General features: G+C 71.9%; 203 protein-coding genes and 2 riboswitches (1 of these 205 running past the window's edge). Of the genes, 122 read left to right on the top strand and 81 right to left on the bottom strand.

Annotated features, from left to right (window positions below):
- Positions 1-601 precede the first annotated feature (601 nt).
- Positions 602-1,159, bottom strand: coding sequence for a hypothetical protein (locus tag ACIA47_RS22835; RefSeq protein WP_396710478.1), 558 nt, complete (start codon positions 1,157-1,159; stop codon positions 602-604).
- Positions 1,160-2,167: 1,008 nt separating this feature from the next.
- Between ACIA47_RS22835 and ACIA47_RS22830 the strand changes: the two genes are divergently transcribed.
- A complete protein-coding gene (locus tag ACIA47_RS22830; protein ID WP_396710476.1) occupies positions 2,168-5,836 on the top strand; it encodes an ATP-binding cassette domain-containing protein in 3,669 nt (1,222 codons plus the stop codon).
- 48 nt (positions 5,837-5,884) lie between these two features.
- Here ACIA47_RS22830 and ACIA47_RS22825 read toward each other — a convergent pair whose 3' ends face one another.
- The 4 genes from ACIA47_RS22825 to ACIA47_RS22810 all read right to left on the bottom strand — a co-directional run bounded on the left by ACIA47_RS22825 (position 5,885) and on the right by ACIA47_RS22810 (position 10,121).
- Positions 5,885-6,952 carry an NADH:flavin oxidoreductase/NADH oxidase gene (locus ACIA47_RS22825; protein ID WP_396710474.1) on the bottom strand — a complete coding sequence of 356 codons (1,068 nt, stop codon included), beginning with the start codon at positions 6,950-6,952 and terminating at the stop codon, positions 5,885-5,887.
- Positions 6,953-7,021: 69 nt separating this feature from the next.
- Positions 7,022-8,314 (bottom strand): dicarboxylate/amino acid:cation symporter, encoded by a 1,293-nt coding sequence (locus ACIA47_RS22820; protein ID WP_181518491.1) that lies wholly within the window; start codon positions 8,312-8,314, stop codon positions 7,022-7,024.
- 168 nt (positions 8,315-8,482) lie between these two features.
- On the bottom strand, positions 8,483-9,163 hold the full coding sequence (locus tag ACIA47_RS22815) for a DUF998 domain-containing protein (protein WP_396710472.1): 681 nt from the start codon (positions 9,161-9,163) through the stop codon (positions 8,483-8,485).
- Positions 9,156-10,121: a glutathione S-transferase family protein gene (locus ACIA47_RS22810; RefSeq protein ID WP_396710470.1), complete on the bottom strand. Its 966-nt coding sequence runs from the start codon at positions 10,119-10,121 to the stop codon at positions 9,156-9,158. Before ACIA47_RS22810 ends, ACIA47_RS22815 begins: the two co-directional genes overlap by 8 nt.
- Before the next feature lie 106 nt (positions 10,122-10,227).
- On the opposite strand from ACIA47_RS22810, the gene pcaF reads away from it, so the two are divergent.
- The 11 genes from pcaF to ACIA47_RS22755 all read left to right on the top strand — a co-directional run bounded on the left by pcaF (position 10,228) and on the right by ACIA47_RS22755 (position 26,000).
- The gene (gene pcaF, locus ACIA47_RS22805; protein WP_396710468.1) at positions 10,228-11,433 is read left to right on the top strand and encodes a 3-oxoadipyl-CoA thiolase; all 1,206 of its coding nucleotides are present in this window, start codon (positions 10,228-10,230) and stop codon (positions 11,431-11,433) included.
- 110 nt (positions 11,434-11,543) lie between these two features.
- A complete protein-coding gene (locus ACIA47_RS22800; protein ID WP_396710466.1) occupies positions 11,544-12,356 on the top strand; it encodes an SAM-dependent methyltransferase in 813 nt (270 codons plus the stop codon).
- Positions 12,357-12,360: 4 nt separating this feature from the next.
- Complete coding sequence (locus tag ACIA47_RS22795; RefSeq protein WP_396710464.1) at positions 12,361-14,553, top strand: putative bifunctional diguanylate cyclase/phosphodiesterase; 2,193 nt, start codon at positions 12,361-12,363, stop codon at positions 14,551-14,553.
- Between the two features lie 46 nt (positions 14,554-14,599).
- The gene (locus ACIA47_RS22790) at positions 14,600-15,100 is read left to right on the top strand and encodes a DUF456 domain-containing protein (RefSeq protein ID WP_396710462.1); all 501 of its coding nucleotides are present in this window, start codon (positions 14,600-14,602) and stop codon (positions 15,098-15,100) included.
- Positions 15,101-15,509: 409 nt separating this feature from the next.
- Positions 15,510-17,096, top strand: a complete 1,587-nt coding sequence (locus ACIA47_RS22785) for an amino acid permease (RefSeq protein WP_396710460.1) — start codon at positions 15,510-15,512, stop codon at positions 17,094-17,096.
- A 126-nt stretch (positions 17,097-17,222) separates the two neighbouring features.
- Positions 17,223-18,587: a glutamine synthetase family protein gene (locus tag ACIA47_RS22780; RefSeq protein WP_396710458.1), complete on the top strand. Its 1,365-nt coding sequence runs from the start codon at positions 17,223-17,225 to the stop codon at positions 18,585-18,587.
- A gap of 33 nt (positions 18,588-18,620) precedes the next feature.
- Positions 18,621-19,967, top strand: a complete 1,347-nt coding sequence (locus ACIA47_RS22775; protein ID WP_396710510.1) for an aldehyde dehydrogenase family protein — start codon at positions 18,621-18,623, stop codon at positions 19,965-19,967.
- A gap of 5 nt (positions 19,968-19,972) precedes the next feature.
- Positions 19,973-20,740: a 3-oxoacyl-ACP reductase gene (locus tag ACIA47_RS22770; RefSeq protein WP_030489498.1), complete on the top strand. Its 768-nt coding sequence runs from the start codon at positions 19,973-19,975 to the stop codon at positions 20,738-20,740.
- 79 nt (positions 20,741-20,819) lie between these two features.
- Positions 20,820-21,554, top strand: coding sequence for a gamma-glutamyl-gamma-aminobutyrate hydrolase family protein (locus tag ACIA47_RS22765; protein WP_396710455.1), 735 nt, complete (start codon positions 20,820-20,822; stop codon positions 21,552-21,554).
- Between the two features lie 43 nt (positions 21,555-21,597).
- A complete protein-coding gene (locus ACIA47_RS22760; RefSeq protein ID WP_396710453.1) occupies positions 21,598-22,149 on the top strand; it encodes a pyridoxamine 5'-phosphate oxidase family protein in 552 nt (183 codons plus the stop codon).
- A 191-nt stretch (positions 22,150-22,340) separates the two neighbouring features.
- On the top strand, positions 22,341-26,000 hold the full coding sequence (locus ACIA47_RS22755; RefSeq protein WP_396710451.1) for a SpoIIE family protein phosphatase: 3,660 nt from the start codon (positions 22,341-22,343) through the stop codon (positions 25,998-26,000).
- A 24-nt stretch (positions 26,001-26,024) separates the two neighbouring features.
- On the opposite strand, the gene ACIA47_RS22750 is transcribed toward ACIA47_RS22755, so the two are convergent.
- Positions 26,025-26,339, bottom strand: a complete 315-nt coding sequence (locus tag ACIA47_RS22750) for an STAS domain-containing protein (protein ID WP_396710449.1) — start codon at positions 26,337-26,339, stop codon at positions 26,025-26,027.
- A gap of 95 nt (positions 26,340-26,434) precedes the next feature.
- On the opposite strand from ACIA47_RS22750, the gene map reads away from it, so the two are divergent.
- Together map and ACIA47_RS22740 are read left to right on the top strand one after the other, a co-directional pair.
- Positions 26,435-27,292 (top strand): type I methionyl aminopeptidase, encoded by an 858-nt coding sequence (gene map / locus ACIA47_RS22745; RefSeq protein WP_396710447.1) that lies wholly within the window; start codon positions 26,435-26,437, stop codon positions 27,290-27,292.
- Entirely contained in the window at positions 27,289-28,002 is a 714-nt protein-coding gene (locus ACIA47_RS22740; RefSeq protein ID WP_091400358.1) for a VIT1/CCC1 transporter family protein, read from the top strand. The genes map and ACIA47_RS22740 overlap by 4 nt, the downstream gene beginning before the upstream one ends.
- 6 nt (positions 28,003-28,008) lie before the next feature.
- Here the strand turns inward: ACIA47_RS22740 and ACIA47_RS22735 are convergent, their stop codons facing one another.
- The 7 genes from ACIA47_RS22735 to ACIA47_RS22705 form a co-directional block, all read right to left on the bottom strand.
- The gene (locus ACIA47_RS22735) at positions 28,009-28,737 is read right to left on the bottom strand and encodes a nucleotidyltransferase domain-containing protein (RefSeq protein ID WP_112601981.1); all 729 of its coding nucleotides are present in this window, start codon (positions 28,735-28,737) and stop codon (positions 28,009-28,011) included.
- A gap of 92 nt (positions 28,738-28,829) precedes the next feature.
- Positions 28,830-29,330, bottom strand: coding sequence for a nitroreductase/quinone reductase family protein (locus tag ACIA47_RS22730; protein WP_396710444.1), 501 nt, complete (start codon positions 29,328-29,330; stop codon positions 28,830-28,832).
- Between the two features lie 74 nt (positions 29,331-29,404).
- Positions 29,405-32,179: an FtsX-like permease family protein gene (locus tag ACIA47_RS22725; RefSeq protein WP_396710442.1), complete on the bottom strand. Its 2,775-nt coding sequence runs from the start codon at positions 32,177-32,179 to the stop codon at positions 29,405-29,407.
- Positions 32,176-32,934, bottom strand: coding sequence for an ABC transporter ATP-binding protein (locus tag ACIA47_RS22720; protein ID WP_112586536.1), 759 nt, complete (start codon positions 32,932-32,934; stop codon positions 32,176-32,178). Before ACIA47_RS22720 ends, ACIA47_RS22725 begins: the two co-directional genes overlap by 4 nt.
- A complete protein-coding gene (locus ACIA47_RS22715; RefSeq protein ID WP_396710439.1) occupies positions 32,907-33,509 on the bottom strand; it encodes a PadR family transcriptional regulator in 603 nt (200 codons plus the stop codon). Before ACIA47_RS22715 ends, ACIA47_RS22720 begins: the two co-directional genes overlap by 28 nt.
- 52 nt (positions 33,510-33,561) lie before the next feature.
- A complete protein-coding gene (locus ACIA47_RS22710; RefSeq protein ID WP_396710437.1) occupies positions 33,562-33,999 on the bottom strand; it encodes a ferritin-like domain-containing protein in 438 nt (145 codons plus the stop codon).
- Positions 33,996-34,424, bottom strand: coding sequence for a hypothetical protein (locus ACIA47_RS22705; RefSeq protein ID WP_396710508.1), 429 nt, complete (start codon positions 34,422-34,424; stop codon positions 33,996-33,998). Before ACIA47_RS22705 ends, ACIA47_RS22710 begins: the two co-directional genes overlap by 4 nt.
- Positions 34,425-34,675: 251 nt before the next feature.
- Here ACIA47_RS22705 and rimP point away from each other — a divergent pair, with 251 nt between their 5' ends.
- From rimP to ACIA47_RS22655, 10 genes are all read left to right on the top strand, one after another.
- Positions 34,676-35,368: a ribosome maturation factor RimP gene (gene rimP, locus ACIA47_RS22700; RefSeq protein WP_396710435.1), complete on the top strand. Its 693-nt coding sequence runs from the start codon at positions 34,676-34,678 to the stop codon at positions 35,366-35,368.
- Positions 35,365-36,408: a transcription termination factor NusA gene (nusA, locus tag ACIA47_RS22695; protein WP_396710433.1), complete on the top strand. Its 1,044-nt coding sequence runs from the start codon at positions 35,365-35,367 to the stop codon at positions 36,406-36,408. Before rimP ends, nusA begins: the two co-directional genes overlap by 4 nt.
- Before the next feature lie 16 nt (positions 36,409-36,424).
- On the top strand, positions 36,425-36,757 hold the full coding sequence (locus ACIA47_RS22690; protein ID WP_396710431.1) for a YlxR family protein: 333 nt from the start codon (positions 36,425-36,427) through the stop codon (positions 36,755-36,757).
- Positions 36,758-36,850: 93 nt separating this feature from the next.
- Positions 36,851-39,874, top strand: a complete 3,024-nt coding sequence (gene infB, locus ACIA47_RS22685; protein WP_396710429.1) for a translation initiation factor IF-2 — start codon at positions 36,851-36,853, stop codon at positions 39,872-39,874.
- A 91-nt stretch (positions 39,875-39,965) separates the two neighbouring features.
- The gene (locus tag ACIA47_RS22680) at positions 39,966-40,262 is read left to right on the top strand and encodes a DUF503 domain-containing protein (protein ID WP_091400377.1); all 297 of its coding nucleotides are present in this window, start codon (positions 39,966-39,968) and stop codon (positions 40,260-40,262) included.
- A 126-nt stretch (positions 40,263-40,388) separates the two neighbouring features.
- On the top strand, positions 40,389-40,889 hold the full coding sequence (gene rbfA, locus ACIA47_RS22675) for a 30S ribosome-binding factor RbfA (protein WP_396710426.1): 501 nt from the start codon (positions 40,389-40,391) through the stop codon (positions 40,887-40,889).
- Entirely contained in the window at positions 40,886-41,935 is a 1,050-nt protein-coding gene (locus ACIA47_RS22670) for a bifunctional oligoribonuclease/PAP phosphatase NrnA (RefSeq protein ID WP_396710424.1), read from the top strand. Before rbfA ends, ACIA47_RS22670 begins: the two co-directional genes overlap by 4 nt.
- Positions 41,936-42,036: 101 nt before the next feature.
- Positions 42,037-42,444, top strand: a complete 408-nt coding sequence (locus ACIA47_RS22665) for a hypothetical protein (RefSeq protein ID WP_350859803.1) — start codon at positions 42,037-42,039, stop codon at positions 42,442-42,444.
- Positions 42,444-42,653, top strand: a complete 210-nt coding sequence (locus ACIA47_RS22660; protein WP_181548655.1) for a DUF6186 family protein — start codon at positions 42,444-42,446, stop codon at positions 42,651-42,653. Before ACIA47_RS22665 ends, ACIA47_RS22660 begins: the two co-directional genes overlap by 1 nt.
- Before the next feature lie 612 nt (positions 42,654-43,265).
- A complete protein-coding gene (locus ACIA47_RS22655) occupies positions 43,266-44,591 on the top strand; it encodes an MATE family efflux transporter (protein WP_396710422.1) in 1,326 nt (441 codons plus the stop codon).
- Positions 44,592-44,612: 21 nt separating this feature from the next.
- Here ACIA47_RS22655 and ACIA47_RS22650 read toward each other — a convergent pair whose 3' ends face one another.
- Positions 44,613-45,419 (bottom strand): hypothetical protein, encoded by an 807-nt coding sequence (locus ACIA47_RS22650; RefSeq protein WP_396710420.1) that lies wholly within the window; start codon positions 45,417-45,419, stop codon positions 44,613-44,615.
- 194 nt (positions 45,420-45,613) lie between these two features.
- Positions 45,614-45,916 carry a hypothetical protein gene (locus ACIA47_RS22645; protein WP_396710418.1) on the bottom strand — a complete coding sequence of 101 codons (303 nt, stop codon included), beginning with the start codon at positions 45,914-45,916 and terminating at the stop codon, positions 45,614-45,616.
- Positions 45,917-46,110: 194 nt separating this feature from the next.
- On the opposite strand from ACIA47_RS22645, the gene truB reads away from it, so the two are divergent.
- The 8 genes from truB (at position 46,111) to ACIA47_RS22605 (ending at position 54,473) form a co-directional block, all read left to right on the top strand.
- Positions 46,111-46,995: a tRNA pseudouridine(55) synthase TruB gene (gene truB, locus ACIA47_RS22640; protein WP_396710417.1), complete on the top strand. Its 885-nt coding sequence runs from the start codon at positions 46,111-46,113 to the stop codon at positions 46,993-46,995.
- 76 nt (positions 46,996-47,071) lie between these two features.
- Positions 47,072-48,001 carry a bifunctional riboflavin kinase/FAD synthetase gene (locus ACIA47_RS22635; protein WP_196921595.1) on the top strand — a complete coding sequence of 310 codons (930 nt, stop codon included), beginning with the start codon at positions 47,072-47,074 and terminating at the stop codon, positions 47,999-48,001.
- A gap of 199 nt (positions 48,002-48,200) precedes the next feature.
- Complete coding sequence (gene rpsO, locus ACIA47_RS22630) at positions 48,201-48,470, top strand: 30S ribosomal protein S15 (RefSeq protein ID WP_030337594.1); 270 nt, start codon at positions 48,201-48,203, stop codon at positions 48,468-48,470.
- A gap of 227 nt (positions 48,471-48,697) precedes the next feature.
- Complete coding sequence (locus ACIA47_RS22625) at positions 48,698-51,088, top strand: polyribonucleotide nucleotidyltransferase (RefSeq protein ID WP_396710414.1); 2,391 nt, start codon at positions 48,698-48,700, stop codon at positions 51,086-51,088.
- 47 nt (positions 51,089-51,135) lie between these two features.
- Positions 51,136-52,533 carry a M16 family metallopeptidase gene (locus ACIA47_RS22620; protein WP_396710412.1) on the top strand — a complete coding sequence of 466 codons (1,398 nt, stop codon included), beginning with the start codon at positions 51,136-51,138 and terminating at the stop codon, positions 52,531-52,533.
- Between the two features lie 108 nt (positions 52,534-52,641).
- Complete coding sequence (gene dapB, locus ACIA47_RS22615; protein ID WP_396710410.1) at positions 52,642-53,409, top strand: 4-hydroxy-tetrahydrodipicolinate reductase; 768 nt, start codon at positions 52,642-52,644, stop codon at positions 53,407-53,409.
- 119 nt (positions 53,410-53,528) lie between these two features.
- Entirely contained in the window at positions 53,529-53,999 is a 471-nt protein-coding gene (locus tag ACIA47_RS22610; protein WP_396710408.1) for a GNAT family N-acetyltransferase, read from the top strand.
- 282 nt (positions 54,000-54,281) lie between these two features.
- Complete coding sequence (locus ACIA47_RS22605) at positions 54,282-54,473, top strand: hypothetical protein (RefSeq protein ID WP_396710406.1); 192 nt, start codon at positions 54,282-54,284, stop codon at positions 54,471-54,473.
- Positions 54,474-54,499: 26 nt separating this feature from the next.
- Here the strand turns inward: ACIA47_RS22605 and ACIA47_RS22600 are convergent, their stop codons facing one another.
- Complete coding sequence (locus ACIA47_RS22600; protein WP_396710404.1) at positions 54,500-55,081, bottom strand: GNAT family N-acetyltransferase; 582 nt, start codon at positions 55,079-55,081, stop codon at positions 54,500-54,502.
- Between the two features lie 35 nt (positions 55,082-55,116).
- Between ACIA47_RS22600 and ACIA47_RS22595 the strand changes: the two genes are divergently transcribed.
- The gene (locus tag ACIA47_RS22595; RefSeq protein WP_396710402.1) at positions 55,117-56,391 is read left to right on the top strand and encodes a glycosyltransferase 87 family protein; all 1,275 of its coding nucleotides are present in this window, start codon (positions 55,117-55,119) and stop codon (positions 56,389-56,391) included.
- On the opposite strand, the gene ACIA47_RS22590 is transcribed toward ACIA47_RS22595, so the two are convergent.
- Positions 56,290-56,841 (bottom strand): GNAT family N-acetyltransferase, encoded by a 552-nt coding sequence (locus ACIA47_RS22590; RefSeq protein ID WP_396710400.1) that lies wholly within the window; start codon positions 56,839-56,841, stop codon positions 56,290-56,292. The two genes, ACIA47_RS22595 and ACIA47_RS22590, sit on opposite strands and share 102 nt — an antisense overlap.
- Before the next feature lie 79 nt (positions 56,842-56,920).
- Here ACIA47_RS22590 and ACIA47_RS22585 point away from each other — a divergent pair, with 79 nt between their 5' ends.
- From ACIA47_RS22585 to ACIA47_RS22565, 5 genes are all read left to right on the top strand, one after another.
- Positions 56,921-58,150, top strand: coding sequence for a winged helix-turn-helix domain-containing protein (locus tag ACIA47_RS22585; RefSeq protein WP_396710398.1), 1,230 nt, complete (start codon positions 56,921-56,923; stop codon positions 58,148-58,150).
- 4 nt (positions 58,151-58,154) lie between these two features.
- Positions 58,155-58,826: a DUF2752 domain-containing protein gene (locus ACIA47_RS22580; protein ID WP_396710396.1), complete on the top strand. Its 672-nt coding sequence runs from the start codon at positions 58,155-58,157 to the stop codon at positions 58,824-58,826.
- Positions 58,827-59,710: 884 nt separating this feature from the next.
- Positions 59,711-60,451, top strand: a complete 741-nt coding sequence (thyX, locus tag ACIA47_RS22575; protein ID WP_396710506.1) for an FAD-dependent thymidylate synthase — start codon at positions 59,711-59,713, stop codon at positions 60,449-60,451.
- 47 nt (positions 60,452-60,498) lie between these two features.
- On the top strand, positions 60,499-61,425 hold the full coding sequence (gene dapA, locus ACIA47_RS22570) for a 4-hydroxy-tetrahydrodipicolinate synthase (protein ID WP_396710394.1): 927 nt from the start codon (positions 60,499-60,501) through the stop codon (positions 61,423-61,425).
- A 52-nt stretch (positions 61,426-61,477) separates the two neighbouring features.
- Positions 61,478-63,166, top strand: coding sequence for a ribonuclease J (locus ACIA47_RS22565; RefSeq protein WP_396710392.1), 1,689 nt, complete (start codon positions 61,478-61,480; stop codon positions 63,164-63,166).
- A gap of 62 nt (positions 63,167-63,228) precedes the next feature.
- On the opposite strand, the gene ACIA47_RS22560 is transcribed toward ACIA47_RS22565, so the two are convergent.
- Together ACIA47_RS22560 and ACIA47_RS22555 are read right to left on the bottom strand one after the other, a co-directional pair.
- The gene (locus ACIA47_RS22560) at positions 63,229-64,788 is read right to left on the bottom strand and encodes a YbjN domain-containing protein (protein ID WP_396710504.1); all 1,560 of its coding nucleotides are present in this window, start codon (positions 64,786-64,788) and stop codon (positions 63,229-63,231) included.
- Positions 64,789-64,874: 86 nt separating this feature from the next.
- A complete protein-coding gene (locus ACIA47_RS22555) occupies positions 64,875-65,354 on the bottom strand; it encodes a YbjN domain-containing protein (RefSeq protein ID WP_124854121.1) in 480 nt (159 codons plus the stop codon).
- A gap of 113 nt (positions 65,355-65,467) precedes the next feature.
- Between ACIA47_RS22555 and ACIA47_RS22550 the strand changes: the two genes are divergently transcribed.
- Entirely contained in the window at positions 65,468-67,927 is a 2,460-nt protein-coding gene (locus tag ACIA47_RS22550; protein ID WP_396710389.1) for a DNA translocase FtsK 4TM domain-containing protein, read from the top strand.
- A 68-nt stretch (positions 67,928-67,995) separates the two neighbouring features.
- Here the strand turns inward: ACIA47_RS22550 and ACIA47_RS22545 are convergent, their stop codons facing one another.
- A complete protein-coding gene (locus ACIA47_RS22545; RefSeq protein WP_112586600.1) occupies positions 67,996-68,241 on the bottom strand; it encodes a hypothetical protein in 246 nt (81 codons plus the stop codon).
- Positions 68,242-68,323: 82 nt separating this feature from the next.
- Positions 68,324-68,638 (bottom strand): multidrug efflux SMR transporter, encoded by a 315-nt coding sequence (locus tag ACIA47_RS22540; RefSeq protein ID WP_112586602.1) that lies wholly within the window; start codon positions 68,636-68,638, stop codon positions 68,324-68,326.
- Positions 68,639-68,698: 60 nt separating this feature from the next.
- Positions 68,699-68,769: riboswitch (guanidine-III (ykkC-III) riboswitch) on the bottom strand.
- Between the two features lie 92 nt (positions 68,770-68,861).
- On the opposite strand from ACIA47_RS22540, the gene ACIA47_RS22535 reads away from it, so the two are divergent.
- The 7 genes from ACIA47_RS22535 (at position 68,862) to ACIA47_RS22505 (ending at position 75,318) form a co-directional block, all read left to right on the top strand.
- A complete protein-coding gene (locus ACIA47_RS22535; protein WP_396710387.1) occupies positions 68,862-69,785 on the top strand; it encodes an ornithine cyclodeaminase family protein in 924 nt (307 codons plus the stop codon).
- 80 nt (positions 69,786-69,865) lie between these two features.
- Positions 69,866-71,374, top strand: coding sequence for a 30S ribosomal protein S12 methylthiotransferase RimO (gene rimO / locus ACIA47_RS22530; RefSeq protein ID WP_396710385.1), 1,509 nt, complete (start codon positions 69,866-69,868; stop codon positions 71,372-71,374).
- Between the two features lie 77 nt (positions 71,375-71,451).
- Positions 71,452-72,042 (top strand): CDP-diacylglycerol--glycerol-3-phosphate 3-phosphatidyltransferase, encoded by a 591-nt coding sequence (gene pgsA / locus ACIA47_RS22525; protein WP_112625907.1) that lies wholly within the window; start codon positions 71,452-71,454, stop codon positions 72,040-72,042.
- 201 nt (positions 72,043-72,243) lie between these two features.
- A complete protein-coding gene (locus ACIA47_RS22520; RefSeq protein WP_396710382.1) occupies positions 72,244-72,753 on the top strand; it encodes a CinA family protein in 510 nt (169 codons plus the stop codon).
- A gap of 250 nt (positions 72,754-73,003) precedes the next feature.
- Complete coding sequence (locus ACIA47_RS22515) at positions 73,004-73,438, top strand: helix-turn-helix domain-containing protein (protein WP_091400451.1); 435 nt, start codon at positions 73,004-73,006, stop codon at positions 73,436-73,438.
- 198 nt (positions 73,439-73,636) lie between these two features.
- Positions 73,637-74,509 (top strand): PspA/IM30 family protein, encoded by an 873-nt coding sequence (locus ACIA47_RS22510; protein ID WP_396710380.1) that lies wholly within the window; start codon positions 73,637-73,639, stop codon positions 74,507-74,509.
- A 23-nt stretch (positions 74,510-74,532) separates the two neighbouring features.
- A complete protein-coding gene (locus tag ACIA47_RS22505) occupies positions 74,533-75,318 on the top strand; it encodes a hypothetical protein (RefSeq protein ID WP_396710378.1) in 786 nt (261 codons plus the stop codon).
- Between the two features lie 115 nt (positions 75,319-75,433).
- Here the strand turns inward: ACIA47_RS22505 and ACIA47_RS22500 are convergent, their stop codons facing one another.
- On the bottom strand, positions 75,434-79,048 hold the full coding sequence (locus ACIA47_RS22500; protein WP_396710376.1) for a hypothetical protein: 3,615 nt from the start codon (positions 79,046-79,048) through the stop codon (positions 75,434-75,436).
- 165 nt (positions 79,049-79,213) lie between these two features.
- On the bottom strand, positions 79,214-80,023 hold the full coding sequence (locus ACIA47_RS22495; RefSeq protein WP_396710374.1) for a DNA-formamidopyrimidine glycosylase family protein: 810 nt from the start codon (positions 80,021-80,023) through the stop codon (positions 79,214-79,216).
- Positions 80,024-80,132: 109 nt separating this feature from the next.
- Here ACIA47_RS22495 and ACIA47_RS22490 point away from each other — a divergent pair, with 109 nt between their 5' ends.
- Positions 80,133-81,395, top strand: a complete 1,263-nt coding sequence (locus tag ACIA47_RS22490; protein ID WP_396710372.1) for a hypothetical protein — start codon at positions 80,133-80,135, stop codon at positions 81,393-81,395.
- Between the two features lie 33 nt (positions 81,396-81,428).
- Here ACIA47_RS22490 and ACIA47_RS22485 read toward each other — a convergent pair whose 3' ends face one another.
- Both ACIA47_RS22485 and ACIA47_RS22480 read right to left on the bottom strand, forming a co-directional pair.
- On the bottom strand, positions 81,429-81,650 hold the full coding sequence (locus ACIA47_RS22485; RefSeq protein WP_091400463.1) for a CPCC family cysteine-rich protein: 222 nt from the start codon (positions 81,648-81,650) through the stop codon (positions 81,429-81,431).
- Positions 81,651-81,696: 46 nt separating this feature from the next.
- A complete protein-coding gene (locus tag ACIA47_RS22480; RefSeq protein WP_396710370.1) occupies positions 81,697-82,497 on the bottom strand; it encodes an S-adenosyl-l-methionine hydroxide adenosyltransferase family protein in 801 nt (266 codons plus the stop codon).
- A gap of 100 nt (positions 82,498-82,597) precedes the next feature.
- Between ACIA47_RS22480 and ACIA47_RS22475 the strand changes: the two genes are divergently transcribed.
- Entirely contained in the window at positions 82,598-83,155 is a 558-nt protein-coding gene (locus ACIA47_RS22475; RefSeq protein ID WP_203121436.1) for a hypothetical protein, read from the top strand.
- Positions 83,156-83,375: 220 nt separating this feature from the next.
- Here the strand turns inward: ACIA47_RS22475 and ACIA47_RS22470 are convergent, their stop codons facing one another.
- Positions 83,376-88,028: an ATP-dependent helicase gene (locus tag ACIA47_RS22470; RefSeq protein WP_396710368.1), complete on the bottom strand. Its 4,653-nt coding sequence runs from the start codon at positions 88,026-88,028 to the stop codon at positions 83,376-83,378.
- A 177-nt stretch (positions 88,029-88,205) separates the two neighbouring features.
- Here ACIA47_RS22470 and ACIA47_RS22465 point away from each other — a divergent pair, with 177 nt between their 5' ends.
- The 10 genes from ACIA47_RS22465 to ACIA47_RS22420 all read left to right on the top strand — a co-directional run bounded on the left by ACIA47_RS22465 (position 88,206) and on the right by ACIA47_RS22420 (position 98,584).
- Positions 88,206-88,592 (top strand): hypothetical protein, encoded by a 387-nt coding sequence (locus tag ACIA47_RS22465; RefSeq protein ID WP_396710366.1) that lies wholly within the window; start codon positions 88,206-88,208, stop codon positions 88,590-88,592.
- 279 nt (positions 88,593-88,871) lie between these two features.
- Positions 88,872-91,706 (top strand): Na+/H+ antiporter subunit A, encoded by a 2,835-nt coding sequence (locus ACIA47_RS22460; RefSeq protein ID WP_396710364.1) that lies wholly within the window; start codon positions 88,872-88,874, stop codon positions 91,704-91,706.
- Positions 91,703-92,182, top strand: coding sequence for a Na(+)/H(+) antiporter subunit C (locus ACIA47_RS22455; protein ID WP_396710362.1), 480 nt, complete (start codon positions 91,703-91,705; stop codon positions 92,180-92,182). The genes ACIA47_RS22460 and ACIA47_RS22455 overlap by 4 nt, the downstream gene beginning before the upstream one ends.
- Positions 92,182-93,687: a Na+/H+ antiporter subunit D gene (locus tag ACIA47_RS22450; RefSeq protein ID WP_396710360.1), complete on the top strand. Its 1,506-nt coding sequence runs from the start codon at positions 92,182-92,184 to the stop codon at positions 93,685-93,687. Before ACIA47_RS22455 ends, ACIA47_RS22450 begins: the two co-directional genes overlap by 1 nt.
- Entirely contained in the window at positions 93,684-94,295 is a 612-nt protein-coding gene (locus ACIA47_RS22445) for a Na+/H+ antiporter subunit E (protein ID WP_203121432.1), read from the top strand. The genes ACIA47_RS22450 and ACIA47_RS22445 overlap by 4 nt, the downstream gene beginning before the upstream one ends.
- Positions 94,292-94,555: a monovalent cation/H+ antiporter complex subunit F gene (locus ACIA47_RS22440; protein WP_203121431.1), complete on the top strand. Its 264-nt coding sequence runs from the start codon at positions 94,292-94,294 to the stop codon at positions 94,553-94,555. The genes ACIA47_RS22445 and ACIA47_RS22440 overlap by 4 nt, the downstream gene beginning before the upstream one ends.
- Positions 94,555-94,914, top strand: coding sequence for a monovalent cation/H(+) antiporter subunit G (mnhG, locus tag ACIA47_RS22435; protein ID WP_396710502.1), 360 nt, complete (start codon positions 94,555-94,557; stop codon positions 94,912-94,914). The genes ACIA47_RS22440 and mnhG overlap by 1 nt, the downstream gene beginning before the upstream one ends.
- 182 nt (positions 94,915-95,096) lie before the next feature.
- On the top strand, positions 95,097-96,452 hold the full coding sequence (locus tag ACIA47_RS22430; protein ID WP_203121430.1) for a hemolysin family protein: 1,356 nt from the start codon (positions 95,097-95,099) through the stop codon (positions 96,450-96,452).
- Positions 96,449-97,513 (top strand): hemolysin family protein, encoded by a 1,065-nt coding sequence (locus ACIA47_RS22425; protein WP_203121429.1) that lies wholly within the window; start codon positions 96,449-96,451, stop codon positions 97,511-97,513. The genes ACIA47_RS22430 and ACIA47_RS22425 overlap by 4 nt, the downstream gene beginning before the upstream one ends.
- Before the next feature lie 132 nt (positions 97,514-97,645).
- Positions 97,646-98,584, top strand: a complete 939-nt coding sequence (locus tag ACIA47_RS22420) for a sporulation protein (RefSeq protein ID WP_396710356.1) — start codon at positions 97,646-97,648, stop codon at positions 98,582-98,584.
- Positions 98,585-98,686: 102 nt separating this feature from the next.
- Here the strand turns inward: ACIA47_RS22420 and leuE are convergent, their stop codons facing one another.
- Complete coding sequence (leuE, locus tag ACIA47_RS22415) at positions 98,687-99,358, bottom strand: leucine efflux protein LeuE (RefSeq protein WP_091400492.1); 672 nt, start codon at positions 99,356-99,358, stop codon at positions 98,687-98,689.
- The gene (locus ACIA47_RS22410; RefSeq protein ID WP_396710354.1) at positions 99,358-100,602 is read right to left on the bottom strand and encodes a bifunctional pyridoxamine 5'-phosphate oxidase family protein/GNAT family N-acetyltransferase; all 1,245 of its coding nucleotides are present in this window, start codon (positions 100,600-100,602) and stop codon (positions 99,358-99,360) included. Before ACIA47_RS22410 ends, leuE begins: the two co-directional genes overlap by 1 nt.
- 36 nt (positions 100,603-100,638) lie before the next feature.
- Here ACIA47_RS22410 and ACIA47_RS22405 point away from each other — a divergent pair, with 36 nt between their 5' ends.
- From ACIA47_RS22405 to rny, 9 genes are all read left to right on the top strand, one after another.
- Positions 100,639-101,979 (top strand): aminotransferase class I/II-fold pyridoxal phosphate-dependent enzyme, encoded by a 1,341-nt coding sequence (locus tag ACIA47_RS22405; RefSeq protein WP_396710352.1) that lies wholly within the window; start codon positions 100,639-100,641, stop codon positions 101,977-101,979.
- 314 nt (positions 101,980-102,293) lie between these two features.
- A complete protein-coding gene (locus ACIA47_RS22400; RefSeq protein WP_203121422.1) occupies positions 102,294-102,998 on the top strand; it encodes a UdgX family uracil-DNA binding protein in 705 nt (234 codons plus the stop codon).
- Between the two features lie 89 nt (positions 102,999-103,087).
- A complete protein-coding gene (locus ACIA47_RS22395; RefSeq protein WP_396710350.1) occupies positions 103,088-103,672 on the top strand; it encodes a hypothetical protein in 585 nt (194 codons plus the stop codon).
- A gap of 123 nt (positions 103,673-103,795) precedes the next feature.
- Positions 103,796-105,187: an MFS transporter gene (locus ACIA47_RS22390; RefSeq protein WP_396710348.1), complete on the top strand. Its 1,392-nt coding sequence runs from the start codon at positions 103,796-103,798 to the stop codon at positions 105,185-105,187.
- Between the two features lie 5 nt (positions 105,188-105,192).
- Entirely contained in the window at positions 105,193-105,393 is a 201-nt protein-coding gene (locus ACIA47_RS22385) for a DUF3046 domain-containing protein (protein WP_030489422.1), read from the top strand.
- Positions 105,394-105,577: 184 nt separating this feature from the next.
- Complete coding sequence (gene recA, locus ACIA47_RS22380) at positions 105,578-106,624, top strand: recombinase RecA (RefSeq protein ID WP_007456801.1); 1,047 nt, start codon at positions 105,578-105,580, stop codon at positions 106,622-106,624.
- Positions 106,625-106,638: 14 nt separating this feature from the next.
- Positions 106,639-107,337, top strand: coding sequence for a regulatory protein RecX (locus tag ACIA47_RS22375; protein ID WP_396710345.1), 699 nt, complete (start codon positions 106,639-106,641; stop codon positions 107,335-107,337).
- Positions 107,338-107,368: 31 nt separating this feature from the next.
- The gene (locus ACIA47_RS22370; RefSeq protein WP_396710343.1) at positions 107,369-108,073 is read left to right on the top strand and encodes a 3-keto-5-aminohexanoate cleavage protein; all 705 of its coding nucleotides are present in this window, start codon (positions 107,369-107,371) and stop codon (positions 108,071-108,073) included.
- Between the two features lie 554 nt (positions 108,074-108,627).
- Complete coding sequence (gene rny / locus ACIA47_RS22365) at positions 108,628-110,394, top strand: ribonuclease Y (RefSeq protein ID WP_203125216.1); 1,767 nt, start codon at positions 108,628-108,630, stop codon at positions 110,392-110,394.
- Positions 110,395-110,495: 101 nt separating this feature from the next.
- On the opposite strand, the gene ACIA47_RS22360 is transcribed toward rny, so the two are convergent.
- The 4 genes from ACIA47_RS22360 to ACIA47_RS22345 are packed head-to-tail and all read right to left on the bottom strand — an operon-like array spanning position 110,496 to position 113,933.
- Positions 110,496-111,500, bottom strand: a complete 1,005-nt coding sequence (locus tag ACIA47_RS22360) for an amino acid ABC transporter permease (protein ID WP_396710341.1) — start codon at positions 111,498-111,500, stop codon at positions 110,496-110,498.
- On the bottom strand, positions 111,497-112,204 hold the full coding sequence (locus ACIA47_RS22355) for an amino acid ABC transporter permease (protein ID WP_203125201.1): 708 nt from the start codon (positions 112,202-112,204) through the stop codon (positions 111,497-111,499). Before ACIA47_RS22355 ends, ACIA47_RS22360 begins: the two co-directional genes overlap by 4 nt.
- 41 nt (positions 112,205-112,245) lie before the next feature.
- On the bottom strand, positions 112,246-113,121 hold the full coding sequence (locus ACIA47_RS22350) for a glutamate ABC transporter substrate-binding protein (RefSeq protein ID WP_203125199.1): 876 nt from the start codon (positions 113,119-113,121) through the stop codon (positions 112,246-112,248).
- A gap of 56 nt (positions 113,122-113,177) precedes the next feature.
- Positions 113,178-113,933, bottom strand: a complete 756-nt coding sequence (locus ACIA47_RS22345; protein WP_238660654.1) for an amino acid ABC transporter ATP-binding protein — start codon at positions 113,931-113,933, stop codon at positions 113,178-113,180.
- A 195-nt stretch (positions 113,934-114,128) separates the two neighbouring features.
- On the opposite strand from ACIA47_RS22345, the gene selD reads away from it, so the two are divergent.
- Both selD and ACIA47_RS22335 read left to right on the top strand, forming a co-directional pair.
- The gene (selD, locus tag ACIA47_RS22340) at positions 114,129-115,118 is read left to right on the top strand and encodes a selenide, water dikinase SelD (RefSeq protein ID WP_203125197.1); all 990 of its coding nucleotides are present in this window, start codon (positions 114,129-114,131) and stop codon (positions 115,116-115,118) included.
- A 230-nt stretch (positions 115,119-115,348) separates the two neighbouring features.
- Entirely contained in the window at positions 115,349-115,828 is a 480-nt protein-coding gene (locus ACIA47_RS22335; RefSeq protein WP_091400520.1) for a hypothetical protein, read from the top strand.
- Between the two features lie 48 nt (positions 115,829-115,876).
- Here the strand turns inward: ACIA47_RS22335 and ACIA47_RS22330 are convergent, their stop codons facing one another.
- The gene (locus ACIA47_RS22330; protein ID WP_203125195.1) at positions 115,877-116,125 is read right to left on the bottom strand and encodes a DUF2277 family protein; all 249 of its coding nucleotides are present in this window, start codon (positions 116,123-116,125) and stop codon (positions 115,877-115,879) included.
- A 139-nt stretch (positions 116,126-116,264) separates the two neighbouring features.
- Between ACIA47_RS22330 and ACIA47_RS22325 the strand changes: the two genes are divergently transcribed.
- The 8 genes from ACIA47_RS22325 (at position 116,265) to miaB (ending at position 131,312) form a co-directional block, all read left to right on the top strand.
- On the top strand, positions 116,265-116,453 hold the full coding sequence (locus ACIA47_RS22325; protein ID WP_203125193.1) for a hypothetical protein: 189 nt from the start codon (positions 116,265-116,267) through the stop codon (positions 116,451-116,453).
- Between the two features lie 63 nt (positions 116,454-116,516).
- Positions 116,517-118,793, top strand: a complete 2,277-nt coding sequence (locus ACIA47_RS22320; protein ID WP_396710336.1) for an FxsB family cyclophane-forming radical SAM/SPASM peptide maturase — start codon at positions 116,517-116,519, stop codon at positions 118,791-118,793.
- Positions 118,777-119,601, top strand: coding sequence for an aminoglycoside N(3)-acetyltransferase (locus ACIA47_RS22315; protein WP_396710334.1), 825 nt, complete (start codon positions 118,777-118,779; stop codon positions 119,599-119,601). Before ACIA47_RS22320 ends, ACIA47_RS22315 begins: the two co-directional genes overlap by 17 nt.
- A 442-nt stretch (positions 119,602-120,043) precedes the next feature.
- Positions 120,044-120,661, top strand: coding sequence for a TIR-like protein FxsC (locus ACIA47_RS22310; protein ID WP_396710332.1), 618 nt, complete (start codon positions 120,044-120,046; stop codon positions 120,659-120,661).
- Entirely contained in the window at positions 120,658-121,902 is a 1,245-nt protein-coding gene (locus tag ACIA47_RS22305) for a TIR-like protein FxsC (protein ID WP_203121753.1), read from the top strand. Before ACIA47_RS22310 ends, ACIA47_RS22305 begins: the two co-directional genes overlap by 4 nt.
- Positions 121,892-125,755: an FxSxx-COOH system tetratricopeptide repeat protein gene (fxsT, locus tag ACIA47_RS22300; protein WP_396710329.1), complete on the top strand. Its 3,864-nt coding sequence runs from the start codon at positions 121,892-121,894 to the stop codon at positions 125,753-125,755. Before ACIA47_RS22305 ends, fxsT (ACIA47_RS22300) begins: the two co-directional genes overlap by 11 nt.
- 48 nt (positions 125,756-125,803) lie before the next feature.
- Entirely contained in the window at positions 125,804-129,664 is a 3,861-nt protein-coding gene (gene fxsT / locus ACIA47_RS22295) for an FxSxx-COOH system tetratricopeptide repeat protein (RefSeq protein ID WP_396710327.1), read from the top strand.
- A 154-nt stretch (positions 129,665-129,818) separates the two neighbouring features.
- The gene (miaB, locus tag ACIA47_RS22290) at positions 129,819-131,312 is read left to right on the top strand and encodes a tRNA (N6-isopentenyl adenosine(37)-C2)-methylthiotransferase MiaB (protein ID WP_396710325.1); all 1,494 of its coding nucleotides are present in this window, start codon (positions 129,819-129,821) and stop codon (positions 131,310-131,312) included.
- A 37-nt stretch (positions 131,313-131,349) separates the two neighbouring features.
- Here the strand turns inward: miaB and ACIA47_RS22285 are convergent, their stop codons facing one another.
- The 3 genes from ACIA47_RS22285 to ACIA47_RS22275 form a co-directional block, all read right to left on the bottom strand.
- Positions 131,350-132,699 carry a cellulose binding domain-containing protein gene (locus tag ACIA47_RS22285; protein WP_396710323.1) on the bottom strand — a complete coding sequence of 450 codons (1,350 nt, stop codon included), beginning with the start codon at positions 132,697-132,699 and terminating at the stop codon, positions 131,350-131,352.
- A 259-nt stretch (positions 132,700-132,958) separates the two neighbouring features.
- On the bottom strand, positions 132,959-134,542 hold the full coding sequence (locus ACIA47_RS22280) for a cellulase family glycosylhydrolase (RefSeq protein WP_396710321.1): 1,584 nt from the start codon (positions 134,540-134,542) through the stop codon (positions 132,959-132,961).
- A gap of 751 nt (positions 134,543-135,293) precedes the next feature.
- Positions 135,294-136,502 (bottom strand): DUF349 domain-containing protein, encoded by a 1,209-nt coding sequence (locus ACIA47_RS22275; protein WP_091400528.1) that lies wholly within the window; start codon positions 136,500-136,502, stop codon positions 135,294-135,296.
- 150 nt (positions 136,503-136,652) lie between these two features.
- Here ACIA47_RS22275 and ACIA47_RS22270 point away from each other — a divergent pair, with 150 nt between their 5' ends.
- From ACIA47_RS22270 to dapF, 3 genes are read left to right on the top strand one after another with little or no spacing between them, the layout of a single operon-like run.
- Positions 136,653-137,420, top strand: a complete 768-nt coding sequence (locus ACIA47_RS22270) for a hypothetical protein (protein ID WP_396710319.1) — start codon at positions 136,653-136,655, stop codon at positions 137,418-137,420.
- Positions 137,421-137,425: 5 nt separating this feature from the next.
- Positions 137,426-138,328 (top strand): tRNA (adenosine(37)-N6)-dimethylallyltransferase MiaA, encoded by a 903-nt coding sequence (gene miaA / locus ACIA47_RS22265; RefSeq protein ID WP_396710500.1) that lies wholly within the window; start codon positions 137,426-137,428, stop codon positions 138,326-138,328.
- A gap of 7 nt (positions 138,329-138,335) precedes the next feature.
- Positions 138,336-139,181, top strand: coding sequence for a diaminopimelate epimerase (dapF, locus tag ACIA47_RS22260; protein WP_396710317.1), 846 nt, complete (start codon positions 138,336-138,338; stop codon positions 139,179-139,181).
- A gap of 119 nt (positions 139,182-139,300) precedes the next feature.
- Here the strand turns inward: dapF and ACIA47_RS22255 are convergent, their stop codons facing one another.
- Entirely contained in the window at positions 139,301-140,767 is a 1,467-nt protein-coding gene (locus ACIA47_RS22255) for an NAD-dependent malic enzyme (protein WP_196921665.1), read from the bottom strand.
- A gap of 183 nt (positions 140,768-140,950) precedes the next feature.
- Here ACIA47_RS22255 and hflX point away from each other — a divergent pair, with 183 nt between their 5' ends.
- Both hflX and ACIA47_RS22245 read left to right on the top strand, forming a co-directional pair.
- Positions 140,951-142,405: a GTPase HflX gene (gene hflX / locus ACIA47_RS22250; protein WP_203121745.1), complete on the top strand. Its 1,455-nt coding sequence runs from the start codon at positions 140,951-140,953 to the stop codon at positions 142,403-142,405.
- 50 nt (positions 142,406-142,455) lie between these two features.
- Positions 142,456-144,189 (top strand): hypothetical protein, encoded by a 1,734-nt coding sequence (locus tag ACIA47_RS22245; protein ID WP_396710314.1) that lies wholly within the window; start codon positions 142,456-142,458, stop codon positions 144,187-144,189.
- Between the two features lie 72 nt (positions 144,190-144,261).
- Here ACIA47_RS22245 and lexA read toward each other — a convergent pair whose 3' ends face one another.
- Positions 144,262-145,047, bottom strand: a complete 786-nt coding sequence (gene lexA / locus ACIA47_RS22240) for a transcriptional repressor LexA (RefSeq protein ID WP_112586701.1) — start codon at positions 145,045-145,047, stop codon at positions 144,262-144,264.
- Positions 145,048-145,594: 547 nt separating this feature from the next.
- Between lexA and nrdR the strand changes: the two genes are divergently transcribed.
- Both nrdR and ACIA47_RS22230 read left to right on the top strand, forming a co-directional pair.
- Positions 145,595-146,095, top strand: a complete 501-nt coding sequence (gene nrdR, locus ACIA47_RS22235) for a transcriptional regulator NrdR (RefSeq protein WP_091400542.1) — start codon at positions 145,595-145,597, stop codon at positions 146,093-146,095.
- 34 nt (positions 146,096-146,129) lie between these two features.
- A complete protein-coding gene (locus ACIA47_RS22230; RefSeq protein WP_396710498.1) occupies positions 146,130-149,036 on the top strand; it encodes a vitamin B12-dependent ribonucleotide reductase in 2,907 nt (968 codons plus the stop codon).
- Positions 149,037-149,641: 605 nt separating this feature from the next.
- Here ACIA47_RS22230 and ACIA47_RS22225 read toward each other — a convergent pair.
- Together ACIA47_RS22225 and ACIA47_RS22220 are read right to left on the bottom strand one after the other, a co-directional pair.
- Positions 149,642-149,824, bottom strand: a complete 183-nt coding sequence (locus ACIA47_RS22225) for a DUF397 domain-containing protein (RefSeq protein ID WP_203123090.1) — start codon at positions 149,822-149,824, stop codon at positions 149,642-149,644.
- 10 nt (positions 149,825-149,834) lie between these two features.
- Complete coding sequence (locus ACIA47_RS22220; RefSeq protein ID WP_396710496.1) at positions 149,835-150,680, bottom strand: DUF5753 domain-containing protein; 846 nt, start codon at positions 150,678-150,680, stop codon at positions 149,835-149,837.
- On the opposite strand from ACIA47_RS22220, the gene ACIA47_RS22215 reads away from it, so the two are divergent.
- Positions 150,679-150,813, top strand: a complete 135-nt coding sequence (locus ACIA47_RS22215; protein WP_396710311.1) for a hypothetical protein — start codon at positions 150,679-150,681, stop codon at positions 150,811-150,813. The two genes, ACIA47_RS22220 and ACIA47_RS22215, sit on opposite strands and share 2 nt — an antisense overlap.
- A complete protein-coding gene (locus ACIA47_RS22210) occupies positions 150,810-150,992 on the top strand; it encodes a hypothetical protein (protein ID WP_396710309.1) in 183 nt (60 codons plus the stop codon). The genes ACIA47_RS22215 and ACIA47_RS22210 overlap by 4 nt, the downstream gene beginning before the upstream one ends.
- A gap of 52 nt (positions 150,993-151,044) precedes the next feature.
- Here the strand turns inward: ACIA47_RS22210 and ACIA47_RS22205 are convergent, their stop codons facing one another.
- The 3 genes from ACIA47_RS22205 to ACIA47_RS22195 form a co-directional block, all read right to left on the bottom strand.
- Positions 151,045-151,944, bottom strand: coding sequence for a bifunctional 5,10-methylenetetrahydrofolate dehydrogenase/5,10-methenyltetrahydrofolate cyclohydrolase (locus ACIA47_RS22205; protein WP_396710307.1), 900 nt, complete (start codon positions 151,942-151,944; stop codon positions 151,045-151,047).
- Between the two features lie 164 nt (positions 151,945-152,108).
- The gene (bluB, locus tag ACIA47_RS22200; RefSeq protein ID WP_396710305.1) at positions 152,109-152,738 is read right to left on the bottom strand and encodes a 5,6-dimethylbenzimidazole synthase; all 630 of its coding nucleotides are present in this window, start codon (positions 152,736-152,738) and stop codon (positions 152,109-152,111) included.
- A gap of 30 nt (positions 152,739-152,768) precedes the next feature.
- Positions 152,769-152,969, bottom strand: a riboswitch (cobalamin riboswitch).
- A 47-nt stretch (positions 152,970-153,016) separates the two neighbouring features.
- Positions 153,017-153,718 carry an alpha/beta hydrolase gene (locus ACIA47_RS22195; protein WP_238411481.1) on the bottom strand — a complete coding sequence of 234 codons (702 nt, stop codon included), beginning with the start codon at positions 153,716-153,718 and terminating at the stop codon, positions 153,017-153,019.
- A gap of 295 nt (positions 153,719-154,013) precedes the next feature.
- Between ACIA47_RS22195 and ACIA47_RS22190 the strand changes: the two genes are divergently transcribed.
- A complete protein-coding gene (locus ACIA47_RS22190; protein WP_203123078.1) occupies positions 154,014-154,583 on the top strand; it encodes a sigma-70 family RNA polymerase sigma factor in 570 nt (189 codons plus the stop codon).
- Between the two features lie 16 nt (positions 154,584-154,599).
- Positions 154,600-155,565: a CU044_5270 family protein gene (locus tag ACIA47_RS22185; protein WP_396710302.1), complete on the top strand. Its 966-nt coding sequence runs from the start codon at positions 154,600-154,602 to the stop codon at positions 155,563-155,565.
- A gap of 49 nt (positions 155,566-155,614) precedes the next feature.
- Here the strand turns inward: ACIA47_RS22185 and ACIA47_RS22180 are convergent, their stop codons facing one another.
- A complete protein-coding gene (locus ACIA47_RS22180) occupies positions 155,615-156,727 on the bottom strand; it encodes an FAD-dependent monooxygenase (protein WP_396710300.1) in 1,113 nt (370 codons plus the stop codon).
- A gap of 136 nt (positions 156,728-156,863) precedes the next feature.
- Between ACIA47_RS22180 and ACIA47_RS22175 the strand changes: the two genes are divergently transcribed.
- Positions 156,864-157,799, top strand: coding sequence for a DUF2332 domain-containing protein (locus tag ACIA47_RS22175; protein ID WP_396710298.1), 936 nt, complete (start codon positions 156,864-156,866; stop codon positions 157,797-157,799).
- 32 nt (positions 157,800-157,831) lie between these two features.
- On the opposite strand, the gene ACIA47_RS22170 is transcribed toward ACIA47_RS22175, so the two are convergent.
- From ACIA47_RS22170 to ACIA47_RS22160, 3 genes are read right to left on the bottom strand one after another with little or no spacing between them, the layout of a single operon-like run.
- Positions 157,832-158,773 carry a MerR family transcriptional regulator gene (locus ACIA47_RS22170; RefSeq protein ID WP_396710296.1) on the bottom strand — a complete coding sequence of 314 codons (942 nt, stop codon included), beginning with the start codon at positions 158,771-158,773 and terminating at the stop codon, positions 157,832-157,834.
- 33 nt (positions 158,774-158,806) lie between these two features.
- Positions 158,807-159,664 (bottom strand): alpha/beta fold hydrolase, encoded by an 858-nt coding sequence (locus tag ACIA47_RS22165; RefSeq protein WP_238411478.1) that lies wholly within the window; start codon positions 159,662-159,664, stop codon positions 158,807-158,809.
- A 3-nt stretch (positions 159,665-159,667) separates the two neighbouring features.
- Positions 159,668-160,231, bottom strand: a complete 564-nt coding sequence (locus ACIA47_RS22160) for a dihydrofolate reductase family protein (RefSeq protein ID WP_203123083.1) — start codon at positions 160,229-160,231, stop codon at positions 159,668-159,670.
- Positions 160,232-160,379: 148 nt separating this feature from the next.
- On the opposite strand from ACIA47_RS22160, the gene ACIA47_RS22155 reads away from it, so the two are divergent.
- Both ACIA47_RS22155 and ACIA47_RS22150 read left to right on the top strand, forming a co-directional pair.
- Positions 160,380-160,634, top strand: a complete 255-nt coding sequence (locus tag ACIA47_RS22155; protein ID WP_203123085.1) for a DUF5522 domain-containing protein — start codon at positions 160,380-160,382, stop codon at positions 160,632-160,634.
- Positions 160,635-160,732: 98 nt separating this feature from the next.
- Complete coding sequence (locus ACIA47_RS22150; protein WP_396710293.1) at positions 160,733-161,281, top strand: hypothetical protein; 549 nt, start codon at positions 160,733-160,735, stop codon at positions 161,279-161,281.
- 19 nt (positions 161,282-161,300) lie between these two features.
- On the opposite strand, the gene ACIA47_RS22145 is transcribed toward ACIA47_RS22150, so the two are convergent.
- Positions 161,301-161,990: a metal-dependent transcriptional regulator gene (locus tag ACIA47_RS22145; RefSeq protein WP_091400569.1), complete on the bottom strand. Its 690-nt coding sequence runs from the start codon at positions 161,988-161,990 to the stop codon at positions 161,301-161,303.
- A gap of 100 nt (positions 161,991-162,090) precedes the next feature.
- Here ACIA47_RS22145 and ACIA47_RS22140 point away from each other — a divergent pair, with 100 nt between their 5' ends.
- The 3 genes from ACIA47_RS22140 to ACIA47_RS22130 are packed head-to-tail and all read left to right on the top strand — an operon-like array spanning position 162,091 to position 166,761.
- Positions 162,091-162,951: a sulfurtransferase gene (locus tag ACIA47_RS22140; RefSeq protein WP_396710291.1), complete on the top strand. Its 861-nt coding sequence runs from the start codon at positions 162,091-162,093 to the stop codon at positions 162,949-162,951.
- Positions 162,952-162,999: 48 nt separating this feature from the next.
- Complete coding sequence (locus ACIA47_RS22135) at positions 163,000-164,181, top strand: acetoin utilization protein AcuC (protein WP_396710289.1); 1,182 nt, start codon at positions 163,000-163,002, stop codon at positions 164,179-164,181.
- 24 nt (positions 164,182-164,205) lie between these two features.
- Complete coding sequence (locus ACIA47_RS22130; protein ID WP_396710287.1) at positions 164,206-166,761, top strand: GNAT family N-acetyltransferase; 2,556 nt, start codon at positions 164,206-164,208, stop codon at positions 166,759-166,761.
- Between the two features lie 9 nt (positions 166,762-166,770).
- Here the strand turns inward: ACIA47_RS22130 and ACIA47_RS22125 are convergent, their stop codons facing one another.
- Both ACIA47_RS22125 and sigB read right to left on the bottom strand, forming a co-directional pair.
- On the bottom strand, positions 166,771-167,178 hold the full coding sequence (locus ACIA47_RS22125) for a VOC family protein (protein WP_396710285.1): 408 nt from the start codon (positions 167,176-167,178) through the stop codon (positions 166,771-166,773).
- Positions 167,179-167,286: 108 nt separating this feature from the next.
- Positions 167,287-168,303, bottom strand: a complete 1,017-nt coding sequence (gene sigB, locus ACIA47_RS22120) for an RNA polymerase sigma factor SigB (protein ID WP_396710283.1) — start codon at positions 168,301-168,303, stop codon at positions 167,287-167,289.
- 233 nt (positions 168,304-168,536) lie between these two features.
- Here sigB and ACIA47_RS22115 point away from each other — a divergent pair, with 233 nt between their 5' ends.
- Complete coding sequence (locus ACIA47_RS22115; RefSeq protein WP_396710494.1) at positions 168,537-169,325, top strand: sporulation protein; 789 nt, start codon at positions 168,537-168,539, stop codon at positions 169,323-169,325.
- A gap of 61 nt (positions 169,326-169,386) precedes the next feature.
- Here the strand turns inward: ACIA47_RS22115 and dtd are convergent, their stop codons facing one another.
- The 6 genes from dtd to ACIA47_RS22085 all read right to left on the bottom strand — a co-directional run bounded on the left by dtd (position 169,387) and on the right by ACIA47_RS22085 (position 174,273).
- Positions 169,387-169,809 (bottom strand): D-aminoacyl-tRNA deacylase, encoded by a 423-nt coding sequence (gene dtd / locus ACIA47_RS22110; RefSeq protein ID WP_396710281.1) that lies wholly within the window; start codon positions 169,807-169,809, stop codon positions 169,387-169,389.
- Positions 169,809-171,293, bottom strand: a complete 1,485-nt coding sequence (locus tag ACIA47_RS22105; RefSeq protein ID WP_396710279.1) for a methyltransferase — start codon at positions 171,291-171,293, stop codon at positions 169,809-169,811. Before ACIA47_RS22105 ends, dtd begins: the two co-directional genes overlap by 1 nt.
- 37 nt (positions 171,294-171,330) lie before the next feature.
- A complete protein-coding gene (locus ACIA47_RS22100; protein ID WP_396710277.1) occupies positions 171,331-171,783 on the bottom strand; it encodes a lysostaphin resistance A-like protein in 453 nt (150 codons plus the stop codon).
- Between the two features lie 88 nt (positions 171,784-171,871).
- Entirely contained in the window at positions 171,872-172,222 is a 351-nt protein-coding gene (locus tag ACIA47_RS22095; RefSeq protein ID WP_396710275.1) for a hypothetical protein, read from the bottom strand.
- A gap of 324 nt (positions 172,223-172,546) precedes the next feature.
- Positions 172,547-173,611: a macro domain-containing protein gene (locus tag ACIA47_RS22090; protein WP_396710273.1), complete on the bottom strand. Its 1,065-nt coding sequence runs from the start codon at positions 173,609-173,611 to the stop codon at positions 172,547-172,549.
- A gap of 5 nt (positions 173,612-173,616) precedes the next feature.
- The gene (locus ACIA47_RS22085; RefSeq protein WP_396710271.1) at positions 173,617-174,273 is read right to left on the bottom strand and encodes a DUF4433 domain-containing protein; all 657 of its coding nucleotides are present in this window, start codon (positions 174,271-174,273) and stop codon (positions 173,617-173,619) included.
- A 159-nt stretch (positions 174,274-174,432) separates the two neighbouring features.
- Here ACIA47_RS22085 and ACIA47_RS22080 point away from each other — a divergent pair, with 159 nt between their 5' ends.
- Positions 174,433-175,014: an HhH-GPD-type base excision DNA repair protein gene (locus ACIA47_RS22080; RefSeq protein WP_396710269.1), complete on the top strand. Its 582-nt coding sequence runs from the start codon at positions 174,433-174,435 to the stop codon at positions 175,012-175,014.
- Positions 175,015-175,042: 28 nt separating this feature from the next.
- Here ACIA47_RS22080 and ACIA47_RS22075 read toward each other — a convergent pair whose 3' ends face one another.
- Both ACIA47_RS22075 and ACIA47_RS22070 read right to left on the bottom strand, forming a co-directional pair.
- Positions 175,043-175,354, bottom strand: coding sequence for a hypothetical protein (locus ACIA47_RS22075; protein ID WP_396710492.1), 312 nt, complete (start codon positions 175,352-175,354; stop codon positions 175,043-175,045).
- Positions 175,355-175,371: 17 nt separating this feature from the next.
- Positions 175,372-175,656 carry a hypothetical protein gene (locus tag ACIA47_RS22070; RefSeq protein ID WP_030489374.1) on the bottom strand — a complete coding sequence of 95 codons (285 nt, stop codon included), beginning with the start codon at positions 175,654-175,656 and terminating at the stop codon, positions 175,372-175,374.
- 104 nt (positions 175,657-175,760) lie between these two features.
- On the opposite strand from ACIA47_RS22070, the gene ACIA47_RS22065 reads away from it, so the two are divergent.
- A complete protein-coding gene (locus ACIA47_RS22065) occupies positions 175,761-176,120 on the top strand; it encodes a DUF3099 domain-containing protein (protein ID WP_355420200.1) in 360 nt (119 codons plus the stop codon).
- 57 nt (positions 176,121-176,177) lie between these two features.
- Here ACIA47_RS22065 and ACIA47_RS22060 read toward each other — a convergent pair whose 3' ends face one another.
- Entirely contained in the window at positions 176,178-177,074 is an 897-nt protein-coding gene (locus ACIA47_RS22060) for a carbohydrate kinase family protein (RefSeq protein WP_396710490.1), read from the bottom strand.
- The gene (locus ACIA47_RS22055) at positions 177,074-178,009 is read right to left on the bottom strand and encodes a pseudouridine-5'-phosphate glycosidase (protein WP_203122753.1); all 936 of its coding nucleotides are present in this window, start codon (positions 178,007-178,009) and stop codon (positions 177,074-177,076) included. Before ACIA47_RS22055 ends, ACIA47_RS22060 begins: the two co-directional genes overlap by 1 nt.
- Before the next feature lie 88 nt (positions 178,010-178,097).
- On the opposite strand from ACIA47_RS22055, the gene ACIA47_RS22050 reads away from it, so the two are divergent.
- The 3 genes from ACIA47_RS22050 to ACIA47_RS22040 all read left to right on the top strand — a co-directional run bounded on the left by ACIA47_RS22050 (position 178,098) and on the right by ACIA47_RS22040 (position 180,943).
- Positions 178,098-178,316, top strand: coding sequence for a DUF3039 domain-containing protein (locus ACIA47_RS22050; RefSeq protein WP_007456912.1), 219 nt, complete (start codon positions 178,098-178,100; stop codon positions 178,314-178,316).
- A gap of 40 nt (positions 178,317-178,356) precedes the next feature.
- Positions 178,357-179,019, top strand: coding sequence for a trimeric intracellular cation channel family protein (locus tag ACIA47_RS22045; protein WP_396710266.1), 663 nt, complete (start codon positions 178,357-178,359; stop codon positions 179,017-179,019).
- Between the two features lie 190 nt (positions 179,020-179,209).
- Positions 179,210-180,943 carry a DEAD/DEAH box helicase gene (locus ACIA47_RS22040; RefSeq protein ID WP_396710264.1) on the top strand — a complete coding sequence of 578 codons (1,734 nt, stop codon included), beginning with the start codon at positions 179,210-179,212 and terminating at the stop codon, positions 180,941-180,943.
- A gap of 281 nt (positions 180,944-181,224) precedes the next feature.
- On the opposite strand, the gene ACIA47_RS22035 is transcribed toward ACIA47_RS22040, so the two are convergent.
- Entirely contained in the window at positions 181,225-181,458 is a 234-nt protein-coding gene (locus ACIA47_RS22035) for a hypothetical protein (protein WP_030337431.1), read from the bottom strand.
- A gap of 245 nt (positions 181,459-181,703) precedes the next feature.
- Positions 181,704-183,308: an RNA polymerase sigma factor gene (locus tag ACIA47_RS22030; protein WP_396710262.1), complete on the bottom strand. Its 1,605-nt coding sequence runs from the start codon at positions 183,306-183,308 to the stop codon at positions 181,704-181,706.
- Positions 183,309-183,976: 668 nt separating this feature from the next.
- Here ACIA47_RS22030 and ACIA47_RS22025 point away from each other — a divergent pair.
- Positions 183,977-184,795 carry an inositol monophosphatase family protein gene (locus ACIA47_RS22025; RefSeq protein ID WP_203122747.1) on the top strand — a complete coding sequence of 273 codons (819 nt, stop codon included), beginning with the start codon at positions 183,977-183,979 and terminating at the stop codon, positions 184,793-184,795.
- A 122-nt stretch (positions 184,796-184,917) separates the two neighbouring features.
- Here ACIA47_RS22025 and ACIA47_RS22020 read toward each other — a convergent pair whose 3' ends face one another.
- A complete protein-coding gene (locus ACIA47_RS22020) occupies positions 184,918-185,430 on the bottom strand; it encodes a LytR C-terminal domain-containing protein (protein WP_203122755.1) in 513 nt (170 codons plus the stop codon).
- A gap of 431 nt (positions 185,431-185,861) precedes the next feature.
- Between ACIA47_RS22020 and ACIA47_RS22015 the strand changes: the two genes are divergently transcribed.
- Complete coding sequence (locus tag ACIA47_RS22015; protein ID WP_007075406.1) at positions 185,862-186,158, top strand: DUF4193 domain-containing protein; 297 nt, start codon at positions 185,862-185,864, stop codon at positions 186,156-186,158.
- 119 nt (positions 186,159-186,277) lie between these two features.
- Entirely contained in the window at positions 186,278-187,156 is an 879-nt protein-coding gene (locus ACIA47_RS22010) for a hypothetical protein (RefSeq protein ID WP_396710260.1), read from the top strand.
- A gap of 78 nt (positions 187,157-187,234) precedes the next feature.
- Here the strand turns inward: ACIA47_RS22010 and ACIA47_RS22005 are convergent, their stop codons facing one another.
- A complete protein-coding gene (locus ACIA47_RS22005; protein ID WP_396710258.1) occupies positions 187,235-187,768 on the bottom strand; it encodes a DUF3093 domain-containing protein in 534 nt (177 codons plus the stop codon).
- 84 nt (positions 187,769-187,852) lie between these two features.
- On the opposite strand from ACIA47_RS22005, the gene dut reads away from it, so the two are divergent.
- The 4 genes from dut to ACIA47_RS21985 all read left to right on the top strand — a co-directional run bounded on the left by dut (position 187,853) and on the right by ACIA47_RS21985 (position 190,281).
- Positions 187,853-188,389, top strand: coding sequence for a dUTP diphosphatase (gene dut / locus ACIA47_RS22000; protein WP_396710256.1), 537 nt, complete (start codon positions 187,853-187,855; stop codon positions 188,387-188,389).
- Between the two features lie 25 nt (positions 188,390-188,414).
- Positions 188,415-189,077, top strand: coding sequence for a DUF3710 domain-containing protein (locus tag ACIA47_RS21995; protein ID WP_091400606.1), 663 nt, complete (start codon positions 188,415-188,417; stop codon positions 189,075-189,077).
- Positions 189,078-189,191: 114 nt separating this feature from the next.
- Entirely contained in the window at positions 189,192-189,572 is a 381-nt protein-coding gene (locus ACIA47_RS21990) for an OB-fold nucleic acid binding domain-containing protein (protein ID WP_112606044.1), read from the top strand.
- A gap of 25 nt (positions 189,573-189,597) precedes the next feature.
- Positions 189,598-190,281 carry a DUF3159 domain-containing protein gene (locus tag ACIA47_RS21985; RefSeq protein ID WP_350859556.1) on the top strand — a complete coding sequence of 228 codons (684 nt, stop codon included), beginning with the start codon at positions 189,598-189,600 and terminating at the stop codon, positions 190,279-190,281.
- Between the two features lie 42 nt (positions 190,282-190,323).
- Here the strand turns inward: ACIA47_RS21985 and ACIA47_RS21980 are convergent, their stop codons facing one another.
- Positions 190,324-191,013, bottom strand: coding sequence for a TrkA family potassium uptake protein (locus ACIA47_RS21980; RefSeq protein WP_124860027.1), 690 nt, complete (start codon positions 191,011-191,013; stop codon positions 190,324-190,326).
- 3 nt (positions 191,014-191,016) lie between these two features.
- On the bottom strand, positions 191,017-191,682 hold the full coding sequence (locus ACIA47_RS21975) for a TrkA family potassium uptake protein (protein WP_112586756.1): 666 nt from the start codon (positions 191,680-191,682) through the stop codon (positions 191,017-191,019).
- Between the two features lie 163 nt (positions 191,683-191,845).
- Between ACIA47_RS21975 and ACIA47_RS21970 the strand changes: the two genes are divergently transcribed.
- From ACIA47_RS21970 to dxs, 3 genes are all read left to right on the top strand, one after another.
- Positions 191,846-193,930 carry an APC family permease gene (locus tag ACIA47_RS21970; RefSeq protein ID WP_396710252.1) on the top strand — a complete coding sequence of 695 codons (2,085 nt, stop codon included), beginning with the start codon at positions 191,846-191,848 and terminating at the stop codon, positions 193,928-193,930.
- A gap of 31 nt (positions 193,931-193,961) precedes the next feature.
- On the top strand, positions 193,962-195,221 hold the full coding sequence (locus tag ACIA47_RS21965; RefSeq protein ID WP_396710488.1) for a class I SAM-dependent RNA methyltransferase: 1,260 nt from the start codon (positions 193,962-193,964) through the stop codon (positions 195,219-195,221).
- Between the two features lie 115 nt (positions 195,222-195,336).
- Positions 195,337-197,283, top strand: a complete 1,947-nt coding sequence (gene dxs, locus ACIA47_RS21960; protein WP_396710250.1) for a 1-deoxy-D-xylulose-5-phosphate synthase — start codon at positions 195,337-195,339, stop codon at positions 197,281-197,283.
- 266 nt (positions 197,284-197,549) lie between these two features.
- Here the strand turns inward: dxs and ACIA47_RS21955 are convergent, their stop codons facing one another.
- Complete coding sequence (locus tag ACIA47_RS21955; protein WP_396710248.1) at positions 197,550-198,743, bottom strand: hypothetical protein; 1,194 nt, start codon at positions 198,741-198,743, stop codon at positions 197,550-197,552.
- Positions 198,744-199,117: 374 nt separating this feature from the next.
- On the opposite strand from ACIA47_RS21955, the gene ACIA47_RS21950 reads away from it, so the two are divergent.
- Positions 199,118-200,920: a hypothetical protein gene (locus ACIA47_RS21950; RefSeq protein WP_396710486.1), complete on the top strand. Its 1,803-nt coding sequence runs from the start codon at positions 199,118-199,120 to the stop codon at positions 200,918-200,920.
- Entirely contained in the window at positions 200,920-202,716 is a 1,797-nt protein-coding gene (locus tag ACIA47_RS21945; RefSeq protein ID WP_396710246.1) for a hypothetical protein, read from the top strand. Before ACIA47_RS21950 ends, ACIA47_RS21945 begins: the two co-directional genes overlap by 1 nt.
- Positions 202,717-202,741: 25 nt before the next feature.
- On the opposite strand, the gene ACIA47_RS21940 is transcribed toward ACIA47_RS21945, so the two are convergent.
- On the bottom strand, positions 202,742-204,619 hold the full coding sequence (locus tag ACIA47_RS21940; RefSeq protein ID WP_396710484.1) for a hypothetical protein: 1,878 nt from the start codon (positions 204,617-204,619) through the stop codon (positions 202,742-202,744).
- Between the two features lie 125 nt (positions 204,620-204,744).
- Between ACIA47_RS21940 and ACIA47_RS21935 the strand changes: the two genes are divergently transcribed.
- The gene (locus ACIA47_RS21935) at positions 204,745-206,043 is read left to right on the top strand and encodes a PQQ-binding-like beta-propeller repeat protein (protein WP_396710244.1); all 1,299 of its coding nucleotides are present in this window, start codon (positions 204,745-204,747) and stop codon (positions 206,041-206,043) included.
- Entirely contained in the window at positions 206,040-207,323 is a 1,284-nt protein-coding gene (locus tag ACIA47_RS21930; protein WP_396710242.1) for a PQQ-binding-like beta-propeller repeat protein, read from the top strand. Before ACIA47_RS21935 ends, ACIA47_RS21930 begins: the two co-directional genes overlap by 4 nt.
- Here ACIA47_RS21930 and ACIA47_RS21925 read toward each other — a convergent pair whose 3' ends face one another.
- Entirely contained in the window at positions 207,324-208,475 is a 1,152-nt protein-coding gene (locus ACIA47_RS21925; protein WP_396710240.1) for a peptidase C39 family protein, read from the bottom strand. It lies immediately after the preceding gene.
- A gap of 141 nt (positions 208,476-208,616) precedes the next feature.
- On the opposite strand from ACIA47_RS21925, the gene ACIA47_RS21920 reads away from it, so the two are divergent.
- The 4 genes from ACIA47_RS21920 to ACIA47_RS21905 all read left to right on the top strand — a co-directional run bounded on the left by ACIA47_RS21920 (position 208,617) and on the right by ACIA47_RS21905 (position 211,442).
- Complete coding sequence (locus tag ACIA47_RS21920; RefSeq protein WP_112586810.1) at positions 208,617-209,285, top strand: response regulator transcription factor; 669 nt, start codon at positions 208,617-208,619, stop codon at positions 209,283-209,285.
- Positions 209,282-210,457, top strand: a complete 1,176-nt coding sequence (locus tag ACIA47_RS21915) for a sensor histidine kinase (protein WP_396710238.1) — start codon at positions 209,282-209,284, stop codon at positions 210,455-210,457. Before ACIA47_RS21920 ends, ACIA47_RS21915 begins: the two co-directional genes overlap by 4 nt.
- A gap of 164 nt (positions 210,458-210,621) precedes the next feature.
- On the top strand, positions 210,622-211,026 hold the full coding sequence (locus tag ACIA47_RS21910; protein ID WP_396710236.1) for a VOC family protein: 405 nt from the start codon (positions 210,622-210,624) through the stop codon (positions 211,024-211,026).
- Positions 211,023-211,442, top strand: a complete 420-nt coding sequence (locus tag ACIA47_RS21905; RefSeq protein WP_203124754.1) for a VOC family protein — start codon at positions 211,023-211,025, stop codon at positions 211,440-211,442. Before ACIA47_RS21910 ends, ACIA47_RS21905 begins: the two co-directional genes overlap by 4 nt.
- A gap of 87 nt (positions 211,443-211,529) precedes the next feature.
- Here ACIA47_RS21905 and ACIA47_RS21900 read toward each other — a convergent pair whose 3' ends face one another.
- The 8 genes from ACIA47_RS21900 to ACIA47_RS21865 form a co-directional block, all read right to left on the bottom strand.
- Entirely contained in the window at positions 211,530-212,192 is a 663-nt protein-coding gene (locus ACIA47_RS21900) for a dihydrofolate reductase family protein (RefSeq protein ID WP_203124752.1), read from the bottom strand.
- Positions 212,189-212,665 (bottom strand): SRPBCC domain-containing protein, encoded by a 477-nt coding sequence (locus tag ACIA47_RS21895; RefSeq protein WP_203124750.1) that lies wholly within the window; start codon positions 212,663-212,665, stop codon positions 212,189-212,191. Before ACIA47_RS21895 ends, ACIA47_RS21900 begins: the two co-directional genes overlap by 4 nt.
- A complete protein-coding gene (locus ACIA47_RS21890; protein WP_091400640.1) occupies positions 212,662-213,000 on the bottom strand; it encodes a helix-turn-helix transcriptional regulator in 339 nt (112 codons plus the stop codon). Before ACIA47_RS21890 ends, ACIA47_RS21895 begins: the two co-directional genes overlap by 4 nt.
- 159 nt (positions 213,001-213,159) lie before the next feature.
- Positions 213,160-213,999: a hypothetical protein gene (locus ACIA47_RS21885; protein ID WP_396710232.1), complete on the bottom strand. Its 840-nt coding sequence runs from the start codon at positions 213,997-213,999 to the stop codon at positions 213,160-213,162.
- 170 nt (positions 214,000-214,169) lie between these two features.
- Positions 214,170-216,230: a 3-hydroxyacyl-CoA dehydrogenase NAD-binding domain-containing protein gene (locus ACIA47_RS21880; RefSeq protein ID WP_396710230.1), complete on the bottom strand. Its 2,061-nt coding sequence runs from the start codon at positions 216,228-216,230 to the stop codon at positions 214,170-214,172.
- A complete protein-coding gene (locus ACIA47_RS21875; protein ID WP_203124738.1) occupies positions 216,227-217,423 on the bottom strand; it encodes a thiolase family protein in 1,197 nt (398 codons plus the stop codon). The genes ACIA47_RS21880 and ACIA47_RS21875 overlap by 4 nt, the downstream gene beginning before the upstream one ends.
- Before the next feature lie 269 nt (positions 217,424-217,692).
- The gene (locus ACIA47_RS21870) at positions 217,693-219,027 is read right to left on the bottom strand and encodes a ribonuclease D (protein ID WP_396710228.1); all 1,335 of its coding nucleotides are present in this window, start codon (positions 219,025-219,027) and stop codon (positions 217,693-217,695) included.
- A gap of 95 nt (positions 219,028-219,122) precedes the next feature.
- A complete protein-coding gene (locus tag ACIA47_RS21865) occupies positions 219,123-219,695 on the bottom strand; it encodes a DUF3000 domain-containing protein (RefSeq protein WP_396710226.1) in 573 nt (190 codons plus the stop codon).
- A gap of 149 nt (positions 219,696-219,844) precedes the next feature.
- Here ACIA47_RS21865 and hemE point away from each other — a divergent pair, with 149 nt between their 5' ends.
- The 3 genes from hemE to hemQ are packed head-to-tail and all read left to right on the top strand — an operon-like array spanning position 219,845 to position 223,110.
- Positions 219,845-220,996 (top strand): uroporphyrinogen decarboxylase, encoded by a 1,152-nt coding sequence (hemE, locus tag ACIA47_RS21860; protein WP_396710224.1) that lies wholly within the window; start codon positions 219,845-219,847, stop codon positions 220,994-220,996.
- A 6-nt stretch (positions 220,997-221,002) separates the two neighbouring features.
- A complete protein-coding gene (gene hemG / locus ACIA47_RS21855) occupies positions 221,003-222,412 on the top strand; it encodes a protoporphyrinogen oxidase (RefSeq protein ID WP_396710222.1) in 1,410 nt (469 codons plus the stop codon).
- Positions 222,409-223,110, top strand: a complete 702-nt coding sequence (hemQ, locus tag ACIA47_RS21850) for a hydrogen peroxide-dependent heme synthase (protein WP_112675622.1) — start codon at positions 222,409-222,411, stop codon at positions 223,108-223,110. The genes hemG and hemQ overlap by 4 nt, the downstream gene beginning before the upstream one ends.
- Positions 223,111-223,275: 165 nt before the next feature.
- Here hemQ and ACIA47_RS21845 read toward each other — a convergent pair whose 3' ends face one another.
- The 4 genes from ACIA47_RS21845 to ACIA47_RS21830 form a co-directional block, all read right to left on the bottom strand.
- A complete protein-coding gene (locus ACIA47_RS21845) occupies positions 223,276-223,755 on the bottom strand; it encodes a GNAT family N-acetyltransferase (RefSeq protein ID WP_396710220.1) in 480 nt (159 codons plus the stop codon).
- Positions 223,756-223,847: 92 nt separating this feature from the next.
- Positions 223,848-224,945: a lytic polysaccharide monooxygenase gene (locus ACIA47_RS21840; protein WP_396710218.1), complete on the bottom strand. Its 1,098-nt coding sequence runs from the start codon at positions 224,943-224,945 to the stop codon at positions 223,848-223,850.
- Between the two features lie 118 nt (positions 224,946-225,063).
- Complete coding sequence (locus ACIA47_RS21835) at positions 225,064-225,519, bottom strand: GNAT family N-acetyltransferase (RefSeq protein WP_091400664.1); 456 nt, start codon at positions 225,517-225,519, stop codon at positions 225,064-225,066.
- Positions 225,520-225,600: 81 nt separating this feature from the next.
- Positions 225,601-225,861 carry a Prokaryotic metallothionein gene (locus ACIA47_RS21830; RefSeq protein ID WP_091400670.1) on the bottom strand — a complete coding sequence of 87 codons (261 nt, stop codon included), beginning with the start codon at positions 225,859-225,861 and terminating at the stop codon, positions 225,601-225,603.
- 156 nt (positions 225,862-226,017) lie between these two features.
- Between ACIA47_RS21830 and ACIA47_RS21825 the strand changes: the two genes are divergently transcribed.
- Positions 226,018-226,039, top strand: the beginning of a protein-coding gene (locus ACIA47_RS21825) for an isoamylase early set domain-containing protein (protein ID WP_203122291.1). Its footprint extends 254 nt past the window's final position; 22 of the gene's 276 nt are visible here — the first part of the coding sequence; its start codon is at positions 226,018-226,020; the stop codon falls past the right edge of the window.

The following is a 226,039-nucleotide window of genomic DNA, read 5'->3' as shown; positions in this document are numbered from 1 at the left end:
ATGCCAGGCACCGTGTACCAGCACACCCAAGATCCCTACCAAGTGACACATGTATCGGGACTTCATCACTGACAGATGTCATGGGACTGAATAGTTCACGCAGAACGGAAAGTGTCCAAGATCTGCGGACCACCCCCGACCGGGCGACGCCATTCGCCTCCGCAGGGGCTTTGCGGCGTGGGCCCCTCAGGCCCGTGACTGGCGGCCAGCGGCCAGCGGCCAGCGGCCGGCTGCCAGCGGACAGCGAACGGCCAACGGGGGCCAGCGGCCACCGGCCAACGGCCAACGGTGGCCACCGGCCAACGACGGTCGGCGGCCAACGACGGTCGGCGGCCAATGGCGGTCGGCGGCCAACGGCCGGTAACCGTTGAACGGCGGTCGGCGGTCGGCGGTCGATCGACGAGCCGTTCTCCACGCCGGCGCGGCGAAGTGGTGGCATCTCCCGCTGCCATCCCGTCCGGTTGATCGACGGTTGGCGCTCGGCGAACGGCGATAGTAGAAAGGCCGCTGACCGGCACCCCGGGTTGCGGGTGCCGGTCAGCGGTCGGTGTCGTGCGGTGGTGCTGGCGGCGGTGGTCTTGCCGTTCGGTTGTGCGGTGGGTCAGCTGTTCCAGTGCTGGGCGACCAGGTCGGTGGCCTGCTGCTCCCACTGGGCGTAGGCGTCGGGGTACGCGGAGACCTGGACGGTCTGCGCGGCGTCGGTCAGGGGCATGTCCTGCCAGCCGTCGACCTGCTTGAGGCCCTTGAGGAACGCGGTGGTGGAGTACTCGGGGTTGGTGATCTGCTCCGGGGTGCCCCAACCACTGGTCGGGCGCTGCTGGAACAGGCCCAGCGAGTCGTGGTCGTTGGCGTCGCCGAGGTGGCCGAGGTTTTCCAGCTTCGACTCCTGCAGGCTCGTCGCGATCGAGATGACCGCGGCGCGCTCCGGGAGACCGGCCTTCTTCGTGGCGGCGATGATGGCCTTGACGTTGGCGGTCTGCTCGTCGTTGAGGCTGATGTGGGACTGGTCGCCCTGCGGCTTCGGCGCCGACTGCACGGCCACGGCGACGGGCTTGGCGTCGACCGGGTTGGCGTGGGCGGCGATCGGGCCGGCGAAGACACCACCGGCGAACGCGAGACCAGCAACGGACAGCATGCTCTTACGGAAGATCGTGTTCATGGGGGTAGCTCCTTCGGGGGTAGAACACCCGTGGTGCCGATCGGGGGAACGGCACGGGTGTGAGCACCTCGTCCGGCGCTGCAAAAACAGGGGAAATGTCTTCGGGGGTGACGCCTATGGTCCTGGGCGTCGGGGTCGGCGACCTCACGGGCGGGGGCTCGTGGCGCCGGGTCCATGTGTAACGACCGGGGGGCCGGGGTCATTCCGGGGTGGGCCCATTCACCGGGCACCCTCGTCGTGGCGGTGCCGGGGGTTGGTCGTGGGGACTGTAACGACCGGGTGGAGGCTGGCATTCCAACCTGCGCGACCTGCGCGTCAGCCCCGTGGGGGCCGGGCGGCGGGTCGTGGTGCTGCGATCGTCAGGGTATGTAACGACCCCGGCCCGGCCATGATTCCGGCCCACGGGTGCACCCGGTCACATCCCCGAACACCCAGGATCGGACAAACCACCCAGACGCGCCGGTCCTGCGGCGTCGAATCCCCCTCACTCGAGTGATCCACTCGGGTTCACGGAAGTCGGGGTATCCCGGACGGTCGGACACCCCGACTTCGTGAAAACCGAGTCGATCAAGAACCTCTATCACGGCGTTGCGCGGCGGAGTTTGGTCGAATTGGGCAAAAAGCCCACCAGTCATCCCAGCGGGTGCGAAACCGATCGCCCCACAACGCCCCGGCGAGCGCGCCCCGCAGGTCGCCAACCGAAGCGCCCCGGCGAGGGCGCCCCGCCGGTCGCCGACGAACCCCCGCCAGCGCCCCGCCGGTCGCTGTACGAAACGCCCCGGCGGGTATCTAGCCGGGCGCCGGGGTCGTCGGTGACGTGCTGTGCGGTAGGTGCGGGCGGGGGACGTGTGGTCGAGGTTGGTCGACAGCGGACGGGGCCTGAGCCGGTCCGCCGCTGCTCCTGGCTGAACCGGCGGATGCCCTGCTCACGGCCGGAAAATCGGTTGAGTTGACGGGGTGGTGCCGGCAGGCTGAGGTCTCCGCCACCCACGTCCCGGAGGACTTTCCATGCGCCTGCTCCGTGATCTGTGGGGGACTTCAACCCGTCGTGTGACGATCGTGGCCGTCCTGATCGTGCTGGGCGCCGCGGGGCAGGCGGGCGCGTCGGCGCTGGCCGGCGCGGTGCTGGTGCATCGTTCGGCTGGCTTCTTCGCCGTGCTGGCCGCGGCTCTGGTCGCCGTGGTCCTCAGCGACCTCGCGGTGAGTCTGCTGATGGCCGGCCTGACCGCCGACTGGTCCGCCGACGTGCGTCGCCGGCTCTGCCGCGTCGCTCTCGGGCAGGACCTGCCCACCCTGGAGACCACTCCGGTGGGCGAGTTGCTGGACCGGATCGACGGGGACGTCTATCAGGTGGCGTCGGCAATTCGTAACCAGGGCATTCGGCTCGCCCAGGGCCTCTGCGTCGGCCTGTTGTCGATGGTTGTGGCGCTGTTCGTGTGGTGGCCGGCCGGGATCGCGATGGTGCTGCTCACTGTGCTGCTCGCGGTCGGCCTGCGCCGGCCCACGGCGCGGATCGGCCCGGCCCGGATGGCCGAGGAGGAGGCGTGGTCCGACCTGGCCGCCGTGATGGAGGAGGCGGTGCACGGCCAGGACGACGTACGCACCAGTCTGGCGCGGCCGTACGTGCTGCGGTTGTATGCCCGGCGGGCCTCCGCCGTGCTGTCCCGTGGCCTGGTGGTCTGGGTGCTGTCCGCCCGGGTGGCGACTGTGGCCACCGCGACGATCAGGGCAGGTATCGGCGCTGTGGTGCTCGGCGGTGCCTGGGCGTTGACCACCGGCCGGATCGACGCCGCCCGGCTCACCGCCATCTGGCTGCTCGCCCTGGCCTTCGGGGCGACAGCGGAACACGTCAGCCGGATGGTGCCGGAGATCCAGGAGGCGCTCGGCGCGTGGGCGCGGGTGCAGTTGCTCTACAAGGCACGGCAGGAGCCGGTCGGCGGGGCCAGCCCGAGCGAGGGTGACCTGCGCATTCGAGATCTGACATTCGGGTACGGGGAGAGTGACCGAGGTGCCGCGCTGCGCGGGCTCAGCCTCACCTTCGCGCGCGGTCGCTCGTACGCGCTGATCGGGCGGACCGGTTCGGGCAAGTCGACGCTGGCGAAGGTGCTGACCCGGGCGGTCGACGTGCCGCCGGGCACTGTCTTCCTCGGCGGCACCGACCTGTGCGACCTCGACGTCGAGCAGCTGCGCCGCTGGGTGGCGTTGGTGCCGCAGCGCACCGAGATCCTGGCCGGCACGCTCGCCGAGAACGTGGCGCTCTTCGACCCGGAGTTGCTCGACGCGGCGGCTCGGGCGCTCGACGAGTTGGGTCTGGCCAGCTGGATCGCTGAGCTGCCGCACGGGTTGACGACCCGGCTGGGGGAGGGCGGGCATGTGCTCTCCGCCGGTCAGGAGCAGTTGGTGGCGTTCGCCCGGATCCTGGTCCGGGAGCCACACGTGGTGATCCTCGACGAGGCCACCGCTCGGCTGGATCCGGTCACCGAGGCGCGGGTGCAGCGGGCCACCGAACGACTGCTGCGCGACCGGATCGGCATCGTCATCGCGCACCGACTCTCCTCGGTGCGTCGCTGTGACGAGGTGGTCGTCCTGGCCGACGGCGCGGTGGTCGAGGCCGGTCCGCTGGAGACGTCGACCCGCTTCGCGGAACTGTTGGCGACCAGCCACGCTGCCGCGTACGCCACGGTGGCGCCGGCCGGTCGCACCGGCGTCGGCACAGACCTGCTGGTCGGCCCCGGCCCGGACGCGTGGCCGAGCGAGCCGGTGCCCGCGCGGGGTGAGCCGGTCGCGGCGAATGAGCACGCCGCCGCCTGGGGGCCGAGCGAGCCGGTGCCCGCGCGGGGCGAGCCGGTCGCGGCGAATGAGCACGCCGCCGCCTGGCCGACCGAGCCGGCGCCCGCGGGGGCCGAGCCGAAGGGGCAGACCGCGCGGGCGACACCGCTGGACAGCACGCAGGGCGCTGTCGGGCCGACCCGGGCCGACCCGCCGCCGCTGCCGCCGGTGCCGCCGGCCCGGACGCTGCGGGAGATCTTCCGACTCTGCACCAACGATCCCCGGTACGGTGCGGCCGCGATCGTGCTGTTCCTCGGGCTCAGTCTGCTCGGGCTGGACGGCCCGGTGCTGCCCTGGCTCTGGGCGGACCTGGTCGACGGCACCGGCAACCCGTACCTGCCGGCGGTGGGGATCGTCGCCGGGTTGCTGGTCACCCTGCCGCTGCCGTTCTACACCCACGTCTGGTTCCCGCAGTGGTGGGTGCGGCAGATGCTGCGGATCGGCCTTCGCCTGGTGCACGGGCAGACCGGGCCGCGCCGGGTCAGCTCACACACCCCCGCCGAGGTGGTGGCGCAGGGCGGGGACACCGAGCGGGTGGTCCAGCTCGCCGACAACGTGCTGGACCAGACCGTCGCGCTGGTGCTCGTGGTCGCCATGACGGCGGTCACCGGCAGCGTCGTACCCGGGCTGTTCTTCCTCGGCACGATGGTCGTCTCCGGGCTGGCCGCGACGTTGTTCGGGCCGAAGCTGGAGCGTGCGGCCCGGGCGACGGTGGCGGCGCGGGCGTCCTTCGCCACGGCGCTGGTCTCCGCGCTCTCCGCGGCGCGGACGGTGAAGCTCGCCGGCGCGACCACGGCGGTGCTGCGCCACCTGGCGAACCTGGACGTGCTGCGCAGCGACCGGCAGCGACGGGAGATCTCGGTGCAGGTGTGGGCGCGCTCCACACCGTCGATGGCCAGTGGGCTGTTGCCGATCGGCGCCTGGGCGCTCTATCTGAACGGCTCGCTCTCCGCCGGGGCGGTGCTGGTGGCCGTCTCCACCCTGGGCGCGGCCCGCTGGTTCGCCTGGACGACGGCGTCGTTGATCTCGCAGCTGCCCTCCGCGCGGGTCTGGACCCGGCGCACGGCGGCGATGACCGGGGTGAGCGCGTACTCCGCGGGGGTGCCGGAGGTCGATCTGACCACCGGCACGGCGCCCGCGCCGGCCATGCCGCCCCGGCATCCGCTGCGCCGGCTGGAGCTGCGCGGCTTCGGGGTGGTGCACTCCGACGGCACGGTGGCCGTCCGGGACGTGGACCTGACCGTGCAGCGGGGGCAGTTGGTGCTGGTCGTCGGGCCGGTGGGGTCGGGCAAGTCCTCGTTGCTGCGCGGGCTGGCCGGGATCGTGCACCACACCGGCGAGCTGGCCTGGAACGGTGACCCGGTCACCGAGCCGGAGCTGTTCCTGCGTCCCAACCAGGTCGGCTACGTCGGTCAGTTGCCCCGGGTGCTCTCCGGCACGGTGGCCGACAACATCGCCCTCGGGCACCAGGTGGACGCGGCGGGGGCGGTCAGCACCGCCCAGCTCGACCATGACCTGGCCGCCGCCGGTGGTGGGCTGGGCCTGCTCATCGGGCACAAGGGCACCCGGCTCTCCGGCGGGCAGTTGCAGCGGTTGGCGCTGGCCCGGGCGCTGGCCCCGCGTACCGAACTGCTGGTCGCCGACGACGTGTCGTCGGCGCTGGACGTCACCACCGAGCTGGCGCTGTGGCAGGCGTTGCGCGGCCACGGGGTGACAGTTGTCGGCTCGACAGCGAAACGCGCCGCGTTGGTCCGGGCCGACCACGTGGTGGTGCTGCTCGGCGGCACGGTGGCCGCCCAGGGCACCTGGCAGGACCTGGAGGGCGACTGGTCACACCTGGCCGGCTGACCGACGGTCGGGCGGCCGCTCACGCGGCGGCCACCCGACCGTTCGGGATCAGGAGGCGCGGGCGTACTGGGCGGGGCCGGAGTACGCGACGCCGAGCTTCGCGGCGGCCCGGCGCGGCCAGTACGGGTCGCGCAGCAACTCCCGACCCAGCAGCACCAGGTCGGCCTCGCCGCTGGCGACGATCTGCTCGGCGTGCTCGGGCTCCACGATGAGGCCCACCGCGCCGGTCGGAACGCCCGCCTCGCGGCGGATCTGGGCGGCCAGCGGCACCTGGTAACCCGGGCCGAGCGGGATGCGCTGTTCCGTGCTCACCCCACCGGAGGACGCGTCGACCAGGTCGACGCCGACGCCGGCCAGCTCACCGGCGAGCACCACGCTGTCCTCGATCGTCCAGCCGCCCTCTACCCAGTCGGTGGCGGAGATCCGGGTCAGCACCGGCACGTCCTCGCCGACCGCAGCGCGCACCGCGCGGGCCACCTCCAGGGTGAGCCGCATCCGGGCGGCCCGGTCGCCGCCGTACGCGTCGGTGCGGTGGTTGGTCAGCGGCGAGAGGAACTCGTTGAGCAGGTAACCGTGGGCGGCGTGGATCTCCACGGCGGCGAAGCCGGCGTCCAGGGCGCGTTCGGCTCCGGCCGCGAACGCCTCGACCACACCGGCGATGCCGGCCTCGTCGAGGCTGGTCGGCGTCCGGTAGTCGGCGGTGAACGGCTCCGAGCCGGGGGCGACGGGCGTCCAGCCGCCCTCGGCGTCCGGCACACCACCGCGCTCGGGTGCCCACGGCCGGTAGGTGGAGGCCTTGAAGCCGGCGTGCGCGAGCTGCACGGCTGGCACCGCGCCGTGAACGGCGACGAACGCGGTCACCGGTCGCCAGGCGTCGACGTGCGCACCGGACCAGAGGCCGGTGTCCTGCGGGCTGATCCGGCCCTCGGGAAGTACGGCGGTCGCCTCGGTCAGCACCAGGCCGGCACCGCCGACCGCGCGGCTGCCGAGGTGGATCAGGTGCCAGTCGGTGGGCAGACCGTCGGGGCCGGCGGAGTACTGGCACATCGGTGCCATGGCGATCCGGTTGGGCACTGTGACCCCGCGCAGGGCCAGGGGAGTGAACAGGGAACTCATGGGGTCATCCTCTCCGACACGGCGACGGGCCCCCGGGGAGAGGGGCCCGTCGCCGTACTGGTGAATCGATCAGGCAGGAACAGGGCTGAGCTCGGGCCGGGTGTCGGCGACCGGCTCCGGGTCGGTCAGGTCACGCCGGCCGGCGGACTCGTACGCGGCGCGGTCGAGAGTGCCCTCGCGGGCGGCGACCACTGTCGGCACCAGCGCCTGCCCCGCGACGTTGGTGGCGGTGCGGATCATGTCCAGGATCGGGTCGATGGCCAGCAGCAGGCCGGCGCCGGCCAGCGGCAGGCCCAGCGTGCTGAGGGTCAGGGTGAGCATCACGATCGCGCCGGTCAGGCCGGCGGTGGCCGCCGAGCCGACCACTGAGACGAAGGCGATCAGCAGGTAGTCGCCGATGCCGAGGTGCACGCCGAACACCTGGGCCACGAAGATCGCGGCGAGGGCCGGGTAGATGGCGGCGCAGCCGTCCATCTTCGTGGTGGCGCCGAAGGGCACCGCGAACGAGGCGTACTCGCGGGGCACACCGAGCCGCTCGACGGAGCGCTGGGTCACCGGCATGGTGCCGACCGAGGAGCGGGACACGAAGCCCAGCTCGATCGCCGGCCAGGCGCCGGCGAAGAAGCGCAGCGGGTTGAGGCGGCCGGCCAGGATCAGCACCAGCGGGTAGACCACGAACAGCACGATGGCGCAGCCGACGTAGACGGCGGTGGTGAACTTCGCCAGGGGGGCCAGCAGGTCCCAGCCGTACGAGGCGACGGCGTTGCCGATCAGGCCGAGGGTGCCGATCGGGGCGAGCCGGATGACCCACCAGAGCGCCTTCTGGACGATCTCCAGCAGGGAGCGGTTCAGCGCCACGAACGGTTCGGCGGCCTCGCCGACCAGCAGGGCCGCGGCACCGATGACGACGGCGAGGAAGACGATCTGGAGGACGTTGCCCTCGACGAACGCGCCGACCGGGTTGGTGGGCACGATGCCGGTGAGGAAGTCGGTCCACGAGCCGGTCTTCTTCGGCGCCGCGGCGCCACCCAGGTCGAGGGTCACGCCCTTGCCCGGGTTGGTGAGCAGGCCGAGGCCGATGCCGATGCTCACCGCGATCAACGCGGTGATGCCGAACCACATCAGGGTCTTGACGGCGAGCCGGGCGGCGTTGGCTACGCCGCGCAGGCTGACCACGCTGACCACGATGGCGGTGAAGACCAGCGGCGGCACGGCCAGCTTGAGCAGTTGGACGAAGAGGCTACCGACGGTGTGCAGGGTGCTGGTCAGCCAGCTCAGGTCGTTGCTGCGGGCAAGGAAGCCCAGCGCGACGCCGAGCACGAGGCCGAGCAGGATCTGCACGGAGAAGGGAATTTTGCGCAGGCTGAAGGGCATGGGGATGTATCCAATTGTCCGGTCCGATCGGGGCAGGCGTAGAAACGCGGCTAGCCCGGACAGATGCCACTGGCCTGCAGTCGGAGATCGACATACAGGCGGACAGTGAGGCCCCAGACATTGGTCATCGCTGGCCGACGATACGCCGATTCCCGCTCATCGAAAGGACCGGGCAGCGTGAGGCTCCTTACAGAGGGCCAGCGCGGTGGCGGTACTCACGCCCCACAGCACCGCGAGGGCGAGGATCAGCCGTTCCAACACCCCCACCACCGGGCCTCGGCCGAGCACGAGCATCGCCAGCCCCACCGTGGCACAGAGCGGCAGGGTCAGCGCGGCGGCGACGCCGGCCAGCCGACGCACCGTCCGGCCGGCCGGCCCGGAGACGGCCAGCGTGATCATGGCGAAGACCACCGCCGCGGTCGCCGCGATGCTCGCGCCGCCGTGCACCAGATCCGCCGCCGTCGCGCGCTCGAACGGCGGCAACGGGCAGCCGCCGGAACAGGTCACCGCCCCCGACACGGCGGTGAACACGGCCCCGGTGGCGAGCAGCGCCGGGGCCGCCCACACCCCGGGGGGCAGCGCCGCGCCGATCAGCAGCAACGCGCCGGCAAGGGCCAGGATCCCGATCCGGTACGTCGCGGCGTGGGCGCTGCCGGCGATGCCCGCCTCGCTGACGTACCCGGTGAACCCTGGACCGGGACCGGCGACCACGGCGAGCGTCACCGCCACCGCACCAGCCAGGGAGCAGCCGGCCGCCGCGGACCCGGCGACCCGGCGGGCGACCTCGCCGCGGGCCCTCGGCACGGTCGGGGCGGCCGGCCGACCCGGCTCAGCCACGCCCGTGCGGCGTGCTCCAGCCGGACTCGTCCGGCCCGAGTGGCACGATGCCGCTGGGATTGATCTCCCGGTGCGTGCCGTAGTAGTGCCGCTTGATGTGGTCGAAGTCCACCGTCTCGCCGAAACCCGGCGTCTGGAACAGGTCGCGGGCGTACGCCCAGAGCACCGGCATCTCGGTCAGCTTGTTGCGGTTGCACTTGAAGTGCCCGTGGTACGCGGCGTCGAAGCGGACCAGCGTGGTGAACAGCCGCACGTCCGCCTCGGTGATCGCGTCGCCCATCAGGTAGCGCCGCCCGGCCAGCCGATCGGAGAGCGCGTCCAGCCGGGCGAAGAGCGCCCGGAACGCCTCGTCGTACGCCTGCTGGGAGGTGGCGAACCCGCACCGGTAGACGCCGTTGTTCACGTCGGTGTGGATCTCTGCCATCAGCGCGTCCATTTCGGGGCGCAGTTCGACCGGGTACAGGTCCGGCGCCCCCGCACTGTGCAGCGACCGCCACTCGGTGGAGAAGTCGAGGGTGAGCTGCGGATAGTCGTTCGTGACCACCCGACCGGTCACTGTGTCGACGAGCGCCGGCACTGTCACCCGGCCGGTGTAGTCCGGGTCGGCGGCCAGGTACGCCTCGGACAGGAAGCTCACGCCGAGGACCGGGTCGAAGCCGTCCGGGTCGAGGGCGAACGCCCAGCCCCGCTCGTCCCGGATCGGGTCGACGGTGCCCAGCGAGATCGCGTCGTCCAGCCCGAGCAGGCCACGCACGATCCTCGCCCGGTGCGCCCACGGGCAGGCCCGGCACCAGATCAGCCGGTAACGGCCGGCCTCCAGCGGCCAGCGGTCCCGCTCGTCCGGGCCGCCGCCGGGTGGCGAGGTGGAGTCGGCGGTGACCCGACCGGTGAACCGGTTCGGCTGGCGGACGAACGCGCCGCCGCCGCTGGTCTCTGCGCTGAACTGGGCCCGGGCCATGCCGTCAACCTATCCGTTGCCGACGCGGATATCCTGGCGGCCGGCAGCCCTCGTGACCCGGTGGGCGTGCCCCACCCCCGCCGTCTGCACCCCCTAAGGACTCGCGATGACCGTGGCATACCTGGTGGCCGGTGTCCGCACCCCGATCGGCCGGTACGCGGGCGCGCTGGCCGGCGTCCGCCCCGACGACCTGGCCGCGCACGTGATCCGGGAACTGGTCGCCCGCCACCCGTCGGTGGACTGGGGGCGAGTCGACGACGTCGTGCTCGGCTGCGCCAACCAGGCCGGCGAGGACAACCGCAACGTGGCCCGGATGGCGGCGCTGCTGGCCGGCCTGCCCGAGGAGGTGCCCGGCAGCACCGTCAACCGGCTCTGCGGCTCGGGTCTGGACGCGCTAGCCACCGCCGCCCGGTCCATCGTCGCCGGGGACGCGGAGCTGGTGATTGCCGGCGGGGTGGAGAGCATGAGCCGGGCGCCGTTCGTCATGCCGAAGGCGACGTCGGCGTACTCCCGCTCGGCCGAGGTGTACGACACCACACTGGGCTGGCGGTTGGTGAACCCGTTGATGCGTGACGGGTGGGGGGTCGACTCGATGCCGGAGACGGCGGAGAACGTGGCCGCCGAGTACGGCGTGAGCCGGACCGAGCAGGACGCCTTCGCGTACCGGTCGCAGCAGCGTGCGGCCAAGGCGCAGGCCGACGGCCGGTTCGCCGAGGAGATCGTGGCGGTGTCCGTGCCGGCCGGTCGTCGGGAGACCCGGCTGGTCGCTGTCGACGAGCACCCACGGGAGACCACGCTTGCGAAGCTGGCCGCGCTGCCCACCCCGTTCCGCGACGGCGGCACGGTGACCGCCGGCAACTCCTCGGGCGTCAACGACGGCGCGGTCGCGTTGCTGGTGGCCAGCGAGGCGGCGGTCGCCCGGTACGGCCTGACCCCGCTGGCCCGGATCGTCGGTGCGGCGGCGGCCGGTGTGCCGCCCCGGATCATGGGGATCGGCCCGGTGCCGGCCACCCGCAAGCTGCTCGACCGGGTCGGCGTCGAGTTGAGCGCGGTGGATGTGGTGGAGCTGAACGAGGCGTTCGCCGCGCAGTCCGTGGCGGTGCTGCGCGAGCTGGGGCTACCGGTGGACGCCGACCACGTCAACCCGAACGGTGGGGCGATCGCGCTGGGGCACCCGCTCGGTGCCAGTGGCGCGCGGCTGGCGTTGACCGCCGCCCTGGAGCTGCGCCGTCGCGGCGGCCGCCGGGCTCTGGCCACCATGTGCATCGGCGTCGGTCAAGGCATTTCGCTGTTGCTGGAGTCAGCCGCCTAGAGTGGTCCACACCACACGACCCGCGGGTCGACCGGTGCCCACGCGTGCCCGCTGCGCGCCCCGACGCCGGTGCCGTCCCGCGCCGCGGCGATGAACTGGGGAGCACGCTGATGCCGGACGGACTGCCGACCGAGATCGATCTGACCAGGCCGAGCGCGGCCCGGGTGTACGACTACTTTCTGGGCGGAGCGCACAACTTCGAGATCGACCGACAGTTGGCGGAGCAGATCGCCAGCATGACCCCGAATCTCGCCGCCACCATGCGCTCCGGCCGGGAGTTCCTGCGCCGGGCCGTCCGGGTGCTGCTCGACGCCGGCATCGACCAGTTCCTCGACATCGGCTCCGGAATTCCCACCGTGGGCAACGTGCACGAGGTGGCGCAGCGGGTGAACCCCAAGGCCCGCGTCGTGTACGTCGACATTGACCCGGTGGCGGTCGCGCACAGCCGGGAGTTGCTGGCTGGCAACGAGCTGACCGGTGTCATCCACGCCGACCTGCGGGAGCCGGAGCGGATCCTCACCGAGACCCGACAGCTCGGGCTGATCGACTTCAGTCGTCCGATGGGCATCCTGCTGGCCGGGGTGGTGCACTTCATCCCGGATGCCGACCAGCCCGAGGCGATCCTGGCCACCCTGCGGGCCGCGGCCGCGCCCGGCAGCTTCCTGGTCGTCTCCCACTCCACCTTCGAGGACCAGCCGCAGGAGATGCTGGATGCCCAGCGCCTCTCCGCCCGCACCGCCACCGAGATCACCCTGCGCTCCCGCGCCCAGGTCACCGGCTTCTTCGGCGACTGGACCGTCCTGGAACCGGGCGTGGTGCACATGCCGCTCTGGCGCCCAGACTCACCGTCCGACGTGGACGAGCACCCGGAGCGGTTCGGCGCCTTCGGGGGCGTCGCCCGGTACGACCAGTCCGCCGGCTGATCCCGTGGCCGCCGTCCCGGACCCCGCCGGGGTCGATTCCGGCCGGGACCCCGCCGGGGTCGTCGCCGGTCGGGCGGACGCCCAGGGGTACGCCGCCGACTGGGCCCGCGCGGTGCGCCGGCTCGGTTTCGTGCCGCTCAGCGTGGCCGAGACCGAGCGGCTGCTGCTGGCGCACACGATCCGGCTGGCCCAGGCGGTACGGGCCGAGCCGTTCAGCGCCCACCCGGCCGAGGACGTCGGGCGGGCCCTGGTGGAGGCGCACCTCACCGAGCCGCAGGCCCTGGAGTGGACGCTGCACGCGCTCGGCGCGACCTTCGGGCGTCGGGTGCTGTGCGACGGTGACCGGCCGGCCGACCTCGCCGACCGGATCGCGGCGGTGCAGGGCGGGCTGGCCGCCGGGTTCGCCCGTGCGCTGCGCGACCGCACCTTCAGCCAGCAGGAGCGGATCGCCCGGTCCGCCTGGCAGGCGCGCGACGAGGTCGAGCAGGCGCTACGGGAGAGCGAGGCACGGTTCCGGGCGGTGTTCACCGGCGCCGCGATCGGGATCGGGATCGCCGGCGTGGACGGTCGGATCATCGACGTCAACCAGGCGTTCGCCGACATGCTCGGCTACTCGATCGAGGAGTTGCGCGAGATCAACGTGGCGGCGCTGTTCCACGCCGACGACGCCGCCGGGATGTGGGAGCTCTACCAGGAGCTGATCGAGGGAAAGCACGACGCCGCCCGGGTGGAGAAGCGCTACCACCGCAAGGACGGCACAGTCGTCTGGACGGATCTCGCCGTATCGCTGATCCGACACGATGGCCGACCGCGATTCACCGTCGCGATGATCGAGGACATCACCGAGCGGTACGAACTCCAGCAGCGGCTGCGCTTCCAGGCGCTGCACGACCCGCTGACCGGGTTGCCCAACCGGACGCTGTTCTTCGAGACGTTGGGACGGGTGCTCGACACCGCGGGCACCGGGCAGCGCGTCGGGGTCTGCTTCCTGGATCTGGACGGCTTCAAGGCGATCAACGACAGTCTCGGCCACGACCTCGGTGACCGGCTGCTCGTGATGATCGGCCGGCGGCTGGCCGCGTGCGTGGCCGACCACGGCCACCTGGTGGCCCGGATGGGCGGCGACGAGTTCGTGATCCTCGTCGACGGAGGGGACGACACCGACGACCCGGTCGCCGTCGCGGAGGCCGCGCTGGCCGCCGTCGCGGCCCCGGTCCACGTCGGTGAGCACCAGTTGGCCGTCTCGGCCAGTGTGGGCATCGTGCAGTGCCCGGCCTCGGAGACCACCGCGTCGGAGCTGATGAAGGCCGCGGACACCACGCTCTACTGGGCCAAGGCGGCGGGCCGGGGCCGGTGGGCGGTCTACGACCCCGAGCGCGGCGCCCGGGACATCGCCCGCTCGGCGCTGGTCGCCGGGCTGCCCGCCGCACTGGAGCGGGGCGAGTTCGTGCTGCACTACCAACCGATCGTGTCGCTGCTGGAGGGCACCATGCTCGCGGTGGAGGCGCTGGTCCGTTGGGAGCATCCGGAGCTGGGCCTGATCGGGCCGGACCGGTTCATCGGCCTGGCCGAGGAGACCGGTCTGATCGTTCGGCTCGGCGAGTGGGTGCTGCGGCGTGCCTGCGAAGACGCCGAACGGTGGTGGCGGGAGTTCCCCGAGGCCCGGCTGGTGGTCAGCGTCAACCTGGCCGCCCGGCAGGCCGACGAAGCGGCCATCGTGGACACCGTCGCCGACGCGTTGCAGACCAGCGGGCTGCCCGCGGAGCTGCTCCAACTGGAGCTGACCGAGAGCGCCGTGATGGGCAGTGCCGGCGAACCCCTGCGCAGCCTGCACCGGCTCGCCGCGCTCGGCGTCCGGCTGGCCGTGGACGACTTCGGCACCGGGTACTCCAACCTGGCGTACCTGCGCCGGTTGCCGATCCACTGCCTGAAGCTCGCCGGTCCGTTCGTCGAGGGCATCCGCGCGGACGGGACCGACGTGGCGGCCGACCACCGCGACGAACGGATCGTCGACGCGTTGGTCCGGTTGGCGCACGCCCTGGAGTTGTGGGTCACGGCCGAGGCAGTGGAGACCGGCGTGCAGGCTGAACGGCTGCGGGCGCTGCGCTGCGACACCGGGCAGGGTCGATACTTCGGTGCGCCCGCCCCGGCCGACGAGATCACTGCCCGGCTGCGCGGTAGCGGAGCGTTGGCGTGAGTGGGGGACCGCTCCGGTCCGGAGGGTGGCGACGGAGGATGGCGGCGTGGACCTGACGGACTCGCAGACGGCGGTGACCGTGGTGGCCGGGCTGGCCATCCTGGCCGGGTTGGCCGGCGTGGTGGTGCCCGGTCTGCCGGCACTGCCGCTGTGCTGGGGCGGCGTGCTGCTCTGGGCGGTCTTCGGCGGCGCCGGCCTGGGTGGCTGGGCGGTGTTCGCCGCCGCCACACTGGTCGCCGGGGGTGGTGCCGTGATCAAGTACGCGTGGCCGGGCCGGAACCTGAAGCGCACAGGTGTGCCGACGTCCACGCTGCTCGCCGGCGCTGTGCTCGGCGTCATCGGGTTCTTCGTGGTGCCGGTCGTCGGCCTGGTGCTCGGTTTCGTCGCCGGGGTGTGGGCGGCTGAACGGCTAAGGCTGGGCAGTAACCAGCTCGCGTGGCCCTCCACCGTGCAGGCCCTGAAGGCTGCCGGCCTGTCGATGCTTGTGGAGTTCCTGGCCGGCCTCCTGGTAGCGGCCCTCTGGGTAGCCGGCCTCCTCCTGACCTGACCCCCGCCCCTTCTCCGTGCCCCGCCCCCGGCCCTGCCCCACGATCTTGCATTTACTGCGCCGGCATATGGGACATCCCGCCAATATCGACAACCGAAACTGCAAGATCGGCGCGGCGGGGGCGGGGGAGACGAGGGGAAGTGGGGCGCGGGGCACTTTTCGGGTACGGCGGAGTGGCCGTACGAGAGAGAGAGGCGTGCCCCGCGCCACCGGGTCGGGCGGTCCGAGCGCCCGGGGTGGGCCCTTGTCGGGCCTGGTCACTGGTCCAGGATGCCGGCCGGGGCAGCCGGTCGGCAACGCAATTAGCCCGACGGCGGTGAGATTCCCACCGACTACGTATTGACCGCCTTGATCGGCTGGGTCGACACTTTGCCCACTCGCACGCGGAACCACCTCAGGGAGGTGTGCAGTGGCCACGACGCCCGTGCCGACCGCCGAGCAACCAATGGACGAGGATGCCCGACGGCTCGCCGAACTCGGCTACAAACAGGAGTTGCGCCGTAAGTGGAGTGGCTTCTCCAACTTCGCCATCTCCTTCTCGATCATCTCGATCCTGGCCGGCTGTTTCACCACCTTCGGTCAGGCGTGGAACAACGGCGGGCCGGTCGCCATCTCCTGGGGCTGGCCGCTGATCTCGCTGTTCATCCTGATCATCGGCTTCTGCATGGCGGAGCTGGTGTCGGCGTACCCGACCGCGGGTGGGATCTACTGGTGGGCGGCCACCATGGGCCGCCCGGTGCACGGCTGGTTCACCGGATGGCTGAACCTGATCGGTCTGGTGGCGGTCACCGCCTCGGTGGACTACGGCTGTGCGACGTTCCTCAACCTCACCCTGTCGGCGCTCTTCGACGGCTGGGCCGGGACGCTGCGTCAGGCGTTCGTCCTCTTCGTGATCATCCTGGTGCTGCACGGGCTGATCAACATCTTCGGGCACCGGATCATCGACGTCCTTCAGAACGTCTCGGTCTGGTGGCACGTGGCCGGCGCGGCCGTCGTGGTGGCCATCCTGGTCTTCGTGCCCGACAATCACCAGAGCTTCCAGTTCGTGTTCACCGAGCGGTTCAACAACTCCGGCTTCGGCGACGGTGACGTCGGCGGACTGACGTTCTGGTTCTACGTGCTGCCGCTGGGCTTCCTGCTGACCCAGTACACGATCACCGGCTTCGACGCCTGCGCGCACGTCTCCGAGGAGACCCGGGGCGCCTCCCAGGCCGCGGCCCGCGGACTCTGGCAGTCGATCTTCTACTCGGCGGTCGGCGGCTGGATCCTGCTGCTGGCGTTTCTCTTCGCGGCCACCGACGTCGAGGCGGTCAACGCCGCGGGCGGCTTCTCCGGCGCCATCTTCGAGTCCGCGCTGACCCCGGTCTTCTTCAAGGTCGTCATCATCATCTCGACCATCGGCCAGTTCTTCTGCGGCATGAGCTGCGTGACCTCGATGAGCCGGATGGCGTACGCGTTCAGCCGGGACCGTGCCGTACCCGGATGGCGGCTGTGGTCGACTGTCGACCGCAACGGCACCCCGGTCAACGCGATCATCGGCGCCACAGTGGCCGGCCTGGTGCTGACCCTGCCGGCGCTGTACGAAAGCGCCGCCGGTATCCCGATCGCCTTCTACGCGGTCGTCTCCGTCGCGGTGCTCGGGCTCTACCTGTCGTTCCTCATTCCGATCGCGCTCCGACTACGGATGGGCGACCGGTTCGTCCCGGGGCCGTGGACGCTGGGTCGCAAGTACAAGCTGCTCGGCTGGATCGCGGTGATCGAGATCGCGATCATCGCCGTCTACTTCGTGCTGCCGATAGTGCCCGCCGGAGTGCCCGGCAACGACGAGTTCACCTGGTCGGCGGTGAACTACGCGCCGCTCGCCGTCGGCGGGGTGCTACTGGTGGTCGCCGTCTGGTGGTACGCCTCGGCCCGCAAATGGTTCACCGGCCCGATTCGTACCGTCGAGGAACCCGCGGTGGCGGCCGACCCGGCGCGGGCCGACGGCCCGGTCTGATCGGCACCCGGCGGGACGGGCGGTGCTGCCGTCCCGCCGGCCGTCGGTCGGGTTTGCCGCACGTGCCGCCGGGGGCATTGACGGTGATCCGGTTTGCCAGTAGACCTTGGTGATGGAGGCCCGCGAATGAGGAAAGCTCCGCTGACGCTGGAACAACTGCGGGTCGCCGTCGCCGAGGGTGAGATCGACACCGTGGTGCTGGCCCTCGTCGACATGCAGGGCCGCTTGCAGGGCAAGCGGTTCCACGCGCCCTTCTTCCTCGACCAGGTGGTGACCAACGGCAGCGAGGGCTGCAACTACCTGCTCGCCGTGGACGTCGACATGAACACCGTCGACGGGTACGCGATGTCGAGCTGGGAACGCGGCTACGGCGACTTCGCGATGGTGCCGGACTTCGCCACGTTGCGCCGGGTGCCCTGGCAGCCCGGCTCCGCCCTGCTGCTGGCCGACCTGACCTGGCTCGACGGCTCGGGTGACGTGGTGGCCTCGCCCCGGCAGATCCTGCGCCGGCAGCTGGACCGGCTGGCCGAGCACGGACTGACCGCGTACGCCGGCACCGAGTTGGAGTTCGTGCTGTTCCGCGACTCGTACGAGGACGCCTGGCAGCGTGGCTACCGCGACCTCACCCCGGCCAACCAGTACAACGTCGATTACTCGCTGCTCGGCACCGCCCGGGTGGAGCCGCTGCTGCGCCGCATCCGCGTCGAGATGGCCGGCGCGGGGCTCACCCCGGAGAGCGCCAAGGGCGAGTGCAACCTCGGGCAACACGAGATCGCCTTCCGGTACGACGAGGCGGTGACCTGCGCCGACCATCACGTGATCTACAAGAACGGCGCCAAGGAGATCGCGGCCCAGGAGGGGATGGCGATCACCTTCATGGCCAAGCCGAACGAGCGCGAGGGCAACTCCTGCCACATCCACTTCTCACTGCGGGACTCGTCCGGCTCGTCGGCGATGCTCGGTGACGGACCGGCGCACCTGTCGCAGACCGGGCAGCGGGTGCTCGCCGGGCTGCTGGCCACCATGCGGGAGTTCAGCCTGCTCTTCGCGCCGAACATCAACTCCTACAAGCGCTACCAGCCGGGATCGTTCGCCCCGACCGCGCTGCGCTGGGGTGTCGACAACCGCACCTGCGCGCTGCGGGTGGTCGGGCACGGGCAGGGCATGCGCGTGGAGAACCGGGTGCCCGGCGCCGACGTCAACCCGTACCTGGCGATCGCCGGGCTGGTCGCCGGGGCGCTGCACGGCATCGACGGCGAGCTGGAGCTGGGTGCGGAGTGCACCGGCAACGCCTACGACGACCCGGAGGCCGAGCGGGTTCCCGGCACCCTGCGCGATGCCCTGGCCCTCTGGGAAGGATCCACAGTGGCCCGTGAGGCGTTCGGCACCGAGGTGGTGGCCCACTACGCCAACCAGGCGAGGGTCGAGCTGGCCGCCTTCGACGCCGCGGTGACCGACTGGGAGCTGACCCGTGGCTTCGAACGCCTCTGACCACGTGAGGATGGAGGTGGCGGTGTGACGGTTTTGGTGGATCCCGCTAGCGGGGTGGGGTTTCGGGAGGTTGCTGCGGCCTCGGTGGACGAGGTCGACGCGGCCATCTCGCGGGCGGCCGCCGCATTCGAGACCTGGCGTCAGGTGGGGGCGGGGGATCGGGCACGGTTGCTGCGGCGGTTCGCCGCCGTGGTCGACGCGCACCTGGACGAGTTGGCAGTGCTGGAGGTGCGCAACTCCGGGCACACCGTCGGCAACGCCCGGTGGGAAGCGGGCAACGTCCGCGACGTCCTGGACTACTACGCCGGCGCGCCCGAGCGGTTGACCGGGCGGCAGATCCCGGTGCCCGGCGGGCTGGACGTCACCTTCCACGAGCCATTCGGTGTGGTCGGCGTGATCGTGCCCTGGAACTTCCCGATGCCGATCGCCGCCTGGGGTTTCGTCCCGGCGCTCGCCGCCGGCAACACCGTCGTGCTCAAGCCCGCCGAGTTGACCCCGCTCACCGCACTGCGCCTGGCCGAGTTGGCCCGCGAGGCGGGCCTGCCCGACGACGTCTTCACCGTCATCCCGGGCGAGGGCTCGGTGGCGGGGGAGCGGTTCGTCAGCCACCCGGCGGTCCGCAAGATCTGCTTCACCGGCTCCACCGAGGTCGGCACCCGGATCATGGCCGGCTGCGCCGCCCAGGTGAAGCGACTCACCCTGGAGTTGGGCGGCAAGAGCGCGAACATCGTGTTCGCCGACGCCGACCTGGAACGCGCCGCCGCGACCGCACCGGGCGCGGTCTTCGACAACGCCGGCCAGGACTGCTGCGCGCGGTCGCGGATCCTGGTCCAGCGTTCGGTGTACGACCGGTTCCTGGATCTGCTCGAACCGGCGGTACGCGCGGTGCGGGTCGAGGACCCGTCCCTCGACACCGCCGAGATGGGCCCGCTCATCTCCGCCGCCCAACGGGACCGGGTAGCCGGATACCTCACCGGGGCGAAGCTAGCCTTCACCGGCTCCTGCCCCGACGGCCCCGGGTTCTGGCACGCGCCCACCGTGTTGCTGGCCGACTCGCCCGCTGACCGGCACTGGCGGGAGGAGATCTTCGGTCCGGTGGTCTCGGTGCTGCCGTTCGACGACGAAGCGGACGCGGTCCGGCTCGCCAACGACACCGAGTACGGCCTCTCCGGCTCGATCTGGACCCGGGACGTGGGTCGGGCCCTGCGTCTGGCCCGCGCCGTCGACTCGGGCAACCTCAGCGTCAACTCGCACTCCTCGGTGCGCTACTGGACCCCGTTCGGCGGGATGAAGCGCTCCGGGCTCGGCCGCGAGTTGGGCCCGGACGCGCTGCACTCCTTCACGGACGTCAAGAACGTGTTCATCGCGACGGAGGAGTGACGCCAGTGCAGGGTCGGTTGCAGGACCGGGTGGCCGTGGTCACCGGAGCGGGCAGTGGCATCGGGTTGGCCACCGTGCGGCGGTTCGCCGCCGAGGGGGCCCGGGTGGTGTGCGTGGACATCGACGCGGCGGCGGGTACGAAGGCCGCCGAGGAGTGCGGCGGCGAGTTCGTGGCCACCGACGTGGCCGACGAGTCGGCGGTACGCGACCTGTTCGACGGGGTGGCCGACCGGCACGGCAGGGTGGACATCGCGTTCAACAACGCCGGCATCTCCCCGCCGGACGACGACTCCATCCTGGACACCGGCCTGGACGCGTGGGAGCGGGTGTTGCGGGTCAACACCACGAGCGTCTACCTGTGCTGCAAGTACGCCATTCCGCACATGCGTCGGCAGGGCAAGGGCTCGATCATCAACACGGCTTCGTTCGTCGCGTTGATGGGTGCGGCCACGTCGCAGATCGCGTACACCGCGAGCAAGGGCGGGGTGCTGGCGATGACCCGGGAGTTGGGTGTGCAGTTCGCCCGTGAGGGCATCCGGGTCAACGCCCTCTGCCCCGGCCCGGTGGCCACCCCGTTGCTGCTGGAACTCTTCGCCGCCGACCCGGAGCGGGCCGCCCGTCGGCTGGTGCACGTGCCGATGGGACGCTTCGGGCAACCGGAGGAGATCGCAGCCGCTGTGGCGTTCCTGGCCAGCGACGACGCCTCGTTCATGACCGCCGCGCAGTTCGTGGTCGACGGCGGCATCACGGGCGCCTACGTCACGCCGCTGTGAGCGCGAGGAGTGAGCCGGGTTTGCGAGCCCCGCAGTCGCGAACCCGGCCAGCTCTGTGAGCGGGAGGAGTGAGCCGGGTTTGCGAGCCCCGCAGTCGCGAACCCGGCCAGCCCTGAGGAGGCGGCCGCTGATCGGGGTCAGCGCGTACGTCGAGCCCGCCGACTGGGCGGTCTGGCGGGGTGTGCGGGCGGTGCTGGTGCCGGAGGCGTACCCGCGGGCGGTGGCGGCCGCGGGTGGCCGAGCGGTGGTCCTGCCACCCGACGACGTGGACGCCGACGTGGTGGCCGTCCTCGACGGGTTGCTGTTGGCCGGTGGCGCGGACGTCGGCCCGGGGCGGTACGGCCAGCCGCCCGACCCCCGTACCGAGGACCGGCCGGACCGGGACGCCGGCGAGTTGGCAGTGTTGGCCGCCGCGCTCGCCGCCGAGGTGCCGGTGCTGGGCGTGTGTCGGGGGATGCAGTTGCTCGCGGTCGCGTACGGCGGCACTTTGCACCAGCACCTGCCCGACGTGGTGGGTCACGAGGCGCACCGCCCGGCGCCCGGCGTGTACGGGGCGCACGCGGTGCGGTTCGCGCCGGGGAGCCTGGCCGCCTCGGTGCTGGCCGGGGTCGACCAGGTCAACTCGTACCACCACCAGGCGGTCGCCGATCCGGGTCGGCTCACGGTGACCGGTTGGGCGGGAGACGGCGTGGTCGAGGCGGTGGAGGACCCGGCCCTGCCGTTCGTGCTCGGAGTGCAGTGGCATCCGGAGAACGAGTCGGATCCCCGCCCGATCACGGCGTTGGTGCAGGCCGCCGGCCGGCGGTGTGACTGAGATCGCCCCCGCCCGTCGATGGCATCGGTGGAAGGATCGGCGCATGGGCAAGGCATATCCGGAGATCGACGGTCGACTGCGTGACTTCATCGCGGCGCAGCCGCTCTTCTTCGTGGCGACCGCCCCGTCCGGGGTCGAGGGGCATGTCAACGTGTCTCCGAAGGGCATGCGGGGCACGTTCGTGATCCTCGGCCCGCACCGGGTGGCCTACCTCGACTATCACGGCAGTGGGGCGGAGACCATCGCCCACCTGCGGGACAACGGCCGGATCACGCTGATGTTCTGTGCCTTCGACGGCCCGCCGAAGATCGTCCGGTTGCACGGTCGGGGCAGCAGCGTCGCGGTCACCGAGGACGCCTTCGCCGATCGGCTCGCCGAGTTTCCCACGCCGCCGGACGTGCACGCCGTCCGGGCGGTCATCACCGTCGAGGTGGAGCGGGTCAGTGACTCCTGCGGATACGCGGTGCCACTGATGGACTTCCGGGCCGAACGTGATCTGTTACTCACCTCACACTCTCGCCGCAGCGCCGATGATCTGGTCGCCTACCGGGCCACCAAGAACGCGGCAAGCATCGACGGACTGCCGGTCTTCTGACTCGTCAGAGCGTTCCGGCCACCGCCGTTCGACGCCGCCGTCCACCGCACTGTCCGGTGCCCGACTGCTCAGGCGTACGTAAGCAGCGTCCATCGTTCGTGATGCGTTACGTTGCTGGTCCGCTGGGGTACAAGTCGGAGCACAGCGGGGAAGATCAACGGCCGAGGGGTACGGCCGGGGCGGGAGGCTGCATGAGCTCGGCCCAGGGGGGCGCGGACATCGGGCATCCCGCCCGGTCCGGTCGCGAGACCCCGCCGATGCTGGCGGCCGCGTTCGCGGCCGGCGGCGAGATGGGCGAACGGCTGGCCTCCTTCGACTGGTCCTCCGGTCCGTTGGGTGAGCCCGGTCAGTGGCCTCCGGCGCTCTCCAACGCGGTCGGCATGATGCTCGCCTCCAGCGCGCCGATCGTCATGTTCTGGGGCGACGAACAGTTGGCCTTCTACAACGACGCCTACCGGCCGACCATCGGCGGCAAACACCCGGACGTGATCGGCCAACCGGCCCGCGCGAACTGGGCGGAGACCTGGCCGGTGCTCGGCCCGCTGCTCGACAGCGTCCGAAACACCGGGCGCTCCTACCGGGGCGAGGATCATCCCTTCCTGCTGGACCGTCACGGCTTCGTCGAGCAGACCTACTTCGACGTCTCGTACGACCCGATCCGAGGTGACGACGGCTCGGTCAGTGGCGTCTACTGCATCGTCAGCGAGACCACCGGGCGGGTGCTCGGCGAGCGCCGGCTGCGGGCGCTGGCCGAACTGGGCGCCGAGCTGAGCGAAATCAGCGACGCCGCCGAACTGGGCCGGACCGCCGCCTCGGTGCTCGCCCGGCGTCGGTCGGACGTTCCGTTCGCCCTGATCTACCTGGCCGACGGCGACGGCCAACGCACCCTGGCCGGGTCCACCTGTGCCGTCCCGCCCGCCCTCGGCATCGCGTCGCAGGTGCTGGCTCGGGTGATCGCCGACGGCGCGCCCGCCACGGTCGAGGTGGCCAGTCTGTTCGATCCACCGCCGGTCGACGCCGCCGACCAGGCCCTCGCGCTGCCGCTCACTGCGACCAACCAGACGGTCGGCGCGCTGGTCGTCGGCGTGGCCCGCCAGCTGCCGCTCGGTGATGACTACCGCAACTTCCTCGACCTGGTCGCCGCCCAGATCTCCCGGGCGCTCACGACGCAGCGGGCGTACGAGCAGGAGCGGGCCCGCGCCGCCGAGCTGGCTGCGCTGGACCGGGCGAAGACCAACTTCTTCGCCAACGTCAGCCACGAGTTCCGCACCCCACTGACCCTGGTGCTCGGCCCGCTGGAGGACATGCTGGCCGACCCGGAGCTGCCCGCCGCCGAGACCAACCGGCTCACCATGATGCACCGCAACGCGCTGCGTCTGCTCAAGCTGGTCAACACCGTGCTGGACTTCTCCCGACTGGAGTCCGGTCGGCTCGCCGCCCGCTACCAGCCCACCGACCTCGCCGGTTACACCGCCCGGCTGGCCAGCACCTTCCGCTCGGCCACCGACCGGGCGGGGCTGCGACTGGTGGTGGACTGTCCGCCGCTGCCGACGCCGGTCTTCGTCGACCGGGACATGTGGGAGAAGATCGTCCTCAACCTGGTGTCGAACGCGGTCAAGTTCACCTTCGACGGAGAGATCCGGGTGCGGATCCGGGCCGTGGAGGGTGCGGCCCGGCTGGAGGTGACGGACACCGGCATCGGCATCGTGCCGGACGAGCTGCCGCACGTCTTCGAACGGTTCCACCGGGTGCCCGGCGTACGGGCCCGCACCCACGAAGGCACCGGCATCGGCCTCGCGTTGGTCCGGGAACTGGTCGAAATGCACGGCGGTGAGGTCGGGTTGACCAGCCAGGTCGACGAGGGCAGCACCTTCACGGTGACCGTTCCGTTCGGCTCGGCGCACCTGCCGGCGGACCGGGTGGCGGCGTTTGGCCCGCTGCCCGAGGGTGAGCCCGAGCAGGCCCGGCTCTACGTGGCGGAGACCGCACTCTGGACCGGCGTCGCGCCGGAGGCGGAGTTCGACAGCCGGCCGACGAAGGGCGCTCCGGCTGGCCGGATCCTGGTCGTCGACGACAACGCGGACCTGCGTGAGCACGTCACCCGGCTGCTCTCCCCGACCTGGGAGGTGGTCACGGCGAGCGACGGGCTGGTTGCCCTGCCGCTGGCCCGCGACGGCGGGTTCGACCTGGTGCTCACCGACGTGATGATGCCCCGGCTGGACGGATTCGGGCTGGTGGGCGCGCTGCGCGCGGACCCGCGTACCCGGCATGTGCCGATCGTGCTGCTCTCTGCCCGCGCCGGCTCGGCGGAGGCCGTCGCCGGCCTCGCCGTCGGCGCCGACGACTACCTCACCAAGCCGTTCGCCAGCCAGGAGTTGATCGCCCGGGTGCGGGCCAACGTGGAGCTGGGCCAGCTGCGTGGGCAGATCATCCGTCGGTTGCGGGCGCTGGCCGACGCGGCGGTGGCCGTGAACACCGCCCGATCCACCGGCGACGTGCTCCAGATCGCCGCCCGGCACGCGCTCAGCCTCGCCGAGGCCGCCCGGGTGGTGGTCACCGCGACCGGCAACCGTTACGAGGCGGATGCCGGCGGCGCCTCCGCCGCCGACCCGTCCTTCGTGGCCGAGCTCACCGGCTCCACCGGCGAGCCGCTCGGCGAGCTGCGGGTCTGGCGGCCGGCCGGCGACGACGCGCAGGCCCACGAGGCCGCGTTGACCCAGTTGGCCCGGCTCGTCGGGGTGCGACTGGAGAACGCCCAGCTCTACGAAGCCGAACACCGCATCGCCACCACGTTGCAGCACAGCCTGCTGCCACGGTCGCTGCCACAGCTGCCCGGCGCGGTGGTGGCCAGCCGTTACCTGCCCGGCAGCGCCGACGTCGAGGTCGGCGGTGACTGGTACGACGCGATCGCGCTGAACGGCGACGACCTGGTGCTGGTCATCGGCGACGTGGTCGGCAAGGGCGTCCAGGCCGCCGCCGCGATGGGGCAGCTGCGCAACGCGCTGCGGGCGTACGTGCTGGAGGGCTTCGATCCGGGTGAGTCGCTGACCCGGCTCAACCGGCTGGTCGGCTCCACCGAGGGCCGATCCTTCGCGACGGTGGTCTGCCTGCTGTTCAACCCCCGCACCGGTCGGCTGCGGTATGCGAGCGCCGGGCACCCGTCCCCACTGTTGATCACCGGAGGCGACGTGGCGTTCCTGCACGACCGGGCGCTCGGCCCACCGGTCGGCGCCCTCCCGGACGCGACGTACGAGTCGGTCGAGGGCGAGTTGGCGGCCGGCAGTCGACTGCTGCTCTACACCGACGGGCTGATCGAGGACCGTCAGATCGGCATCGACGCCTCCCTGGCCCAGCTCCGCATCGACGCGGCCGCCCCGAGTGAGCACGTGGTGGACCTGATCGACGCGGTGGTCGAGCGGGTCACCGGGCGGCCACGCCGCGACGACGTGGCGGTCCTCGCCCTCGAGGCGGCGGAGCTGAACCGCTTCGCGCTGCGGCTACCGGCGGACCCGACCCGGCTCAGTGTGCTGCGAAAGCGGCTGGAGGACTTCCTGGTCGCGCACTCCGTCGGCGAGACCGACCTGTTCGACCTGACCGTCGCCGTCTCCGAGGCCGCCGCCAACGCCATCGAGCACCCGATCCACCCCGCCGAGGCCATGATCAGTGTGGAGGTGGCCATCGAGGGTCGGACGGTGACGGCCACGGTGCGCGACAGCGGGCAGTGGCGGGAGTCGACCGGCTCCGGCTTCCGGGGTCGCGGTCTGGCCCTGATCAGAGCGCTGGGCGAACTGTCGGTACGGCGTACCGCTGAGGGCACCGAGGTGACGCTGCGCCGGCAGTTGCAGGACTGACCGCGCGCCCGGCGGGGGCCCGCCCTAGGCCGGGCCGAGCCAGCCCTGCCCGCCGAGGCCGGAGATCTCCAGCACCCGACGGACCTGCCGGGACGGACGAACGGTGAGGCTGCCCGGAAACTGCTGGGCGAGCCGGACCAGGGCGTGGATGGCGGCCGAGTCGAAGAAGGTCACAGCGCTCAGGTCGAGAGTGATCTTCCCGGCGGGCTCGCGCAGCGCCGTCTGGAGCATCGTGTCCGCGGTCGCCATGTCGACCTCGCCGGCCACCACGACGTGGAGGTGGTCACCGTCGATCTCGGCGCTGGCGGAGAAGACGGGCGGTGCTCCCCCTTGATCCACGCTGACACCATGGCACAGCCACCCTGGCAGGGCAACAACCTCCACCGGGCGGCCGTGGCGCGGGTCACCAGCGGCTCCGGCGATAGGCTTGCGGCATGACCGTCCGTCCGCCGCTGACACCAGGCACGCTCTCCCCGATACGACCGGTGCCACCCCAGATCGCCCGACCCGAGTACGTGGGCAAGGCGGGTCCGCGGGAGTGGCGTGGCTCGCACGTGCAGACGCCGGAGACCATCGAGAAGATGCGGATCGCCAGCCGGCTCGCCGCCCAGGCGACCCAGCTCGCCGGCGAGCACTGCAAGCCCGGCGTGACCACCGACGAGATCGACAAGGTGGTGCACGAGTTCCTCTGCGACCACGGTGCGTACCCGTCGACGCTGGGCTACAAGGGCTTCCCCAAGTCCTGCTGCACCAGCCTCAACGAGGTCATCTGCCATGGCATCCCGGACACCACGGTCCTGACCGACGGCGACATCATCAACGTCGACGTGACCGCGTACATCGGTGGGGTGCACGGTGACACCGACGCCACCTTCTGCGTCGGCGAGGTCAGCGACGAGGCCCGGCTGCTGGTCGAGCGGACCCATGAGGCGATGATGCGGGGCATCCGCGCCGTCGCCCCGGGGCGCCAGATCAACGTGGTGGGCCGCGTCATCGAGTCGTACGCCAAGCGGTTCGGTTACGGCGTGGTCCGCGACTTCACCGGCCACGGCATCGGCGAGGCCTTCCACAGCGGCCTCTACGTGCCGCACTACGACAGCCCGCGCCCCACTGACATCATGGAGCCCGGCATGACGTTCACCATCGAGCCGATGATCACCCTCGGCACCTACCAGTACGACATGTGGGACGACGGGTGGACAGTGGTCACCAAGGACCGGAAGTGGACGGCGCAGTTCGAGCACACCATCGTGGTGACCGACGACGGCCACGAGATTCTGACCCTGCCGTGACCGACACCCCAGCGGCGCTGCGCGAGGCGCACCACGCGGACGTCTCCGGCGGCTGGCTGCGCCCGGCCGTCTTCGGCGCGATGGATGGTTTGGTCACCAACATCGCCCTGATCGCCGGCGTCGGCGGCGGCGGGGTGTCGCCCCGCAGCATCGTGCTCACCGGCAGCGCCGGCCTCGTCGCCGGTGCGATCTCCATGGGCCTCGGCGAGTACACCAGCGTGCGCTCCGCCAACGAGCAGGTCGCCGCCGAGGTGGCCAAGGAGCGACGGGAACTGGAACGGCACCCCGAGGCGGAGGCCCGGGAGCTGGCCGACGCGTGGGTGGCCCGGGGCCTGCCCCGGGACCTCGCCACCCAGGTCGCCGAGGCGGTGCGGCGCGACCCGGAGGAGGCGCTGCGGGTGCACGTCCGCGAGGAGCTGGGCGTGGACCCCGACGACCAGCCCAGCCCGTGGGCCGCGGCGATCTCGTCGTTCCTGTTCTTCTCGATCGGCGCGCTGGTCCCGCTGCTGCCGTACCTGCTCGGCGCCACCGAACTGTGGCTGGCGCTCGCCGTCGGCGGGCTCGGGCTGTTCGCCGCCGGTGCCGTGGTGGCCCGCTTCACCCACCGTCCCTGGTGGACCAGTGGGCTGCGCCAGCTGCTGCTGGGCGCCGCGGCGGCCGGCGCCACCTACCTGATCGGCTCGCTGATCGGCGTACCGGGCGGGCTGTGACGCGCCTCAGGTGCTGAGCAGCTCGTCGATCGTGCCGTCGACCGCACGACCACGGGCGGCCAACTCCTCGGCCTGCCGGGCCAGCACCACACCCACCTCCGTCATGTCCGCGCCGGCCAACCCGGTGCGCCGCACCGCGTCCCCCGGGTCACGGAAGTAGGTGCGACTCAGCAGACCGTTCACAGTGGCCGCCGCCAGCCGGGCCTCACCGAGCATCAGCAGAGCCTGATCGGTCTCGTACCACTCGGCGAGCCGGGCCGCCCGGGAGTGCGCCGCGCTGCCCCGGTACCACGCCTGGCGGGCCGCGGTGCTGAACTCCGCCGGCCGGGCCCGAGCCAGCCGGCCGAGGTGCTCGTCGCGCAGCGTCCGCAACCAGCCCGTCGGATCGTGCAAGGCCTGCGTGGTGACGTACCGGTCGGCGGTCAGCGGCCAGAGCGGGGAGAGCACCCGGGCCTGGGCCAGGTAGTCCTCGGCGGCAGCCACTGTCAGATCGACGAGCACGCCGTCCACCCGCCGGGTCGCCGGCGGCGGGCCCGTCCCGGGCCGATAGGTGACCACCAGCATTCCCGCCTCGCGGTCCCCGCCGCCGTCGTCGTCCCCGTGCGCCAGAGGCCCGTGCACCGCGATCGCGAGCGCATCGGCCGGGAACCGCCGTCGGACCGCCTCGGCGACCCGCTCCGCGACCGTCCACCGTCGATCGTCGACGCCCCGGTCGACACCGGCCAGCTCACTCACCGGACCAGCTCTGTTCGCGGCTGCGGGGCTCGCAACCCCGGCTCACGCCTCGCGCTCACGGGACCACCTCGCTTTGGCTACCGAGCGTCAGCCTAGCCAGCCGACGGCGGAGCTTCGGGCGCGCCGCGCCCGGTCGGGGCCAGCCGGAAGATGTGGATCTCCCGGCCGCCGGCCCGCTGCACGTACGTGTGGTACGCGGGCCAGGCGGTGACCAGCAGCTGCCACAACCGGTCCCGTTCGGCGCCGGAGGCCCGCTCGGCCCGCACCGCGAGCCGTCGGCCCTTCACGTCCACCTCGGCGGCGGGATCGGCGAGCAGATTCATCGCCCAGCCGGGGTGGTGGGTCTGCCCCCAGTTGGAGCCGATCACCACGTACGCGTCGCCGTCGGGCACGTAGAGCAGCGGATTGCTGCGGGGCTTGCCGGAGCGACGGCCTGTCGTGGTGATCAGCAGGGAGGGGAGCAGGCCGAGCGCGACCACCCGGCCCCGGGTGAGTCGACCAACCATCCGATCGGCCGGAACCAGCAGGCGCGCGGTGGCGCCGAACCAGCGATGATGACCGACTCGACGGACGACATTCCTGAGCACTGACACGCCGATCAGTCTGCCGGCCGCCAGGCCCCGGCGGCACCCCTGCGCGGTCCCCTTTCGGTCGCCCGGCGGATCGGTCAGTCCAGCCGCCGTTCGATCGGCAGTCGGGCCCGGGTGAACAGGCCCGCCCCGAGCATCGCCACCACCGGCACCAGCACCAGGACCCCGAGCGCCGGCCACGGCACCAGAAAGGGGTACGGATCTGATACCGGCCAGTCATTGGCGTACTGCCGGTTCACCGATACCAGCACGATCGCGGCGGTGCCGAGACCGGCCACGATGCCGAGCACCGAACCGAGACCGGCGATGACCCCGGCCTGGCAGATCGCCAGCAGCCGGCGTACCGCTGGGGCCGCGCCGACAGCCGCGAGGGTGGTCAGCTCGGCGCGTCCCTCGGCGGCGGCGAGCGCGGTGGCGATCCCGGCCGCCCCCACGGTGATCAGTCCGGCCGCCGCCGCGAGTAGCAGGAGCAACGGTGAGACGTCGCGTGGGGCGCCGCCGTTCTCCACGCTCAGCGCCAGCGTCCCGAATGGACGCAGGACAGCGGCGAACCGTGCCTGTTGCTCCTCGTCGGGTGGGGTCGTGGTGCCGATCACCCAGCCGGTCTGAGACCAGCTCAGGCCGAGTTGGCGGGCGGCGGCGGCGGACAGCAGCAGACGGGGCTGGCCGGTCGCCCGGGGCAGCGCGTACCCCGGAAGATCGTGGACGGTGATCGGCCGGTCCGGCCCGGCGTCCACCTCGCTGACCCGGACGGTCACCAGGCCGTCGTGCAGGTAGCGCGGGTCGGTCACCACCACGCCGCCGGCGCGCAGCACGGCCGTGGCGGCGGCGGTCGTCGCCGGGTCCACGCCGGTGAGCAGGGGGAGTGCGGTCCCGTCGTCGACTCCGGGTTCCACGTAGCCGCCGAAGTAGTCCGCCTCGCGGATCTGGCAGCGGGGATCGGCGCGGGCCTGCTGGCGCTGCGCCGCGGGAAGCTGAACGCCGGGCTGCCAGGGGCAGGCCCGGGTCAGCGGGAGCACCGGTGCGATGTCGCAGTAGCCGGTGCGCCCCGCCCCGCAGCTCGGTGTCTGCACCGGGGCGACCGCGCCGACCCCGAGTTGATTCCGGGCCGCGTCGGTGATCTGGGCCAGCGTGGGCTGCCCGGCCGATCCGACCGGGTTGACCATCACGTGGCCGGTCGGCAGCGCCGGCCGGTAGGCGCGCGCGTCGCGGGCGTCGTCACTGGCCAGGTATCCGCCGAGGGCGACGCTGCTGGCGACGGCGGCCATCACGGCGCAGATTGCCGGTGCCGCGGCTGCCCGGTTGCGGCTGGCATCGCGCAGCGCGATCCGTGGTGCCAGCGGCAACACCCGGCCGAGGCGGGCGAGCACCCCGAGCAGCGTGGGCGTGCAGCAGACCAGGCCCAACTCGCCGAGGATCAGCCCGGTGAGAACCACCGCCGGCGAAGTCCGGGTGGCCCCGAACGCCGCCAGCCCCGCCCCGCCGACCACCAGTGCCAGTCCGAGAGCCAACCACCGGCCCGGGGACTTCGCCGGGGTGCGTCGTCCGGCGAGCCCGGCGCTGACGTCCTGCCGGGCGGCGGTCCAGGCCGGTGCCAGCGCGGCGAGCACACCGGCCAGCACCGCGACGCCACCGAGCAGGACCAGCGCGCTCGGCCAGCAGCGGTAGCCGCCGAAACGGGCGCTGAAGACGTACTGCTCCATCAGCGGGCGACCGGCGAACGCCGCGCCGACGCCGACCAGCAGGCCGGCGGCGGCCCCCAGCACACCCAACACCACACCGTCGGCCAGCACGACCCGGCGAAGCTGGGCGGCGTCCCCGCCCGCCACCGCGACCAGCGCCAGATCCCGTCGACGGCGACGGACTCCGACGGCGAAGGCCGGCCCGACCAGCAGGACGACCTCCAGCAGCCCGAGGCCGGCGATCAGGACGCCGGTGCTCAGGTCGTTCGGGTTGTCCCCCATGATCGACCCGAGCCATGTCCGGTCCGGTCCGGTGGCCGAGCCGAGGTGCCGCGCGGTGACCATGACCCCACGGTCGTTGAGCCGGGACACCAGCGCCGCGTCGACGCTGCCCGGCACGTCCGCCAGCCAGACTCTGTCCACCTCCGGGCCGGTCGATGGCACGGCCCCCGGGTGCAGCGCCATCACCGGTCCGAGGTCGTCGGGAAACTCGACCACCCCCACCACTGTGTACGCCCTGCTCCCGTCGGCGGCGGCCACGGCGTGGCCGAGGCGCAGGTCCAGGCGACGCAGCGCCACCGGACTGACCGCGACCTCACCGGGCTGCTGCGGCGCCCGGCCGGCCCGGAACCGCACCAGCCCGCGGGCCAGCGGATCGGTAAGGTCCAGCACCCGACCGTTCACTACCTCGTCGCGGTGCGGGCCGCGCAGGTTCAGCGGGACGTGCTGACGCACCTCGGTGACCCGGCTGCCCGGCCCGAGCAGTGCCGTCAGCTGGGCCGCGGTGACCTTCGCGGAGGGCTCGCCGTCGCGGGTGTACCAGCCCTCACCCCACTCGTCCGGCCCCACCGGGCCGTTGGCGATCCACTGCAGCTGCGCGTCGGCCACGCCGAGCCGGCGGTCGACGCGCTCCTGCGGGGTCAGCTCGGCCATGTCGTAGCTCGCCGCCAGGAAGGCCAGCGCCGCCACCGGCATGGCGATCATCGCGAGCACCAGGGCGGTCCGCCGCCGGGACCGGCGTGACTCCCGCCGGGCGATCCGCAGCGCCGCCCGCCAGGAGCCGGTCAGCTCGGCGAACCGCCGTCGGCCGACCGGGGCGGGCGGCGCGACCGGCCGGGGCGTCGCGGTGTCGGCCCGACCAGGGGCCCGCGTCGGACGGCGAACGGTCACCGGTCGCTGCCGGACAGCAGCTGCTCGACACTGCCCAGCGGTGCCGTCGTGTCTACCAGCACGCCGTCGCGGAGGAACACCACCCGGTCGGCCCAGCCGGCGTGCCGCGCCTCGTGGGTGACCAGCACTCCGGCGGCCCCCGCGTCGATCCGGCGGCGCAGCAGGTGCAGCACCGCCTCACCGGTCTGGGAATCCAACGCCCCGGTGGGCTCGTCGGCGAGGACCAGCCGGCGTTCGCCCACCAGTGCGCGGGCGATCGCCACCCGCTGCTGCTGCCCTCCGGAGAGCTGGTCCGGGAAACGGTCACCCAACGCGGGCAGGCCCACCTCGGTGAGCGCGGCCATGGCCAGGGCGCGGGCCCGACGTCCGCTGGTCCCGTCGAGTTCCAATGGGAGCGCCACGTTCTCCAGTGCGCTCAGACTGCCCAGCAGGTTGAGCTGCTGGAAGATGTAGCCGATCCGACGGCGGCGCAGCTGGGCCAGTCCGCGGCGGTCCAGGGCCCCCAGCGGTTGCCCCTCGACCCGGACCTCGCCGCCGGTGGGACGGTCCAAACCACCGGCGAGAGCCAGCAGGGTCGACTTGCCGGAGCCGGACGGCCCCATCACGGCGACCAGCTCGCCGGGCCGGACGACCAGGCTGACGCCGCGCAGCGCGTGCACCGCCGCCGGCCCGGCGCCGTGGGTGCGGTGGACGGCGCGTAGCTCCAGCACCGCGTCGTCCGATCCGCTCACCGTCTTGCCTCCTCGCCGGCCCATCGAGCCGCATCCCGCGCGTCGGCCTCATCCGGTCGGGGAGCGGGAGGCGCCGGGCCGCTGGGTTGGTGCCGGACCAGACTGGTCTCGCAGTGGTCCAGCCAGCGCACCTCGGCCTCGGCCTGGAACACCATCGAGTCCAGCACGAGGCGCCAGGGAAGGTCCTCCGGCCGGTTGCTGCCGTACTTCAACCGGGTCAACTCCTGAAGGGCCCGCATCGTCGCGCTGCGTTGAGCCTGCACCACCGACCGCACGTCGACCCCGGGGGTGGTCAGCGCCAGCGCCAGCTTGATCGCCAGCTCGTCGCGGGGGCGGTCGGTACGGCTGATCGGGGTGGCGAACCACAGCGCCAGGTCCGCCCGGCCGGCGTCGGTGATCTCGTACGGGCGCTGCCCGGCCTCGCTCTCCGGCAGCGGGCGCACCAGACCGTCCCGTTCCAGCCGGGACAACGTGGTGTAGACCTGCCCGATGTTCAGTGGCCAGGTCGAGCCGGTCGACTCCTCGAACGCGGCGCGCAGCTGGTAGCCGTACATCTGGCCGCGTTCGAGCAGGGCGAGCAACCCGTGACGGATGGACATGGCAACGGAGTATGCATACCTGGTATGCGGACCGCAACCGGAGTGGACCGGCTCAGCTCGGTCGACCGGGAAACGGGACAGTCAGCGGGGTCAGCCCGGCAGTCTTGCGCCACCGGGTGGCCCGCACCGCGTACTCGACAAGGGCGGTCAGCGCCTGGTCCCGGTCGGCGCCGGTGGTGGACGCCAGGGCGGCCCGCCAGTGCGCGGCCGTGCGCTCTTCCACCTCGGCGGCGAGCCGCAGGGCGCTGGCCCGGTCGGTGACCGGGAACGGCAGGGCGTACCCGGCGCGGTCCGGCGGGACGACGCCGCCGGCCGTGGTGAGCTGCACCACCAGCGCGTCGCGCCGACGTCGATGCGCGGCCTCCGCCTGGCGTGCCGCGTCCCGCGCCGCTCCGCTGAGCCGGACACCGATCCGTCCGTAGGCGTAGATGGCCGCGTACTCGGCGGACAGGGCGGAGGCGAGTGCCTCCCCGGCGGACGGCTGCCTCACTTCAGTGCCTCCTGGTGAGTTGCCCGGGCGGCGACGATCGACCCGAGCAGTGCCGCCCGCTCTGCGGGCGCCGCGGCGCAGGCGGCGGTGGCGGACTGCTGGGCGGTCTTCTCCAGCGTCCGCAGGGCGGCGCGCGCGCCGTTCGGATCGGCGGCCGGGGCGGTGGTCGGGGCGGCGGCTGCCGACGGCACTGTCACGCCGATCACCCGGGCCAGCTCGGTGGCGTGCGCGGTGTGTGTCTCGGCGATCGGGTTGAGCCGGTCGGCGAGCTCGGGATGGGCGGTCGCGCTCGCCCGGTACGCGGCGGCCAGCGCGAGTGACTCGTCCACCATCGGACGCAGCGGGTCGGGCGGCGGGGCTGGTTGGTCGTCGCGGTCGAAAAGATCACAGCCGGTCAGCGGCGTCAGGGCGCCGCCGAGCACCATCAGCGCCCCGGCACTCAGGAGCTTTCGCCGGGAATGTCCGGATGCTTGGTCGCGCTGTGTCGTTCTGCCGATCCCCACCGGCCAAGTCAACACCATCCGCGCCGGTCCGGGGGTCACCGGCGTCGGTGCGCCGCCCGGTCCGCCGCCGGGCAGGCGCGTTACGCTCTGCGCAACCACCGGCGTGTCCACTCCGGTGGCGTGCCGGCATGGCGGGACCACCGGTCCCCGTCGACCAGGGAGAGGGTGCGGAGATGACGCAGCGTGGCCGTGCCACCAGGCCGACGGGTCGACCCCGCGGTGCTGCGGGCCCCCGCGGCGGTGACCTCGCCGCCCGGCGGGACCGACTGCGGGCCGTGATCGAGCCGGTGGTCAACGACGCCGGCTACGACCTGGAGGACCTGTCGGTTTCCCGGGCCGGCCGCCGCCACGTGGTGCGGGTGATGGTGGACACCGACGGCGGGATCGACCTGGACGCCGTCGCTAACGTCTCCCGCGCGGTCTCGGCCGCGCTGGACGCCGCGGAGGAGACCGGTGGCGACATCGTCGCCGGCGAGTACCAGCTGGAAGTCAGCTCACCCGGCGTCGACCGGCCGCTCACCCTGCCCCGCCACTGGCGGCGCAACGTGGGTCGACTGGTCAAGGTCACCGCCCGGGGCGCGGCCGCGCTTCCCGGCCAGCGGGGCGAGCAGCCCGCCGGTGACCGTCAGCTGACCGGCCGGGTGGTCGCGGCCGATGACGAGGGCGTGCACCTGGAGACCGACGACGGCCGCGCCGCCTGGGCGTACGCCCAGCTGGGCCCGGGCCGCGTGCAGGTCGAGTTCACCCGGCTCGCCGAGCTGGGTGAGCCGGACGACGAGTTCGACGACGCGGACGATTCCGACGAGATCGACGACGATTCAGACGACATCGACGACGAAGATGATGTGGAGGACGAGGAGAGGTGAACATCGACCTCGCGGCGCTGCGCGCACTCGAGCGCGAGCGGGAGATCCCGTTCGACACGATTCTCGCGGCGATCGAGACCGCGTTGCTGACCGCCTACCGGCACACCGACGGGGCCGAACCGCACGCCCGGGTGGAGATCGACCGCAGGTCGGGCGCCGCCCTGGTGTACGCGCAGGAGATGGATGCCGACGGCAGCCTGGTGCGGGAGTGGGACGACACCCCGCACGACTTCGGCCGTATTGCCGCCATGACCGCCAAGCAGGTGATCCTCCAGCGGTTGCGGGAGGCCACCGACGAGGTGCACTTCGGTGAGTACGTCGGCCGCGAGGGTGACCTGGTCACCGGCGTGGTGCAGGCGCACGAGACGCGTACCGAGAAGGGCATCGTCAGCGTCGACCTGGGCAAGCTGGAGGGCGTGCTGCCGCAGTCCGAGCAGGTGCCCGGCGAGCGGTACGCGCACGGCGAGCGGGTCCGCTGCGTCGTGGTGCACGTGGCCAAGGGCATGCGCGGGCCGCAGATCACCCTGTCCCGGTCGCACCCGGCTCTGGTCAAGAAGCTCTTCGCGCTGGAGGTGCCGGAGATCGCCGACGGCACCGTCGAGATCGGCGCGATCGCCCGTGAGGCGGGCCATCGCACGAAGATCGCCGTCCGCTCCACCACCCCCGGGGTGAACGCCAAGGGCGCCTGCATCGGCCCGATGGGTCAGCGGGTGCGTGCCGTGATGAGCGAACTGCACGGTGAGAAGATCGACATCATCGACTGGTCGGACGACCCGGGCACCTTCGTCGGCAACGCGTTGTCGCCGGCCAAGGCGCTGCGGGTCGAGGTGGTCGACCTGGCCAACCGGGCCGCCCGGGTAACCGTTCCCGACTTCCAGCTCTCGCTGGCGATCGGTCGGGAGGGGCAGAATGCCCGACTCGCGGCCCGATTGACCGGTTGGCGGATCGACATTCGTTCCGATGCGGAGCAGGCCGCGCCGGCCGCGCGTGGGGTAACTGATCACGTGCGGGAGCCGGGCAGCGCGATCTCGGGGAGCTAGGGGTAGACTTCCTCCAGTGGTACGACGCGCGCAGCCGGAGCGCACCTGTGTGGGTTGCCGGCAACGTGCGCCGGCCAGCGAATTGCTGCGGATCGTCGCGGTCAGGGACGAGGCTGGTCACAGTCTCCGGCCTGATCCGCGCCGCAGGCTGCCGGGTCGGGGAGCGAACATGCACCCGGATCCGGCCTGCTTCGCGCTGGCGGTGCGGCGCCGCGCCTTCGGGCGTGCGCTGCGCAGCACCGAGGTCCTCGACCACGGTGCGCTGGCGGAGCACGTCGATGCGCCAACCACTACGTCCGGTCATCCCGACCGGGCGAGGGTCGCTAGCAGGGTAGGACGACCGACATGAGCACACGATGAAGTCCCTGAAATGACCAGGCTTCAAGTGCACGAGTGAGGTCGCTGCGGGTGCTGCCCGCACGACCTCGGAGTGAGGAGTGCAGTGGCAGGCAAGGCCCGCGTACACGAGCTTGCAAAAGAGCTCGGGGTCGAGAGTAAGACCGTTCTCGCCAAGCTGAAGGAAATGGGCGAGTTCGTGAAGTCCGCGTCCAGCACCGTCGAGGCGCCCGTCGCCCGGCGGCTGCGTAACGCATTCGTCGCGTCCGCCGGAGCCCCGGCTCCGGCCGCCCCGTCGGCGCCCGCGTCGACGCCGGCTTCAAACCCGACCCCGACGCCAACCCCGGCCCCGGGCGCGCCCCGGGTCTCGGCCAAGCCGATGCCGCCTCGGCGGCCGGCCGCGCCGGCACCCGGTCCGAAGCCCAAGGGTCCGGTTCCCGGTGCCCCGCAGACGGCGACCCCGGTCGCCAAGCCGGCGAGTGCCCACGACATCGAGGTGGCGGCCGCGGAGGCGCGTGCCGCCGCGCTGAAGGCTGAGCAGGAGGCCGCGGTCAAGGCCGCGCAGGCCGCCCGCCAGCAGCAGCGGGACAACCCCGTTCGCCGGGAGCCTCCGGCAGACGGCGGTAACCGCCCCGGCCCTCGGCCGGGTCCTGCGGCGATGCCGCCCCGTCCCGGTTCGCCGGCAGCTCGTCCGAGCACGCCGGCTCCCGGTCCGGGTGCCCGTCCGGGCGGTCGTCCGCCGGCGCGCGGTGCCGGTAACAACCCGTTCGGCATCCAGGGTGGCCAGCAGCAGCGGCCCCCGGCCGCCGGTGCGGGTGGCCCTCGGCCCAACAGCCCGGCGGGCATGCCGCCGCGGCCGAGCCCGAACTCCATGCCGCCGCGGCCCAGCCCGGCGTCCATGCCGAGTCAGCGTCCGGCTGCCGGTCGCCCCGGTCCCGGTGGCGCTGGTCGCCCCGGTGGCGGTGGCGCTGGTCGTCCCGGTGGCGGTGGCGGTGGCTTCCGTGGCGGTCCCGGCGGTGGTGCCGGCGGCGGCGGTGGCGGTTACCGAGGCGGCCCTGGTGGCGGCGCGGGTGCCGGCGGTGGCGGTGGCTACCGTGGCGGTCCCGGCGGCGGTGCGGGTGCTCCCGGTGGCGGTTTCCGTCCGGGTGGTCCGGCCGGTGGCGGCGGTCGTCCGGGTGCGGGCGGTCGTGGCCGTGGCGGCGGCGCCGCGGGTGCCTTCGGGCGTCCGGGTGGTCGGCCGACGCGCGGTCGCAAGTCCAAGAAGCAGCGCAGACAGGAGTTCGACAATCTGTCGGCTCCGACCATGAGCTCGGGTGCTCCCCGGGGTCAGGGTCAGATCGTCCGGCTCTCCCGTGGCGCCTCGCTGTCCGACTTCGCGGACAAGATCAACGCCAACCCGGGTTCGCTGGTCCAGGAGATGTTCAACCTGGGCGAGATGGTGACCGCGACCCAGTCCTGTTCTGACGACACCCTGCACCTGCTGGGTGAGCACCTGGGCTTCGACATCCAGATCGTCAGCCCGGAGGACGAGGACCGCGAGCTGCTCGCGCAGTTCAACATCGACCTCGACGCGGAGGTGGCCGAGGAGCGTCTGGTCAGCCGTGCGCCGGTGGTGACCGTCATGGGTCACGTCGACCACGGTAAGACCAAGCTGCTCGACGCCATCCGTAAGGCGAACGTCGTGGCCGGTGAGGCCGGTGGCATCACCCAGCACATCGGTGCCTACCAGGTCCACGTCCCGCACGAGGGCGAGGACCGGGCGGTCACCTTCATCGACACCCCGGGTCACGAGGCGTTCACCGCCATGCGTGCTCGTGGCGCCCAGGTCACGGACATCGTGATCCTGGTCGTCGCGGCCGACGACGGTGTGATGCCGCAGACAATCGAGGCGTTGAACCACGCCAAGGCGGCCGACGTGCCGATCGTGGTCGCGGTCAACAAGGTCGACAAGCCGGACGCCAACCCGGACAAGGTCCGCCAGCAGCTGACCGAGTACGGCCTGGTCGCCGAGGAGTACGGCGGCGACACCATGTTCGTCAACGTGGCAGCCAAGCCGGGCATCGGCATCGAGGAACTGCTCGAGGCCGTCCTGCTGACCGCCGACGCGTCGCTGGAGCTGACCGCTCCGATCGACGGGCCGGCTCAGGGTGTGGCCATCGAGGCGCACCTGGACAAGGGTCGCGGTGCGGTGGCGACGGTGCTGGTGCAGAAGGGCACTCTGCGGGCGGGCGACTCGATCGTCGCCGGTGGGGCGCACGGCCGGGTCCGGGCCATGCTCGACGAGAACGGCAACCAGCTCACCGAGGCTGGGCCGGCGCGTCCGGTCATGGTGCTGGGTCTGACCGCGCCGCCCGGCGCGGGAGACACGTTCCTGGCCGCGGCGGACGACCGCACGGTGCGGCAGATCGCCGAGCAGCGGCAGGCACGGCGGCGGGCGGCGTCCTTCGCCAACTCCCGTGGTCGGGCCACCCTCGAGACGCTCATGGAGCAGCTCAAGGAGGGCGAGAAGACCTCGCTCAACCTCATCCTCAAGGGCGATGTCTCCGGTTCGGTGGAGGCTCTCGAGGACGCGCTGTTCAACCTCGACATCCCCGAGGAGGTCCAGCTCAAGGTCCTCGACCGGGGCGTCGGCGCGATCACCGAGAGCAACGTCATGCTCGCGAGCGCCTCGTCCGAGCCGGTCACGATCATCGGCTTCAACGTGCGGGCCTCGAACAAGGTCCGTGAGATGGCCGACCGCGAGGGCGTGGAGATCCGGTACTACACCGTCATCTACCAGGCCATCGAGGAGATCGAGGCAGCGCTCAAGGGCCTGCTCAAGCCGGAGTACGAGGAGGCCGAGCTGGGCAGCGCGGAGATCCGCGATGTCTTCCGCTCGTCCAAGATCGGCAACATCTCCGGTTGCATCGTCCGGTCGGGCATCATCCGACGCAACGCGAAGGCTCGCCTGCTTCGGGACGGGGCGGTCGTAGCGGACAACCTCACGATCACCTCGCTCAAGCGGTTCAAGGACGACGCCACCGAGGTCCGCGAGGGCTTCGAGTGCGGTTTGACTCTGGGTGGTTACAACAACGTCCAGGTCGGCGACGTCATCGAGACCTTCGAGATGCGGGAGAAGGTTCGCGCCTGATCCGGCAGTGACACGCTGATCAAGGGGTTTACGCCGACTCGGCGTAAACCCCTTGATCATGCGGGGCGGGTTGGCGGTATCGTCCGGGGCGATGTTCACCGGAACCGCGGTCTTCGACCTGCTGCTGCCGGGCGACTCCCGGTCGCTCAAAGCCAAGAGATCATATGTACGGCCGATCGTGGCGGCGCTGCGCCGCTTCGAGGTGTCGGCCGCCGAGGTGGGTGCGCTCGATCTGCATGGTCGAGCGCAGCTGGCGGTGGCCGTGGTGGCCGCCGAGACGGCGCACGTCCGCGAGGTGCTCGACTCCTGTGAGCGCCTGGTGGCCAATCGCCCCGAGGTCGAGTTGCTGTCGGTTCGACGCCGGCTCTACGGCGTGGACGACGACTGACCATCGTGCCGGCTGTGCCGGGCGACCGGAGCGGCCCCGAAGGTAATGTTCGAGATGTTGGCCGGTCGGCCGGCGGCCTGCGGGCCGCCGGGTCGGCCGGAAGCAGGACGCCGTGGAGGTGGCGAGATGTCTGATCCGGCCAAGGTACGCCGGCACGCGGAACGGGTGCGTGAGCTGGTCGCGTCGGTGGTGCGGAGCCAGATCAAGGACCCGCGGCTCGGGATGATCACCATCACCGATGCCCGGATTACCGCTGACCTGCGTGACGCGACGGTCTTCTACACGGTGCTCGGTGACTCGGTGGCCCAGGCGGACACCGCGGCGGCGCTGGAGAGCGCCAAGGGGCTGCTGCGCAGCACGGTCGGCAAGGCCCTCGGGCTGCGCCACTCGCCGACCCTCACATTCGTCCTCGACGACGTGCAGGACCAGGTCAAGCACATCGACGACCTGCTCGCCGCCGCTCGCAACGCCGACGCCGAGGTGCAGCGGCTCGCCGCCCAGGCGAAGTACGCGGGCGAGGCCCAGCCGTACCGGGTGGACGACGAGACGGACGAGACGGACGAGGCCGACGAGGCCGACGAGGCCACCGACGTCAAGGAGACCCCCCGGGGTGGGGAAACTCGGTGACCAGCACCGCCAGCGCCCCGTTCGCCGGGGCAGCCGGGCTCGGCCCCGCCGAGGCGGACTGGGCCGCGGCCGAGGCGTTGGTGCGGGCTCTCCCGCCCACCGCCCGGGTGCTGCTGATCTGCCACATCAATCCGGACGGCGACGCCCTGGGCAGCATGCTCGGCTTCGGTCTGGGCCTGCGGCAGTTCGGCGTACGCGACGTGCAGGCGACCTTTCCCGGGCCGCCGGAGCTGCCGGAGCCGTTCCGGGGGCTGCCGGGGCTGGACCTGCTGGTCCCGGCGGACACCGCCGACCCGGCGCCCGATCTGGTGATCTGCTTCGACGCGGCGAGCGAGTCGCGTCTCGGCGAGTTGGCCGGGCGGCTGTCGTCGGCGGGTGCGGCGCTGGTGCTCGACCACCACGCCTCCAACCCGGGTTTCGGCACTGTCAACCTGGTCGACGCGGGTGCGGCGGCCACGTCGGTCGTGGCCGAGCAACTGTTGGCCCGGCTCGGGGTGGTGGTGGATCCGGCCATCGCCGAGTGCCTCTACGTGGCGCTGACCACGGACACCGGTTCGTTCCGGTTCGAGGCGACCACTCCGGCGGTGCATCAGATGGCCGCTCGGCTGCTGGCGACCGGCATCTCGCCGGGTGACATCTCCCGGCGGGTCTTCGACACCCGGCCCTTCGGCGCGGTCCGCCTCTTCGGTGAGGTGCTCGGCCGGGCTCAACTGGAGCCGGCCGCCGCCGGAGGTCGGGGCCTGGTCTGGACCTTCGCCACCCTCGACGACCTGGCCCGGCACGATCAGCGGCCGTACGTGCTGGAGGCCCTGATCGATTCCGTGCGCTGCACCGCCGAGGCGGATGTGAGCTGTGTGGTGAAGCAGACCAGGCCCGCCGAGTGGGCGGTGTCGATGCGCAGCAAGGGCGCGGTGGACGTCAGCCGGGTCGCGGTGGCGCTGGGCGGTGGTGGGCACACGTTCGCGGCCGGGTTCACCGGCCGGGGCACCGTCGAGCAGGTGGTCGAGTCGATCCGGGGTCAGCTGGACGCGGCGCTGATCGGCTGACGCGCCTTCGGCCGCCATCGATCCGTCGGTCCGGAAGATCAGGGTCAGCTCCGGGGAGTGTTGGTCTTCCCGCGTTCCGTGATACCGGGAAGAATTGCGGGATGGAGCAGCCGCACGACCTCACCGTGGAGGCCCCCCGGGCCTGGGACCGGCCCGCCGTCTCCGTTCCCGTCCTCGTCTGCCTGTCGCTCGTCGGTGGCCGGTTCGCGTCCTTCTCCACCGAGGCGAATCTGTTCACCCTCGGGACGGGCGGGGTGCTGATCTGGCTCGGTCTGAGCAACCGGGTGCCCCGTCGGCCGGCGCCGCGCCGGCTGGGCACGGGGGCGGCCTGGTGGGCGGTGCCGGTGGTGGTCTTCGGGGTCTTCGAGGGCGTGACCTTCGTGCTGGCTGCCGGCGATGACTTCCCCACCTTCTCCCGGTTGGCCGATCCTCTCCTGGAGGATCAACTGACCCGGTCGGCGGTCTGGTTCGCCTGGTTGGCCGCCTTCTGGGGGCTGGTGCGGCGATGATGCGCGCGCTCGCGATCGGCGGCTTCCTCGCCGCGCTGATCCTCTTCGCGGTGGTCGAGTGGATGGCCCGGCGGGAGGGGTCACGGATCCCCACCCTGGGCGAGGTCTGTGCCTATGTGATGCGTTACGAGGTCGGTTCGGTGCCGGTGGGCCGGATCGGTCTGTTCGGGTTCTGGTGGTGGCTGGGCTGGCATTTCCTGGCTCGCTGAGCCGGGCTGCCGACCGTCCAAATGGCGGGAACCGTAAGCAGTATGTGGACCTGAACGATAACTTGGGAGAAGGCCGGTGCCGCGTAGCGGTGCAGGTCATGGGCGGTGGTGCCACACCCCGCGCCGCCTCCCTCCAGGGTCGGATCGACCCGGGCTCGCGCTGCCCAGTCGGCTGCTCCGGTAACCCCGGACCGCCGTGGGGCGCTCAGCAGGACCGCCCGTGAGGGTTGCCGCGTGTCGGCGGCCCACGCCCTGGGAAGAGGAGCGCCACCATGCCGAACAAGCCCAAGCCCGAGACCACCACCGACGACGCCCGCGAGCAGGCCCGCCGCGCGCTGCAGACGTCGATGGACACCCGGCAGTGATCCGACCCGTCCGGCGCTGATTCCCGTCGGGTCGGCGCGGCCGGAGGAGGCGGACGCCTCATGTCGTGCCTTTGGAGCTGATTCGTCTGCGACATCGCTACGCGATTCGTCTGCGACATCAGCTCCAAAGCCTCTGACCAGAGTCACTCGCCCCCGGCCGGTCCAACTGCCGACCGGCCGCCCGGCGACCGGGTAAGTGCTGGGCGGGATTGCGATCCTTACCATCGTCGTGCCAGGATCGGCGGCGATGAGCCAGACCGCCGCCACCGCCCACCGACCCGTCTCGCCGCGTCGGATCGCCAGTCTCGCCCTGCCGGCCCTCGTGGTGCTCGCCGCCGAGCCGCTCTACGTGCTGGTCGACACCGCGGTGGTCGGTCACCTCGGCCGGGTGCCGCTCGCCGCGCTCGCCGTCGGCGGCACGGTCATGACGCTCACCGCCTGGGTGGGCACCGTTGTCGCCTACGGCACCACCGGCCGCGCGGCCCGCCGCTTCGGCGCGGGTGACCGGGCCGCCGCGGTCGCCGAGGGCGTCCAGTCGTCCTGGTTGGCGTTCGGTGTCGGTCTGCTGATCGCGGTCGGCATGCAGATCGGCGGTGGCGCGCTCGCGCGTACCCTCGCCGGTGGTGGTGGCGAGGTCGCCGACGCCGCCGCCCAATGGTTGCGGATCGCGGCCCTCGGCGCTCCCGGCCTGCTCCTCGCCGCCGCCGGCAACGGCTGGCTGCGCGGCGTGCAGGACACTCGCCGCCCCCTGCTCTTCGTGCTCGGCCCCAACCTGCTCTCCGCGCTGCTCTGCCCGCTGCTGGTCTACCCCGGCGGGCTGGGTCTGGTCGGCTCGGCCGTGGCGAACGTCGTAGCGCAGACGCTCTGCGGGGTGCTCTTCGCCGCCGCCCTGGTCGGCGAGCGGGTGTCGCTGCGACCCCAACCCCGCGTGATCCGCCAACAACTGGTGCTCAGCCGCGACCTGCTGATCCGTGGGCTGGCGTTCCAGGCCAGCTTCCTGTCCGCGACCGCCGTTGCCGCCCGCTTCGGCGCCGCCGCCGTCGGCGCCCACCAGATCGCCCTGCAACTCTGGTTCTTCACCGCGCTGGTGCTCGACGCCCTCGCCATCGCCGCGCAGTCGCTGGTCGGTGCCGCGCTCGGTGCGGGCGACGACGCGGGTGCGCGGGCGCTCGCCCGCCGGGTCGGGCTGCTCGGCGGCGTCTGCGGCGTGGGCTTCGCGCTGCTCGTCGCCGCCGGCGCCGGCGTGGTGCCGTCGTGGTTCAGCTCCGATCAGGGGGTACGCGAGCAGGCCATGGTGGCCTGGCCGTGGTTCGTCGTCATGCTGCCGCTGGCCGGGGTGGTCTTCGCCCTCGACGGCGTGCTGATCGGCGCCGGTGACGTGCGTTACCTGCGCAACCTCACCATCGTGGCGGCGCTCGGCGGCTTCCTGCCGGCCATCTGGCTGGCGTACGCGCTCAACCTCGGGCTGGGCGGCATCTGGGCCGGGCTCACAGTGTTCGTGGTGATCCGGCTGGTCGCCCTGCTGCTGCGACTGCGCAACGGCAGGTGGGCGGTGACCGGCGCGGTCCGCTGACCGGTCGGCGGGGCACGCCGGTCAGCAGCGCATTGTGGTCGGCGCGGGCGCGTCGAGGTCGAAGATCGTGCCCGGATCACCGGCGGGTATCCGCTTCCCGTGCAGGTCAGCCAACCAGTACTGCTCCCGGACCCAGCCGTCCCGCAGTTGTGCGCAGTCCGCGTTCCAGGTGACGGCCTCCGCCGAACCGATCCACAGGCCCCTGGAGGATGTCTGCACGTCGTCCGGGTGCGGCACCTGCCAGACCACCCGGTCGCGGACCGCCACCAGGCCGGCTCCGGCCGGTGCCCGCAGGTCCACGTCGAACGGGTACGCCCACACGAACTCCGTGGACACCTCCAGCAGCCGGATCCCCTTCTCCTCGGTGGCCCGGTAACTGATCCGGCCGTCGGCTCGGGCGCCAGGCTCCCAGTCCGACGGCGACGCCATCCGGGTCGCGTACCGCAGGAAGCTGTTGCTGGAGAAGTCCGGCCGGAGCCGCTCGCGAGCGTCCGGGGCGAGCAGCGCCAGGAACGGCTCTGGGTCGCCCATGAACATCGAGATGTCGAGCCGGCTCTCGATCAATGCCTTACGCACCGACTCCAAAGCGTTCCGGACCTGGGCCGCGGTGAACGGCCCGGTGCCCTTGGCCGCCGGCATCTGCACGGCATTTTCACCCGGCGCGAAGGAGGCCGCCGGCGACCCGGCGAACAGGTCTCTTGGCTCGCCGACCCTGCTGACCGGAGGGGTGGGGGTTGGCGTGGGGCTCGCCGAGGCGGACGCGCTGACACCGTCGGCGACCCGACCGATCAACACCACCCCGCCGATGATCATCAGCAGAGTCAGCACCAGGCCGAAGCCGAGCAGTAGCGCCCCGTTGTGCCGGGCCGAGAAGAAGCGGATCCGGTCCCAACCGGTGGGCTGGTGCTCGGTCTGCGATGACCGCAGCCACTCCCGGCAGCTGCACCGGGTTGACCTCGGCGACCGCCACGGGCGGCGACGGGTCGACCGGCTCCGGCGACGTGTTCTCCATGGCTCCTCCGTCAGGATTCGCTGCTGGCGGCCAGCGCGAGCAGGTAGTAGGCGCCGGTCACCAACGCGGTCCCGAGGACGGCGGCAACGACGAACGACAGCACGGCGACGAGGTTCGGATGCGACTCGCTCCACCGGGTCCGGTCGCGCCAGTGCCACACCGCCCGGCGGGTGGCCCGGAGCGCCGGCCAGCTCTCGATCAGGTCGTCGACGTAGCGTGCTGGCGTCCGCCGCTTCGGCGTCGGATGCCGCATCCAGTCCGGAAGATCGACCCGAGCGCGGTGATCGTGGCCCGGAGGTCGGTCGGAGGTCATCGACGGTCCTGATCTGATCGAAAGGCGGAGGCTGGGCGGGTCGATGATCTTCGCATCCGCAGGGGTCGGCCGGTTGCCCGCTCGACAAACCGTCGAATGCACGCCTCGTCCCGACAAACGAGTGCGGAGGCTCGGGTCACCCGGAACGTGCCCACGCACTGCGGGGTGGGTGCCATCTGGCAGGCTTGGCCGACGTGAGCACCGATGGTCTGATCGTGGTCGACAAGCCCGGCGGCATGACGTCGCACGACGTGGTGGCGCGCATCCGCCGACTGGCGAAGACCCGACGGGTCGGGCACGGCGGCACCCTCGACCCGATGGCGACCGGCGTGCTGGTGATCGGTGTCGGCCGGGCCACCCGGCTGCTGACCTACGTGATCGGCGCGGGCAAGAGCTACACCGGCACCATCCGGCTAGGCCAGACCACAGTCACCGACGACGCCGAGGGCGACGTGACCGCCACCGTGCCGGCCGGGCAGGTCACCGACGACGCGATCCGGTCGGCGCTGGCCGGGCTGAGCGGCGAGGTCGACCAGGTGCCGAGCGCGGTCAGCGCCATCAAGATCGACGGGCAGCGGGCGTACAAGCGGGTCCGCGACGGGGAGAGCGTCGAGCTGCCGGCGCGGCGGGTCACCATCTCCCGGTTGGAGGTGCTGGCGATCCGTCGCATCGAGCCGGACGTGGTCGACGTGGACGTGGACGTGACCTGCTCCTCCGGCACGTACATCCGGGCCATCGCCCGGGACGCCGGCCTGGCGCTCGGCGTCGGCGGGCACCTCACGGCGCTGCGGCGTACCGCTGTGGGTGGCTTCACCCTCGCCGAGGCGGCGACGCTCGACGAGTTGGAGCAGCGCGCCCCGGACGTGGTGAACCTGCCACTGGACGCGGCGGCCGATCGGTTCTTCGCGCGCCGGGAGGCCACGCCGGACGAGGCCCGGGTGCTCGCCCACGGTGGGCCACTGGACCCGGCCGGCCTCACCGGGCCGTACGCCGTCTTCGGGCCGGCCGGCGGCCTGATCGCTATCGTCAGCGAGCGGGACGGGCGGGCCCGCGCGGAGATCGTGCTCGCACCGGCCTGACAGCGCGGCGCAGGTCCGCCGGCCCGCAGCCGGCGGTGTCGACCCGCCGGCCGGCGGGACAGCAGAGAGGAACGGCATGCAGCGGTGGCGGGGCTACGACGCGGCGCCCGGCGGGTGGGGACGCTCGGTGGTCACCATCGGCGTCTTCGACGGCGTGCACAAGGGGCACCAGGCGACGATCGGGCACGCCGTGGCCCGGGCCCGCGAGTTGGGCGTGCAGTCGGTGGTGGTCACCTTCGACCCGCACCCGGCCGAGGTGGTCCGCCCCGGTTCGCACCCGGCGGTGCTCACCGAGCCGGCCCGTAAGGCCGAGCTGATCGAGGCGCTCGGCGTGGACGTGCTCTGCGTGGTGCCGTTCACCCCGGAGTTCTCCCGGGTGCCGGCCGAGCAGTTCGTGCACGACGTCCTGGTCGAGCACCTGCACGCGGCGTTGGTGGTGGTCGGCGGCAACTTCCGCTTCGGGCACCGGGCCGCCGGTGACGTGGCGTTGCTGGAACGGCTGGGTCAGACGTTCGGCTTCGGCGTGGAGGGCGCCCCGCTGGTCGCCGAGGCCGGCACGGTCTTCTCCTCCACGTACATCCGGTCCTGCGTCGACGCGGGTGACGTGGGCGCGGCGGCCGCCGCGCTGGGCCGCCCACACCGGGTGGAGGGCGTCGTGGTCCGCGGCGACCAGCGGGGCCGGGAACTGGGCTTCCCCACCGCCAACCTGCTCTGCCACCGGTACGCGGCGGTGCCCGCCGACGGCGTGTACGCGGCCCGGCTGATCCGCCGAGGCCAGCACGAGCCGCTGCTGGCGGCGGTGTCCGTGGGCACCAACCCGACCTTCTCCGGCCGGGAGCGGCGGGTGGAGGCGTACGCGCTGGACTTCTCCGGCGACCTGTACGGAGAGCGGCTGGCCCTGGACTTCGTGGCGCACCTGCGTGGTCAGATCCGGTACGACTCGATCGAGCCGTTGATCGCCCAGATGAATCAGGACGTCGAGCGCACCCGGCGCGTACTGGCCTGATCGTGGTGGGGTGACGGGCCGCCACCTAGGCCCTTCGCCGGGTGTTACCGGCGAGTGCTGGTAGTCTTGCCGGGACGTCGGGTGACCGGCGTGGGGCCTCGCGTGCCTGCTCGACGCCGCGGGTGCGAGGTACCGGTCCGTTCCCGGTCCATCGGGGCGACGGACACCCACTTGATCAACCCATCGAAACAGGGAGAACATGGCGCTCGATCAGGAAGCCAAGGCCAGCATCCGCGCGGAGTACGCGACCGCCGAGGGCGACACCGGTTCGCCGGAGGTCCAGGTCGCGGTCCTCACCAAGCGGATCGCCGAGCTGACCGAGCACCTGAAGGTGCACAAGCACGACCACCACAGCCGCCGTGGGCTGCTGCTGCTGGTCGGCCGGCGCCGTCGGTTGCTCAACTACGTCCAGAAGAAGGACATTGCCCGCTACCGGTCGCTCATCGAGCGGCTCGGTCTGCGCCGGTGACGTGACGGGGGAGTGGCCGGACGGCCGCTCCCCCGTACCGCGTCCCACCTGAAGAAACACGGGCCGCGCGACCACCCGAGAGGGAGCCGGTCAGCGTACCGGTCTCCGGTAGTGGCCCCCGGGAACTCCGGCATCATGCCGGCCACCCGGGCGCTTCGATCGAAGACCGGCCGGCTGAGCAGCTCCCCGATGTCGTGGGCCCACGACGCGAAGGAGCACGACAGCACATGACCGAGACCAAACTCGGCACCGAATCCCGCACCGCCGTGATCGACAACGGGTCCTTCGGCACCCGCGAGATCACCTTCTCCACCGGCCGGCTGGCTCGCCAGGCCGCCGGTTCGGTCATCGCCCAGCTGGGCGAGACGGTGGTTCTCTCCGCCACGACCGCCGGTAAGCACCCGAAGGAGCAGTTCGACTTCTTCCCGCTGACCGTCGACGTCGAGGAGCGGATGTACGCCGCGGGCCGCATCCCCGGCTCGTTCTTCCGCCGTGAGGGTCGGCCCAGCGAGGACGCGATCCTCACCTGCCGGCTGATCGACCGGCCGCTGCGCCCGTCCTTCGTCAAGGGCCTGCGCAACGAGGTCCAGGTCGTCGAGACCATCCTGGCGCTCGACCCGCAGCACCCGTACGACGTCGTGGCGATCAACGCTGCCTCGATGTCGACCAAGCTCTCCGGCCTGCCGTTCTCCGGCCCGATCGGTGCGACCCGCGTCGCCCACATCGACGGCCAGTGGGTCGCCTTCCCGACCCTGGAGGAGCTGGCTCGCGCCACCTTCGACATGGTCGTGGCCGGCCGCACGCTCGAGGACGGCGACGTCGCGATCATGATGGTCGAGGCCGAGGCCACCCCGAACGCGGTCGCCCTCATCTCGGCCGGTGCCACCGCCCCGACCGAGGAGGTCGTCGCCAGCGGCCTGGAGGCCGCGAAGCCGGCGATCCGTGAGCTGTGCCGCGCGCAGAGCGAGCTGGCCGAGGTCGCCGCCAAGCCGGTCACCGAGTTCCCGGTCTTCCTGGACTACCAGGACGACGTGTACGACGCCGTCTCCGAGCTGGCCCGCGCCGACGTGGCCGAGGCGATCACCATCGCCGGCAAGGCCGACCGCGAGGAGGCCCTGGACCGGGTGAAGGCCCGGGTCGCCGAGGAGCTGGGCGCACGGTTCGAGGGTCGCGAGAAGGAGCTCAGCGCTGCCTTCCGGTCGCTGACCAAGTCCGAGGTGCGCAACCGCGTGCTGCGCGAGCAGGTCCGCATGGACGGGCGTGGCCCGCGCGACATCCGGGCGCTGACCGCCGAGGTCGGCGTGCTGCCCCGGGTGCACGGTTCGGCGCTGTTCGAGCGGGGCGAGACCCAGATCCTGGGCGTCACCACGCTGAACATGCTCCGGATGGAGCAGATGGTGGACACGCTGTCCCCCGAGAACCGCAAGCGCTACATGCACAACTACAACTTCCCGCCGTACTCGACCGGTGAGACCGGCCGGGTCGGCTCGCCGAAGCGTCGCGAGATCGGCCACGGCGCCCTCGCCGAGCGCGCGCTGATCCCGGTGCTGCCGTCGCGCGAGGAGTTCCCGTACGCCATCCGGCAGGTGTCGGAGGCGCTCGGCTCCAACGGCTCCACCTCGATGGGTTCGGTCTGCGCCTCGACCCTGGGTCTGCTCTCCGCGGGTGTCCCGCTGAAGGCGCCGGTCGCCGGCATCGCGATGGGGCTCATCTCCGACGAGGTGGACGGCAAGACCCAGTACGTGACGCTGACCGACATCCTCGGTGCCGAGGACGCGTTCGGTGACATGGACTTCAAGGTCGCCGGCACGCCGGAGTTCGTCACCGCGCTTCAGCTCGACACCAAGCTCAACGGCATCCCGTCGGACGTGCTGGCCTCCGCGTTGCAGCAGGCGAACGAGGCCCGGCAGGTCATCCTCGGGGTCATGAAGGCGGCGATCGAGGCTCCGGCCGAGATGTCCGACTACGCGCCGCGGGTCACCACCGTCAAGATCCCGGTGGACAAGATCGGCATGGTGATCGGCCCGAAGGGGCAGACCATCAACGCGATCCAGGACGAGACCGGCGCCGAGATCTCCATCGAGGACGACGGCACGATCTACGTCGGCGCCACCAACGGCCCGTCGGCCCAGGCGGCCGTCGACCGGATCAACGGCATCGCCAACCCGACGCTGCCGAAGCAGGGCGAGCGGTTCCTCGGCACGGTGGTCAAGACCGCCGCGTTCGGCGCGTTCATCTCGCTCCTGCCGGGCCGTGACGGCCTGCTGCACATCTCCAAGGTGGGCGACGGCAAGCGCGTCGAGCGTGTTGAGGACTTCCTCAACGTCGGTGACCGGGTCGAGGTCGAAATCGCGGACATCGACGCCCGCGGCAAGATCTACCTCGACAAGGTCCGCCCGGAGGGCACCGAGGCTCCGGCCGCCGGTGAGGCCGCCGCTGGCGACCGGCCGGCTGGTCGGGACCGGGGCGACCGGGCTCCGCGTGACCGCGGCGACCGTGAGCGTGGCGGCGACCGTGGCGGGCGTGGCCCGGAGCGCGGCGGCGAGGGCGGCAACGGCGGCGGCGGCGAGGGTGGCGAGGGCGGCGAGCGTCCGCGCCGTCGGACCCGGCACAGCTGACCGTCGTACCACGCATCACCCACCCCTCGTCGAACCGGGAGCAAGTCGTGAGTCGGGCCATCAGCGCGCCGTTTCCACCGGATCGACGGGGGGTGGCTCCGTCTCGGGACGCCGGGGCGGGCCGCTCCGGCGGCACCGCCCGCGCGGTGACCCGGACGCTCAGCGACGACCCGCTGGGCGGCACGGTACGACGTACCGTGCTGCCCAGCGGCCTGCGCGTCCTCACCGAGGCGATTCCGGCGATGCGCAGCGTCTCGTTCGGCATCTGGGTGGCGGTCGGCTCGCGTGACGAGACCGGCCCTCAGGCCGGTGCCGCGCACTTCCTCGAGCACCTGCTCTTCAAGGGCACGCACAAGCGCACCGCACTGGAGATCTCCTCGCAGATCGAGGCGGTGGGTGGCGAGACCAACGCCTTCACCACGAAGGAATACACCTGCTACTACGCCCGCGTGCTGGACGAGGACCTGCCGCTGGCGATCGACGTGATGTGTGATCTGGTCGCCGACTCGCTGTTGGAGCCGGCCGACGTCGAGACCGAGCGTGGCGTGATCCTGGAGGAGATCGCCATGCACGACGACGAGCCGGGTGACGAGGTGCACGACCTCTTCGTCCAGGCCGTCTACGGCGATCACCCGCTGGGCCGGCTGATCTCCGGCACCGCGGAGACCGTCACCCCGATGACCCGGCGGCAGATCCAGAGCTTCTACCGGGGTCGCTACACCGCGCCGAGGATCGTCATCGCCGCCGCCGGCAACCTCGACCACGCCGCGGTGGTCAAGCTGGTCCGTCAGGCCGTGCGCGGCACCCCGCTGGACAGCGACCCGGCCAGCCCGGCGCCGCACCGCGCGGCGACCCCGGCGGTACGCACCAAGCCGGCGACCACGCTGGTGGAGCCGAAGGAGACCGAGCAGGCACACGTCATCCTCGGCTGCCCCGGCATCGACCGGCTCGACGATCGGCGGTTCGCCCTCGGGGTGCTCAACAACGTGCTCGGCGGCGGCATGTCAAGCCGCCTGTTCCAGGAGATCCGCGAGCAGCGCGGCCTCGCGTACTCCGTCTACTCCTACGCCAGCCAGTACGCCGACACCGGCCTGTTCGCCGTCTACGCCGGCTGCGCGCCGGGCAAGGTGGACGAGGTGCTGGCCCTGACCCGCGCCGAGCTGGCCCGGGTGGCCGCCGACGGGTTGACCGAGGCCGAGGTGGCCCGGGGCAAGGGGATGAGCAAGGGCTCGTTCGTGCTCGGCCTGGAGGACACCGGTTCGCGGATGAGCCGGCTGGCCAAGGGTGAGCTGCTCTACGGCGACCTGATGCCGGTCGACGAGCTGCTCCGCCGGGTCGACGAGGTCACCGTGGAGGACGTGAACGTCCTCGCCGCCGAGTTGCTCAGTCGGCCCATGTCGCTGGCCGTGGTGGGCCCGTTCGGCGCCGGCGACTTCGCGGTCTGAGGTCTGCCGCCCCGGCCCGGTCGAGGCACCCCGGTCGGGCGTCCCGGCCGGTGGAGCAGAGCGGATCCGGCCGGAAGCGCCCGTCCCGATTGGGATAGGTTGTGCCCCGTGACTGACGAGCGGGGAAAGACCCCGGCCCAGCAGCTGCGGGTCGGCGTGTTTGGTGCGCGCGGCCGGATGGGCATCGAGGTCTGCAAGGCGGTCGACGCCGCCGACGATCTCGCCCTGACCGCGGCGGTCGACCAGGGCGACAGCCGCTCCGCCGTCTCCACTGCCGAGGTGGTCGTCGACTTCACCACGCCGGACGTCGTCATGGACAACCTTCAGTGGTGCATCGAGCAGGGCATCAGCGCGGTGGTCGGCACGACCGGCTTCACCGAGCAGCGGCTGGAGCAGGTGCGCGGCTGGCTGGCCGACAAGCCCGAGGTGGGCGTGGTCATCGCCCCGAACTTCGGCATCGGCGCGGTGCTGATGATGCAGTTCGCCGCGCGGGCCGCCCGGCACTTCGAGTCCGTCGAGATCATCGAGCAGCACCACCCGCGCAAGCTGGACGCTCCGAGCGGCACCGCCACCCACACCGCCCGGCAGATCGCCCGGGCCCGCGCGGAGGCCGGCCTCGGCCCGGTCCCGGACGCCACCAAGGACGAGGTGCCGGGTGCGCGCGGCGCCGAGATCGACGGGGTACGCGTCCACGCGGTGCGCGCCACCGGCCTGGTCGCCCACCAGGAGGTGCTGTTCGGCGGCACCGGCGAGACGTTGACCATCCGGCACGACTCGTACGACCGGGTGTCGTTCATGCCAGGTGTGCTGCTGGCCGTCCGCGCGGTGCGCAACCGCCCCGGCCTCACCGTCGGCCTGGACGCCCTGCTCGACTGACCCCTTTCTCCCGCGTCCGCCCTCCGACCAGGCCCACAACGCTGCCCAGCGCAGGTTTCCGTTCCGGCTGACGGAAAGTGTCCAAGATCTACGGGCGCGGGCCGGGTAGCATCCGCCGGATGATCGATGCGGGACACCTGGACCGGGCCGGGCGGCGAGTCACGCTCCGGCCGGTCGACGACGACAACTGGCGGGCGGTGGCCGACGTCGCCCCGCGTGACGACCAGCGCCGGTTCGTGGCCGCGCTGGGCGCGCGCTATCTGCTGCTCAGCATGCGCTCCGAGGTGTGGAACTCGCTCGCGGTGTACGCCGACGAGACCGTCGTCGGCCACGTCATGTGGGGCGTGGACGACGACGGCTCGCACTGGATCGGCGGAATGCTGATCGACGCTGCCGAGCAGACCCAGGGCGTCGGCCGGGCCACCGTGCAGACGCTGGCCCCCTGGCTGGCGGCCCGAGACGGCAACCCCCCGGTCCGCCTTTCGTACCACCCCGACAACACCAAAGCCGCAGCCCTCTACACCTCCCTGGGCTTCCACCCCACAGGTGCCATGGACGACGACGAGCTGATCGCCGAACGAACCCCGTGAACCCCGCGATCTTGCACTTTCTGTCGCGACATAAAGCGCATCTCCCGCATCTCAACAACCGAAACTGCAAGATCGCCGGGCTGTTGGGTCTGACCCGCGTCGATCATGGAGTTGTGGTGCCTCGTATAAAGGGCGCATGCGGAGCTGTCGCCCACCACGAGTCCATGATCGACGGGCGAGGGCGGGGGTTCAGCGGGGGAGGGACGGGGTTGGGGTTGGGGTTGGGATCAGTGGGGTGGGGAGGGCGGTGACGGTGGCTTTGCCGGTGCTCTCGACCGTGACGTGCGCCGGGGTGTCGGCCACTCGGAAGCCCGGACTCGCTCGCCGGGGTTCAGCGGCTCGCTCGGCAAGGGCACCCAGTACCCGCCCAAGCTCGGCGCCGCGCTGCCGGTCGCCATCCCGGTAGCGATCATCTTCGTGGTGTTCCAGCGGTACTTCGTCCGCGACGCGAACGACGGCTCGGACAAGGGCTGACGGCCCGGCGTGGCCGCCACACCGGTTCATTCGGCCGCTACCTGCTCGGCCGGTACGGCCACGTGTAGGCGCACCTGAGGCACCAGCATGTCGTCGACGTCCAACGCCCGGGCCGCGCCGTCGGGCTCCCACCCGGTGCTGGTCAGAAACTTGCGGGTCGCCTCGTCACCGTCGAACGCCCACGCCACCGCCCGACTCATCCCGTCCTCGCGCCACAGGTCGACGGTGGCCGCGAGCAGCCGACTACCGTGCCCCCGCCGGCCCCACCGCGGCTCCACCAGCAGGTCGGTCACCGCCGCCACGTCCGGGCCGAGCGCGTCGGCCGGCTCACCCGGGGCCAACGCCTCGCCGTCGGCCGGGCCGGAGGCGGCGAACCCCACCAGATACGATTGCTCGGCCTGTTCGACGGCGACCAGCACCCGGTGCGCGCCGGAGGGCGGCTCCAGCACCGCGGCGCTCCACCGCCGGGCGAGGAACGCCTCGTCCAGGTTGTCGAGCACATGCCGAGGCAGGATCCGGCGGTACGCGACCCGCCAGGTCGCGAGCTGGATGCGTGCGATCTCGCCGGCGTCCTCGGGACGCGCCGGGCGGACGTACCCGAGAGCCATGGGACGGAAGCCTACGCAGGGCGAGGGAGACGACAGTGGCGCAGGGTGCCAACAGGACGACCGCGCAGGTCGTCGGGGTGGTGGTGCTCGCCGCGGCGGTCACCGGGTTCCTCGCCGTCGCGGCCGTCCGGCACGGGTTCTTCGACCTGAAGGTCTACTACGGCGCGTTGACCTGGTGGGTGCACGACGGCGGGGAGATCTACGACTACCTCAAGCCGGGCACCCAGTACGGCTTCACCTATCCGCCGTTCGCCGCGCTGGTCATGCTGCCGATGGCGTACCTGCCGTGGACGGCCGCGATCGTGGTGAGCGTGCTCGCCAGCGTGGCCACCACCGCGGTGCTGATCTGGTGGCTGGTCGACCCGATCGCCCGCCGCGCCGGCTGGACCCGGTGGTTCGCCCTCCCCGTGGCGCTCTGCCTGGTCGCCGCGTTCGAACCGATGCGGGAGACGGTCAACTTCGGCCAGGTCAACACGCTGCTGCTCTTCCTGGTGGCGGTGGACCTGCTGCGGCTGTTGTCGGCCGGCAACCGGTGGGCCGGGGTGGGCATCGGCCTCGCCACGGCGATCAAACTGACCCCTGGCGTGTTCATCGTCTACCTGCTGGTGACCGGGCGGTGGCGGGCGGCGCTCACCGCCAGCGGCACGGCCGCCGGGGTTTCGCTGCTGGCCGCCGCGCTCTTTCCCGACGCGTCCCGGGAGTTCTGGACCGAGGCGCTGTGGAACACCGGGCGGGTGGGCGAACTGGCCTTCGTCTCCAACCAGTCGCTGCGCGGGGTGGTCGCCCGGCTCGACCCGGAGCACCCGAGCACCCTGCTGTGGCTGCTGCTGGTGCTCGGCACCCTGGCGCTCTGGGCATGGCGCTCCCGGGCCGCGGTCGCGGCCGGCGACGAGGCGACCGGCCTGGCGCTGACCGGCGCGGTGATGTGCCTGGTCAGCCCGGTCACCTGGGTGCACCACCTGGTCTGGCTGCTGCCCGCGTTGATCCTGCTGGTCGACAACGCGATGGCCGCGCCGGCCGGCCGCCGACGGCAGGTCCTGCTGGTCGCCGCGACCATCGGGTACGCGCTGCTGATCAGCCGGACCGTCTGGCTCTGGGAGAAGGACTTCAGCGGCGTCGACGGCTTCCTGGGCAGCAACGCCTACGTCTGGGTCAGTCTGGCGCTGCTGGCCTTCCTGCCGATCCGCCGGTGGCTGACTCCGAACGGGTCAGTGGTCGAGGCGTCCGGCGTACCGCAGCTCGACCAGCCCGACCGGCGGGCCTCCACCGGCCAGCGGCACCTGGTAGGTCGACCGCTCACCGTCCGGTGACAGGCCGGCCCGCTCGCAGAACCGCCGGGCCCGCCGGTTGTCCGCCAGCACCCACAGCCGATAGTCGGTCCAGCCCCGCTCGTTCAGCCCGGCCTGGGCGGCGGCCAAGAGCGCGGTGGCGGTCCCGTCACCCCAGCAGGCCGGCTCCACGTAGAGCGCCACCACCTCGCCGACCGCCGGGTCCAGGTCGTCGCGGTCCTGGTCGCGGCGGTACGGCCCGAACGTCGTGAAACCGACGACCAACCCGTCCACCTCGCCGAGCACCGTGGTGAACGGGTGCTCGGGGTCGGCGGTGCCGATGTCGCGACGGCGCTGTGCCCACGCCGCCACGTTCAGCCGCCGCAGCACCTCGTCCGGCATGAAGCCGGCGTAGCCGGCCTGCCAGCCGTGCACGTGTACCCGGGCGACAGCCTCGGCGTCGTCCGGCTCCTCCCGACGGATGGTCAGCATTGCACCGTTCTATGCCTCGTTGGTCGTCGCGTCCAGCTTCCCGCACCGGCGTCGTACCGATGAATTAAGGTCGCCGACGATGACCGCACCGGAATCACTCTCGCTCGCCCAGGCCCGCCGCGTGGCGCTCGCCGCCCAGGGCTTCGCCGACCCGGCGCCGACGGGCGTGCCCACCCGCCGGCACCTCCGTCGGGTGCTGGGCCGGGTCGGGCTGATCCAGATGGACTCGGTCAACGTGCTGCAACGCGCGCACTACCTGCCGCTCTACAGCCGGCTCGGGCCCTACCCGACCACGTTGCTCGACCAGGCCGCCTACCGGCGCCCCCGGGAGTTGTTCGAATACTGGGGCCATGAGGCGTCGCTGGTCCCGGTCGAGCTGCACCCGATGCTGCGCTGGCGGATGGCCCGGGCGCACAGCGAATCCTGGGGCGGCATGCGGCGGATCGCCCAGGAGCAGCCGGAGCTGGTCGCCTGGGTCCGGGACGAGGTGGCCGCCCGGGGGCCGCTGACCGCCGCCGAGATTGAGCACGACGCGCCCCGGGAGACCGGCAACTGGGGTTGGAACTGGTCGGCGGTCAAGCGGGCGTTGGAGTTCCTGTTCTGGGCCGGGGAGGTGGCCGCCGCCGAACGCAGCACCTCCTTCGCCCGCCGCTACGACCTGCCCGAGCGGGTGCTGCCCTCGGCGGTGCTGGCCGCGCCCACCCCGACCGACGCCGAGGCGTACCGGACGCTGGTTGCCCTCGCGGCGCGGTCCCTCGGGGTGGCCGCCGAGCCGGAGCTGCGCGACTACTTCCGGTTGCCGCTGGCCGGCGCCCGGCAGGCCGTCGCGGAGCTGGCCGAGGCCGGTGAGCTGGTGCCGGTCACCGTGGCGGGCTGGCGGCAGCCGGCCTGGCTGCACACGTCCGCCCGGCTGCCCCGCTGGGTGCGGGGCAACACACTGGTCAGCCCCTTCGATCCGCTGATCTGGGAACGTGCCCGCACCGAGCGACTGTTCGACTTCAGCTACCGGATCGAGATCTACGTCCCGGCTCCACAGCGGGTCTACGGGTACTACGTGTTGCCGTTCCTGCAGGGCGACCGGTTCACCGCCCGGGTCGATCTGAAGGCCGATCGGAAGGCCGGGGTGCTGCTGGTGCCGGCCGCCTGGCTCGAACCCGGCGCCGACCCGGGGGAGACCGCCGTCGCGCTCGCCGCCGAGCTGTACCGCCTCGCCGGCTGGCTCGGCCTGGACGCGGTAGCCCCGCCGGCGGCCGGCGATCTGGCCGGTCCGCTCACCGCCGCGTTGGCCGGCGTGTCCGGTGTACCGTGAGCGCGTGACGAGCGCTCCCGGACCGGTCGACCAGCCACACCCCGCCCCCGGCGCGGTGCACACGGCGCCGGCCGACGGTGACACGAATCCCGGTGGCTTCAATTCCGGAAACGCCGCGGGTCCCGCCGGCTTCGGTCCCGGCGGCTCGGGTCCGGCCGGCTTCGGTCCGGGCGGCTCGGCTCCGGAGGGTTGGCCGACGACCCCACCGGGTGGCTACCCGGCGCCTGAGCCGGACCGGCTCACCCGGTTCGTGCTGCGGCTCTACGAACGTTCCCCGCGCTGGGCGGTGCCGCTGGCCGCAGTCGGCTGCGTCGCCGTCGGTATGAGCTACGCGCTGCTCAGCAACCCGACCTACGCCGACCCGGACGCCGCGCCCACCTGTCTGCTCAAGTTGACCACCGGGCTGGACTGCCCGGGCTGCGGTGGCACCCGCGCGCTCTGGTACGTGCTGCACGGCGACCTCCCGGCCGCCGCCCGGCACCACTTCCTGTTCGTCTTCGCGCTGCCATTCCTCGCGTACCTCTTCGTGGCCTGGGCGGGGAACCAGGCGTTCGGTTGGCGACTGCCCGAGCTGCGGATCAGCTCGAAGGTCATCGGCGGTTTCCTGGCCGCGTGGCTGGCCTTCTCGGTGCTACGCAACCTGCCCTGGGCGCCGTTCACCTCGCTCTACGTCTGACCGCGCCGCCGCCCGCCGCGCCCCCGTCTTACCGCGCCGCCGTCTGACCGCGCCCCCGTCTGACCGCGCCGTTGTCTGGCGCGCCGCCGCCGCACCGCCGCACCGCCGCCGCGCCGGCCACGCGCCACCGCCGATGCGCGGATACGGGGCTCGGCCGGCGTGCGCTGTTTGGCGTCCTTCGAAGCTGATCCGTTTACGAGATCAGGGGCCGACTCCGGCGCCCACCACCCATGATCGACTCGACATCCAGGAAAGCGGGCCATCCACCCGACCTGGATACCCCGACTTTCAGGAACCCGAGTCGATCATCCGGTGGGCAGCCGCACACTCGCGTCCGGCGGACGGCGGACGGCGCATTTCGCCCCAGGATCGCGCTCGATCCTGGATGTAGTGGGTTCGGGCGCGACGGATGCCACTACAGCCATGGTGTTGCGCGATCTTGCGAGCGGAAGCTGCTGCGGAGCCGCTCGGGCCGCTCGGGCTCGGGCCGTCCGGGTCCTTTGGACCGCTCGGCTCGTTCGGGTCGCGTCGGCGCCTGAGCGGCGCTCGGGCCCTGGTCGTCGGCTCGGGTGGCCCACCCGCCGAAGCTGATGTCGCCAACGATTCAGCTCCAGAGGACGCCGATGGACCTGTCTGCCCGGCCTGAATGAGGATGCCGGACCGGGACCCGGACCTCGCCCGGACCCGGACCTCGCCCGGACCCGGACCTCGCCCGGACCCGGACCTCGCCCGGACCCGGACCTCGCCCGGACCCGGACCTCAGACCAGGCCAACGCCGTTGGGCGTCGGCGGGTCCGGCGCTGTCTGAGTGATCGACATTGCACGGGGCGCGCCTGAGTTGGGCCGGGCGGCACCCCACCACTAAAGTCCCAGGAATGCCGGACATGGTGCAGCCCCAGGTCAAGTTGATCGCGTGGACCCAATTCGCGGCCCCGGACGACGTGCCGTGGTCGACCGACGCGGAGGGCGGCCAGGCGCTCGCCGAGTTCGCCGGTCGGGCCTGCTACCAGTCGTGGAAGAAGCCGAACCCGGCGACCGCCACCAACGCCGGCTACCTGGCGCACATCCTCGAAGTGGGCCACCTGAGCGTGCTGGAGCACGGGTCGGTCACCTTCTACTTCACCGGGGTGTCCCGCTCCTTCACCCACGAGCTGATCCGGCACCGGCACTTCTCGTACTCCCAGCTCTCGCAGCGCTACGTCCCCGAGCGGGACGCGGCCATGGTCGAGCCGGCCGTCATCGCCGACGACCCGGAGCTGCACAAGAAGTTCGTGGAAGCCGCCGAGGCGAGCGTTCGGGCGTACACCGAGTTGCTGGAGGGCCTCGAGCAGCGCTTCTCCGACGAGCCCAACCCGACGCTGCGCCGCAAGCAGGCCCGACAGGCGGCCCGCTCGGTGCTGCCCAACGCCACCGAGACCCGGATCGTGGTCTCCGGCAACTACCGGGCCTGGAGGCACTTCATCGCCATGCGGGCCACCGAGCACGCCGACGTGGAGATCCGTGAGCTGGCCGTGGAGTGCCTTCGCCAGCTCCAGGGCGTCGCCCCGAACGTGTTCGCCGACTTCGTGATCACCACGCTGCCGGACGGCACCGAAGTGGCGGCCAGCCCGCACGAGGCGTCCTGAGCCCTTCCCCGGCGGGCCCCGGCTGGTCGTCCGCTAGGTTGGAGGGTATGACGCACGACCACCTCGACGCCGCGGCCCGACCGGCGTCCCGCCCCTTCGGTCGGCTGCTCACCGCCATGGTGAGCCCGTTCACCCCCGACGGTTCCCTCGATCTCGACGGCGCCGCCCGGCTGGCGAGCCACCTGGTCGACGAGCAGGGCAACGACGCACTGGTGGTCAATGGCACCACCGGCGAGTCGCCGACCACCACCGAAGCGGAGAAGGAGCAGCTGATCCGGGCCGTGGTGGAGGCCGTCGGTGACCGCGCCAAGGTGGTCGCGGGCGTCGGCACCAACGACACCCGGCACACCATCGAGCTGGCCGCCGCCGCCGAGAAGGCGGGTGCGCACGGCCTGCTGGTGGTCACCCCGTACTACAACAAGCCGCCGCAGAGCGGGTTGCTGCGCCACTTCACCGCGGTGGCCGACGCCACCGGGCTGCCGGTGATGCTGTACGACATCCCGCACCGCTCGGGCGTGCCGATCGACACCGAGACGTTGGTCCGGCTCGCCGAACACGGCCGGATCGTCGCGGTCAAGGACGCCAAGGGCGACCTGACCGCCACCAGCTGGGTCACCAGCCGGACCGCCCTCGCCTTCTACAGCGGCGAGGACGCCCTCACCCTGCCGGCGCTGGCCGTCGGCAGCGTGGGTCTGGTTGGCACCTCGACGCATTTCACCGGGGCGCTGACCGTACAGATGATCGAGGCGTACGACGCGGGGGACATGCCGACCGCGCTGGCCCTGCACCGGCGGTTGCTGCCGCTGTTCACCGGCATCTTCCGTACCCAGGGCACCATCCTGGTGAAGGCGGGCCTGGCGTCGCTGGGCCTGCCGGCCGGCCCGGTGCGGCCCCCGCTGGTGGACGCCACCGACGACGAGATCGCCCAGCTGCGCGCGGACTTCGCGGCAGCGGGCCTGGAGCTGCCCGAATGAACGAACGACACGATGGACGTCGAGTAACGGCGTCGCAGAATGAGGTGGACGAGTGACCGAGGCGCACATCGAGGCGGAACTGCCCCCGCCGCTGCCGGAAGGTGGCCTGCGGATCATCCCGCTCGGCGGGCTCGGCGCCATCGGTCGGAACATGACCGTCTTCGAGTACGACGGCAAGTTGCTGATCGTCGACTGCGGGGTCCTCTTCCCCGACGTCGAGCAGCCGGGTGTGGATCTGATCCTTCCCGACTTCGGTCCGATCCTGGACCGGCTGGCCGATGTCCAGGCGATCGTGCTGACCCACGGTCACGAGGACCACATCGGCGCGGTGCCGTACCTGCTCGCCCACAAGCCCGACATCCCGCTGGTCGGCTCACAGTTCACCCTCGCCCTGGTCGAGGCGAAGTTGGCCGAGCGGCGGATCCAGCCGTACACGTTGACCGTGCGGGAGGGCGGCCGCGAGCGGCTCGGCCCGTTCGAGTGTGAGTTCTTCGCTGTCAACCACTCGATCCCGGACGCCCTCGCGGTGGCCATCCGCACCCCCGCCGGCCTGGTGCTGCACACCGGCGACTTCAAGATGGACCAGCTGCCGCTGGACGGCCGGATCACCGACCTGGCCGGCTTCGCCCGGCTCGGCGCCGAGGGCGTCGACCTGATGCTGTCCGACTCCACCAACGCGGAGGTCCCCGGCTTCGTCACCCCGGAGCGGGAGATCGGGCCGGTGCTCGACTCGATCTTCGCGAAGGCCAAGGGCCGGATCATCGTGGCCTCGTTCGCCTCGCACGTGCACCGCGTGCAGCAGGTCTTCGACTCCGCCGCGGAGCACGGCCGCAAGGTCGCGCTGATCGGCCGGTCCATGGTCCGCAACATGGGCATCGCCCGGGACCTAGGCCTGCTCAACATCCCGCCCGGCCTGGTCATCGGGATCGACGAAGCGACCACACTGCCTCCGGACCAGATCGTGCTGATGTCCACCGGTTCCCAGGGTGAGCCGATGAGCGCGCTTGGCCGGATGGCCAGCGGCGACCACCGGCACATCACCATCGCCCCCGGTGACACCGTCGTGCTGGCCTCCTCACTGGTGCCCGGCAACGAGACCTCGGTCTACCGCGTGATCAACCGGCTCGCCCGGGCCGGCGCTGTGGTCGTGCACAAGGACGTGGCCAAGGTGCACGTCTCCGGGCACGCCCCCGCCGGGGAACTGCTCTACCTGCTCAACGTGGTCCGGCCCAGCAACCTGATGCCCGTGCACGGCGAGTGGCGTCACCTGCGCGCCCACGCCCGGCTCGGCATCGAATCCGGGGTCGCCGCCGACCGGGTGGTGCTCTGCGAGGACGGCGACGTGGTCGACCTGGTCGAGGGCCGCGCCAGCCTGGTCGGGCACGTGAAGAGCCGGTACGTCTACGTGGACGGCCTCGCCGTCGGTGACGTCAGCGAGTCGCTGCTCACCGAACGGCGGATCCTCGGTGACGGCGGTTTCATCGCCACCACAGTGGTCGTCGACTCGGTCACCGGCAAGGTGGTCGCCGGCCCGACGCTCTCCGCGAAGGGCTTCTCCGAGGACCCGGAGGCGTTCAACCCGGTGGTGCCGCTGGTCACCGAGGCGCTCAACCGGGCCGCGGCGGACGGCATCACCGACCCGCACCAGCTTCAGCAGATCGTCCGGCGGACAGTGGGGCGGTGGGTCAACGACAAGTACCGTCGTCGGCCGATGATCGTGCCCACCGTCGTCGAGGTCTGAGCAACTCCCGCTGACGCCGGTCCACCTGAACGGGGTGGGCCGGCGTCCGCCGTACCCGGGAGTCAGGGCAGCGCGGCGACGGCCTCGGCGTACGCGATTCCGGTGGCGATGGCGGCGTCCATGAGGACCCGTAGCTGCGCCGGGGCTACCCCGTGCGCCAGGTCGGTGGCCACGTCGCCGGCCAGCACCAACTCGTCGCCGAGGTCGTGCGCGTACGCCTTGGGCAGCAGCCGGTCGTGGTTCCACGCGTTGCAGAAGGCGTACGCCTCGGCGCGGCGGGCCGCCGGCAGCCGGCGGTTGGCCATGGCGCGGGCGTGCAGCACCTCGCCGCGCTCACCAGCCCGCCGGAACTGGATCACCGCCCCCTCCCAGTGGCCGACCACGGTCTCGCCCTCGTCCACCAGGTACCGGTCGCCGCGCCCGTCCAGGATCCCGGTGATCATGCCGAGGGAGAGCGCGGACAACTCGCGTTCGCCCAGCTCGGCCTGGGCGTCGGCCCGGCCGGCGTCGGGCTCGTGAGGTTCGTCGTCGGTGGGCAGCGGAACCGGCGCCGCAAGGGGGCGCTCGGCCAGCCAGGCGGCCATCCGTCCGGAGTGGTGCCCGGTGCCGTTGCGCGCGTCGAAGCTGCCGGCCAACTCGTTGGCCACCCCGAGCAGCAGCGCCCCGAGCGTGGCGACGTCCAACTCGGTGGCCGTCCGCTCGCCGTACGCCGGCCGGGGCATCGTCCGCCCGCCCAGCCCGGCCTCCACGGCCAGCCCGCAGACCAATGCCCCGGCGGCGGCGAACTCCATGGCGGCGAGGTCGTCGGTCGGCCGGTCCAACCGGGGCAGCTGCTCGGCCAGAACGGCCAGCCCGCGCTCCAGGTGCCCGCCCAGCGCGCAGAACCGCAGGTGCGCGGCGAGGTGCGGGAACGCCGCGCGCTCCCGCCGGTGCCGGCGGTACGCCCGCACGTGCGCCGTCGCCGCCCGCGCCGGCTCGCCGGTGCGCAGTGCCGGCAGTAGACCGGCGACCAGATCCCGCTCGGGCTGGTCGGTGCAGGACTGCGGGTCGCCGTCGGTCTTCCCGAGTTCGTTGACCGCGGCATGCCACTCGCCCCAGCCGGCCAGCAGTTCGGCACGCCGGGCCGAGGTGCAGCCCGGGCAGCCGCCGGCCGGGCCCGGCCGTTTCCCGGACCACCGCTCGTACCAGTGCCGGGCGGTGGGCTCGTCGCCCAGGTGATCGGCGATCCGGCAGTGCAGCTCCGCGACGGTCGGTGTGTCCGGACCGTCCGTGCCGACGCGGTGGGCCAGGTCGTGCAGCAGCGACCGGGTCTGGTCCAGCCCGACCCGCGGGGTGCCGAGCAGCGCCTCCACCGCGTACCGCTGGTAGCGCAGCAGCAGCCCGGTCTCCGTTTCGTCGAGCAGGTCGGGTCGGTGGTCGGCGGCGGCCCGGCAGCGCCGGACCGGCTCGACCAGACGCCACCGCTCCCCGTGCAGCAGATACGCCTCGATCAACGCGAACCGCGCGTCCATTCCGGACCGGACGTCGCCGGCCGCGTCGGCGCGCTCGGCGAGCCGTTCCAGGGCCACCTGCCGGGCCGGGCCGTCGGGGAGGTCCCGGGCTTCGGCGAGCGCGGCCTCCAGCGCCGGTACGCGGCCCCGCGCGAGGCGGTCACCGGAGCCGGTGGGTGGCGCGCCGGTGCGGCTGCCGGTGAACTCGTCCCGGCCGGTCACGACGGCACCGCACCGGGCAGCCGACGGACCGCCACGGCCAGCTGGCAGCCGGTGGAGATGCCGCAGTCGAGCAGTTGGTCGAGCTGGTGTGGGGTCACGCCGCGTTCCAGGTCGGTGATCACCTCTCCGTACACCCGGGCCCGACCGTCGTCGGCGACGTGGACGAACGCCTTGGGCCAGAGCCGGTCGTGGTTCCAGGAGTTGCAGAACGCGTACAGGTCGGGCACCCGTTCGATGCCGAAGGTCGGATCGACCATGGTGCGGATCTGGAGCAGCTCACCGTCCCCGCCGACGCGGAGGAACCAGATCAGGTTGTCGTCGAAGTGGCCCACCAGGTCGCCGTCCGGGGTCGGACCGACGGACCGGCCACGGGCAGCGAGCACCGCGGCGACCAGTTCGCCGGTCAGCGGACGCAGTGCGCCAGGGTGCCCGGCCAGCGGATCGTCCGGATCGCCTTCGATTTCCGGCGACGCCATGGGGCATCCCTTCTGAGGCGGATATCACGGCCGGCGGTGGGGTTCGTGTTACGACGCGCGGACACGACCCGGAAAAGCGGGGATCTGCCCGGCCCCACCGTTACCGTGACTCTATGGCGGGCCGTACCTCTCAGGCGAGCCGGCGGCGCGGCGCGTCGCCGCGCGGTGGCACCAACAGTCGTGCCCGTCAACCGGCGAAGAAGACCACCCGGGCGCCGGTCCGACGTCGCACCACGCCGCCGCGGCCCGGCCCGGCGGTCTACGTCGGCCGTGCGGTCGGTGCACTGTGGATGGGGCTGGCGCACGGGATGGGCTGGGCGGTGCGCGCCGCTGGCCGGCAGGCCGCCTCGGCCCGCGACCTCGACCCGGAGCACCGCCGGGACGGTGCCGGGCTGCTCATGTTCGGGTTCGCCCTGCTCAGCGGCGTAGCGCTGTGGCTGTCCGGAGCGGGGCCGGTGGGCGCGCGGCTGGCCGACACGATCCGGCTGTTCCTGGGCGCGATCTCGGTGGTCGTACCGGTGCTGCTGATGATCGGGGCGTGGCGGCTGATGCGTCAGCCGGCCGATCCGGAGCACCGGGGCCGTGGGTTGATCGGCTGGGGTTCGCTGCTGGTGTCGACCGCCGCGCTGCTCCAGATCGGTCAGGACCCGGCCAACCCACTGCAACGTGACTTCGCCGGCGGCCTGGTCGGCGCGGGTGTCGGCGGCCTGCTGGAGCGGGCGGTGACCGCCTGGGTGGCGGTGCCGCTGCTCATCCTGCTGCTGCTCTTCGGCCTGCTTGTGGTGACCGCGACGCCGATCAACAAGATCCCGGAGCGGCTGGGCCTGCTCGCCGGTGGGCTGGTCGGCGCCCCGGAGGCGGACGAGGAGGCGGACGAGGTGGCCGCCAAGCCGGCGCGCAAGCGACCGGCGAAGCGGATGCCCGCACCACTGGACCCGGACGACTTCGAGGATCTGGACGGCGCGGACCTCCAGGAAACCATGGTGCTGCCGCGCAAATCTCCGGCGAAGGTGCCGGCGAGCCGCAAACCGCCGGTCGAGCCGCCGGAGCACTCGCCCGCCCCGACCCGGGCCGAGCAGCTCGCGTTGACCGGGCTGTCCGGGGACTACACCCTGCCGCCGGCCAACATGCTCAGCGCCGGGGCCGCCGCGAAGACCCGCAGCAAGGCCAACGACGAGGTGATCGCCGCGCTGACCGGCGTGTTCGACCAGTTCGATGTGGACGCCGCCGTCACCGGCTTCACCCGTGGCCCGACCGTCACCCGCTACGAGGTGGAGCTGGGGCACGGCGTCAAGGTCGAGCGGATCACCCAACTGTCCCGCAACATCGCGTACGCGGTGAAGTCACCGGACGTACGGATCCTCAGTCCGATCCCGGGCAAGAGCGCCGTCGGCGTGGAGATCCCGAACACCGACCCGGAGAACGTGGCCCTCGGCGACGTGCTGCGCTCGCGGGCGGCGACCAGCGATCACCACCCGATGGTGGTGGCGCTCGGCAAGGACATCGAGGGCGGCTACGTGGTGGCCAACCTCGCCAAGATGCCGCACATCCTGATCGCCGGCGCCACCGGCGCGGGCAAGTCGAGCTGTCTCAACACCCTGCTGGTGTCCATCCTCACCCGGGCCACCCCGGACGAGGTGCGGCTGCTGCTGATCGACCCGAAGCGGGTCGAGATGACCGGCTACGAGGGCATTCCCCACCTGGTCACCCCGATCGTGACCAACGCGAAGAAGGCGGCCGACTCGCTGGACTGGGTGGTCCGCGAGATGGACATGCGCTACGACGACCTCGCCGCCAACGGGGTCCGGCACATCGACGACTTCAACCGCAAGGTCCGCAACGGCGAGATCACGGCTCCGCCGGGCAGCGAACGCGAGATGCGTCCGTACCCGTACCTGTTGGTGATCGTGGACGAGCTTGCAGACCTGATGATGGTCGCGCCGCGCGACGTGGAGGACTCGGTCGTCCGGATCACCCAGCTGGCCCGGGCCGCCGGCATTCACCTGGTGCTGGCCACCCAGCGTCCATCGGTCGACGTGGTGACCGGTCTGATCAAGGCGAACGTGCCGTCCCGGCTGGCGTTCGCCACCTCCTCCCTCGCGGACTCCCGGGTGATCCTCGACCAACCGGGCGCGGAGAAGCTGCTCGGCCGTGGTGACGGGCTCTTCCTGCCGATGGGCGCCTCCAAGCCGGTCCGGATCCAGGGCGCCTGGGTCACCGAGCGCGAGATCGCCGACGTGGTGAAGTTCTGCAAGGACCAGCGTGAGCCGGAGTTCCGCAAGGACGTGCTGGCCCCGGCACAGGAGAACAAGAAGAAGATCGACGAGGACATCGGCGACGACCTGGACCTGCTGGTGCAGGCGGTGGAGCTGGTGGTCACCTCGCAGTTCGGCTCGACCTCGATGCTGCAACGCAAGCTGCGGGTCGGTTTCGCCAAGGCGGGCCGCCTGATGGACCTGATGGAGACCCGGGGGGTGGTCGGGCCGTCCGAGGGGTCGAAGGCGCGCGACGTGCTGGTCAAGCCGGACGAGCTGGACGAGGTCCTGGTCGGCCTGCGCGGCGACGTGGACTGACCGACAGTCGACCCCGGACGCACGACGGGCCCGCCGGAATCCGGCGGGCCCGCGACGTGGGGGAGTGCTCAGTTGTTGATCAGCGCGCCGATGATCACCAAGCTGATGATCGCGGCGACGACGCTGGCCACGGCGGCGTACCAACCCAGCGGCTTGTCACCGAGCACCGCGCCGACGACGCCCGCGATGACGCCGAGCACGCCGAAGATGATCGGGTTGAGCAGCAGGGCCAGGACCGCGAAGACGAAGCCCACGATGGTGAGGATGCGGGCGGCGTTGCTGCGGGGACGGGCGGTGCTCGGCATGTCGGCCATGTCTTCCTCCGGGTGAGAGCCTGTCGTGACGAATCGATCACTACCCACTGTGGGCGCCGGCCACGCCTGCCGACGGCGCGTCTCAGTGGAAGATCTTGAGACCGATCACGCCGGCGACCACCAGCAGGAGGCAGAGGATTCGGGGCAGGCTCGCGGACTCGCCGAGCGCCAGCATCCCGACCAGCGCTGTGCCGACCGCGCCGATGCCGACCCAGACCGCGTAGCCGGTGCCGACGGGGATGTCCCGGAGCGCGTACGACAGCCCGGCCATGCTCAGCAGCAGGGTCACCACGAACACCACGGACGGGACCAGCCGGCTGAAACCGGCGCTGCGGTCCAGGGCGATCGCCCAGGCCGTCTCCAACAGTCCCGAGATCACCAGTACGAGCCAGGCCATCGTTCACCTCACCGGAAGCGCCCGCGCTGCCGCGCCGGGACGAGTCGAGTCTGCACGTCACGCGGGGCGTCTTGGCCTGACCGGGTACGCCCACCACTCGTCCGGAGCGGCCACGAGCATCCGGCCGCCGGTGTCGACGCTAGCACCGGCCCCGGTGGCGGGGCGGTGACCACCACCACGGCCCGTTGACCTCCACCTGACTTCAACTTGCAGTATCGCCACCATGACCATGCTCTACGCCGACCCCGAGGTCGCCGCCGCGCTGGACGCCGCCACCACTGTCGACGCCATGCGCGCCGCCCTCCTGGCCGCGTACGAGGGACGCCTGATCGCGCCGCCCCGGGCCGCCGCGCCGCTGAGCGGCGGGCGGATGGTGCTCAACGCCGGGCACCTGGTCGGCGAGTGGTACGGCTTCCGCTCGTACGACACCTTCGGTCATCCGCAGGGCGAGCAGTTGGTGGTGCTGCACGACGCCCGGACCGGGGCGATCCGGGCGGTCGCGGTCGGCGAGGAGTTGGGCTCCCGTCGTACCGGGGGGTTGGGGGCCCTCGCGGTCGACGCGCTGGCCCGTCCCGACGCCGCCGCCCTCGGGGTGATCGGCTCCGGCCGGCAGGCGTGGAGCCAGGTCTGGGCCGCCGCCGCGGTCCGCCCGTTGCGCGAGGTGGTGGTGCACAGCCGCTCCGCCGCTCGCCGCGAGGCCTTCGCCGCCCGGGTCCGTGCCGAACTGGGCGTGCCGGCCCGCGCGGTGGCCGACCCGGGCTCGGCAGTCGCCGGGCGGGACCTGGTGGTGCTGGCGACCACCAGCCCGACCCCGGTGCTCTGCGCCGCCGACCTCAGCCCCGGCACGCACGTCAACGCGGTCGGTTTCAAGCAGCGCGACCGCAGCGAGTTCGGCACCGACCTGCTGGACACCGCCGACCTGCTGGTCACCGATTCACCGGCCCAGGCGGCGGACTACCAGCCGCCGATGCTCGCTGCCACACCTCCGTACGCCGGGCGGTTGCGCGACCTGGGCGGCATCCTGGCCGGCGCGGTTCCCGGCCGGACCACCGCGGACCAGATCTCCGTCTTCTGCTCCACCGGCCTGGCCGGCACCGAGGTGTTCCTGCTCGACGCGCTGACCCGGGTTGGCGCCGAGGCGCACTGACCGCAATGACGTTCGCCTCCCTGTTGCCCGTCTCCGCAGCCCGCGTGCGTGGGCTTACCCGGCCGGCCCGGTACCCTCGGATGGTGTCTGCCACCTCTCCTTCTCCCGCTGACCACGCCGAGGGCCGTCGCGTCGCCCTGCTGACCCTGGGCTGTGCCCGCAACGAGGTCGACTCGGAGGAACTGGCCGCCCGCCTGCACGCCGACGGCTGGCAGGTGACCACCGACGGCGAGGGCGCCGACGTGGTGGTCGTGAACACCTGCGGTTTCGTGGAGAAGGCCAAGCAGGACTCGATCCAGACCCTGCTCGCCGCCGCCGGAACGGGCGCCAAGGTGGTCGCCGCAGGCTGCATGGCCGAGCGGTACGGCCGGGAGTTGGCCGACAGCCTCCCCGAGGCCCAGGCGGTGCTCAGCTTCGACGACTACCCCGACATCGCCGCCCGGCTGAACGCCGTCGTCGCCGGCGAGCAGATCACCGCGCACACCCCACGGGACCGGCGCGAACTGCTGCCGCTGACCCCGGTGCAGCGCCGCGACAGCGGTGTGTCGCTGCCCGGCCACGGCACGGTGAGCCGCACCGTCGTCGACACCGACGAGCACACCCCGGCACACCTGCGCCAGGTGCTGCGCCGGCGGCTCGACACCGGTCCGGTGGCCTCGCTGAAGCTGGCCAGCGGCTGCGACCGCCGCTGCGCGTTCTGTGCCATCCCGGCCTTCCGGGGGGCCTTCGTCTCGCGTACCCCGGACGAGCTGCTCGCCGAGGCGGAGTGGCTGGCCAAGTCCGGCGTACGGGAGCTGGTGCTGGTCAGCGAGAACTCCACCTCGTACGGCAAGGACCTGGGTGACCCGCGCGCCCTGGAGAAGCTGCTGCCGCAGCTCGCCGCGGTGACCGGCATCGTCCGGGTGCGGGCCAGCTACCTTCAGCCGGCCGAGACCCGGCCCGGGCTGGTCGAGGCGATCGCCACCACCCCTGGCGTGGCCCCGTACTTCGACCTGTCGTTCCAGCACTCCAGCGAGCCGGTGCTGCGCCGGATGCGGCGTTTCGGCTCCACCGACCGGTTCCTGGAGCTGCTGGCGGGTGCCCGCGCCCTGGCCCCGGACGCGGGCGCCCGGAGCAACTTCATCGTCGGTTTCCCCGGCGAGACCCGCGCCGACGTCGACGAGCTGGTCCGGTTCCTGACCGAGGCCCGGCTCGACGCGATCGGCATGTTCGACTACAGCGACGAGGACGGCACCGAGGCCGCCGGCCTGCCCGGCAAGGTCTCCGCCGCGACGATCAAGCGGCGCTACGACCGGCTCAGCGCCCTCGCCGACGAGCTCTGCTCGCAGCGGGCCGAAGACCGGCTCGGCTCGACCGTCGAGGTGCTGGTCGACTCGATCGAGGACGGCGTCGTGGAGGGCCGGGCGGCCCACCAGGCGCCGGAGGTGGACGGTTCCACCACCCTGGTCGCCCCGGCGGAGGGCGGGGTCGACCTGGCCGCGCTGCGCCCGGGCGATCTGGTACGCGCAACGGTGACCGGCACCGAAGGGGTGGACCTGCTCGCTGTGCCGGATGAGATGATCTCGGCGGCGCCCGGCGCGGCACGGTGACGGCGGGCCCGAGCGGAGCGGGGGACCCAGGTGGTGCGGTGCCGGGAACGCCACGGCGGCCCGAGCGGAGTGCGGCGGTGACCGGGGCGACGGAGTCGACGCCGGGCCGGGTGGTGGCCGTGGTGCCCGTCGTCAACGCGGCCAACGCGTTGACCGCCCTGCGGCTGGTACTGGTGCCGGTCTTCGCCGCCTCGGTGATCATGTCCGGGATGACCCACTCCGGTTGGCGGATGGCGGCCTGCCTGATCTTCGCGGTGGCCTCGGCGACCGACCTGGTGGACGGCTGGATCGCCCGCCGCTTCGGGCTGGTCACCTCGGTGGGCAAGGTGGCCGACCCGATCGCCGACAAGGCGCTCACCGGCGCGGCGCTGGTGCTGCTTTCCTGGTACGACCAACTGCCCTGGTGGGTGACCGCGCTGATCCTCGTCCGCGAGCTGGGCATCACCGGGCTGCGGTTCTGGGTGATCCGGCACGGCGTCATCGCCGCCAGCCGAGGTGGCAAGGTCAAGACCGCGCTCCAGATCCTCGCCATCGCCTGGTACCTCTGGCCGATGCCGGCCGCGCTCGCCGCCGTCGGCCCCTGGATCATGGCCGCGGCCGTCCTGGTCACGGTCGCCACCGGCTTCGACTACATAGCCCAAGCCCTCCGCCTCCGCCGCCCCCGCTAACCCCACCCCCACCCCCACCCCCCACCCCGCCCGTTGATCACGAAGTTGTTGCCATCCGGAGCGCGTGTCGTGACGTTAACTTCATGATCGACGCGCTCGGGTCGGGGTTGAGGGTTGTTGGGTGGGGAAGGACTGGTGCATGGGGCGGGGGAGTCGGGGGCTGGGGTGTCGGCGGACGGTGGCGGCGTGGGTGGTGCAGGGGTGACTGGTGCTCAGGTGGACGGTTTTGAGGTGGGCAGTGCGGCGGCGGGAGTCGTGCACCGGCTGGCCGAGCGGCACGAGACCCTGGCCACTGTCGAATCGCTCACCGGCGGGTCGCTGGCCGCTTCGATCGTGAACATCGCCGGGGTCAGCGGGATCTACCGGGGTGGCCTCGTGGTGTACGCCACCGAGCTGAAGGCGACCCTGGCTGGCGTACCCGCTGACCTGCTGTCCGAGCGGGGGCCGGTGGATCCGGAGGTGGCGGCGGCGCTCGCCGAGGGCGGCCGGCAGCGGTGCGGCGCGGACTGGGGGCTGGCCACCACCGGGGTCGCCGGCCCCGAGCCGCAGGACGGGAAGCCCGTGGGCCTCGTCTACGTCGCGGTCGCCGGCCCAAACGGTGGTGTGGTGCGACAGCTCGATCTGGGCGGCGGGCGGGACCACGTCCGCGAGGCGGCGGTGGTCGAGGCGCTCCGGCTGCTCGCCGAGCGGCTGGTTGACGCGACACCGTGAACGCCAAGGCCAAAATCACGCAGGCCGGGACCCGGGCCGGAACTGCTGTCGGGACCATTCGGCACGGGGCGGAAGTGGGCCCCGGGGCGCCCCGGTGAGCCCCTCCCGGCGAACCGACGGGCGGGGCGGGATGTCGCCCGGGCCCGCAACGGGTACGGTTGCGGGAAGGCTCCGACGTTCGGGGTCGGCGCGGTCCGCCGCGACCGGCCGCTCAGCGGCGGGCGCGAGGTATCCCTCAGGGGGAGGTGCGATGATCCTGCTACGCCGGGTGATCGGTGACGCACTGCGAGCGCGCCGGCAGGGCCAGCAGCGCACGCTGCGTGAGGTCTCCACCGCCGCCAACGTCAGCCTCGGCTATCTCTCCGAGATTGAGCGCGGGCACAAGGAGCCGTCGAGCGAGCTGCTCGCCGCGATCTGCGACGCCCTCGGTGCCCGCCTCTCCGAGCTGCTGCGTGAGGTGAGCGACACCGTGGCGCTCGCCGAGCAGATGCCCGGGGTGCTCGTCTCGATGCAGGACGAGCCGGCCGACGCCGCAGCCAAGAGCACCAACCGGGGTGTCCGTCAGGTCACCTCCGACGGCAAGGTCGCTGTCTCGGTCCGTCAGGACTCGCCGCTCAAGGCAACCCTGCGCAGCACCCGGGTCCGCCCGACCGAGCGCGACCGGGACGTGGTCTGCGCGGCCTGAGCCGCCGATCCGGTTGACCATGGGCGGGCTGGCCCCGGCCGCGTAGGGTTGCTCGCAGGAGCCGCCGGTGCTGTTGACCGCCCGGTACGGATGCCTCAGTGGCGTTCGGCTGGGACGATGGAGACCGGCCGGTCACGGTCGGACGGTCCAGCCGGCCCGGCCGTGGTGGAGCGACGCTACTGAGGGGATACCGCGGAGATGGCGAACCCGTTCGTCAAGGGTTGGAACTACCTGATGGCGCTCTTCGGTGCGAAGATCGACGAACATGCCGATCCCAAGGTGCAGATCCAGCAGGCCATCGAGGATGCCCAGCGGCAGCACCAGGCGCTGGTTCAGCAGGCTGCCGCGGTGATCGGCAACCAGCGTCAGCTGGAGATGAAGCTGTCTCGACAGATGACCGAGGTCGAGCGGTTGCAGGGCAACACCCGGCAGGCCCTGGTGCTCTCCGACCAGGCCCGGGCCAAGGGCGACGAGGCCGAGGCGGTGCGGTTCGAGCAGTCCGCGCAGACACTGGCCAGCCAGCTCGTCTCCGCCGAGCAGGCCACCGAGGACCTGAAGACCCTGCATGACCAGGCGCTCGGTGCCGCCGCCCAGGCCCGCCGAGCGGTCGAGAACAACTCGATGATCCTCCAGCAGAAGCTCGCCGAGCGCACCAAGCTGCTCAGCCAGCTGGAGCAGGCCAAGATGCAGGAGACGGTGGCCCGCTCGCTGGAGTCGATGTCGTCGCTGACCGCGCCTACCAACACCCCGTCGCTGGACGAGGTGCGCGACCGCATCGAGCGGCGGTACGCCAACGCGATGGGCCGCGCCGAACTGGCCGGCAACTCCGTCGAGGGCCGTATGTTGGAAATTCAGAAGGCCACGATCGACTCGGCCGGCTCCGCGCGGCTTGAGCAGATCCGGTCCAGCATGGCGGGGGAGCAGCTCGGCGGCGCGGCCCAGCGACCGGCCGTGCCGCAGGCCGAGAAGACCGGCCCGGCCAACGACCCGACGGCCGCCGCCCGACTGGACGAGCTGCGCGCCAGCATGGCTCGCGAGCGGGGCACCGGCGACCCGACCGCCGCCGGCTGAACGACCGGATCGAGGGGGTCACTGTGGCAGACGAGCGGACACGGTACTTCCGGAGGCTGGGTCGGCTTCGCCGGTCGGCCCGACGGTGGAGCGTGCTGGCCGGTGGGCTCGGCGGCGCGGCGGTGGTGCTGACACCGTACGCCGGCCTTGGTCTGCCCGACGCGGCCTGGGCCGGCGCCGCGGGCAGCGCGGTGGCGCTCGCCGCCTGGCGCTGGATCGACGTGCGCGCCCTGGCCGCCCAGCCGGCGCCCCCCGCTCTCGACCCGGCCGAGGCGGCGGCCCGGTCGCGGGCCCGATTGATCGCCGCCGTCGAGCGGCTGCCGGTCGGTCCGGGCGTGCTGGCCGAGGTGCGCCGGGTCCGCTCCCGGATCGCGCTGCGCGGCACCAGCGCCGGAGAGCAGTGGGCCCGACTGGACCGGGCGGCGCTCACCCTGGCCGGGATGGCCCACCGGCTCACCGGGCTGGCCGAGCCGGCGGTGCTGGAGGCCGCCGCCGCGGACCGCTCGCTGCGCGACCTGGCCGCGCGGGTGGCCAGCGTCGAACGCGCGCTGCGGCTGGCCCCGGCCGACGCCCGGCCGCCACTGGCCGAGGCGCACGCCGCGCTGACCGCCCAACTGGAGGGCGGGGTGGCGGCGTACGAACGGCTGGTGGTCGCCGCCGCCGGCTACCTGGCCGAGGACTCCCGGCCGGAGACCGCCCACCCGGCCGCCGACCGGCTCACCGAGGCGACAGACCTGCTGCACGGGGTCGCCGGGGCGCTTGCCGAGCTTCGGGCCGTCGGCACCCCGCTGCGCGCGCCGACGCGCTGACGGCGCGCGCCCGCGCGGAGACCGCGCCGACAGCGCCGACGCGCTGAGGGCGCACGCCCCGAGAGACCGCGCTGACGGCGCACCCCACCGGGACCGTGCCTGGACCCCGGGCCGGTCACTGTGGTGTCGTCGCCAGGACCGGCCCGGTGTACGGCGAGGTGCCCACGACGTTGAACGACCGGATCCGGTAGTGGTACGTGACGCCCCGGGCCAGCCCCGTGTTGGTGAAGCCGCGGCCGGTCACCGTGAAGGTGGCCGTCTCCTGCTCGAAGGCCGGGTCGAGCGCCCGCTGCACGATGAACCCGGACCCGGGACCGCCGGGTGTGCTCGCCTCCCAGGCCAGGATCACCGTCGCCGTGTCCGGCCCCGGTGCGCTGGCGGTGGCGCTCACCCCGCTGGGGGTGCCCGGCGCGGGTGGCGAGGTCACCGTGGCGACCGTCGACCACGCCGAGGCGGAGCCCAGGTAGGTGGTCCGCACCCGGTAGTAGTACGTGGTGTTTGGTGCCACTGTCGCGTCCAGGTGGTTGTCGCCGACCCCGATCGCAGTGGTGCCCGGGCCGCTGGTGAACGTCGGGTTGGTGGCCCGTTGCACGTCGATGCCGGTGGCGAACGAGCGGTTCGTCCAGCGCAGCGCCACGCGCAGCGGCGCGGCCGGCGGGAGCGTCGCGACCAGACCGCTCGGCGCGGCCAGGTGCACCGAGGCGGGCACGCCGTTCGACCAGGACGAGTAGCTGACCGAGTTCTCCGCCCGGATCCGGTAGTGGTAGGTCACCCCCGGGGTGACGGTCGCGTCGGTGTAGCGGGTGGCGGCGGCCGCGACGGTGATCGTGGTGACCTCGCCGCCGAAGGTCGCGTCGGTGGCTCGTTGCAGCAGGTGGCTGGTGGCGGGCGGTCGCCCGCCGTTGCTGGTCCAGGCCAGTGCGATCGCGGGTAGCGCGGTGGCCGAGCCGGGCACCGGTGTGGCGGTCAGCCCGGTCGGAGCCTTCGGCGACACCCGCAGCACCAGCGGCCGGCTCATCCCGCCGTCGCGGTGGCCGGCGAGCTGACTGTGCCAGCGGTACTCCCAGCCCAGGTTGACCAGTTGGTTGACCACCGTGGCCGGTCGCCCGTCGATCGGGCTGACCGGCGTCGACCCGGTCCGCGCTCCGGCCGGTCGACCCGGGTCGAGCAGCCGGACGCTGTCTCCCAGCTTGAACGGCAGCGCCGGCGCGACCGGGCGCAGCGCCACCACCACGTCCTCCCGGGGGTTGACCCGGATGACTCCCTTCCAGCCCAGCTCCGTGCCGTGCGGGAGTCGCAGCGTGCCGTCCCAGCCAACCCGGTTGATCACCTGCACGTCGCAGCCGGCGACGTGCAACGGCTCGGTCTGCCGGACGTTGCCGCTGATCCGCCAGAGCTGCGTGCCGTCGGTGGGGGCGCCCACCGGCACGGCGGGGTCGGTGGCGAAGAGCACCTCGGTGACCGGGTCGGTCGCACCGAGCGGCAGCGTCGTCGGGTTGAGCGGCCCGGCGTGTGGGTGCCCGACGCCGAGTCGGCCCGCCGACCGGCCGTGGTCCGGCTCGAAGATCTGCTGGGCGGCCTTGACCGCGATCGGCACTGTCACCGGGCCGGTGCCGGCCGTCGGCGTGAACGTCACAGTGGTGGCGTGCACCGGCACCGTCGTCTGCGCCGGGGTCCGGGTGCCGAACGCCGGGTCGTACGCCGGCTGCGGGACGATCGGCGGGCGCTGGCTGGCCGCGTACGCCAGGGGCAGCCGTTCGCACAGCCGGCCCAGGTCGTACGGCGACTCGGGCGTCCCGGTGACCCGGAACTGGAGCACGGTGCGGGTGTTCGGGCCGTACCCCGGTTCGGTCGGGGGTGGGCCGCCCTCGGCGCTGCGGTCCGGGGCGTCGGTGTGCTGGTCGTAGCGACTGTCGAAGCCGGGCAGCGGGGCGGGAGCGTCGTTGTACAGGATCAGCGTGCTGCCCGGCGGCACGGCGGAGAAGTCGACGAGCACGTCGGCGCGTTCGCCCGGGGCGAGCAGCAATGTGTGTCCGTCGACGTTCAGCACGGTCGGGTCGAGCCGGTCGTAGCGGTAGCTGATCGGTTGGTTCGGCAGCACCACGGGTGCCGGCAGGAGGCCGGCCTCGTTGCCGATCTGGATGAACTCCGGGCCGGCGGCGCGCGGGTCCGGCACACCGCCGTCGCGTCCGTCGGTCGGCCACCCCGCCGGACGGTCCGCCGCCCGCGCGGCGGGCACCATCGGCACCTCACCGGCGTCGGGATCGGCGAGCGCCCCGTCGGCCGTCCACATTGCCGCGTCGGAGCAGGCGCGGTAGAGCTGGAGGTTGAGGCTGCGGTCCAGGCAGGCGTTGAGGATCCGGAACCGGTACGTGCGCGGCCGCACCTCCAGGTACGGGTAGGCGACGCCGTTGACGAGTGGGGTGTCGCCGTACGCCTCGGGAACGGCCGACGGGTGCGGTACGCCGGGGCTCATCGGCGGCTCGTCCGGCGCGCCGACCGGGTCGTGGTACGGGTTCGGCACCCAGCCGTCGGCGCGGGCGTCGTCGTCCGAGGCGGAGTTGCGGGACCAGGGTCCGTAGTCCCACCGGCCGGTGGGGTTGCGTCCGCCGGAGGAGTACGGGTTCTGCCGGGGTTGGTAGACGTGCGGGTGCCAGAGGCTGCCCCGGGCGCCCCAGCGTTCCCGGTCCCAGGTCGGGTCCTCGGCGGCGAGTTGGGTGTCGTCCGGAACGAACGTCTTGTCCTCGATCACCAACGGCACCTGGTCGGCCGGCAGCACCGCGTCGGCGACGAGCTGGTCCTCGGCCGGGTCGGTGAGCAGGTAGAGCGCGAGCTGTCCGCCGTAGACGGTGAGCCGGGCCAGGCCGAGGGTGTTGTCGTGGAACCACAGCAGTCGGCCGCTCTGCTCGTTCGGGAAATAGAGCGTGGTGGCCCCGGCCCCGGGCGCCGGCATGTCCGGCACGTGGGCCAGGCCGGGCCCGGTCGGGTACGGGGTGATCTCCCCGGCCGGGGCGATCCACTGCCCCGGGTTGCCCGCGCTGGTCCAGCCGGTCTGCGCCCCGGCCAGGTGCAGCACGGCCCGGTTCTGCGGGTACGGCGCCGGTCCGTCCAGTGGGCCGAGGCCGGCCCCCTCGATGGTGTCGTCGACCGGCAGGAACAGCTCGCCGGCCCGGCCGGTGGGGAGCTGGTTGATGAACTTCACCCGGACCGGCCGACCCCGACGGGCGCGGATCATCGGCCCGAGGTGCCACTGTCGCTCCGGAGGCGCCACCGTGTTGTGTCCGGCCGGGTCGGTGCCCAGGTTGAGTTGCCGGTAGCCGCGCAGCCGGGTGGCCGGCAGGTCCCGGTGCAGCCGCTGGGCGTACTCCTGTAGGCCGATCTCGTAGTAGTCGCAGCCCGGATAGCTGATGGTGTCCGGCACCGCCACCGGCAGGTGGCTGCCGAGGTCGCCGCTGCCCGGCTGGCCCGGCAGGGGCAGTGGGTCGACGAACTTGCGCAGTCCGGTCCCGGCCACCACCTGCCCGTCGGGGTCCCGCGTTGCGCGGGGGCTGTGGGCGAAGTTCGGCACCGGGCCGAAGTAGCGGGGCACGACGGCCGGGTCCAGGCTCGGCGTGACACCGGCCTCCTCGGCGGTACGCGGCGCCGGCACGGACGCCGCCCGGCCGTCGGCGTCGGTGTCGCGGGTGGTCCGCTCGAAGAAGGTGGAGCGGAGTCTGCGGAACATCGCCATGACTCTCCCCGGTTTGGGGCGCGAGGTCCGCCACCCCGGCGTGGGGGACCTCGGCACTCTGCTGACGGTCGGTGAGCGCTCAACCGCAGCATGCGACTCCGGCGGCCGGTTAGGAATTACCCAATCGTCCGTTTCTGCCATGGATCCCGTCAGGCGAGAGCCTGGTCAGCCGGACGACGACGGACCTGGACGCTCGGGCTGGCAGACCGGGCACCAGTAGGTGACCCGTTCGCCCAGCTCCTCCTTGCGGATCGCGGTGCCGCAGCGGCGGCAGGGCTGGGCGCGGCGGCCGTACACGTAGCTGGTCTGCCCCCGGTGCAGTGAGCCGGTGCTGCTCTGCGTCCACCGGCCCCGGTTGGCGGCGAGCAGCCGCTGTGCGAGGGCCACCAGGCCCGGCAGGTCGGGCACTCCGCCGACCGGGGTCCACGGTGACACGCCCCGCAGGAACAGCACCTCGCACTTGTAGAGGTTGCCCACGCCGGCCAGGTTGCGCTGGTCGAGCAGCGCCTCGCCGATGGTCTGCTCCGGGTGGTCGACGAGCCGACGGACCGCCTCGGCCGGGTCCCAGTCGGAGCCGAGCAGGTCGGGCCCGAGGTGGCCGACCAGCTGGTCCTCCTCGGCGGTCCGCACCAGGGTCAGGTCGTGCAGGTGGTAGCCGACCGCGACAGCGCCGGGGCTGCGCAGCACCGCCCGGATCAGGTGCGCGGGCCGGCCGCTCCAGCGTTCCCCCGGGGCGTACGCCCGCCAGGCGCCGTCCATCCGCAGGTGGGAGTGCAGGGTCCAGTGCTCCTCGGTCGGGGCGTTGAGCCGCAGCAGCAGGTGCTTGCCCCGGCTGGCCGACTCGCGGACGGTCCAGTCGGTGAGGTCCGTGGTCGCCAGCTGCGGCACCCGGAAGTCACTGCCGGTGATCCGCGTGCCGGCCAGCGCGCGGTGCAGCACGCGCGCGGTGTTCCAGACGGTGTCGCCTTCGGGCACCCTGCCATCCTCCCTCTTTTGAGCAACATTCGCATGTGTCGCCATTTGTACTCAGGTTCCTCCTGATCTCCTGACATGCGAGGGTCAGGGAGTTCTGAGGAGAATGCCCATGACGCGACCGCGTTGTCGAATCCCATCCGTCGCCCTCATCGCCACCCTCGCCCTCCTGCTCACCGCAGCGCTCCTACCGGCCACCGGCACTGCCCCGGCCGCGCCCGGCGGCGCTCCGATCACTCTCGTCGCCGCCGCACCCGGCGACGAACGGTGGAGCGCCGACCTCACCATCGTCGACCGCGATGACGTCAACGTCCGGCGTACGGCCGCCGGCCTTCGCCTGCGGGATGCCCGGTCCACCGGGCGCGGCGCCCGCAGCCCGCACAGCGCGGTCGCCGAGGGGATGCTGCTGACCGCTCCCCGCACCCTCGCCCGGCCGGCCACCCGGGTCCGTGCCGAGATCAACGCCGCGGTTCCGGCCCAGGCGACAGTGGAGGCGCAGGTCCGCGGCTGGCGGGCCGCCGGCTGGACGGAGTGGCGGGCGGCCACCACCGGCGCGGTCTTCGACCGGCCGGTCACCCGGGTGCAGACCCGGGTGGTGCTCACCGCCCCCGATGGCGGCGCCACGGCGACGGTACGGGGCGTGCAGCTCACCGCCGACGCGAACGCCGCCGTCTCCGCCGCCACGCCCGGCCGCACCTACCGGGTGTACGCCACCCGCATCGGGCTGGTCGGTGAGGTGACCGCCAACGGCCGCACCGTGCAACCCCGGGACCACTTCGCGGCGCTGCCGTCGCGGCGAGGGCTCTCCCCGCTCAACACCGGCGACTACACCGTGCGGGTCTGCACCACCAGCGGCTCCCGCTGCGAGTACGCCCCGGTCTGGGACGTCGGGCCGTGGAACACCCGCGACGACTACTGGAACCCCTCATCGGTCCGGGAGAACTGGAAGAACCTGCCGCAGGGCCGGCCCGAGGCGCAGGCCGCGTACCAGTCCGGATACAACGGCGGACGGGACCAGTTCGGGCGGACCGTGCTCAACCCGGCCGGCATCGACCTGGCCGACGGCACGTTCTGGGACGGGCTGCGGCTGACCACCAACGCCTGGGTCGACGTCGCCTACCTGTGGACCGGAGGCGGGCCGCGCGGCGTCGTCGGTGACGGGCCGCTCAACATCCGCACCGGGGCCAGCACGTCGTACGCGACGCGAGGCCTGGCCGCCCGCCTGGCCCACGTGCCGATCCAGTGCTACGTCACCGGTCAGTCGGTCGCCGGCCCCTTCCGGACCACCAACCGCTGGAACCGCCTGGCCAGTGGCCAGTACGTCAGCCACGCGTACATCTCCACCGTGTACGGCGGCAGCGTGCCGGCCTGCTGAGCCACGCTCACCCCGTCGGGCGCCCCGTCGACGTCAGGGGCGCTCGTCGGGGCGAGCCGTGCGCACCATGTCCTGGTAGCGCGGGTGGCTGGCACCGTAGACGGCGTAGTTGAGACGGGCGTGTGTGAGGCTCAGGTCGCCGTTGGGGCCACCGCGGACGGCGTCGGCGTCGGCGTCGGTCTGGCCGTCGTCGGTCCAGAAACAGACGGGGCACGTCCCCCCGCCGGTTCGGGACGCACAGCAGGGACAGCCCACAGGAACCACATGCTCACCCACCGGAGAAGCATTCCACAGTCGAACATCAGCCCGATACCCGCAGGAGGTCCCCCGGGGAGGCCGCGAGGAGGTCCGCGGCCCGCCCGCCGTTGACCGCGACCGCAACCAGACCGGCCGAGTCGACGTACGCCACCAGGCCACCGGCCGGGGCGTCGCCGAAGGTCCGCCCGTGCACCGCCGCAAGGGCCGGTGTCGGTCCCGGCGGACCCACCCGGAGGTCGGCCGGCAGCGGATCGAGCAGCTCGGCCGGTGCGGCCAGTTGGACGTTGCCGAAGTGGTCCACGGTCAGCACCTCGGCGGTGAAGCCCTCGGCGTCCCGGGTCACCGTCGGTGTCGGAAGCCGCACCAGCCCGGCCGGGTCGACCGGTGGGCCCGCCTCGGCCAGCGGCGCGCCGAGCGCCAGTCGAGCGGCCACCGGCGCGAACACGTCCCGGCCGTGGAACGTGGTGGACACCCGGGTGGCCAGCCAGCGCGGCTCGGTCAGCTCCACCGCGTCGGTCACCCCGCCGAGCGCGGTGGCCGCGTCCAGCAGCAACCCGTTGTCCGGGCCGACCAGCAGCCCGCCCGGGGTGGCCAGCGCGACCCCCCGTCGGGCGGTGCCCACGCCCGGGTCGACCACCGCCACGTGCACTCCCACCGGCAGGTACGGCACGGTCTGCGCCAGCACGGCGGCCCCTCGCCGGACATCCGCCGGCGGCACCAGGTGCGTCACGTCGATCACCCGGGCGGCCGGCGCGATCCGGGCGATCACCCCGTGACAGGCGGCCACGAAGCCGTCGGTGAGGCCGTAGTCGGTGGTTAGCGAGATCCAGGGCACGGCGGGCATGCCCGCAGGCTAGTGGAACCGCGGGTGCTGGCGGATACGGGACAGCGCAGTGGCCGACCGGCCCCTCCCGTCGCCGGAGGACGTTGGGCAGACTGCCCTGGTGACAACTCGGAACCTCCCCGCACTCGGAATCCTGCTGGTCGCCGTCGCCCTGACCGCCGGCTGTGGCAGTGACGACGACGGCAGCCCGAACGCGACCCCATCCGTCTCGTCCGAGGCGGCCCCGACCGGCCTGCCGACGCCCCAGGCCTCACCCTCCGCCGACGGTGCGACCCCGCCCTCCGCCGCCGCGCAGGGTACGACGGAGCGGCGGCCGGCCAGCCCGCCGCCGGTGGTGCTGCCCAAGCGCCCGACCAGTGCGCCCGGCGCGAAGCAGGTCATCGAGGCGTTCCGGGCCGCCGGCCTGAAGGTGCCGCACCCGAAGGACCGCTCGGTCGACTGTGGGCCGGACGGTCTCGGCCTGGGCTGTTCCGAGCTGATGGCCACCGACGCCGTCACGGTCTACGTGTTCCCGGACGAGACCAGCGCCAGCGACATCGCGGAGACCTGGGGCGGCCAGTCGTACCGGCGGGGGGCGGTGGTGCTGAACTACCTGGAGGCGAAGACCCCCGCCGCCGACCGCCCGCGCTACGAGAAGGTGCTCAACGGCCTGCGCTGAGAACTGGCGTGGCCGAAGCATGTCGTTCTCTTGACTCTGATGTCTGTGAGTCATCGTGATGACTCACAGACATCAGGCTCTGTGCGGGATTGCCCTCGGCGGGGCCTTGGCTGGCCGGGTGGGGGCATCGGGCGTCGATCGGCGCGTGCGCTCGTCCGCGTCGTGCCGAGGGGCAGCCGCGCAAGCCCGGCCCACAAAAGGGTGGTCCGGATTTGGCGGGTCAGCCGCGCAGGCGTAGGCCGCGCGGTGTGGCCCGGAAGCCGGCGGTGGTCAGCGCGTCGCGCAACGGCGAGGAGTGCACCGCCTCGCCGTCGGCCCGCTCCACCGACATCGCGCCCAACGCCCCGGAGTGGACGGCGTCGGCGAGCGCCTTGCCGGCCGCGGCGAGCGCGTCGGTGTCGTCGGTGAACGAGAGCAGCGTCCGGCCGCCGCGTTCGACGTAGAGGACGAGGTCACCGCCGACCTGCACCACCAGGGCGCCCGCCTTGCGCCCGGCCCGGTGCCCGGTCGCCGGGGTGGCCCCGTCGCCGGAGTCGACCACCCGTTCCGGCCAGGGCAGCGCCGCACCGTACGGATTCGCTGGGTCGGTCGCGGCGAGCACTGTGGCCACCGCGCCCCGACCCCGGGCACCGTCGGTCGGCTCGGCCAGCGCGCGCAGCCGGTCCACGGCACCGGGTACGGCGAACTGCGCCGCCCCGAGCCCTTCGACGAAGTAGCCCCGGCGGGCAGCGCCGCGCTCCTCCAGCGCCGACAGCACCGGGTAGACCGCCGAGAACCCGCCGACCACCTGCTCGGCCATCACCGCGCCCCGGGTGACCACCCCGTGCCGCTCCAGCAGCAGGTCGGCGAGCGCGGCGGCGCGCCGGGTCGGGTCGAGGTCCCGCTCCGGGAGACGTGACCAACGGCCGGCGACGGTCGGCGGGCCACCCCGCGTCGGCAGCGCCACCCGGCCGGGCCGCCGGTAACGGGTGCGGGGCGCGGACGGACGGGAGCGGTGCGCGCCGCCAGCGCCGAGCACCGCCCGCAGCGGGGCGAGGGTGTCGTTGCTGAGGTGCCCCGCCCAGACCAGGTCCCAGATCACCCCGGTCAACGCGGCGTCGTCGGTCGAGCCGACCCGGTCGGCCAGCGGGCGGAAGAACAGCGCCTGCCCGTCGCCGAGCGCGTCGAGCACCGCGTCGTGCAGCGGGGTGCGGGTCAACGCCTCGTCCGGCAGCGGCAGCAGCAGCGGCGCGGCGTCCGCGTACGCCAGGGTGACCCAGCCGTCGCCCCCGGAGATCGCTCCCGACCCCGCCCAGAGCACCTCCCCGCTGGCGCACAGCTCGTCGAGTTGGGCGGGGGAGTAGTCCGCGACCCGGGCGGGCAGCACCAACCGTTCCAGGGCGGACGCCGGCACCGCCGTGCCCTGCAACTGCTCCACAGTGGCGGCGAGCGCCTCCACACCTCGGGCGGACGAGCCGACCTGCTGCCAGCGGGGCAGGAACGTGGCGAGGGCCCGGGGCGGCACCGGCTCGATCTCCCGGCGCAGTGCCGCCAGCGAGCGGCGGCGCAGCATCCGCAGCACCTCGGCGTCGCACCACTGGGCGCCGGCCGAATCCGGGGTGAACTCCCCGGAGACCACCCGCCCGGTGGCGCCGAGCCGGCGCAGCGCCTGCTCGACGACGAACACCCCGAGCCCGAACCGGGCCGCGCAGCTGGCCGCGGCGAACGGCCCGTGGGTGCGGGCGTAGCGCGCCACCAGGTCACCGAGCGGGTCGGCCACCGGCGCGAGGTACGCCTCGGCCACCCCCATCGGCAGCGCCACGCCGAGGGCGTCGCGCAGGCGGGCGGCGTCCTCGACGCCCACCCAGCGCTGCTCGCCAGCGATCCGGACCCGCAGCACCCGACGGGTGGCCTCCAGCTCGCTGAGCCACGTCTCCGGCACCCCCCGCTCGGTCAACTCGGCGTCGCTCAGGTCACCGAGCACCCGCAGCAGCTCGACGACATCCTCGGCGTCGCGGGTGCGGCGCTGATCGGTCAGCCACCGCAGTTGCCGGTCGGTCTCGGTGAGCACCGCCGGGTCGAGCAACTCCCGCAGGTCGACCCGGCCGAGCAGCTCGCCGAGGAGCGTGGAGTCGAGGGCGAGTGCGGCGGCGCGGCGTTCGGCCAGCGGGGCGTCGCCCTCGTAGAGGAACGCGCCGACGTAACCGAAGAGCAGCGACCGCGCGAACGGCGACGGCGCGCTGGTCTCCACCTCGACCAGTCGCACCTTGCGGGTGGCCAGGTCGCGCATCAGCCCGGCCAGCGCCGGCTGGTCGAAGACGTCCTGGAGGCACTCCCGGGCGGCCTCCAGGGTGACCGGGAAGTCCGCGTACTCGCGGGCGACGTCGAGCAGTTGCGCGGCGCGTTGCCGTTGCTGCCAGAGCGGTTGGCGGCGGCGCGGGTCGCGGCGCGGCAGCAGCAGGGACCGGGCGGCGCACTCTCGGAAGCGGGCGGCGAAGAGGGCGGAGGTGCCGACCGACTCCTCCACGAGCTGGGTGATCTCGTCGGGCTCGAAGACCACCACGTCGGCGCCGGGGGGCTCGTCGGCGGTGTCCGGAAGTCGCACCACGATGCCGTCGTCGGAGGGCATCACCTGAGCGTCGACCCCGTACCGCTCGGCCAGCCGGCGGCCCACCGCGAGGGCCCACGGCCCGTTGACCCGGGCACCGAGCACGCTGTGCACGGCCAACCGCCAGTCACCCAGCTCGTCGCGGAACCGCTCGACCACGACCGTGCGGTCGTCGGGCAGCGAGCGGGTGGCCTCCCGCTGCTCGCGCAGGTAGGCCATCAGGTTGCCGGCGGCCCAGTCGTCCAGCCCGCCGTCGCGCAGCGCGGCCAGAGCCGCCTCGTCGGTCTGGCGCAGCAGCGTGCGCACCCGGGCGCCGATCGCCCGGCCCAGCTCCACCGGCCGACCGAGCTGGTCGCCCTTCCAGAACGGCATGCGCGCGGCCTGCCCCGGGGCGGGCGAGACCAGCACCCGGTCCGGAGTGATCTCCTCGATCCGCCAGGAGGACGAGCCGAGCAGAAAGACGTCGCCGACCCGGGACTCGTAGACCATTTCCTCGTCCAGCTCGCCGACCCGGGCGGCCCGCTCGGCGCCGGCCAGGAAGACCCCGAACAAACCCCGGTCGGGAATGGTGCCGCCGCTGGTCACCGCGAGTCGCTGCGCGCCGGGGCGGCCGGTGAGCAGGTCGGTGGCCCGGTCCCAGACCAGTCGGGGGCGCAGCTCGGCGAAGGCGGTGGACGGGTAGCGACCGGAGAGCATGTCCAGCACGGCGTGCAGCGCCGAGTCGGGCAGCTCGGCGAAGGGCGCGGCCCGGCGGACCAGCACGGCCAGGTCGCCGAGCGCCCACGGCTCCAGCGCCACCATCGCGACGATCTGCTGGGCCAGCACGTCCAGTGGGTTGCGCGGGTAGTGCAGCTCCTCGATCGCGCCGTCGGTCATCCGCTCGGCGACCACCGCGCAGGAGAGCAGGTCGCCGCGGTGCTTGGGGAAGACCACCCCCCGGGAGACCGCGCCCACCTGGTGCCCGGCCCGGCCGACCCGTTGCAGGCCGGCGGCCACGCTCGGCGGCGCCTCGATCTGCACCACCAGGTCGACAGCGCCCATGTCGATGCCGAGCTCCAGGCTGGAGGTGGCCACCACCGCCGGGAGCTGGCCGGACTTGAGCGCCTCCTCGATGTGCTTGCGCTCCTCCCGGGAGACGCTGCCGTGGTGGGCGCGGGCGATCACGGGCGGCGCGCCGGTGGCAGCGCCGGACTGGGCCATCACCTCGGCCGGCGGCCGGTTGCGCACCGGACCGGCGGGGCCACCCCAGCGCTGCGCGTCGCCCGCCGGGTCGTCGCCGGCCGGCAACCCCTCCGGTACGCCGATCGCGCCCTCGCCCGACGCGGATGCGGCCACCGCCTCGGCGGCCAGCTCGTTGAGGCGGGCGCAGAGGCGCTCGGCACTGCGCCGGGAGTTGGTGAAGACGATCGTCGAGCGGTGCTGCCCGATGAGGGTGAAGACCCGCTCCTCCACCGCCGGCCAGATCGACGCCCGACGCGGCCCGGGGCCGCCGAGGTCGTCCTCCGGTGGCTGCTCCTGCTCGTCCAGGCGTGTCATGTCCTCCACCGGGACTTCCACGCTGACCTCGATGGTCTTCGGAGTGGCCGGCTGGACCACGTCGACCGGGCGGGCGCCGCCGAGGAACTGCGCGCAGGCGTCGATCGGCCGGACGGTGGCCGAGAGGCCGATGCGCTGCGCCGGAGCGGGCAGCAACTCGTCGAGGCGTTCGAGGGAGAGGGCGAGGTGGGCGCCGCGTTTGCTGCCGGCCACCGCGTGCACCTCGTCGACGATCACCGTCTGGACGCCGCGCAGCGAGTCGCGCGCCGCGGACGTGAGCAGCAGGAACAGCGACTCGGGCGTGGTGATGAGGATGTCCGGCGGGGTGCGGGCGAAGGCACGTCGTTCGTCGGTGGGCGTGTCGCCGGTGCGCATCCCGACGGTGATGTCAGGCGGCGCGACGCCCAGCCGGGTGGCCGCCTGGCGGATGCCGGCCAGCGGGGCGCGCAGGTTGCGCTCCACGTCGACGGCGAGGGCCTTGAGCGGGCTGACGTAGAGCACGCGGCACCGCTGGCGCGCCTCGGCCGGTGCTGGTTCGCGGGCGAGTCGGTCCAGTGACCAGAGGAAGGCCGCGAGCGTCTTGCCCGAGCCGGTAGGCGCCACCACGAGCGCGTTGCGACCGGCGGCGACCGACCGCCAGGCGCCGGTCTGCGCGGCGGTCGGGGCGGCGAAGGCGTTGTCGAACCAGGCGCGGGTGGCCGGGCCGAACCCGGCCAGCACCGCGCCGGCGTCTGCGTCTGCCCCGGTCACCGGTCCATCGTGCCCCGCCGGTCCGACATCCACGAGCTACCTCACGACGGAATGGACCAGCAAAAGGCAAAAGCGTGGAACGTGCGCTTAATACGTTAAGTCTCACTTAACTGCTTGCTTCTAAGGAGCAACATAAAGTAACTTCACTCGCAACGCGAACCGGGGTGAGGGGGTTTGATGGCCGGCGAGCAGCACACCGTCGAACCCGGCACCGACGTGCTGATTCGCAAGGTCGACAGCCACCTCGCCGCGCTCCGCGCCGGCCTGCACGGCCCCGAGCTCGAGCTCGCCGAACGCCTCGCCCACTGTCTTCGCGAAATGGTTCTCTGCACCGCCCAGGCCAGCGCCGCCGACCGGGGTCAGGTCCGCGTTGCCGTGCACTACTTCGTGCTGCGCCGCGAGAGCCGTGGCCGCCTGCTGTCGGTGCGGTCGCTGACCGCCGCCGAGCGGGTGGTCGACCGGGTCGCCCGCCAACTCGGCCGCCTCGACCTGCTGGCTGAGCTACGCCGCGACCGCCCCACCCCCGACGACGCGCAACCCCTCAACAACGCCCTACTGACCTGACACCCCAACCCGCCGCGCCGCTCGACGAGGTCGAGCTGCTCATCCCCGCGATCTTGCACCTGCTGTGGCGGCATAGAGGGCATTCCGTGCATCTCGACGACCGAAAGTGCAAGATCGGCGCAGGCGGGGAGTGCGCGGGGCCGGGTGTGGGTTGCGGGCGGGTTTCGGGCTGGGCGGGCGAATTCTGGCAAAACCGCCCGGCAGGGGAGGAACTGGCGTCTGATCGCTGCTAGGCGCCACCGCTGCCACGGGCGTCGGCCATGTCGATCGGGAGCGCAGGTGCTGGTACTGCTCATCCTCCATCTCGTGGCGGCTCTCGCCGCGCCCCTGCTCGTCCGCTGGTGGGGTCCGCGCGCGTGCTACCCGCTGGCGCTCGCGCCGGCCGCCGCGTTCTGCTGGGCGGTGGCCCGTACCCCGGCCGTCGCGCACGGCGGTGCGGTGGTCGAGACGTACCCGTGGATCCGGCAGTTGGGCCTCGACATCGCGTTCCGGCTCACCACGCTCTCCTGGCTGATGACGCTGCTGATCGGCGGCGTCGGCGCGCTCGTGCTGGTCTACAGCGCCCGCTACTTCAGCGCCGGCTCCGCCGGGCTGACGCAGTTCGCAGCGGTGCTGGTCGCCTTCGCCGGCGCGATGCTCGTCCTGGTCTTCGCCGACGACCTGCTGCTGCTCTACGTCGGCTGGGAGCTGACCACGATCTTCTCGTACCTGCTGATCGGGCACAGCACCGAACGGCGGTCCAGCCGCTGGGCGGCGGCGCAGGCGTTGACAGTCACCACGCTGGGCGGCCTCGCCATGCTGGTCGGCTTCATCATGCTGGGCGAGCACGCCGGCACCTACCGCTGGTCGGAGATCAGCGCACAGCCGTTGCCCGGCGGCGGGTACCTGGTGGGCGCCGTGCTGCTGATCCTGGCCGGCGCGCTGTCCAAGTCGGCGGTGCTGCCGTTCAGTTCGTGGCTGCCGGTCGCGATGGCGGCGCCCACGCCGGTCAGCGCCTACCTGCACGCCGCCGCCATGGTCAAGGCCGGCGTCTACCTGGTCGGGCTGCTCGCGCCGGTGCTCGCCACGGTCGGCCCGTGGCGGCCGGTGGTGCAGGTCGCCGGTGTGGCGACGATGCTGCTCGGCGGTTGGGCCGCGCTGCGCCAGACCGACCTCAAGCTGCTGCTGGCGTACGGGACGGTCAGTCAGCTCGGCCTGCTGGTCGCGGTGACCGGGTCGGGCACCCCGGACGCCGCGCTGGCCGCTACCGCGATGCTGCTGGCGCACGCCCTGTTCAAGGCGGCGCTGTTCCTGGTCGTCGGCATCATCGATCACGGTGCCGGCACCCGTGACCTGCGCGAGCTGTCCGGGCTGCGGCACTGGTCCCGGCCACTGTTCGCGGTCGCCGTGCTGGCCGCGGCGTCGATGGCCGGGGTGCCGCCGCTGGTCGGCTTCGTGGCAAAGGAGGCGGTGTTCGGGGCGTTCACCGACCAACCGGTGCTCCTCACCGGCCTGGTCGCCGGGACGGTGCTCACCGTCGCGTACAGCGCCCGCTTCCTCTGGGGCGCGTTCGCCGACCGGCCGGGCGTGGCACCGGTCCCGCCGGGGTCGATCGCCGCGTCGCTCCTGGTCCCGCCCGCGGTCCTCGCCGGTGCCGGTCTGCTCGCCGGCCCGGCCGCGAGCGTGCTGGACCACCTGCTGCGCCCGTACGCCGATCTGCTCGGCGGGGTCGACGCGCACCTGGCGCTCTGGGCCGGACCGACCCCGGCGCTCGGCCTGTCCGTACTGGCCCTCGTCGGCGGCGGCCTGCTCTTCGCCGTGCGCGGGCCGCTCGCCCCGGTGCTGGCCCGGCTCCGGTCACCGGTGGGGGGCAACCTGGGCTACGAGTGGGTGGTGAGCCGGTTCGACCGGCTGGCCATCGAGGTCACCGGCGCGACCCAGCGCGGCTCCCTGCCGCAGTATCTGGGCATCATCCTGATCACCCTGGTGCTGGTGCCCGGCGCGGCGATGCTCTCCGCCAGCCCCTGGCGGGCGCGGATTCCGCTCTGGGACAGCGCGCTGCAACCGGTGGTCGTGGTGGTGATCGCGGTGGCGGCGGTGCTGGCGGTCGGTGCCCGTCGGCGGCTGACCGCGATGCTGCTGGCGGGCATGACCGGTTACGGCACGGCGATGCTGTTCGTGCTGCACGGAGCACCCGACCTGGCGCTGACCCAGTTCCTGGTGGAGACCTCGACGATCGCCGTCTTCGTGCTGGTGCTGCGTCGCCTGCCGGAGCGGTTCTCGGCCCGCCCGCTGCGCCGTACCCGATGGGTCCGTCGGGCGATCGGGGTGGGAGCGGGGGTGGTGGCCGCCGGGCTGGCCCTCACCGCCGTCGGCGCCCGCCGGGCGCCGGACATCTCCGCCGCCTTTCCGGATCTGGCGGTGGCGCACGGGTACGGCCGCAACGTGGTCAACGTGACCCTTGTCGACATCCGGGCCTGGGACACGATGGGCGAGCTGGCGGTGCTCGTGGTGGCCGCGACCGGGGTGGCCAGCCTGATCTTCGAGCGCTCCCGCACCGGGCCGCGACCGCGTCGGCCCGAGTCGGACCAGCGGGCGGGTGCACGCGGCCGCCCGGTGTGGCTGCGCGGTGGCCCGACTCTCTACGAGGAGCGCCGCTCGATCGTGTTGGAGGTGGTCATCCGGCTGATCTTCCACACCGTGGTGCTGTTCTCCCTGTTCCTGCTCTTCTCCGGGCACAACGCGCCGGGCGGCGGGTTCGCCGGCGGGCTGGTGGCGGGCCTCGCCCTGGTGGTCCGCTATCTGGCCGGCGGGCGGTACGAGCTGACCGAGGCGGCCCCGATCGGCGCCGGCCCGATTCTCGGCGCCGGGCTGGCCCTGGCGGTGGGCAGCGGAGTGGTGGCGCTGCTGGTCGGCGGGTCGGTGCTGGAGAGCGCGAAGGTCGACCAGGTCCTGCCACTGATCGGCGACGCCCACCTGGTCACGTCGCTCTTCTTCGACATCGGCGTGTACCTGGTCGTGATCGGGCTGGTGCTGGACATCCTGCGCAGCCTCGGTGCCGAGGTGGACCGACACATCGAGGCCACCGGAACGGCAACCGGAGGGCTGGCCGTCGACAAGGGGGACCGGGCATGACGCGCAGCGGTGCGGGGCCGACCTTGGTGCTGGTGCTGGCCGTCGCGGTGCTGTTCGGGTGCGGGGTGATCCTGCTGTTGGAGCGCAGCCTGACCCGGATCCTGCTCGGGGTGGTCATGCTCGGCAACGGGGTGAACCTGTTGATCCTGTTGGGCGGTCGGTCGGGCGGGGCGCCGGTCGTCGGCACCGGGCCGGTGGAGCGGATGAGTGACCCGCTGCCGCAGGCGATGGTGTTGACCGCAATCGTGATCACCTTCGGGTTCACCGCGTTCCTGCTCGCGGTGGCGTACCGAAGCTGGTATCTCTCCGGCGACGACGAGGTCCCCGACGACCTGGAGGACCGGCAGATCATCGGCCAGGCCGAGCGCAACGAGGTGGGCGCCGTCGATCGCGGTGGCGAGGGCCCGAACGGCGACCCGGAACAGGTCGATCCCGAGCCGGCCCGCCGACGGCTTCGACGCGGGGATGACTCGTGATGAGCACGTTGGTGCCGCTGCCGGTGGTGGTGCCGCTGCTCGGCGCGGCGCTGACCCTGCTGCTGGCCGGGAAGCCCCGACTCCAGCGCGCGATCAGTGTGCTGTGCCTGAGCGGCACGCTCACCGTGGCGGTGCTGCTGCTGGTGCAGGCGTACCGGCACGGGCCGGTGGTGGTGGCGGTCGGGGGGTGGCCGGCGCCGGTCGGCATCGTCCTGGTGGCCGACCAGTTGGCCGCGCTGATGCTGGTGGTCTCGTCGGCGGTGACCCTCTGCGTGCTGCTGTACTCGATCGGGCAGGGGCGCAGCGACACGAGCGAGAGCTCGCCGGTGTCGATCTTCCACCCGACGTATCTGGTGCTCACCGCGGGCGTCACCAACGCGTTCCTGGCCGGTGACCTGTTCAACCTCTTCGTCGGGTTCGAGATCCTGCTGGCCGCCAGCTTCGTGCTGATCACCCTGGGAGGTACCGAGACCCGGATCCGGACCGGGTCGACGTACGTGGTGGTCAGCATCCTCTCCTCGATGATCTTCCTGACCGCGGTGGGTCTGGTGTACGCGGCCACCGGCACGCTCAATCTCGCCCAGCTCGCCCAGCGCCTCGACGATCTGCCCGACGGTGTCCGGCTGGCCCTGGAGCTGATGTTGCTGCTGGCGTTCGCGATCAAGGCGGCGGTCTTCCCCCTGTCGGCCTGGCTGCCGGACAGCTACCCCACCGCCCCGGCCCCGGTCACTGCCGTCTTCGCGGGTCTGCTCACCAAGGTGGGCGTCTACGCGATCATCCGCACCGAGACGTTGCTGTTTCCCGGTGGGCGTGCCCACATCCTGCTCATGGTCGTCGCCGGGCTGACCATGGTGATCGGCATCCTCGGTGCGGTGGCCCAGTCCGACCTGAAGCGACTCTTCTCGTTCACCCTGGTCAGTCACATCGGCTACATGATCTTCGGGGTGGCGTTGAGCACCGCCGCCGGCCTCTCCGGCGCGATCTTCTACGTGGTGCACCACATCACCATCCAGACCACGCTGTTCCTCGTCGCCGGGCTGGTCGAGGAGCGCGCCGGCAGCACCGACCTGCGTCGTATCGGCGGGCTGGCCCGGGTGGCGCCGCTGCTGGGTGTGCTCTTCTTCGTCCCGGCCATGAACCTCGCCGGAGTGCCACCGTTCTCCGGTTTCCTCGGCAAGCTCGGCCTGCTCCAGGCCGGGGTGGCGGCCGGAGGGCCGCTGCCCGGGGTGCTGGTCGCCGCCGGCACCCTGACCAGCCTGCTCACCCTGTACGTGGCGTCCCGGGTGTGGAACATCGCCTTCTGGCGCGCGCCCCGGCTGGCCACCAGCGAGCCGGCCGTCCAGTTGCCGAGGCTGATGGTGGGCGCCACAGTGGCCCTGGTCGCCCTCGGGCTGGCGTTGACAGTGCTGGCCGGTCCGCTCTTCGACGTCACCGCCGACGCGGCAGCGGACCTGCGGCTGCGCACCCCGTACGTGCGGGCCGTGCTGCCGGGCGGTGTGCCGTGACCGGTTCCCCTGAGCCGGGTCCCGACGCCCCCAGGCCCGCCGTGGTGGGGCGGGGCCGGCTCGGGCGCTGGCGGGACCAGGCGGTGGCTCTCGGTTGGCTGGTGGTGGTCTGGAACCTGCTCTGGGGCGACATCAACTGGGCCAACCTGATCGGTGGCCTGCTGGTGGGCGCGGTCGTACTGGTGTTCTACCCGCTGCCGGCGGTCAGCTTCGGTGGCCGGTTGCGACCCCGGGCGCTGCTGGTGTTCGCGGGCCGGTTCGCCGTCGAGCTGGTCAGCGCGAGCCTGCACATCGCCCGGATCGCCGTGCAGCCCGGTTACCGGCCGCGCGGGGCGATCATCGCGGTCCGGTTGCGGGTGACCACCGATCTGAACCTGGCACTCACCGCCGAGGTGGTCTCGTTGGTGCCGGGCACGCTGATCCTCGAGGTGGACCGGGACTCCGGAACGCTCTACCTGCACGTCCTGGACACCCACGGCCCGGCGGACCTGGACGTGGCCCGGGAACGCGCCCTCACCGTCGAGCGGCGCATCGTCCGGGCGGTGGGCTCCGGCGCCGAACTGCGCCGCCTCGACGTCACCTCACCCGAGAAGGGAACCCGCCCGTGACCACATTGCTGGCCGCCGTCCTCACCGTGCTGCTGTCGGTCACCGCGCTCCTCGCGCTGGCCCGCCTCTACCGGGGCCCCTCACTGGTGGACAGGGTGATCGCCGCGGACATGCTGCTCGCCACGATGGTCGGCGCGGTCGGCGCCGAGGCCGCGGTGAACCGGCACGCCACCACCCTGCCCGTGCTGGTGGTGCTCTCCCTGCTCGGCTTCGTGGGTTCGGTGTCGCTGGTCCGCTTCGCCGTCCGGGAGCAGCAGTGATCGCGACGATCGCGGACTGGCTCGGCGCCGGTTGTCTGGTGGCCGGCGCGCTGCTCGCCCTGGCCGCCGGGATAGGCGTACTGCGTTTCCCGGACGCGCTGTCCCGGATGCACGCGGCCACCAAGCCGCAGGTGCTCGGGGTGCTCCTGCTGCTGCTGGGCATCGCGTTGCGGCTGCGGTCCCTGGCCGACCTCGGCATGATCCTGCTGGTGGCGGTCTTCCAGCTGGCGACCGCGCCGGTGGCGGCGCAGATGATCGGACGGGCCGCGTACCGGTCGGGGCGGGTCGACCGGGACCTGCTCGACGCCGATGAGCTGGCCGACCGCGGACAGGGCAGCGGGCCGGGGGGCCCGGCGTGACGACCAGGGCGCCCTCGCCGAACCGGACGTTCCGCTCCTTCGGCCCACCCCCAGCGGAGTCCCAGCCAGCGCCGATAAAATGACGGCATGATCGACTCTTCTGCCCAGGAGGGCAGCAGTAGCCAGCCGGGTCGTGCCCGGCATATCCCCGTACCGACGACCCCGGGAGCCCTGAGCGACCCGTGTTGATCGTCGTTGGTCTCCTTCTGATCATCATCCTCACTGCCGCCACCGGCTACTTCGTGGCGCAGGAGTTCGGCTACGTCGCCGTGGACCGGGGCAAGCTGCGCCAGCTCGCCGATGACGGCGATCAGGCCGCCGCCCGGGCCCTCACCGTCACCAGCCGGCTCTCCTTCATGCTCTCCGGTGCCCAACTGGGCATCACCGTCACCGCGCTGCTGGTCGGTTACGTCGCCGAGCCGTACCTGGGCGGTGGCCTCGCCGACCTGCTCGGCGTGGCCGGCGTCAGCGAGGCGGTCAGCCTGCCGCTGTCGGTGGCGTTGGCCCTGGTCATCGCCACCATCGTGCAGATGGTCCTCGGTGAGCTGGCCCCGAAGAACCTGGCCATCGCCCGGGCCGAGCGACTGGCCCGGGCGCTGAGCCGATCCACCCTGATCTACCTGGCCGTCGCCGGGCCTCTGATCCGGCTGTTCGACCGGGCCTCCGTCCGGCTGCTGCGCCGCATCGGCATCGAGCCGATCGAGGAGCTGCCCAGCGGCGCCACCCCGGCGGACCTGGAACAGATCATCGCCGAGTCCCGAGAGGAGGGCAGCCTCGACGCCGAGATGTCCACGCTGCTCGACCGAGGTCTGGACTTCCGCGAGCTGACCGCCGGTGAGGCCATGGTGCCGCGCGTCGACGTGCACACCGTCCGGGCGCACGAACCGGTGAGCCGGGTCGTCGAGCTGCTGGACAGCGGCCACTCCCGCTTTCCGGTACGCGGTGCGGAGGGCGTCGACGACCTGCTCGGCATCGTCGGCATCGCCGACGTGCTCGGCGTGCCCCCGGGAGAGCGGGCCACCACCCCGGTGAGCGCGGTGGCCGGGCCGCCGCTGCTCGTACCGGAGACGTTGCCCCTGCCCACGGTGCTCGACCGCCTGCGCTCCGGGCACCGGCAGATGGCGTGCGTGGTCGACGAGTACGGCGGCTTCGCCGGCGTCATCACGCTGGAGGACATCGCCGAGGAGCTGGTCGGCCCGATCCGCGACGAGGACGACCCACCGGAGCGGGCACCGGCCCGCCAGGACGACGGGTCCTGGGTGGTGCCGGCCCGCTGGCGGATCGACGAGGTCGCCGACAGCACCGGCATCGCCCTGCCCGAGGCCCCTGAGTACGACACCCTGTCCGGGTTGGTGATGCGCGAGCTGGGCCGGGTGCCCGAGGTCGGTGACCGGCTGGAGATCGGCCTGCAACCCGAGGCGGCGGACGGCGAGGACAGCGGGGCGGAGCCCCGGGCCCTGGTCGAGGTGCTGGCCGTGGACCGGCACGTGGCCGACTCGGTGCGGTTGCAGCTGACCAAACCCGAGGTGACCGCATGAGCCCCGGGATCGCACTGTTCAGTTCGGTGATCCTGCTGGCGCTGAACGGGTTCTTCGTGGCCGCCGAGTTCGCCCTGGTGGCCAGCAAGCGCTACCGCCTGGAGCAGGCGGCGGCGAACGGTGGCCGGGCGGCACGGGCCGCACTGGATGGCGTCCGCGAGTTGTCGCTGATGCTGGCCGGCGCGCAGCTCGGCATCACGCTGTGCACCCTGGGTCTCGGCGCGCTGGCCGAGCCGGCGATCGAGCACCTGCTCAGCCCCCTCCTGCACGCGGTGGGCCTACCGGACGCGGCCAGTCACCTGATCGCCCTGGTCTTCGCCCTCGGGGTGGTGACATTCCTGCACCTGGTGGTGGGCGAGATGGCACCGAAGTCGTGGGCGATCACCGACGCGGAGCGCTCGGCGACGCTGCTCGCGTTGCCGTTCCGCGCCTTCGCCCGGGTCTCCAGGCCGGTGCTCTCCGCGCTGAACGCCCTGGCCAACGCGATCCTGCGGCTGTTCGGCGTCAACCAGCAGGACCAGCTCGCCCAGGTGCACGGTCCGGACGAGTTGCGGATCCTGCTTGAGCAGTCCCGTGAGCACGGGCTGCTCGGTGCCGAGCAGCACCAACTGCTGACCAGCATGCTGGAGTTGCAGGGCACGTCGGTGGCGCAGGTGATGGAACCGTTCGCCACCATGGTCACCGTCCGCCGGGACGACCCGGCCGAGCGGATCGAAGAGGTCAGCCGGGACAGCGGCCGATCCCGGCTGGCGGTGCTCGACGAGGCGGGCGACGTGTGCGGGCTCGTGCACGTCCGGGAGGCGGTACGGGTGGTCACCACCGGCCGGGTCTCCACCGCCGGGGAGCTGATGACGCCCGCGTTCACACTGCCCGCGACGTCCTCGGTCACCGAGGCGGTGGCGGCGATGCGGGCCCGGCAGTCGCAGCTCGCGTTGGTCCGCAACGGCGGTGGCCCGGCCCGGCCGATCGGCTTCGTGGCCCTGGAGGACCTCCTGGAGGAGGTCATTGGGGAGTTCGACGACGAGACCGACACGGTCCCGCGCGGGCGTCGGTTGCGCTGACCTGTCGACCCGGCCGCACTGACGAAGTGCGGCCGGGTCAACGCTCGACACGGCAGCGGGCTTGAGCCGACCCCGACCGGGTAGGCGCGCCTGGTGGGGCCGGCGGGGCCCCGTCCCGGGAGGGGGCGCGCGGTGCGGCTGACGGGAGTGTCCCCGGAGTCCGGTGGCACCGGGCTCTCCGTGCAGACCACGCTGCCCAACCCGAGTACCCGACCGGGCCTGCGCCTGCCTGGGCGGGTGACGCTCGCGGCCGGCCCGGAGGACGTGCTGGTGCGGCACATCCGGCTCGGCCTCGTCACCACTGTCGAGCCGGACGACCCGGCCGCGGCCCGACGTCTCGTGCAGTTCCACCACCTGCCGATCGCCGGTCGGTTCGTCGTACCGGCTGGTCGGCGGCGGGCTGTCGACTTCGCGTTCCCGCTGCCGTGGGAGACCCCGGTGACCACCTTCGGTGGGGTGCCGCTGCTGAGCCTGCGGATGGGTCTGCGGACCGAGGTGTCGCTCGACCCCGACCTTGACCAGGGGGCCATGGTGCCGGTCTTCGTGCATCCGCTCCCCACCCAGCAGCACGTGCTGGCGGCGCTGGACACGCTCGGCTTCATGATCCGCCAGTCCGGGTTGCAGGAGGGCGGGCTGCCGGGGGTGGAACACACCCTGCCGTTGCACCAGCGTTGGGGCTACTGGGTGGGGCCGCTCTACGCCGGCCCGATCACCGAGCTGGAGGTGATCTTCGTGACCAACTCCGCGGGCCTGGAGGCGATCCTCTGGATGGATCGTCGGCTGGCGCTGGCCGGAATCACCCACCAGAGCATCAGCCGGTTCCGCATCTGGCACCAGGACGCCGACCGGCGGGACTGGGTCGCCACAGTGGACGGCTGGATCCGCCAGGGGATCAACCGGCATGCCGCCGCGGCCGCGCACGCCGACTGGTCCGCGCAGATCACGGGATCCGCCCACGTCAGCCGCCACCCCGACGAGCCGATCCAACCGGGTTACGGCCTGGGCGGCACCGCCGGCGGTGCCGGCGTAGGCGGAGGCGGAGGCGGCTCCGGCGGCGGCGACGGCACCTGACCCCCCGGCCCGCCCTCCGCCCCCGCGATCTTGCAGTTTCCGCGGCGACAAGCCGGCTCAGAGTGCGCGTTTCGGCGACCGAAAGTGCAAGATCGCGGCGGACTAGCCGGCGCTGGCGGTGGCCAGCTTGAGGCTGAAGGCCAGGAAGAGGGCGGCCACGGCGGTGGTGCCACCGGCCGCCAGGCGGCGGCGTTGGCGGAACTGGGCGGCCAGGAAGGTGCCCGCGAAGATCAACGCGGTCAGGTAGAGCGCGCTGGTCACCTGCGCAATCAGCCCGAGCAGCAGGAACGACAGTGCCGGCCAAGCGTAACCGGGGTCGACGAACTGGATGAAGAACGAGATGAAGAACAGGATCGCCTTCGGGTTCAGCAGGCTGATCACCAGCGCCTTGCGGAACGGGCTGCGCATCGCCGCCGGCTCCGCGGCGTCGATGAGCCGCGGGGTGCTCGGGTCGTTGCGGTCGCGCCAGCGCCGAACGGCGCCGAGCAGCATGGTCACCCCGACATAACCGAGGTACGCGGCACCGGCGTACTTGATCACCATGAACAGCGGCGGGTACGCCTTGAGCAGCGATGCGACCCCGGCGGCGGAGAGGAACATCAGCACCCCGTCGCCGACGAACACGCCACCGGCGGCCCGGTAGCCGACCGCGACGCCCCGCTTGGCCGCGGTGGAGAGCACGAAGAGTGAGTTCGGCCCGGGCAGCAGGATGATGGCCACGGTGCCCAGCACGTACGTCCAGATGTCGGTGATCCCCAGCACGCCCGCCATCATCACGCCACCGGTGCCGTCCGCAGAAGTCTTTCTCGCAGCCTGGCCTGTGCGTTCGGCCACTCGTCGACGGTCATCGCGTACTGTACGGTGTCCCGCCAGGAGCCGTCCGGGCGTTGGCGGTGCATCCGCAGCACCCCCTCCCGGGTCGCGCCGAGCCGCTCGATGGCCGCCTGGGAGCGAACGTTGCGGATGTCGGTGTGCCAGGCGACCCGTACCGCGCCCAGGTCGTCGAAGGCCCGGCTGAGCAGCAGCAACTTCGCCTCGGTGTTGATCCCGGTACGCCACCAGGGCCGGCCGAGGAAGGTGTGCCCGATCGCCACGGCCCGCCGCTCCGGGTCGATGTCGTAGTAGGAGGTGCTGCCCACCACCGCCCCGGTCGCCGCGCATCGCTGCACCCAGGCCACCCGCTCGCCCCGGTGCTGGGCGGCCAGGGCGGCGCCGATCACCTCGGCGGTTTCGGCGGGGGCGGTGGGCGGCGCGACGCTGAGGTGCCGCCACACCTCCGGGTCCGCGGTGGCGGCGTGCAACTCGTCGGTGTGCGCCGGCTCCAGCGGCTCCAGCCGAACGTGCTCGCCGTGCAGCGGCACCGGGTCGTGCCAGGGCGTGCGGGGCGTCCGCAGGTACGCCGGCAGCGGCGCGGTGACCCCGGCGTCCGGCTCGGGTGCCCCGGCGGTCAGGCGCAGCGGCAGCACGCCGGCCCAGTGCGGCAGGTGCAGGTCGGCCTCGTCCTCGCGGACCCCGCCGGTGCGGGCCCGGACGGACACCTCCCGCAGTGGCAGCGCCAGTACGGCGGTCTCGGCCAACTCGCGACGGCTGGGCGGACGGGTGGCGGTGCTGCGCCCCGCACCGACCTTCTCGACCAGAGCGGTGAGCATGGCCAGCTTCTCCCGCTCGTCGGTGACCAGTCGGGCGGTTCCGTGCGCGACGACCGAGCGGTAGTTGGCGCTGTGGTGGAACTGGGAACGGGCGTAGACCAGCCCGTCGAGCACTGTCACCGCGACGCAGACCGGCAACCCGTCGTCGCCCCGGGCGGCGAGCAGCGGCCGACTGCCGGTGGAGCCGTGCAGGTAGAGCGTGTCGCCGATGCGGACGTGCAGGGTGGGCAGCACCCGTGGCTGGCCGTCGACGGTGAAGCTGAGCGCGCAGTCGTACGCCTCGTCGAGCACGGCGTGGGCAGCGGCCTGGTCGTAGCTCATCTTGTCCCGGGAACGGTGGGGTGTGGTCCGGGCGGTGGGTGGAAACATGCGCGCGCCCCTTTGTTCTAGTACAATCTCTTATTTGTGTCAGCACACTATCAGCCCACCGGTACGACAGCCGTCGAGATTTCGGCCAGCATCGAGTCGGGCATCCGTGCCGGCGCCCTGTCACCGGGAGCCGCCCTGCCGCCCGTGCGGGCACTCGCCGCCGAGTTGGGGGTCAGCCCCGCCACCGTCGCCCGCGCCTACCAGGAGCTACGCCAGCGTGGCCTGCTCGCCACCGCCGGTCGGCACGGCACCCGGGTACGCCCCCGCCCACCGGTGGCCGCCCGCCGCTCCGCGCTGCGGCCCCCACCGTTGCCCGGCGCACGAGACCTGTCCCGGGGTGAACCCGACCCCCGTCTGCTGCCCCCGCTGGGCCCGCACCTGGCGGCGCTCGCCACCGAGAACGGCCCGTCGGTCGGCTACTCCGATGCCGGAGTGCTGCCCGCACTGGCCGAGGTGGCCCGTGCCCGGCTGCGCGCCGACGGCGTACCGGCCGGGGAGTTGACGCTCACCGGCGGTGCGTTGGACGGCATCGAGCGGTTGCTCGGCGCCCACCTGCGCCCCGGCGACGCGGTGGCGGTCGAGGACCCGGGTTGGGCCAACCTGCTCGACCTCGTCGCCGCGCTGGGCCTGCGCCCGATCGGCGTACCGGTGGACGACGAGGGGCCGCTGGTCGCCGGGGTGGCGGCGGCGCTCGCCGCCGGAGCGCGGGCGCTGATCGTCACCAGCCGGGCGCAGAATCCGACCGGCGCCGCCGTCTCCGCGGCCCGCGCCGAGGCGCTGCGGACGCTGCTCGCCGGCCGCCGGGACCTGCTGTTGATCGAGGACGACCACGCTGCCGAACTGGCCCGCGTACCCCTGCACCCGCTCGCCGGTGCGACAGCGAGTTGGGCCTTCGTCCGTTCGGTGAGCAAGCCCTTCGGCCCGGACCTGCGGATGGCGGTGCTGGTCGGCGACGAGACGACGGTGGCCCGGGTGAGCGGCCGTACCCGGGTCGGCGCCGGCTGGGTCTCCACCGTGCTGCAACGCCTGGTGCTCGCCCTGTGGCGGGACCCGGCGGTCACCGAGCTGGTGCAGCGGGCGGCGCAGAGCTACGAGCAGCGCCGCGAAGGGCTGCTCGCCGCGCTGGCCGAGCACGGCCTGACCGCGCACGGTCGCAGCGGCATCAACGTCTGGCTGCCGGTCGCGGACGAGACCAGCACGGTGACCGCGCTCCGCGACGCCGGCTGGGCGGTGGCTCCCGGCGCGCTCTACCGGATCGCCGCCCCGCCGGCCCTGCGCATCACCGTCAGCTCCCTGGACACCGCCGACCTGGCCCCCCTGGCGGCGGCCCTGGCCCAAGCCGAGAACCCACCCCCCTCCCAGGGCTTCCCCACCTGAGCCCCGCGATCTTGCGGATTGTGTTGGCGACATGTCGGCCCTGTGCGCGTTGGTCGGGGCAGAAAGTAGGACATCGCGGGGATTCGGGACGGCCGGGACGGGTATGCGGGCGCCTGGAGGTGGGGGACATGGCTTCTGGTGGGGCTCGTAAGGGGATCTGGATCGCGGTGGCGGTGGCGATCATCATCATCATCATCGTGCTGATCGCGATCGCGTCCGGCGGCGATGGGGGCGGTAACGGGTACTGACGCGATGCGGCCGGTGCGCCGGGGCGTATCCGGCGGCGAGCATCGAACGGGTATATAACAGTCGGCATGGCCGAGCAGACCGGGAGCGCTCCGGGCGCCCAGCGGTTCATCCCGCCCGACGCCGACACCATCGACGACCTGCGCACCGCCGCAGGCGGCTGTCGGGGCTGCGAGCTGTACCGGGACGCCTCGCAGACGGTCTTCGGCCGGGGCGACGAGAGCGCCCGCGTGGTGCTCGTCGGCGAGCAGCCCGGCGACATGGAGGACCAGAAGGGGCTGCCCTTCGTCGGCCCGGCCGGTCGCCTGCTGCGCCGCGCTGTCGACGACGCCGGGCTGGACCCGGGTCACCTCTACCTCACAAATGCCGTAAAACACTTTCGCTTTGAACAGCGCGGCAAGCGGCGGATCCACCAGACCCCGGACCAGATGCACGTCACCGCCTGCCGCCCCTGGTTGGTCGCCGAGTTCGCCCGGCTGCGTCCGGAGGTCGTGGTGGTGCTCGGCGCGACCGCCGCCAAGGCGCTGCTCGGCCCGTCCTTCCGGGTGACCCGGCAGCGGGGCGAGCTGCTGCCCTGGCCGGAGTCGGCCCAACACCCCGCGGACTTCGAGCAGGTGCCGGTGGACAACGCCGGAAAGCGGGCCGACGCGCCGCAGGCTCGGCTGCTGGCCACCATCCACCCGTCCGCCGTCCTGCGGGCCGACGACCAGGACAAGGCGTACGAGGGCCTGGTCGCCGACCTCACCGTCGTCACCCGCGCGCTGCCCGGCTGACCGGCGACCGCCACGCACGCCGCGTGCCGCCGGGCCCTGTCCACGATTGACGGTGCGTCGCGGATCGCGTGGGTGGGTAACGGGGGTCGATGGACGTTGACAACGAGGAGCGTCGCGCCGGTGCGCCCGTTGCGGCCGCCGGGCGTCGCGGGAGATGTAAGCGGTTCTTCGAGCGGGCGCCCGGCTTGCAGCTCATGGCCGTGTACTGGTTGCCGATGACGGTGGTCGTCGGGCTGCCGGTGCGCTGGCTCTTCGACCGACAGGAGTCACTTGACGAAGCCGTGCTGGGTGCCGCGCTGAACGCCGTCTGGATCGGCCCCGCGCTCTACCTGAGCCGGCGGATGGCGGGCCAGCAGAATGCCCGTCGGGATCCCGAGGGGTACGCGCTGCGCGAGGCGTTGCGCACCGGCGCCGTGCCCGAGGACGGCGCGGCGCGAGCCGCCCTGCCCGGCTACCTGGCAGGGCAGTGGCGAGCCACCTGGGCGGCGCTGCTGTCCATCCTGGGCATCTCCCTCGGGCTGATCCTGCTCGCAATCCTCGCCGCCGACAACGAGGGCTTCGCGGTGATCTTCGGCGTGGTCGCCGCCGTCAGCGTGGCCGTCGCCGCGCTCACCCTGACCCGGATCCGTCGGCTGGCATCCCTGCTGGCCGCGCCCAACCCGCCGCGTAGGTAGGGCGCCTCAGTCGTCCGCCGTGATCTTGCCGAACACGTCCTTGGCGGCGCGCTCCGGCGAAACCCACTGCCGCTGGTCGGTGCGGGTGCGAGAGGATGAGTCATCCCTTCCTGAGGAGCGCCGATGGCGACCGACCTGACCGCGCCGCGTACCGCCGCCCGACCCGACGTCGCGTCGATCCAGCGGCGTACCCTGCGGCTGCTCTTCACCACCCAGATCATCGGCGGGATCGGCGTGACCATCGGCATCGCCGTGGGCGCGCTGCTCGCGGCCCGGATCGCCGGGACCGCGGTGGCCGGTGTCGCGCAGAGCGCCGGGGTGGTCGGTGCCGCGCTGCTCGCCGTCCCGGTCACCCGGATCATGGCGCGGCACGGTCGCCGGCCGGGTCTGGTGCTGGCGTACGCGGTCGGCGCCGTCGGTGGCCTGCTGGTGGTGCTGGCCGCGGCCACCCGCTGGGTGCCGCTGCTCTTCCTCGGCATGCTGCTCTTCGGCGGGGGCACCGCGGCGAACCTCCAGGCCCGCTACACGGCGGTGGACCTCGCCGAGCCGGCCCGCCGGGGGCGGCAGCTCTCCCTGATCGTCTGGGCCACCACCATCGGTGCGGTGGCCGCGCCGAACTTCGCCGCGCTGGCCGACCGGGTCACCACCGGCTGGGGGTTGCCCCCACTGGCCGGCCCGTTCGCGTTCAGCGCGGCCGCGTTCGTGCTGGCTGCCGTCGTACTCCTCGGGTTGCTCCGGCCCGACCCGCTGCTCACCGCGCGGCGGCTCGCAGCGGCCGACGCACCGGCCGCCGAGCTGCCGCCGGCCGTCGACGCGACGGCGACCGCGGTGGCGGCCGAGGCGCCGGCGGCAGGTGGCGGTGCGACGCCGGCCGCCGCGCCGGTCGAGGTGCGCGCGCCGCGCGGCGCCGGGATGCGCGCGGCCTGGTCGGTGGTACGCGGACAGCCCGCCGCCCGACTCGGCATCGCCGCCGTGGCGGTGGGTCACCTGGTGATGGTGGCGGTGATGGCGATGACTCCGGTCCGGCTCGGCGAGTCGCACGCCGACGCCGACGTGTTGCGGCTGGTCGGCATCGTGCTGAGCCTGCACATCGCCGGCATGTACGCGTTCTCCCCGGTGGTCGGTTGGCTCACCGACCGGCTCGGTCGACGGGCGGTGATCCTCGGTGGGGTCGGGCTGCTGCTGGCCGCCTGCGCGGTCGCCGGCACCGCCGGGCACCACACGCCTCGGCTCTCGGTCGGTCTGGTCCTGCTCGGGTTGGGCTGGTCGGGAACCATGGTGGCCGGCTCGACCCTGCTGTCCGAGTCGGTGGCGGCCGAGGTGCGGCCGAGCGTCCAGGGGCTGTCTGACCTGATCATGGGACTGGCCGGGGCCGGGGCCGCCGTGGTCAGCGGGTTTGTCATGCAGTTCGCCGGATATCCCGTGCTCACCCTGCTCGCGGCGGTCGCGGCGGCGCCCCTGGTGGCGCTAGCGTTGCGCCCGGTGCCGACCGGGGCACCGGACGAGGAGGGCTGATCACTGTGCGGCTGACCGACTTCTGGACGCGGTTGGACGAGGCGTTCGGGCCCGGCTACGCGGCCAGCATCGCCCGCGATCAGGTGCTGTCCCAGCTCGGCGGGCGGACCATCGAGCAGGCCCTGGCATCGGGGGAGCAGACGCACGTGGTGTGGCGGGCGGTCTGTGCCGCGTACCCCGACCGGGTGCCCGCTCGACTACGCTGAGCAGCCTTTTCGCCGGTTCCGCGTGTCGCTTGTTCAGTCGTACACCTGTTCGGCTATTGTCCACAGCGGGGTGCTCGTCCACAGCTCGCGGCCCGTCGGCTGGTTTTCTGTCGGACCTAGCGCCTAGCGTGTCCGCGTGACGCGAAGCTCAGCAAAGACGCCGGCGAAGGCAGGGGTGGCAACCATGGCAGCAGGGCCTGACCGGGAGAAGGCACTCGACCTTGCTCTCGCTCAGATTGACAAGCAATTCGGCAAGGGCTCGGTGATGCGGCTGGGTGACCGGCCGGTCGTCCAGACCGCAATCATTCCGACCGGCTCCATCGCGCTCGACGTGGCCCTCGGCATTGGCGGCCTGCCCCGTGGCCGGGTGGTCGAGATCTACGGTCCCGAGTCCAGCGGTAAGACCACTGTGGCACTGCACGCGGTGGCCAACGCCCAGCGCAACGGCGGCATCGCCGCCTTCATTGACGCCGAGCACGCGCTCGACCCGGAGTACGCGAAGGCCCTCGGCGTCGACACCGACGCGATGCTGGTCTCCCAGCCGGACACCGGCGAGCAGGCGCTGGAGATCGCGGACATGTTGATCCGCTCCGGTGCTCTGGACATCATCGTGATCGACTCGGTGGCGGCCCTGGTGCCGCGTGCCGAGATCGAGGGCGAGATGGGTGACAGCCACGTGGGCCTCCAGGCCCGGCTGATGAGCCAGGCGCTCCGGAAGATCACCGGTGTGCTCAGCAACACCGGCACCACGGCGATCTTCATCAACCAGCTGCGGGAAAAGATCGGCGTCATGTTCGGCAGCCCGGAAACCACCACCGGTGGTCGGGCGCTGAAGTTCTACGCCTCGGTCCGGCTCGACGTGCGACGCATCGAGAGCCTCAAGGACGGCACCGACGTGGTCGGTAACCGCACCCGGGTCAAGGTCGTGAAGAACAAGGTCGCCGCGCCGTTCAAGCAGGCCGAGTTCGACATCATGTATGGCAAGGGCATCTCGCGTGAGGGCTCGCTGATCGACGTCGGCGTGGAGCAGGCGATCATCCGCAAGTCCGGAGCGTGGTACACGTACGACGGCGACCAGCTCGGCCAGGGCAAGGAGAAGGCCCGGGAGTTCCTGAAGGAAAACCCGGACGTGGCCGCCGAGATCGAGAAGAAGATCCTGGAGAAGCTCGGCGTCGGGGTCGGCGCGGGTGACGCCGCCGGTGGCCCGGAGCTGCCGCCGGTCGACTTCTGACCGGTCGCTGACCCATGGCAGGACGACGCGCTCGTACGGGGCGGGGCTGGGATGCCAGTCCGCCTCGTACGGGCGACGCCACCGATGCGCCCCGCCCTCGGCGAGGCCGCCGGGGTCGGTCCGAGGAGACCGACACCGTCGAATCTCCGACCCCCCCTCGCGACGAGTCGGAGGTGGCCCGCGAGATCTGCCTGCGCCAGCTTGCCGTCCGGCCCCGCACCCGGGCAGAGCTGGCCGGGGCGTTGGCCAAGCGGGGCATCTCCGAGGAGGTCTCGGCCGAGGTCCTCGACCGGTACGACGAGGTCGGCATCATCGATGACGCCGCGTTCGCCCGGGCCTGGGTGTCCAGCCGGCACGCCGGGCGCGGCCTCGCTCGCCGGGCACTCGCCAACGAGCTGCGCCGCAAGGGCGTGGACGGCGAGGTGGCCACCGAGGCGCTGGGTGAGCTGGACGAGGAGACCGAGGCGGACACCGCCCGTGGCCTGGTGGAGCGCAAGCTGCGCACCGCCCGAGGCGAGCCGGACGCGGTCTTCCGTCGGCTGGTGGGCATGCTGGCCCGCAAGGGCTACCCACCTGGTGTGGCCATCCGGGCGGTGAAGGACGCGCTCGCCGCGCAGAGCGCCGAGGCGGCCGAGTTCGCCGAGCAGATCGACGCCGACGCGCTCGCCGACGCCGAGGGCGAGTTGGAGCGCGACAACCGTCTGGTCGAGTGAGCGGTCCGCTGCGACTCCCGATGAGGGCCCGATGTTGAAGGCATGTCTGAACGGTGGGCGCGGCCGGGAGGCCCATCCGGCCGTGCCGCTCACGGCGGCGGAGCTCGCCGCCGATGCGGCCCGCTGCGCGGCGCTCGGGGTCGCGGCCGTGCACGTCCATCCCCGGGACGAGGCCGGCGTCGAGTCGCTGCGGCCGGCAGTGATCGCTGACGCGCTGACCGCGATCCGCACCGCCCGGCCGGGGCTACCGGTGGGGGTGAGCACCGGAGCCTGGATCGTGCCGGATCCGGCTGCCCGGGTGGCAGCCGTCCGGGCCTGGCCGGTGTTGCCCGACTTCGCCTCGGTCAACGCGCACGAGCCCGGCGCCGAGGCGGTCGCGGCCGCCCTGCACGAGCGTGGTGTGCTCGTCGAGGCAGGGCTGTGGACGCTCGACGCGGTCGCGGCGTACCGGAGCTGGCGGGTGCCGGCCGGGCGGGTGCTGGTCGAGTGCATGGCCGAGGACGTGGCCGTCGCGTTGGCCGACGCCTCCCGGGTTCTCGCCGCCCTGCCGGTGGACGCGCCGCCGGTGCTGCTGCACGCCGAGGGGCCGGCGACCTGGCCGGTCCTCGCCGAGGCGGTACGCCGGGGTCTGGACACCCGAATCGGGCTCGAGGACACCCTGTGCCTGCCGGACGGCTCACCCGCCGCGGACAACGCGGCGCTGGTCGCGGTGGCGGTGGCGGTCGGAGCCAGCTGACGTCTGGTGAGACTGATCAGTCACACCTTGCTCGGTCGTCGCCCTGTCTGACAGCCGCCTGAACGGTGCTGAGCAGGCCCGACACGTCCAGGGAGCAGCGCACCTCGCGGAGTTTGTCCCTTCCTGTCCGGCGTGATATCAGCGCGCGGTGACGGTTCAACTTCTCTCCGTTCGGGGGGTTTGATCATGAGTCCTTGACCAGAGCACCCCCGGCGACCTAGCCTCGCCATACAGGCTCACATTGCCCGACCAGCGCAGGCTAAGTGCACAACATAGATGGCGTAACAGAACAGCATCACTTTGGCCGACTCCGCGGCCTTTGGCAGCAGTTCCGGACAGGCCGGTCCGGAACGCTGCGACAACTGCACCCGGTCGCCGACGCTGCCCACGGGCACCGCCGGCGGAGAAAGCTACCCACGGCCAGCCGCTCCGGTCGGGCGTCCACAGCCGCAGGAGTGTGCCCCCGGCACGGTCGCTGCGGTCTCGACGTTAGGGGAGGCGGCCATGGCGGGGCGGCGGCACAGGTTCATCGGTAGACCCGACGGGGTCCCGGCATGAACGCGTTCGACGTCGTGCTCCTCGCGGCCGTCCTCGTCCTCGCGGTGGTGGTGATCGGGGCCGTGCTCGTCGGCATCCGCACACTGCGCCGGATGGGCGCCGCGCCGGCACCGGAGGACCCCGCCTTCATCGCCGAGAAGGACCGCCAGGAGCAGTCGTTGGCCGCCCTGCGGACCGCGGCCGACGAAGCGAACAGCACGATCGACGTGGCGAAGTCAGCGGCTGCCGCGGCCCGTACCGAGGCGGCAGCGGCGAAGGCCGAGGCCAAGGCGGCCCGCGCCGAGGCGCGGCGGGTCCTCGACGACGCCCGGGCCGAGGCGGACACCGTCCTGGAGCGCGCCCACAAGCAGGCCGAGGCGGACGCCGAACAGTTACGGACGGCAGCCCGGCGCAGCGGCGAGCGGGAGGTCGCGGTGCTCGCCGCCACCACCCGGGAGCAGGCCGCCGAGGTGGAACGTCGGGCCGCTCGGATGGACGAGCGGGAGCGGATGCACACCGAGGAGGTGGAGCGGTTCGCCGAGCGGGAGCGACAGCTCACCGCCGCGAAGGCTGCCCTCGCCGCCCGGGAGGCCGCGCTCGCCCAGCGGGAGGCCGAGCTGACCGAGTCGGAGGAACTGCGCCGCCGGGAGCTGGAGCGGGTCGCCGGGCTCACCGCCGAGTCCGCTCGACTGGAGTTGGTCGACGCCATCGAGACGCAGGCCAAGCGGGAAGCGGCGCTGCTCGTGCGGGACATCGAGTCCGACGCGCGCAACACGGCCGAGCAGCGCGCCCGACACATCGTGGTGGACGCGATTCAGCGGGTCGCCAGCGAGCAGACCGCGGAGAGCGTGGTAAGCGTCCTGCACCTCCCCGGTGACGAGATGAAGGGCCGGATCATCGGTCGGGAGGGGCGCAACATCCGCGCCTTCGAGTCGGTGACCGGCGTCAACCTGATCATCGACGACACCCCCGAGGCCGTGCTGCTCTCCTGCTTCGACCCGGTCCGTCGCGAGGTGGGCCGGGTGACCCTGGAGAAGCTGGTTCTGGACGGGCGCATCCACCCGCACCGGATCGAGGAGGTCTACGACCTGGCCCGGCAGGAGGTGGAACAGCTCTGCCTCCGCGCCGCCGAGGACGCCCTGGTCGAGGTCGGCATCACCGAGATCCACCCGGAGCTGGTGACCCTGCTCGGCCGGCTGCGCTACCGCACCTCGTACGGGCAGAACGTGCTCAAGCACCTGGTCGAGACCGCCCACATCGCCGGCATCATGGCCGCCGAGCTGCGCTTGGACGTGCCCATCATCAAACGGTCGGCGTTCCTGCACGACATCGGCAAGGCGCTCACCCACGAGGTGGAGGGCAGCCACGCCATCATCGGAGCGGACCTGGCCCGCAAGTACGGCGAGCACGAGGACGTCGTGCACGCCATCGAGGCGCACCACAACGAAGTGCCCCCGCAGACCATCGAGGCCGTGCTCACCCAGGCCTCCGACGCCTGCTCCGGCGGTCGGCCGGGCGCGCGCCGGGAGAGCCTGGAGGCGTACGTCAAGCGGCTGGAGCGGATCGAGGAGATCGCCGCCGGCAAGCTCGGCGTGGACAAGGTCTTCGCCATGCAGGCCGGCCGGGAGATCCGGGTGATGGTCAAGCCGGACGACGTCGACGACATCGGGGCGGCCGTGCTGGCCCGCGACGTGGCCAAGCAGATCGAAGAGGAGCTGACCTACCCGGGTCAGATCCGGGTCACAGTGGTCCGCGAGTCCCGGGTCACCGAGATCGCCCGCTGAGTCAGACCGGCGGCCCTCGCCGCGCGGACGCTGGAGATGACCGAAGGCCGCCCCGAGCAGTTCGGGGCGGCCTTCGGGCCTTCTGGTCGGCGTGGCGTGCCTCAGGCGCCGCCGCCTCCGCCGCCGCCTCCGCCGCCGCCTCCGCCCCCTCCGCCCCCGGCCTGTGAGATCAGGGCCGCCGCCGGCGGGTTCTGCGCCGGGGTGTTGGCCGTCTTGCGGCCCTGGGCGAGCCGCCGTTGGGCGTACTGGGCGAGCTTCGACAGCGAGTAGTTCACCACGATGAAGAGCACGGCGATCACGACGTAGACCTGGATCGGGTTGCCCAGCACGCCGATGATCTGCTTGCCGACGTTCAGAATCTCCTCGTAGCTGATGATGAACCCCAGCGAGGTGTCCTTGAGCACCACGACCAACTGGCTGATCAGTGCCGGCAGCATGATCCGGAAGGCCTGCGGCAGCAGGATCATCCGGGTGGTCTGGGTCGGGGAGAGCCCGATGGCGGCGGCGGCCTCTGCCTGACCGCCGGGCAGCCCCTCCATGCCGGAGCGGAGGATCTCGCCGATCACCACCGAGTTGTAGATGGTGAGGCCGATGACCAGATACCAGAAGTTGTCGAAGTAGAAGCCGAACTCGGGGAAACCGCGAGCCACGAAGAAGATGGTGAGCACGACGGGCAGGCCGCGGAACACCTCGACGCAGATCCGGGTGACCGCCGACAGCACCCTGCTCAGCCCGCGCAGCAGGTACGCCACCGGCGTCGCCACGCCGGTGAAGCGCCGTCGGATCAGGCTCTTGAGCTGGATCCGCAACACGGCCAGCAGCGTGCCGATCACCAGCGAGGAGACGATGGCCAGGGCCGCCGCGAGCAGGGTGTTCTTGAAACCGATGCCGATCCGCTCCCACACCTGGGAGAAGTTCTCGTTGGAGGGGTCGATCAGCGGGCCCCACAGCTCCATGGAGAGCTGGCCATTCTCGTCCAGGGGTCGGTAGATCAGGAAGTATGCGCCGACGAGCAGGACCACGCCGGCGACGAGGCTGCTGATCAGGGTGATCCGCCGCTGCCGGGGGCCGGGGACGTCGTAGAGGACGCTGGTCTGCTGACTCATCGGGCCACCGCCTGTCGCTTCTCGATCCGGTCCAGCAGGGCGCCGAGCGGCACGGTCATGATCAGATAGCCGATCGAGATGCCGATGGCGACCGGGACAAAGGCGTAGCCCTCGGCCCCGGTGAGCTGATCGGCGGTGGCCGACAGGTCACCGGCAACCCCGAAGAAGCCGGCCAGCGCCGAATTCTTGATCATAGCGATGATCACCGAGCCGAGCGGCACCACCGAGGCCTGCCAGGACTGCGGCAGCACCACGTGGCGCAGGTTCTGCCCGAAGGTCAGGCCCAGTGACCGCGCCGCCTCCGCCTGGCCGGCGGGCACAGCGTTCACCCCGGACCGCAGCGCCTCGCAGACGAAAGCCGCGGTGTAGAGCACCAGAGCGATCAGCGCGAACCGGAAATACGGCAGGTCCGTGCCAAGTCGGGTGAACAACGAGTCGAGCACCGGGATGCGGAGGAAGTCCGCGTTTGAGTCGAGCGCCGGCAGACCGAACGCGGCGAAGAACATCACCACTGTCAGAGGCATGTTGCGGAAGACGTTCACGTAGCTGGTGCCGAGCGCGCGCAGCGGCGGCACCGGCGAGATGCGCAGCACCGCCACGATGGCGCCCAGGATCAGGGCGCCGATCGCGGCGAGGACGCAGATCTGGAGGGTGAGCCAGAAACCACCCGCAAAGACGTCGAACTTGTCGATGAGCACGTTCACGGGTCGGTGTTCCTCCCCACCCTCCAGATCGAAGGATCAGATCAGTAGCGGTTGATGGTGGGCGCCGTGCCCAGTTCCGCGCCGAACTTGCCGGCGGTGTCGTCCCAGGCCTTCTTCCAGCTGCCGTCGGCGACCGCCTTGTCCAGCGTGTCGTTGATGAAGCTGCGGAAGTCGGCGTCCTCCTTCTTCACCCCGATGCCGTACGGCTCCTTGGTGAAGTTGCTGCCGGCCAGCTTGAACGACGCCTCGTCCTTGGCGATGTAGCCGAGCAGGATCACGTTGTCAGTGGTGACGGCGTCGACCTGGCCGCTCTTGAGGGCGTCCCGGCACTTGTCGTAGGTGTCGAAGGGCACCAACTGGGTGGCGACGTCCTTGACGTACTTCTTGATCTCCTCGAACGGCGTCGAGCCGGTGACCGAGCAGACCTTCTTGGTGCCGTCCTTGAACGAGTCCGGACCGGTGATGGTGGTGTCGTCCTTCTTGACCATGATGTTCTGGCCGGCCTCGTAGTACGGGCCTGCGAAGGCGATCCGCTCCTTGCGCTTGTCGTTGATTGTGTAGGTCGCGGCGACCAGGTCGACAGTGCCGTTGACGATCACGTCCTCGCGGACCTTCGAGGGGGCCTCGACCCACTCGATCTTGTCCTCGGGAATGCCGAGCTCCTTGACGATGATCTTGGCGATCTCGACGTCGAAGCCCTCCGGCTTGCCGGAGAGGCCCTTCAGGCCGAAGCCCGGCTGGTCGAACTTGGTGCCGACCTTGATCTTCTGGGCCTTGTTCAGCTTCTCCATGGTGGTGCCGGCGGTGAAGGACTTGCTGCCAGCACCGGTGTCCCCGCCGTCGTCGCCACCACAGGCGGTGAGGCCGAGCGCCAGAGCGGCGACCGCGGCGACTGCCGCAACGCGCTTGATACGCATACTCTTCTCCTTCTTCAACGGAGCCCACCGAGTACGGCGCGCTCCACTACGGACGCCTAGTGCGTGAGGATCTTGGAGAGGAAGTCTCGGGCCCGCTCGCTGCGCGGGTTCGCGAAGAACTCCGCCGGTGGGGCGTCCTCGACCAGTTGCCCGTCGGCCATGAAGATGACCCGGTTCGCCGCGTGCCGGGCGAAGCCCATCTCGTGGGTCACCACGACCATCGTCATGCCGTCGCTGGCCAGCGAGGTCATCACGTCGAGCACCTCGCCGACCATCTCCGGGTCCAGGGCGCTGGTCGGCTCGTCGAAGAGCATCGCCTTGGGCTGCATGGCCAGCGCCCGGGCGATGGCCGCCCGCTGCTGCTGGCCGCCGGAGAGCTGGGCCGGGAACTTGTCCGCCTGGTTGGCGATGCCGACCCGGTCCAGCAGGGCCAGCCCGCGCTCGCGGGCGGCGGCCGGCTTCTCCTTGCGGACCTTGATCGGGCCGAGGGTGACGTTCTCCAGGATGGTCTTGTGCGCGAAGAGGTTGAACGACTGGAAGACCATGCCCACCTCGCTGCGCAGCTTCGCGAGGGGCTTGCCCTCGGCCGGCAGCGGCTGGCCGTCGAAGGTGATGGTGCCCGAGTTGATCGGTTCCAGTCGGTTGATCGTGCGGCACAGCGTCGACTTGCCGGAGCCGGACGGGCCGATCACCACGACCACCTCGCCCCGACCCACCGACAGTGAGACGTCGTCCAGCACGTGCAGCGGCCCGAACCACTTGTTGACCGCGTCCAGCACGATGAGCGGTTCGCCCGTCGTCACGTCGTCCACCGTCCCCTGTCGTCTCCCGGATCGGGGTCGGTTGACCCCCGGTGCGGCCACTGTAGGCGGCCTGATGTGGCAGAACGCAACCCAGCGGGTCACGGAGCGGTAACACCGGTCACGATCGTTCTCGGCCGTCCGATTTTGGTCACCGGATGGGTTGTCGCGGTGGCGATCGTGGCGCCTTGTCGCGATCATGGGTGGATGACCGAACCCGTACGGTTGACCAAGTACGCCCGTGGCGGTGGCTGCGCCTGCAAGATCCCGCCGGGCGAGTTGGAGATCATGGTGGCCGGTCTCGGTCCGGCGACCGGCACCGCCGAGTTGCTGGTCGGGTTGGACCACGGCGACGACGCGGCGGTGGTGCGCCTGGATGAGCGGACCGGTCTGGTCAGCACCGCCGACTTCTTCACCCCGGTGGTCGACGACGCCTACGACTGGGGACGGATCGCCGCGGCCAACGCGCTCTCCGACGTGTACGCGATGGGCGGCACCCCGCTGGTGGCGCTCAACCTGCTCTGCTGGCCGCGGGACGTGCTGCCGCTCGAGTTGGCCCGTGAGGTGCTGCGCGGCGGTCAGGACGTGGCGCGGGAGGCCGGCTGTCACCTGGCCGGCGGGCACAGCGTGGACGACGACGGCCCGAAGTACGGTCTCGCGGTCACCGGCACGGTCCGACCGGAGGAGCTGATCACCCTCGACGCCGGGCGGGCCGGGGTGCCGTTGTCGCTGACCAAGCCGCTCGGGGTGGGTGTGCTGAACACCCGGCACAAGGCGACCGGTGAGAGCTTTCCGGAGGCGGTGGCCACGATGAGCGCGCTCAATCGGGAGGCCGCCCACGCGGCGGTCGCCGCCGGCATCCGGTGCGGCACCGACGTGACCGGGTTCGGGCTGCTCGGGCACGCCTCGAAGCTCGCCCGGGCCAGCCAGGTCACGGTGGCCATCGACACCGCCCGGGTGCCCTATCTGGCCGGCGCCCGCGAGGCGCTGCGCGACGGTTTCGTCAGCGGCGGCAGTCGGCGCAACCTGGACTGGGTGACCCCGTGGACCGACTTCGGCGCGGCGGACGAGGCGGAGCGGCTGCTGCTGGCTGACGCGCAGACCTCAGGTGGGCTGCTGGTCGCCGGCGAGGTGCCCGGCGCTCCCGTGGTGGGAGAGTTGCTGCCCCGGGGGGAGCACCTGGTCGTCCTGCGCTGACCGGGGGCGGTCGACCCGCGGGAGGAAACGCGGTGGCGGTGGCGCGGGTGGCGCACCATACCCGATAAACTGTCACCTTCCCGCTACTCCGAGCAATGCCGCTCAGGGAAATTTTGCCCGGAATGGTCACAGACCGGTAACTTGCCCCCGGCTGGGGTCAAATGCCCCCCACCATCGTGTGTAAGGCCCGATCCGGAGGCCGGTGGAGACGAACGCAGCGAGGAGGCGGAATGACCGAGCTGTGGAACTGGAGAATCGACGGGGCTCAACCCGTGGAGGTCTACCCGGCGCTGGCGGAGGCGCTTGGTCGGGTGGTGATGCCGCTGGCGGTGGCCGACCCGGCGCGGCTGCCGGCGTACGCGGTGGTGTGTGACGTCTGGCAGGCGCCGGGCGAGTTCGCGACGGTGGTGGACTGCTACGGGGTGCCCGAGCAGCTCTCCGAGCACGCGAGCATCGCCGCACTGGCCCGATTGCTGGGCCGCAACTGCCTGTTGCGCGACGACACGCTCGACGCGGGCCGGCACCTGCTCGTCGCTCCGGACGGCACGGTCCGTCCGGTGCATTTCGACGTGCGGGACACCGAGGACGGTGAGGTGCTCAGCAGGCTGCGGCTCTGCTCGCTGGGTGACCCGGGTTGTCGGGGCTGGTCGCAGTGCCACCGCTCGCGGTGGGCGCCCGACACTGTCGCTCCGGCGCTCGCCGCGGCCTGACCCTCTCCAGGGTCAGGCCCGGCCGGGTGCCGTGCCGGTCATCGGCGATCAGCTGGCGGCGGTGGCCGACCGGTCGGTGGTGCCCGATCCGGCACCCCGCACCACCAGTTGGTCGAGCAGGCTGCGCGTCGCCTCGGCCACGGCGGCCACCGCGGCGTCGAACGCGGCGGCGTTGTGCGCGGCGGGCGCCCGGAAGCCAGAGATCTTCCGGACGTACTGCAACGCTGCCGCCTCGACGTCCGCGTCTGTCACCTGCGGGGTGAACGGCTCACGCAGCGTCTTGATGCTCCGGCACATGTGAGTTCCTCCTCGGTTGGTGCGCTACTTGACCAACGATGACATCGTTGGGGCTGTTGCCTATTCTGGTGGCGCGTCAGGGCCCTCGGGCCGTCCATCACACCTCCCGTGGCGCGTTCGCGGGACCCGGAGAATCATTGTGGACAACGCACCCACCCGCCCATCCCGTCCGGGCCTGGACGACTTCACACATAGCCTGGACACCCCGCTGGACCTTTTCGCCGTCAAGCACGCTGATCTGGTCGAGGCGGTCCGGCGGCATGTCGTCGCGGACGAGCCAGTGCCCTCCGGCACCGTGCCCGTCGCCGCCTTCAACTCGGCCATCTGAATGGGGGCCTGTCGGTGCGGTCCCTCCGCAGCGGATGGATCATGCCGACGGATCAGCCAGTTCGTGCTGAAGGTGCACAGCCGGTGCGACCTCAGGTGCGACCACTGCTATGTCTACCAGCACGCTGACCAGACCTGGCGTGGTCGACCGGTGCGGATGCCGCTGGCCACGGTACGGGCCGTCGCGCAGCGGATCGCCGAGCATGCCCGCGAGCACGAGTTGCCGGTCGTGCACGTGGTGCTGCACGGCGGCGAGCCGTTGCTGCTGGGGGCCGCGGGGTTACGGGAGGTGTTGGCCGAACTGCGCGCGGCGATCACCCCCTGGACGCGACTCGACCTGCGCATGCAGACAAACGGCGTGCTGCTCGACGAGGAGCTGTGCCGGCTGTTCGTCGAGTACGACCTGCGGGTCGGTGTGTCCTTCGACGGCGACCGTGCCGCAAACGACCGCCACCGGGTCTTCGCCCACGGCGGCAGCAGCCACGACCACGTCCGCCGGGCGCTGGCCCTGCTCCGACGGCCGGAGCACCGCGCCAGCTACGCCGGCATCCTCTGCACTATCGACGTCCGCAACGATCCCGACCGGGTGTACGAGGCGCTGCTGGCCGAGAGACCGCCCCGGGTCGACCTGTTGCTGCCCCACGCCACCTGGGACCATCCGCCGGAGCGCCCCGGCCCCTCGCCAACCCCCTACGCGGACTGGCTGGGGCGGATTCACCGGCTGTGGGTGGACGACGGGCGGCCGGTGTCGATCCGGATGTTCGAGGCGCTGCGCCCGGGTGGCGGCGGCACCGAGGCGTTCGGCCTCGCACCAGCCGATGTGCTGGTCATCGAGGCGGACGGGAGTTGGGAGCAGGTCGACTCACTGAAGACCGCCTACCACGGCGCGGCCGGCACCGGTTTCGACGTGTTCGACCACTCGGTGGACGAGGTCACGCGGCACCCCGGGGTCGCTGTCCGGCAGGACGGCGTGGCTGGGCTCTGCGCGACCTGTCGGGCCTGCCCGGTGGTCGACCGGTGCGGCGGCGGCCTGTACGCCCACCGTTGGCGGACCGGCTCCGGCTTCGACAACCCCTCGGTGTACTGCGCCGACCTGCTCCGCCTGATCGACACGGTGGACGCCCATCCGCCGCCCACCCCGCCCGCGTCGGGCGAAGGGTCGACCACCTCGCCCGTCGACGAGTTGCTGGACGACCTGGCGACCGGGCACGGGTCGGCGTCGACGCTCGCGCTGCTCGGCGCCACCCAGCTCTCCATCACCCGGGCGCTGCTGGCGGCCTGCCGGGACGGCTCCGGCACCACGCCCGCCTGGGAACTGCTCGTCCACCTCGACCAGGCGGTGCCGGAGGCTGTCCGAGCGGTCCTGGCGCACCCCTTCGTCCGACCCGGGCTGGTGCATCGCCTCCAATCGTCGGCTCTGCCCGGCCTCGGCGCGGCAGTCGACCCACTGCCGGCCCTAGCCATCGCCGCGGCCCTGCGGGCCGGGGTTTCGGCCGCGTTGAACGTCCCGGTGCGGGCCGACACGATCACATTCCCCGCGCTCGGCAGCCTGGTGCTGCCCGGCCTGGGGGAGAGCGCCGAGGTGACCGTCCGACCCGGCGAGTTCCAGGTCCGGGGTGGGTCGGTCGAGCAGACGGTGCTCCTCGATCCGATGGCGCCGCCGTCGACCGGCTGGCTTCCGACCCGCGACGTGTCGGTGCCCGGTGGCCGGTTGCTCCTTGAGGACGGCGACCCGTACCGCGACTGCTACGGCCAGCCGGTCGAGTCCCGGCTGGACGGGCCGGCGGCGCGGGCGTTGGGCCGTACCCTGGCGGAGGCCTGGCGGGTCGTGCACCGGGACGTGCCGGCGCACGCGGCGGCGCTCGACGGCGGCCTGCGTGCCGTCGTTCCGCTGGCGCCTGACCCGGCGCGACCCCTGCGAAGCGCCACCGCCCGACACGCGTTCGGCGCGGTCGCCGTCACCCCCCATCCCGACCCGGAGACGATGGCGGTGCTGCTCGTGCACGAGTGGCAGCACGCGAAGCTGGGTGCGGTGCTCGACCTGTACGACCTGGTCGAACCCGGCCAGGGCGCGCCGATCCGGGTGCCCTGGCGCCCCGACCCGCGGCCACCGGAGGGCGTCCTCCAGGGCGTCTACGCCCACCTCGCCATCACCCAGGTCTGGCAGTCCCGGGCGGCCACCGACCAGGGCGACGCGTCGGCGAACGCGGCCCGCTTCCTGGCGTGGACCCGGGACGGTGCCGACGCGCTGCTGGCCAGCCGGTCGCTCACCGCGGCGGGTGAGCGGTTCGTCGGCCAGCTGCGCCACGCCCTGGAGGAGACCCGTGCCGGGGCCGGATGAGCGTCAGCCGTCCACACTGAACAGTCACCGCCTCGCCGACGACCTGCGGGCGTTGGGCGTCCGCCCGGGTGCGTGCCTCCTGGTGCACTGCGCCCTCCGCCGGGTAGGTCCGCTCAAGCACGGTCCCGCGACTCTCGCCGGTGCTCTGCGCGACGTCCTCGGCCCGGCTGGCACGCTCCTGGTGCCCACCCAGACCGACGGCAACTCGACCACCTCCCGGGCCCACCTGGCGGCAATCGCCGGTATGGACCGTGCGCAGCGCGAGCGGTACGAGGCGGCGCTGCCGGGCTGGGACCGCCGGACCACCCCGTCGCAGCGGATGGGGGCGCTTGCCGAGTACGTCCGGTGTGCCTCCGGTGCCGTGCGCAGCGACCATCCACAGACCTCGTTCGCCGCGCTCGGCCCCCAGGCCCGGCGGCTCACCGACGGCCATGACCTCACCTGCCACCTGGGAGAACGCTCACCAATGGGCGAGCTCTACGCGGCGGACGGGCAGATCCTGCTGCTCGGCCTCGGCTACGAGGCGTGCACCGCCCTGCACCTGGCCGAGTACCGGCTGCCGGTGCCGCCGCCCGAGCGCGACTACCAGTGCTTCCGGCTTGTCGACGGGCGGCGGGTCCGCCTCGATTTTCGGGCTCTCGACCTGGACGACGGGGACTTTCCGGCGGTGGGTGCCGCGCTCGACGAGACGCCGTTGGTGCGCCACGGTCGGGTGGGGCGGGCGAGCGCACGCCTGCTTCCAGTGCGTGCCGCCGTGGACTTCGCAATCGGCTGGTTCGGCGTGCACCGTCTGGCGGCGCGACGGTGAATCGGGTCCAGCCCGATCTTCCGGCCGGGTGTGGGCGGAGGGCGGCAGCGGATGAGCTGCTGACCGCCACCGATCGAGCCCTGGGCTCGCACCCGGGCGAACAGCTGCCAATTGGTCGGATGTACGACACCGGAGGCCTCGTCCTTCCCTCCGGCCCGGTCAGGACCCGTGCGGCGCGCCGACCCTGGCCGGATGACGGCTGCTGTTGCCGCATGAAGGAGCGGCCGTCCGTCCGTCGTGGCACTGTCGGGCGAGCGACGGCCCGGCTGCTGCCGATACCCGCCACAGTGGCCTTCGTCGTAGAGTGACGTGGCGGCAACCGGATCAGTCTGCGGCATTGACGAGCGCCTTAGGCTGAAACTCCGGTCGCTTTCCGGACGGCGGAGGAACGACGGTGAGCGAAGGGGTAGCAGTCGCTGATACGCGAAGCCCGCTGTTCTTCGTGAGCTATTCACGTCCGCAGATCCGGCGGGCCGGTAACACCCCCCAGGAATACCTCTCGCGGTTCTTCGACGACCTCTCCACCCATGTCAGCGAGTTGGTCGGCCTGCCGACCGGGGTCGACCCCGGCTTCATGGACAGCTCACTGGGCGGCGGTGAGCGCTGGACCCCCGAACTGTTGCGCGCCGCCGGGACCTGCCAGGTGTTCATTCCGCTGGTGTCCAGCTCGTTCATCAGCAGTGCGTGGTGCGCCATGGAATGGCACGCCTTCGCGCGGCGTCAGATCGAACCACGCGTCGCGGGTAGCTCCGCGCACGAGACGGCGATCGTGCCCGTCAACTGGTCGCCGACCGCCGAGTCGTCGCTGCCGCCGAGCATTCGTGCCATCCAACGGTTCTCGCCGACCGCGATACCTGATGACAACACCGTCGCGCGCCAGTACGAGCAGGAAGGGGTCTACGGCTTGCTGACCATGCAACGGGAGCAGGCGTACCGCGCGGTGGTGTGGCGTCTCGCCCAGCGGGTGGTGGCGATCCATCGGGCCTATCACGTCCACCCGCTGGTGCCCGCCGGCATCGATGAGCTGCGCACGCTCTTCACCGAGGAGGCAGCCGCATGACGCCGCTCACCGCCGAGGGGCGGGCGCCGACTCGTCAGACCTACTTCTTCCTGAGTTACGCGCATTCCGCGCCGCTGTTGGGTGCCCGCACCGACACCGACGTCTGGGTCGACCGGTTCTTCGCGGATCTGTCGGGTGAGGTGGGTCGGCTGGTGTCCCCGCGACCGGGCGTGGAGATCGGTTTCATCGACCAGTCCATCCCACCTGGCGCGGACGTGAAGGCGGCCCTGGCGGACGCTCTCGGCGCGGCCCAGGTGTTCGTGCCGCTCTACTCGCCGGGCTACTTCAGCCGATCATGGGCGCTGGGCGAGCAGGAGTCCTTCCTTACTCGGCTGCTCCGCGCGGCCGGGGAGCCGGCGTCGCAGGTCGTGCCGGCCGACCACATGGCGCCGGTCCTCTGGATCCCGGTGCCCAGTTGGGAGGAGCATCCCCAACTGGACGCGGCACTGGATCTGGGTCGCGACGTGCCCGAGTACGCCGAGAACGGCATGCGTGCGCTCTGCATGCTCGGCGCGTACCAGCAGCCGTACCAGATCCTGCTCGGGCGGCTGGCCCGGCGGATCGTAGAGCCCACCCAACGCATCTGGCTGCGTCCGTCCCGGGCGCCCGCCCTGGACGTGTCGCGGCGGATCGCGGCCAACCCGGACTTCGTGGTGACCGTGCTGGCACCCACCCGGGACCAGCCGCCCGAGGGCCGGGAGGCGTCCTGGTACGCGGAGCGCAGCCGGCTCTGGCGTCCCTTCGGGGCGCGGCAGGAGCTTCCGGTGGCCGAGTACGCCGCGAGCACTGCCGAGCGGCTCGGACTGTCGGTGCACACGAGTGACTTCGCCGACGCCGGGGACCTGCTCGAGATCCGCCCCGGCGCGCTTCTGATCGACCCGTGGTTCACCGAGCTTCCCGGCGGCGTACCCGCTCTGCGGGCTGCCGCGCGGGCGCTGCCGCCGTGGGTGGTCCCGCTCGTGGTGACCGACGCCGACGACCCGCGCGACGCGCACCGCGGCGCCGACCTGGCGCGGCTGGTCCTGGGCGTACTGCAGGACGCGGGCGCGACGCGAGCGCGGTGGGTCGGGCGGATGGACGAGTTCGCCGGGCTGATGCCGACAGTGGTGACCGAGGCCCGGCGGCTCTACCTGAAGCACGGCGCGGTGTTCCCGGCACCGGGGCCTGTTACCCGGCCACCCAGCCTTCGCAACCCGGCCCCGTCATCGTTCGAAGCCCCGGAGATGCCCGATGAGCACTGAGCGCGACGGTCAGATAGTCACCTTCTACTCGTTCAAGGGCGGAACGGGCCGGACGATGGCGCTGGCCAACGTCGCGTGGATCCTCGCTGCCAACGGCAAGCGGGTGCTGGTCACCGACTGGGACCTGGAATCGCCTGGGCTGCACCGCTTCTTCCACCCCTTCCTGGACGTGTCGACGATCGGCGGCACGGCCGGGGTCATCGACCTGATCCGGGACTACGAGTCGGAGACCATCCGCGAGGCGGTACGGCCGGAGGGCTGGGTCGAGCAGTTCGCCCGGGTCAACCGGTACGCGTTCTCGCTGGCCTGGGAGTTTCCCGGCGGTGGCGGGCTGAACTTCCTCTCCGCCGGCCGGCAGAACGGGGACTACGCCGTTTCGGTGAACGGGCTGGACTGGGACACCTTCTACCACCGGTTGGGCGGTGCGCAGTTCTTCGAGGCCCTCCGCGAGGACATGAAGCGCGAGTACGACTACACCCTGATCGACAGCCGCACGGGGCTCAGCGACGTCGCCGACATCTGCACCCTGCACCTGCCGGACACCCTGGTCGACTGCTTCACCCTCAGCGACCAGGGCATCGAGGGTGCCGCTCAGGTCGCCAGAGCCGTCGCGTGGCGCCTCTCGCGCCGCGGCATTCGGATCCTGCCGGTGCCGATGCGGGTCGACCAGGCGGAGAAGGAGAAGGCCGACGCCGGCCGGGCGCTCGCGATGCGCCGCTTCGCCGGTCTGCCCACCGGAATGACGGAGGCGGATCGGCGTCGCTACTGGGCGGCGGTGGAGGTGCCGTACCGGCCCTTCTACGCGTACGAGGAGACGTTGGCGACCTTCGGCGACACGCCGGGCTCGCCCACATCCCTGCTGGCGGCGTTCGAGACGCTGACCGCGCAGTTGACCAACGGCGAGGTGCACGCGATGCCGCCGATGGACGAGTCGGTGCGCGAGCGGGAGAAGGCCCGCTTCCGGCGTCGCCACAAGCTCCCCGACGACGACCTCATGCTCCGCTACGCACCGGAGGACGCGGTCTGGGCGGAGTGGATCGAGCGGGTGCTCAGCTCGGCTGAGATACGCGTCGTCGACGGAACCCGGCCGATCGAGAGCGGCGCCCGCCCGCCGGCCCGTACGCTGACCATCCTCTCCTCGGCCTACGTGGCCCTGCCCCCCGCCGCGTTGCCGCCGCGGGACCCGACCGCCGACACCACTCCGCTCGCGGTCTACGTGAGCGATCTGCGGCCACTCGCGGAGTTCGCGGTGGCCTCCTCCACCCAACTGGTCAACATCACCGCGGCGACCGCCGCCGAGCGGCTACTGCGGCTGGTGGGGGGCCCGTTACCGCTGCGCCTCGAGGGCCAAGCGGACGGCGGCCTGCGTTTCCCGGCCGCCGAGCCGGCCGTCTTCGAGGCCCCGAACCGCAACGCGCGGTTCACCGGACGGGAGAATGAGCTGGCCCTCCTGCGCCGACACCTGACCGGACCGGTTGCCTTGCCGGTCGCGTTGCAGGGGATGGGTGGCGTCGGCAAGACCGAACTCGCCCTGGAATACGCGCACCGGTTCAAGTCCGCCTACGACGCGGTGTGGTGGATCTCCGCTGGCGCGACGGAGTCGATCGGCGCCGACGTGGAGAGGTCGCTGGCGGCCTTCGCCGACCGGCTCGGCGTCGGCGGCAACCCGGACCAGGCGGACAACGCACGCGCGGTGCTGGAGGCGCTCGGGCGCGGTGAGCCCAGGCGGTGGCTGTTGGTGATCGACAACGCCGAGGAGATGGCCCCGTTCGAGCGCTTCCTGCCGCGCGGTGGGCACGTGCTGCTCACCTCTCGCAACCAACTCTGGGGGGATCGGGCCACGCTGATCCAGGTCGACGTCTTCGCCCGTAAGGAGAGCGTCGCCCACCTGCAACGTCGGGTCCCCACCCTCACCGAGCAGGAGGCGGACCGGATCGCCGACGCGCTCGGGGACCTGGCGGTCGCGGTGGCCACGGCCGGCGCCTACCTGGCGGACACCGGTACCTCGGTCGACGCGTACCTGGAGCAGATCGAGCGGCAAGGTCCCAGCGCCCTCTCCGTGGAGGCCACCTGGGATCTTTCGTTGGCGCGGCTGCGCGCCCAGTTCCCGGCGGCGTACCGGCTGTTGCAGCTCTGCTCGGTGCTGGCCCCCGAAATAGACCTGGGTCTGTTGTACAACGACGAGATGGTGAAGACACTGGCACCGTTCGATCCCGCGGTGTCGGAACCCATGATGATCGGACGGCTGGTCCAGCGGATCAACCGGTCGGCGCTACTCACGATGAACATGTCCGAGCAACGGATCCTGGTGCACCGGTTGCTCCAGGCCGTGGTCCGGGGCGGAATGACCCCGGACGAGGTCGCCGACACCCGACACAGGGCGCACCTGGTGCTGGGCAAGGCGTGGCCCGGCGGTGACGCCGACGATCCGCGTACCTGGGACAGGTTCCGCAGGCTCTGGCCGCACATCGAGGCCTCCGGCGCGATGGGCAGCAAGGACGAGTCGGTCCGGGAGCTGATGATCGACCGGGTGCGGTATCTCTGGCGTCAGGGAGAACTCGACGCGGCGAACGCGTTCGCCAAGGAGGTCGACGGGGTCTGGTCGAAGCGGCGGGATCGCCTCTACGGCACCGAGGAGCTCGCCACGTTGCGTCGGCAGTTGCTGCACCTGCGCTTCAACCGTGCGAACGTGCTGCGGGCGCTGGCCCACTACGTCGAGGCCCACAAACTGGACCAGGAGACTCACGAAGCGCAACGGGAGCTGCTGGGTGACAGGCATTCGCACACCCTGATGACCGCCGGCAGCCTGGGTGCCGATCTGCGGGCCCTCGGCCGCTACACCGACGCGATCGAGCGTGATCAGGAGACCTACGACGCGTGGAGTGAGGAGTTCGGCGAATACCATCCGCGCACGCTCTTCGCTGCCAACAACCTCGCACACTCCTATCGCCTGGTGGGCGACTTCCGCTCGGCGCGCAGTCGGGACGAGGCGGTGTTCCAGCTCCGCCGGCAGGTGCTCGGCCCGGAACATCCGTACACGGTGCACTCGGCCGCGCAGCTGGCACGCGACCTGCGGGAGGCCGGTGAGTACGCCAACTCGGCCAAGATGCTGCGCACGGTGCACGAACAACTCGCCAGCCTCAAGGAGATCGGCAGCGAGGCGGGGGACACGCTGAACGCTCAGGTCAGTCTCGCGGTGTCGCTGCGGAGCGCGGGCCAGTTGGCGGAGGCAGCCGGACTGCTCGACGCGGCGTACCCGGTGCTCGAGGAGAAGTTCGGGCGGGACAATCCCGAAACGCTGATCTGCCAGGCGGCGCTGGTCGCGAATCTGCTGGCACTCGGCGAAACCGAACGCGCGGTGGCCGAGGCGACGCAGGTGGCAACGATCTACGAGCAGCGGCTCGGGGCCACCCATCCGCACACCCTTGGCGCGCTCAGCAACCTCGCCGCGGCGCAGCGGGCCGTAGGCCGGGCCGCGGAGGCCCGCGCGACGGCCGAACGGGCGGCCGGTGCCCTACGCGAGGTGCTCGGCCCGGAGCACCCGCACACCCTCGCCGCTGAGGAGAACCTCGGCATCTGCCTCGCCGAGGAGGGGGACCGGGACGCCGCGCTCGATCGGCTCCGCGCAACCGCCGAGCGTTGGCTGGCCGCGTCCGGTTCGCGCCATCCGGACGCCCTGCGTTGCCAGGCCAACCTGGCGCTCGTCCTGCGCGAGAACGTGGGCGACCGGCCCCCGACGGCCACCGCCCCGGTCGTCTCGTTGGGTGAGGTCGTCGGGGCCGACCACCCGGGCGTGCGGGCGCTGCGGGACGGGCACCTGGTCGCCCGAATCATCGACCCTCACCCGTTCTAGCCCGCACGACACCAGGCCCGGCCCACCGCGTCCCCACGGAGCATGCCGATGAAGAACGATCGCGAAGGCCAGGTCGTCACCTTCTACTCGTTCAGGGGTGGAACGGGTCGGACGATGGCGCTGGCAAACGTGGCCTGGATCCTGGCGGCCAGCGGCCGGCGGGTGCTGGTCGCCGACTGGGACCTCGAGTCACCCGGTCTGCACCGCTTCTTCCACCCGTTCCTCGACGCCGAGACGATCCAGGGCGCCAGCGGCGTGATCGACATGATCCGCGACTACGAGTGGGAGACCACCCGGGTCGACGACCGGCCGGACAGCTGGGTGGAGCAGTACGCCCGGGTCGGGCGGCACGCCTTCTCGCTGCGCTGGAACTTCCCCGGCGGCGGTGGCCTCGACTTTCTCTCCGCCGGCCGGCAGAACAGCGACTACGCCGTCTCGGTGAGCGGCCTGGACTGGGACAACTTCTACAACCGGCTGGGCGGGGCGCAGTTCTTCGAGGCGTTGCGGGCGGACATGAAGCGCCAGTACGACTTCACCCTGATCGACAGCCGGACGGGGCTGAGCGACGTTTCCGACATCTGCACCCTGCACCTGCCGGACACGCTGGTCGACTGCTTCACCCTCAGCGATCAGAGCATCGACGGTGCGGCTCGGGTGGCGAACTCGGTACGGGACCGGTACCGCCGGCGCGACATCCGGATACTGCCGGTGCCGATGCGGGTCGACCAGGCCGAGAGGGAGCGTGCCGATGCGGGTCGCCTGCTGGCCATGCGCCGGTTCGCCGGGTTGCCGGCGGGGATGACCGAGGCGGAACGACGGCGGTACTGGGCGACGGTCGAGGTCCCGTACCGGCCGTTCTACGCGTACGAGGAGAAACTGGCGACGTTTGGTGATCCGCCCGGTTCGCCGTCGTCCCTGCTGGCCGCGTTCGAGGCGTTGACCGGGATCCTCACCGACGGGGCGGTGACCGCGCTGCCAACGATGGACGAGTCGGTACGGGAGCGGTGCAACGCCCGCTTCCACCGACGCACCGAGGCGATCGACGACCAGGTCGTGCTCCGCTCCGCGCCGGAGGACGCCATCTGGGCCGAGTGGCTGGAGCGGGTGCTCAGCTCGGCCGGGCTGCGGGTGGTGGAGCCCACGGCCGCCGCCGGCGTCACCGCCCCGCGCACGCTGACAGTGGTCTCACCGGCCTACGTGGCGACGCCGTCCGGTGGTCTGCCCGACCGGCTCCCGAGCACCGGTCCCACCGCCCTGGCCGTGTACGTCGCCGATGTGCGTCCGCTGGCGGAGTTCCAGCCGCAGAGTTCCACCAACCTGGTCAACGTGAGTGCCGCGACCGCCGTGGAGCGGGTGTTGCGGCTGGTCGGCCGGCCGGTGCCGCCCTCGGCGGACGGCCCAGCGGGTGAGAGTGCCCGTTATCCCGGCACCGAGCCGTTGATCTTCAACGCTCCCGTCCGGAACGCCCGGTTCACCGGCCGGGAGGACGACCTGGCGCGGCTGCGCGCGCAGTTGCAGAGCGGGGGCAGCACCGTGGTGCTGCCGGTCGCCCTGCAGGGCATGGGCGGCGTCGGCAAGACGCAGGTGGCCCTGGAGTACGTGCACCGGTTCAAGGCCGCGTACGACGTGGTCTGGTGGGTCGTGGCGGACCCGCCGCAGTTCGTCGACACCGCCCTCGCCGACCTCGCCGGTCGCCTCGGCATCCTCGTCGGGCCGACCCTGCCCGACACGGTCCGGTCGGTGCTCCAGGTGCTCGGCCGTGGTGAGCCGTACGAGCGGTGGCTCGTCGTGTTCGACAACGCCGAAGAACTCGACCAGATCGAGCCCTTCCTGCCGCAGGGCCCCGGGCACGTCCTGCTGACCTCCCGTAACCGCGCCTGGGGTGACCGGGCAAACCCGATCCAGGTGGACGTCTTCAAGCGCACCGAGAGCGTCGCGCACCTCGCCCAGCGGGTGCCAACGATCAGCGCCGACGAGGCCGACCGGGTGGCCGAGGCGCTCGGTGACCTGCCGATCGCGGTGGCCGCGGCGGGCGCCTGGCTCGCCGACACCGGCACGTCGGTCGCCGACTACCTGCGGCAGATCGAGCGGCACGGCCCCACCGCCCTCTCCGTGGAGGCGACCTGGGACCTGTCGCTGAACCGGCTGCTCGGGCAGGCGCCCGCCGCGTACCGGCTGTTGCAGCTCTGCTCGGTGCTGGGCCCGGAGATCGCCCTCGAACTCATCTACAGCGACGAGATGGCGGCTGCTCTCGTGCCGTTCGACCCGTCGGTGTCGGAGCGGCTCGTGCGTGGCGCCCTGGTCCAGCAGATCAACCGCCTGGCACTGCTCAAACTCGACGTCCAGGGCGGTCGGGTTCAGGTGCACCGGCTGTTGCAGGCGGTGGTCCGTGACCGGATGACCGACGACGAGATCACCGCTGCCCGACACCAGGTGCACCTGGTGCTGACGGCGTCCCGGCCCCGTGGCGACGTGGACGACCCGACCACCTGGGCTCGCCTGCGCGTGCTCTGGCCGCACCTGAAGGTTTCCGAGGCGCTGACCTGCCCGGACGAGTCAGTGTGTCAGCTGCTGATCGACCGGGTTCGCTATCTGTGGCAGCGCGGCGGTCTGGACCTGGCTGACGAGCTCAGCCAGGAGGTGGACGAGATCTGGAGCGCTCGGCTCGGTGACACGGACGACGAGGCCGAGGCGTCGGCGCTGGGCCGCCAACTGCTGCACCTGCGGTTCAACCGGGCGAACATCCTGCGCAGCCGGGGTGGGTTCAACGAGGCCCGGGACCTGGACGAGGCGGTGCTCGCCGAGCAACTCCGGCTGTTGGGTCCGCTGCACCCGCACAGTCTGATGACCGCCGGCGGCCTCGGCGCTGACCTGCGGGCGCTCGGCCGCTACGCCGAGGCCCTGGAACGGGACCGGTCCACCTACGCCTCCTGGTTCCAGGTGTTCGGCGAGGACCACCCCCGGACGTTGAGCGCGGCCAACGACCTCGCCGTCTCGTACCGGCTGGTCGGCGACTACCGGTCGGCCCGTCGATGGGACGACGAGGTGCACCAGCGGCGCCGGCTGGTGCTCGGCCCCACCCACCCGGGCACCCTTGCTTCCGCCGTGCGGTTGGGCAGCGACCTGCGGGAAGCTGGCGAGTACGAGAGGTCGGCCACACTGCTACGTCTGGTGTACGACTCGTACTGCGAGGTGCTCGGGCCGGATGACGGCCAGAGTCTCACCGCCCAGGTCAGCCTGGCGGTGTCGCTGCACGCCTCCGGTCGGGGCAGCGAGGCCGCGCCGATGTTCGAGACGGCCCACCGCGAACTCGACGAACGCTTCGGGCCGGACAACCCGGACACGGTGGCGTGCCGGGCGAGCCGGGCGGCGAACCTGTTGGCCGTCGGCGACGCGGCCCGGGCGCTGACCGAGATGCTCGCGGTCCGAGAGGCGTATGAGGCGGGTCTCCGGCTCGGCCCGGAGCACCCGCAGACCCTGGTGACGCTGAACAACATCGCCGCCGCCGAGCGCGCACTCGGCCGCAGGTCGCAAGCCCGCGCGTCGGCTGCCCGGACGGCCGCTGAGTTGCGCAAGGTGCTCGGCCCCTACCACCCACACACCCTCGCCGCGGAGGTGAACCACGCGGTGTGTCTCGCCGAGGAGGATGACCGGGTGTCGGCGTCGGACCGGCTGCGGGAGACCGCCGCGCGGCTGTCGGAAGTGCTCGGCGCGGACCACCCCGACACGCTGCGCTGCCTCGGTGATCTCGCGTTGGTGTCGAGGCACGTCGGCGGCGGCGCTCCCGTGGCGGACCTCGGGGCGGTGGCGGATCGGCTGGCCGAGGTCATCGGCGAGGAGCACCCCAGCGTGCGGACCCTGCGCGCAGGGCGGCTCATCGTCCGGGTGATCGACCCGCACCTGTTCTGATCGAAGGCGCCAGTCGGGTCGGCGCGCCGGCCGGGGCCGTGGACCCTCACCACGGGTCGCCGGGCCAACGCCGCCGGACCGGACAATGCCGGTCGGACATCCCCCCGGAGCGGGCCGCTACCCTGGTAGCCCGAGGGGAAGGGGCACCAACAGGGTGGCTAGGACCTACAACGTCGTCACGTACGGCTGCCAGATGAACGTGCACGACTCCGAACGCATCTCCGGCCTGCTTGAGCAGGCGGGATATGAGCGTGCACCCGTTGGCGACGACACCCCGGACATCGTGGTCTTCAACACCTGCGCGGTGCGGGAGAACGCGGACAACCGGCTCTACGGCAACCTCGGTCGTCTGCGCCCGGTGAAGGACAAGCACCCCGGGATGCAGATCGCGGTCGGCGGCTGCCTCGCCCAGAAGGATCGGGGCGACATCGTCCGCAAGGCGCCCTGGGTGGACGTGGTCTTCGGCACCCACAACATCGGTGCGCTGCCGGTGCTGTTGGAGCGGGCCCGGCACAATGCCGCCGCCGAGGTGGAGATCCTGGAATCCCTCGACGTCTTCCCGTCCACGCTGCCCACCCGCCGCGAGTCCACGTACGCCGGCTGGGTGTCGATCTCGGTGGGCTGCAACAACACCTGCACGTTCTGCATCGTGCCGGCGCTGCGCGGCAAGGAGAAGGATCGCCGCCCCGGCGACATCCTCTCCGAGGTGCGCGCCCTTGTCGACGAGGGCGTGCTGGAGGTGACCCTGCTCGGGCAGAACGTCAACTCGTACGGCGTGGAGTTCGGCGACCGGTACGCGTTCGGCAAGCTGCTGCGAGCCTGCGGCGACATCGACGGGTTGGAGCGCGTCCGGTTCACCAGCCCGCACCCGAAGGACTTCACCGACGACGTGATCGCCGCGATGGCCGAGACGCCGAACGTCTGCCACTCGCTGCACATGCCGTTGCAGTCCGGCTCCGACGACGTGCTCCGGGCGATGCGCCGGTCCTACCGTTCCGAGCGCTACCTGGGGATCATCGAGAAGGTCCGCGCGGCGATGCCGGACGCGGCGATCACCACCGACATCATCGTCGGCTTCCCCGGTGAGACCGAGGCCGACTTCCAGCGCACCCTGGACGTGGTCCGGGAGGCCCGGTTCTCCTCGGCCTTCACCTTCCAGTACTCGAAGCGGCCCGGCACCCCCGCCGCGACCATGGACGATCAGCTGCCCAAGCAGGTGGTGCAGGAACGTTACGAGCGGTTGATCGCCTGCGTCGAGGAGATCACCTGGGCGGAGAACAAGCGCCTCGTCGGTGAGACCGTCGAGGTGCTGGTCGCGGTCGGCGAGGGCCGCAAGGACGAGCGGACCGGCCGGATGTCCGGCCGGGCCCGCGACGGTCGACTTGTGCACTTCGCGACCGAGACCGCCGACGGGGAGTCCCTCGCTGGTCAGATCCGGCCGGGGGACATCGTGCACACCACTGTCACGTACGCCGCTCCGCACCACCTGAACGCCGACGGTGCGCCGGTGGCGCACCGTCGCACCCGGGCCGGTGACGCGGCTGAGGCGGGTCGCTCCCCGCGTACCCCTGGGGTGTTGCTCGGTCTGCCGACGATCGGCGCACCGCCGGTCGTGGCTGCCCCCGCCGCTGGCTGCGCCGCGCACTGACCGCGGAGGGGCCCCTCGCCGAGGGGCCCCTCCGCGGTCAGACGGTGATCTTGCCGGCGCCGGCGCCCGCCGTCACGATGGACTTGACGTTGCTCGCGGTGTCCAGTTGGTACGAGTACGGGATGCTTTCCACGCTGCCGCCGGTCTGGCCGGTGGGCGAGTTGACGAAGTGGTTGTTGCGGGCGACCAGGCTGCCGGGGCCCGAGTCCCCCTCACCGAGGTGGTACGGGTCGTCGACGTTCTCGAAATAGTTGCCCTCGACGAGCACCCCGGCGTTCTCGGTGGACGCCACGCCGTAGCCGCCGTTGGCCCGGTAGTAGTTGTTGTACACGTGCACCGGGTTGCCGAAGCGCACCCGGGGGTTGCGCTGGTTGCTGCCGTCGAACCAGTTGTGGTGGTAGCTCACCCGCAGGTGACCGACGTCCTGGCTGGCGTTGTCGTCGCTGTGACCGAGCAGCATGGTCTTGTCGTGGCTGAAGACCCGGTTCCACGAGACGGTGACGAAGTCCGAGCCGCGCTTGATGTCGACGGCGCCGTCGTACCCGTTGCTGAAGCTGTTGTGGTCGATCCAGATGTTGGTGGCCGACTCCTGCACGTTGATCGCGTCGTCGTTCCAGCTACGGAAGGTCAGGTTGCGGATGATCACGTTGCGGTCGCCGCTGACGTTGAACCCGCAGCCGACGATGGTCGCGCCGTAGTTGCCGAGGATGGTCTTGTTGGACCGGACCCGCAGCATGCCGGAGCAGGTGATCGTCCCGGACACCCGGATCACCGCGGCGCCGGTCGCGTTCAGCGCGCTGGTCAGCGCCGAGGCGGTGGTGACGGTGGTGGTGGCCGCGTTGCCGCCACCGGTGGTGCCCCCGTTCTGGGTGGCCCACCCGACCAGGGCCGACGGCGGCTGCGTGCTGGGCGGGGGAGTGCTCGACGGCGGCGGGGTGGTCGGCGGCGGGGTGGTCGGCGTGGTGCTGCCGGTGCAGGCGACGTTGTTCAGGCTGAAGCTGCTCGGAGCCGGGTTGCTGGAGTTGTTCCAACTCGCGTTGAAGCCGAACGTGGCGCTGGCGTTGGTCGCCAGGTTGCCGTTGTAGTCCACGTTTGTCGCGGAGACCTGGCTGCCGCTCTGCGAGGCGGTGGCGCCCCACGCCTGGCTGACCTGCTGACCGGCCCCGTACGACCAGCGCAGCGTCCACCCGGAGACCGGGTCGCCGAGGTTGGTGACTGTGACGTTGCCGGTGAATCCGCCCGGCCACTGGCTGGCGACCGAGTAGGCCACCTGGCAGCCGGCGGCCGCCTGGGCGGACACGGAGGTCAACAGCCCGGCGGTGACCAGTGTGGCGGTGGCTGCGGCAGTGGTGGCGATCAGCGTCATTCGACGCCGTCCTGTGCGCATGCTGCTTCCTTTCGGTGAGGCGGACGGAGGTGTCGCGACGCCCATGCCCGTGGGCGGCGAATCTCGGCCGGGACCAGTGGTCCTCGGGCCCGCCAGTGCAGGTTCGTGAAGGAAAGCGGCTCCCGCGCTCGCGCTCACTAACGAAGAGGCAAGCGCTTTCCCGATCAGAACATAGAAGAGTCTGAATGTAAATGGCCGGGACGGCCGATGCGTTGCGCACCGGCCGTCCCGGCAGCAGCGCACCGGCCGTCCCGGTGGATCAGCAGCTGGTGCCGCTGAGTTTCACAGTGCCCGGCGCGCTGGCCGTGCCGTTGGCGGTGAAGCCCACGGTGACCGACCCGCCCGCCGGGAGGGACGGAGCGTGGTTCGGAGCCGCCGCGGTGACCGTCGTACCGGACTGCGTGACTGTGGCGTTCCAGCCACTGCCCACCGTCACCCCGGCTGGCCAACTCCAGGTGACCGACCACGGGTTCACCGCGCCCGAGCCGGTGTTCTTCACTGTCAACTCGCCCTGGAAGCCGCCCTGCCAGGCGTTGACCTGCCGGTAGGTGGCCGTGCAGGCGCCGGCCGGCGGGTCCGTCGGCCCACCGGTCGGCGGCCCGCTGGTGCCGCCACCGGACGGCGCGATCAGGTACGGCTGGAGGATCGCCTGCTTGGCGGTGTTGACGTTCGTCCAGTCGTCAAGCGCGATACCGCCGGTGTCACCCGAGTTGGGGTTCCACGACCAGTAGGTGAAGGACATCCCGGTCACACCGGTCCCGGTGTACGCCATCAGCTTCTCCAGCCACACCTTGTCCTTCGGATCGACCAGGGTGCTGCCGAACTCGCCCATCATGATCGGGGCGATGTTCTGCTTGTAGAGGTAACCGAAGTACTTGTCCCAGATGGCCGGCATGTTCGCCGGGTAGTCCGGGGCGTCGAACCAGGTCTGCCGGTACACCGAGGTGGCGTACTCGTGCGGCGAGTAGACCAACCGGTTCGCCACGCTCAGCCGGACCGGGAACTGACCCGCCTTCGACAGGTTGCCGCCCCACCAACCGCAGTCCTCGTCGTTGCTGGTGTCGCCGTCCCAGACGTTGGAGAGGCCACCGCTCGGGCAGCTCACCCCCTCCACGAAGATCAACCAGTTGGGCTGGACACCGAGGATGGCGTTCCCGGCCCGCTCGGCGGCGAGCCGCCAGTCCCGGGTGGTGTCGCCACAGCCCCAGCACGCGCCGGTGGCCGCCGGGTTGGTGCCCTCCGCGTGCGGCTCGTTGTGCAGGTCGGCACCGATCACCGTCGGGTTGCCCGCGTACCGCTGGGCGAGCATCTTCCAGTCGTTGATCCAGGTCGCCTCGGAGACCGTCGATGTGTACCAGAGCGGCGACTGCCCGGCCGCCGTCGGCCGGTGCCGGTCCAGGATGATCCGCATGCCCTTGCTGCCGGCGTAGTCGATCACCTTGTCCAGGATCTGCAACGGCGACAGCCCGATCAGGTCCGGGTTGACGAAGTCGTTGATCCCACTGGCGGTCGCACCCGGCTTCAGCGCGTCGTTCGAGTACGGCACCCGCAACGTGTTGTAACCCAGCCGGGCCATCGTGTCGAGCTGTCCCCGCCACGGGTTGTTCGACCACAGCCCGTGGAAGGTCTTGTTGTCGGTCTCCATGCCGAACCAGTTGATGCCGGTCAACCGGACCGTCGCACCGGTGCTGTCCACGATCTGGTTGCCACTGGTATGCAGATAACCCGTGCCGGTGCCGGCGGCCACGGCCGGGCTGGTGCTGACGGCGGCGGCGAGGAACACGCCAGCCGCGACGGTGACGAGCGCGGTGAGCGCGCCGCCGAGAGCCTTGGGACGGAACAATTCGAGCTCCACTTCGGAGGTCCGGCGCCGTCCATGAACGACGCCGGCGGGCGGCCGTCCGCACGTCACGGTCCCCCAGGGGTACGCGGACAGTGCGCGACGGCCCATGTCACGCGGACGTGGTCACCCGCGGAAGCTCACCGGCGACCCTCGACGGCGGATGTTCCGCCTTCGTCGCCCTCGCGCCGGTGGCCCTACCTGGCTCCGTCGCTCATTCTGATCAGCCCACGTCAATGCGTCAACCTGCCCCGTCGCGCCGTCGCGCTCGTATCCCGCCGGCCGGTTCCCCCGCGCTCGCGCGGCCCGCACGGCCCGTGCGCCACCCGACACCCACACCCCGCCCGTCCCGTGCGCCATACCCACACCCCGCGCCCCACGCCCGCTGCCCTTTGCGCCGCGCCCCTGCATGATCGCGCTGGAACATGGATGTAGTTGCATCCCGGCGCTTCGTGGCCACTACATCCAGGATCGAGCGTGACCTTGACGGCCGCAGGCGCCCAACACCCGTCCCGGTAGCTCGGGGACGGTGTTCGTCGTCAAGATCCGCGCAGAATCAGGGATGTTGCTGTCTCTCGCGCGCCGGAGGCAGCAACATCCGGGAAGGTGCGTAGATCTTGCTGCGTGCGGCGCGAAGGGCGAGGACCGAGGGCCGCGGGCGCGTGAGGCGGCGTGCGGGCGTTCGAGGACGTGAGGGTCGACACGCGGAAGCCCCCGGTCCCGAGCGGGACCGGGGGCTCCGGACGTCGTCAGCTCAGCCGGCCTGCTCGGCGAGTTGGAGGAACTGCCGCTTGGAGGCGAGGGCCTGCTCAGCCTCCTTGATCCGGCGTGCGTCCCCGGCGCTCTGCGCCCGGGCCAGCCGGTCCTCGGCCTCCGCCACCTGCGCCCGCATCTGGGCGAGCAGCGGGTTGTCCTCCTTGGTGGTGCGGCGCCACGCCGAGTCCATCACGTCACGGACCTTGTCGTCGATGACGCGCAGTCGACGCTCCAGCCCGGCGGCCGCCTCGCGGGGGACCCGACCGGCCTCGTGCCACTGGGCCTGGATCTCCCGCAGCTTGGCCTGGGCGCCCTTCGGGTCGGCGTCGATGTCCAACGCCTCGGCCTCGGCGAGCAGGGCCTGCTTGCGCTCCAGGTTGCCGCGCTGCTCGTTGTCCCGCGCGGAGAAGACCTCGCTGCGCCGGCTGAAGAAGGCGTCCTGCGCTCCCCGGAACCGTTCCCAGAGCTTCTGCTCGGCCTCCTTGGAGGCGCGCGGAGCGGCCTTCCACTGGGTCATCAGGTCTTTGAGCTGGTTGGCGGTGGCGGCCCAGTCGGTGGAGTCCGCGAGCTTCTCCGCTTCGGCGACCAACTCCTCCTTGGCGGTCTGGGCCTGCTTGCGCTGCGAGTCCAGGGAGGCGAAGTGGGCGCCACGGCGGCGGGTGAAGCCGTCCCGGGCGGCGGCGAACCGCTTCCACAGCTCACCGTCGGCCTTCTTGTCGACCCCGCGGATGGTCTTCCACTCGTCGAGGATCTCCTTGAGCCGGTCCCCGGCGGTCTTCCACCCGGTGGATTCGGCGGCCAGCTTCTCGGCCTCCTCGACCAGCGCGGTCTTGCGGGCCAGGGCCTCGCCGCGAGCGGCGTCCCGGGCGGCGCGCGCTTCGCCGGCCTTCTCCTCGGCGAGGGTCGCCAGCTTGTCCAGCCGGGTGGCCAGCGCGTCGATGTCGCCGACCACGTTGGCCTCGGGCAGCGAGGCACGGATCCGCCGGATCGTGCTCAACGAGTGCCCGGCGTCCGCCGCACCCGACTTGAGTCGCGCCTCGGTCAGGTCCACCTCGGTCACCAGGTCGGCGAAGCGACGTGCGAAGTGAGCCAGGCCCTCCTCCGGTGCTCCCGCCTGCCAGGATCCGACCACCCGCTCCCCCTCGGTGGTCTTGACGTACACGGTGCCGTCCGCGTCCACCCGTCCGAAGGCAGTCCAGTCGCTCATGTGCCCATCCTCGTTCTCCCGGCGTCGAGGGATCAATCCCCCGTCGCCGCCACGGCGCAGCCAAGTTGCTTCCGGCATTGTCACAGGTCCGACCCGGTCCGCGTCGAGCGCCTATCGCCGACCGTGACCATACGGTGTCCTAGGGGCCGAATGACCGGATCGGCGCGGAGACGCACCGGGGTTTCCCGCTACGGTGGACGCGTGCCACTGGTCGCCGCCGCTGTCTGCCCGCATCCGCCCCTGCTCGTGCCCGAGGTGGCTGGCTCCGCGGCCCCGGAGCTGGACGATCTGCGGGCGGCCTGTGACACCGCCTTACGCCGGCTGTTGGCCACCGATCCGGACATTGTGGTGCTGTTGGGCACCGGCCCGGTGACCGGCGCGATCCGCACCCCGGCGACCGGCTCCCTCCAGCCCTGGGGTGTCGACGTGGACGTGCCGCTGGTGCCAGGCCAACCGGACCGGGGCGCGGTGTTGCCGTTGAGTTTGACCATCGGCGCGTGGCTGCTGGCCCGTCACGACACCCGACCGCCGGTGACCGCCGTGCAGGTGGCCGCCGATGCCGGCCTGGCCGAGCTGGCCGCGCTCGCCGACGAGGTCGGCGCCGCCGGTGACCGGGTGGCATCGCTGGTGCTCGGGGACGGGTCGGCCTGCCGGGGAGAGAAAGCGCCCGGGTACGACGACGCGCGCGCCCTCCCGTACGACCAGGGGGTTGCCGCGGCGCTGGCCGACGCGGACCTGGACGCCCTGCTCGCCCTCGACCCGGTGGTGTCGGCCGAGCTGAAGGCCGCCGGTCGCGCCCCCTGGCAGGTGCTCGCCGGCGCGGCCCGCGCGGCCGGTGGTGGGTGGCGCGGCGAGTTGCTGCACGACTCCGCCCCCTACGGGGTGGCCTACTTCGTGGCGTCCTGGGAGCGGGTGTGACAGGCATGGTCGTCGCGGTGGTCGGCCCGACGGCGGCCGGCAAGTCGGCGCTGAGCATCGCGTTGGCGCACGCCCTGGACGGTGAGGTGGTCAATGCCGACTCGATGCAGCTCTACCGGGGCATGGACATCGGCACCGCCAAGCTGACAGTCGCCGAGCGGGACGGCGTGCCGCATCACCTGCTGGACATCTGGGAGGTCACCGAGCCGGCGAGTGTCGCGCAGTACCAGCGACTGGCCCGCGCGGCGGTGGACGACATCCTGTCCCGGGGGCGGGTGCCGCTGCTGGTCGGTGGCTCCGGGTTGTACGTGCGGGCGGTGCTGGAGCGCTTCGAGTTCCCCGGCACCGACGCGGCGCTGCGGGAGCGGCTGGAACGGGAGTTGGCCGAGGTCGGCCCGGCCCCGCTGTACGCCCGGCTGCGCGCCGCCGACCCGGTCGCCGCCGAGGGCATCCTGCCCGGCAACGGCCGGCGGATCGTGCGGGCCCTGGAGGTGATCGAGCTCACCGGCGCGCCGTTCGCCGCCTCGCTGCCGCAGCCCACGCCGTACTACCCGTCGGTGCAGCTCGGCGTCGACCTGGACACCGCAGTGCTGGACGAGCGGATCGCCCTGCGGGTCGACCGCATGTGGGCCGACGGTCTGGTGTCGGAGACCCGGGAGCTGGTCGCACGCGGGCTGCCGGAGGGGCGGACGGCGAGCCGGGCGCTGGGCTACCAGCAGGTGCTGCGCCTGCTCGCCGGTGAGCTGACCGAGGCGCAGGCGCACGACGAGACGGTCCGGGCGACCCGGCGCTTCGTCCGCCGGCAGCGGTCCTGGTTCCGGCGTGACCCGCGGATCCACTGGCTGGACTCGACGACCCCGGACCTGATCGGGGCCGCCCTGCGTCTGGTGCCGGCGGCTGCGCGATGATGGGGCTGTGGAGTTCACCAAGGGCCACGGCACCGGCAACGACTTCGTCCTCCTTCCCGACCCGGACGGTCAGCTCAACCTGACCCCGGAGCTGGTCGCGGCGCTCTGTGACCGGCGTCGGGGCATCGGCGCGGACGGCGTGCTGCGGGTGGTCCGCGCGGCCAAGCATCCAGACGGCGCGGGTTTGGCCGGCGAGGCCGAGTGGTTCATGGACTACTGGAACGCCGACGGCTCGTTCGCCGAGATGTGCGGCAACGGCGCCCGGGTCTTCGTGCGCTACCTGCTCGACACCGGGTTGGCCACGCCCGCCGGCGCGGCGCTGCCGGTGGCCACCCGGGCCGGCGTCGTGCGCGCGCTGGTCGAGGGCGACGCCGTGTCGGTCGAGATGCGCCGACCCCAGGTGTACGACAGCTCCGCCGCCACCCTCGGCGGGCTGACCCTGGCCGGTGCGGTGGTGGACGTCGGCAACCCGCACCTGGTCTGCGTGCTGCCGGCCGGCGTGGATTTGTCGGCGTTGGACCTGACCGTCGCGCCCGGGTTCGACCCGTCGGTCTTCCCGAGCGGGGTGAACGTGGAGTTCATCGTGGCGGGCGACCCGGTCGACGGCACCGACGAACATTCCCTGATGCGGGTGTACGAGCGCGGCAGCGCCGAGACCCTGTCCTGCGGCACCGGTGCCTGCGCGGTGGGTGCGGTGGCGCTGCGCGACGCCGGCCGGGACACCGGCGTGGTCGCGGTCGACGTGCCCGGCGGCCGCCTGACGGTCACGGTGACCGAGACGTCCTGCTGGCTCTCCGGCCCCGCCGTCCTGGTGGCAACCGGCGAACTGAACCCAACAGTGCTCCGCCCCTAACACGCCCCCGCCCGCGCCCCCCGACCCACTCGTGTTGATCAAGAGGTTTGCGTCAAGTTTCGCGTAGTTCCTGACGCAAACCTCTTGATCAACGGCGTGGCCGGTGGGTCGTTGGCGCTTTACGGGGTGGCGCTGGCGTTTGCCGCGATCTCGGGGAGGTCGGCGGGGCCGGGGTCGGCGGCCGGGAGCGGGCTGGGGTTGTGCGCGGCGGCGCGCACGGCGGCGGCGACCGCCGGGGCGACCCGGGAGTCGAAGACGCTCGGCACGATCACCGTAGGGTTGATCTTCTCTTCGCCGACCACGTCCGCGATGGCCCGGGCGGCCGCGATGGCCATCTCCTCGGTGAACTCCTCGGCGTGGGCGTCCAGCATGCCCCGGAACACCCCGGGGAACGCGAGCACGTTGTTGATCTGGTTCGGCTGGTCCGAGCGGCCGGTGGCGACCACGGCGGCGTGCTTGCGCGCCTCCCGCGGGTCGACCTCCGGGTCCGGGTTCGCGAGGGCGAAGACGATCGAGTCCTTCGCCATCTGCGCGATGTCGTCGCCGGTGAGCAGGTTCGGCGCGCTGACCCCGATGAACACGTCGGCGCCGCGGATCGCGCCGGGCAGGTCGCCGGAGTAGTTCTCCTTGTTGGTGTTCTCCGCCAGCCACTGCCACGCCGAGTTGAGCCCGGTCAGCCCGCGGTGCAGGGCACCCTCCCGGTCGTACGCGATGATGTCGCCGACACCCTGGCGCAGCAGCAGCTTCATGATCGCGGTGCCGGCCGCGCCGGCTCCGGAGACGACCACCCGGACATCCTCGAGCCGCTTGCCCACCACCCGCAGCGCGTTGGTCAGCGCGGCCAGCACGCAGATCGCGGTGCCGTGCTGATCGTCGTGGAAGACCGGGATGTCCAGCGCCTCGCGCAGCCGGGCCTCGATCTCGAAGCAGCGCGGCGCGGCGATGTCCTCCAGGTTGATGCCGCCGTAGGCCGGCGCGATCGCCTTGACGATCTGCACGATCTCGTCGGTGTCCTGGGTGTCCAGCACCACCGGCCAGGCGTCCACCCCGCCGAAGCGCTTGAACAGCGCGGCCTTGCCCTCCATCACCGGCAGCGACGCGGCCGGGCCGAGGTTGCCCAGGCCGAGCACCGCCGAGCCGTCGCTGACCACAGCGACGGTATTGCGCTTGATGGTCAGTCGCCGCGCGTCGGCAGGGTTCTCGGCGATCGCCATGCAGACCCGGGCCACCCCAGGGGTGTACGCGCGGGACAGTTCGTCGCGGTTGCGCAGCGCGACCTTCGAGGTCACCTCGATCTTGCCGCCCAGGTGCAGCAGGAACGTCCGGTCCGACACCTTGCGCACGTCCACGCCGTCCAGCGCGGTCAGCGCGTCGACCACCTGGTCGGCATGACCAGCGTCGGCGGTGTCGCAGGTCAGGTCGACGATCACATGGGTCGGGTCCGAGTCCACCACGTCCAGCGCCGTGACGATCGCCCCGGCCTCGCCGACGGAGGTGGTGAGCCGGCCGATCGAGGAGGCGTCCGCGGTCACGGCGATCCGGATGGTGATCGAAAATCCGGCGCTGGGCAGTCGGGTGATGGCCACGGGATCCCTCCGTAACGGCTGTGCGGCCGATCGGCCGCCGCCCGCATTTCTACCGGGTTGTCGCGGCCGACCAGCATTCGCCCCCACTTTTGGCGAGCTTCACCATGGGCATATAGCAGGTGCGTTCGGCGTTGTGGCATGTCAGGATTACGTTCTACTTATCAAAACGGACAGGAGAACCGCTTGCGAGACCAGGAGAGCTTTGTCCCCGTCGAGGACGAGCTCGACGACGTCACCACCGGCGAGATGGAGCTGTCGGAGCGGCAGTCCCTCCGACGCGTCCCGGGCCTGTCAACCGAGCTCACCGACGTCACCGAGGTGGAATACCGCCAGCTGCGGCTGGAGCGGGTCGTCCTGGTGGGCGTCTGGACCGAAGGCACCGTCACCGACGCGGAAAACTCGCTGACCGAGCTTGCCGCGCTGGCCGAGACCGCCGGTTCGCAGGTGCTCGAAGGGCTCATCCAGCGTCGTACCCGACCCGACCCGGCCACGTACATCGGCCGTGGCAAGGTCGACGATCTTGGCGCGGTGGTGCTCTCCACCGGTGCCGACACGGTCATCTGTGACGGTGAGCTGTCCCCGTCGCAGCTGCGCAACCTGGAGCAGCGCACCAAGGTCAAGGTCGTCGACCGCACCGCGCTGATCCTCGACATCTTCGCCCAGCACGCCAAGAGCAAGGAAGGTAAGGCGCAGGTCGAGCTGGCCCAGCTCCAATACCTGCTGCCCCGACTGCGCGGTTGGGGTGAGACGCTCTCCCGGCAGACCGGTGGTTCCGGCCGGGGCGGCGGCGCCGGCGGCGGTGTGGGTGTTCGTGGTCCCGGTGAGACCAAGCTGGAGACCGACCGGCGGCGCATCCGTCACCGCATCTCCCGGCTCCGTCGCGAGATCAAGAGCATGAAGACGGTACGCGTGACCAAGCGCGCCCGGCGTTCCCGCAACGCCGTTCCCGCGGTGGCCATCGCCGGCTACACCAACGCCGGCAAGTCCAGCCTGCTCAACCGCCTGACCGGCGCGGGCGTGCTGGTGGAGAACGCGCTGTTCGCCACGCTGGACCCGACGACCCGCAAGGCCACCGCCTCGGACGGGCGGCTCTACACCCTCTCCGACACGGTCGGCTTCGTCCGGCACCTCCCGCACCAGATCGTCGAGGCGTTCCGCTCGACGCTGGAGGAGGTCGCGGAGGCGGATCTGGTGGTGCACGTCGTCGACGGCACCCACCCGGATCCGGAGGAGCAGGTCCGGGCGGTCCACGCGGTGCTCGCCGAGGTCAGCGCGGACCGGCTCCCCGAGCTGTTGGTGGTCAACAAGACCGACGCGGCCGACGAGGAGACTCTGCTGCGGCTCAAGCGGCTCTGGCCGGACGCGATCTTCGTGTCCGCGCACTCCGGGCGGGGCATGGACGAGCTGCGCACGGCGATCGAGGAGCGGCTGCCCAGCCCGGCCGTGGAGGTCCGGGCCGTGCTGCCGTACGACCGGGGCGACCTGGTGGCGCGGGCGCACCGCACGGGTGAGGTGCTCAGCACGTCGCACCTGCCGGAGGGCACCCTGCTGCACGTCCGCGTTGGTGCGGAGCTGGCGGCGGAGTTGATGGCGTTCGACGTGGAGCGGCAGGGGCAGGCGGCCGGCAGCCGGTCCTGAGCGGCCACGGCGTCATCCATCGGAAACGCGTGGCATGCGACACTGGCCGAATGCGCCGCGTTGTTTCCTCGGTCACGGTTGCCCTCGGCCTGCTCGGGGCAACCGTGGCGCTCGCCGGAGTCGCCGCAGCGGCTCCCGCCCCTGGGGCGTCCGGGCCGCCCGCCGCGAACCCTGGTCAGAAGCGATGCACGATCACCGACGAGCGCCTACGGGAGCTGTCCGGGCTGGTCGCCACCAAGAGTGGCTACATCGTCATCAACGACGGCACCGACGTCGCGGCGCGCAAGCGGGTGTTCTTCCTCGACAGCAAGTGCAAGATCTCGAAGGAGCCGGTCCGCTACTCGGGGCAGGGTCCGTTCGACACCGAGGATCTCGCCCTGTCCAAGGACGGCCGCACCCTCTGGATCGCCGACACCGGTGACAACCCCGACTCGAAGGAGCGCCGCAGCCGCGTCGCGCTCTGGTCGATGCCGGTCAGCGGCACCAAGCAGCCGACGTTGCACCGGCTCTCCTATCCCGAGACCAAACCGCACGACGCTGAGGCGTTGCTCATCGGCGACGACGGAAAGCCGCTGATCATCACCAAGGTGACCAGCGGTAAGGCCGAGATCTACACGCCGTCGGCGGCCCTCAAGAGCGGCGACACCGATCCGGTGCCGATGCGTAAGGCCGGCGAGCTCACGCTGCCGAAGACCCAGACGGAGAACACCCTCAACACGTTCGGCCGGATCGCCATCACCGGCGCATCCCGGGCACCGGACGGCTCCCGGGTGGTTCTGCGCACGTACGCGGACGCCTTCGAGTTCGACGTGACCGGTGGCGACATCGTGGCCGCGCTCACCACCGGCAAGCCGCGGGTGACGCCGCTGGCCGACCCGTTCGGCGAGGCCATCAGCTACACGTCGGACGGAAAGTCGTTCGTCACCGTCTCCGACGCGGGCCGGTTCACCGAAGACGAGCCGATCGACATCCTCGGCTACACCCCGTCCACGTCGACCGCCGTGCCACTGAGTGCCGAGGACGGCGCCAGGCCGGCCGCCTCGAAGTCCTGGACCGACGGGCTGAGCCTCGACGACATCACGTACCTGGTCGGGGCGGTCGGGCTGATCGGCCTTCTGTTGGTCGCCGCCGGAATCTTCGGCATCGTTCGCGCCCGCGGTCGGCCGTCGGCCGCTGACGCGTCCGACCCGTCGGAGCCGGACGGTGAGCCGTTCGGCCCGCGTGCGGGCCGTGCCGTCGACGGGTTCCCGGCCGACGATGACCGCAGGGGTGGTGTCTACGGGGGCGCCCCGGCCGGTGGCGCGGTCTACGGCGGTGGTGCGGGTCGCGGTGGCCCGGCCCCGGCGGGTGGTGCGGGTCGCGGTGGCCCGGCGGGTGGTGCCGTGTACGGCGGTGGCGGCCGGCCGGCCTCGGCTGACGGTGGCTACGGTGCGCCGCGACCGGACGGCGGCGGTGCTGGCGTTTACGGCGGCGGCGGACGTCCCCCGGCTGGCGGCGGTGGTCGTCCCCCTGCCAGTGGCGGTGGTCGTCCCCCTGCCAGTGGCGGTGGTCGTCCGCAGGGTGGCGGTGGCGGTCGTCCGCAGGGCGGTGGTGGCCGTCCTGGCGGGGGCGTCTACGGCGGCGATGGCGGTCAGCCCGGTCGCGCGGAGCCGCCCCGGCGTGGCGGGCAGGAGCCCGACTACCGGGGTCAGCGGCCCAGTCGGCGACGCGACGACGATGCGCCCGTCGACCCGTACGGGCAGTATCCCGGGGGCGGTCGCGGTCCCCGGGGCGACCGTTACTGATCGGCGCTGAGGCGCTCATTCGCCCTGACGAGCGGTGCGGGTGAGCGCTGTCGGCACCCACCCGCCGATCGGTCAGATCCGGCGTAGCACCGCCACGACCCGGCCCATGATGGTGGCGTCATCGCCGGGGATCGGGTCGAAGGCCGGGTTCTGCGGCATCAGCCAGACGTGCCCGTCGCGCCGCCGGTAGGTCTTCACTGTCGCCTCGCCGTCGAGCATGGCGGCCACGATCTCGCCGGAGTCGGCGGTCGGCTGCTGCCGGACGACCACCCAGTCGCCGTCGCAGATCGCCGCGTCGAGCATCGAGTCGCCCTTGACCTGGAGCATGAAGACCTCGCCCTCACCCACCAGCTCGCGGGGGAGCGGGAAGATGTCCTCCACGGCCTGCTCGGCGAGGATCGGCCCACCGGCGGCGATCCGACCGAGCATCGGCACGTACGCGGGGGTGGGCCGCTGTGCCCTCGACAGCTCGTCGTCGATCGCCTCGCTGGGGGCGCGGACGTCCACCGCGCGCGGCCGGTTCGGGTCGCGGCGGAGGAAGCCCTTCTTCTCCAGCTCCTTGAGCTGGTAGGCGACGCTGGACGGCGACACCAGGCCGACCGCCTCGCCGATCTCGCGGACGCTCGGCGGGTAGCCGTGGCGCTCCACCCAGTTGCGGATGAACTCCAGGATGCGGCGCTGGCGGGCGGTCAGGTCGACCGTCGCCGGGTCGGGGAAGGTGCTGACCACCGGGGTGACCGCGCGCACGGCGGGCTGGCCCGTCCGGCTGCGCGCGGCGCTGCGGCGTCGGGTGGCCGGGGGGCCCGCCTCGGTGATCTGCTGCGGGCTCTTCGGCCGGCTGGCCCGGTCCTCGGTCACGTCCGTCCTCCCTGGTCGGCGCTGGGGTGCCTCGTCGGCTCGTGGTGCGTGCGGTGATGCCACGTCGTTCATGACCGTATAGGTGAGATCAGTCATTTTCAAACATCTGTACGACCTCTCACCGGCGTGTCGGGGTGAAAAAGCGCTCCGGTCGTACGGATGTTCTGATAAATGGTACGTCAGGTAGCACTGGTGTTCGATCCTGGACCATTTTCCGGCCGTGTTCGGCCGGTTGGCCGGTAACCCGGGCGGCATCGTGACGTTGGGTCTTCGGGCGTTGTGCGGTGCGTGGATGACCGGATGGTCCGTGACGCGCCGGACACGCTGCCAACTTGACCCGGCTTCCCCAGCGACATACGGTCGACCCCTAGATGTAGTAGTGACACGGGCGTAAGTTGCCTACAGGTTGGGTCTGACTACCGACCGCACTCCCGTAACGTCGATCACGGCGGGCGTCGTCCGAGGATGGCACCGTCGCGGTGAGTCGTGCCCGGGGTGCCCGGGGTGTCCGGTGTGCTCGCAGTTGATCATTATTAGGAGGTGGGCGATGCGGTGTCCGTACTGCCGGCACGCTGACTCCCGGGTGGTCGACTCGCGGGAGGCCGACGACGGCCAGCTCATCCGACGGCGGCGGTCCTGCCCGGAGTGCGGCAAGCGGTTCACCACCGTCGAGGAGGCGGTCCTCGCGGTCGTCAAGCGCAGCGGGGTGACCGAGCCGTTCAGTCGCACGAAGATCATCGGCGGGGTGCGTAAGGCGTGCCAGGGCCGGCCGGTGGACGACGACTCACTCGCGCTGCTAGCGCAGCGGGTGGAGGAGACGGTCCGGGCCAAGGGGGCCGCCGAGATCCCCAGCCACGACGTGGGCCTGGCGATCCTGGGTCCGCTACGCGACCTGGACGAGATCGCCTACCTGCGGTTCGCCAGCGTCTACCGCTCGTTCGACTCGCTCGCCGACTTCGAGCGCGAGATCGAGACGTTGCGGGCCGCGGCGCGAGCCCGGGAGCAGGGCCGGGCCGATGCGGTTGAGGCCGCCGGCCGTACCAGCTGAGTCTTGACGGTTTTTCAAGAGATTGGGACGCGCGGTGGGTGACCGCGCAGACGAGGGGGGCGACGGCGTGACAACTAGCCGTTCACGAAGCAAGGCAGGCGCGGGGCTGAAGATCGAGCGGGTGTGGACGACCGAGGGGGTCCACCCGTACGACGAGGTCTCCTGGGAGCGCCGTGACGTCGTGATGACGAACTGGCGGGACGGCTCGATCAACTTCGAGCAGCGTGGGGTGGAGTTCCCGGAGTCGTGGAGCGTCAACGCGGCCAACATCGTCACCACCAAGTACTTCCGGGGAGCGGTGGGGACCCCGGAGCGGGAGTGGTCGCTCAAGCAGCTGATCGACCGGGTGGTCACCACCTACCGCACCGCGGGTGAGGAGTACGGCTACTTCGCCAGCCCGGCCGACGCCGAGGTGTTCGCGCACGAGCTGACCTGGATGCTGCTGAACCAGGTGTTCAGCTTCAACTCGCCGGTCTGGTTCAACGTCGGCACGCCGTCGCCGCAGCAGGTCAGCGCCTGCTTCATCCTGGCCGTCGACGACTCGATGGACTCGATCCTCGACTGGTACAAGGAGGAGGGGCTGATCTTCAAGGGCGGCTCCGGCTCCGGGGTCAACCTGTCGCGGATCCGCTCGTCCCGTGAGCTGCTCTCCTCCGGCGGCAACGCCTCCGGCCCGGTCAGCTTCATGCGCGGCGCGGACGCCTCGGCCGGCACCATCAAGTCCGGCGGCGCGACCCGCCGGGCGGCCAAGATGGTCATCCTCGACGTTGACCACCCGGACATCCAGGAGTTCGTGGTCACGAAGGCGCGCGAGGAAGACAAGATCCGCGCGCTGCGTGACGCCGGGTTCGACATGGACCTCGGCGGCTCCGACATCGTCAGCGTGCAGTACCAGAACGCCAACAACTCGGTCCGCGTCTCCGACGAGTTCATGACCGCGGTGGAGAACGACGGCGGGTTCGACCTGCGGGGTCGGCTCGACGGCTCGACCATCGAGACGGTCGAGGCGAAGAAGCTGTTCCGTTCCATCGCCCAGGCCGCCTGGGAGTGCGCCGACCCGGGCCTGCAGTACGACGACACGATCAACGACTGGCACACCTGCCCGGAGACCGGGCGGATCACCGCGTCGAACCCGTGCTCGGAGTACCTGCACCTGGACAACTCCTCGTGCAACCTGGCCTCGCTCAACCTGATGAAGTTCCTCCGTGCCGACGGTGGCTTCGAGGTGGAGAAGTTCGTCAAGTCCGTCGAGTTCGTCATCACCGCGATGGACATCTCGATCTGCTTCGCGGACTTCCCGACCGAGAAGATCGGTGAGACGTCCCGCGCCTACCGGCAGCTCGGCATCGGCTACGCCAACCTGGGCGCGCTGCTGATGGCCACCGGCCTGCCGTACGACTCGGACCAGGGCCGCTCGGTCGCCGCGTCGATCACGTCCCTGATGACCGGCACCGCCTACCGCCGCTCCGCCGAGCTGGCCGGCGTCGTCGGCCCCTACGACGGCTACGCCCGCAACGCCGAGCCGCACAAGCGGGTCATGCGCAAGCACGCGGCGGCCAACGACGAGATCAAGCCGACCAGCCCGGTGGCGACCGCGATCGTCCGCGAGGCGACCAAGCAGTGGACCCAGGGCAACAAGATCGGCGACAAGTTCGGTTGGCGCAACGCGCAAGCGAGCGTCCTCGCCCCGACCGGCACGATCGGCTTCATGATGGACTGCGACACGACCGGCGTGGAGCCGGACCTGGCGCTGGTCAAGTTCAAGAAGCTGGTTGGCGGCGGCTCGATGCAGATCGTCAACCAGACGGTGCCGCGCGCCCTGCGCAGCCTCGGCTATCCCGAGGAGCAGGTCGAGGCTATCGTCGAGCACATCGCCGACCACGGCCACGTGGTGGACGCCCCCGGTCTCAAGCCGGAGCACTACCCGGTCTTCGACTGCGCCATGGGGGAGCGGACGATCGCCCCGATGGGTCACGTGCGGATGATGGCGGCCATCCAGCCGTTCGTCTCCGGCGCCATCTCCAAGACGGTCAACATGCCGGAGGCGGCCACCGTCGAGGACGTCGAGAAGATCTACTTCGAGGGCTGGAAGCTCGGCCTCAAGGCGCTGGCGATCTACCGGGACAACTGCAAGGTCGGCCAGCCGCTCTCGGTGGCCAAGTCCAACAAGGTCACCGAGCCGGCCGCCGTCGAGACCGCAGCGGCCGCGCCGGCCACGGTCGAGAAGGTCATCGAGTACCGGCCGGTGCGTAAGCGCCTGCCGAAGAAGCGCCCGTCCGAGACGGTCAGCTTCTCCGTCGGGGGCGCCGAGGGCTACCTGACCGCGTCGTCCTACCCGGACGACGGCCTCGGCGAGGTCTTCCTGAAGATGTCCAAGCAGGGCTCGACCCTGGCCGGCGTGATGGACGCCTTCTCGGTGGCCATCAGCATCGGCCTCCAGTACGGCGTGCCGCTGGAGACGTTCGTCAGCAAGTTCACCAACATGCGCTTCGAGCCGGCCGGCATGACCGACGACCCGGACGTGCGGATGGCGGCCTCGGTGATGGACTACATCTTCCGTCGCCTGGCGCTGGACTTCCTGCCCTACGAGCGTCGCGCCGAGCTGGGCATCTTCACCGCCTCGGAGCGGGCCGCGCAGCTGCGGGCAGAGGCCGACGCGGAGGCCGCCGGAGTCACCGGCGCCGAGCTCACCGCGATGGCGTCGTCCGCGCCGGTGGAGACCCCGGCCAAGCCGGAGGCTGTCGCCCAGCCGGCCCAGGAGATGGCCGACGTGGCCGCCGCCAAGCCGGCTCCGAGCGTGGGTTCCAGCACCGAACTGCTGGAGGCCGTGATCGGCAAGGCCGCCGACGCGCCGCTCTGCTTCACCTGCGGTACGAAGATGCGCCCCGCCGGTAGCTGCTACGTCTGCGAGGGCTGCGGCTCCACCAGCGGCTGCAGCTGACGTACGCGAAACGCGGCGCTGCCCCGGCTTCCCTCACGGGAGGTCGGGGCAGCGCCGTTTTCAGTTGCTCGTCATGCCGCTGCCCACGGGCATGATCAAGTGATGATAAGTAGGTCAGAGACGCCCCTGGGACCTACTTATGATCACTTGATCATGACGGGTCCGTCGGTGCTCGGCTCAGGCAGACGCGACGGTAAAGTCGCCGTAAGTCCGATGCGCAGCGACTGAGGGCGGCGTAGAGCAGGGCGCAGGATCAGCGGTCTTCGTCGCCCTCGGTTGGGCGTGGTGGGCGGTTGTGCTTGGCCCACTCGTCCACCTCGTCCGCGTCCCAGACAGTCGTCCCGATCAGACGGGCCACCGGCTAAGGGAAGCCAGGGCGGCGGGTGATCTGCAGTACCCGCTGCCGCGACACGTTGAACAGGGCGGCCAGCTCGCCAGGCCCGTACAAGCGCGGTCGCTTCATTGCCTGATCGTAGGTGCGCTTTGCGGGGCCGGTCTTAACGGAACTGCGACAGCAACAAGTAGGCCGACCCACCGCATCCTCAGTTGCTTCTACTGCAAGCCCCACCCAGAGTCCACGGCACGCCTGCCACCTCGGGGCGGGGCTACCGAATGCTGCGTACGAACTCCGTCCATGCGCCTTTTGTGAAGCGAAGCGTCGAACCGCGGGGATTCTTGCTGTCGCGCACCGCGATGCTCGTATCCAGTTCGGCTACCTCGACGCATGCGCCGCCGTTGTTGTCGCTGTAGCTCGACTTGCGCCAGACCGGGCGTTCCGAGTTTTCCATGATCACTCTCTCAGGTCTGTTGCCGCTCCATGTCGTCCGCCATCCGCAGGATGAGCTTGCGCGACTCTACCGGCCCGAGAGCGGCTGCCCGGAGTCGGTCCCACAGCCGAGTGTAGGCGCGAACCGCGTCAGGCCGGTCAAGGTAGTCGGCGTCAGTGAAGGTCTCGACGTAGACCACGTCGGATGCCGCGTCATCACCGAAACGCAGGATGATGAAGCTGAACGAGGCCGTCTCGTAAGTCTGCGCGTCGAACGGGAACACCTGCAACGCGACGTTGGGCTGTTTGCTGACCTCCGCCAGGTGCAGGAGTTGGCGGCGCATCGTCGTCCCGTCGCCGATGCTTCGGCGGAGCGCTGACTCACTAAGGATGAAGTTCAGGTCGGGTCCATCGTTCTGTCGCAGAATCGACTGACGTTCCATGCGGACGGCAACCTGCCGGTCGACCTCATCGGTGGACGGGCGAGGATGGTCGATCGCGTTCATGGCGCGGATGTACGGCTCGATCTGGAGAACTCCGGGGATGACCTCCGGCTGGTACCAGCGGATCTCTGACGCGTCGCCTTCGAGGTCCAGGTACTGGCGGAACCAGTCCGGCGCTGCGTTCCGATAAGTGCTCCAGCGTCCGCGTTGCCGGCCTGCTCGTGCAAGGTCGCGTAGTGGCTCGGCTTCATCGCCCCGGATTCCGTACAGATCGAGCAACAGGTTCAGGTCGGTGAGCCGGATCCCCGACTGTCCAAGCTCGACCCTGCTGATCTTGCTTGCTGCTGCGTCGATGGCAGCCGCCGCCTCGTCCTGCGTCTTACCTGCAGCCTCACGTGCCCGTTTGAGAGCAAGGCCGAGGCGCCGTCGCTGGATGCGTGCCGAGTTTGAGGGCGCACCCGTGTCGTTGGCCCTCTACATGGGGTCCTACCCGGTCTGGGCGGCCGAGGACCTGACCTGGGTGCCCGCCGGGCTGCTGCACCGCCGTTTCCTGGGCTGGGTCCGGTGAGTCTGATCCGGCGGGGAGACGAGCGGTTCCACTACAGCGACAACTCGCACAAGTGGATCCCGCCGGACCCGGACTACGACCAGGAGGTCTGGGACGAGATGGTTCGGCAGCACCAGCTCCAGCACCTGGAGGAGATCTCCACACGCAGAAAGCCGGCCCGATCACTTGATGCTGAGTAGTTGTGGACGAGCCGCTCCGACTACTCAGCATCAAGTGATCTTGGCTATCGGGCTACTGGCTCGCGCGCTCGGCGGCGCGTACGGCGTTGCGGAACAGCATCGCGACGGTGGTCGGGCCGACCCCGCCGACCCGGGGCGTGATGGCGCCGGCGACCTCGGCGCACGCTTCGTCCACGTCCGGCAGGAGACGCCGGCCTTCATAGCGGACGCCGGCGCCGATGACGACGGCGCCGGGTTTGACGTGCTCAGGCTGCACGATCCGGGGTACGCCGGCGGCGGCGACGAGGATGTCGGCGCGGCGGGTGTAGCGGGCCCAGTCGGGAACACCCGTGTGGACGACGGTGACGGCGGCGTTGGCGGTGGGGCGCTTCTGGGCGAGCAGCATGGCCAGGGGGCGGCCGAGGGTGGCACCGCGGCCGAGGATCACGACCTCACGACCGGCGACGGGGATCTCGTAGTAGGCCAGGAGGGCTTCGATGCCGGCGGGGGTGCACGGCAGCGGACCGGGCAGGCCGACGGCGAGACGCCCCATGTTCAGCGGATGCATCCCGTCGACGTCCTTGTCCGGGTCGATGGTCTGCAGCGCCGCGTCGTAGTCCAGGTGCCCCGGCACGGGGTACTGCACGAGCAGCCCGTGCACGGCCGGGTCACTGTTGAATCGGGCAATGGCCTGGTGCAGCTCGGCCTGGGTGGCGGTGGCGGGCAGGTGCGCGTGCGGGGAGGCGAACCCGAGCGCGGCGGCCTGACGCTGCTTGATGGAGATGTAGCCGGCGCTGGCGTCGTCGTCGCCGACGAGGATGGTGGCGAGGCTCGGTGTGATGCCGCGGCTGCGGAGGCGGGCGGCTGCGTCGGCGGTCTCGGCCAGGACGGCTTCGGCGACGGGTGCACCCGGCAGGAGTCGGGCCGCGCCCGACGGGGTGTGGTTCTCGACGGTTGGGCTGGTCGTGGTCATGACGGTTCCTCGACGCGGGCGCCCAGGCGGTCGACGCCCGCGAGAGGCTCCCCGATGGTTCCACCATCCCCGTGCCGCCAGTCGCCGGTGCTTCGATAATGCCGCATCACCAGGGCGACTGCCCAGCTCGGGGTCGAGGCGGAGGCACCGCTCCAGCTACCCGGTCACTCGGTCGTCCAACGATCGTGGTGGATCACCGACGACACCGGACGTCGCTGGCGCCAGCCGTGCCGCTCCAGGTCCGGTGTCTGCTCCAAATGGGTGACCGGGCCGAGGCAGAGCCACGCCACCGGGCGGACGGTGGCCGGGATGCCGAGCAGGTCGCGCAGGAACGGCTCCCGGTAGAACGAAACCCAACCGACCCCGAGCTGCTCGGCGGTCGCGGCCAGCCACAGGTTCTGGATCGCCAGACAGACCGAGTAGAGGCCGGCGTCGGCGATCGCGTGCCGACCGAGCACGGCCGGTCCGCCCCGCTCCGGGTCGTACGTGACCACGACTGACATCGTCGACTCTCGTACGCCATCGATCTTGATCCGGGCGAAGCGTTCCGCCGCCGCACCCTCGAGAGTGGCCGCGAAGGTGTCCCGTTCCCGCTGCACGTGCCGGTGGAACTCCCGCCGCAGCTCGGGATCGCGGACCAGGATGAAGTCCCAGGGCTGGGAGAGGCCGACGCTCGGCGCGGCGTGCGCCGCCTTGAGGATCCGGTTCAACGTGTCGTCGGGGATCGGTGCCCCGGTGAACTGGGCACGTACGTCCCGGCGGCGGTGGATGGTCTCGTAGAGTCCGGTGTCCAAGGCAGGCTCCCGCTGCGCTCGTGCCCCTGACGGGGGTCGATGACGCGAGGCCGGTCTTCGGACTCCCGGATCTACGCTGGTCACCCGCCTTCCCAACCCCGCAGGGTCAGTGGCTGCGTCTGGTACGCCTGGGTGGCAACTCCCCGGTCACCGCGGCGGGCCCGTGCCGGACTCACACCGGCTTCCCGATTCTCCCCACTCGCGCGGGGCACCTCGCAACGTTTGTTCCACCGCCCACCATAGCGGCCGACGAACCTGGGACGAATCCTGCCGTGAATTCAGGCGGAAAGTTCCGCCCGGATCAGCGCGGCCAGCTCGGCGGGCCGAGAAAGGAATGGCGAGTGCGAGGAGTCCATCCGCAACACCCGCTCGGCCCGCTTGGCCATGAGTTCCTGCGCGAAGGGCGGAAGAGCGTTGTCGGCTGCACAAATGACGTAGGTGCTGGGAATGGTGCGCCACGCTGCCCCGGTCAGCGGCTGCTGCGTCGAGGCCCATGACTGGAGTCCGAGTCGCGCAACGGCCTGTTCCGCGATTTCCGGATCGACGTCGCCGTAGAAGACCTCTCGGGGCTGCGATGGCTCGATGTGACCCTTGCCCTTCAGATCCGTCCGCTCGTGCACCTTCCACCAGGGCGGAGCAACGCCACCGGCGGTGGAGAAGACCGAATCGCCGACGTCCGGCTGGAAAGCAGCGAGATAGACAATGCGGCGTACGTTGTCCGCGGCAGTGAGCGCCTCCGTGACCGGGCTGCCACCGTAGGAGTGGGCGACGACCACGACCGGGCCTTCGATGGCGGCGACGGCGGCCTTGACCACTGCCGCGTCGTCGTAGAGGTCCCCGAGGGCAGTGGGGTCGTCGCCGCTACTGGGTAGCGCGACGGTGTGGATGTCAATATCCGGGAACTGCTCGATGAGCGACTGCCAGACCCAGGGGCCGTGCCAGGCGCCGTGCACGAGAAGAAGCGACGGAATGCTTTTCAAGATAGTGTCCTGCCCGCATCGATTAAATGGTCGGATCTGGAGTTCGCCGCCCACGCCGTCGCGTATTACTACGGCGCGCGGCACTCATCTCGACCGGCGACAGCGGAAATATATGCCGCTACTTTCGGGTAGCACGGTGCGGTCGACTATGAGCCGAGCCACAGGCCCGGTGGCGACGGTGTTGCCGTGACTGACGACACGTTGCCGGCCCATCTGCTTGTCGTGCCGGATGGTTCGGTAACACCCGCGCTCCGTCCTACGAAGAAGGGGTGTAACGGCTACGAGAGGACGGCCTGTGAATGACCCTAACCACGCGGAAGGTGATATTTCCGGCATCGGGGCCGATCCGGTGGCCTTCGAGGTCTTCTACCGGCGGCACCTGGAGGCGGTGGGCCGGTTCGTGGCGCGGCGGGTCGACGACCCGCATCTCGCCGCCGACCTGACCGCCGACGTGTTCCTGGCGGTGATCGAGTCGGCGGCCGGGTACCGGCCGGAGCGGGGTAGCCAGATCGGCTGGCTGTACGGGGTGGCCCGCAACGTCATCGGCGACGAGCGGCGTCGGGCGGCCCAACGGCTGCGGGTCACCGGCCGACTGGCCGGACGACGGGACCTCGGCCCCGATGACATCGCGCGCATCGAGGAGCGGATCGACGCCGAATCGGCGGCCCGTCGCACCCATCGGGCGCTGAGCGAGCTACCCGAGGGCACCCGGACGCTCGTCGAACTCGTCGCCGTGGACGGCCTCACCGTCACGGAGGCGGCGGCAGTGCTCGGGATGTCGCCGGTCGCCGCTCGGGTCCGCCTGCATCGTGCCCGCCGCGTCGTCCGCGCCGTGCTCGCCCGCCCGGTCACCACCCTCGCCTGATGAGACGGAGATAACGATGAACGAGACCGAACGGTCGCCGCGGGGTTTCGAGGAGCAGCTCCTCAGGGATCTGACCGCACACGTCGCCCACCGGGCCGAGATGGCGGCGGCGGCCCGTCCCGCCGGACGACGTACCCGGTTCCTGCGGGGTTGGCGCCTCGTCGGAGCGTTCGGGCTGGCAGTGACACTGACCGCCGGTGCGTTGGCGGTCCAGACCATGAGGGTGGGCGACGAGCCGCCGCCGACGGCCAGCGCGTCGGAGATCTTCCATCTGGCGGCCGACGCGGCCCGGCAGCAGCCGGAGCTCACCGCCCGACCCGATCAGTACGTCTTCACGGAATCCCTGGCCACGATCCGGGACATGCCGGACAGCGGGCCTTACCAGACCATCCGGAACCAACTGTGGCAGTCGGCCGGCGGAGTCGCGTACACGCAGGGACGCTACCGACCGGAGAGCGACCCGAACGGGTGGGGCGAGCTGCGGGAGCTCCGGATGAACGATGCCGCCGATCCCACGAAGGATCTCGACGCGTTCCAGCCGCCGGCATACCACGGCGACCTGCCCACCGACCCGGACGAGCTGCTTCGATACCTTCGGGAAAACCCGGTCGACCTGCACCTCCCCGAAGGCGCCGATGAGGAGGCCGTCTACGGGGACGAGAGCATGGCGTACACCACCGCGCGGTCGATGCTCCAGGGCTACGTGCCACCCCGAGCGCTGGCGGCGCTGTTCGAACTGTTGGCACGGGAGCCCGGGGCTGTCGTCATATCGGCCGACGTGGTGGACGCCGCCGGTCGGCATGGGGTGGCGATCCGGATGCCCGGTGTGATCGGCGGCAACGAGGACTTGCTCTTCGACCGCGACACCCACGTCTTCCTCGGCCGGCGGGGGTCGGTGGTGCGCAACGGCAAGGAGTCCCTGCACACGGCTGTCGCGCTACTGCGCATCGCCATCGTGGACCGGCCCGGCCAGCTGCCCTGAGCGGTGTAGGCGCGCCCCAGCCCTGACCGGGCCGGTCACCTCGGACCGGTCAGGGCTGGACGAACAGTGGCCCGTAGTTCGAGCGGAACATCTGCTCGCCGAGGCGGCGCATCACCAGGTCGCGCAGCACGGGCGGGAGCCCGGTGGCCTTGTCACGGCGATGGGTCTGGCTGAGCACCCAGTTCGTCCGCGGCCGGCGCCGCGCCTCGAAAGCACGCAACGCGGCGGCGACGGAGTCGGCGGCGGCCAACGACGAAGCGAGCACGACGGCGTCCTCCAGGGCCATCGCCGCGCCCTGGGCCATGTTCGGCGAGGTCGCGTGGGCGGCGTCGCCGATCAGCAGCACCGGCCCCCGGGACCAGGAGTCGAGCACGACCTCCTGGTTCGGCCCGGCGTGCAGGGTGCTGTCGTCGTAGTCGAGGGCCTTGAGCATTGTGGTCACCGGCTCGGTGAACGTCGCGGCCAGCTCGTCGCGCCAGCCGGGCCGGTCGGCCACCGGGCCGTCGTTGTAGTAGCAGTACGTCTGCTCGGCGCTGATCGGGATGGTCAGGAACTGCCTCCCGCGCCCCAACTGCACCGACCAGACCGGCTCGTCGTCGATCCGGGGAGCAACCCACCGGTACGCGTACTGGCCGAGGTCGCGGGCGGCCTGGCCGTCGAAGGCGAGCCGGCGGACCGTCGAGTTCACCCCGTCCGCGCCGAGCACCAGGTCGTACCGTGCGGTGCTGTCGTCGTCGAACTCGACGGCGACCTGGTCGCCCTCCTGGGCCAGCGCGACCGGTTGGCGGCCCCAGCGGATCGGGGTGTCGCCGACGCCGGCGAGCAGCGCCCGGTGCAGTTGCGCCCGGTGCAGCGACACGCACGGTCCGACGCCCTGCCACAGCGCGGCCACGTCGATGTCGAAGAGGCGACGCCCGCGCTGGTTGGCGCTGCGCTGCCGGGTGATCTCCACGGAGATGTCGGCGACCGGCTCGGCCAGACCGAGTACGTCGAGCATCCGGGTCGCGTTGCCGGTGAGGTAGATGCCGGTGCCGGAGTCGGTCGGCCCGGACGCTCGCTCGACCACATCGACAGTCGCGCCCCACTCGCGCAGCGCGACCACCGTCGCCAGTCCGGCGACACCTCCGCCGACGATCAGTACCCGGACACCGTCTCCCCGCACGACACGTTCCTCCCCGTTGCCCACCCCGCTGAGCTGCTGCTCAACAGTCCGGCCGCCGCAGCACTCTACGAGGCGGGTGAGTCAGCGCACGGGAACGGGGGCTGAAATACCGAGGAATGGGCTGCGACGATGAGGCATGACGACCGCTGAGACGTACGCCGAGTTCGGCAGCCGCGAGGCGCGCGGGGTGTCGCCCACGTATGAGCGCCTGTCGCAGGCCGTCGCCCGCGACGACGACCTGCTCACAGTGCTCGACGGGCTTCCGCCGGCCAAGCGGCAGCCGAATCTGCTGTTCGGCGTCGTTCGCTGGCTCGGCGGCCCGGTCGACGACCCGGCCGCGTTCCACGACTACGTGGTGACGCACTGGCCGGCCATCGAGACGCAGATGCGTGCCCGGGCCACCCAGACGAACGAGGCGGGCCGGTGCGCGGTCCTGCTGCCGGTGCTCGCCGCGTTGCCGCAGCCCCTCGCCCTGCTGGAGGTCGGTGCGTCGGCAGGGCTCTGCCTCTACCCCGACCGGTACGCGTACCGCTACGGCGACCATCGGGTCGGCTCCGGGGAGCTGGTCCTCGACTGCGCGGCCGTTGGGTTGGTGCCGCCGGCCCGCGTACCCCAGGTGGTGTGGCGGGCCGGCCTGGACCTCAACCCGCTCGACGTGACCGACCCCGACGACGTGTCCTGGTTGGACGCTCTGATCTGGCCGGAGCACGCTCACCGGCGGGCCCGGCTGCGCGCCGCGGCGGCGGTCGCCGCCGCCGACCCGCCGCTGCTGGTCCGCGGCGACCTGGTGGACGACCTGCCGGCGCTGGCCGCGCGGGCGCCGACCGACGCGACGCTGGTGGTCTTCCACACGTCAGTGCTCTATCAGGTGCCGCCCCCGCGCCGGGACGCGTTCGTCCGGTTGGTCCGCGAGCTGCCCGGGCACTGGGTGGCGAACGAAGGGCCGGAGGTGCTCCGGTACGACGGGCTGCCCGACCCGCCGAGCGACGTGCTGCACAACGTCCTCGCCCTCGACGGAAGGCCACTGGCCTGGGCCAGGGGCCACGGCCAGGCGCTGACCTGGTTGGGCTGACGTCACCAGGCCGCTCTTTCGACGCAGTCAGCTCAATGAGCCGGCTCGGCCATCCGGTGGCGCAGGGCCCGGATGAACCAGTCCACCGCCGGCACCGTCGCATCGCCGGCGGGCCAGCCGTTGAGCACCGCCAACAGGTCGAGGTAGCGGTCCCGGCGGGGGTCGTTGGCCGGCACCAGCCGTTCGAGCAACCGCCGACGCAGGTCGACCTCGTCGGAGCGACAGTGCAGGCTCGCGTACCGGTTGGTGACGGCTGCGACCACCGGATCGGCGTCCAGGCTGCCCGGGTCGAGTCCAGCGGCGAGGGCGGGGGCCACCGCGTCCCGGACCACCGCGACGGCGTCCGGGCGGGGCAGCCCCGGGACGTCGTGGTCGGCGCCGTGCTGTCGCGCCAGCCGCCGCATCCGGGCCCGGAACGCGGGGTCCCGGCACAACTCGGCCAGCTCCAGCCACGCCTCGATCTGCTCGGTACTGGGATCGTCGGGAAGCTCCGGCGTCAACGAGACGATCACACCCGGGTACGCGGGCTGGTCGCCGAGGCCGGCGAAGACGCTGTCTAGGAAGTCGGTCATCAACTTCCCGCGTTCGCGGGTAATGAGCTGGGCCAGTCGGTGCAGCTCGTCCACCTCGGCCGGGCCCGACCCACGCCTTGCCGCGACGGTGAGCACCGCCTGGCGCAGCCGCAGCACCCGGATCTGCACGGCCAACGCCTCGGCGTGCGCGGCGGCGACCTCGGGCAGGGGTACCTCGTGATCCACCACCCGCCGGATGGTGGCCAGGTCCAGGCCCAGGTCACGCAGCGTCCGGACCAGCTCCAACCGGGCCACGGCCTCCGGGCCGTACCGCCGGTAGCCGGCCTGGCTCCGGTCCGTCGGTGGCACGATCCCGCTGTCGGCGTAGTACCGGATGGTCTTGACGCTCAGGCCGGTCCGCCGGGCCAGCTCGCCGATCGTGTGAAACGTCTGCCCGCTCATGTCCCAACCCTCGCGTCTCCCCCCGGTGGAGACTCAAGCACCGTGCGAGCCGACGAGGAACGCCGCGACCGTCGCGGTGAACGCCTCGGCGTCGTCCAGCCATGGGTAGTGCCCGGCACCGGGCTGAACGACCAGCTCGGCGCGCGGACTCAGCTCGGCGAACTGGGTCACCAGGCCCGGCGGTGCGGCCAGGTCGACAGCGCCGGCGAGCAGCAGCACCGGGCCTCGATGTGCGGCGAGCGCCGCACGGGTGGCCGGCGGATCGAAGGCGCCTTCGGAGCTGAAGACCCGCGCCAGCTCCTCGTTGCGCTGGCCGGACTCGGCGGCCTGGTGGGCCTGAGCGGCCGTGTCCCACCGGCCGTACAAGAACGGCGCGATCTCCTGCTTGGAGTCCGGCCCGGCCCGACCCGAGAGGATGGACTTCAACGCCGCCGCTGCCACCGGAAACCACGGCTCGCCGGCCCGGGCCTCGGTGACCTCCTGGCGCTGCGCTGCGGTCACCTCCAGCCCGACCGCTCGGATGCTCGGGTTGACCAGCGCGAGTCGGCCCACCCGATCGGGATGCCCGGTCAGGTACCGCAGAGCCAGGTTGGCGCCGGCGGAGTGCCCGAGCAGATCCAGCCGGTCGAGGCCCAGGTGCCCGCGCAGCGCCTCCACATCGTCGACCATGCGGTCGCAGCGGCACGTCGAGACGTCCACCGGGGCCGCCGACCGGCCGGTGCCCCGCGGATCGAGGATGACCAGCGTCCGGTGCGCGCCCAGACCGCCGAGGTCACCGAGGTACGCGGAGTCGCGCATCGGCCCGCCCGGCAGGCAGACCACCGGGTCCCCAACCCCGACCGTCCGGTACGCGAGGTTGGTCCCGTCGGTTGCGGTGAAAGTGGTGATCATCGGTCAGCGGACCCGCTCGTGGTGGAGCAGGACCACGCCGTTGCTGAAGACCCGGCTCTCCACGAGTCGCAGACCGGTCGGGGCGTCCGCCTCGGGAAAGAGCCGGCGGCCCCGACCGAGCAACACCGGGTGGACGTAGATCCGGTACTCGTCGATCAGGTCGTGCCGGGCGAACGTCGCGGCCAGGTCGGCCCCACCCAGCGCCAGGTCGCCGCCCGGCTCGGCGGTGAGCCTGCGGACCTGCTCGACGTCGACCTCGTGCACGACTGTGGCGTTCCAGTCGGCGTGGTCGAGGGTGCGCGAGTAGACGATCTTCGGCATGTCCCGCCAGATGCGGGCGAACTCGCGCTCCGGGCCGCTGGCGGTCGGGTCCTGGTCGGCGGTCGGCCAGTAGGCGGCCATCAGCTCGTGGCTGACCCGGCCGCTGAGGAACCCGCCCATCGGGGCGATCACGTCGTTGAAGTGCTGGTGCAACTCCTCGTCGACCTGGTGCCAGCCGATGTCGCCGCCCGGGCCCTCGAAGAACCCGTCCAACGACACGCTCATCTGCACAACGATCTTCCGCATCGTTTCCCCTCCGTACGCGTCGACGGGTGTCGAACCCGATCGTCGTCGGACCGTACGACGAAACGACCGCCCGCCGCGACGACGCCGGGGTTATGTCGGGCATCCAGGCAGCGGGAGTCCGACCACGAACCGTCCCTAGACTGCTGCGGTGACCGGAGAGCGACGACCCTTGGCCGACCGGCCGCTCACCGAGCCGCACCCGTCCCGGCTGCCGTCCGACCATCCCGACCGGGCCCGGATCCTCGCCGCGCACACCGCCGCGCTGGCCGCCGGTGAGGCCGGTTACCTCGACCCGGCAAGCGGCCTTTTTGTGCTCAGCGCCAAGTTCCTGGCCCGCCGTGGCACGTGCTGCGGGCGCGGCTGCCGGCACTGTCCGTACGTGGATGATCCACCCTCGGAATAGGCGGGAACGAGGACTTCCGCGCAACACCGACACCCCGTACGGTGTCCGACGGACACTTGGCGGGCGCCTTCCGCCGTCGGTCGGCGAGAGGGTGGGACGTGCGCGGTCGGATCGTGGTCGCCGGGCTGGCCGGGCTGCTGGTGAGCGGCTGCGCCGACGAGGCGGAACCGGTGGCGGTGCCGCCGCCGGTGCCGATCACGGTGGACGCGGCGGCGGCCTCCTCGGGCGGCGCCTGCCGCCTGCTGGACTTCACAGTCATCGAGCAGGTGGTGAAGGTCCGCTTCGACGTGGCGGCGGCCAGCGAACAGGGCGACACCCACACCTGCGTGGTCCGGGCCTCCGGCGCGACCCTGCCGGAGCTGACGCTCAGCGTGACCGAGACCACGATCGACAAGACCAGCTTCGGCGCGGACGTGGTGCCGGACAAGGCGGCGAAGGTCACCGGGCTGGGCCAGCAGGCGTACAAGCGGACCACCGCCGCGGCGAGCGGGCACGGGCCGGTCGCCGAGGTGGGCTGGCTGGCCGGCGACGGACGGCTGGCCACGGTGAGTTGGACCACGGCCCGTGGCAGTGAGCGCTCGACGGTGGAGAAGCTGACCGGTGACCTGACCGCGTTGGCGAAAAAGGTGGACACCCGGACGTTGTGACGCCCGGGTGCCCGAAAGGTCAGTTGGCGGCGACGAAGACCCGGGAGGCGACCTCGCGGGGCAGCCGCACCCGGTCACCGGAGCGGTCGATCGACACCCCGTCGCGCTCCTGGGCCACTGTCACCGTGGCGCCCGGGTCGACACCGGCGGCGTGCAGTTGGCGCAGCACGTCGGCGTCCTTCTGCACGCTCTCGCAGATCCGGCGCACCACGACCGACCCGGAGAGGCCCGGGAAGGCCAGGTTGCGCTCGCCCTCGGCGGCCTCGGTGGTCTCCGCCGCCGGCGAACCCAGCTCCTGAAGCCCGGGGATCGGGTTGCCGTACGGGGAACGGGTCGGCCGGTTGAGCAGGTCGTAGACCCGCTTCTCCACTGCGTCGCTCATCACGTGCTCCCAGCGGCAGGCCTCCTCGTGGGCCTCCTCGTAGGGCATCCCGATGACGTTGACCAGCAGCAGCTCGGCGAGGCGGTGCTTGCGCATCACGGACACGGCGCTGCCGCGACCCAGGGCGGTGAGCGTCAGGTGCCGGTCTCCCTCGACGGTGAGCAGGCCGTCGCGCTCCATCCGGGCGACGGTCTGGCTCACGGTGGGGCCACTCTGCTGCAGCCTTTCGGCGATCCGGGCACGCAGCGGTGGCACCCCCTCTTCTTCCAACTCGAGGATGGTGCGCAGGTACATTTCGGTCGTGTCGACCAGGTCGTGAGACTTCATAAGGTCAGCGGTCCTCCGGTGCACGATATTACCTCGGGGAACGGCGGGTGACCTTCGGCGAACCGCGTGCCGTCTATGCGAATGGTGTTGGATGGTCGCCATGTCCGGTACCCAGGAGCCGTTGGCCGAGGTCGATCGGCTCGTCGCCGAGCTCGACCAGGTCGATCCGCCCACCCTGCTCGACGTCCGCTGGCGGCTCATCGGTCCGCCCGGGCGCGACGACTACCTCGCCGGCCACCTGCCCGGGGCGGTCTTCGTCGACCTGGACACCGCGCTCTGCGGGGCGCCGGGCGCCGGCGGCCGGCACCCGTTGCCCGACCCGGCCGCGTTGCAGTCCGCGCTGCGGGCCGCCGGCGTCCGCGCCGGTCACCCCGTGGTGGTGTACGACGGCGGCGACGGCATGGCCGCCGCACGGGCCTGGTGGACGCTGCGCTGGGCAGGTCACCGGTCGGTGCGCCTGCTGCACGGCGGCTACCCGGCCTGGGTCGCCGCCGGCCGGCCCGTCTCCACCGACGCGCCCGCCCCGACCCCCGGTGACGTCGTGGTACGCCCCGGCGATCTCCCGGTGCTCGACGCCGGGCAGGCCGCCGCGCTGGCCGCCGCGGACGACGCCGTGCTGCTCGACGTACGGGCGGCGCCCCGCTACCGGGGTGAGGTCGAGCCGATCGACCCGGTAGCCGGGCACGTGCCCGGAGCGGCGAACCTGCCCGCCGGGGAGTACGTCGGACCGGACGGCCGTTTCCTGGCCGCCGACGTGCTGAGCGAGCGGTTCGCCGCCGCCGGGGTGACCGAGGGGCGGGCAGTCGGGGCGTACTGCGGCTCGGGGGTGACCGCCGCCCAGGCGGTGCTCGCGCTGCACCTGGCCGGCCGCACGGACGCCGCGCTCTACGTTGGATCGTGGAGCAACTGGGTGGCGGACCCGGCGCGACCGGTCGCCTCCGGGTCGACACCCGGCCGCTGACCAGCGCGTGCGGTGGGCCGGCGCCGATCCTCGTGCGACGATGGGCCCATGTCCGACGACACGGTTGTGGTGTGGGACGAGTCGCTGCTCGCCTACGACATGGGTGACCATCCACTCGACCCGGTCCGGGTGGAGCTGACCATCGCGCTCGCCCGCGAGCTGGGCATCCTGAATCGGCCCGGGGTGCGGATGGTCAAGCCGGAGCCCGCCGACGATGCCCTGCTCACTCGGGTGCACGCGCCGGCCTACCTCGCCGCCGTGCGCAACGCGCCGCGCGACCCGCTCTTCGCCGGGTACGGGCTCGGCACCTCCGACAACCCGGTCTTCGAGGGTATGCACGAGTCCAGCGCGCTCATCGCCGGCGCAACGGTGGCCGCCGCCGAGGCGGTCTGGCGCGGCGACGCCCGGCGGGCGGTGAACGTGGCCGGTGGTCTGCACCACGCGATGTCCGCCCGAGCCTCCGGCTTCTGCGTCTACAACGACCCGGCGGTCGCCATCGCCCGCCTGCTCGACCTGGGCGCCGAGCGGGTCGCGTACGTGGACGTCGACGTGCACCACGGCGACGGGGTGCAGGACATCTTCTGGAACGACCCGCGCGTCCTGACGGTCAGCCTGCACGAGACCCCGCTGGCGCTCTTCCCGGGCACGGGCTTCCCGGACGAGACGGGTGGGCCGGGTGCGCAGGGCACCGCTGTCAACATGCCGCTGCCGCCCGGTGTCGACGACAGCGGCTGGCAGCGCGCGTTCCACGCGATCGTGCCGTCGGTGCTGCGCGCGTTCCGGCCGCAGGTGCTGGTCAGCCAGTGCGGCGCCGACGGGCACCGGCTGGATCCGCTCGCCGACCTGAACCTGACGGTGGACGGGCAGCGGGCCACCTACCTGGCGATGCGGGCGCTCGCCGACGAGTTGTGCGACGGCCGATGGGTGGCCACCGGCGGCGGCGGGTACGCGCTCGTCGAAGTGGTGCCCCGGGCCTGGAGTCACCTGCTGGCCGTGGCCACCGGTGACCCGATCGACCCGGCCACGCTCACCCCACCCGCGTGGCGGGACCTGGTCGCCTCCCGCAGCCTGGGCCGGGAGGTGCCGCTGCGGATGACCGACGACGCCGACCCGTCGTACGAGCCGTGGCAGCCGACCGGCGAGCCGAACGCGGTGGACCGGGCGATCGCGGCCACCCGCAAGACGGTCTTCCCGCTGCTCGGGCTCGACCCGCACGATCCACGGGACTGAGCCGGGCCGGGGGAGGGCGTTCCGGTGACGAGCGTGGACCAGCCGGTCGACGTGCTGCTCAGTGATGGCAGCACGGTCCAGTTGCGACCCATCGACCCGACCGACGCGCCGGGCATCGTGGCGATGCACAGCCGTTTCTCCGAGCGCACCCGCTACCTGCGGTACTTCTCGCCGTACCCGCGCATCCCGGAGCGGGATCTGATCCGTTTCGTCACCGTGGACCACCACGACCGGGAGGCGTTCGTGGTGCTGGCCGCCGACCAGATCGTCGCGGTCGGCCGGTACGAGCGGCTCGGCCCGCAGGCCCCCGAGGCGGAGGTGGCCTTCGTGGTGGAGGACGCCTACCAGGGGCGGGGCATCGGCTCGGTGCTGATGGAACACCTGGCCGACGCGGCCCGCCGCAACGACATCATGAGCTTCGTCGCGGAGGTGCTGCCGGCCAACGGGACGATGTTGCGGGTCTTCGCCGACTTCGGCTACCAGGTCCAGCGCGAGTACGCCGACGGCGTGGTCCACCTGAGCTTCCCCATCGCGCCCACCGAGGCCAGCCTGGAGGTGCAGCGCGGCCGGGAGCACCGCACCGAGGCCCGCTCGATCGCCCGGCTGCTCGCCCCGCGCGGCATCGTCGTCTACGGCGCCAGCGCCACCGGCCAGGGCGTCGGCGCGGCGGTGCTCGGGCACCTGCGCGACGGCGGGTTCACCGGTGCGGTGGTGCCGGTGCATCCGAGCGCGTCGACAGTGGCGGGCCTCCCGGCGTACCCGTCGGCGGTTGATGCCGGAGCGCCGGTGGACCTGGCGGTGGTGGCGGTCCCACCGGAGGCGGCGACCGCCGTGGTCGCCGACGCCGCTGCCGCGGGGGTGCACGGCCTGGTGATCATCTCGGCCGGCTTCGCCGAGGCCGGCGGCGAGGGCGCGGCCACCCAGCGGGCACTGGTCCGCGCGGCGCACGCGGCCGGGATGCGGGTCGTCGGCCCGAACTGCCTGGGCGTGGCCAACACCGACCCGACGGTACGCCTCAACGCCACCCTCGCCCCGGCCCTGCCGCCGGCCGGTCGGGTCGGCATCTTCAGTCAGTCGGGTGCGTTCGGGGTGGCGCTGCTCGCCGAGGCGGACCGGCGGGGCCTCGGGCTGTCCAGCTTCGTCTCGGCCGGCAACCGGGCCGACGTCTCCGGCAACGACCTCCTGCAGTACTGGCAGGACGACCCCGGCACCGACGTGATCATGCTCTACCTGGAGACCTTCGGGAACCCGCGCAAGTTCGCCCGGTTGGCCCGGCGGATCGGCCGCGCCAAACCGGTCGTCGCGCTCGCCTCGCCGGCCCGTCCGCCCGGGGTCGGTGACGCCGCCGGGCCGGACGAGGTGGCGGTGGCGGCGCTCTTCGCCCAGTCCGGGGTGATTCGGGTGGACACCGTGCCGGAGTTGCTCGACGTGGGTGTGCTGCTGGCCAACCAGCCGTTGCCGGCCGGCGGCCGGGTCGGTGTGGTCGGCAACTCCTCGGCCCTCACCGGGCTCGCCGCGACCGCCTGCGTCGGGCACGGCCTGAGCGTGGCCGACGGTTATCCCCGCGACGTCGGGCCGAGCGCCGGTGCGGCCGTGTTCGCCGCCGCGCTCGCCGAGACGGCCGCTGACGAACGGGTGGACGCCCTGGTGGTGGTCTTCGCCCCGCCGCTACCCGGCCAGCTGACCGAGGTGGACGCCGACGTGACCGCCGCGCTGCCGGCCGCCCTCGCGCTGGGCAAGCCGACCGTGGCGACGTTCCTGGTCGGGCGACTGTCACCGGGGGTGCCGGCGTACGGCGGCGTGGAGGAGGCGGTCCGCGCGCTCGCCCGCGCGCACCGGTACGCCGAGTGGCTTCGCCGCCCGCCCGGGGTGGCACCGGAGCTGCCCGACCTCGATCGGGCTGCCGCGCAGGCCGCGCTCCGGGCCGACGCCACCGACCCGGGTGCGCTGCTGGCCGCGTACGGCATCGACGTGGTGCCCTCGGTGTCCGTCGACTCGGTCGACGCTGCGGTCGACGCGGCGGCGCGGCTGGGCTTCCCGGTGGCGCTCAAGGCGGCCGCCCCCGGGCTGCGGCACCGGCTCGACCTCGGCGCGGTCCGGCTGGACCTGCCCGACGAGCCGACCCTCCGCCGGGCGTACGCGGACCTGGCGGCGACCTTCGGCGCGGACGCGCTGGTCCAGCCGATGGTCTCGCCCGGCGTGGCCTGCGTGGTGGAGGTGGTGGAAGACCCCGCGTTCGGGCCGGTGGTCGGTTTCGGCCTGGGCGGGGTCGCCACCGAGCTGCTCGGCGATCGGGCCTGGCGGGCGGTGCCGCTGACCGACCGGGACGCGGCCGAGCTGGTCGACGAGCCTCGGGCGGCGCCGCTGCTGCGCGGGCACCGGGGGGCCGCGCCGGTCGACCGGGCGGCCCTGGCCGACCTGCTGCTGCGGGTGGGTCAGCTCGCCGACGAACAGCCCCGGGTGCGGTCGCTGACCCTCAACCCGGTGCTCGCCCGCCCGGACGGCATCTCGATCCTGCACGCGCAGGTAGGGGTGGGTGGCGTGGTGGCCCGCCCGGACACCGGCCCCCGCCGCCTGTGAGCGTGCCGGTCAGGCGCGGCTGGAGATCTGCTGGACGCCCCAGGTGTTGCCGTCCGGGTCAGCGAAGAAGACGAAGCCGACATTGTCCAGCGGATCCGGCACCGGCCGGGGGTTCTGACCCACCACCTGGATGTCGCTGACCTCCACGCCCCGCCCGACCAGCTCCTCGTGGGCCCGCTTCAGGTTGGGTACCACCAGTTGCAGACCTTTGAGTGAGCCGGGCGGCATCTGCGGGACGACGCCCTTACCGATCACGATCGAGCAGCCGGAGCCGGGCGGGGTCAGCTGGACGATGCGCGCCTCCTCGCTGATCACCGTGTCGTGGTCCACAGTGAAGCCGAGCTGATCGGCGTAGAACTTCTTCGCCCGGTCCACATCGGCGACCGGCACGATCACCACTTCAAGTGTCCAGTTCATCGTCGCTCTCCTCGCGTCGTCGGTCAGCGGACGGTGTCCCAGTCAAGCACCTCGACAGCACGGAAGGCCCCGGCGAACCGCCAGGGCCTTCCGTGGGAACCGGGTGCGTCAGCAGGCGTACGCCTCCAGGCGCTGGGCCCGCTCCGGGGCGCGCAGCTTCAGCAGCGTCACCTTCTCGATCTGCCGGATCCGCTCCCGGGACAGGCCGAACTCCCGGCCGACCTCGTCCAGGGTGCGCTGGCGGCCGTCGTCCAGGCCGAACCGGAGGCGGATGACCGCCTGTTCCCGCTGGGACAGGGTGGAGAGCACGATGCTGACCTCGTTGCGCAGCTCGCCCTGGGCGGCGGCGTCGCCCGGCTCGGTGCGCGGGTCCACCGAGGCCACGAAGTCGCCGAGCGCGCTCTCACCGTCGTCGCCGACGGCCTGGTCCAGGCTGACCGGTTCCCGGTCGTAGGAGATCAGCTCGATGACCTGGATCTCGGGGATCTCCAGTGCCCGGGCCACCTCGGCGACAGTCGGCTCGCGGCCCAGCGTCACCGCCAGTTCGCGGCGGGCCCGAACCATCCGGTTGACCTGCTCGACCATGTGCACCGGGATGCGGATGGTGCGGGCCTGGTCGGCCATGGCGCGGGTGATTGCCTGTCGGATCCACCAGGTGGCGTACGTGGAGAACTTGTAGCCCTTGGCGTAGTCGAACTTCTCCACCGCCCGGATCAGACCGAGGTTGCCCTCCTGGATCAGGTCGAGGAACGCCATGCCACGGCCGGTGTAGCGCTTGGCGATGCTGACCACCAGCCGCAGGTTCGCCTCCAACAGGTGGTCCTTGGCTGCGCGACCCTCCGCGACGATCAGCTCCAGGTCGGCTCGCAGCTCCGCGGAGACCGGGGTGCAGGTGGCCAGCTTCTCGTCGGCGAACAGGCCGGCCTCGACGCGCCGGGCCAGGTCGACCTCCTGCGCGGCGGTCAGCAGCTTCGTCCGGCCGATTCCGTTGAGGTAGGCCCGGACCAGGTCGGTGGAGATGCCGCGCTCGTCGGTGGCGTCCAGGTCGACGAGGGCCTCGGGGGCGGCGTCAGTGTCGGTCGTGGTTGCCGGGCGCGTCCGGTGTTCCGTCATCTGAAGGACCATCTCTGTCTCTCCCCGTTTCCACGTCGGTGCCGTGTTCCCGGCCCAGTGGTGCCGGTGTGAACAACAGCTTGGCGGGCGGGGCGTAAAACGGGAGTGAGGCGATCGGGCAACCGACAGGAATTGCGTCGGATCGTTGGCGCGGTGTGTCACCGGAGTGTGTGGTTGCCCGCCCCGGCTACGTTGCGGACGGCCGGCCACCCCTGGTCGGCCGAAAACGACAGTTGGAGGACGGTGTGGTCTTCAAGCGGCTCATGAAGGCGATGGGCGTCGGTGGTCCGTCGGTGGAGACGGTGCTCGCCAACGCGAACTGCCGCCCGGGCGGCCATCTGGAGGGCCGGATCCAGGTGCTGGGCGGCGACCACCAGGTCGACATCGACCACGTCGCCCTCGGCCTGGTCACCCGGGTCGAGGTGGAGAGCGGCGACAACGACTACGACACCACTCAGGAGTTCCACCGCCAGCAGGTCACCGGCGCGTTCCGGCTGGAGCCGGGGCAGCGCTACGACCTTCCGTTCCGCTTCGACGTGCCGTGGGAGACACCGGTCACCGAGCTGTACGGGCAGCACCTGCACGGGATGACGATGGGCCTGCGTACCGAGCTGGAGGTCGCCCGCGCGGTCGACAAGGGTGACCTGGACGCCGTGTCGGTGCACCCGCTGCCGGCGCAGGAGCGACTGCTGGACGCGCTGCTGCGGCTGGGCTTCCGGTTCGCCCGCGCCGACGTGGAGCGTGGCCACATCTACGGCGTACACCAGACGTTGCCGTTCTACCAGGAGATCGAGTTCAGCCCGGCACCGCAGTACGCCCGTTCGATCAACCAGTTGGAGGTCACCTTCATCGCCGACGCGCAGCAGATGCAGGTGGTGCTGGAGGTCGACAAGCGCGGCGGTGTCTTCACCGAGGGCCGGGACGCCTTCGGCCGGTTCACCGTCGATCACGCCACCGCCGACCGCACCGACTGGACCGCCGAACTCGACAACTGGCTCCGCCAGTCCCTGTCCCGCCGAGGCCTCTTCTCCTAACCGACCCGCCCCCACCCCCGCATCAACCGGGGTGGGGGTCGGGGACAGGCGGACGGCGGGGTTAGATGTCCAGGAGGAGGGTTTGGGGGCCTATGTTCGTGCTGTCGACCAGCATGTGGGCGCGGAAGCGGCCGGTCTCGACCTTGGCACCCCGTTGGCGGAGCGCGTCGACGACCGCTGTCACCAGTGGCTCGGCGACCTCGGCGGGGGCGGCGGCGGTCCAGCTCGGTCGGCGGCCCTTGCGGACGTCGCCGTAGAGGGTGAACTGGCTGACCACCAGGATCGGCGCGCCGGTGTCGGCGACGGACCGCTCACCGTCCAGGATGCGCACCTCGTGCACCTTGCGGGCCATCGTCTGAGCGGTCTCCGCGGTGTCGGTGTGGGTCACGCCGAGCAGCACCAGCAGGCCGTTCTCGATGGCACCGACCACCTCGCCGTCCACCGTCACGCTGGCCCGCCCGACGGTCTGCACCACCGCCCGCATCAGGCGCTCACCGGCTCGATGAAGCCACGCTCCACCAGGTGCGCCACGATCGGGCCGGCGGCCTCGGCCACCTCGTCGGGCTCGACGTCGTGCGCGGCGGCGAGCAGGGCGAGCTGGTCACGCAGCGGCAGCCGGCCCTCGGCGCCACCGACCAGCGCCAGCACCAGCGGGTCGATCTCCTCGGTCCAGCGCAGGCCGTGCGGCATCGCGAGGACCTGCCGGTCCACCCCCCAGCCCTCGTCGCCCATGGTGGCCTCCTGTCGCAGCTGGAGGCCCTCGGCGGCCCGGTAGCGCTCGGCGAGCAACGCCTCGGTGTCGCGTACCCGGAGAAAGTCCTGGCGGTCGAACCAGGCGGCGACCTGGTCGCCCAGCGGTGGCTGCACCCGCTGGCGCAGATCCTCCACCCGGACCACCGGGTCGGCGTGCCCGCCCCGACGCAGTGACACGATGCCGAAGCCGATGCCCTCCACCTTGTGCGCGTCGAACCAGTCCAGCCAGGCGGCCATCCGTTGCGGGTCGGCGGTCTCGCCGACGTCGGTGAGCCACAGTTCGACGTACGCCATCGGGTCGGCCACCTCGCGCTGGATCACCCAGGCGTCCAGGCCGGTCCCGGCGAACCAGCCGGCCACCCGCTCGTCCCACTCCTCGCCGGCGACGTGCACCCAGTTCGCCAGGTACTGCATGGTGCCGCCCTCGGTGAGCAGGCCCGGGGCGGCGGCGGCCAGCTCGGCGCCGATCGCGTCACCGACCCGGCCGGAGTCGCGGTACACGTGCGTGGTGGTGCCCGGGCCGACCACGAACGGTGGGTTGCTCACCACCAGGTCGAACCGCCGACCGGCCACCGGGGCGACCAGGTCGCCGCGGAGCAGCTCCCAGTCCTGACCGTTGAGGGCGGCGGTGGTCGCGGCGAAGCGCAGCGCCCGCTCGGAGAGGTCGGTGGCGGTCACCGACCTGGCGTGGGTGCCCAGGTGCAGGGCCTGGATCCCGGAGCCGGTGCCCAGGTCCAGTGCGGTGTCGACCGGCCGGCGCATGGTCGCGCCGATCAGGGTGTGGGTCGCCCCTCCGACGCCGAGGACGTGCTCGGCGTGCAACGGGCGACCCGGGCGGGCGCTGGCCGGCACGTCGGCGAGCACCCACCAGTCCTCGCCGTACGGCTCCAGGTCGATGCCGGCACGCAGGCCGTCGCCGTACCGCTCGACCAGCCCGCCGGCCAGCGCCTCGGCCAGGCTCAGCGGCGCCAGGGCGGCGGCCACCGCGGCCTCCGACTCGGTCTGGGCGCAGATGAACACCCGGATCAGCGTGCCGAGCGGGTCCCGGTCCTCGGTGGCGCGCAGCGCCGCCCGGTAGTCGTTGCGCGCGACCCCGCCGGTGGCCTGCGAGCCGAGCCGGCCGGCGATGCCGTTGCTGGTGAATCCGGCCCGGGTCAGCGCGGTGCGCAGCGCGTCGACGCCGGCGGGGGAGAGCAGCATGTCGTGTTCGTCCACCCCGACATCCTGCCTCCCGGCGCGGGGGAACCCATCATCACCCGCGAGATTCGACCCCGACGCCCGGCAGCTTCAGCTCGGCACCGGTCGGGGCCGATGGCTCGCCGGGCACCGCCACGACCAGGGCCGGCGGTACGACCGTCGCCAGCCCTCGACGCGCGGCCAGCCGGTCGATGACCAGGGCGTACGCCGACAGTGCCAGCACGTCGACGAGGACGAGCTGCCACGGGGCGTCGGCAATCGTCTCGTCGGCCGTGAGCCCGCCGAAGGCCGCCGCCAGCGCGAAAGCGGTCAGATTGTTCACCACGTGCAGCGCGATGGCGGCCTCGAGCCCGCCGGTTCGCACAGTCAACCAGCCGACCAACGCGCCCATGAATGCCAGGTCCAGGAAACCCCAGCCGGTGCCCCAGCCGTGTGCGGCGGCGAAGAGCACCGCCTGGAGGGCGATCGCGGGCCAGGGCGAGCGCAGGTACGCGCCGACGGCCTGCAACAGCCAGCCCCCGGAAGGCGTACTCCTCTGCGGCGGCCTGGAATGGCACCAGCAGGAGGACCATCAGTAGGCCGGCGGCGAATTGAGGCTAACCCACCCACGTGTCTGCCGGGTCGAGATTCGAGCTCTCGTCGGTCAGGCCGAGCAGGAGGTCCGCGCCGAACAGCATGACGATGATCAGCGGTGTGGCGATCAGTAGGCAGCGGCCGAGCCAGCCCCACCGCAGCCGGCCGAGCACCGAGGAGAGCGTGCCGGCGGGTCGGCGTTGCACGAGCCAGGCGGCGCCGAAGAGCAGGGGGAGCAGCAGGGCCAGCGAGGCGATCAGTAGCGCGGCGTCCGGAATCGGGCCGAAGGTCGGCAGCCCGTCGGCGTCGTAGGGGCGGTCAGTGAGCTCGGCCACGAGGGCGGCGACGCCGAAGAGCAGGCAGAAGACCACCAACGCCGAGGCAGCCAGCGCGACGGTGCCGACCAGGGGTCGCCACCAGCGGTGCCGGACGGTGTGGCCGAGCCGGTGGTACGGGGATCCGGGTGGGGCGGTTGGAAGTATGTCGCTGAGAGTGGCAGACGGGCAACATCTGTGGCGAACGGTCGGAGCGTCGGTGCCGCCCGGATCGGTGGGCCGGGCAGGATGGTCCGCATGACGCTTGTCCTGCCCATCGACCCGGAGGCCAACCGGCTGCTCGAGCGCAGCCCGCTGGCCCTGCTGGTCGGCATGGTTCTCGACCAGCGCCTGCCCTGCCCATAGGAAGCGGACTCGTTCCTGTCAGGCTGGCAGAAGCTCATGCTCCTTGAGCCGGGCTGCGGCTACCCGTACGTGCTTGTCGGTGAACATGCGTGCCTTGCGAAGACTCCAGGAGGCCACTCGATCGGCCAATTCGGCCGGTTCGGCTGTCAGAGGTGCCTGAACAGAGGCGAAGTGCACTGTGGCGAGAAGTTCGAGACTGTAAGGCGTTTCGAAGCTGTCGACCAGTTCAAGCAGCTCGTTGACGCGGCGGACGATCTCATCTTCGCCTCGTAGGGCAGTTTCGGCCGCCTCGACGCTCTGGGGAAGGGGGTTGATCGGCGCGAACTGAGTGACCGGCGCAGACCGGTCCCCGATGCCTGACAGGTAGTGGCCTTCAAGGCTGTCCAGTACGTGGCCAAGAGTCGGCGCGTAGGGCCCATAGGTTCCCCGGTTGAACGCCAACTTCAGCGGTGTGCCTAGAACCTGGAGGAAGTACGCAAGCTTCTGAATCTCCAACTCGCTGATCCCCTCCCGAACCTCCTGAAGCCGAGCACGGTCGAGATATCGGGCGATCGCGATCAGTAGGACGGCGCGGAGAGGGGTCAGGGCGGGGGCTGGCGTTGCGTTGGGCATGGCGGCGGGCGCTGGAGCTCCTTCCGGAGCGAAGACCACGACGCGCACGTTCGGCATACGAGCGGCTGCCTGCTCAATCAACGGACGAACGTCGCTCCACTGCAAACCACCGTTGCCGCAGCCTAGGGCGGGTATGGCGATGGAGGTGATACCTCGCTCGTTGACTACCTCTACCAGCGAGCCGAGGCCAGCAACGATGTCCTCTAGATGCGACCTGCCCCGCCAGTGTCCCTTGGTCGGAAAGTTCAGGATGTATCGACGGTGCCCAAGTACGGCGTTATCGAACGTCCAGACCTCGCCCAAGCGAACCTCACCTCTCGCGCAGGCAGCTCGGTAGGCGCGGAAGTTCGCCGGGAATGCCCGTTTGAACTGCAGAGCGATGCCCTTGCCCATTACACCCACGGTATTGACCGTGTTGACGAGAGCGTCGACCTCAGCGGTGAGCAGGTTGCCGTGGCCATCTTCGATCATGCTTCTCACCTCCTTCCGTACCCGTAGTACCACTTGGGCCTGACGATAACCCGCTCCGTGAGTGGATGCCCTGCTAGGAGCGCCTGCACCTGCGACTGGTGATGATCATCGTGAACGCCAACCCACTTGATCAGCTGCGTATCCATCTCCTGATGAACGAGGAATTCCGCCTGTCGCCTGCGTTGGCGGTCCATGTCTTCGGCGGTGTTGTTCCATCGCTCGGCTGTCATGAGCGGCCAGTCGACCATCTCGTCCAAGGCCCGAAGGTCAGCCGTGAACTCCGTGGTAGCGGTGGCGGCGTTGCCGTCGGTTCCGACCCATCCTGATGCGCCATCGACCGCAGATCCGACGGTAGTCAGGAGGTAAACAAGCGGCCGGTCGCCCCCGGGATAGCAATTTGGCTTGCTGTCCCGGTGATCGCAGGCGATTCGGTACATCATGGGCGACCTGGGAGCATAGTAGAACGGGACGTAGTCACCCACCTGTCCACCGGGCCCGGCCAGCACTGGTCGTCGGCGACGAGACTCCTTGATTGCCCGGTCGCCGACCTCGGTGCGGGTCAGACCCTCGCGTGCGGTGATGTCACAGGCGACCCGGCCCGAACTAAAGATCGCCTCTATGTTGTCCACGTGCGTGAAGTGATAGATCCACCGGTCTCTCACGCTGACCCCGTCAGACACGCCGAGCCGTCACTTGGTTCGCCGTCATGGCAGCTCGACTCCTGCGCTTCTGTTCACACCAGCCCGCAGACTCTATCGAACCTCGTTCCGATTGCTGCCTACCCAACCGGCAGTACCGGTCGCGTGCGGCATCATCAGAGCATGGCGCTGTCCCTCCCTATCGACCCCGAGGCGAACGAGCTTCTCCAGCGGAATGCTCTGGCGCTTGTCCTTGCGCTCGTTCTTGATCAACAGGTGCCGATGGAGAAGGCGTTCTCGTCGCCGTACGTGCTCCAGCAGCGGCTCGGCCATGAGCTGGACGCGGCGGAGCTGGCCGGGTACGACCCGGAGGCCCTGGTCGCGCTCTTCGCCCAGCCGCCCGCGTTGCACCGATTTCCCAAGGCCATGGCGGCCCGGGTGCAGGAGGTCTGCCAGGTGCTGGTGGAGCGCTACGACGGTGACGCGGCGCTGCTCTGGGCCGAGGTTGCCGACGGGCCGGAGCTGCTGCGCCGGGTTGCCGCGCTGCCCGGCTTCGGCAAGCAGAAGGCGCAGATCTTCGTGGCCCTGCTCGGCAAGCGGTTCGGGGTGACCCCGCAGGACTGGCGGAAGGCAGCCGGAGACTACGGCGACCCGGGCGCGTACCGGTCGGTGGCCGACGTCACCGACGCCGATTCGCTGCGTCGGGTGCGGGAGTTCAAGCAGCAGATGAAGGCGGCGGCCAAGGCGAAGACCACCGGCGGCTGACCGACCGGCCTGTTGAGGGGCCGTCTGCTCAGGCGGCGGTGGGGTGCGCCAGCGAGGCCAGCGCGCGCCGGACATCGGCCAGCGAGACGGTCGCGGAGTCGTCCAGGTCGGCCAGGCCGGCCTCGATCCACTGGCGCATCAGCGTGGTGACCCCGATGCCCCGGGCGTCGGCGGCGGCGCGAACCCGTTCGTAGGTGTCCAGCGGCAGCCGTACCGAGCGGCTCACCATCGGCACGTCGGTGTCGGGGGTGGGCAGCTCCGCCGCCGGGCTCTCGTCGATCAGCTCGGCGATTCGCTCGCCGCCGTCGTGGAACTGCTTGGTCGCGTCGTTACGGTGCATCGTCACGGCCTCCTCATCTACCGAGATCTCCGCACGGCCTCGTCATAGCGCTTGGACTCGACGTCGCTCAACTCGCGGGCGGAGAGGATGTCCCAGTCGTTGTCGGTGCCATCGGCCTCGGCGAGCAGCACCGCCAGCCGGCGGCCCCGACGGGCGGCGGCGTAGACCACCATCACGTCGTCACCCAGATGACGGATGACCCGTCGGGCGCTGTGCAGCGCCTCCCAGACTTCCCCGGGTGTGACGTCGTAGACCCTCAGGTTGGCCAACGCCTCGTCGGTGAAGCTGAACCTGCTGCCCACATCGCGGAGCGTACCACGGGCGTAACACGCGGCGGGATGAGTCGAAGTTCGCTGATCACGGGCCTGCGGTGACAGGATGAGGCGTAACCCCCTCGAGGAGGTCCATGGTGAAGCGTCAGGCGTACCAGCCGATTCTGATCACCGACGCCTCGCGCAGCCAGGACGATCAGCTCAACAGTCGCCAGCGCCGCTACGTCCTGATGATGGGCATCCGGGTGCTGTGCATCATCGTCGGCGCGATCCTGGTCGGTGCGAACGCCCCACTGCTCTGGCTCTGGCTGCCACTGTGCGGCCTCGGCATGGTGCTCATTCCCTGGCTGGCCGTGCTGCTGGCCAACGACCGGCCGCCGAAGGAAGAGCACCGGCTGGCCAACCGGTTCCACCCCCGCCACCAGGACGACACGCCGCCGATGAGCCTCACCGCCGAGGAGCGCCCGCACAAGGTCATCGACGTCGAACCCTGACCCGCGAACGGGCCAGGGTTCGATCCGTCCCGACCGCGCCAGGCCCGGCACCGGCCGCTACGCCTGTGGCCGAGCCCCGGCGGTGGAGACTGCAAGCGCGCCCAGGTCGGTGGCGCGGCTCAGTGCCGCGGTCGGGGTGGCACCGGCGAGCCACGCGGTGAGCAGACCGGCCGCGAAGGCGTCGCCCGCGCCCGTGACGTCCACCACCGCCACCCGGCTGGCCGGAGCCACGCAGACCGGCGTGGTGCGGTCCACCCAGACCGCGCCGGCCGCGCCGCGCTTCACCACCACCCGCCGAGCCGTCGCCGACAGCGCCCGCCCCTGCGCCGCCGGGTCCAGCCCGCCGGCCAGTACCGTGGCCTCGTCCGCGTTGACCAGGAGCAGGTCGATGTCGCGTACCCAACCCAGGAACGCCGCCGCGCCGACCCGCCGCAACGGCGCCGCGGAGGCCGCGTCGACGCTGATGGTGAGCCCGCGCTCGCGGGCGGCGGCCAACGCCCGCAGCCCCGCGCCGCGCGACTCCGCGTCCAACAGGGTGTACGCGGACAGGTGCAGATGCCCAGCGCCGGGCGCCGCCGCGAGGGCCTGTTCGACGTGCGCGGCGCTCAGTCGCAGGTTCGCGCCCCGCTGGCTGACCATGGTGCGCTCGTCGTCGGCGGCCAACACGATGACCGTGCCGGTCGGGGCGCCCTCGACCCGCTCGATGGCGCAGTCGACGCCCGCCCGTTCCAGCTCGGCCACCCGGTCCCGCCCGGCGTCGTCGTCACCGACAGCGCCGACGAGCGTGACGTCCACCCGCTGCGCGGCGACCCAGGCGGCGGTGTTGGCCGCCTGACCGCCGCCGCCGAGACTGATCGCGGCCCCGGTGTCCGAGCCGGCCGCGAGCGGCCCGGACAACACGGCGACCACATCGGTGATCACGTCCCCGACGACGACCACCCGGGCCGGTCGGATCATGTCGTGACGGCGGTGCCGCGGGCCACCGAGGCGACCGCGATCCGCGCGGCCAGGTCGGCGTTGCGCAGGATGATCCGCACGTTCACCGCCAGGCTCGCGCCCTCGGTGGCCGAGTGGAAGTGCGCGAGCAGGTACGGAGTGACGGCCTTTCCGGTGATCCCGTCCCGCTCCAGCAGGGCCAGGCCCTCGGTGAGCGTCCGGTCGTGCAGCTCCGGGTCGAGCTGCTCGTCGACCGGCAGCGGGTTGGCGATGAGCAGCCCGCCGCTGTGCACGGCGTGCTCGTCCCGGGCGGCGAGCACGGCGGCGACCTGCTCCGGCGAGTCCACCGACCAGTCCAGGTCGAAGCCGGCGTCGGTGAGGTAGAAGCCGGGGAACCGGCGGGTGCGGTAACCGACCACCGCGACCCCGAGGGTCTCCAGGCGCTCCAGCGTCGCGCCCACGTCGAGGATCGACTTGACCCCGGCGCAGACCACAGCGATCGGGGTCTGCGCCAGGGTCACCAGGTCCGCCGACTCGTCGAAGGTGTGCGCGGCCTCCCGGTGCACCCCACCCAGCCCGCCGGTGGCGAACACGCCGATGCCGGCGGCGGCGGCCACCGCGCTGGTCGCGGCCACCGTGGTCGCGCCGTCCGCGCCGGTCGCGCCAGCCACCGCGAGGTCGCGGACGGAGAGCTTCGTCACCCCGTCGACGGTGGCCAGCCGGGTCAGCTGGGCGTCGTCCAGGCCGACCACCAGCTCGCCGGCGATCATGCCGATCGTCGCCGGAACGGCCCCGGCGTCCCGAACCGTTCGCTCGATCTCCCTGGCCACCCGCAGGTTCTCCGGTCGGGGCAGACCGTGCGAGACGATGGTGCTCTCCAGCGCGACGACGGGCCGGCCGTCGCGCAGGGCTTCGGCGACCTCGGTGCCGTAGCTGATGCGAAAGTCAGTCACACGGGCACCGTACGGGGTGGGGCCTCGGCCGGCCTCAAGTGGACCCGGCCATGATGACCTGCCAAACTTGTCGGTCGGAGGTGCAGACGTGAGCACAGAGGTTCTCGAGCGTCCGGAGCTGAAGGACGCCGATACCGGTCCCGAAATGTTCCACTACGTCCGCAAGGAGAAGATTGCCGAGAGCGCCGTCATGGGCACTTTCGTCGTCGCTCTCTGCGGCGAGACCTTCCCGGTCACCAAGGCGGCCAAGCCGGGTTCGCCGGTCTGCCCCAAGTGCAAGGAGATCTACGACTCGTACCGTGAGTGAACCTCGGCCGGTGCTCCGGCCGGCGACGTAGCCTGCGGCGGTGACCACCTCCACCGTCCTGCTCCTCGCCGACCTGACCGGGGTGGCGGTGTTCGCCGCGTCCGGGGCCTCAGCTGCGGTGGCCAAGCGACTGGACCTGTTCGGTGTCGCGTTCGTCGGCTTCGTGGCCGCCCTCGGCGGTGGGATCTTCCGGGACCTGGTCATCGACGAGGTGCCACCGCTGGCCTTCGCCGACTGGCGGTACGCGGCCACCGCCGCGATCACCGCGCTTGCCGTCTTCTGGCTGCACCCGCAACTGGTCCGACTGCGCACCACCGTGCTGGTGCTGGACGCGGCCGGCCTGGCGCTGTTCACCGTCACCGGCACGCTCAAGGCGCTCGACGCCCGGGTGCCGGCCGTCGGCGCCTGCCTGATCGGCATGCTCACTGCGATCGGCGGCGGGCTCGGCCGCGACCTGCTCACCGCCGAGATCCCGGTCGTGCTGCGCCGGGAGATCTACGCGCTGGCCGCACTGGCCGGTGCGGTCCTGGTGGTGCTGCTGTACGCCACCGGGCAGACCGGGCCCGCGCCGCTCACCGCCGCCGCCGTCCTGGTCTTCGGACTACGCCTGATCGCGCTGCGTCGGCGCTGGTCCGCGCCGGTGGCCACGCTGCGCCCGCCCCGCGCCGCCGGGGCGGATCCACGCACCGACCGGGAGTGGTGAGACGTACGGGCCGCTGTTCGGTTGGGTGCGGGATTGTGACCAGCGTGGCGTCGCCTGGGCCCGACGGCCCGTGCTGGTTATGCTGAGTCGGCCTTCGCGGCAGCTTCTGCGCGGAGGCGTTTTCATGGGCGGCGGATCCTCGTGGCCCTCGCCCGGGGTCCGCCATCGTGCGGTCGGAGAGGAGCTTCGCGTGGCAGCCCGGACGCCGGTGCTCGAGACGTTCCCGGCGCTGCGCGCCTGGCAGCGCAAGGCGCTGGTGGAGTACCTGCGTCGCCGTAGCGACGACTTCACCGCGGTCGCCACGCCCGGCGCCGGCAAGACCACCTTCGCCCTGCGGATCGCAGCCGAGTTGCTCGGTGACGGCACCGTGGAGGCGGTCACCGTTGTCGCGCCGACCGAGCACCTGAAGAACCAGTGGGCCGACGCGGCGGCCCGGGTGGGCATCCAACTCGACGCCGCGTTCCGCAACGCCGACCTGCACTCCGCAGCCGACTTCCACGGCGCGGTGGTCACCTACGCGCAGGTGGGGATGGCCCCGCAGGTGCACCGGCGACGCACCATGACCCGACGCACACTGGTCATCCTCGACGAGATCCACCACGCCGGCGACTCCCGGTCCTGGGGCGACGGGGTGAAGAACGCCTTCGAACCCGCCGTACGCCGGCTGATGCTCACCGGGACTCCGTTCCGCTCCGACGACAACCCGATCCCGTTCGTCAGCTACGAGCGGGGCGGGGACGGGCTGCTGCGCTCCCGCGCCGACTCGGTGTACGGCTACTCCGACGCGCTGCGCGACGGGGTGGTCCGTCCGGTGCTCTTCCTGGCGTACTCCGGGGAGACCCGCTGGCGGACCAACGCGGGGGAGGAGCTGGCGGCCCGGTTGGGCGAGCCGATGACCCAGGACCTGGTGGCCCAGGCGTGGCGTACCGCCCTGGACCCGGCCGGCGACTGGATGCCACAGGTGCTGCGGGCCGCCGACGCCCGACTCACAGTGCTGCGCAACGCGGGCATGGCCGACGCCGGTGGTCTGATCATCGCCACCGACCAGCAGACCGCCCGCTCGTACGCCAAGCTGATCGAGCAGGTGACCGGCGAGAAGGCCGCCGTGGTGCTCTCCGACGACCAGGGCGCGTCCGCCCGGATCGCGACGTTCGCGGCGTCGGACCAGCGGTGGTTGGTCGCGGTGCGGATGGTGTCCGAGGGGGTCGACATCCCGCGACTGGCGGTCGGGGTCTACGCCACCAGCGCCAGCACGCCGCTCTACTTCGCCCAGGCGATCGGCCGGTTCGTGCGGGCCCGCCGACCCGGGGAGACCGCATCGGTCTTCCTCCCCAGCGTGCCGCACCTGCTCGGCTTGGCCAGCGAGATGGAGACCGAGCGCGACCACGTCCTCGGCAAACCCAAGGAAGCCGACGGTTTCGACGACGACCTGCTGGAACGCGCACAGCGCGACGACCAGGCCAGCGGGGAGCTGGAGAAGCGGTTCGCGGCGCTCTCTGCCACCGCCGAGCTGGACCAGGTGATCTTCGACGGCGCGTCCTTCGGCACCGCGGCCCAGGCCGGCACCCCCGAAGAAGAGGAATACCTCGGCCTGCCCGGTCTGCTCACCGCCGACCAGGTTTCGCTGCTGCTGACCAAGCGGCAGGCCGCACAGCTCGCCGCCCAACGCCGTCGTACGGCCGACGGGGCCGCTCAGCCGGCCGCTGCGCCCACGGCAGCGCCACCCGCACCCATGAGCGCCGCCCAGCGTCGCGTGGCGCTCCGGCGCCAACTGAACGCTCTCGTGGCCGCCCGACACCACCGCACCGGTCAGCCGCACGGCAAGATTCATGCCGAGCTGCGCCGGCTCTGCGGCGGGCCGCCGAGCGCCCAGGCCACCATCGAGCAGCTTGAGGAACGCATCGCCACCGTGCAAACCCTCTAGACCTGCCGGGCCTCCAGACCTGCCGGGCTCCAGACCCTGCCCGGCCGCAAGCCGGCTGGCTGGGGCGCCGAGGATCGCCTGCCTGCCCTGACGGCCCCGGATGCCCTCTGCGGGGGGTGTTTCGTCAAGATCGCGCAATATCCGGGATCTAGTGGCATCGGCGCGTGGGTGAGGCCACTACATCCTGGTTCGAGCATGATCTTGGCGCGGGGCGTTCGGACAAAAAAGCTGACCGGAGGCACCCTCGGGGTGCCTCCGGTCAGCTATGTCGGTTTGCGGACTTAGTTCGCCATCAGATCGGCGCCACGCCAGCTGAAATCGGGCTCCGTTGCGAACCGCTCGGTGATCTTCACGAGATCCTCCGCGTACTTGTTCGCGTGGTGCCCGCAGAACACCAGCTCGCTCCCACCCGCCAGAGTGATCCGGAGCTTCCCGGCAGCATTGCAGCGGTCGCACCGTTCATCGGCGGCTGGGGGCGCCACCGTCTCGGGCGGCGGCGTGAGGGTCGGGGTCATCGCCTTCCTCCTCTGGTCGTCACCGATGAACAATCTCTTCGGTCGTTGCTCACCTATCGTGCAACACCCTTACTAGGCACTGCCTTCCCTGTGTGCCCGCGGGGGACCGAGGTCACACCTGGAAGGGACAGTGTGCCGTGCACCCAGGGTGCCACGTCAACGATCACATTCGTGCATCCGGACGATCACCATCTGGTGTTGCACACCAGGTGGTCAAAACGACACGTTCGGTTGACGAAACCCGCTCAGTCCAGGTAATCCCGGAGGACCTGCGACCGGGACGGGTGACGCAGCTTGGACATCGTCTTGGACTCGATCTGCCGGATCCGCTCCCGGGTCACCCCGTAGACCTGGCCGATCTCGTCGAGCGTCCGCGGTTGGCCGTCGGTCAGGCCGAAGCGCAGGCGTACCACACCCGCCTCACGCTCGGAGAGCGTCTGCAGCACCTGCTGGAGCTGGTCCTGCAGGAGCGAGAACGAGACCGCGTCGACAGCGACCACGGCCTCGGAATCCTCGATGAAGTCGCCGAGCTGGCTGTCGCCCTCGTCGCCGATGGTCTGGTCCAGTGAGATGGGCTCCCGAGCGTACTGCTGGATCTCCAGCACCTTCTCGGGTGTGATGTCCATCTCCTTGGCCAGCTCCTCCGGAGTGGGCTCGCGGCCCAGGTCCTGGAGCAGCTCACGCTGTATGCGGCCGAGCTTGTTGATGACCTCGACCATGTGCACGGGGATGCGGATGGTGCGGGCCTGGTCGGCCATGGCGCGGGTGATGGCCTGTCGGATCCACCAGGTGGCGTACGTGGAGAACTTGTAGCCCTTGGTGTAGTCGAACTTCTCCACGGCCCGGATCAGGCCGAGGTTGCCCTCCTGGATCAGGTCGAGGAACGCCATGCCACGGCCCGTGTAGCGCTTGGCCAGCGACACCACCAGTCGGAGGTTCGCCTCCAGGAGGTGGTTCTTGGCCCGCTCGCCGTCCCGGGAGATCCAGCCCAGGTCACGGACCATCTCCCGGACGAGCTTCTCCTCGCCCTCGTCGGCAGCCCGCAGCCGCTCGGCGGCGTAGAGCCCGGCCTCGATCCGCTTGGCCAGCTCCACCTCCTGCTCGGCGTTGAGCAGCGGAACCTTGCCGATCTGCTTCAGGTACGCCCGGACGGAGTCGGCGGAGGCGGTCAGCTCGGCGTCGCGTCGCGCCTGCTTGAGGGCCTCGGACTCCTCGTCGTCCCACTCGAAGTCGTTGTCGGTCGCCGAGGCGGCGGCGTCGGTCTCGGCGGCCTGGGCCAGCTCGGCCGGCTCCTCGACCACCACGTCCTCGATCGCGGCGGCCAGCTCCTCCGGGTCGATCTCGCCCTCAGCGCCCTCGCCCTTGGCCTTGCCGCCAGCCTTGGTCGGCTTGGCTCCCGCGGCCGCGGCCACCGTCGCCTTGGTGGCTCGGGTCGACCGGGTCGGCTTCGCCGGCGTCGCGGTGGCGGCCTCGGCGCCGGTCGCCTTGCGAGCGGCCACCTTGCGCGGGGCAGACGTCGCCGGGGCGTCGTCGCCGGCGGGCGCCTGCTTCGGGGCCGGCGCGGCGGCCTTCTTGGTGGTCTTGGCGGTGGTGGCCCGGGACGCTGGCGTGGTCGAGCGGGCCGCGGCGACGCGGCGACGGGTGCTCGCCGAGCCGTCCACCACGACGGTGACTCCCGCCTCGGAGAGCGCCCGCAGGATCTTCTTGGCCTGGGCCGGAGTCACCTCGGCGGACTCGACGGTGCGCGCGAGCTGAGCCGACGTGAGCTGACCACCGGCGCTCTGCGCGTGGGCGATCAGGGTGTCGGTGAGCGAGCGAACGTCGGCGCCGGGCTGGCGGGGTTCTGTCACGAATGACCTTCCGGAGGCGAAGAGCGGGCACGGCGGGCTCGTCCAGCGCAGCGAGGGTTACCGTGCCGGGCGATGTGGTTGAGGGACCCTCGTGTCACGGTCCGGCCGGTGGTCGGCGGTCCGTGCCGCGTGGGCAGGGGTGAATTGTAACGCCGTCTGCGGCGATCATCCTGCTCCGCACCGCGTACCGCCGGTGGGGACCGTCGGCGGGGTGGAGATATGGGCTTCGCGGTAATGATAGCCGCGCGGCCGGCGAAGGGCTTCCGTCGTCGAGCCCGGTGGCGCGCAGATCGTGTTCGAACTGCCGTTTGACCAGGAAGTACGAGGTGAATGTGGCGGTTGCGAGGGTGCGCGGGTGGATCACCGAGGTCGCTGTCGGTCCGGCCGGTGGCGTCCCCAGCAGGTCGCGGTTGGGCAACGGTTGTGAGCCGAGCATGGACGGGGCGGTAAGCACTTAAGCGACATTACCAACCGAAAGGGGCATATTGGCGGAGGTCGGCCGCTCAAGCCGCGAGGGCGGCGCGGGTGCGCCCACCTCGCACCGGATCTCAGGCGCCAAAGATCCTCAGCTGGTGCCCGTCGTACGGCGTCGGGAACGATCATCTTCGGAAGCCGGATCGGTAGTTTCACCCACCCACATGTACCCGGAGTGCGGAAAGAGGCGAATCATGACCAACTCGGCCACGACACCGTCGGAGCTGCTGACCATCGCGGTGGAGGTGGCTCGGGACGCGGCGGACACCGCGTACCGGATGCGCGCCGAGGGGGTCGTCGTCGCCGCCACCAAGAGCACCGTCACCGACGTGGTCACCGCAGCCGACCGGGCGGTAGAGCGCCAGATCCTCGACGCGTTGGCCGCGCTGCGCCCGGACGACTCGGTGCTGGGCGAGGAGTACGGCGAGGGAGCTTCCGGCGCGACGCGCAGCGGTGTGCGCTGGATCGTCGACCCGATCGACGGCACGGTGAACTACCTGTACGGGCTGCCGTACTCCGCGGTCTCGCTGGCAGCCGAGGTGGACGGGGTGGTGGTTGCCGGCGTGGTGCGCAACGTGAGCACCGGCGAGCAATGGACCGCCACGGCCGGCGGTGGGGCCTGGCGCGACGGTGTCCGGCTGCGCTGCTCCGGCGAGGTCGATCTGGGGCAGGCGCTGGTCGGCACCGGCTTCGGCTACGACGCCGGCCGTCGGGCGCACCAGGCGCAGGTGGTCGCCGGGCTGATCGCACACGTACGGGACATCCGCCGGCTCGGCGCCGCGGCGCTGGACCTCTGCCTGGTCGCCGAGGGGCGGCTCGACGCGTACTTCGAGAAGGGTCTTGCGGCCTGGGACCTGGCGGCTGGCGGGCTGGTGGCCGCCGAGGCGGGAGTTCGGGTCGCCGGCCTGGCCGGTCGGCCGCCAGGGCCGGATCTGGTGGTCGCGGCCCCGCCCGCGCTCTTCGCGCCGCTGCACGACCGGTTGGCCGCGCTGGACGCCGCTGGCGGTCCCTGACCGCCGGACCAGGTCGGCCGGCTCCGAGCGGCCGGCTCCGGCCTTTGAGGCGGCTGGCTCCGGTCGGCCGGCCAGGTCGGTGCCGGTCGCCGACCTGGCGCTGCGGTGGACCGGTTACGCCGTCACTTGGCGGGTGGGGACGGGCAGGAGCCCTTGGGGGCCTCCGGCGGACCCGAGTCCCCGAGCGACTGGTTGACCTCGGTCGTGGTGGCGAGCTGCTGGAAGCGGTTGCCCAGCACCACGTCCACGGTGTCGTCGGCGCGCTTCGGGTCGTAGCCCGGCACGGCGTTGTTGAGGAAGTACGCCTGGAGCAGGTGCGCGGAACCGACGCCCTTCGGGCCGTACCGCAGCACCGCGACGCTGTCGACCTTCTTCTCGTTCCCGGTCTTCTTGACCTGGAACTGTCGATTGCTGAACTCGTCGGCGACGGTGTGGGCGAGACCGGGCTGATCCGTGGCGTTGAACACGTTGATCTTGACGTCTTTGCGCTCGCGCAGGGTCAGATCCGCCAGCGGCCAGCCCTCGGGGCAGCCCGCCGCGGTGCCCACGTTGCCCTGGCTGTCGCGGACCACGGCCACGACGACGAAGACCAGGGCGATGATCGCCAGCAGGCCGACGACGACGAGTGCTCGCACGCGCGCAAAACTCATCAGGGCACTCCCCGGACCTCAGTGGGTGGTGGCGGCCGGGAACGATCGCTCAGCCGCCGGCCGTCGAATACGCCGCTGAGGTTAACGGTTGTCCGGCCGTCGCGTGGAAACAGCCCGACATGCCGGCGCGCCGACCGCGAACCGGGTACTACTACCCCTATCTTCGTGTCGCCTGAATCACATTGGGAACAACTTCGCGTGCGGGGGCGTACATCTCAGCCGCAAGGGCGGTATACATGCCTCGCCCAAGGGGGGGTAAGGTTCCGCGCTCGCAGGGGAGTCGCCCCGGCGAGCTCGACCCGTTCGGTCCTCGGGTCGGGTGCCCGACACAAGTGGTGGCCGGCCAGCGGAACCGAAACAGCGTCGTCCGGCGTTACAACCGGAAGCGACAACATCGATATGGGAGAGTGAAACCGATGGCCACCGACTACGACGCCCCGCGTCGCGACGAGGTCGACCTCGGCGAGGACAGCCTGGAAGAGCTCAAGGCACGGCGCGTCGACTCACAGTCAGGCGCGGTGGACGTCGACGAGGCCGAGGTGGCCGAGAGCTTTGAGCTGCCCGGTGCCGATCTGGCCGACGAGGAGCTCACGGTCAAGGTGCTTCCGATGCAGCAGGACGAGTTCCGGTGCGCCCGCTGCTTCCTGGTCCACCACCGTAGCCAGCTGGCGGTCGAGCGTAACGGCGAGCTGATCTGCCGCGAGTGCGTCTGACAACCACAACAACACCGGCGGCGGCCTCCTGAACGGGGTCGCCGCTGCCGGTGTAGGCATGCGGCAGCGGTGGGTACCTGCTTGACTCGTAGCGGGTAGCCACAGCACCGGGAGGTCCGATGAGCGATCGAGGCGGCACCACCGATGGCGGCACGGACGACCTTGGTGCCACCCGTGGCACGGACGACCTTGGTGCCACCCGTGGCACGGACGACCTTGGTGCCACCCGTGGCACGGAAGACCTCGGTGCCACCGTCGCGGCGTTGACCGCGGACGACATCGCGCCGGCCCGACGCCGCCAACTGCTGACCCGGATGGTCGGGCAGGCCCGTGCGCGGGGCATCTCCGATTTGTTCAAGCCGCGCGCCGCCGTGCGGTGGATGGTCGACACCGTCGCCGAGATCGCCCCGCACGTGCCGGTACGGGACCTGGACACGCTGCGCCAGCACTTCCCCGGCCTGGACGATGCCGCCCTGGCCGACCGGCTCATCCGCAACGCGTCGAGGACCACCGCCGCGATCGGCGCGGCCGGTGGGGGCGTCGCCGCCGTCGAGTGGGCGGTGGCCCCGACCCTGCTCTCCGCGCCGGTGCTGCTCGCCGCCGAGACCGTGGCCGTGGTGGCGGTGGAGCTGAAACTCGTTGGCGAGCTGCACGAGATCCACGGCGTGGCACTACCGGCCGCCGGAAGCCAACGGGCGGTCGCGCTGGTGCACTCCTGGGCCACTCAACGCGGCGTCAACCCGATGGTGCCCGGCGTGGGAGTGGGAGCGGTGCTCGGCACCGCCGCCCGCAAGGAGTTGCGGGACATGCTGCTGCGGCGTTTCGGTCGCAACCTCACCACGCTCGGGCCGTTCCTGACCGGCGCGGCGGTGGCCAGCTTCCTCAACCGCCGGGCCACCCAGCAGATGGCCGACCAACTCCAGGTCGACCTGCGTCGGCGAGGCATCGCCCGGCCCGCGCCACCGGCGGCCCTCCCAGGTCCGCCTACCGGCACCTGAGCGGGCCCTGGCCGTCGGACCGGCAATTGAGTGGGCCTTCGCCTCGGACCGGCACCAGAGCGGCCCTTCGCCGTCGGGTCAGCCCGGCTCGCCCGCCGTCGGGTGGGAAGCCGCCAGGGCGTCCCGCGCGGTCAGCACCGCCTCGGCCAGCTCGACCGGATGGCGGGTGCTCACCACCCAGAACGGCGTCGGATCCGCGGGATCGTCGAGGATCACCTGCACGGCGCCGCCGATCCACGGTCGCTGCACCACGAAGGCGAGCGGGTCCGCGCCGACGCCGAGCACCTCACGTCGGCCGGCCACGTCCAGCGGCACCACGTCGGCCACGAAACGGACCGGCAGTCGGGCGTCGTCCACCCGCAGCTCGGCGTCGACCACCCCGACCCGGATCCGGCCCAGCCACCACAGCCCGACAGCGGTGAGCGGCACCAGCACGGCGAACGGCAGCCAGGCGCGGACGCCGGACGCGCCCATCCAGATCTCGACGGCCAGCAACGCGGCGGCCACCAGCCCGGCCAGCCACAGCCACCAGGGCAGATTCAGCCGCTCGGTGTACGCCGAGCGGGCGGCGACCGGCGGCTGATCGGCGGACGGGGAGGGCGACATGCTCATTCCTGCGAGGGTACGGCGCACGGCAGCTCGACGAACCGGCAGGATGGCAGGGTCACCCCGCGAACCGGACGGAAGAGGGGACCCGTGACCGACGTCGTACCCGTGCCCGTGCAGCTGCTCGACCCGGAGCTGCCGTTGCCCACGTACGCCCATCCCGGCGACGCCGGGGCCGACCTGGTGGCGGCCGCGGACGTGGAGCTGCCACCCGGCGGCCGTGCCCTGGTGCCCACCGGCGTGGCCATCGCGCTGCCGGAGGGGTACGTGGGCCTGGTCCATCCCCGGTCCGGTCTGGCGGCCAGGCTCGGCGTGACGGTGCTCAACGCGCCCGGTACGGTCGACGCCGGCTACCGGGGTGAGATCCTGGTCAACCTGATCAATCATGATCGGGATGTGCCGGCGAAGATCTCCCGCGGCGATCGGATCGCGCAGCTCGTGGTCCAGCAGGTCGCGCGGGCGCGGTTCGAGCCGGTGGTCGAGCTGCCCGCGTCCCGGCGCGGGACCGGTGGGCACGGGTCCACCGGTGGGCACGCCGGGCTGGTGCCGTCGCCGACGGGCCAGGACCGGGTCGAGCGGCGGCCGAGCGAGCCGGTCCGCGGGCAGACGGAAGAGGTGGCAGGGTGAGTGTGAACAGCGGAGGGCAGGCGCAGTGATCTTCTCCCGAAAGCGGGCCGATGCGGAGCGGCAGACCCGTGACGAGCGGGCTACCCAGGTCCCGGACCAGGGCGATGCGACGCCGACGCTGGAGCGCGGCCCGTACGACATCTCCGAGAGCTACGACGACGTGCAGCGACTCGACCTGGGCAGCCTGCACATCCCGGCGATCGCCGACGTCGAGGTGCGGGTGCAGGCCGACCCGCAGGGTGTGGTCCAGCAGGTGGTGCTGGTGCACGGTGACAACGCGCTCCAGTTGGGCGTCTTCGCCGCCCCACGGTCCGAGGGAATCTGGGACGAGGTGCGCGAGGAGATCCGGCAGTCGCTGCTCCGCGACGGCGCGAGCGCGCAGGAGGTCGCCGGCGAGTACGGTCCGGAGCTGCACGCCCAGGTGAATACCCCGGACGGCCCGACGAACCTGCGGTTCGTCGGAATCGACGGGCCGCGCTGGATGGTCCGGGGCGTGTTCCAGGGCCCGGTGGCCACCGATCCGGCCATGGCCGGGCCGCTCGTCGAGTGCCTGGACGGCCTGGTGGTCGACCGTGGGCAGGAGGCGAAGCCGGTCCGCGAGCCGCTGCCGCTGCGGCTGCCCCGGGAGATCGCCGACCAGGCCGAGGCCGAGGCGGGCGACGCCGCCGCCGCACCGCGTCAGGTCTGACCGGCGCGCACCGGCCCGCCGGAACCAGCCCCGTCGGCGTACGCTGGCGGCACGGTTCCGGCGCCGCCGGGGCCAGCCGGGGACGGCGAGCGTGGAGAGGGTGACGCGGAGGTCATGATGACCGACGAGGGCCGGGTGTCGCTGCGGCGCATCCTGCAGAGGTTCACCGCCAGCGAGGCCGAGATCGATGCGCAGGAGCTGCGTCGGGAGAGCGCCGAGTGCGGCGGAATCCCCGCCCAGCAGTGCTCCCGGGGTCAGCTGGTCTCGGTCGCCGGTCGGCTGCGCACGGTGGTCTACACACCGCGCACCAATCTGCCCACCCTTGAGGCCGACCTGTACGACGGCAGTGACGTGGTGACCCTGGTCTGGCTGGGGCGACGGCACATCGCCGGGATCGAGCCGGGCCGGCATCTGACCGCCCGTGGCCGGGTGGCGGTGCGGGACGACCGCAAGGTCATCTACAACCCCTACTACGAGCTGGACTCGCCCAAGTGACGGCACTGCGGACGGAAGGCCGGCGATGACGACGGGACAGGACCGGGCGGCACAGCCGGATACCGACCCTCAGGACGAGGAGCCGCTGCCGACGATCGCCGAGCAGATGGCCGACCAGCTCGGCGGCTGGCGCGGGCTGGTCGAGTCGAGCATCCCGGTCGTGGTGTTCGTCGTCGCCAACATCATCGGCGAGCTGCGGCCGGCGGTGATCGCGTCGATCGCGGTCGCGGTGCTGATCGCGGGGCTGCGGCTGGCCCAGCGTCGGCCGATCCGGCACGCCGTCAACGGGCTCTTCGGCGTCGGCGTCGGCGCGGCCATCGCGTGGCGCACCGGCGACGAGCGTGACTTCTACCTTCCCGGCATCCTCTACGGCATCGGCTACGGCGTCGCCCTGCTGATCTCGGCCGCGATCCGGCAGCCGCTGGTGGGCTGGATCTGGTCGGTGTTGGTGGCCAAGGGCCGTTCGGAGTGGCGGTCCGACCCGAAGCTGGTGCGCACCTTCACGCAGCTGACAGTGCTCTGGGGCGTGGTCTGGCTGGCCAAGGTGGGCGTGCAGGCCGGGCTCTACCTGGCCCACCAGGACACCGCCCTGGGCGTGGCCCGGCTGGCGCTGGGCTACCCGCCGTACGCGTTGCTGTTGCTGATCACGGTCTGGACGGTGCGCCGGGTCACCCGGGAGTCGCCGCCGGCCCCGCTACCCAGCGCCTGAGCGAGGCCGGGCCACCCGAACCGCTCAGCGCGCCCGTCGGCGTCAGCGTGAGCTGCGGGTCCGTTCGACGCTGTCCGGCCCGAGGATCACCGCGCGGACCTCGTCCTCCACCTCGGCGGTGCAGACGAAGATCAGCTCGTCGCCGGCCTCGATCGGGTCGTCCGGGCTGGGCACCAGGACCCGCTTGCCGCGCAGGATCGCCACCAGGGCGGAGTCCCGGGGCAGCGGCACGGCGTGGATCGGCTGGCCGACGTAGGGCGCGGTCGGCGGCAGCGTGATCTCCACGAGGTTCGCCTCGCCCTGCCGGAAGGTCATCAGCCGGACCAGGTCGCCGACGGTGACCGCCTCCTCGACGAGCGCGGCCATCACCCGCGGCTTGCTCACCGCGACGTCCACGCCCCACTGCTCGGTGAACAACCACTCGTTCTCGGCCCGGTTGACCCGGGCGACCACCCGGGGCACCGCGAACTCGGTCTTGGCCAGCAGCGACAGCACCAGGTTGGTCTTGTCGTCGCCGGTCGCCGCGACCACCACGTCGCAGCCGGCGACATCGGCCTCCTCCAGGCTGCTCAGCTCGCACGCGTCGGCCAGCACCCACTCGGCGGCCGGCACCCGGTCCGGGCGCAACATCTTGGGTTGACGCTCGATCAGCATCACCTGGTGGCCGTTGTCGATCAACTCCTGGGCGATCGAGCGGCCCACGTTGCCCGCGCCCGCGATGGCGACCCGCATGGCTCAGTGCCCTCCTTCCGGCGGCGTCGCCGCCACCGACGTGACCGTCGCCACGATGTCATCGCTGACCAGCATGAACACCTGGTCGCCCTCCTGCATGACGGTGGAGCCGGTGGGCAGCGTGCCGATGCCGAAGCGGATCAGGTAGGCCACCCGCGCCCCGGTCGCGTCCTCCAGCGTCCGCACCGGTCGGCCGATCCAGTCCTTGTGGACGGGCACCTCGACGATCGACACCGTGCTCGTCGGGTCGCGGAAGATCTCCACGTTGCCCTCCGGCACCAGGTGTCGCAGCATCCGGTCCGCCGTCCACCGCACGGTCGCCACGGTGGGAATGCCCAGCCGCTCGTAGACCTGCGCCCGGCGCTGGTCGTAGATGCGGGCGGCGACCCGGGACACGCCGAACGTCTCGCGGGCCAGCCGGGCCGAGATGATGTTGGAGTTGTCGCCGCTCGACACCGCCGCGAAGGCGTCCGCGCGCTCGATGCCGGCCTGCCGGAGCACCTCGCCGTCAAAACCGGCCCCGGTCACCGTGATCCCGGCGAAGTCGGGGCCGAGCCGGCGGAAGGCGTCGGCGTCCTGGTCGATCACCGCCACCGAGTGCCCTCGGGACTCCAGGCTGTGGGCGAGGGTCGACCCGACCCGACCACATCCCATGATCACGACGTGCACGCTGTCCCTCCCAAGGTGCGTACCACTTCCGCTGCCGGTGGCCTTCGAGTGCGAGCCTGCCACGTCCCGGTCGCGAGCGGGGACCGACCGTACCCCGCCGTCGCGAGCAGCGGTGATCGCCCACCCCCGCGCCCCCGCCGTGGTGGTCGTACTCTTGGCGTTCGTGGCCAGTCCCACCTCGCTGCTGAAGCGGCTTCTTCTCGGTCGACCGTTCCGGTCCGACCGGCTCCAGCACACCCTCCTGCCGAAGCGCATCGCGCTGCCCGTATTCGCCTCCGACGCGCTGTCCAGCGTCGCGTACGCGCCCGACGAGATCCTGCTTACCCTCTCCATCGCCGGTGCGTCCGCGTACTTCTTCTCGCCGTGGATCGCGCTGGCCGTGGTCGTGGTCATGCTCACCGTGGTGGCGAGCTACCGGCAGAACGTGCACGCCTATCCGTCCGGTGGTGGTGACTACGAGGTGGCCACTGTCAACCTGGGGCCGAAGTTCGGTGTCGGGGTGGCCAGCGCGTTGCTGGTCGACTACGTGCTCACGGTGGCGGTGTCGGTCTCCTCCGGGGTGGCCAACCTGGGCTCCGTGGTGCCGTTCGTGGCCACCCACAAGGTTCTGATCGCGGTGAGCGCGGTGGTCCTGCTCACCGCGGTCAACCTGCGCGGGCTGCGCGAGTCGGGCACAGCGTTCGCCATCCCCACCTACGGCTTCGTGATCGTGATGCTCGGGATGCTGCTCACCGGGCTGTTCCGGGTCTTCGTGCTGGGCGACGAGCTGCGCGCGCCGAGCGCCGACCTGGTGATCCAGGCCGAGCACAGCGTGACCGGTTTCGCGCTCATCTTCCTGCTGCTGCGGACGTTCAGCTCGGGCGCCGCCGCGCTCACCGGCGTGGAGGCGATCTCCAACGGGGTGCCGGCGTTCAAGGCGCCGAAGAGCCGCAACGCCGCCACCACCCTGCTGCTGCTCGGCACCATCTCGGTGAGCATGCTGGTCGGGATCATCTGGCTGGCCCGGCTGACCCACCTGCAGTTCGTCGAGGATCCGAATCTCCAGATCGTCTCCGGCCCCGAGGGGTACGTGCAGAAGACGGTCACCACCCAGCTCGGGGAGACGGTCTTCGGTTCCGGGTCGATCCTGCTCTACGTGCTGGCCGGGGTGACCGCACTGATCCTGTTCCTGGCAGCGAACACCGCGTTCAACGGTTTCCCGGTGCTCGGCTCGATCCTGGCCCAGGACCGCTACCTGCCCCGCCAGTTCCACACCCGGGGCGACCGGCTGGCCTTCTCCAACGGCATCACCTTCCTCGCCCTCTTCGCGATCGTGCTGATCGTCGGCTTCCAGGCCGAGGTGACGAAGCTGATCCAGCTCTACATCGTCGGGGTCTTCGTCTCGTTCACCGTCTCCCAGGCCGGCATGATCCGGCACTGGAACCGGCACCTGCGCACCGAGCGGGACCCGGAGGCACGCCGGAGGATGGTCCGCTCCCGGGCGATCAACACGTTCGGCATGGGCCTGACCGGCACGGTGCTGGTGATCGTCCTGATCACCAAGTTCCTGCTCGGCGCCTGGATCGCGATCGCCGCGATGGCGGTGATCTACGCGCTGATGCTGGCGATCCGCCGGCACTACGACCGGATCGCCGTCGAGCTGACCCCGCCGGACGAGGGCCGGGCCGTGCTGCCCGCCCGCAACCACGCGATCGTGCTGGTCAGCAAGCTGCACCAGCCGACGCTGCGGGCCATCGCCTACGCCCGCGCCACCCGGCCGGACACGCTCACCGCGGTGACCGTCAACGTGGACGAGAAGGACACCCGGGACCTGCAGGCCGACTGGGAGCGACGGGAGATGGCGATCCCGCTGACCGTGGTCGACTCGCCGTACCGGGAGATCACCCGCCCGATCCTGGACTTCGTCGCCTCCACCCGCCGCAAGTCGCCCCGGGACGTGGTCACCGTGTTCATCCCGGAGTACGTGGTCGGCCGTTGGTGGGAGAACCTGCTGCACAACCAGAGCGCCCTGCGCCTCAAGGGCCGGCTGCTCTTCGAACCGGGGGTGATGGTGGTCAGCGTGCCGTGGCAGCTCGCGTCGACAGAGAGCAAGAACCTGGACCGGCTGGACGCCACGCTGTCCCGGACACCGGCGCGCGGGCCACGCAGCGCCGTGCCACCACTGGTCGCCACGCCGCCGGTGGCCGCCACGCCGCCCGGCGAGGGCGGACCCGAGAACAGCGCAACGATGGGGAACAGTCGTGACTGAGCCGGGCGGTCCGCGGACCGCGACACCCAGGATGCCGTCGGCGTCGGCCTCATCGGCGTTCGAGGGGGGGCTGGCCGAGACGGACCGGGTCGAGCTGACCGTCGACGCCGTCGCCCCCGGCGGACACTGTGTCGCCCGGGTGGACGGGCAGGTGGTCTTCGTTCGACACGCGCTGCCCGGTGAACGGGTCATCGCCGAGGTCACCGAGGTGCACCGGGGGTTCGTCCGGGCCGACGCGGTGACCGTGCTGGAACCCTCACCGGACCGGGTCGAGCCGCCCTGCCCGTACGCGAAGCCGGGTGCCTGCGGGGGCTGCGACCTGCAGCACGTCGCACCGGCGGCGCAGCTGGCCTGGAAGACCGCCGTGGTCCGCGAGCAGTTGGTCCGCCTCGGTGGGCTGACCGACGTCGAGCTGGACCGGCTCGGCGTCCGGGTCGAGGCGTTGCCCGGTGGGCTGCTCGGCTGGCGCTCCCGGGTCCGTTACGCGGTCGACGCCGCCGACCGGGCCGGCCTGCTCAAGCACCGCTCGCACGAGGTGGTGCCGATCGACCGCTGCCGGATCGCCCACCCGGCCATCCAGCAGCTGCCGGTGCTCACCCCCACCGGTGCGCGCTGGCCGGCCGCCGAGGCGGTGGAGACCGTCGCCAGCACCGGCGGGGACGTGACCGTCACGGAGATCCGCGATGGGGTGCCCGCCCCGGTCAGTGGCCCGACCGAGGTCCGCGAGGTCGCCGCCGGACGTGACTGGACGCTGCCCGTGTCCGCGTTCTGGCAGGTGCACCCGGCTGCCGCAGACGCCCTCTCCGCAGCGGTGCTGGAGTTGCTGGACCCACAGCCGGGCGAGGTCGCCTGGGACCTCTACGGCGGCGCTGGGCTGTTCGCCGCCGGGCTGGCCGCACGGGTCGGCGCGACCGGCCGGGTGACAGTGGTCGAAGCGGCGGCGCAGGGTGTCGCAGCAGCCCGGGAGAACCTCGCCGACCTGCCCAGCGTCGAGGTGGTGTCGGCCCGGGTGGAGACCGCGCTGGCCCGCCGACGGATCACCGGCCCGGTCGACGTGGTCGTACTCGACCCGCCGCGCTCCGGGGCCGGTGCCCCGGTGGTTCGCGCGCTGGCCGCCGCCGGCCCGCGGGCGGTCGCGTACGTGGCCTGTGACCCGGCCGCCTTCGCCCGGGACGTGCGGACCTTCGCCGACCTCGGTTGGCGGCTGGCGGCGCTCCGGGGCTTCGACCTCTTCCCGATGACGCAGCACGTCGAGCAGGTCGGGCTGCTGCTTCCCCCGGCCGCGCGGTAGCACACCTCGCGTCGGCGCCTGACCGGGTGCTCAGCTGCCCACTCCCCGCCCGGCCCGGGTGCGCGGGGCTCGGGCCGGGCTGCGGAGTACCGGGCGGCCGATAGACTCTCCGGTCATGAGCGTTGAAGAGGACACGGCCAACCACGGCCGGCTGCTGGGCACGGTTCGAGGTCCGCAGGACGTCAAGCGGATGTCCGGCGAGGAACTGGACGTCCTCGCCGCCGAGATCCGGGATTTCCTGATCACCAAGGTCTCCCGTACCGGCGGGCACGTCGGGCCCAACCTCGGTGTGGTCGAGCTGACGCTCGCCATGCATCGCGTCTTCGACTCCCCCCGGGACCGGCTCCTGTTCGACACCGGCCACCAGGCGTACGTACACAAGATCCTTACCGGGCGTCAGGCCGGCTTCGACAAGCTCCGCCAGCGCGGTGGCCTCTCCGGCTACCCCAGCCAGGCGGAGAGCGAGCACGACCTCATCGAGAACTCGCACGCTTCCACCGCGCTGTCCTACGCCGATGGCCTCGCCAAGGCGTACGCCCTCCGGGGCGAGGCACGCAGCGTCGTGGCCGTGGTCGGTGACGGCGCGCTGACCGGCGGCATGTGCTGGGAGGCGCTGAACAACATCGCCACCGCCGGCAACTCCCTCGTCATCGTTGTCAATGACAACGGCCGGTCCTACTCGCCGACCATCGGCGGGCTGGCCGACCACCTCTCCTCGCTGCGGCTCAACCCCGGCTACGAGAAGGTCCTCGACACCGTCAAGGACGCCCTCGGCTCCACGCCGCTGGTCGGCAAGCCGATGTACGAGGTGCTGCACGCGGTCAAGAAGGGCATCAAGGACGCGGTTGCCCCGCAGGCCATGTTCGAGGACCTGGGCATCAAGTACGTGGGCCCGGTGGACGGGCACGACGTGACGGCGGTCGAGGCGGCGCTGCGCGCGGCCAAGAACTTCGGCGGTCCGGTCATCGTGCACGCGGTCACCCGCAAGGGCTACGGCTACCGTCCCGCCGAGGAGGACGAGGCGGACTGCCTGCACGGCCCCGGCAGCGCCTTCGACGTGGAGACCGGCGCGCTGCTGGCCGCCCCGTCGGTGAAGTGGACGCACGTCTTCGCCGACGAGCTGCTGGCCGTCGCCGACGAGCGCCCGGACGTGGTGGGCATCACCGCCGCGATGGCCGAGCCGACCGGCATCGCCAAGCTGGCCCGCAAGTACCCCGAGCGGGTGTACGACGTGGGCATCGCCGAGCAGCACGCGGCCACCTCGGCGGCCGGGTTGGCGCTCGGTGGCCTGCACCCGGTGGTCGCGGTCTACGCCACCTTCCTCAACCGCGCCTTCGACCAGGTCCTGCTGGACGTGGCGATGCACAAGCTGCCGGTGACGTTCGTGCTGGACCGGGCGGGCATCACCGGCCCGGACGGGCCCAGCCACTACGGCATCTGGGACATGTCGGTCTTCGGGGTGGTGCCGGGGCTGCGGATCGCCGCCCCCCGCGACGCCGCCACCCTGCGCGAGGAGCTGCGCGAGGCGCTGGCCGTCGACAACGGCCCGACCGTGGTGCGGTTCCCGACCGGTGCGGTCGCCGCGGACCTGCCGGCGCTGCGCCGGGTCGGCCCGGTCGACGTGCTGGCCGAGTCCGCCCGTACTGACGTGCTGCTCGTCGCCGTCGGCTCCTTCGGTCAGTTGGGCATGGAGGTGGCCGCCCGGGTTGCCGAGCAGGGCTACGGGGTCACCGTCGTCGACCCCCGCTGGGTGCGTCCGGTCCCGGCGGAGCTGGTCGACCTGGCCGCCCGCCACCGGCTCGTGGTCAGCGTCGAGGACGGCGTCCGGGTCGGTGGGGTGGGCGACGCGCTCGCCCAGGCGATGCGCGACGCCGACGTCCGGGTGCCGCTGAAGGACCTGGGTGTGCCGGCTGACTGGCACCCGCACGGCACTCGCGCGCAGATCCTCGCCGACCTGGGTCTGACCGCTCAGGACGTGGCCCGCAACGTCACCGGTTGGATCTCCGGCCTGGACGCCACCCCGGACCGCCTCACCCCCAGCGACGCGGCCGCACAGAACTGACGAGAACGAACAACGGCGGGCGTCCCTCGGGACGCCCGCCGTCTGTGTCCATCCCCAACCCGTCACCCCGCCCTCGCCCCACCCCGCCCTCGCCCCGCCCTGCCCTACCTCGTCTCCGCCGATCTTGCACTTTCGGTTGCCGTAATGCGTCTTGAGCGCCGATTTGTCGGCGCAGAAAGTGCAAGATCGCGCGGGTGAGGGCGGGTGAGGGCGGGTGAGGGCGGGCGAGGGCGGGCGAGGGCGGGTGAGGGTGGGTTGGGGTGGGGCTAGCGGGGGGAGATTGAGCGGTAGTGGGTTTTGTCGGTGTTGGCGAGGCTGTAGGTCTGGGAGCGCGACGGGGTGGGGATGACCGCGAGGCCGGGGCGCTCGACCAGCAGGGGAGTGCCCGGCGGGACGGACAGGGAGCTGTCCCGGGTGGCCCGCCAGCTCAGCACCACCAGCGGCTGACCGGGCACCGGCAGTTGGTACGCCTGCAACGGGGTGGCCCGGTCGGCGGGTGAGGCGACGGGCGCGCTCCCGTCGGCCGGTCGATAGATCACCGCCGTCATCGCGCCGGCGTCGGTGTCCCAGCTGAGCTGCTGCAACTCGGCCGGCTCGCCGCCGCCGAGGGCGACTTCGCCGAGCGAGCGCACGGTGAGCTTCGCCATCGGCCAGGACGTCGGCACCGAGCGTGGGGCGTCCCGGTCCCCGATCCGGCGCGGGATGCTGCCGAAGGGGCCTCGATCGCCGGACAGCACGCAGGTGTCCAGGCCGGCGAGCGCCCGCCGGCCCGTGCCGGACTCGTCGCGGACCAACGGGTAGCGCGGGTCGACGGTGCCGGTGCCCAGGTCGAGCAGCCGGTCGGCGGCCCGCCCACGGGGGAGCGACTCAGTGGTTCGCAGGGTCGCGGTCACGCCGACGGCCGTGCAGGACGGCACGTCGACCGGTGCGCTGAGACCGTCCGCGATGGTCAACGTCCGGTCCTGTGGCCCGAGGAGGCTCTGCACCCGGGCCGAGACCAGATAACGCCGGCCACCGGCCGTCTGCACCGGGAGTACGTCGGAGTAGACGAGGTAACCCGGATCGGTGTACTCGGTGGCGCGGGTCACCGCGTACCGGTCACCCTCGCGGGTCAGTTGCAGCAACCAGGACGCGCTTTCGCCGGGCACGTCGGCGGCCACCAGCGCCACCGGGGCGCCGTCGACCCGACCGGAGAAGAGGATTCCCGACGAGGGCAGGTGCGCGCGGTCGTCGGCCGGCGATCGCCAGCCCCGGACCGCCGCGGTGACCGCCGCCGTCGCCGTGGAATCCCCGGAGAGGTCGCCGCGGGGCGGCCAAACGGCGAGGGTGCCGTCCAGGCTGTCGTACCCGACCCGGAGGTCCTGCGGCTTCCGTTCGGCTACCGGACCGCAGGCCGTGCCGGCCAGCAGCGCGCTCAGCAGGACGGGAAGCGCCCTGCCGTACCGACGGCCTGGAGTCACCTGGCCCGCCCCCGATCGCCTCGCCGTCGCTGTCGGAAAGCGCCATAGTACGAGATGTCCGACGCGGCGCCTCAGTTGGCCGGCATCCAAACCACCACAATGGACACCACCGGGGGTTTAGGGCGTTTTGGTTGCTCCGGTAGACTCCGCCGACTGTGACGCCTGCCGAGTCCCGCGCCCTGCCCGCGCCGCACCCGGAGGCGGCAGCCGACTCCGCCGAGCTGGTGAACTACCGCACACCGGCCGGCCTCTTCGCCGGCCCGCCCACGCTGGCCGCCCCCACCACAGCGCCGGCCGGCCCCGGAGCGCCGGCCGAGCCCGAAGCGCCGGCCGAGTCCGAAGCACCGCCCGAGCCCGAAGCGCCGGCCGACCCCGTGACGCGGGCCGAGCCCGGAGCAGCGGCCGAGAGGGCGGTGCCGACGCGGGCGCGGTGGCGTCGGTGGACTCGGCGTCGGCAGCACCTGGCGGTGGGCGGGCTGTTCCTGCTCGCCGCGCTCTGGGTGACCAGCCGGATCTGGTTGGACCCGTCCGGTCGGGTGGCCTCGCTCTACACCGGCGACCCGGCGCAGGTGCAGTTCTTCCTCGCCCACTCGGTACGCGTCGTGCTGCACGGCGAGTACCCGTTCTACACCGAGCAGTTCAACTACCCGGACGGCGTCAACCTGATGGCCAACACGGCCGTGCTGGCGCTGGGCATCCCGATGGTCCCGGTGACGCTGCTCTTCGGCCCGGCGGTCTCCTTCGTGGTGCTGGTCACGCTCGGTCTCGCCGGCACCGCCATGGCCTGGTACCTGATGCTCTCCCGCCACCTGGTGCGCACCCCGCTCGCGGCGGCGGTCGGCGGCTGGTTCTGCGGGTTCTCGCCCGCGATGCTCTCGCACGCCAGCTGGCACCCGAACATCATCAGCCAGTTCCTGCTGCCGTTCATCGTGTGGCGGGTGCTGGTCCTCACCCGCTCCGGAAGACCTGTTCGGGACGGGGCGCTGCTCGCCCTGCTGGTCACAGCGCAGGCGTTCATCAACGAGGAGATCCTGCTCTTCACGGCGCTGGCCTGTGGCGTCTTCCTGCTGGCGGTGCTGGCCCAGGAACCGGCCCGGTGGCGGGCCGCGTGGCGACCCCTGGGCGTCGGCGTGGTGACCTGCGCGCTGCTGGCCGGGTCGCTGCTGGCGTACCCGCTCTACGTGCAGTTCGCCGGGCCGATGGCCTACCACGGGCTCAGCGACGCGGTGAAGGACTACGGCAACGACATCGCCGCCTTCTTCGCTCCGGGCTCGCCCACCCTCGGCGGCAACCAGCGAGCCAACATCAACCTGGCACCGAACTACTCCGAGGAGAACGCCTTCTTCGGCTGGAGCCTGTCGATGCTGGCCATCGGCATCGTGGTCTGGCTGCGCCGGGAGTTGATCGTTCGGGCGCTCGCGGTGACCGGCGTGTTCTTCGCCGTGCTCTCCCTCGGCGAGCGGGTCTCCTGGTGGGACCGGGAGCTGATCACCGGGCCGTGGCAGTGGTTGGTCCACCTGCCGCTGCTGGACGCGGTGGTGCCGACCCGGTTCGGGCTCATCACCAGCGTGGTGATCGGCCTGCTGCTGGCGCTCGCCGTCGAGCGGGCCTGGGCGCTACGCCCGGCCGACCGCCGTACCGTCCGGGTGCTGACCGCCGCGGGCCTGGCCTTCGCGCTGTTGCCGATCGCACCGATGCCGCTGCGGATGGTCTCCCGGCCGCCGGTGCCGGACTTCATCACTGCGGACCGGTGGCGGGCGTACGTCGGCCCGGACCAGACGCTGGTGCCGATCCCGGTGCCCAGCATGGGCAACACGCACGGCATGCGCTGGGCGGCGGCCACCAACCTCGACTTCAAGATCCCCGGCGGATACTTCCTCGCGCCCCGCAACGGCAACACCGGTGACGCGGGCCGGTTCGGCGGTCGTCCCAGCGGGGTGGGTCAGATGCTTGAGGAGGTGGCGACCACCGGCCGTACGCCCAAGCTGGACGACCGGCAGCGTCGGCGCTTCACCGACGAACTGCGGCACTGGCGGGCGGCGATCCTGGTGCTTCCGGTGCGGCAGCAGAACGCCGAGCCACTGCGGCGTACGGTCGAGGAGCTGGTCGGCCCGGGCCGCCAGGAGTTGGATGTCTGGGTCTGGGACGTCCGGACGCTCACCGACCGTTCGGTCTGATGGCCACCGGGACGACGTCCCCGAACACCTCGTTGCCGGCGACGGGCGGCACGTCCCGTCCGGCCTGGCTGCGGGACGCGCTGGTGGTGGCCGGCTATCTGGGCCTCGCGGTGCTGGTGACCAGCGGGCAGTGGGGTCGCCCGTGGCAGCTGTTCCACCAGGCGGGTGACCAGATCCTCTTCGAGTGGATGCTGGCCCACGCGGCGCATGCCGTGGTGGAGGGGGAGAATCCGCTCTTCAGCAACGGGTTGAACGCGCCAGACGGGGTCAACCTGATGGCGAACACCTCGGTGCTCGGCCTGGGTGTCCCGCTCACCCCGATCACAGTGCTCTTCGGCTCGCAGGTGGCGTTCTGCGTGGCGGTCGTCTGCTGCCTCGCCGGGACCGCCTTCGCCTGGTACGTGCTGCTGCGTCGCCGGCTGGTCGGCACCCGGGCCCCGGCCGCGGTGGGTGGGCTGATCTGTGGTTTCGCCCCGGGCATGATCGCTCAGGCCGGCGCGCACCTGCACATCGCTGCCCAGTTCCTGGTGCCCGCGATCCTCGCCCTGGTGTTCCGGCCCGCCTCGGAGACGACGCGACACGGCGTCTGGCGGCCCGGCGTCGGCCTGGGGCTGCTGCTCGTCTGGCAGGTCTTCATCGGCGAGGAGGTGCTGGTCTTCCTGGTGCTCGCGGCCGGCGTCTTCGCGCTGGGTTACGCGCTCGCCGACCGGGTGGCCGCACGGCGGCTGGCGCCGGCCCTCTTCGGCCGACTCGCGGTGGCGGCCGGCGTGGCGGCGGTGCCGCTGGCGTACCCGCTGTGGTTCCAGTTCCACGGCCCGCAGCACTACTCCGGGATGGCGTTCGCCACGCAGGGTTTCCAACTGGACGTCGCCTCGTTCACCGCGTCGGCCCGGCAGACCGTGCTGGGTGACGACTGGCTGCCGGGGCTGCTCTCGCCGAATCCGACCGAGGAGAACTCGTTCTTCGGCCCGGGCCTGCTGGTGCTCGCCGTGGTGATCGTGATCTGGCAGTGGCGACGACCGCTGGTCCGGGCACTGGCCGCCTGCGGCGTGGTCTTCGCCCTGCTCTCGCTCGGCGATGAGCTGCGGGTGGACGGTGAGGCCACCGGCATTCCGGGGCCGTACCGGCTGGTCGGCGGGCTGCCGTTGCTCGATCTCGCGGTGCCGGCCCGGTTCGCACTGGTCTGCGTACCGGTGCTGGGTGTGCTGGTGGCGCTGTCAGTGGACCGGGTCCGGGCCGCGCGGGGGCCGAACGTGGCACCGGGCCTACCGGTGCGGCTGCTGTGGGCCGGCGCGGTCGCCGCCGCGTTGCTGCCCCTGATTCCGACGCCGATCCGGGTGGTGCCGGTCGCGCCGGTGCCGGCGTTTCTCGCCACCGGTGTCTGGCGTCCGCTGGTGCCGCCCGGCCGGACGGTGGTCGCGGTTCCTCCGGTCACCGGTGCCGGGCGCAGCCCGGTGATGCTCTGGTCCGCCCGTACCGGTCTGGGGTTCGCCGCGCCGGGCGGTTACTTCATCGGCCCCAGCGGCCCGGACGACCCGGCGGCCCGCTGGGGTGCGCCGGACCGGCCCACGTCGGTGCTGCTGCGGCAGGTGGCCGAGACCGGCGTGGTGCCGGTGCTCACCGACGTCGACCGCCGCCAGGCTGTCGAGGACCTGCGGCACTGGCGTGCCGCGGTGGTCGTACTCGGGCACCTGGAGCGCGGTGAATCGGTCCGCCGGACCGTCGACGACCTGCTCGGCCCGGGCCGACCGGTCGACGGCGGATGGTTGTGGGACGTCCGGGACCACGTCGGCTGAGCCGACCGATGGCGCGGTCTTCCGACTAACCCACCAGGGCGCGCACGTCCCACACCCAGACGTCGTCGACCCGCTGCGGTGGCCCCAGCAGGGCGGTGACCAGCTCACGGAGCACCGCCTCGCGGGGGTGCGCCCCGAGCACCACCACCGACGCCCGCCAGAACCGCAGGTCCTCGACGGCCTGGCGGCGGTTCTCGTCGGTCAGCGCCGGAACCGTGCCGCTGTCCATGGTGGAGTAGATGAGGGAGCTGGTCGGTCTGTTCGGCGCACCGAAGACCCCCTCACCCAGCTCGTTCGGGCCGATGAAGTAGCCGCCCGGAACGGGGAACTCCTGCCCGGTCAGCGCACTCCAGCGCAGCGTCGGCAGACCGTGCACGTTGCTCGGGATCGGCACCGGCACCAGGGTTCGACCCGCCGGCACGTACGGCCGCCAACCGCCAGCGGTGATGAAGTGCGGCGGTGGGTCGATCTGCTGGGCGGGCAGCGGGCGGGGAAAGAGCGGCAGCACGGCGAGGGCGACCGCCGCGTACCCCACCGGGCGCAGCCACCGACGGCGCGACGCGACCGGCTCGGCGGGCCTGGCGGGCTCGGGGGACACAGCCGGGGCCCCTTCGGCGGCGCGCTGGGCCGGCACCCGCGGCCGGTCGGCCACCGGGCGCCCCTGGCGGTGCGCGGCGTCCCAGGTCAACGCGAGCAGCACACCCACCGCGGCGGCGACCACCAGCGTCAACCGGGTCGGCATCATCATCTCGACCAGCGGCAAGTCGTCCGACACGTACGACCACGGGCCGCGCACGCCGGTCTCCACACCGTTGAACCGCACGAACGGCCCGATCGCGGCAACGCTGAACACCACGATGAGCACCGCGGCGATCCGGGCGGCCAGCGAGCGGCGTACGAGCAGCACCAGAGCCACCACCGAGAGCAGCACCAGCGGCCAACCGAACCAGGTGTTCTGCTCGGTCAGACCGATCGTCTTCTCTACCGCCGGGTCACCGGCCCAGGTGTCCCGGGCGAAGGTGACGAAGGCGACCAGGTCCTCGCCCCAGTTGTGGAACACGCCGCCCTGCAGGCCCCGGTAGGACTGCGGGCCGTTGAACTGGAACCAGATCGGGTACGCGGTGAGCACCAGGGCCAGCCCGCCGGCGACGCCGAGCCCGGCCAGGAAGGTGCCGGCGGCGGCCCGGGTCGCCCGCGGCCGCTGCACGGCGTACGCCAGCACGATGACCAGGCAGGCCAGCGCGGTGAGCAGCAGCATCTCCTCGTTGATGAAGATCTGGTACGCCACCAGCGCACCGAGCACGAGCCCGTTGCGTCGCCACCGGCCCGGCTCACCCAGGGTCAGCACCCGCACCACGATCAGCGGGAGCAGGAAGTTGGAAACGAAGTTCGGTTGGCCGTTGGCGTGGTGGATGATTCCCGGCGCGAAGCCGAGGAACGCGCCGCCGACGAACGCCGCCGCCCGGGAGCGCACCAGGTGGCGGGAGAGCATCCAGTACCCGGTGCCGGCGGTGGCCGCCAGCGCCGCGCCCAGGTAGAGCGCGTACATCACCTGGGGGCCGAACAGCATGGTCAGCGGAGCCAGCGGCACTGTCACCCCGAGCAGCGAGGTGTTGGCCATCATGTTCACCCCGTCCGGGGCGTTCTGCCGGGCCGTGAACAGCGGGTTCTCCAGGTGCCGCACCGAGTACTCACCGTGCGCGAACAGCCACTCGAACCAACTGTGATCGGTGGGCAGGTGCGAGGAGACCCGGCCGTCGACGTCACCCCAGTAGTTGAGGCAGACGAACACGCCCAGCAGCACATAGGCTCCGAGGGCCAACAGGTCGGCTCGGGCCGGACGGCGTCGAGGCCGCCGTGTCGACTCGGCCTCGGCCGGGTCGGCGTCGGTCACGGGATTCAGCGAAGGGTCTACCACCGGCACAGCCACGACGCGCCATCGTACAGGCGGGGTTCCGTCACTTTTGCCGGGCCGGTGCGCTGACTGTCGGTTTGCCGGGCGGGTCACCCGTCGGCCAGCCTTACCTGGTGACGGAGGGACGGTCCTTGTCGATCATCGAGCTGGGCGAGATCCGGGACGAGCCCGCGTCGGCACCTCCGGTTCGCCGCCCGCGCGCCGTCGGTCGCCCGCTGCACAGCGCGACTGTGCTGTTGCTCAGCCTGGTGGTGCTGGCCGGTGCCGCGCCACCAACGCAGCGAACGGTGAGCGTGGTGCCGGCGTCGCGGACGGCCACCGCGTACCTGGCCGGGGACGGCGTCTTCGTTGTCGATCCGCCGACACCCGACGGGGACCGGTACCTGACCGCGTACGCCCAGCCGGGACCGACCGGCGCTGGGGTGCGGCGGCGGTGGCAGGCGCCGCTGGCCCGCACCGGTAACTACCTCGACGTCTGGGTCGAACGGGGTCTGGTGCTGGCGTTGGCGGTCAACGCCCCCAACCGGCTGTTCCAGACCACCGCCTTCGACACCGCGACGGGCCGGCAACGCTGGCAGCACCCCGGTGCTCCCCAACCGACGCCCGGCGGTGGCCTGCTGGTGACCAATGGCCGGGAGGACGGGTCGGGCGCGATGAGCGGGGTTGAGCCCGACACCGGCCTGGTGCTCTGGTCGGTGCCGACCCCGCGGGCCGCCAGCCCCACCTACCACCTCACTCCCGAGGGGCAGGTCGACCGGTTCGTGCTCCTGCAACCGACCGGCGAGGTGCAGGTGTACGACGCCGGCACCGGCCAGCTGCTGCGCAGCATCGACACGCTGCCCGGTGACCGGTCGGCGTACCAGCGGGTGCAGATCGTCGACGACCTGCTGCTGCTCGTTCCGCCGGGCAGCACCCGGCTGGTGAGCTTCGGGCTGGCCGGGTTGGAGCCACTGTGGACGGCGGAGGTGACGCTGGTGTCGCATGTGCTCGAATGCGGTGGCCTACTCTGCGCGGTACCGCAGACCGGCGGCGTCCAGGTGCTCGACCCGGCCACCGGCTCGGTGCGGTGGTCGGAACCGGGCCAGGACGTCCTGGCCGACGTTCGGTACGGTCGGCTACTGATGGCCAGGCCCGGCCAGGGGTACACGGTGCGGGACGCGGCGACCGGACAGGTGCGCATCGAGATGGGTACGTGGAGCCTGCTGCCGGTGCTGCGGCCGGACGACCCGCTGGTCGGTGTGCGGCGGGGTGACGACGGTCGGATGGTCGTCGCCGAACTGGACCTGGTGGCCGGCCGAACGCGGATCGTCGACGTGCTGCCGGGCATCGCCGGCAGTTGCCAGGCGTCCCTGCCAATTCTGCTCTGCCAGCGCCTCGACGGCACTACCGCTCTCTGGAGGTTGACGCGGTGACCGACTCGGTGATCGACCTCGGCGACCTGCGGGACGACCCGGACCCGGAGTCGACGCCCCGCGCACCTCGCGCCCACGGTCGCCCGCTGCGCTGCGCGCTGGTAGTGGTGCTGGCGCTGGTCACGCTCGCCGCGTCCGCCGTCGTACCGCCCCGGCGGGCCCCGGTGACGCTGCCGGGCCGGCCCGGGTCCGATGTCATGATCGATGGTGACCTGCTCCTGGTCATGGAGCCGGCCAGCACCGAAGCGCGGCAGGCGCGGCTGGCCGCGTACCGGCTGCCCGGCGGCGAGCCCGTCTGGCAGGCGCCGCTGCCGGCGGAGGCCCGGTACTGGGGGATGATTCCGCTGGCCGGGATGCTGCTGGCCACCGGGTACGAGATCGGCCCGGAAGGTCGGGAGACACTCACCGTCGCACTGGACCGGGCGACCGGGGCGTACCGGTGGCAGCAGCCGGGCACCGTCTCCAAGCTGACCGACGGCAACCTGCTGCTGCGCAGCGGCGGCGAGACCGTACCGTCCAGTTTGCGCGCTGTGGATCCGTGCTGTGGCACCGTGCGCTGGGAGCAATCCGGCCTCAGCGCCGACATGAGGGTGCGGGACACCGGGCTCGGGGTGGACCGGGTGGTGCTCAACCAGTTGGACGGGCCGGTCGAGGTACGCGACGCGATCACTGGTGCCGTGCTGGCCCGCGCCGACCTGCGCCCACCCGACGGCGGTCGGATCGGACTGGACCTGACCAAGGACCTGCTGCTGTCCATCGACAGAGGCTCGGGCACTGTCACCGCGTACGAGCTGGACCAGCTCAAGCCCCGCTGGACCCGCGCCAGGGTGCACATCGACTTCGCGCTGGACTGTGGCCCCGTCCTGTGTCTGCGCACCGGCAACAACGAGCTACAGGCGCTCGACCCGGCGACCGGCGAGGTGCGCTGGCGCAGCAGCCAGTGGGGGTGGGCCTGGCCGGCCGACGGCCGGCTGTTGGCCAACCTCAGCGGTGTCGGTCCGTCGGAGCAGTACGTCGTGCTCGATGCGCTGACCGGCCGGCAGCTGGCCGACCTGGGCCGGTGGGAGCTGTACCAACTCGGTGTCGGCGGCCGGCTGGTCGGCATACGCCGGCATCCCGACGGAGGGGTGCTCGTCGGCGAGCTGGACATCGCCGCCGGGAAGGTGCACGTCGTGGACGTGCTGCCCGATGTCACCGGAGGGTGCCAGGCGGTCACCGACTACCTGGTGTGCATTGCCACCACGACCGGCTCGTACCAGCTCTGGAGACTGACCGACTGATCACCAGTTCGCCTGGGTGGGCGGCGGGGGCAGCGGCACCGACGCGGGTCGAAGCACGTACGCCACCCCGCCGCTGCCGCGTTGCCAGACCGCCTCGAACCCCTGTCGGGGCACGGTGCGACGGACCGCGTCGTCGTCCGGTGCGTACGGGTCGTTGAGCACCGGGTCGCCGTCGGCGGTGAAGCCGACAAGCACCATCAGGTGCCCTCCGGTGTCGTACCCGAGCCCCGGCACCTCGTCGGCCCGGAACGCGGCGGAGACGATCAGAGGGATGCCGGCGGCGACGAACGCCTCCGCCTCGACCAGCGACCGCAGCCGGGTGACGAACGCGTCCACCCCGTGCAGACCGGCGTACGCGGTGTTGAACGGCCAGTTGCCGGCCCCGGCGTACGCGTGGTCGTAGCAGTGCCGGGCGGCGTGTACGACCACCGGACGCGGGCCGGACGGCTCCACCCAGGCGTAGCGGTCCGGCGTCGGCTCGGCGCCCCAGTAGGCGAGCACCATCGAGGTGCAGGTGGGGCTGCACCAGGAGTCCCCGCCACCGCCCCACTGCGGGTACTGGCCGGCGTGCAGCCGCTGCGAGTAGCGGGGCACGTCCAACACCCGGCCCCAGGCAGCGGACGGGACGGGCTTCCCCGCGTACCCCTGGTGAGCCGTCGTGGGGCCGGTGGCGACCGCGCCGATGCTGCGCAGCACCGGGCCGGTCGGGCTGCCGGCGGGCCGGCACACTGTCACCCGCGCCTGCCAACCGGTGACCGTGGCTCCGGTCACGATCAGGGTGTCGGTGTCGACCCGGGCGGCACTGTCGCGCTGTCCGGGCACCGAGGTGCGCCGTACCGTGTGGTCGCCGGCGGCCCAGTGGGCCAGCCGGTACCAGTCGGTGCTGGGTGCGTCGTCGTGCCAGCCGCGCAGGTCGACATCGATCCAGCAGCCGTCCGGGGTGTCGGCCGTCCAGGACGGCACCACCTCGGCGACGGCGAAGCCGACAGGTACCGGCGGCGACGTCCAGGTGCCCTGCGGGGCGACGCCGTCGAGAGTGAGCCCTTGGCCGCTGGCGAGCAGGCCGTCGCCGCTGCCGCTGGTCGTGTCGGCCGGCAGGTGGAAACCCCGGTAGGCGATGTCTCGCCGGGTGGGTGGTGCCGCAGTGGTCATGCCAGTCCGTCCGTCGTTCGGTGCCGCCGGCCAGCATCGCGTACGCCGCGGTGGCCCGCAACGCCGGCCGGCGCGGACGGCGAGGGACGATGGTTGCCGGCCGGCACTAGGTTGTCGGTGGTCAGCAGCGAGGAGGCCGGGATGCGGGTACTGGTGGTCGAGGACGAGCGCAACCTCGCCGACGCGATCGCACGGGGGTTGCGCAAGCGGGGGATGGCGGTCGACGTGGCGTACGACGGCGACGCCGGCCACGAGGCGGCGTTCGTCACCCGGTACGACGTGGTGGTGCTCGACCGCGACCTGCCGGGTGTGCACGGTGACCAGATCTGCGCCGACCTGGCGGCCTCCGGCGCGTTGACCCGGGTGCTGATGCTCACCGCCAGCGGCACTGTCGCCGACCGGGTGGAGGGGTTGCAGCTCGGCGCGGACGACTACCTGCCCAAACCGTTCGCCTTCGACGAGCTGGTCGCCCGGGTGCAGGCGCTGGGCCGGCGGGCCACCCCGGCCGCGCCGCCGGTGCTCGAACTGGCCGACCTGGTGCTCGACCCGGCCCGCCGGGTGGCCACCCGCGCCGGGGTGCCGGTGGACCTCACCAACAAGGAGTTCGGGGTGCTCTGCGAACTGCTCAAGGCGCGCGGCGCGGTGGTCTCCAGCGAGGAGTTGCTGGAACGGGTCTGGGACGCGAACACCGACCCGTTCACCACCATCGTCCGGGTCACCGTGATGACGCTGCGCAAGAAGCTCGGTGACCCGCCGTTGATCGAGACAGTGGTCGGGGCGGGCTACCGTACCGCCGAGGTAGGCGCATGAGCCGCCGGCTGCGACCCACCCTGCGGCTGCGGCTGACAGTGCTCAACGGGGTGCTGCTGATCGGGGCCGGAGCGATCCTGGTGTTGCTGGCGTGGCTGCTGGTCCGCGACGCGTTGCGTCCCACCGACGAGTTGGTGCCCGGCACGATGGTGCTGCTCTCCGACGGCCGGCAGATGGACGCCGCCGAGTGGCAGCGGCAGTTGGTCGACGCCGCCTCCGGGGAGCTGCTGGCCAAGGGCCTGGTCGCGCTGCTGGCGATCAGCGTGGTCGGAGTGGCCGGCGCGTACGCGGTGGCCGGTCGGGCGCTGCGCCCACTGCACCAGGTCACGGCGACCGCCCAGCGGCTCGGTGAGGCGACCCTGGATCAGCGGATCGGTTACTCGGGCGCCGACGACGAGGTGGCCGAGCTGGCCAAGACGTTCGACGCCATGTTGGACCGGATCGCGTCCGCCTTCGAGGCCCAGAAGCGTTTCGTGGCGAACGCCTCGCACGAGCTGCGTACCCCGCTCGCCGTGATGCGGACGGAGATCGACGTTACGCTCAGCGACGACGACGCGGACACCGCCGAGTACCGACGGATGGCGACAGTGGTCCGCGACGCCTCCGAGCGGGCCAACGGCCTGGTGGACGCGCTGCTGGTGCTGGCCCGTAGCGAGGCGCAGGCCGGGCGGCAGCTGGGCCGGCGTACCGAGTGTGACCTCGCGGCGGGCACCGCCAACGCACTGTCGGCGATGCGCCGCGAGGTGGAACGGATCGGCCTGCGGGTGCAGACGTCGCTGGAGTCCGCGCCGGTCGTCGGTGACCCGGGGCTGCTCGACCGGCTGGCCGGAAACCTGATCGAGAACGCGGTCCGCTACAACCACCTGCACGGTCGGCTCTGGGTGCGTACCGGCACCGACGGTGACCGGTCCTGGCTGGTGGTGGGGAACACCGGTTTCGAGGTGGACCAGGCCGACGTGCCAGGGCTGTTCGAGCCGTTCCGCCGTGGTGGCCGGGAACGCACCGGAGCCCGTGGCTCCGGCTTGGGGCTGTCCATCGTCCGGGCGGTCTGCACGGCGCACGGCGGCACCGTACGGGTGATCGCGCAGCCCGGCGGTGGCCTGGAGGTGACGGTAACCCTGCCGTCGTCGGACGCCCCGGCGGTGCCCGGAACGGTTCCCGCCGCCGGCTGATCGGGGTTGCGCGCCCCGCTCGGCCGATGGCAAGATCGCCGGGTCAGCTCGGAGAGTGAAAGGGGGTGCGTCGATGTCCATCAGTCAAGGCTCCGCACCCCGGGTCCTCGCAGGCTGACCCCCGGCGGCGGAGCGCGTCCCCATCCGAAGATGGAGAGACCACCGTGTATCTACGGATCCGCAACATCAGTTTCGACTGCCACGACACGTACACCCTGGCCGGCTTCTGGTCGGCGGTGCTCGGCTACAGCCGGCTCCCGGAGGACGTTCCGGGTGACCCGGAAGCTGCCCTGCTGCCACCGGACGGTGCCACGCCGAACATGTTCTTCCAAGCGGTGCCCGAGGACAAGATGACCAAGAACCGGGTCCACATCTGCCTGGAACCGGTCGACCGGACCCGCGACGAGGAGGTCGAGCGGGTACTCGGCCTCGGGGCCACCATGGTCATCGACCGGCGGCGCACCGACGGGACGGGCTGGGCCGTTCTCGCCGACCCGGAGGGGAACGAGTTCTGCGTGCTCCGCAGCGCCGGGGAGCGGGTCGACACCACTGTGGAGGACCAAGCATGAGTTCGACGATCCACAACATCAGCATCGACTGTCAGGACACGTACGCCCTCGCCGGCTTCTGGGCGCAGGTCTTCGACTGCCCACGGCAGCCCGACGACTTCCCCGGCGACCCGGAGGCGATGCTCCTGCCGCCGGGTGGCCCGGAGGTGCTGTTCATCGCGGTGCCCGAGGGCAAGACGGTGAAGAACCGGCTGCACCTGGACCTGCAACCCGCCGATCGGACCCGGGCCGAGGAGGTCGAGCGACTGCTCGGCATCGGCGCGACGCTCGTCGCCGACCACGTCGGCCCGACCGGTGGTGGTTGGGTGGTGCTCGCCGACCCGGAGGGCAACGAGTTCTGCGTGCTGGGCAATTCCGCCGAGCGGGCGGCCGCCGCAGCGGCGCGGGCCGCGGCAGCGGTTGCCGAACCGGCCTGACCGTCGATGTACGGCACCGGGCACCGGCCACCTTCGCGTGGCCGGTGCCCGGTTCCACGCTGCCGGGGCGGGACCTGACCGCGAGATTCAGGCCGTGGCCGGGCCGTGCCGTGGCGCGGGTGACTGGACGAAGGCCGTCGCGCCTTCGTAACCCGCCACCGGGGCGGCGCCGACATGCTCGTACTCGAGCAGGAGCAGGCCCTTCGCCGTCGCCTCGTAGTGAACCAGTCGGAGGCCGACGGATGCGCTCGGATGGTCGAGCAGCCGCCGCCCGGAACCGGCCACGGCGGGGGCGACGACGAGCCGGAGTGTGTCGACGAGGCCGGCCGACAACAGAGCCTTGCCAAGTCGTGCGCTCCCGTGGATCTGGAGCTCCCGTCCTGGCTGAGTCTTGAGCTCCCCGACGGTGTGGATCGGGTCGCCGTGGAGCACGCTCGTCGGGTGCCAACTGCCTGCCGCGAGGGTGTTGGTCACCACGTACTTCGGTAGTGAGTTCATGCGTTCGGTGAACGGATCGTCCGGGTCGGTGATCTGCGGCCAGTCGCGGGCGAACGCCTCGTAGGTCCGCCGTCCGAGCAGCAGACCGTCGGCGAGACCCAACCAGTCAGAGGTCCGGCGGACGAAGACCTCGTCCAGGTAGGGCACGAGCCAGCCGCCTCGGGTGAAGCCGTCGCTCGTGTCCTCGGTCGGTGAGCCGGGCCCCTGGCTGACGCCGTCGAGAGTGACGAACTCGGTAAGGACGATCTTCACAGCGTCCCCTGGCTCTCGGCGAGCTCGGCGAGTTGCTCGGTGACCGAGCCCCAGCCGTCGGCGAAGCCGATCTTCTCGTGGAGGTCACGAGCGGCGGGATCACCGTGACGGACGATGATCTGATAGTCAGTGCCGTCCGGATGATCCTTCATGGTGATCTCCGCGGTCATCGGAACCGGGGTTGGGTGCGCGGGCCGCCAGGCGCTGTCGATCACGTTGGTGAACACGATCCGTTCGAGATCGTCGACGACGAGGAAGCACGCGTCGAGGTGCGGGACGAACTCCACCCCGTCCTCGCTCAGTCGTGTCACGAGTGCGCCACCGGGCCGGACGTCCAAGCGGTCGACGCGGCACAGGGCCGGCGCCGGTATCCACCACTTCTCGAAACGGGACGGGTCGGTCCAGGCGCTCCACACGGCGGCGAGAGGTGCGCGGATGACCCGCGCCATGGTCAGGTCCAGGTCGGGATTCATTGCTGGTTCTCCTGCTCATCGGTGACGAGGCGTTCCAGGCGATCCGTGCGCTCTTCCCAGATCCGGCGCTGCTCCGCGAGCCAGTCGTCGACGACAGCGAGGCGCTCGCGGTTGAGCACGCAGGTGCGCACCCGGCCGGACTTGGTCGTGTGGATCAGTCCGTTCGACTCGAGCGTCTGCACGTGCTTCATGAACGAGGGAAGGGTCATCGGAAACTCGCGAGCGAGGTCACCGACGCTCGTCGGACCGTGGCCGAGGCGGCGGATGACCCAGCGCCGGGTCGGGTCAGCGAGGGCGACGAACACGCCGTCGAGCTGCGCCGAATACTGTGCCATGCGGCTAAGTGTTGCTGGAGATGACACTTAGCGCAAGGGCAAAGTATTGGCGGCCCCGGGGAGTGGCTGCCGTGCCGACCGCGGCCGGTCGGGGCGCTTCAGGAGAGCAGGAGGGGCCCCGGCCACCCTCGGGTGGCCGGGGCCCCGGTCTCGTATGGATCAGGACTGCTGCTCGACCTGGCCCCGGATCGTGGTGAACTCGGCCTTCGCCTGGTCGGCGGACTTGAAGTACATCACCACCATGCCCAGGCTGCCCCGGTCGGCCCAGACGCAGATGCCCAGCGGCACGGTGTCGGCCTTGCCGTCGCCGCAACGCGCCTCACCGCCGAGCGGGCCGGCGTCGACGGCCGTCATCTTGTTCACAGTCAGCTGCTTGGACAGGCCGTCCACATAGGCGTCGAGCTCCTTCTTCGGGTCCGACAGCAGCCCGGACACGCCCGCGATCATGACGAGGTCCTGCTTGGTCGGGTCGCCGTAGAAGGCGGCGACCGTGCTGGTCTCGTTCCCCGCCGCCGTCTTCATCCCGGCGACCGCCTGCTCGGCGGCCGTCAGGAGCTCCGGGTTGGTGAGCTTTGGCCGGTCGGCGAGGGTGGCCGGCGCGACCACCCGGGTCTTGCTGGCGTCCACCACGGCGCCCACGTCGTCCTTGACGACGAGCCAGGTGATCGCCGCGCCGCCGAGGCAGAGCACCAGCACCACTGCCAACACGATCAACACGATCTTGCCGATGTTCGACTTCTTCGCCGGAAGAGACCCCCCGGCCAGGTTCGGGTCACCGTACGGCTGACCCGGCTGCGCGGGTGGGAAGCCTGGCTGCGCGGGTGGGAAGCCTGGCTGCGCGGGCGGGAAGCCCGATTGCGCGGGTGGGAAACCACCGGGCTGCTGTGGGTGTCCCTGCTGCTGCGGCGCCGGCCAACCGCCAGGCTGCTGGCCCGGCTGCTGCGACGGGTCGGGGGAATCGTGCGGCGGGCCGTAGGGATTGGCCGGCGGCTGGGACATCAGTCAGCTCCAAGATGGGTGTGCAAAACGCGTGATCCTAACCCGGCGCGGCGCCCGCCGTCGTCCCCGCCGAAACCCGCAGCCAGCGATCGACTGATCACAAACGGTCGCGGTGGCCGGTCCGTCCACGAGGGACGGTCCGACCACCGCGACGGTGGTACAGGGATCGGTCAGGCGGGCAGGCTCGCCGCACCACGCGGCAGGAACCGCCGGCCGGTGACCCGCTCGGAGGTGCCGGTCCGGTCCAGGTACGGCGTGACGCCGCCCAGGTGGAACGGCCAGCCAGCGCCCAGGATCATGCACAGGTCGATGTCCTGTGCCTCGGCGACCACTCCCTCGTCCAGCATCAGCCAAATCTCCTGCGCGAGCGCGTCGAGGGCGTTCTGGCGTACCTGCTCGGCGGTCAACGGCTGGTCACCTACCACGAGCAGGGCGGCCACCTCCTCGTTGACCTGGTCGTCGACCACGATCGGCCGACCGGAGTCGGCGATCCGCTTGAGGTTCTCGCTGACCCCGAACCGGTCCGGGTACGCGGCGTGCAGGGTGCCGCCCACGTGGTACGCGACGGCCGGCCCGACCAACTGGAGCAGGGCGAGCGGACGCATCGGCAGGCCCAGTGGGTCCAGTGCGCTGTTCGCCACGTCCAGCGGAGTGCCCGCGTCGACGGCGGCGAAGACGGTGCCCAAAAAGCGGGTGAGCAGCCGGTTCACCACGAACGCCGGAGCGTCCTTGACCAGCACGCTCGACTTCTTGAGCTGCTTGCCCACCGCGAACGCGGTCGCCAGGGTGACGTCGTCGGTGCGCTCACCCCGGACGATCTCCAACAGCGGCAGCACCGCCACCGGGTTGAAGAAGTGGAAGCCGACCACCCGCTCCGGGTGCTCCAACTCGGCGGCCATCTCAGTGATCGACAGCGAGCTGGTGTTGGTGGCGAGCACCGCCTCCGGGGAAACGATCTTCTCCAACTCGGCCCAGACCTGCTTCTTGACGCCCAGGTCCTCGAAGACCGCTTCGATGACGAAGTCCGCGTCGGCGAAGGCGCTCTTGTCGACAGTGCCGCTGACCAGGCCGTACAGCTTGGCGGCGGTGCCCTTGTCCATCCGGCCCTTGGTGACGGCCTTCTCGATCTGGGTGTGCACGTAGCCGACGCCCTTGTCCACCCGGGACTGGTCGAGGTCGGTCATCACCACCGGCACCTGGAGGCGGCGGGCGAACAGCAGCGCCAGCTGGCTGGCCATCAGACCCGCGCCGACGATACCGACCTTGGTGATCGTGCGAGCCAGACCCTTGTCCGGTGCGCCGGCCGGGCGCTTGGCCCGCCGCTGCACCAGGTCGAACGCGTACAGGCCGCTGCGCAGCTCCTCGGAGAAGACCAGGTCCGCGAGGGCCTCGTCCTCGGCAGCGGTGCCGGCGGCGAAGTCGCCGTCCTTCGCCGTCTCCAGCAGGTCGAGCGCCTTGTACGCGGCCGGGACCGCGCCGTGCAGCCGCTGGTTCAGCGTCTCCCGGGCGAAGTAGAGCACGCCCGCCCACATGTCCTTGTCGACCTCGGGCCGGGTCACTGTGACCTGACCCCGGACCACGCCGGCAGCCCACTCCAGGGACCGCTCCAGGAAGTCCGCCGGCTCCAACAGGATGTCCGCGATGCCCAGCTCGGCCGCCTGCTTGGGCTTGAGCATCTTGTTCTGCATCAGCGGGTTCTGGATGATCACCTGTGTCGCGGCGGGAATGCCGATCAGGTTCGGCAGCAACTGGGTGCCGCCCCAGCCCGGCACCAGACCGAGGGAGACCTCGGGCAGCGCGAGGGCCGCCGTGCCGCCGGAGAGCGTCCGGTAATGGCAGTGCAGCGCCAGCTCCAGGCCACCGCCCATCGCCGCGCCGTTGACGAACGCGAAGGTGGGGACGCTGCTGTCCTTGAGCCGGGCGAAGACCCGGTGGCCGAGCCGGCCGATCTCCAGCGCCTGCGCGCGGTCGGCAAGCTGCGGCAGGCCGACGATGTCGGCGCCCACGCAGAAGATGTATGGCTTGCCGGTGACCGCGATGAACGCCGGGTCGGCGGCGAGCGCCGCGGTGATCGCCTCGTCCAGGCTGGCCAGCCCGCCCGGGCCGAAGGTGTTCGGCTTGGTGTGGTCGAAGCCGTTGTCCAGCGTGATCAGGGCGGCGGGCCGGTCCAGCCCCGGCACGTTCACCTGGCGCAGCAGCGCCCGGGTAACGACCTCGTTCGGTGCCTTCACTTGTTGCCACCCTCCCAGTGCGGGTTCTCCCAGATGACAGTGCCGCCCATGCCGATGCCGATGCACATCGCCGTGAGGCCGTACCGGACCTCGGGGTGCTCGGCGAACTGGCGGGCCAGCTGCGTCATCAGCCGCACGCCGGAGGAGGCCAGCGGGTGACCGATGGCGATCGCACCGCCCCACGGGTTGACCCGTGCGTCGTCGTCGGCGATGCCGAAGTGGTCGAGGAAGGCGAGCACCTGCACGGCGAACGCCTCGTTCAGCTCGAACAGGCCGATGTCGTCGATGCTGAGCCCGGCGAGGCGCAGCGCCTTCTCGGTCGACGGGATCGGGCCGACGCCCATCACCTCCGGCTCGACTCCGACGAAGCCGAACGACACCAGCCGCATGGCGACCGGCAGGCCCAGCTCGCGGGCGGTGGCCTCGTCGGCCAGCAGACTAGCTGTGGCGCCGTCGTTCAGGCCGGCGGCGTTGCCCGCGGTGACCTTGCCGTGCGGGCGGAACGGGGTCTTCAGCGTGGCCAGCTTCTCCAGCGAGGTGTCCCGCGGGGCCTCGTCCACTCCTGCCAGGCCCCAGCCGCCCTCCGCGTCGCGGATGGCCACTGGCACCAGGTCGTCCTGGAGCTTGCCGTTGGCGTACGCCTTCGCGGTCTTCTGCTGCGAGGCCAGCGCGAACGCGTCGGTGCGTGCCTTGGTGATGTGCGGGACCAGGTCGTGCAGGTTCTCCGCGGTGGAGCCCATCACCAGCGCGGACGGGTCGACCAGCTTCTCCGCGATGATGCGCGGGTTGGGGTCCACGCCCTCACCCATCGGGTGGCGGCCCATGTGCTCGACGCCGCCGGCGATGGCGATGTCGTACGCGCCCATGGCGATGCCGCTCGCGACGGTGGTCACGGCGGTCATCGCACCGGCGCACATTCGGTCGATGGCGAAGCCGGGAACGGTCTTGGGTAGCCCGGCCAGCAGGGCGGCGGTGCGGCCGATGGTGAGGCCCTGGTCGCCGATCTGGGTGGTGGCCGCGATGGCGACCTCCTCGACCCGCTCCGGGGGCAGCTGCGGGTTGCGACGCAGCAGTTCCCGGATGCAGCGGATCACCAGGTCGTCGGCGCGGGTGTTGGCGTACATGCCACCCGCCTTGCCGAACGGGGTACGGACGCCGTCGACGAAGACGACGTCGCGAACTTCACGGGGCACTTGAGCCTCCTATTCGACCGTGATTCGGCCTTCGCGCCGACGTGGCGCGCCGGACCGGACAAGGGTCGCCGACACGGGCACGTTTCCCTCGAATGCTACTCGCCAGTAACCAACCCCGTCCCCACCCCTGCCTGTGGCCCACCCCACACCACCCTCACCCGCCAGCCTCGGTCGATCATGAAGTTGTTGTCGAGACACGCCGGCCCGGTGACAACAACTTCATGATCAACGACAGCGGGTGACAGCAGGCGGGGGTGGGTGGGGGTTGGTCAGGGGTTGGGGGTTAAGGGTTGGGGGGAGAGGGCCTCGGCGAGGTCTGGGGTGAGGAGGTTGATCTGCCACTCGCGGGCGTTGAGGCCGCGCAGGGTCTCCGCTACCGACGCCTCGGTGATCTCCTCCGGCGGGGTCCAGGCCAGCCGGCGGACCGAATCCGGAGTGATCAGATTTTCCGGCGGAAGGTTGTGCTCGCCGGCGATGCGGATCACGACCTCCCGGCAGCGGGCCAGCCGACCGGCCGCCACCGGGTCCCGCTCGGCCCACCGGTGCGGCGGAGGCGGGCCCTCCACGGCCGGCGAGACCGGCAGGGAATCCTCCGGCAGCTGCCGCGCGTCGTCGAGCGCGGCGAGCCAGGTGCGGGCCAGCCGACGGACCGACCGACCACCGAAGCCGGGCAGGGTCAGCAGGGTCTTCTCGTCCTTCGGGTCCAGCTCGGCCGCGGCGATGATCGCCGAGTCGGGCAGCACCCGACCGGGAGCGGCGTCCCGCCGGGCCGCGATCTGGTCCCGGGCGTACCACATCGAGCGGACCCGGGCCTGGGCCCGCGCCCCCCGCAGCCGGTGGATGCCCGAAGTGCGCCGCCACGGCTCCGCCCGGACCCGGGGCGGGCGTGCCCCGGTGCGGACCAGCGCGGCGAACTCCTCCGCGGCCCAGGCCGACTTGCCCTGCCGGGTCAACTCGGCGTCCAGCGCGTCGCGCAGGTCGGTGAGCAACTCCACGTCGAGCGCGGCGTACGTCAACCACGACTCGGGCAGCGGTCGGCTCGACCAGTCGGCCGCCGAGTGGTGCTTCTCCAGGGTGAAGCCGAGCAACTGCTCGGTGAGCGCGGCAAGCCCGACGCGTTCGAAGCCGGCCAGTCGAGCCGCCAGCTCGGTGTCGAACAGTCGGCGCGGACGCAACCCCACCTCGGCCAGACAGGGCAGATCCTGGCTGGCCGCGTGGAGGACCCACTCGGCCTCGCCGATCACCGCGTCCAGCGCGCTGAGGTCGGGCAGGGGCAGCGGGTCGATCAGCGCGGTGCCCGCACCGGCCCGGCGCAGTTGCACCAGGTACGCGCGCTGGCTGTAGCGGTAGCCGGAAGCGCGCTCGGCGTCCAGGGCGACCGGGCCGGTGCCCGCCGCGAAGCGGGCCACCACCTCGGCAAGCTCGGCCGGGGCGGCCACCGGATCGGGGGTGCCGTCACGCGGGGCGATCAGCGGAACGGGCCCACCGTCGGCCGGGTCGGCCCCCTCGCCCGCCGGCTGCGGCTGGGCCGACTGCGGGTGCTGGGGTGCGTTTCCCGGAAGTTCTTCGGTGGGCCGACGGCGCAGGGGTGGTTCGTCGGTCACCTGACAACCCTAGTGCGCGCGGAGATCCGGCGGGTGCAGCCGGTCCGGCGTGTGTCGATCAGGTGTCCGCAAAGTGTCGTTCCGAGGGCCGAACGTCAGGCTGCGCCGGCCGGGCGGCGGTCGGAGAGGGCGGTGACGCCGGGTGGGGGGAGACCGGCGGTGGAGGCGAGCAACGCGCACCAGCCGAGCAGGTGTGGGGTCAGGTCGTCGTCGATCGGCGTCCAGGACGCGCGGATCTCGATGTCACCGATGGTCGGTGGCCCGGCGAGATCGCCGAACCGGGTCGACATGGTCTGCGTCACCGTTCCGCCGATCGCCCGGTGGCCGGCGTCCTGGGCGTCCAGTGCGTCGGTCAGCCACGTCCAGCCGACCCCGGGCAGCAGCGGGTCGGCGGCCAGATCGACCTCCAACTCGGCGCTCACGTAGGTGACCAGCCGCAGGGTGCCCTGCCACGCCTCGTGCCCGACCGGGTTGTGCAGCAGGATCAGCCGGCCGGTAGCCACCTCGTCGTCGTCGCGCAGCACGGTCGCGGCGAGCGCGAACGCGTACGGGGCCAGCCGCTGAGGGGCGCCGACCTCCTCCAGGGTGATCTCCGGCCGCGGGGCGGCCGACCGCAGCCCGGCGACCGCGCGGGCGAACGTCTCCGGGAGCGCGATCGGGGGGGCCATGTCGGCAGCCTATGCCGCCGTCCGCCCCCCGCTTCGACGGCGCGCCGACGCTCACCGAGGGGCCCTCGCTTCGACTCCGAGGCAAGGAACGGTGCCCTTCCTCTCACCCCCACCCGGTCGGGGGTGGCGGGCGTGGCACGATTGCGGCGATGACCACGGACACCACGGGCACTGTCGCCCGAGACGGAGAATCCCGCCCCGGCGGACCGGCCGACTCGCCCTTCATCAGGGCCTGCCGACGTCGGCCCGTTCCGCACACCCCGGTCTGGTTCATGCGCCAGGCCGGCCGCTCCCTGCCGGAGTACCGGGAGATCCGGGCGAGCGTGCCGATGCTGGAGTCCTGCCGCCGACCGGAGCTGGTCACCGAGATCACCCTCCAGCCGGTGCGCCGACACGGCGTGGACGCGGCCATCCTGTTCAGCGACATCGTGGTGCCCGTCGCCGCGGCCGGGATCGACCTGGACATCGTGCCGGGCACCGGCCCGGTGGTCGCCGAGCCGATCCGCACCGCCGCCGACGTGGAGCGGATCCGCCGGATCACCCGCGACGACGTCTCGTACGTTGACGAGGCCGTCCGGCAGTTGGTGGTCGAGCTGGGCGACACCCCGCTGATCGGTTTCGCCGGCGCGCCGTTCACGCTGGCCAGCTACCTGGTCGAGGGCGGGCCGTCGCGCACCCACGCCAAGACCAAGGCCCTGATGTACGGCGACCCTGAGCTGTGGCACGCGCTCTGTGCCCGCCTGGCTGAGGTGACGTTGGCCTTCCTGCGGGTGCAGATCGAGGCCGGCGTCTCCGCCGTGCAGCTGTTCGACTCGTGGGCTGGCGCGCTCTCCGAGGCCGACTACCGCCGTTTCGTGTTGCCGCACTCGACCACCGTGCTGAGCGGGCTGGTCGACGACCGCTCCGGGTCGGGGCGCGGCGACAGACGCGCCGAGTCGGAGCGGTCGCACGCCGGGGTGCCCCGGATCCACTTCGGCGTGGGCACCGCCGAACTGCTCGGCGCGATGGGCGAGGCCGGGGCCGACGTGGTCGGCGTCGACTGGCGTACGCCGCTGGACGTGGCCACCGGCCGGATCGGCGCGGACAAGGCGGTGCAGGGCAACCTGGACCCGTGCGTGCTGCTCGCGCCGTGGCCCGTTGTCGAGGCCGAGGTGCGCCGCATTCTTGAGCAGGGCCGGGCGGCCCCCGGGCACGTGTTCAACCTCGGCCACGGGGTGCTGCCGGAGACCGACCCGGAGGTGCTGACCCGGGTGGTCGCGCTGGTGCACGAGCTGTCCAGCCGCCGAGCCGACCAGGGCTGACCGGGAATGCGGCAGCCCTGGCGGGTGGCGGTGGTCGGCGGCGGGATCGCCGGTCTGGCCGCCGCGGTCCGCCTGCGCGACCGCGCACCGGCCGGCACCGAGATCACTGTGTACGAGCAGTCCGGCGTGCTGGGCGGAAAGCTGCGCACCGGGGAGCTGGCTGGTCAGCCGGTGGAGTTCGGCGCGGAGTCGTTCCTGATGCGCGACCCGACCGGCGCCGAGAGCGCGGCGGTGGCATTGGCCCGCCGGCTCGGATTGGCCGAGAAGATCGTGCACCCCACGGTGGGGCAGGCCGCGCTGGTCATCGACGGGGGGCTGCGCCCCATCCCGGGCGGCACCCTGGTGGGCGTACCCGGGGATCTGGAACGGGTGGCCGCTGTCGCCCGCCCGGCCGCGGACGCCGACACCGACGGCGGCCGGCCGCTGGTCGGGCCGGACGCGGACGTCTCGGTGGGCGCGCTGGTCCGGTCCCGCTTCGGCAACGAGGTGGTCGAGCGGCTGGTCGACCCGATGCTGGGCGGCGTGTACGCGGGCCGTGCCGACGATCTTTCCCTGGTCACGACGATGCCGGCACTGGCCCGCACGGCCCGGGTGGAGCACACCCTGGTCGGCGCGGTCCGGGCCGCGCAGGCCGCCGCGCCGCGTGCGCCCGGCGCCCCGGTCTTCGGCACCCTTGCTGGCGGGCTGAGCACCCTGGTCGAGGCGGCGGTGACGGCCAGCGGCGCGACGGTACGGCGGGACGCCGCCGTGCGCGAGTTGACAGCGACCGGCACCGGCTGGCGGCTCACCGTCGGCCCGACCCGCGACCCCAAGCTGGTGGACGTGGACGCGGTGGTGCTGGCGGTGCCGGCGCGACCGGCGGCGCGGCTGCTCGCCGGCCCCGCGCCGGCGGTGGCGGCGGGCGTTGGCGCGCTGGACTACGCGAGCGTCGCGCTGGTCACCATGGCGTTGCCGCAGCCGCGACTGCCCGAGCTGTCCGGCTTCCTGGTGCCGAGCACCGAGGGCCTGCTGATCAAGGCGGCGACCTTCTTCACCACCAAGTGGGGGCACCTGCGCCGGCCGGACGGGTTGGCAGTGGTGCGCGCCTCGGTGGGCCGGTACGGCGAGGAGGCGCACCTTCAGCGCCCCGACGCGGACCTGGCGGCGACAGTGCACCGGGAGCTGTCGGCGGTGCTCGGCACGCCGCTGCCCGCCCCGGTCGACGGGCACGTGCAGCGGTGGGGCGGTGCGCTGCCGCAGTACGCGCCGGGGCACGCCGACCGGCTCGGCGCCGCGCGGACGGCGCTGCGGGCCGCGCACCCCACAGTGGTCCTCGCCGGCGCCGGTTACGACGGCGTCGGCATCCCGGTTTGCGTCCGCTCCGGCGAGACGGCGGCCGAAGAGATCATCACAGCACTGGGAGGATCGGCGAGATGACCGAGCAGACCAACGCGGCCCGGTTGCGGGAGCTGAACGACAGCATCCGCTACACCATGTGGTCGGTGTTCCGGGCCAGCTCCCCGCTGCCGTCGCTGCGGGACAACGTCACCGGCGAGGTGGTGTCCCTCTTCGACGAGCTGGCCGGCAAGGACGTGGTGGTCCGGGGCGTGTACGACGTCTCCGGGCTGCGCGCCGACGCGGACGTGATGATCTGGTGGCACTCCGCGTCCCCCGACGCGCTCCAGGACGCTTACCTGCGGTTCCGCCGCACCACGCTGGGTCGGGCGCTGACCCCGGTGTGGTCGCAGATGGCGCTGCACCGGCCGGCCGAGTTCAACAAGAGTCACATTCCGGCGTTCCTGGCGGGTGAGGAGGCCCGCCCCTACATCTGTGTGTACCCGTTCATCCGCTCCTACGAGTGGTACCTGCTGCCCGACGCCGAGCGGCGCGAGATGCTGGCCGAACACGGCAAGATGGCCCGCGGCTACCCGGACGTGCGGGCCAACACGGTCGCCTCGTTCGCGCTCGGCGACTACGAGTGGATGCTCGCCTTCGAGGCCGACGAACTGCACCGGATCGTCGACCTGATGCGGGACCTGCGCGCCTCCAGCGCCCGCCGGCACGTCCGCGAAGAGGTCCCGTTCTACACCGGCCGCCGCCGTTCGGTAGCCGAGATCGTCAACTGCCTGGTCTGACGCCCGCCGGCCCCCACCCCGCCCCTGCCCTGCCCCGCCCTGCCCTGCGCTGCGCTGATCTTGCAGTTTCTGTCCCGGCGAGAAGGGCATAAGCCGCGATCGGGCGACCGAAAGTGCAAGATCGCGGGAAGGCGGGGGTGCGGGTCGGGGAGGGTGGGTGCGGGGTCAGAGGGGGCGGAGCATGACCTGTTCGCCGTCGGGCGTCAGGTTGCCCGGCTCGTCGGTCATCCGGAAGCCGGCGCGGCGGTAGAGGGCCTTCGCTCGCGCGTTGTCCGGCATGACGTTGAGGCGCAGCCGGTCGGCGCCGGCCCCGCGGGCCCACTGCGCCACCTCGTTCACCAAACGGTCTGCGACACCCTTGCCGCGGGCGTCGGGGTGCACCCACATCGAGATCAGGTCCATCATCAGCGGGTCCGGCGTGGGTACACCGCTCGACATCCCGACCGGGCGCCCGTCCAGGACGGCCACCAGGTCGTGGGAGTTGGGGATGCTCAGCCGGTCGCGCCAGCGTTGCTCGCGGTCGCCGTCGCCCTGCCAGTCGGCGAGCCGGGAGCCGAACGCTCCCGGTGCCTCGGTGAGGGCGGCCAGCCGCAGTTCACGCCAGGTGGGCCAGTCGTCGGGGGTGAGCAGCCTGATCTCGATCATGCGGGGCATGGTGCCCGGACGGACTGCCGGGCACCACCGCATTCCCGCCGGCCGGCGCCGCACCCCCGCCCGGGTGCGGCGCCGGACGGGGATCAACTGGTCGTCGTGCAGGAGACCAGCGGAACCGGGTTGCTGCCGTTCCACGAGCCGAGGAAACCGAACGTGGTGCTCGCTCCGGCGGCAAGGGTGCCGTTGTGGTTCGCGTTACGTGCGGTGACCAGCGTGCCGTTGGCGCCGACCGTCGCGTTCCACGACGAGGTGACCTGCTGGCCGTTGTTGTAGTTCCAGCTCACCGACCAGCCTCGGGTGGGTGAACCGCCGGCGGTCACCTTCACCTCGGCCTGGAAGCCACCGGACCACTGACCAGTCACCTGGTACGTCGCCGTGCAGGCACCGGCCGGCGGCGGGGTGGTCGGCGGGGGCGTGGTCGGCGGCGGGGTGGTGGGCGGCGGGGTCGTCGGCGGGGGCGTGGTGGGCGGCGGGGTGGTCGACCCGCCGCCGAAGTCGACGTCGCTGCACAGGTAGTACGACTGGTCCAGGTGGCTCGCTTGCCAGACGGTGTAGACGATGTGCCGTCCGGTGCGTCCCGGTGCGTTCACCGGGATCTGGATCGAGACACCACCGGTGTCCGGGTCCCACTGGGAGGCCGGGGTGTTACCGATCTGGCCGGCCAACTCCAGGTTGCCCCAGCCGAGCGGTTGGGTGGCGGAGTTGAAGCCCTGCTTCGTCACGTACACCCTGATGTAGTCGGCGCCGTGGCTGGCCTGGTCGAAGAAGCGGAGCCGGAAGTTGTTCGACACCGACGTGGTCTTCCAGGCACCGACGGTGTCCAGCGCGTTGTAGCGAGGGCTCTGGGTGCGTCCGCCGCTGCACAGCTGGCCGTCGGGCACGGCGGCCTGGTGGTTGCCTCCCACGCCCTCGCGGAACAGGCCGTTCCAGTTCCACATGGCGGCCGGGTCGGCCTGCCAGGCCTGCCAGCACATCGGGTCCTCGGTGGCCATCCGGGGGTTCTGGAAGTCGCCGCCCCAGCGTTGCCAGCAGCTGTAGTTACGCGAAGCCGGGTCGACGACCGAACCATGCGCCGAAGCGGACTTGGGCAGCATGGTGGTCAGTGCGGTCGTCAACAAAAGCGTGATGGTCGCCATGATGGCGAACAACCAGAGCACACGTCGTGATCCGGTGAAAGACATGGAGCCCCCGGGGGGATGAGGTCGGACGTCGACACCCAGATCGCCGGGAGTTGCCCACTCCCGTGCCTAATCGCTGGCTCCCGCGATGGCTCTACCCGGCACCATGCCAGCTCGATCGTCAGCCGTCAATGGCATCGCGTCGCATCGGCGTGTGCGGGATGCCGTCCTCGACGTACTCGGGGCCGCTGACCGCGAAGCCGTGCCGGGTGTAGAACGCGACCAGGTGCGACTGGGCGTCCAGCACGCAGGGTCGGTTGCCCACCACCTCCAGCGCCGCCGTCATCAGCCGGCCGGCGTGTCCGCCGCCGCGCGCCGCCGGGGCCACCACGACCCGACCGATTCGGGCGACACCGTCCGGGTCCGCCAGAATCCGCAGGTACGCCAGCGGCGCGCCGCCGTCGGTGAGCCAGACGTGCCGGGTGCCCGGCTCGACGTCCCGCCCGTCCAGCTCCGGATACGGGCAGTTCTGCTCCACCACGAACACGTCGATGCGCAGTTTGAGCAGGTCGTGGAGGGTGCGGGCGTTCAGGTCGGCGAAGGAGGCCGTCCGTAGCTCGGTGGTCTGCTGGGGCATCCAACGATGGTAGGTCGGGCGGGTTCACCTGAGGCCCGCCCGGTCGGGTACGAGGTAGGTGGCGGCGGCCGGGCGGGCGCGTCAGGCCGGGCGGGCGCCGACCGCGTCGCGGATCTCGGCGCCCACCGCGCCCTCGACGGCGCGGGCGCAGTGTGCGCAGCAGAAGAAACGGCCATTGACCTCGACGCCGTGCCCGACGATCTTGACCTGGCAGTGCTCGCAGATCGGTGCCATGCGCTGGATCGCGCACTCGAACGAGTCGAAGGTGTGCACGTCGCCGCTGACGGTGTGCACTTCGAACGCCATCCAGTAGTCGTTGCCGCAGACCTCGCAGGTTGCCACCGAAAACCTCCGTTAAGTGAACAAGTGCCTACAGAATCTCCCAGACAGCCCTGACGTGGGGGCGGAACGTCGAGGCCTGGCCACGCCGACGGCGTGTCGGCGTCGGCGTGTTGCCCGTTATGCCGGGTGAACCGCCGCAACCCCCGGAGGATCACCGTGATCAAGCGCAACAAGCTCT

Origin of the sequence: Micromonospora sp. NPDC051227 (assembly GCF_044455385.1) — a bacterium.
GTDB lineage: Bacteria > Actinomycetota > Actinomycetes > Mycobacteriales > Micromonosporaceae > Micromonospora.
This window is presented reverse-complemented; position numbering and strand designations above follow the sequence as displayed.

Coding starts and splice junctions, on each gene's coding strand:
- rimO (WP_396710385.1), top strand. CDS start 69,866: ATGGTGTCTGCCACCTCTCCTTCTCCCGCTGACCACGCCGAGGGCCGT.
- ACIA47_RS22610 (WP_396710408.1), top strand. CDS start 53,529: ATGATCGATGCGGGACACCTGGACCGGGCCGGGCGGCGAGTCACGCTC.
- ACIA47_RS22780 (WP_396710458.1), top strand. CDS start 17,223: ATGAGGAAAGCTCCGCTGACGCTGGAACAACTGCGGGTCGCCGTCGCC.
- hemQ (WP_112675622.1), top strand. CDS start 222,409: ATGACCGAGCAGACCAACGCGGCCCGGTTGCGGGAGCTGAACGACAGC.
- ACIA47_RS22275 (WP_091400528.1), bottom strand. CDS start 136,502: ATGAGCGACTGGACTGCCTTCGGACGGGTGGACGCGGACGGCACCGTG.
- ACIA47_RS22140 (WP_396710291.1), top strand. CDS start 162,091: ATGTCCGGTACCCAGGAGCCGTTGGCCGAGGTCGATCGGCTCGTCGCC.
- ACIA47_RS22645 (WP_396710418.1), bottom strand. CDS start 45,916: ATGACCTCCGACCGACCTCCGGGCCACGATCACCGCGCTCGGGTCGAT.
- ACIA47_RS22830 (WP_396710476.1), top strand. CDS start 2,168: ATGCGCCTGCTCCGTGATCTGTGGGGGACTTCAACCCGTCGTGTGACG.
- ACIA47_RS22600 (WP_396710404.1), bottom strand. CDS start 55,081: ATGGCTCTCGGGTACGTCCGCCCGGCGCGTCCCGAGGACGCCGGCGAG.
- ACIA47_RS22585 (WP_396710398.1), top strand. CDS start 56,921: ATGACCGCACCGGAATCACTCTCGCTCGCCCAGGCCCGCCGCGTGGCG.
- ACIA47_RS22390 (WP_396710348.1), top strand. CDS start 103,796: ATGGCGACCGACCTGACCGCGCCGCGTACCGCCGCCCGACCCGACGTC.
- ACIA47_RS22545 (WP_112586600.1), bottom strand. CDS start 68,241: ATGGCCGACATGCCGAGCACCGCCCGTCCCCGCAGCAACGCCGCCCGC.
- dxs (WP_396710250.1), top strand. CDS start 195,337: ATGAGCGTTGAAGAGGACACGGCCAACCACGGCCGGCTGCTGGGCACG.
- ACIA47_RS22350 (WP_203125199.1), bottom strand. CDS start 113,121: ATGCGTATCAAGCGCGTTGCGGCAGTCGCCGCGGTCGCCGCTCTGGCG.
- ACIA47_RS22360 (WP_396710341.1), bottom strand. CDS start 111,500: ATGAGTCAGCAGACCAGCGTCCTCTACGACGTCCCCGGCCCCCGGCAG.
- ACIA47_RS22760 (WP_396710453.1), top strand. CDS start 21,598: ATGGGCAAGGCATATCCGGAGATCGACGGTCGACTGCGTGACTTCATC.
- ACIA47_RS21945 (WP_396710246.1), top strand. CDS start 200,920: ATGGCCACCGGGACGACGTCCCCGAACACCTCGTTGCCGGCGACGGGC.
- ACIA47_RS22425 (WP_203121429.1), top strand. CDS start 96,449: ATGAGCCCCGGGATCGCACTGTTCAGTTCGGTGATCCTGCTGGCGCTG.
- ACIA47_RS22035 (WP_030337431.1), bottom strand. CDS start 181,458: ATGACCCCGACCCTCACGCCGCCGCCCGAGACGGTGGCGCCCCCAGCC.
- ACIA47_RS22535 (WP_396710387.1), top strand. CDS start 68,862: ATGACCATGCTCTACGCCGACCCCGAGGTCGCCGCCGCGCTGGACGCC.
- ACIA47_RS22185 (WP_396710302.1), top strand. CDS start 154,600: ATGAACGAGACCGAACGGTCGCCGCGGGGTTTCGAGGAGCAGCTCCTC.
- map (WP_396710447.1), top strand. CDS start 26,435: ATGACCGTCCGTCCGCCGCTGACACCAGGCACGCTCTCCCCGATACGA.
- ACIA47_RS22395 (WP_396710350.1), top strand. CDS start 103,088: ATGGACGTTGACAACGAGGAGCGTCGCGCCGGTGCGCCCGTTGCGGCC.
- ACIA47_RS21835 (WP_091400664.1), bottom strand. CDS start 225,519: ATGCCCCAGCAGACCACCGAGCTACGGACGGCCTCCTTCGCCGACCTG.
- ACIA47_RS22370 (WP_396710343.1), top strand. CDS start 107,369: ATGTTGAAGGCATGTCTGAACGGTGGGCGCGGCCGGGAGGCCCATCCG.
- ACIA47_RS22465 (WP_396710366.1), top strand. CDS start 88,206: ATGGCCGGCGAGCAGCACACCGTCGAACCCGGCACCGACGTGCTGATT.
- ACIA47_RS21965 (WP_396710488.1), top strand. CDS start 193,962: ATGCCGTCGGCGTCGGCCTCATCGGCGTTCGAGGGGGGGCTGGCCGAG.
- rbfA (WP_396710426.1), top strand. CDS start 40,389: ATGTCTGATCCGGCCAAGGTACGCCGGCACGCGGAACGGGTGCGTGAG.
- ACIA47_RS21925 (WP_396710240.1), bottom strand. CDS start 208,475: ATGACCACTGCGGCACCACCCACCCGGCGAGACATCGCCTACCGGGGT.
- ACIA47_RS22160 (WP_203123083.1), bottom strand. CDS start 160,231: ATGCGGAAGATCGTTGTGCAGATGAGCGTGTCGTTGGACGGGTTCTTC.
- ACIA47_RS22400 (WP_203121422.1), top strand. CDS start 102,294: ATGGCCGAGCAGACCGGGAGCGCTCCGGGCGCCCAGCGGTTCATCCCG.
- ACIA47_RS22755 (WP_396710451.1), top strand. CDS start 22,341: ATGAGCTCGGCCCAGGGGGGCGCGGACATCGGGCATCCCGCCCGGTCC.
- ACIA47_RS22635 (WP_196921595.1), top strand. CDS start 47,072: ATGCAGCGGTGGCGGGGCTACGACGCGGCGCCCGGCGGGTGGGGACGC.
- fxsT (WP_396710327.1), top strand. CDS start 125,804: ATGAAGAACGATCGCGAAGGCCAGGTCGTCACCTTCTACTCGTTCAGG.
- ACIA47_RS22835 (WP_396710478.1), bottom strand. CDS start 1,159: ATGAACACGATCTTCCGTAAGAGCATGCTGTCCGTTGCTGGTCTCGCG.
- ACIA47_RS21985 (WP_350859556.1), top strand. CDS start 189,598: ATGACGACGGGACAGGACCGGGCGGCACAGCCGGATACCGACCCTCAG.
- ACIA47_RS22550 (WP_396710389.1), top strand. CDS start 65,468: ATGGCGGGCCGTACCTCTCAGGCGAGCCGGCGGCGCGGCGCGTCGCCG.
- ACIA47_RS22010 (WP_396710260.1), top strand. CDS start 186,278: ATGAGCGATCGAGGCGGCACCACCGATGGCGGCACGGACGACCTTGGT.
- leuE (WP_091400492.1), bottom strand. CDS start 99,358: ATGATGGCGGGCGTGCTGGGGATCACCGACATCTGGACGTACGTGCTG.
- ACIA47_RS22625 (WP_396710414.1), top strand. CDS start 48,698: ATGACCGAGACCAAACTCGGCACCGAATCCCGCACCGCCGTGATCGAC.
- ACIA47_RS21845 (WP_396710220.1), bottom strand. CDS start 223,755: ATGATCGAGATCAGGCTGCTCACCCCCGACGACTGGCCCACCTGGCGT.
- dapA (WP_396710394.1), top strand. CDS start 60,499: ATGACGCACGACCACCTCGACGCCGCGGCCCGACCGGCGTCCCGCCCC.
- rny (WP_203125216.1), top strand. CDS start 108,628: ATGAACGCGTTCGACGTCGTGCTCCTCGCGGCCGTCCTCGTCCTCGCG.
- dtd (WP_396710281.1), bottom strand. CDS start 169,809: ATGCGGGCGGTGGTGCAGACCGTCGGGCGGGCCAGCGTGACGGTGGAC.
- ACIA47_RS22225 (WP_203123090.1), bottom strand. CDS start 149,824: ATGGAAAACTCGGAACGCCCGGTCTGGCGCAAGTCGAGCTACAGCGAC.
- ACIA47_RS22490 (WP_396710372.1), top strand. CDS start 80,133: ATGACGCGACCGCGTTGTCGAATCCCATCCGTCGCCCTCATCGCCACC.
- ACIA47_RS22410 (WP_396710354.1), bottom strand. CDS start 100,602: ATGTTTCCACCCACCGCCCGGACCACACCCCACCGTTCCCGGGACAAG.
- ACIA47_RS22125 (WP_396710285.1), bottom strand. CDS start 167,178: ATGAACTGGACACTTGAAGTGGTGATCGTGCCGGTCGCCGATGTGGAC.
- ACIA47_RS22375 (WP_396710345.1), top strand. CDS start 106,639: ATGGCAGGACGACGCGCTCGTACGGGGCGGGGCTGGGATGCCAGTCCG.
- ACIA47_RS22305 (WP_203121753.1), top strand. CDS start 120,658: ATGACGCCGCTCACCGCCGAGGGGCGGGCGCCGACTCGTCAGACCTAC.
- ACIA47_RS22800 (WP_396710466.1), top strand. CDS start 11,544: ATGCCGGACGGACTGCCGACCGAGATCGATCTGACCAGGCCGAGCGCG.
- ACIA47_RS22285 (WP_396710323.1), bottom strand. CDS start 132,699: ATGCGCACAGGACGGCGTCGAATGACGCTGATCGCCACCACTGCCGCA.
- ACIA47_RS21885 (WP_396710232.1), bottom strand. CDS start 213,999: ATGTCCCAGCCGCCGGCCAATCCCTACGGCCCGCCGCACGATTCCCCC.
- ACIA47_RS22025 (WP_203122747.1), top strand. CDS start 183,977: ATGACCAACTCGGCCACGACACCGTCGGAGCTGCTGACCATCGCGGTG.
- ACIA47_RS21920 (WP_112586810.1), top strand. CDS start 208,617: ATGCGGGTACTGGTGGTCGAGGACGAGCGCAACCTCGCCGACGCGATC.
- ACIA47_RS22215 (WP_396710311.1), top strand. CDS start 150,679: ATGCGTGCCGAGTTTGAGGGCGCACCCGTGTCGTTGGCCCTCTACATG.
- pcaF (WP_396710468.1), top strand. CDS start 10,228: ATGACCGTGGCATACCTGGTGGCCGGTGTCCGCACCCCGATCGGCCGG.
- ACIA47_RS22590 (WP_396710400.1), bottom strand. CDS start 56,841: ATGCTGACCATCCGTCGGGAGGAGCCGGACGACGCCGAGGCTGTCGCC.
- ACIA47_RS21840 (WP_396710218.1), bottom strand. CDS start 224,945: ATGTCTTTCACCGGATCACGACGTGTGCTCTGGTTGTTCGCCATCATG.
- ACIA47_RS22500 (WP_396710376.1), bottom strand. CDS start 79,048: ATGGCGATGTTCCGCAGACTCCGCTCCACCTTCTTCGAGCGGACCACC.
- ACIA47_RS22705 (WP_396710508.1), bottom strand. CDS start 34,424: ATGGTGCTCGGCGGCGCCCTGACGCCGCTGACCGGCTGTGATCTTTTC.
- ACIA47_RS22720 (WP_112586536.1), bottom strand. CDS start 32,934: ATGGGCCGGCGAGGAGGCAAGACGGTGAGCGGATCGGACGACGCGGTG.
- ACIA47_RS22080 (WP_396710269.1), top strand. CDS start 174,433: ATGGCGCTGTCCCTCCCTATCGACCCCGAGGCGAACGAGCTTCTCCAG.
- recA (WP_007456801.1), top strand. CDS start 105,578: ATGGCAGCAGGGCCTGACCGGGAGAAGGCACTCGACCTTGCTCTCGCT.
- thyX (WP_396710506.1), top strand. CDS start 59,711: ATGGTGCAGCCCCAGGTCAAGTTGATCGCGTGGACCCAATTCGCGGCC.
- ACIA47_RS22270 (WP_396710319.1), top strand. CDS start 136,653: ATGACCGGATCGGCGCGGAGACGCACCGGGGTTTCCCGCTACGGTGGA.
- ACIA47_RS22145 (WP_091400569.1), bottom strand. CDS start 161,990: ATGAAGTCTCACGACCTGGTCGACACGACCGAAATGTACCTGCGCACC.
- ACIA47_RS22165 (WP_238411478.1), bottom strand. CDS start 159,664: ATGATCACCACTTTCACCGCAACCGACGGGACCAACCTCGCGTACCGG.
- ACIA47_RS22665 (WP_350859803.1), top strand. CDS start 42,037: ATGGAGCAGCCGCACGACCTCACCGTGGAGGCCCCCCGGGCCTGGGAC.
- ACIA47_RS22825 (WP_396710474.1), bottom strand. CDS start 6,952: ATGAGTTCCCTGTTCACTCCCCTGGCCCTGCGCGGGGTCACAGTGCCC.
- nrdR (WP_091400542.1), top strand. CDS start 145,595: ATGCGGTGTCCGTACTGCCGGCACGCTGACTCCCGGGTGGTCGACTCG.
- ACIA47_RS22005 (WP_396710258.1), bottom strand. CDS start 187,768: ATGAGCATGTCGCCCTCCCCGTCCGCCGATCAGCCGCCGGTCGCCGCC.
- fxsT (WP_396710329.1), top strand. CDS start 121,892: ATGAGCACTGAGCGCGACGGTCAGATAGTCACCTTCTACTCGTTCAAG.
- ACIA47_RS22715 (WP_396710439.1), bottom strand. CDS start 33,509: ATGTCCATCCGTCACGGGTTGCTCGCCCTGCTCGAACGCGGCCAGATG.
- ACIA47_RS22170 (WP_396710296.1), bottom strand. CDS start 158,773: ATGAGCGGGCAGACGTTTCACACGATCGGCGAGCTGGCCCGGCGGACC.
- ACIA47_RS22015 (WP_007075406.1), top strand. CDS start 185,862: ATGGCCACCGACTACGACGCCCCGCGTCGCGACGAGGTCGACCTCGGC.
- hemE (WP_396710224.1), top strand. CDS start 219,845: ATGACCACGGACACCACGGGCACTGTCGCCCGAGACGGAGAATCCCGC.
- ACIA47_RS22245 (WP_396710314.1), top strand. CDS start 142,456: ATGCGCCGCGTTGTTTCCTCGGTCACGGTTGCCCTCGGCCTGCTCGGG.
- ACIA47_RS22540 (WP_112586602.1), bottom strand. CDS start 68,638: ATGGCCTGGCTCGTACTGGTGATCTCGGGACTGTTGGAGACGGCCTGG.
- ACIA47_RS22090 (WP_396710273.1), bottom strand. CDS start 173,611: ATGATCGAAGATGGCCACGGCAACCTGCTCACCGCTGAGGTCGACGCT.
- rpsO (WP_030337594.1), top strand. CDS start 48,201: ATGGCGCTCGATCAGGAAGCCAAGGCCAGCATCCGCGCGGAGTACGCG.
- ACIA47_RS22680 (WP_091400377.1), top strand. CDS start 39,966: ATGTTCACCGGAACCGCGGTCTTCGACCTGCTGCTGCCGGGCGACTCC.
- ACIA47_RS21905 (WP_203124754.1), top strand. CDS start 211,023: ATGAGTTCGACGATCCACAACATCAGCATCGACTGTCAGGACACGTAC.
- ACIA47_RS21890 (WP_091400640.1), bottom strand. CDS start 213,000: ATGGCACAGTATTCGGCGCAGCTCGACGGCGTGTTCGTCGCCCTCGCT.
- ACIA47_RS22555 (WP_124854121.1), bottom strand. CDS start 65,354: ATGGCGTCGCCGGAAATCGAAGGCGATCCGGACGATCCGCTGGCCGGG.
- ACIA47_RS22205 (WP_396710307.1), bottom strand. CDS start 151,944: ATGACCACGACCAGCCCAACCGTCGAGAACCACACCCCGTCGGGCGCG.
- sigB (WP_396710283.1), bottom strand. CDS start 168,303: ATGGTCCTTCAGATGACGGAACACCGGACGCGCCCGGCAACCACGACC.
- ACIA47_RS22175 (WP_396710298.1), top strand. CDS start 156,864: ATGACGACCGCTGAGACGTACGCCGAGTTCGGCAGCCGCGAGGCGCGC.
- ACIA47_RS22480 (WP_396710370.1), bottom strand. CDS start 82,497: ATGCCCGCCGTGCCCTGGATCTCGCTAACCACCGACTACGGCCTCACC.
- hemG (WP_396710222.1), top strand. CDS start 221,003: ATGCGGCAGCCCTGGCGGGTGGCGGTGGTCGGCGGCGGGATCGCCGGT.
- ACIA47_RS22455 (WP_396710362.1), top strand. CDS start 91,703: ATGACGCGCAGCGGTGCGGGGCCGACCTTGGTGCTGGTGCTGGCCGTC.
- ACIA47_RS22075 (WP_396710492.1), bottom strand. CDS start 175,354: ATGCACCGTAACGACGCGACCAAGCAGTTCCACGACGGCGGCGAGCGA.
- ACIA47_RS22655 (WP_396710422.1), top strand. CDS start 43,266: ATGAGCCAGACCGCCGCCACCGCCCACCGACCCGTCTCGCCGCGTCGG.
- ACIA47_RS22065 (WP_355420200.1), top strand. CDS start 175,761: ATGGTGAAGCGTCAGGCGTACCAGCCGATTCTGATCACCGACGCCTCG.
- selD (WP_203125197.1), top strand. CDS start 114,129: ATGACCGAACCCGTACGGTTGACCAAGTACGCCCGTGGCGGTGGCTGC.
- ACIA47_RS21915 (WP_396710238.1), top strand. CDS start 209,282: ATGAGCCGCCGGCTGCGACCCACCCTGCGGCTGCGGCTGACAGTGCTC.
- miaA (WP_396710500.1), top strand. CDS start 137,426: ATGGTCGTCGCGGTGGTCGGCCCGACGGCGGCCGGCAAGTCGGCGCTG.
- ACIA47_RS22515 (WP_091400451.1), top strand. CDS start 73,004: ATGATCCTGCTACGCCGGGTGATCGGTGACGCACTGCGAGCGCGCCGG.
- ACIA47_RS22810 (WP_396710470.1), bottom strand. CDS start 10,121: ATGGCCCGGGCCCAGTTCAGCGCAGAGACCAGCGGCGGCGGCGCGTTC.
- ACIA47_RS22135 (WP_396710289.1), top strand. CDS start 163,000: ATGTCCGACGACACGGTTGTGGTGTGGGACGAGTCGCTGCTCGCCTAC.
- ACIA47_RS22330 (WP_203125195.1), bottom strand. CDS start 116,125: ATGTGCCGGAGCATCAAGACGCTGCGTGAGCCGTTCACCCCGCAGGTG.
- ACIA47_RS22660 (WP_181548655.1), top strand. CDS start 42,444: ATGCGCGCGCTCGCGATCGGCGGCTTCCTCGCCGCGCTGATCCTCTTC.
- ACIA47_RS22510 (WP_396710380.1), top strand. CDS start 73,637: ATGGCGAACCCGTTCGTCAAGGGTTGGAACTACCTGATGGCGCTCTTC.
- ACIA47_RS21980 (WP_124860027.1), bottom strand. CDS start 191,013: ATGCGGGTCGCCATCGCGGGCGCGGGCAACGTGGGCCGCTCGATCGCC.
- ACIA47_RS21990 (WP_112606044.1), top strand. CDS start 189,192: ATGATGACCGACGAGGGCCGGGTGTCGCTGCGGCGCATCCTGCAGAGG.
- ACIA47_RS21895 (WP_203124750.1), bottom strand. CDS start 212,665: ATGAATCCCGACCTGGACCTGACCATGGCGCGGGTCATCCGCGCACCT.
- ACIA47_RS22450 (WP_396710360.1), top strand. CDS start 92,182: ATGAGCACGTTGGTGCCGCTGCCGGTGGTGGTGCCGCTGCTCGGCGCG.
- rimP (WP_396710435.1), top strand. CDS start 34,676: ATGACGCAGCGTGGCCGTGCCACCAGGCCGACGGGTCGACCCCGCGGT.
- ACIA47_RS22335 (WP_091400520.1), top strand. CDS start 115,349: ATGACCGAGCTGTGGAACTGGAGAATCGACGGGGCTCAACCCGTGGAG.
- ACIA47_RS21865 (WP_396710226.1), bottom strand. CDS start 219,695: ATGGCCCCCCCGATCGCGCTCCCGGAGACGTTCGCCCGCGCGGTCGCC.